Consider the following 224991-nt stretch of genomic DNA (forward strand, 5'->3'; position numbering starts at 1 on the left):
CACTACCATCTGGCGTTTTACACGCCGGAGGTGCTGCCGCTCTGCCCGAAATGCGGTCACGACCAATTCCAGCGCCGGCCGTTTGAACCGTGATGACGTTCCCCGGCAGGGCGGGGAACGCTAAGGCTGGCGTTTAACGGAACAGTTTCTTCAGCAGATTGCTCAGGAAACCGCCGCTGACGGTTGCCGGGGCAACTTCCGCCTGCGCCGGTACGGCGACGCCGGCCGGGATTTTCTGCGCGATCGCGATGCGGCTGTCCTGGGCGGCTTTCTCCGCCGCTTCCGGGCCGTAGGCGAAGCCTTCCGCCAGCACGAATTCAACGTCGGTGATGCCGATAAAGCCCAGGAACAACTTCACGTACGGCGTGATCAGATCCGTCGGCGTGTCGGCGTGGACGCCGCCGCGGCTGGAGATGACGATCGCTTTCTTGCCCGTCACCAGCCCTTCGGCGCCGGCGGAGGTATAGCGGAACGTCTGGCCGGCGCGGGCGATAAGATCGAAGTAGATCTTCAGCTGCGTCGGGATGTTGAAGTTGTACATCGGGGCGCTGATAATCAGCGTGTCGTGCGACTTCAGCTCGGCAATCAGCTCATCGGATAGCGCCAGGGTGCTTTGCTGATGCGGCGTCAGCGGTTTGTCGCCGGCGGTAAAGCCGGCCATCACTTCACCATCCAGCTCCGGCAGCGTTGGGTTGGCCAAATCGCGCACGGTGAACGTGTCTTCAGGGTGAGTTTCACGCCATTGTTCAACAAAAAAATCGACTAATTTTCCAGACTGGGAATATTCACCCAGAATGCTTGATTTCAGGACCAGTACGCGGCTCATTGGCTTATCTCCAGGCGAAGGCTAATCGGTAACGATGTCAGTCGGTGTAAACGCATGGTAGAGGCAAGCCATGAACAGTGATAGCGCAAAAATTCGCTGAGTTAAATCAAAAAAGTTGAACAAGGGGCGCGAGCGCGCCCCGATAGGATCAATAACGCGCTACGCGCTCGGCCAGCAGATCGATAAAGCCCTCGCGGTTGATGCCGGTCAACACTTCCACGTTGGCCGCGTTGCCGGTTTGCTGGAAATAGTCCACCACCGTCATGCCGACGGTGTAGTCCCCTTTGGTCTCCACTCCGACCCAGCGTTCAACGCCGGTAAACAGCTGCGGCGCCAGCAGCCAGGCGATAGTGCAGGGATCGTGCATCGCCGCGCCAGGCAGGCCGCGCGGGTGGCTGAGATACAGCGGCAGGTAAAAATCAAGCATCTCCGCCACCGCCTGCGCGACCGGATTGGCTATCTGGCGAATGCGCTCGATATCCTGCGGCAGCACCAGCGCCTGATGGGTGACGTTCAGCCCGGCCATGGTCAGCGGCACGCCGGATTTCAACACCATCTCGGCGGCTTCGGGATCGACGAAGATATTGAATTCCGCCACCGGCGTGGTATTGCCGGCATTCATGCCGCCGCCCATAAATACGATGCGCTCGATACGGCTTTTCAGCTCGGCATGCTGGGCCAACAGCAGGGCGATGTTGGTCATCGGGCCGGTCACCACCAGGGTGATTGGCTGCGGGCTAGCGCGCAGCAGGTCGGCGATCAGCTCGACGGCGCCGCGGGGATCGGGTTTGAGGGTCGGCGTCGGCAGGTGGGTGTTGCCCATGCCGGTTTTGCCGTGGACATAGTCGGCGATCACCAGCTCGCGCATCAGCGGGCCGCCGGCGCCGGCGGCGACCGGGATGTCCTCGCGCTGCATCAGGGTCAGCAGGCCCAGCGCGTTATGCAGGGTTTTCTCCGGCGTCTGGTTGCCGGCGGAGGTGGTAATGGCTTTGACGTCCAGCTCCGGCGAACGCAGCGCCATGGCCAGCGCGATGGCGTCGTCGAGGCCGGGATCGCAATCGATGATAATAGGGCGGGGCATGTTCTTTCTCCTCTGTTTGTTATCCAGCGAGCATCGGATCAAAACCGGGGAGAAACAAGCGCTTTTAGTGCCGGGAGAAAAGATGCGCCCCTGGCGGGGCGCATCGAGAGCGTTTAGTGCAGGATCTTGGCCAGGAAGTCCTTGGCGCGATCGGACTCGGGGTTGTTGAAGAAATCGTCTTTGTTGCGGTCTTCGACGATTTTGCCTTCGTCCATAAAGATCACCCGATTCGCCACCTTGCGGGCGAAGCCCATTTCGTGGGTTACCACCATCATGGTCATGCCTTCGTTCGCCAGTTCGACCATCACGTCCAGCACTTCGTTGATCATTTCCGGATCGAGCGCCGAGGTCGGTTCATCGAACAGCATGGCGATAGGATCCATGCACAGCGCGCGGGCGATGGCGACGCGCTGCTGCTGGCCGCCGGACAGCTGGCCGGGGAACTTGTTGGCATGGGCGGAGAGGCCGACGCGTTCAAGCAGCTTCAGGCCCTTCTCGCGTGAGGCGGTCTTATCGCGCTTGAGCACTTTCACCTGCGCCAGCGTCAGGTTGTCGATGATAGACAGGTGCGGGAACAGCTCAAAGTGTTGGAACACCATGCCGACTTTGGCACGCAGCTGCGCCAGGTTGGTTTTCTTGTCGTTGACCGGCGTGCCGTTCACCAGGATGCTTCCCTGCTGGATCGGCTCGAGGCCGTTGACGGTTTTGATCAGGGTGGACTTGCCGGAACCTGAAGGACCGCAGACGACGACCACTTCGCCTTTTTTCACTTCGGTGGTGCAATCGGTCAACACTTGGAAGTGACCGTACCACTTGGAAACATTTTTCAGGGATATCATCAAACAGTCCTTTTCTTCAAATAGCTTACCAGCGCCGAGGCGGCGAGGCTGATAACAAAATAGACAAAACCGGCGAACAGGATCATTTCAACCTGGGTGCCGTCGCGTTCGCCAATGGTCGACGCGGTGCGGAAGAAGTCGGCCAGGCTCAGTACGTAAACCAGCGAGGTATCCTGGAACAGTACGATGCCCTGAGTCAGCAGCAGCGGCACCATGGCGCGGAACGCCTGCGGCAGGATCACCAGCCGCATGGACTGCCAGTGGGTCATGCCCAGCGCCAGCGCGGCGGAGGATTGGCCGCGCGAGATGCTGATGATACCGGCGCGGATGATTTCCGAATAATAGGCCGCTTCAAACAGGGAAAAGGCTACCATAGCCGAGATCAGGCGAATATCGGTTTTCGGCGACAGCCCTAGAACCTGTTGTAATAAGCTTGGAACCACCAGATAGAACCACAGCAGCACCATCACCAACGGCACCGAGCGGAACAGGTTGACGTACAGGGTGGCGAACCAGCTTATCGGTTTGAACGGCGACAGACGCATGACCGCCAACACGGTGCCCAACAGGATGCCGACCACGATGGCGGTCACGGTGATCTTCAGCGTGATCACCATGCCTTGCAGCAGATAAGGGAAGCTTGGGACGATCGACGCCCAGTCAAATTCGTACATTATTTACTCCCCAGGTTGCCAGGCAACTGCACTTTCTTTTCGACCAGACGCATAAACAGCATGATAACGGCGTTGATGCCGATATAAGCCAGCGTGATGGCGGTAAAGGATTCATAGGCGTGTGCGGAGTAATCCAACAACTTACCGGCCTGCGCGGCCATGTCCACCAGCCCGATGGTGGAGGCGATGGCGGAGTTTTTGACCAGGTTGAGCATTTCCGAGGTCATCGGCGGCACGATCACCCGGTAGGCGTTCGGCAGCAGCACGTAGCGGTAGGTTTGCGGCAGCGTCAGGCCCATCGCCAACCCGGCGGCTTTCTGGCCGCGCGGCAGGGACTGAATGGCGGCGCGCACCTGTTCGCAAACGCGGGCGGCGGTAAACAGCCCCAGGCAGAGCATGGAAGAGACGAAGAACTGCACGTTGGGATCCAGCTCGGTTTTGAACCAGGTGCCGATATTGGCCGGCAGCAGCTCGGGGATCACCAGATACCAGGTAAAGAATTGCACGATCAGCGGCACGTTGCGGAACAGTTCGACGTAACAGGTGCCGAGGGTGGAAAGAAAGCGGTTGGGCACGGTACGCAAGATACCGAACAGTGAACCGACGAAGAAAGCGATAATCCAGGCACAGACGGAGAGGGCCACCGTGACCTGAAAGCCGGACCAGATCCAGCCGAGGTAAGTGGTGTTCCCAAACGGGGCCTGCTGCAGGAAGATACCCCAGTTCCAATCTATTGACATAACAAACTCCGATAAACGGGCGCAGGGCGCCGAAGATTGATGACTTGATGAGCGCCGATCGCCGCGCGGCCAGTCTGGCTGGCTTGTTGTGTACGGGTGTCGGTGATGCGCCTTGGGGAAAATGAGGGAGGGGAACGGCCCCCCTCATTCCTGTCTGTCCCAGTCATCAACTGGGCCGGTTTGGCCTGGCGGCCGCCCCGGCTTTTGTTCTATTTAGTTCAACGCTTTGTCGTTAGGCTCTTTGAACAGCTGCTTCATGTCGTCCGACAGTTCGAAGTTCATGTTGAGGTTTTTCGGTGGAATAGGCTGCTTGAACCATTTCTCAAACCACTTGGCCGCTTCACCGGAAGTTTGCGCCTGGGCGATGGTGTCATCGACCAGCTTTTTAAACTCAGGATCGTCTTTGCGCAGCATGCAGCCGTAGGCTTCTTTCGACTGCGGCGTGCCGATGATTTCCCACTGATCCGGTTTCTTGGCCTTGGCGCGTTCGCCCGCCAGCAGGGCGTCGTCCATCATGAAGGCCACCGCGCGGCCGCTTTCCAGGGTACGGAAGGAGTCGCCGTGGTCTTTGGCGCTGATGATGCGCATGTTCATTTTGTCGCTGTCGTTCAGCTTGTTCAGCAGCACTTCGGAGGTGGTGCCGGAGGTGACCACCACCGGTTTGCCGGCCAGGTCCTTAAAGTCTTTGATATCGGATCCTTTTTTCACCAGCAAGCGGGTGCCGACCACGAAAATGGTGTCGGAGAAGGCGGCCTGTTTCTGGCGCTCGAGGTTATTGGTGGTGGAACCGCACTCGAAATCATAGGTGCCGTTTTGCAGCAGCGGGATGCGGTTCTGCGAGGTAATCGGCAGCATTTTCACCTGCAGATTCGGCGCATTCAGCTTTTTCTTAACGGCTTCAACGATTTGGTTGGAGTAGTCCTGAGAGTAGCCCACAACTTTTTGTTGGTTGTCGTAGTAGGAGAACGGCACTGACGATTCGCGGTGGCCGACAACGATCACGCCATTGTCTTTGATTTTCTTCAGCGTACCGGTCAGGTCTTCCGCATGCGCCACGCTACCTGCCGCACCGAGCAGCAGTAACGATAACGCCAATTTACGCATTTGCATGGTCCAACTCCTTTGCTGTTGTTGTGGCTCTGACTAAAGAGCGTCAGGTTAAATCGACTGTTTATTGCTCAAGTTATAAAGATAGTCTTATGAACTGAACGCTGTTAAAAAATAACCGATTGTGAACACATTGAAACTAAAATGTTTCATTTTTTGAGACGCCGCGCGCACCAAATCAATGCAACAAAACGTCGGCGCCCCCGCGTGGTGCGCTTAATGCACCCAAAATGTGCGCAGGTGCGACAAAACGTCAGCAAAAGTAAACCGGCGCGCGTTGTCGCCATAGATAAAAGCAAGGAGTGTGCCAGCCGCGTTGATTTAACGACGTTTTCTGACTGAGGTGGGGATATTGACGGGAACGCGGGGCGCGGCGGGCGCGCCCCGGCGAAGAGGATTATTTGCGGCGCAAGCCCAACATCAGCGCCCAGCCGCCCAGCAGCAGGGTAATCACCCACAGCGGTGTGGCGCCGAAGCGCGCATAAGGCGTGACGCCGGTGGTCGGCGTGACCTTCACTTCGAGCACCTGGCGGGTAAACTGCGGGATCTCGGCGATCACCTCGCCGTTCGCATCCACTGCGGCGGTAACGCCGTTATTGGTGCTGCGCAGCAGCGGCCGGCCGAGCTCCAGCGCCCGCATGCGCGCCATCTGGAAGTGCTGCCACGGGCCGATGGAGTGACCGAACCAGGCATCGTTGGAGATGGTCAGCAGGAAGTTGGTGTCCGGGCGGAAGTTATCGCGCACCTGCTGGCCCAGCACGATTTCGTAACAGATGGCCGCCGTCAGATTGTAGCCGCGTACGCTGAGCTGCGGCTGCACGTAGTCGCCGCGGCTGAAACCGGACATCGGCAGATTGAAGAACGGCGCGATAGGGCGCAGCAGTTCACCCAGCGGCACAAACTCGCCGAACGGCACCAGGTGATGCTTGTTGTAGCGATCTTTGGCCGGGTAGCTGTACGGCGTCGGTTCGCCCAGCACGATGGCGCTGTTGTATTCCTGCACGCCTTGTGGGGTGGCGCGCGCATCGACGATGCCGGTGATCAGGCTGCTGTTCTTCGCCCGCATCAGGTCATCCATCATGATCAGGAAGCCGTTCTGACGCGGCTCGAAGTCAGGGATGGCGGACTCTGGCCAGATGATGATCGGCGCCTTGCCCATGTAGGGGCGGGTTTCGTCCAGATAGGTTTGCAGCGTGCTGAGCAGAATGCTCGGATCCCACTTCATTGACTGGGGAATGTTGCCTTGCACCATGGCGACGTTCACCGCTTTCTCCGGCTGCAGGGTAAACCACTGCAGCTGGCGCAGCGGCCACGGCAACAGCAGCAGCGCGGCGGCGATCACGGCTGCCGACAGGCGCCGTTGATTGACGGCGTACACCAGCAGGCCGGCGATGGCCATCAGCACAAAGGTGATGGCGTCAACGCCCAGCAGCGGCGCGATGCCCTTCAGCGGGCCGTTGATCTGGCTGTAGCCGAACTGCAGCCACGGGAAGCCGGTCAGCACCCAGCCGCGCAGGAATTCGGTCACCTGCCACAGCGCCGGCGCGGCGATGGCCAGCCGCCACCAACTGGTGGCCGGCCACCGGCGCGTCAGCAGCCCGGCGAACAGTCCGGTGTACAGCGACAGGTAAGCGGCGAGCAGTACCACCAGGAAGACGTTGACGGCGAACGGCATGCCGCCGAAATCGGCGATGCTGACATACACCCAGTTGATGCCGCTGCCGAACAGCCCGAAGCCCCAGACAAAGCCGAGCAGGGCGGACTGTTTGGTGGTGCGATTGAGGGTAACGGCCAGCAGGCCGAACAGGGAAACGATGGCCGCGGGCCAGAAGTCGTAGGGCGAGAACGCCAGCGTCCCGCCGGCACCTGACAACAGCGCCAGCAGGGCGCGAACCCGCTGGCGTTCAAGTAATGAGGCTTTAGCCATGTTGGATTTAATCTTCCAGTTTCGGTGGTGGAGAATCGTCCGGAATTTTTACATGAACCTGGATGATACGTCGACTGTCGGCCATGGCAACTTTAAATAGGTAACCTTCGATTTCAATGGTTTCCCCGCGCGCCGGCAGGTGGCCGAAGGCCTGCATCACCAGACCGCCGATGGTATCGACCTCGTCGTCGCTGAAGTGGGTGCCGAAGGCTTCGTTGAAGTCTTCGATCGGCGCCAGCGCGCGCACGGTGTACATGTGGCGGCTGAGCTGACGGATATCCAGATCGTCTTCGTCGTCGTATTCGTCTTCGATCTCGCCGACGATCAGTTCCAGGATATCTTCGATGGTGACCAGGCCGGACACGCCGCCGAATTCGTCAATGACAATCGCCATGTGATAGCGCTGGGAGCGGAACTCTTTCAGCATCCGGTCGACGCGCTTGCTTTCCGGCACCACCACTGCGGTGCGCAGCACCTTGTCAATGCTGAACGGCTCGGAGTCTGCGCGCATGAACGGCAGCAGATCCTTGGCCATCAGGATGCCTTCGATGTGATCTTTGTCTTCGCTGATCACCGGGAAGCGCGAGTGTGCGGAGTCGATAATCACGTCCAGGCACTCTTCCAGCGTCTGGTTGCGCTTGAGCGTCACCATCTGGGAGCGGGGGATCATGATGTCGCGCACGCGCTGCTCGGCGATATCCATCACGCCTTCCAGCATGTCGCGGGTATCGGGATCGATCAGGTCGTTTTGTTCGGAATCGCGGATCAGCTCGACCAGATCGCCACGGTTTTTGGGCTCGCCGTGGAACAGCTGGTTAAGGATAAGAGTAAAGAACCCCTTCTTGGGACTGGGGCTGTCATTGCTTTGTGAATGGTCGTCGCTCATGGCGTTTTCGTTACTGTCACTCATGTCAGAGTTAAGGGGCGTCAGCGACAGCCCCGCAAAGGGGCTGTAGGGTAAACGGCTGACGTCAGACGGGGTCTTTTTCCGCCAGGTACGGATCAGGATAGCCCAGTCCGTGCATGATTTCGGTTTCCAAAGACTCCATTTCTTCGGCTTCATCGTCTTCGATGTGGTCATACCCTAGCAGATGGAGGCTGCCGTGGACAACCATATGCGCCCAGTGGGCCTCCAGCGTTTTGCCTTGCTCAATCGCTTCCTGTTCCACCACCTGGCGGCAGATGATCAGATCGCCGAGCAGCGGCAGCTCGATGCCCGGCGGGGCTTCGAACGGGAAAGAGAGCACGTTGGTCGGTTTGTCTTTGCCGCGGTAGGTCAGGTTCAGCTCGTGGCTTTCCACTTCGTCCACCAGACGCACTGTCACCTCGGCCTCTTCCTGAAATTGCGGCAGCACGCCTTCCAGCCAGCGCTGGAAGGTGGCCTCGTCCGGCAGGCCGTCGCTGCTTTCACAGGCAATCTGCAAATCCAAAATCACCTGGCTCATGGTGTCTCCTGCTCGGAGGCGGCGAGCGCCTCGCGCTTACGTTGTTCGGCAATCGCGTCTTTGCGTTTCTGTTCGGCCGCTTCCCAGGCCTCATAGGCGATGACCACGCGGGCCACCACCGGGTGGCGCACCACGTCTTCGCTGTGGAAGAAGTTGAAGCTCAGCTCTTCCACGTCCGACAGCACTTCCACCGCGTGGCGCAGGCCGGATTTCTGGTTGCGCGGCAGGTCGATCTGGGTGACGTCGCCGGTGATGACCGCCTTCGAGTTGAAACCGATGCGCGTCAGGAACATCTTCATCTGTTCGATGGTGGTGTTCTGGCTCTCATCCAGAATGATAAAGGCGTCGTTCAGCGTGCGGCCGCGCATATAGGCCAGCGGCGCGACTTCGATCACGTTGCGTTCGATGAGCTTCTCCACGCGCTCGAAGCCCAGCATTTCGAACAGGGCGTCGTACAGCGGGCGCAGATAAGGATCGACCTTCTGGCTCAGATCGCCCGGCAGGAAGCCCAGCTTTTCGCCGGCTTCGACCGCGGGACGGGTCAGCAGAATGCGGCGAATTTCCTGGCGTTCCAGCGCATCCACCGCGGCGGCGACCGCCAGGTAGGTTTTGCCGGTGCCCGCCGGGCCGATGCCGAAGGTGATGTCGTGATCGAGAATGTTGGCGATGTATTGCGCCTGGTTAGGCGTGCGCGGTTTCACCATGCCGCGCTTGGTTTTAATGGTGACCGCCTTGCCGTAATCCGGCACGCTGTCGGCGACCTGTTCCAGCACCCGGCTCTCTTTGATCGCCAGATGGATTTGCTCCGGATCGATATCCGGGATCACGCCGCGAATCGGCGCGGTATCCACGTAAAGATGGCGCAGGATATCGGCGGCGGCGACCACGCACAGGTTCTTGCCGACCAGCTTGAAACGGTTGTCGCGGCGATTGATTTCGATGCCCAATCGGCGCTCGAGTTGCTTGATGTTGTCATCAAACGGGCCGCACAGGCTGAGCAAACGCTGGTTGTCTGCGGGCTCTAACAAAATTTCTTGTGTTGCGACGTTCAAACTATTCCTCTAGGTCACATCGGGCCTGGTTGATGTCACATAGCGCGTCCGGGACGCGCGCGTTCAGGACGAGCCTGAATACTCTCTTTCTTGAATTATTCATGGTGCGCCGCAACGGCGCAAGTTTACCGCTGATCTATCTGTGCGCCGTCGGCGGAATTCAAGGGAAGACAAGGAAAAAACGCGGCGGGGCGCAAAGCCCGCCGCGTCATCACAGGACAAGACAGCTGGGAATCAGTTCTTTTTCACGAATTCGGATTTCAGTTTCATCGGGCCGAAACCGTCGATTTTGCAGTCGATGTTGTGATCGCCTTCCACCAGACGAATGTTTTTCACCTTGGTGCCGATTTTCAGCATCGAGGAACTGCCTTTGACCTTCAGGTCCTTGATCACGGTGACCGCGTCGCCGTCCGCCAGCAGGTTGCCGTTGGCGTCTTTGACGATCAGCGCGTCCTGATCTTCCGCCGGGGCGCTGTCGCTCCACTCATGGGCGCACTCAGGGCAGATGAACAGGGCATTGTCCTGGTAGGTGTATTCGGAGTTGCACTTCGGGCAGTGTGGGAGTTGCATGTTATGTCGCCTCTTCAACAATAAAAAAATAAAAAAAAACATCACCGGGCGCGGACGCCCGGCGGAGAAACGGTAAGGAATAGCGTGAATGGGCGGCGATAAGGCGGCCGCCACGGCGTCAGGGCTGGTAAATGCCGACGCCCAGCGCGTTTTCTTTGCGGGTACGGGCGATCACCGACTGCGGGGATTCATGTACGCGCAGATCCATCTGCTGTTCGGTGCGCACCACTGCGCCACGCAGGGTGTTGGTCAGCACCTCGGTAATTTCCACGTCGACAAACTGGCCGATCATGTCAGGCGTGCCTTCGAAGTTTACCACACGGTTGCATTCCGTGCGCCCGGCCAGTTCCATCACGCTTTTGCGCGAGGTGCCTTCCACCAGAATACGCTGGACGGTGCCGAGCATGCGGCGGCTGAATTGCAGCGCCTGCTGGTTGATGCGATCCTGCAGAATGTACAGCCGCTGCTTTTTCTCTTCTTCGCTGACGTCGTCAACCATGTCCGCCGCCGGCGTACCGGGGCGCGACGAATAGATGAAGCTGAAGCTGACGTCGAAGTTGACGTCGGCGATCAGGTTCATGGTCTGTTCGAAGTCGGCCTGGCTCTCGCCCGGGAAACCGACGATGAAATCGGAGCTGAGCTGAATATTCGGGCGCGCCTTGCGCAGCTTGCGGATAATCGCCTTGTACTCCAGCGCGGTGTGCGCGCGTTTCATCATGGTCAGGATGCGATCCGAACCACTCTGCACCGGCAGATGCAGGAAGCTGACCAGCTCCGGCGTGTCTTCGTACACCGCGATGATATCGTCGGTGAACTCGATAGGGTGGCTGGTGGTGAAGCGAATGCGATCGATGCCGTCGATGGCGGCCACCAGGCGCAGCAGTTCGGCGAACGAGCAGATATCGCCGTCATGCGTGGCGCCGCGGTAAGCGTTGACGTTTTGGCCGAGCAGGTTGACCTCGCGCACGCCCTGCGCCGCCAACTGGGCGATTTCGAACAGCACGTCGTCGCTCGGGCGGCTCACTTCCTCGCCGCGGGTGTAAGGCACCACGCAGAAAGTGCAGTATTTGTTGCAGCCTTCCATGATCGACACGAATGCGGTCGGGCCTTCGGCGCGCGGCTCCGGCAGGCGGTCGAACTTTTCGATCTCCGGGAAGCTGATATCGACCACCGGGCTGCGGGTGCCCTGAACGTGGTTGATCATTTCCGGCAGGCGGTGCAGGGTCTGCGGGCCGAATACCACGTCGACGCAAGGCGCGCGGCTGCGGATAAGCTCCCCTTCTTGCGAGGCCACGCAACCGCCGACCCCGATGATGACAGACGGGTTCTTTTCTTTCAGCAAGCGCCAGCGCCCCAGCATGGCGAAAACTTTCTCCTGCGCTTTTTCGCGGATCGAGCAGGTGTTCAGCAACAGCACGTCCGCTTCTTCGGCGTTGTCGGTCCACTCGAAGCCGTGCGTGCTGTTCAACAGGTCGGCCATTTTCGATGAATCGTACTCATTCATCTGGCAGCCCCAGGTTTTGATATGTAGTTTTTTCGTCATTGACTTGCCATTACTCAGTGCGGAGCGAAAGTTGCGTTACGCGACATGCAGGGCGCGTATTGTAATCATTTGCCGCCGTTGTGACCAGCGCGGGGGAAAATGGCACGCAACCTGAAGCCGAAGCGAAAATCCGGTACACTGCGCAAAACGCCATCCCGGGTGGGATGGCGAGCATTCACACAGAAAACATAGCCAATATGAAGACATCTCAAAATCGGTATGACGCGGTGGTGGTGGGCGGCGGCATGGTCGGCGCGGCGGCGGCCCTCGGGCTGGCGCAGGCGGGCTGGTCGGTGGCGTTGCTGGAACATCAGGCGCCGCAGGCGTTCGAGGCGCAAAGCCCGCCGGACCTGCGCATTTCCGCTATCGGCTGCACCTCGGTGGGGCTGCTGAAACAGCTCGGCGCCTGGCCGGCCGTGACGGCGATGCGCACGGCGCCGTATCGTCGGCTGGAGACCTGGGAATGGGCATCGTCGCGGGTGGCGTTCGATGCGGTGTCCCTGGGGCTGCCGGAGCTGGGCTTTATGGTGGAAAACCGTATTCTGCAGCTGGCGCTGTGGCAGCAGTTCGCGCAGTGCGCCAATCTGACGTTGCTGTGCCCCGCCAGGCTGCAATCGCTGCAGCGGGCGGACAAGGCCTGGCAGTTGACGCTGGACAGCGGTGAAACGCTGCAGGCGCGGCTGGTTATCGGCGCCGATGGTGCCAACTCGCAGGTGCGCAAGCTGGCGGCGATCGGCACCAACGGTTGGCAGTATCGTCAGGCATGCATGTTGATCACCGTCGATACCGGCGCGCCGCAGCAGGATGTGACCTGGCAGCGCTTCTTCCCGTCCGGGCCGCGCGCCTTCCTGCCGCTGTACGACAGCTGGGCATCACTGGTGTGGTATGACAGCCCGCAGCGCATTCGCCAACTGCAGGCGATGCCGCCGGCGCAGCTGGAGCGCGAGATCGCCGCCGCTTTTCCAGCGCGACTGGGCCCGGTCAAGGTGCACGCCGCCGGATCGTTCCCGTTGACGCGGCGTCATGCGCAGCGTTACGTGCTGCCGGGGCTGGCGCTGCTGGGGGATGCCGCGCATACCATCAACCCGCTGGCCGGGCAGGGCGTCAATCTGGGGTATCGCGATGTGGATGCCTTGTTGAATGTGTTGAGCGAGGCGCGGGATCAGGGAGAGGACTGGAGCAGCGAGGCGGTGCTGTTGCGTTATCAGCGTCGCCGTCGCACCGACAATCTGCTGATGCAGAGCGGCATGGATCTGTTTTATACCGCCTTCAGCAATAACCTGGCGCCGCTGAACGTGGCGCGCAATCTGGCGCTGATGGCCGCGCAGCGGGCGGGCAAGCTGAAAGAGCATGCGTTGAAGTACGCGTTGGGATTGTAACCGGTAGGGCTCAGCGGCGGCTGGGCCCGTTAGGATTGGCTGAACGCCAGACAGCAAAAAGCCCGCCGAAGCGGGCTTTTCTAAATATGGCTGGGGTGCCAGGATTCGAACCTGGGTATGCTGGTATCAGAAACCAGAGCCTTACCGCTTGGCGACACCCCAATTATGGTGGCTACGACGGGATTTGAACCTGTGACCCCATCATTATGAGTGATGTGCTCTAACCAGCTGAGCTACGTAGCCCTCTTTTTTTGCTTTGCCTTCATCGGCGTTGCGGGGCGCATTATGCGTATATGACCGATTTGCGTCAACAAGTTTTTTCCCGAAAAAGCGCCCGGAAGCGCCGTTTGTCTGGGTTGTGAACATTATGGCGATAAAATCGGCAATTCAGGCAGTTGGCGGAGGAAAAAGGCAACAAAAAGGCGGGCCAAAAGGCCCGCCCCAAGGGAAAACGCCGCGCGATTATTTATAGGCGGCCTGATGCACGCCGACGGCGCGGCCGGAAGGATCGTCCATCTTCTTGAACGATTCGTCCCATTCGATGGCCTTGGCGGACGAGCAGGCGACGGACGGGCCGCCCGGCACGCATTCGGCAGCGCTCGGCAGCGGGAACAGCTCCTCGAAGATTTCGCGGTACAGGTAGCCTTCTTTAGAGGTCGGCGTGTTGTACGGGAAGCGGAAACGCGCGGTTTCGAGCTGTTGATCGCTGATTTGCTGCGCAGCGACCTCTTTTAGCGTGTCGATCCAACTGTAGCCAACGCCGTCGGAGAACTGCTCTTTCTGGCGCCAGGCCACGCTGGCCGGCAAATAGGACTCGAAACATTCGCGAACGATGTGTTTTTCCATTTTGCCGTTGCCGCACATTTTATCTTTCGGGTTGATGCGCATCGCCACGTCGAGGAATTTCTTGTCCAGGAACGGCACGCGGGCTTCGACGCCCCAGGCGGACATCGCCTTGTTGGCGCGCGCGCAGTCGAACATGTGCAGCGCCAGCAGTTTACGCACTGTCTCTTCGTGGAATTCGCGGGCGTCCGGCGCCTTATGGAAGTACAGGTAGCCGCCGAACACTTCGTCCGCGCCTTCGCCGGAGAGCACCATCTTGATGCCCATCGCCTTGATTTTGCGCGACATCAGGTACATCGGCGTCGAGGCGCGAATGGTGGTGACGTCGTAGGTTTCGATGTGATAAATCACGTCGCGGATGGCGTCCAGGCCTTCCTGCACGGTGAAGTGGATTTCATGGTGCACGGTGCCCAGATGGTTGGCCACCTCTTGCGCGGCGCGCAGATCTGGCGAGCCTTCCAGGCCGACGGCGAAGGAGTGCAGCTGCGGCCACCAGGCCTCGCTGCGTTCCTGATCCTCCACGCGGCGCGCGGCGTATTTCTTGGTGATCGCCGAGATGACCGAGGAATCCAGCCCGCCCGACAGCAGCACGCCGTAGGGCACGTCGGACATCAGGTGGCTTTTCACCGACTCTTCCAGCGCGGTGCGCAGGGCGGCGGCGTCGGTCACGTTGTCCTTGACGCTGTCGTAATCGAACCAGTCGCGGCGATAATATTCACGGATCTCACCGTCCTGGCTCCACAGATAGCTGCCGGCCGGGAATTCCTTGATGGTGCGGCACACCGGCACCAGCGCTTTCATTTCCGAGGCGACGTACAGGTTGCCGTGCTCGTCGTGGCCCATGTACAGCGGAATGATGCCCAGGTGATCGCGGCCGATCAGGTAGGCGTCTTTTTCGGTGTCATACAGGGCGAAGGCGAACATGCCTTGCAGATCGTCGAGGAAGTCCGGGCCTTTCTCCTGGTACAGCGCCAGGATCACTTCACAGTCGGAACCGGTCTGGAACGCGTAGCGGTCGCTCAGCCGTTGGCGCAGCGTCTGATGGTTGTAAATTTCGCCGTTGACCGCCAGAACGTGGGTGTGCGCAGCGTTGTACAGCGGTTGAGCGCCGTTGTTGACGTCGACGATCGACAGGCGTTCGTGAGCCAGAATGGCTTTGTCGCTGGCGTAAACGCCGGACCAATCCGGGCCGCGGTGGCGCATCAGACGTGACAGCTCCAGCGCTTTCTTACGCAGTTCAACGGGATCGGACTTCAGATCGAGCACACCGAAAATAGAACACATACAACTCTCCTAACGGGCTTTTATGACGGTGATGTTGTTTTTTACTCTTATGGGCAGCATTGCCGATTTATCAGCGATAACCCGGTTTTGCTGCGCTGTGGTTATGAAAATGCGCCAAAAGCTGCGGGAGATGCAAGCGTTTTAGCCATGCGTTGAGAAATAGTTGTTTGCTTAGGTGCGGTTTTTAACGGATGTTCAGTTATCGGCGTGAAAAATTATCGATTATGCAATTTTTAGCGTGATGGCGAGATTGCCGGCTAGTTTGACCGGCAATCGATTAGCGATTAGGCGATGAGCTGCCACAGGGTGAAGGCGGCGTCCGGCGTCCAGCCGGCGTTGGAAGTGTGCGCCTGGATACAGGTGTATTTCTTGCCTTTATAGCTCACCACGTCGCCGGCTTTGTAGCTGTGGTTGTTCTGCCACTCGGGCGCACCCGGATCGGGCGGCGTGCCGTCGTTGGCGGTTTTGACCGCCAGCGCGCTGCTCGGCAGCGAGGTATTGCCCTGGCTGTCGGTTGCGGTAACGAAGTAGCTGTACTGGGTGGCCGGGGTCAGGCCGCTGTCGGTCAGCGACAGGCCGGCGGTCTGGCCGATCGGGTTGCCGTTGCGGTAGACGGTGTAGCTGGCGATCGGTAACGCGCCGGTGGCGGCGGCCCAGCTCAGTTTCAGCGAGGTGGTGCCCAGCTCGGCGACCGTCAGCGCCGTCGGCGCATTAGGCTTTCCCGGCGGCGGGGTGACGCCGCCCTGAATCAGCGGCGCATAGCGGGTTTTGAATTCCCAGTTGTAGGCCACGCCGGCTTTGCTCTTGCCGTTGTCCCAGTTGATCGACCAGGTCATCAGGCCCTTGATCGACAGGCTTTTGGCGTCGAGACGCGCGAAGGCGTTATACACCGCCTGTTTGTCGATCACGTAGCCGGTGGCGGCGGCATCGTTGTTGCTCGGCAGGCCGATGACGAATTTCGCCGCCGGGATTTTCGCATAGCCGCGGGTGCCGGTGACCAGGCTTTCCGTCAGATAGTAGAGGAAGTCCTCTTTCATGGCGTCGTTATTCTGCGTGATCCAGGCGTTGAGTTCATCCACCCAAATACCGTCGCCGCCCTGGTTGTAATATTGCGGCGCAATAAAGTCGTAATAGCCTTCAAGGGCGTTGATATAATCCAGATAGGTGCCGTTGGTGCGCAAATACGGGAATTCCGGCGCCATGCTGATAATAAAGTGTTTCCCCTGCGCGGCGTAATGGTCTTTTACTTTTTTCAATGCCGCAGGCAAGACGGTTTTATTATTGGCGGCGCCGATCGCCGCCTGTTCCAGATCGATATCCAGGCCGTCGAAGCCATAGACTTCCACCAGGCGAATAATCTCGTCTTTCAGCTTGTCTTCGTCGCCGGTCTTCAGCTCGATATGCGCGTCTGCGCCGCCGAGGGAGATCAGCACCGCGCGGCCCTGGCTGTTCAGCACGCCCACCTGGCGGCGAAACTCGGCGTCGGACAGGTTGTAAGGTTTGAAGGTCGGGAGGCCCTGGCCTTTCATAAAGGCGACGGCCACTACGTTGTACTCGGCGGGAATGTCGGTCAGATTCATATTGGCGAACTGGCCTTGTTGATAACCGTCACTGGCGCCGGCGGCCCAGTTGTGCCAGAAACCCATCAGGATCTTTTTATTGGCGATAGATGGCATAATGGCCGCGTCATCGGCGGCGACGGCATTAATAATGTTATTTGTGCTCATGGTGGCCTCATTCATTAAGGGGGAGAGTTTTTCGCTCGCCGGCAATATCAGCTATTGGCGGGGCGTAAACTTATAATGAGGATTTTTAGCGCAGGCAGGCTGAAACCTTTTGCGGCCATGAACGAATTAAATTCAAACTGCGGTCAGGAAGAGGGAAATAATGGCGGCCGGGCAGCCGCCATCGATGGATCAGAAGATGGTGATATCGGCGACGGAAGGGTAGACGTAGCTCGGGCGGAACGGCATGGTTTCGATGTCGCTCAGCGTGGAGACGCCGGACAGCACCAGCACGGTTTCCAGGCCGGCCTGGAAGCCCGCCAGAATGTCGGTGCGCAGGTTGTCGCCGACGATCACCGTCTCTTCCGAGTGCGCCTGCATTTTGTTCAGTGCGGCGCGAATGATCCACGGGCTGGGCTTGCCGACATAAAACGGCTTGCGGCCGGTGATCTTCTCGATGGGCGCGCACAGGGCGCCGCAGGCCGGCGAGAAGCCGTGGCCGTGGCTATCCGGATTGGTCGCGATAAAGCGTGCGCCGTTACTGACGAAGTAGGCGGCTTTGTGCATCATGTCCCAGTTGTAAGAGCGGGTTTCACCGACGATCACAAAATCCGGGTTGATGTCGGTGATGGTGAAACCGGCTTTGTACAGCTCATGGATCAGCGCGCCTTCGCCGACCACATAGGCTTTTTTGCCTTCCTGACGGCGCAGGAAGTCGGCGGTGGCCATCGCCGAGGTATAGAACGCGCTCTCCGGCACTTCCAGCCCGGCGGCGGCGAAGCGGTTCGCCAGATCCTGTGCGGTCTGTGACGGGTAGTTGGTCAGCACCACCAGCGGCATGCCTTGTTCCTGGATGCGCGCCAGGAACAGATCGGCGCCGGGTACCGGCGTATTGTCATGCAGCAGCACGCCGTCGATATCGCATATAACGTTTTTGATTTTCATTTGTCGCTGTTTCTCATGATTACGGCAGGCAAGAAGTGACGATAACACACCTGCCAGAAGCGGCGGATCAGCTTTCCAGCAATCGCTGCAAGAGCACGCCGTTGAGCATCGCGCGTTTGGCCAGGGCGAAAGCGCCGATCGCCGAGCGATGATTGAGTTCGGAGGTCACCACCGGCAGATTTTTGCGGAAGTCCTTCAGCACCTGGGTATTGATGCAGCTTTGGATCGCCGGCAGCAGCACCTTGTCCGCTTCGGTGATCTCACCGGCGATCACCACCTTCTGCGGATTGAACAGGTTGATGGCGATGGCCACCGCCTTGCCCAGATAGCGGCCGACGTGTTCGATCACTTCGCTGGCCAGCAGATCGCCGCGGTTGGCGGCCTTGCAGATGGCGTTGATGCCGCAGTCTTCCAGCGTCAGTTTGCTCGGGTAGCCCTGGCTCAGCAACTGGCGCACGCGCTGTTCGATCGCCGCGTTGGCGGCCACCGTTTCCAGGCAGCCGAAGTTGCCGCAGTGGCAGCGTTCGCCGAGCGGATCGATCTGGATATGGCCGATCTCGCCGACGTTGCCGTTGTTGCCGAGAAAAATCTGCCCGTTGACGATGATGCCGGCGCCGGTGCCGCGGTGCAGGCGCACCAGAATCGAGTCTTCACAGTCGCGGGTGGCGCCGAAGTAGTGCTCCGCCAGCGCCAGGCTGCGGATATCGTGGCCGACGAAGCTGGTGACGTTAAAGCGCTGCTGCAGGTTGTCTACCAGCGCCCAGTTGCTGACGCTGATGTGCGGCATATAGCGCACCACGCCCAGCGCCGGATCCACCAGGCCGGGCAGGATCACCGCGATGGCGATCAGCTCGCGCAGGCGGCGCTGGTTCGCTTCGATGAATTGAGTGATGGCGGCGAACAGCGCATTCTCCAGCGTTTCCTGGGTGCGTTCCGGCAGCGGATAGTGTTCTTCACTGAGCGATTTACCGCTCATGTCATACAGCGTGATGGTGGCGTCGTGGCGGCCGAGGCGCACCGCGACGGTATGGAAATGACGGGTTTCCGACACGATGGAGATCGCGCGGCGGCCGCCGGTGGAGGCTTGCTGATCGACTTCTTTGATCAACCCGCGCTCCAGCAGCTGGCGAGTAATCTTAGTGACGCTGGCGGGGGCGAGCTGGCTGAGTTCGGCGATTTGAATGCGCGAGATCGGGCCCTGTTGGTCGATCAGGCGATAAACTGCCGCGCCGTTAAGTTGTTTGACTAAGTCAACGTTCCCTATTTGTGCTTGTCCGCCAGTGCTCATCAATAATGTTACTCGCTGTTCATTGAATTAAACCTCGTTACCGTTAACGAGCGTTTTGGTGATCTTGAAATCACGGGTGAAGGCGGTCAGGTTAGCCACCTTGCCGGCTTCGAGGGTGCCCAGACGGTGATCGACGCCGATCGCGCGCGCCGGGTACAGCGTCGCCATGCGCAGCGCTTCGTCCAGCGCGATGCCGATATGCTCGACGCTGTTTTGCACCGCTTCGATCATGGTCAGCGCGGAACCGCTCAGGGTGCCGTTCTCATCCACGCACAGCCCATCCCGATAGTATATTGTTTTACCGGCGAAAATAAATTGGTCAATATCTGCACCCGCCGGTGCGGTCGCGTCGGTGACCAAGACCAATTTATCACCTTTCAGGCGTTTGGCGTTACGGATACTCGCCCAGGCTACGTGATGGCCGTCGGCGATGATGCCGGTATAGACCTCCGGCGTATCGAAGATAGCCCCCATCAGCCCCGGTTCGCGGCCGGTGATATACGGCATGGCGTTGTACAGGTGGGTGGCGAAGCTGATGCCGGCGGCGAAGCCGGTGCGCGCCTGATCGTAGGTGGCGTTCGAGTGGCCGGCGGAGACCACGATGCCGGCCTCGGTCAGCTGCTTGATAAAGTGCGGCTCAACCATTTCCGGCGCCAGCGTCACCTTGGTGATCACGTCGGCGTTGGCGCACAGGTAATCGATCATGTCTTGGGACGGCTTGCGAATGAACGCCGGGTTGTGGGTGCCTTTTTTCACCGGGCTGAGGTACGGCCCTTCCAGGTGCAGGCCCAACGCCTGGTTTTGGTGCTTTTTCAGATAAGCGCGCATCACGTCGACGCTGTGCTTCATGAATTCGTCGCTGCTGGTGATCAGCGTCGGCAGATAGCTGGTGCAGCCGGATTTCTCGTTGGCGCGCTGCATGATCTCCAGCGTTTCTTCCGAGATGGCTTCCAGCGAATCGTTGAACTGGACGCCGCCGCAGCCGTTCAGCTGCACGTCGATAAGCCCGGGGGCCAGGATGGCGCCACCCAGGTCGCGCGTTTCGATGCCGGCGGGCAATTCAGCCACCGGGCAGACTTTCTCAATCAGCCCATCAGCGATAATGACTGCATGGTCATCAAGTACGTCGTGGCCGGTATAGATTCGGCCGTGGGTTAAAGCGAACATCGTAGCCCCCTGCAAAGATTAAAGACTTTTCACGCTTTCCGCTTCTAACTCGCGGAAATATTTGACGGTTTTGACTTTCAGTTCCATGGTGGCCGGTTCGTCGCACACCACCACCGCTTTGGCGTGCAGCTGCAGGCAGCTGATGGTCCACATGTGGTTGATGTTGCCTTCCACAGCGGCTTCCAGCGCCTGCGCCTTGGCGTGGCCGGTCACCAGGATCATCACCTCTTCCGCGTCCAGCAGCGTACCCACGCCGACGGTCAGCGCATATTTCGGCACCAGGCTGACGTCGCCGCCGAAGAAGCGCGAGTTGGCGATGCGGGTGTCTTCGGTCAGCGTTTTGATGCGGGTGCGCGAAGCCAGGGACGAAGCCGGCTCGTTGAACGCGATATGGCCGTCGATACCCACGCCGCCCATGAACAGGTTAATTTTGCCGTAAGACTTGATCTTCTCTTCGTACTGGCGGCACTCGGCGTCGACATCCGCGGCGTTGCCGTTCAGCAGATTGATATTTTCACGAGGAATATCAATGTGGTCAAAGAAGTTGCGGTACATGAAGGTGTGGTAGCTTTCCGGGTGTTCCTGCGGCAGGCCAACGTACTCGTCCATGTTGAAAGTCACAACATGCTTAAAGCTTACTTCACCTGCTTTGTGCATCGCAATCAGATGTTTGTAGGCTTCCAGCGGCGTGCCGCCGGTAGGCAGGCCGAGTACAAACGGGCGCTCTGCGGTTGGCTTGAATGCGTTGATGCGTTGAACGATATGACGCGCGGCCCATTTGCCGACTTGTGCGGTATCTTTCAGTGGGATAAGTCTCATCTAACACCTCTTGGGATAAGTAAACTAAAGCTATACTGTACGGGCCTGCGGGAGTCCTAAGCGTAACCCAGCTTTATGATTCTCGCGTGAATCGTCCGTCCGGTTGATTTTTTGAATGATAAAATAAGTTTTGTGTGATGGCCAGCAATCTGGGAGGTGAAGACTACTTTTTGGTGATATTTATCACAAAAAGGGAGGTTTTAATTTGCGATACAAAATAAATTTTTTACACTCGGCATGAGTGATACGTGCCAAGCATTGTTTCTAAAAAGGTAGTGAGAGCTTCAAATAAACTACTAATAGGGTCCGTCCGCGGACAACATAGGGGGAAAAGGTGAACATTCTTAGTTATTTGCAAAAGGTGGGACGGGCGCTGATGGTGCCGGTCGCCACGCTGCCCGCCGCCGCCATCTTGATGGGCGTCGGGTACTGGATTGACCCTGTTGGTTGGGGCGGCGACAACGCTTTCGCTGCCTTATTGATTAAGTCTGGCTCTGCGATTATCGATCATATGGCGGTGTTGTTCGCCGTTGGTGTCGCCTACGGCATGTCCAAAGACAAGGACGGCTCTGCCGCACTGACCGGCTTCGTCGGTTTCCTGGTGCTGACTACCCTCTGTTCACCGGCCGCCGTGTCGATGATTCAGAAGATCCCGCTCGATCAGGTGCCTGCCGCGTTCGGCAAGATTGAGAACCAGTTCGTTGGTATTCTGGTGGGTATCATCTCCGCCGAAGTGTACAACCGCTTCAGCGGCGTTGAGCTGCCTAAGGCGCTGTCGTTCTTCAGTGGCCGCCGTTTGGTGCCGATCCTCATTTCCTTCCTGATGATCCTGGTCGCTTACATCCTGATGTTCGTCTGGCCTGTCGTGTTCGGCGCTCTGGTGAGCTTCGGCGAACACATCCAAAAATTGGGCTCCGTCGGCGCGGGCATCTATGCCTTCTTCAACCGCCTGCTGATCCCGGTCGGCTTGCACCACGCGCTGAACTCGGTGTTCTGGTTCGACGTGGCCGGCATCAACGATATCCCTAACTTCCTCGGCGGCCAGCAGTCGATTGATGCGGGCAAAGCGGTTGTTGGCATCACCGGCCGTTATCAGGCGGGCTTCTTCCCGATCATGATGTTCGGTCTGCCGGGCGCGGCGCTGGCCATCTATCACTGCGCGCGTCCTGAGAATAAGGCGAAGGTGCTGGGGATCATGATGGCAGGGGCATTCGCTGCCTTCTTTACCGGCATCACCGAACCGCTGGAGTTCTCCTTCATGTTCGTGGCGCCGGTGCTGTACGTGATCCACGCCGTACTGACCGGTATCTCGGTGTTCATCGCCGCTAACATGCATTGGATTTCAGGCTTCGGTTTCAGCGCCGGCCTGGTGGATATGATGCTGTGGGTGCGTAACCCGCTGGCGACCCACTGGTATATGCTGATCCCGCAGGGCCTGGTGTTCTTCGTTATCTACTATGTGGTGTTCCGCTTCACCATCAACAAGTTCAACTTGATGACCCCGGGCCGCGAGCTGGCGGTTGCCGGTGACGAAACCGACGGTTATGACGTCAACGTCAACAGCAGCGCCGGTAAAGACGAGAATGAAACCACCACGCTGGCCCGTCGCTACGTCGGCGCGATCGGCGGCTCCGACAACCTGACCGGCATCGACGCCTGCATCACCCGACTGCGTTTGAACGTGAAGGACTCTGCGCTGGTGAACGACGCATTGGCGAAGCGCCTCGGCGCGTCGGGCGTTATCCGTCTGAACAAGCAAAGCGTGCAAGTGATCGTCGGCACCCGTGCCGAGCTGATTGCCAGCGCAATGCGCAACGTAATTGCGGCCGGCCCGGTGGCGGCTGCGGCGGCTCCGGCGGCGGCTCCTGCTGCGGAAGCCAAACCGCAGGCGGTGCCGAACGCACCGAAAGCCGCGTTTGAAACGCTGGTGGCGCCGGTAACCGGTGAAGTGGTGGCGCTCGATCAGGTGCCGGACGAAGCCTTCGCCAGCAAGGCGGTAGGCGACGGCCTGGCGATTCGCCCGACCGACAACATCGTCGTGTCGCCGGCTGACGGCACCGTGGTGAAAATCTTCAATACCAACCACGCCTTCTGCCTGGAAACCGACAAGGGCGCTGAGATTGTGGTGCACATGGGGATCGACACCGTCGCGCTGGAAGGCCAGGGCTTCAAACGCCTGGTGGAAGAGGGCGCGGAAGTGAAAGCCGGTCAACCGATTCTGGAACTGGATTTGGATTACCTGAACGCCAATGCGCGTTCGATGATCAGCCCGGTGGTGGTCAGCAACTCTGACGACTATGCCGGCCTGGCGGCGCTGGCCAGCGGCTCAGTGGTCGCCGGTCAGACCAAGCTGTACGAGATCCAAAAGTAAGGCAGTTTTTACCTGAGTAGTACCCGGGGCCGGTCACGCATCATGGCGGAGTTTGCCCCGACTTGGCGGGAAGAGAGCGATCTCTTCCCGCTTTTTTTATCCCGTTTCGCGCCACGGCGGCGCGCTGCGCGCCGAGGGTGCAATATGCCGCATTTTTCGTGAAACAAACGGTTGTTTCCAGACGTGGCTTGTTGGATCATAGGCGGTTATGTGTAGCGCTTTGCATTGAGGAACAGTGAAATGAGTGAGGCTGAAGCCCGCCCAACCAATTTTATCCGTCAGATCGTCGATGAAGATCTGGCGTCGGGGAAACACACGTCGGTACATACCCGTTTCCCGCCGGAGCCTAACGGCTATCTGCATATCGGCCACGCCAAGTCCATCTGCCTGAACTTCGGCATCGCCAAGGACTATCAGGGCCAGTGCAACCTGCGTTTCGATGACACCAACCCGGTGAAAGAAGACATCGAGTTCGTGGAGTCAATCAAGCACGACGTGGAGTGGCTGGGCTTTGAGTGGAGCGGCAACGTTCATTACTCCTCAGACTATTTCGATCAGCTGCACCAGTATGCGGTTGAGCTGATCACCAAGGGGCTGGCCTACGTCGATGAGCTGTCGCCGGAGCAGATCCGTGAATATCGCGGCACCCTGACCGCGCCGGGCAAAGACAGCCCGTACCGCGACCGCAGCGTGGAAGAGAACCTGGCGCTGTTCGAGAAGATGCGCAACGGCGAGTTCGCCGAAGGCGCCGCCTGCCTGCGCGCCAAGATCGATATGGCTTCGCCGTTTATCGTGATGCGCGATCCGGTGCTGTACCGCATCAAGTTCGCCGAACACCACCAGACCGGCAACAAATGGTGCATCTACCCGATGTACGATTTCACCCACTGCATTTCCGATGCGCTGGAAGGGATCACCCATTCGCTGTGTACTCTGGAATTCCAGGATAACCGCCGTCTGTATGACTGGGTGCTGGATAACATCACCATTCCTTGCCACCCGCGGCAGTACGAGTTTTCGCGTCTCAACCTCGAATACGCCATCATGTCGAAGCGCAAGCTGCACCAGCTGGTGGCCGAGAAGATCGTCGAAGGTTGGGATGACCCGCGCATGCCGACCGTCTCCGGTCTGCGCCGCCGCGGTTATACCGCCGCCTCGATTCGCGAGTTCTGCCTGCGCATCGGCGTGACCAAGCAAGACAACAACGTCGAGATGGTGGCGTTGGAATCCTGCATTCGCGACGATCTGAACGAGAACGCCCCGCGCGCCATGGCGGTGCTGGATCCGGTGAAAATCGTCATCGAGAACATGGGCGACGCGGTGGAAATGGTCACCATGCCTAACCACCCGAACAAGCCGGAAATGGGCAGCCGCGATGTGCCGTTCAGCCGTGAGATCTATATCGATCGCGCCGACTTCCGCGAAGAAGCCAACAAGCAGTACAAGCGTCTGGTGCTGGGTAAGGAAGTGCGTCTGCGCAATGCGTACGTGATCAAGGCCGAGCGCGTCGAGAAGGACGAAGCGGGCGAGATCACCACCATCTTCTGCAGCTACGATGCGGAAACGCTGAGCAAAGATCCTGCCGACGGCCGCAAGGTGAAGGGCGTGATCCACTGGGTGTCCGCGGCGCACGCGCTGCCGGCGGAAATTCGCCTATACGATCGCCTGTTCAGCGTGCCTAACCCGGGCGCGGCGGAGGATTTCCTCTCCACCATCAACCCGGAATCGCTGGTCATCAAGCACGGTTTCGTCGAGCCGAGTCTGGCGGCCGCCCAGCCGGAGAAGGCCTACCAGTTCGAGCGTGAAGGCTACTTCTGTGCCGACAATCGTTACTCGTCGGCCGAGCATCTGGTGTTTAACCGCACCGTTGGTCTGCGTGATACCTGGGCGAAAATCGAAGGCTAATCTTATTCGCCTTGGAAATTAATGAATCAGCGCGGCTTAGGCCGCGCTTTTTTTATGTCTGCCATCGAGCAAATCATCTATTCCTGCAGTGTTATTCCGGGCTGTGCTTAATTAACCGCGGTGCGTTAATCAATAAGTTTTCTGATATTGGGCTTAATAGTCTTAATTTTTACTTATATATTCGTGATGCGAATTAATTTCATTTGGAGAGCGCTCTCAATTTTTATTGTCTGAATGACGGATTTGGTCAGGCTGAAACCATTAATCGTCTCTGGTTGACCTTGTATCTCAATTTATTCTGATTTAATTGAATTTTTTATTCGACACCTTCCATGAACACCGGCGTAACAAAATATCACTGATATGTGCTGCTTGTCATACTTTGACAAATCTCCCGCATTTTTTGTTTGATAATTCGCGTCGCGAAAAATAGTCTGTCTGTAGCAATTAGTGCTGTGGGAATAACATCTCGTCGGCAATTTTTTTTACCCGTTCGGGTTTTTTATTGGCAGTCGTGCAGGGCAGTGGTGAACACAGGCGGCTGCAACTTTTAAGTTAAGTCAAAGAGGAATTTCAATATGGGTACGCACGGTGCTCAGCGTAAAACGCTGGCGCTCGCAGTCGCGGGCGCGCTGTTGGGAACAGGGTTTGCCATGGCGCCTGAGGCGAAAGCCGCAGGGTTTATCGATGATTCCACGCTGACCGGCGGCATCTATTACTGGCAACGTGAGCGTGACCGTAAAGATCTCAATCCGGACAGCAAGGATTACAACCAATACACCACCAACCTGTCGCATTCCACCGCCAACCTGAGCCTGGATTTCGCGTCGGGCTACGCCTGGGACATGTTCGGTCTGGACGTCGGCGCCTTTACCGCCATCGAGCTGGCGGAATCCAGCGCCAGCGGCCACCCGAACGAGATCGCGTTCTCCTCAAAAAACCGTACCTACGACGAAGACTACTCCGGTGACAAAGGCGGTATCAGCCTGTACAAAGCCGCCGCCAAATTCAAATACGGCCCGGTCTGGGCGCGCGCCGGCTACATTCAGCCGAGCGGCCAAACCCTGCTGGCGCCGCACTGGAGCTTTATGCCGGGCACCTATCAAGGCGCCGAGGCCGGCGCCAAGTTCGACTACGGCGATGCCGGCGCGTTGAGCTTCTCCTACATGTGGGCCGACAAATACAAGGCGCCGTGGCATATCGAGGTGGACGACTTCCGCCAGAATGATAAGAAAACCCGCGTCTCCTATCTGCACTCGCTGGGCGCCAAGTACGATTTCAAAAACGATCTGGTGCTGGAAGCCGCTTTCGGCCAAGCCCAGGGCTACGTGAATCAGTACTTCACCAAGGCGTCTTACAAATTCGATGTGCTGGGCAACCCGCTGACCACCAGTTACCAGTTCTACGGCGCGGAAGACCGCATCAGCGACAAGAACGATCCGAACAGCATCTACGACGGCCTGGCCTGGCTGCAGGCGCTGACCTTCGGTTACACCACCGGCCAGTTCAACTGGCGTCTGGAAGGCACCATGGTCAAGGCGGAAGGCAACCAGGGCTTCTTCCTGCAGCGTATGACCCCGACCTACGCCTCATCCAACGGCCGTCTGGACGTGTGGTGGGACAACCGCTCCGACTTTAACGCCAACGGCGAGAAAGCGGTGTACGCCGGCGTGATGTACGACCTCAGCAACTGGAACCTGCCGGGCATGGCGGTCGGCGGCTCCTACGTTTACGCCTGGGACGCCAAGCCGAGCACCAACCCGATCTACGATCAGAGCCAGCGCCTGAAAGAGAGCGCCTGGAGCCTGGACGCGATGTACACCATCCAGGAAGGGCGCGCCAAGGGCACCCTGATCAAGCTGCACTATACCCAGTATGACAACCACACCAACATCCCGAGCTGGGGCGGCGGTTACGGCAACATCTTCCAGGACGAGAAAGACGTCAAGTTCATGGTCATCGCGCCATTCACCATCTTCTGATGCGTTCCCCGGCCTCGCCGCCGGGGGCAGTTAAGGGAATTCAACGATGAAAAAAATCATGCTGATGTTGGCGGCCGCCGCGGCCTTGAGCGCCTGTGCGCAACCCGCCGCGCCGCCGGAAGACGCCAAATTGAAGCAGGCTTACAGCGCCTGCATCAACACCGCCGAAGGTTCGCCGGAGCGTCTGCAGCCCTGCAAGTCGGTGCTGAACGTGCTGAAACAAGAAAAACAGCACCAGCAGTTTGCTGAGCAGGAAACGGTGCGGGTGATGGATTATCAGAACTGCATTATGGCGGTTCACAGCGGTAACGGTCAGGCTTATGACGCCAAGTGCGGCAAGCTGTGGCAAGAAATTCGCGATAACAATAATTAAGAAGGATGAGAAGATGAACGCATTCAAACTGAGCGCGCTTGCCGCCTTGACGGCAACGATGGGATTCCTGGGCGGTATGGGGAGCGCCATGGCCGATCAACAGCTGGTGGATCAACTGAGCCAGCTGAAGCTGAACGTGAAAATGCTGGATAACCGCGCCGGCGAAAACGGTGTGGATTGCGCGGCGCTGGGCGCTGACTGGGCCTCTTGCAACCGGGTGTTGTTCACCCTCAGCAACGACGGCCAGGCGATCGACGGCAAAGACTGGGTCATCTATTTCCACAGCCCGCGGCAGACCTTGCGGGTGGACAACGACCAGTTCAAGATCGCGCATCTGACCGGCGATCTGTACAAGCTGGAGCCGACCGCCAAATTCAGCGGTTTCCCGGCCGGTAAGGCGGTGGAAATCCCGGTGGTCGCCGAATACTGGCAGCTGTTCAGAAACGACTTCCTGCCGCGTTGGTATGCCACCTCCGGCGACGCCAAGCCGAAAATGCTGGCGAATACCGACACCGAAAACCTGGATCAGTTTGTGGCGCCGTTCACCGGCGACCAGTGGAAGCGCACCAAGGACGACAAAAACATTCTGATGACGCCGGCTTCGCGCTTTGTCAGCAATGCCGATCTGCAGACGCTGCCCGCCGGCGCGCTGCGCGGCCAGATCGTGCCGACGCCGATGCAGGTGAAGGTCCACGCACGGGACGCCGACCTGCGCAAAGGGGTGGCGCTGGATCTGAGCACGCTGGTCAAGCCGGCGGCGGACGTCGTCAACCAGCGTTTCGCGCTGCTGGGCGTGCCGGTTCAGAGCAACGGTTACCCGATCAAGACCGATATCCAGCCGGGCAAGTTTAAAGGCGCGATGGCGGTATCGGGCGCCTATGAGCTGAAAATCGGCAAGAAAGAGGCGCGAGTGATCGGCTTCGATCAGGCCGGGGTGTTCTACGGGCTGCAGTCGATCCTGTCGTTAGTGCCGAGCGACGGCAGCGGCAAGATCGCCACGCTGGACGCCAGCGATGCGCCGCGCTTCCCGTATCGCGGCATTTTCCTCGACGTGGCGCGCAACTTCCATAAGAAGGACGCGGTGCTGCGTCTGCTGGATCAGATGGCGGCTTACAAGCTCAATAAATTCCACTTCCACCTGAGCGATGACGAAGGCTGGCGCATCGAGATCCCCGGTTTGCCGGAGCTGACGGAAGTCGGCGGCCAGCGCTGCCACGATTTGAGCGAAACCACCTGCCTGCTGCCGCAGTACGGCCAGGGGCCGGAGGTCTACGGCGGCTTCCTCAGCCGTCAGGACTATATCGACATCATCAAATACGCCCAGGCGCGCCAGATTGAGGTGATCCCGGAGATCGACATGCCGGCGCACGCCCGCGCGGCGGTGGTCTCTATGGAAGCGCGCTACAAGAAACTGCATGCCGCCGGCAAAGAGCAGGAGGCCAACGAGTTCCGTCTGGTGGATCCGACCGATACCTCCAATACCACCTCGGTGCAGTTCTTTAACCGCCAGAGCTACCTGAACCCGTGTCTGGATTCCTCCCAGCGCTTTGTCGACAAGGTGATTGGCGAGATTGCCCAGATGCATAAAGAAGCTGGGCAGCCGATCAAAACCTGGCATTTCGGCGGCGATGAGGCGAAAAACATCCGCCTGGGCGCCGGCTATACCGACAAGGCGAAACCGGAGCCGGGTAAAGGCATCATCGACCAGAGCAACGAAGACAAGCCATGGGCCAAGTCGCAGGTTTGCCAGACGATGATCAAAGAAGGCAAGGTGGCCGACATGGAACACCTGCCGAGCTACTTCGGCCAGGAGGTCAGCAAGCTGGTGAAGGCGCACGGCATCGACAGAATGCAGGCCTGGCAAGACGGCTTGAAAGACGCCGAGAACGCAAAGGCGTTCGCCACCTCGCGCGTGGGCGTCAACTTCTGGGATACGTTGTACTGGGGCGGTTTCGATAGCGTCAACGACTGGGCCAACAAAGGATATGAAGTGGTGGTCTCCAACCCGGACTACGTCTACATGGACTTCCCTTACGAGGTGAACCCGGACGAGCGTGGTTACTACTGGGGCACCCGCTTCAGCGACGAGCGCAAGGTGTTCAGCTTCGCGCCGGACAACATGCCGCAGAACGCGGAAACCTCGGTCGACCGCGACGGCAACCACTTTAACGCCAAAAGCGACAAGCCGTGGCCGGGCGCCTACGGTCTGTCCGCTCAGCTGTGGAGCGAAACCCAGCGCACCGATCCGCAGATGGAATACATGATCTTCCCGCGCGCGCTGTCGGTGGCGGAACGCGCCTGGCACCGCGCCGGTTGGGAGCAGGACTATCGCGCCGGCCGTGAATACAAAGGCGGGGAAACCCACTTTGTCGACACCAAGGCGCTGGAGAAAGACTGGCTGCGCTTCGCCAATATCCTGGGCCAACGAGAACTGGCCAAGCTGGACAAAGGCGGCGTCGCCTACCGTCTGCCGGTGCCGGGCGCCCGCGTGGCGGGCGGCAAGCTGGAGGCGAATATCGCGCTGCCGGGATTGGGCATCGAGTACTCCACCGACGGCGGCAAGCAGTGGCAGCGTTATGACGCCAAGGCCAAGCCGGCGGTATCGGGTGAGGTGCAGGTGCGTTCGGTCAGTCCGGACGGTAAACGTTACAGCCGCGCCGAGAAGGTCTAAGCCCGGCACATCGGCCTGTCGTCATGGCGGCGGGCCGCTTAACGAAGGGGGAATGCGTTCGCCCCCGCGCGTGCCGGCGTGGGGCGGATGTTGAAGTGAGAGCAGTACGTGGAGTCGCAGTGCCGCTGCAATTGTAGTATTTCATGACATGATCTTCCCCCGGCTTGTCCGGGGATTTTTTTGCCCGTTGTACGGCGGGCATAAAAAAACCGCCCCAATGTGAGGCGGTTTTTCATAGCCGGTCAGGCTTATTTCTTGTCGTGCAGCGATTCGTCTTCGCGGCAGTCACCGGTTTCGCAGTGGCCGTACAGGTACAGACTGTGGTTGGTGAGCTTGATGCCGTGCTGCTTGGCGATATCACGCTGGCGCACTTCGATGGATTCATCACTGAATTCGATCACTTTGCCGCAGTCCAGGCAAATCAGGTGATCGTGGTGATGTTGTTGGGTCAGCTCGAACACGGACTTGCCGCCTTCGAAATTGTGACGTGTCACAATGCCCGCATCGTCAAACTGGTTCAGTACGCGATAAACCGTCGCCAGGCCGATCTCTTCGCCCATATCAATCAGTTTTTTGTACAAATCTTCCGCACTGACGTGATGGCATTCCGGATTTTGCAGTACTTCCAGGATTTTGAGTCGCGGAAGCGTGACTTTTAAGCCGGCCTTCTTCAATGCGATGTTGTTGTCGGTCATGCGAATTCAGTCCTGTTACTATGCTAATCAAGTTGAGGCGTACTCGCCTGTGGCATCGGTCGGCACAAAGAGTTAATGCGTCTCATTATAGAACCGGTTGTACTAAATGGAAACCGCCGGTTGTTAACAAAGATATAATTGCACTATTGCATGTTTTGCATGCAACGCCTTGATGGATGGGATAAACCGATATCTCAGTCTACCGTGACGGGGTGGGAAGTTACAAATCTGTAGCTTCTATCGCAGCAATCCCTGTTGCCGATGACGGCCCTGTCGGCACACTATGCACTTTACAGGGCCTTTGTTCAACCTTTCGCCAGTACCGGCGTTTAGCCGACGATATCGGCCAGGCTCAGCTCTTCGACGATCTGTTTGACCCAGGCGTCCACGCGCTCATTGGTCAGCTCCGGCTGACGGTCTTCGTCGATCGCCAGACCGATGAAGTGGTTGTCGTCCGCCAGGCCTTTGGATGCTTCGAAGTGGTAGCCTTTGGTCGGCCAGTGGCCCACGATGGCCGCGCCGCGCGGTTCGATGATGTCGCGGATGGTGCCCATCGCGTCACAGAAATATTCCGCGTAGTCTTCCTGGTCGCCGCAGCCGAACAGCGCCACCAGTTTGCCGTTGAAATCGACTTCTTCCAGCGTCGGGAAGAAATCATCCCAGTCACACTGCGCTTCACCGTAGTACCAGGTCGGGATACCCAGCAGCAGGATATCGAACCCTTCCAGGTCTTCTTTGCTGCTTTTGGCGATGTCATGCACTTCTGAGACATCGTCGCCAAACTGTTTCTGAAGAATTTTCTGGATCATTTTGGCAATGTTTTCGGTATTGCCAGTGTCGCTGCCAAAGAAAATGCCTACAGTAGCCATATCGCGTATAACCTTTAAATTCAATTAATTGCATTACTCGGCGCCGGCACTGCCGCCGATTAAAATGATGCCATGACAAGAGCCTTTCGCCATGGTGGCGGGCGCCGACAGGCGCAGTCTCTTACCGGTAAATGCGTATCATGCCAGAAAGTGGCGCCGGGGTTTTATCGCATTTATGCGATGCCGAAGGATGAAGAAAAGCGTGGTCGATCCGGCGTTGTCCTTAACGCCGCGCCGCGCGTGCGGCCGAAGAGATCAATGTTCCGGCTGTTCTTCCGCCAGTTGCGCCAACAGCATCTGCTCGATGAGTTCGCTGCGGCTGATGTTGCGCTGTTCCGCCAGTTTGTTCAGGGCGTCCACCGCATCCGCGTTGATTTTCAGCTCTACGCGCCGCAATCCGCGCACTTTATCGCGCCGTAACTGATTGCGCTTATTGATTCTAAGCTGTTCATCGCGGGAAAGCGGGTTGGTTTTCGGGCGCCCCGGACGGCGTTCATCTGCGAACAGATCCAGCGTCGTGCGATCCGTTTGTTCTTTTGCCATAGGTAGCGGTACTGCAAGGGAGTTTGCATCAAAAAGCGCTCGCACGCTTCCGGAGGCATCGATTAACACACTTCGGGCCAATAAACCCTAACCCAAATTTACCCCCGAACCGGCGTTCGCGAACGCGCTGGCGCGGCGGCAAAATTATAGCGCGCCATATTACCCCAGCAGATGGAGCGGCGACAATGCCTAACTGCGGGCTAAACGCGCTAAGCCGTTATCTTTAGCGCGTTTTTTCGCCAGATTAACGTATTTTTCAGGCTTCGCCGAGGAAACGGTGGATGGCGCGCAGCACCGCTTCCGGTTTTTCGGCGTGCACCCAATGGCCGGTGCCGGCGACGACGTGCGCGCGGGCCTGCGGGAACTGGCGGGCGATGTCTGCACGGTAGCTGTCCTGCACGTACGGCGACAGGCCGCCGCGAATGAACAGGGTCGGGTGTGGCCAGGCCGGGACTTCCTGCCAGCCGGTGATGTCTTCGTAGCGTTCGATCAGCACCGGCAGGTTGAAGCGCCATTCACCGTTATGGAAGGACTTCAGCAGGAACTGGATCACGCCTTCTTCCTGCAGGTAGTCGCGCATCAACTGGGCGGCCGCCTGGCGCTGGGTGATGCCGGCGGCGCTGACGGCCTTCAGCGCGGCGAAGATCTCGTCATGACGTCGGGTCTGGTAATCCACCGGCGCGACGTCGATGACGATCAGCCTGGCGATGCGCTCGGGCGCGATGGCGGTCAGCGCCATCGCCGCTTTGCCGCCCATCGAGTGGCCGATGACGATCGCTTTCTCCAGCTGCAGCTCGTCGAGCAGCGCCAGCAGATCCTGCGCCATGGCGGGGTAGTTCATGTCGTCGGCGCGCGGGGAGAGGCCATGGTTGCGCAGATCGACCTTGATCACACTGTGCTGTTTATGGAGATCGCGCGCCAGCACGCCCAGGTTGTCGAGATTGCCGAACAGGCCGTGGATCAGCAGCACCGGCAGCGCGTCTGACTCGGCGGCCAGCAGTTGATAATGTAATTTCATGGCGAAGTTCATACTGAGAGAGATTCAGATTAGGGTATCATGATTGAATCGCACGATGAATCATGCGGAATTTTCGCGGCGCGGGCTTGGCAGTGCCGGCTATAGGTATTAGTCTGCATTTGCCGTCCGGAGGCACATTGTTGTGTTCGCCCCAGCGCTTTTAACCTTATAATCCCATGGCTTGAATGCAGGATCTGGCTTCAGGTTCTAAGTAGAAAAAACAGTATTGGATAAAGATGAAAACTATTGAAGTCGACGAAGAGCTTTACCGTTATATTGCCAGCCACACGCAACACATCGGTGAAAGCGCGTCCGATATTTTACGCCGCATGTTGAAATTCACCGCCGGTCAGCCGGTGCGCGCGTTGCCTGCCGCCAGTGCGTCGTCGTCCGTCGAACTGGAAAAAGCGGTGCCGGTTCAGCGCCCGCGCGATCGCGTACGCGCCGTGCGTGAACTGCTGTTGTCGGATGAATACGCCGAGCAGAACAAAGCGGTCAACCGTTTCATGCTGGTGCTGTCCACGCTGTACACCCTCGATGCCGCCGGTTTCGCCGCCGCCACCGAGGCGTTGACCGGCCGCACCCGCACCTATTTCGCCGGCGATCAGCAGACCCTGCTGGCCAATGGCACGCACACCAAGCCGAAGCATGTGCCGGGCACCCCTTACTGGGTGATCACCAATACCAATACCGGCCGCAAGCGCAGCATGATCGAACACATCATGCAGGCGATGCAGTTCCCGGCGGAACTGATCGAGAAAGTTTGCGGTACCGTCTAATTTAGCGAACAGCCCGTCATGATGGCCGTGCGCGACGTATTTGCCCGGTCACCGACAGGGATGAGGGAGATATGTCGATGGCGAATAATCCACGTGCCGGGCAGCCCGCCCGTCAAAGCGATCTGATCAACGTAGCCCAGCTGACGTCGCAGTACTATGTGCTGCAACCGGAAGCCGGCAATGCCGCACATGCGGTGAAGTTTGGCACTTCCGGCCACCGCGGCAGCGCGCAGCGCCACAGCTTCAATGAGGCGCACATCCTCGCCATCGCTCAGGCGATCGCCGAAGTTCGTCATCAGCAGGGCACCACCGGCCCGTGCTACGTGGGCAAAGACACCCATGCGCTGTCCGAGCCGGCCTTTATTTCCGTGCTGGAAGTGCTGACCGCCAACGGCGTCGATGTGATCGTGCAGGAAAACAACGGCTTCACGCCAACGCCGGCGGTATCGCACGCCATTCTGTGCCACAACCGCCGCGGCGGCGCGCAGGCTGACGGCATCGTCATTACGCCGTCCCACAACCCGCCGGAAGACGGCGGCATCAAATACAACCCGCCGAACGGCGGCCCGGCTGACACCAACCTGACGTCGGTGATCGAAAAGCGCGCCAACGAACTGCTGGCGCAGCAGCTGAAAGGCGTTCAGCGCCAGTCGCTGGACAAGGCCTGGAACAGCGGCCACCTGCACGCCAAAGATTTGGTGCAGCCTTATGTCGAAGGGCTGGTTGACGTGGTCGACATGCCGGCCATTCAACGCGCCGGCCTGAAGCTGGGCGTGGATCCGCTCGGCGGCTCCGGCATCGCCTATTGGCAGCGGGTAGCGGAACACTACAAGCTGGATCTGACGCTGGTGAACGACTCCATCGATCAGACCTTCCGCTTTATGCACCTGGATCACGACGGCATCATCCGCATGGATTGCTCGTCCGAGTCGGCGATGGCCGGCCTGCTGGCGCTGCGCGACAAATTCGATCTGGCGTTCGCCAACGATCCGGATTACGACCGCCACGGCATCGTCACGCCGAAAGGCCTGATGAACCCGAACCACTATCTGGCGGTAGCCATCAACTACCTGTTCCAACATCGCCCGCAGTGGGGCGCCGATGTGGCGGTAGGTAAAACGCTGGTGTCCAGCGCGATGATCGACCGCGTGGTGGCTGACCTGGGCCGCAAGCTGGTGGAAGTGCCGGTCGGTTTCAAATGGTTCGTGGACGGCCTGTTCGACGGCAGCCTGGGCTTCGGCGGTGAAGAGAGCGCCGGGGCCTCGTTCCTGCGTTTCAACGGCCAGCCGTGGTCGACCGACAAAGACGGCATCATCATGTGCCTGCTGGCGGCTGAAATCACCGCGGTAACCGGTGAGAACCCGCAGCATCATTATGACGATCTGGCCAAGCGCTTCGGCGCGCCGAGCTACAACCGTATCCAGGCGCCGGCAACCCATGCGCAGAAAGCGGCGCTGTCCAAGCTGTCGCCGGAGATGGTCAAGGCCAGTACGCTGGGCGGGGATCCGATCACCGCACGTCTGACTGCGGCGCCGGGCAACGGCGCGTCGATCGGCGGCCTGAAAGTCATGACCGACAACGGCTGGTTCGCGGCCCGTCCTTCCGGCACCGAAGAGGCTTACAAGATCTACTGCGAGAGCTTCCTCGGGGCGGAACACCGCGAGAAGATTGAGCACGAAGCGGTCGAGATCGTCAGCGAAGTGCTGGCTTCCGCCAAGTAATCGCTTTTCTTGATGGATAAAAAGCGCTGTTTTTACAGCGCTTTTTTTATGCCTGCAATTTAGATATATCTTTTTCACGGCACGCGCTTGCGCATTTAGATATATCGATCTAGATTAGCGTTATCGACGCTGTTTAGATATATCTAAACAACCTCGTATTGATGTTCACTGTTAAAGCGAGGTATCACCCTATGTTTCATCGATTAGGTTTACACCGGCATCACCACCACCCTCATGCGTGCGAAGAGGGGCGCCGTCATCGCGGCGGGCGTCATCACTTCGGCGGCGAAGGCGAAGAGCACGGCCGAGGTGGGCGCGGCGGCCGGGGCGGGCGTCATCGTCTGTTCGAACACGGCGATCTGCGCCTGGTGTTGCTGGCACTGGTGGCGCGCAAGCCCAGCCACGGATACGAATTGATCAAGGCGATCGAGGAAGCCTCTTCCGGCCTGTATGTGCCGAGCCCGGGGGTGATTTACCCCACGCTGACGCTGCTGGAAGAACAGGATTTTCTCGAACCGCTCACCACCGGCAACGGCCGAAAAAGCTACCGCATCACCACGGCGGGTGAGGGCGAGCTGCAAAAGCATCAACAGGTGGTTGACATCATTCTGGCGCGTCTGGCGGGCGCCGGCCGCGAGCATCATCGGCACGGCAACCTGGCGGAAGGCATTTACGACGCCATGAACCGTCTGCGCAGCCTGCTGCGCGGCAACGTGATGCGCGCCGATCTCACGCCGCAGCAGGTGGAGCGCATCAACGCCGCGTTGCTGGCCGCCGTGGCGGCGATCGAAAGCGAAATGCACATTCAACCCACGCAGCAGGAGGAGAACTGATGCCCGGCCACCGTTTTAACATTACCGTTGAAGCCCTGAGCGACCGCCAGGGCAACCCCGTCGAGAAGGCACCGCTGAGTTTTGAGGTGACCAATCATGACGATATTCTCGAGATCGTCGAGCGCATTCGGGCGCGTGACGATCTGAACTTCGGCCCCGAGCAGAGCGCGGCCTTCGCCGTGGGGTTGAAACTGTTCTCCGAAGTGATGATCGAAAACCGCAAACACCCGGTGTTCGCTCCGCTGCGCGAGGCGTTTAAGGAATTTATGGTCGGATTGAAGAAAGGCCCGGCGGCGTAAAGGCGCGGCACACCGCGCTCGCCGGGGTTAAGGCATGAAACGGTAGCCGACGCCGGTTTCGGTCAGCAGGTGTTTGGGCCGGGCCGGATCGGCTTCGAGCTTCTGCCGCAAATGGCCCATGTAGATGCGCAGGTAGTGGCTGTGTTCCACGTAGTTCGGCCCCCAGACGTGGCTCAACAGCTGGCGTTGGGTAATCACCTTGCCGGCGTTGGCCAGCAGCTCCGCCAACAGGCGAAATTCTATCGGCGTGAGGTGCAGATCTTCGTCGTTGCGCAGCACCCGGCGATTCACCAGATCGACGGTGATCGCCGAAAAGCTCACCAGCGGGCTTTCCTGTTGGTTGGCGGAGTGGCGGCGCAGCGCGACCCGCACCCGCGCCAACAGCTCACCGATGCCGAACGGTTTGCTGAGATAGTCGTCGGCGCCGGCGTCCAGCGCGGCGATTTTGTCCTCTTCGGCGTTGCGCGCCGACAGTACGATCACCGGAATGGCGCTCCACTGCCGCAGATCGCGGATGTAGCTCAGCCCGTCGCCATCCGGCAACCCCAAATCCAGGATGATCAGATCCGGTTTGCGCGTGCCGGCTTCAATCAGCCCGCGCTGCAGCGTTTCACTTTCAAACACCCGCAGGCCTTCGCTCTCCAGCGCGGTGCGCACGAAGCGGCGGATTTCTTTTTCATCTTCAACAATCAGAATGTTGGTTGGCGTTATGCTCACGTTTCCCCTGCGTTGATTACAGATCGAAGGCGTCGCCGTCGATCTCGGGCGGTTTTTCCAGCGGCAGCACGAAGCGGAAGCTGGCGCCGCCGTTGGCGCCGTTTTCCGCCCAGATGCGGCCATCATGCACTTCAATAATGGCACGACAAATCGCTAACCCCAAGCCTACGCCGGGGATCGCCGACTCTTTATTGCCGCGTGAAAACTTGTCGAAAATCAGCTGCAGCTGATCGGCGGGGATGCCGGGGCCGTTATCCCAGACCTCGACTTCCAGCCACTCGGGCAGCGTGCGGGCGCGAATGCCGATGGTGGCCTCGGCGCCGGCGTATTTATTGGCGTTTTCCAACAGGTTGGTGAACACCCGTTCCAGCAGGCTGCCGTCGCAGTTGACCAGGATCTGTTCCGGCGGCAGCTCGACCTCGATCGGATGCTGGCTGAGCAGCGGCTCCAGCATGTGCAGCGAGGCGCCGACGATCTCTTCCAGCGACTGCCACTCTTTACGCAGGCTGAAACCGCCGGACTGGATGCGCGCCATATCCAGCAGGTTGTTCACCAGCCGGGTGGTGCTCAGCACCTGCTGGCGGATCTGGCTGGCCTGGGTGGCGTGATTGGAGCCTTCGGCCGCCAGGTCCAGCGTGAGAATTTCCGCCTGGCCGAACAACACGGTCAGCGGGGTGCGCAGATCGTGCGACAGCGCCGCCAGCAGCGAGTTGCGCAGCTGTTCGCGTTCGGCGTCCAGCTTGGCTTCTTCGGCGCTGCGCGCCAGGTGCAGCCGTTCCAGCGCGCTGGCGATCAGCACTGCGAAGGTTTGCAGCAGCCGCTGTTGTTCCGGCACCATCAGCTGGCGCAGGTTGTTGGGTTCGATCGCCAACAGGCCGAAGGTCTGTTTGGGGGTATTGAGCGGCAGCAGTTGGTAAGGCACGCCGGGCAGGGTGTCGGTACCCGCGCCGGCCGGCAAGCCTTTGTCGAAACTCCAGCGCGCGATGGCTTCGTCTACCGACAGCAGTCCGCCTTCCTCGCCGATCATTTGCTGCAGCCGGCCGTCTTCCTGCGGCAGCAGCAGCACGGTTTTCGCCTGGAAGCTGCTGGAGAGGAAATGACGGCTGGTGTTGGCGATGTCGGCCACGGTCAGCGCGCGGCTCAGCCCGCGCGACATTTCGTACAGATGGCGCGCCCGCTGCTCGCGATAGCGCGCCACCCGGGCCTGATAACGCACCCCGGCGGTCAGATTGCCGATGATGATGCCGACGGCGAGCATCACGCCGAAGGTCAGCAGATACTGCATATCGCTGACGGCGAACGACCATTCGGGCTGGACGAAGAACAGATCGAAGCTGGCGACGTTGATCACCGCCGCCAGCACCGACGGCCAGCGGCCGAAGAACAGCGCGACGATCGCCACGCCGAGCAGGTAGACCATCACCAGGTTGGCCTGATCGAAGCCCGGCAGCAGCCACTGCGAGAGCAGGGTAATCAGCGCACACAGCGCTATCGCCACCGCGCAGCCGCGCAGCTGCATGCGCCATTTCTCATTGAAGCTGCGGCCGTCGTGCTCCTTGCCCGGCGGGGGCTGCGCGGCGTCGCTGTCCAGCGCCACGATCACCAGATCGAGATCCGGGCCCAGCCGGCCGAGGCGATCGGCGAAGCTGCCGCGCAGTTTCCAGCGCTGCTCGCTGCGGCGGCCGATGATGATTTTGCCGAGGTTATGCTCGCGGGCGTAGCGCAGCACCGCGCGCTCTTCGGACGGATCGGCCAGGGTGGCGGTTTCGGCGCCCAGCTCCTGCGCCAGCCGCAGCGCGCGCAGAATGGCGCGGCGCTGGTTTTCCGGCAGCCGGTGCAGCTTGGGGGTTTCCACGTAGACTGCATGCCAATGGCAGCCAAGCCGCGCCGCCAGCCGGGCGGCGATGCGCACCAGCTTTTCGTTGCCGCTGCTGTGGCCGACGCACAGCAGAATGCTGTCGCGGGTGTGCCACACTTTCTCGCGCCCCTGGGTGTCGCGAAACTCGCGCATCTGATCATCGACCCGATCGGCGGTGCGACGCAGCGCCAACTCGCGCAGAGCGATCAGGTTGCCTTTACGGAAAAAATGCTCGATGGCGCGCTCGGCCTGGCCGGGAATATACACTTTGCCTTCGTGCAGCCGTCGGCGCAGATCGTCCGGCGGCAGATCGACCAGCACCACTTCGCTGGCCTCGTCAAACACGTGGTCGGGCACCGTTTCGCGCACTCGCACGCCGGTCACGCCGCCCACCACGTCGTTCAGACTTTCCAGATGTTGCACGTTGACGGTCGTCAGCACGTCGATGCCGGCGTCCAGCAGCTCTTCTACATCCTGCCAGCGTTTGGGGTGGCGCGAACCGTGGGCGTTGCTGTGCGCCAGTTCGTCCATCAGGATCAGCGCCGGGTGGCGCGCCAGCGCGGCGTCGAGATCGAATTCATGCACCAGTCGCCCGCGGTGCTGGATGCGTTTTTGCGGCAGCAGCGCCAGGCCGTCGAGCAGGGCGGCGGTCTCGTTGCGGCCGTGGGTTTCCACCACGCCGACCAGCACATCCAGCCCCTGAGCGCGCAAGCGCTGGGCTTCCTGCAGCATGGCGTAGGTTTTGCCCACGCCGGCGCAGGCGCCGAAGAATACCTTCAACCGGCCGCGCGGTTTTTCATTGGCCAGCGCCAGCAGGCTATCGGGATCGGGACGCTGCTGTTCTTCTTCGACCATGGCAATTCCTTGTGTTACCAAGCAAAAAGGGGTTCGGCACGCCGAACCCTATCACTATGCTGAATACGGCGCGTTACTTCAACGCATCCAGCGCCAGGTTCAGCTTCAACACGTTCACCACCGATTCGCCCATGAAGTTGGGCGTGGCCCGATCGGTGTTGTCTTCGATCAGTTTGGCGATCTGTTCCGGCGGCAGATGACGCGCCGCCGCGACCCGCGCCAGCTGATAGCGCGCCGCGGCGATCGAGATCTGTGGATCCAGCCCGCTGCCGGAGGCGGTCAGCAGATCCACCGGGATCGGGCCGCGCATCGCAGGATTGGCCTGGCGCAGCTGCGCTGCGCGCTCGGCGATAGCCTTATCCAGCGCCGGGTTGGTGGCCGCCAGGTTGCTGCCGGCGGAGGCCAGTGGATTATAGGCCGAATCGCTGGTGGCCGACGGGCGGCCCCAGAAATAGTCGGCGCGCGTGAAGTTTTGGCCGATCAGCGCGGAGCCGACCGCCTTGTCGCCCTGGTACAGCAGCGAACCGTTAGCCGAGCCCGAAAACAGCAGCTGCGCCAGCCCGGTGGTCAGCAGCGGATAGGCGATGCCGGTGATTAGCGTCAGCAGGATCAGCATCACCAGCGCAGGTCGTAAATACGTCATGTTCATTTCCCTCAATGGTTAACCGGCGACGTGCAGCGCGACCAGGATCAGGTCGATCAGTTTGATGCCGACGAACGGCACCAGCAGGCCGCCGACTCCGTACAGCCACAGGTTGCGGCGCAGCAGGGCCGCGGCGCTCATCGGTTTGTAGCTCACCCCTTTCAGCGCCAGCGGGATCAGGAACACGATCACCAGGGCGTTGAAGATCACCGCCGACATGATGGCGGAGGCCGGGGAATGCAGATGCATCACGTTCAGCGCGTTCAGCTGCGGATAGGTGGCCGCGAACGCCGCCGGAATGATGGCGAAGTATTTGGCCACGTCGTTGGCGATGCTGAAGGTGGTCAGCGAGCCGCGCGTCATCAGCATCTGTTTGCCGATGTGCACCACTTCGATCAGCTTGGTCGGGTTGGAATCCAGATCGACCATGTTGCCCGCCTCTTTGGCGGCCTGGGTGCCGGAGTTCATCGCCACCGCCACATCGGCCTGCGCCAGCGCCGGGGCGTCGTTGGTGCCGTCGCCGGTCATCGCCACCAGACGGCCTTCCGCCTGATACTGGCGGATCAGCGCCAGCTTGGCTTCCGGCGTGGCTTCCGACAGGAAGTCGTCCACTCCGGCTTCGGCGGCGATCGCCGCCGCGGTCAGTGGGTTATCGCCGGTGATCATCACCGTTTTGATGCCCATCTTGCGCAGCTCATTGAAGCGCTCTTTGATGCCGCCTTTGACGATATCCTTCAGCGCCACCACGCCCAGCACCCGGGCGCCTTCCGCCACCACCAGCGGCGTGCCGCCGGTGCGCGCCACGCTTTCCACCAGGTCGTCCACCGCCCGCGGGAAGTGGCCCTGATTGGATTCGACGTGACGGCGAATGGCATCCACTGCGCCTTTGCGGATCATGCGTTCCTGCACGTTGACGCCGCTCATGCGGGTCTGGGCGGAGAAGGGCACGAAGGTGGCGTTCAGCGCCTGCAGATCGCGCTCGCGCAGGTTAAAGCGCTGTTTGGCCAACACCACGATGCTGCGGCCTTCCGGCGTTTCGTCCGCCAGCGAGGCCAGCTGCGCGGCGTCCGCCAGCTCTTGCTCTTTCACGCCCGGCGCCGGCAGGAACTCCGACGCCTGGCGGTTGCCCAGCGTGATGGTGCCGGTTTTATCCAGCAGCAGCACGTCCACGTCGCCGGCGGCTTCCACCGCGCGGCCGCTGGTGGCGATCACGTTGGCGCCGAGCATGCGGCTCATCCCGGCCACGCCGATGGCGGACAGCAGGCCGCCGATGGTGGTGGGGATCAGGCAAACCAGCAATGCGACCAGCACGGTGATGGTGACCACGCTGCCGCTGCCGGCCGCCTCGACGCTGTATTGCGAGAACGGGAACAGGGTGGCGGTGGCCAACACGAACACGATGGTCAGCGCCACCAGCAGGATGGTCAGCGCGATCTCGTTCGGCGTTTTGCGGCGCTTGGCGCCTTCCACCATGGCGATCATGCGATCGAGGAAGGTTTCCCCCGGGTTGACGCTGCACTGCACCACCAGCCAGTCAGACAGCACGCGGGTGCCGCCGGTGACCGAGGAGAAGTCGCCGCCGGATTCGCGGATCACCGGGGCGGATTCGCCGGTGATGGCGCTTTCATCCACCGAAGCGCCGCCTTCCAGCACCTCGCCGTCGCACGGGATGGTGTCGCCGGCTTCCACCAGCACGATATCGCCTTTGCGCAGGCTTTCGGCGGCCACTTTCTCCGTGGCGCCGTCGCGGCGCGGGCCGGCCAGCTTTTTCGCCCAGCTGGTTTTCTTGGTGCCTTTCAGGCTTTCCGCCTGGGCCTTGCTGCGCCCTTCGGCCAGCGCTTCCGCGAAGTTGGCGAACAGCACGGTGAACCACAGCCACAGGGCGACGCTGCCGGTAAAGGCGGCGGCGCCGTCGGTTTGGCCGGCGAGGATAGCCAGCCAGATGGCGGTGGTCAGCAGGCTGCCGATATACACCACGAACATCACCGGGTTGCGCCATTGAACGCGAGGGTCCAGTTTTTTCACCGCATCGATCAGCGCGGTGCGCACCAGGGCCGGTTCAAACAGCGCGCGTTGTTTGCGAGTCATCTCTTATTCTCTCTCTGTGACGTCGGTTAGTTTGCCAACCAAAGCTGCAAATGCTCGGCCACCGGGCCCAGCGCCAGCGCCGGCACGAAGGTCAGCGCACCCACCAGCAGCACGGTGCCGATCAGCAGGCCGATAAACAGCGGCCCATAGGTCGGCAGGGTGCCGTTGCCCGCCGGCTGACGCTGCTTGGCGCTCAGCGAACCGGCGATCGCCAGCACCGGCAGGATCACCCCGAAGCGGCCGACGAACATGGCGAAGGCCAGCAGCAGGTTGTAGAACGGCGTATTGACGCTCAACCCGGCGAAGGCGCTGCCGTTGTTGTTGGCGGCGGAAGACAGGGCGTACAGCACTTCGCTGAAGCCGTGGGCGCCCGGGTTGAGGATGCCGGCGCGGCCCGCGTCGGTGCCGATGGCCAGCGCGCTGCCCAGCAACACCAGCGTCGGCGTGACCAGGATCGCCAGCGCGGTCATCTTCATGTCGTAAACGTCGATCTTCTTGCCCAGGTATTCCGGGGTGCGGCCGATCATCAGGCCGGCGATAAACACCGTCAGCAGTACGAACAGCAGCATGCCGTACAGGCCGGAGCCGACGCCGCCGAACACCACTTCACCGATCTGCATCAGCCACATCGGCACCATGCCGCCCAGCGCGGTGAAAGAGTCGTGCATGGCGTTGACCGCCCCGCAGGACGCGGCGGTGGTCACCACCGAGAACAGGCTGGTGGCGAGAATGCCGAAGCGCGACTCTTTGCCTTCCATATTGATGTTGCTGTCGGCGCCCAGCGCGCTCAGGTGCGGGTTGCCAGCCAGCTCGGCGACCATCACCACCACCACCGCCACCACGAAGATCAGCGCCATCGCCCAGATCAGCGCATGGCCCTGGCGGTTTTCACCGGCCAACTGGCCGAAGGAGAAGCACAGCGCGCAGGGGATCAGGAAGATGGCCAGCATTTGTACGAAGTTGGTCAGCACGGTTGGGTTCTCGAACGGGTGCGCCGAGTTGGCGCCGAAGAAGCCGCCGCCGTTGGTGCCGAGCATTTTGATCGCTTCCTGCGAGGCCACCGGCCCCATCGGCAGCGTCTGCTGCGCGCCTTCGAGCGTGGTGACGTGCAGGTAAGGCAGGAAGTTTTGCAGCGTGCCCTGGCTGACGAAGAACAGGGCGATCGCCAGCGCGATCGGCAGCAGCACATACAGCGTGATGCGGAACAGATCGGCCCAGGCGTTGCCGACGGTCTTGCCGGCGCGGCGGGTGAAGGCGCGGATCAGCGCAAAGGCCACGGCGATGCCGGTGGAGGCGGAGACGAAGTTCTGCACCGCCAGTCCGGCCATCTGGCTGAAATAGCTGAGGGCGCTTTCGCCGCTGTAGGCCTGCCAGTTGGTGTTGGTGACGAAGCTGACGGCGGTGTTGAGCGCCAGATCCCAGGAGAGGCCCGGGAAGCCTTGCGGGTTGAGCGGCAGCGAGCCCTGCGTCATCAGCAGGGCGAACAGCAGCGCCAGGCCGAGCAGGTTAAACGCCAGGATCGCTAGCGCGTACTGCCACCAGTTCATTTCGGTGGCGCGGATGCCGCAGGCGCGCCAGACCCCGGCTTCCACCCCGCGCAGCGCAGGCAGCGGCTCACCCTCGATCAGGCGCGCCATAAAACCGCCCAGCGGCCGTGCCAGCAGCAGAAGCACCAGCAGGAAACTGGCGATCAGTAAAAAGGCTGAAGCCGCCATCAGAAATCCTCCGCGTTAAACAGGGCGTAGACCAGATAGGCCAACAGCAGCAGAACCAACAGCGCACCACCAATAACGCTGAAACTCACGGGACACCTCCAGAGGTGTTGTTTTTGATAGAGGCAGTGTAGGGAGCGGGGTAGAAAGAAGATGAAAAAATCGCGCGGGCGGGTGTAAAAAAAGTATAAAAATGACTGAAATTTCAGCGGAAATTGGCCATTTCAGGCAGCCTGCTTGCGGCGAGATTGCGCCTGATGTGTGAATAAGCAGGGGCTGAGGCGTGGGATGAAGAACCGAATAATAACCACAATGTAACCCATGTTTAGTTAAAAATTAACTTGATTGTAACAAAATTACGAATCAGCATGGTGATTAGCGATTTTTTGTGCGATTTGGTGGTCGGATGAGTAGTAAACTTTCATCAAGTGCGCTAAAATTTTGTCCAGTTACCAAATTACCGATTGTTCATTTGATACGCCCACGCCGTTTTCCCTGACAAATCAACGGCAGGCGTTTTTAAGGAGGTTCGCATGTCTACGACCTATCACGCTTATTCATTGCATCGGATTCTCCTGCGCCGCAGCGCAGTGGTGATCGCGGGCATTTTGGCCCTGCCGGTGATGCTGTTCCGCAGCGATCGCGGGCGTTTTTACAGCTACCTGCACCGCGTCTGGTCAAAAACCAGCGATAAGCCGGTCTGGCTGCAGCAGGCGGAACTGGCGTCCTGCGATTTCTACTGAGCCACTACTGATTCACGAAAAACCCTCGCCCTGCGGCGGGGGTTTTTTTATGCCTATAGCCGCCCCTATCAAGCGCAAGGTCGTATTCGGCAAGCCATTCTTCTACACTTTCCTCAATCGGCTAACAACGCGGGAGAGCGGTATGAGTGACAAGATCCCTATCGGCATCAGCGCCTGTTTACTGGGCGATGCGGTGCGTTTCGACGGTGGCCATAAGCGGCTGGCCTTTGCGGTGGAACAGTTGGCGCCCTATGTGCGCTTTGAGCCCGTTTGCCCGGAAATGGCGATTGGTCTGCCTACGCCGCGCCCGGCGCTGCGCCTGGTGAAACAGGCGCAGCCGTGGCCGGCGATGCGTTACAGCAACGACGCCGGCGTGGATCTGACTGAGGAGATGCGCAGTTTCTCCTCGCAGCGCGTGGCCGCGTTGCAGCACCTGTGCGGTTATATCGTCTGCGCCAAGTCGCCGAGCTGCGGACTGGAGCGGGTGCGGGTCTACAGCGAGAACGGCAAAGACTCGCGTAAAAACGGCGTCGGGCTGTTTACCGCTGAACTGCTGCGTCAGATGCCGTGGCTGCCGGTGGAAGAAGACGGACGATTGCAGGATGCGGCATTGCGGGAAAACTTCATTGAACGGGTGTACGCGCTGTATGAGCTGAATATGCTGTGGCGCCAGGGGCTGACCCGCGGCGGGTTGATCGCGTTTCACAGCCGCTACAAGCTTTCACTGTTGGCGCATTCGCAGCCGGCTTATCGCGAGCTGGGGCGCTTCGTCGCCGATATTCACCGCTGGGACTCGCTGGAGGCCTTCGCCGTGGAATACCGCAGCCGCCTGATGGCGCTGTTGGCGCACAAAGCAACGCGGCGCAACCACACCAACGTGCTGATGCACGTGCAGGGCTACTTCCGCCGTCAGCTCAGCGCGGCGCAGCGTCAGGAACTGGCGCACCTGATCGACCGTTATCGGCAGGGCATGCAGCCGCTGCTGGCGCCGATCGCGCTGCTTAAGCATTACATGGCGGAATACCCCGACCGCTATCTGGCGGAACAACGTTATTTCGAACCTTACCCGGAGGCGCTGCGTTTGCGTTACGGCCATTGATTGACAAGGAGTTTTATGACCACGCATCTGGTCTGGTTGCGTAACGATCTGCGTATCACCGACAACAAAGCGCTGCACGCCGCCTGCAGCGATCCCGAAGCCCGGGTGCTGGCGGTGTTTATCGCCACCCCGCAGCAGTGGCGGCAACATGAGATGGCGCCGCGGCAGGCGGCGCTGATCCACGCCAGCCTGCGGGCGGTGCAGCAGGCGTTGGCGCAAAAAGGCATTGCGCTGCATTGCCATGCTGGCACGGACTTTGCCTCGTCGATCGACTGGCTGGCGGACTATTGCGAGCGAGAGCAGGTAGATGCGCTGTTTTACAATCGCCAGTACGAACTGAATGAACGGCGCCGCGATGCGCGGTTGGAACAGCGATTGAGCGACCGGGTGGCGTGCCGCGGTTTCGATGACAGCCTGCTGTTGCCGCCGGGCAGCGTGCAAACCGGCGGCGGCGAGATGTACAAAGTCTATACGCCGTTTCGCAACGCTTTCATTCAGCGCCTGACCGAGTCCGATCTCAGCTGCCTGCCGGCGCCTAAAACCCGTGCCGGTGGCGCGTTGCCTGCGCCTGAGGCGCCGGCGGCGTTCGATTATCCCGCGGCGGACATCGGGGGTGACTATCCCGCCGGCGAGGAGGCCGCGCTGCAGCGGCTGCGCGCCTTTTGTCGTGAGCAGGTGCAGGATTACCTTCGGCAGCGCGATCTGCCCGCCATCGCCGGCACCAGCAGCCTGTCGCCCTATCTGGCGATTGGCGCGCTGTCGCCGCGCCAGTGCTTCAATCGCCTGCGCGCCGAATGCCCACGGTTGCTGGAAGATCGCGAGAGCGGCGCTTTCGCCTGGCTGAACGAGCTGATTTGGCGCGAGTTCTACCGCCATCTGCTGGTGGCCTATCCCGAGCTGTGCCGCCATCGGCCGTTTATCGCCTGGACGGACAAAGTGCGCTGGCGCGATGACGCGGCGAAGCTGCAGGCCTGGCAGCGGGGCGAGACCGGCTACCCGATCGTCGATGCCGCCATGCGCCAACTGAACGCCACCGGCTGGATGCATAACCGGCTGCGCATGATCAGCGCCAGTTTCCTGGTGAAGGATCTGCTGATCGACTGGCGGGCCGGGGAGCGTTACTTCATGTCGCAACTGCTGGACGGCGATCTGGCGGCCAACAACGGCGGCTGGCAGTGGGCGGCGTCCACCGGCACCGACGCCGCGCCGTATTTCCGCATCTTCAACCCGACGACGCAGGGTGAACGTTTTGATCCACAAGGCACTTTTATCCGTAAATGGTTGCCGGAACTGGCGGATGTGCCCGACAATGACATCCATCATCCTCACCGTTGGGCGGAAAAGCAGCCATGCGTGCTGAATTACCCGCTGCCGATCGTCGATCATAAGCAAGCCCGCCTGGAGACGCTGGCGGCGTTCGAGGCGGCGAAACGGGGAGAGTCTTGAGGCAACTGCAAGGAGCGACGCAATGATGAAAAAGGTGTTGGCCCTGTGCCTGAGCGGCTATTCCGCGCTGGCGATCGCCGGCTTTGACGTGGTGGCGCTGGGCGTCGACGGCGGCGTCAGCGACGGCAACCTGACTTCCTACCTGATCCGCAGCGACAATCAGCCGCAGTATGTGGCGCTGGACGCCGGTTCGCTGCTGCCGGGCATCGCCAAAGGGCTGGAGAAGGGCAGCTTCCCGCAGGTGACCGCCGAGTTGGCCGCGCCTTACACGCCGCAGGGCCATGTGTTCCGGCAGTTGATCGGCGGCTATTTCATCAGCCACGGCCATCTGGACCACGTGGCGGGGCTGATCGTCGGCTCGCCCGAGGATAATAAAAAAACCGTTTACGCCCAGGCGGACACTGTGCTGACCCTGCGTAATCACTACTTTAACTGGAAGGCCTGGCCGAACTTTACCGACGCCGGCAACGGTGCGCGGCTGGGCACCTACCGGCTGCAAACGGTGCGTCCGCAGCAGCGATTTACCCTCGGCCTGACCGGGTTGACCGGCGTGATGTATCCGCTCAGCCACGATCGCTATCCGTCGTCGATGCTGCTGATTTCCAACGGCAACGAGTTCTTCGCCTATTTCGGCGATACCGGGCCGGATAAGGTGGAGCAGTCGCGCGATCTCGATACCGTCTGGCGCGCGCTGGGGCCGCTTGTCGAGCAGAAAAAGCTCAAGGGCATGATTATCGAAACCTCTTACCCCAACGGGGTGGAGGACAAACATCTGTACGGCCATCTGACGCCGGCCTGGCTGCTGAAGGAGCTGAAGAACCTGACGCAGTACAGCGGCGGCGAAGGCTCGCTGAACGGTCTGCCGGTGGTCATCAGCCACATCAAGCCCAGCCTGAAGCAGGGCGAAGACGCGCGCGCCGCCATTGCGCAGCAGCTGGCGCAGGGCAACGATCTGGGGGTGAAATTCATCCTGATGGCGCAGGGCGACCGGCAGACATTTTGACTATGAAGAGAGAAGAGAATGCGTAACCTCGATCTGGAACAACTGATCAACACGGAACTGAACGCCGCGGCGTTTCAGGACTACGCCCCCAACGGTTTGCAGGTAGAGGGGCGTGCGCATGTACAGCGCATCGTGACCGGCGTCACCGCCTGTCAGGCGCTGCTGGACGCCGCGGTGGCGCATCAGGCCGACGCGATTATCGTACACCACGGCTATTTCTGGAAAAACGAGGCGCCGGCGGTGCGCGGCATGAAACGCAATCGCCTGAAAACGCTGCTGACCCACGATATCAATCTGTACGGCTACCACCTGCCGCTGGACGCGCATCCGGTGCTGGGCAACAACGCGCAGCTGGCGCAGGCGCTGGGCATCCGGGTGATTGGCGACGTCGAGCCGCTGGTGCCGCACGGCGAATTTGAACAGCCGCTGACCGGTGAAGCGCTGCAGCAGCGTATCGAAAGCCGACTGGGGCGCGCGGTGCTGCACTGCGGCGATAACGCGCCTGAACATATTCGCCGGGTGGCCTGGTGCACCGGCGGCGGCCAGGGCTTTATCGACAGCGCGGCGCGTTTCGGCGTCGATGCGTTCATCAGCGGTGAAGTGTCTGAGCAGACCATTCACAGCGCGCGTGAAATGGGCGTACATTTCTTCGCCGCCGGTCACCACGCCACCGAGCGCGGCGGCGTGAAAGCGTTGGGTGAGTGGCTGGCCCAGCACCACGGCTTTGATGTGACCTTTATCGATATCCCGAATCCCGCCTGATTTTTTTCTTCCCCGGATCCAGCCCGGCCTGTGCGCCGGCTGAATCCTTTTATCGCGCTATTTCCTTATTTTCCTTATGGTTGCGCTCTATTGACAGCCGGGGCCGCGTCACGCATAACTGGTGTGTTTTTCAGCGCGATAATAATAAGGAGAATAAGGGTGCAACAAGCGCGTTATTACCTGTTGGGTGAAAGAGCGGTAGTGCTTGAACTGTCGCCGCCGGTGACGTTGCCGAGCCAGCAGCGCATCTGGGCGCTGGCGGAAAAGCTGAATCACCATCCCGACGTGCGGGAAGTGGTGCCGGGGATGAACAACCTGACGCTGTTGCTGCATACGCCGCAGGCCGACGCCGAAGCGATGCTGGCGTTGCTGCAGCAGGGCTGGGAAAGCAAAGAGCGCCTGACGCCGGAGTCGCGCCAGGTGGATATTCCGGTTGTCTACGGCGGGGAACAGGGCCCCGACCTGGATGAGGTGGCGCGCCATACCGGCATGACGCCGCAACAGGTGGTGGAATGCCACGCGGCGGCAGCTTATGTGGTCTATTTTCTCGGCTTTCAGCCGGGCTTCTCCTATTTGGGCGGCATGCCGGAACAACTGGCGACGCCGCGCCGCGCTGAACCGCGTCTGGCGGTGGCGGCCGGCTCCGTCGGCATCGGCGGCGGCCAGACCGGCATCTATCCGCTGGTGACGCCCGGCGGCTGGCAGCTGATCGGCCGCACGCCGTTGGCGTTGTTCAATCCGCATGAAATGCCGCCGACGCTGCTGCGTCCGGGCGATAACGTACGCTTTGTGCCGCAGAAGGAGGGCGTATGCTGATTATTCTGCGCGCCGGCATCTATACCACGGTGCAGGATTTGGGCCGCGAGGGATTCCGCCGTCTGGGCATCAGCACCGGCGGAGCGCTGGATCAACCGGCGCTGAAGATCGCCAACCTGCTGGTGGGCAATGCGCCGGAGGCCGCCGGGCTGGAGATCACCCTCGGCCAGTTCAGCGCCGAGTTTACCCGCGCAGGCTGGATCGCCCTGACCGGCGCCGGCTGCGACGCGCAGCTGGACGGCAAGCCGCTGTGGACCGGCTGGCGCTATCCGGTGAAAAAGGGGCAGCGGCTGGCGCTGGGCACGCCGAAACGCGGCATGCGCAGCTACCTGGCGATCTCGGGCGGTATCGCCGTGCCGGAAATGCTGGGATCGTGCAGCACCGACATGAAAGCCGCCTTTGGCGGCCACGAAGGCCGTAACCTGAAGGACGGCGATCGGCTGCCGCTGGGCAACTCTGCCGCTCAACCGCAACATTCCTGCGGCGTGAAACAGCTGCTGTTCACCAACCGCATCCGTGCTTTGCCGGGGCCGGAGTACGCCGAGTTCAGCGAAGAGGCGCAGGACACGTTCTGGCGCACCGCCTGGCAGCTCAGCCCGCAGAGCAACCGCATGGGCTACCGCCTGCATGGCGGCACGCCGCTGGCGCGCACCACTGAGAGAGAGATGCTGTCGCACGGCCTGATGCCCGGCGTGGTGCAGGTGCCGCACAACGGCCAGCCGATCGTGCTGATGGCTGATGCGCAAACCACCGGCGGTTACCCGCGCATCGCCTGCGTGATCGAAGCCGATCTCTACCATCTGGCGCAGGTCCGTCTCGGCGAACCGATCCACTTCGTTCTCTGCTCATTGGCCGAGGCGCAGCGCGCCAAGGCCGAACAGGATCTCTTCCTTCGACAGATTGCCTGGGGGTTACATGATCGTTGATTTGAACGCCGATCTCGGCGAAGGCTGCGCCAACGACCAGGCGCTGCTGCAATTGGTGAGTTCGGCCAACATCGCCTGCGGCTTCCACGCCGGCGATGCGCAGACCATGCGTCAGTCGGTGCGCTGGGCATTGCAGTACGGCGTGGCGATTGGCGCCCACCCGAGTTTTCCCGATCGGGAGAACTTCGGCCGGACCCGCATGCAGCTGCCGCCGGAAACGGTCTACGCGCAGGTGGTGTATCAGCTCGGGGCGCTGGCGGCCATCGCCCGCGCCGAGGGCGGAGTGATGGTGCACGTTAAGCCGCACGGCATGCTGTACAACCAGGCGGCGGTTGAGCCGGCGCTGGCGGAAGCGATCGCTCGGGCGGTGCAGGCGGTCGATCCGGCGCTGCGGCTGGTGGGGCTGGCCGGCAGCGCGCTGATCCGCGCCGGGGAACAACTTGGCCTGACCACCCGGCAAGAGGTATTCGCCGATCGCGGCTATCAGGCCGACGGCACGCTGGTGCCGCGCGGTTTGCCGGGGGCGCTGATCGAGGACGACGAACAGGCGCTGGCGCAAACGCTGGAGATGGTGCGCCATCACCGGGTTCGCAGCGTGGATGGCGTCTGGGCCGCCGTACAGGCGGAAACCGTCTGCCTGCACGGGGACGGCGAGCATGCGCTGGCGTATGCGCGCAAGCTGCGGGACAGTTTTGTTCAGCAGGGCATCCGCGTCAGCGCGGAGCAATAAAGCAAGACACAACATCACAAGCAAAAAACTATTAGAAAATATTGAGGGAAGACTATGGAACAGGCCGTGAATCTCTGGCCACTGATCGGCATCGCCGCCATCGTGGTCGGATTTGTATTGCGTTTCAATCCGGTGCTGGTGGTGATCGCCGCCGGCATCATCACCGGTCTGGCGGCGCTAATGCCGCTGGACGTCATTCTGGAAAAGCTCGGCGAGGGCTTTCTCAATACCCGCAACCTGCCGCTGATCCTGCTGTTGCCGCTGGCGGTGATCGGCCTGCTGGAACGACACGGGCTGAAAGAGCGGGCGCAGGCGTGGATCGCCAAGATCAAAAGCGCCACCGCCGGCCGTTTGCTGATCGTGTACCTGTTCGTGCGCGAGATCACCGCAGCGATGGGGCTGACCAGCCTGGGTGGGCACCCGCAGATGGTGCGGCCGCTGCTGGCGCCGATGGCGGAAGGGGCGACGGAAAACCGCTACGGCGAGCTGCCAGAGCGCACCCGCCACCGCCTGCGCGCCATGTCGGCCGCGACCGACAACGTCGGGCTGTTCTTCGGCGAGGATATTTTCGTGGCCTTCGGCGCGATCATCTTCATGCATAACTTTATGCTGGAGTCCGGCGGCATTCAGACCGAGCCGCTGCATATCGCGCTGTGGGGCATTCCGACCGCCATTTTCGCCTTCCTGATCCACGCGTTCCGGCTGTATCGGATGGATAAACAGCTGAGCGCCGAGCTGGCGCAGCTGAATCAGGCGGCGCTGCAGGCGAAGGGGGAGGCGCGATGAACTTCCAGCAACAATATCTCTACTGGCTGGCCGGCGCGGTGCTGCTGATTGTGGCGGTGATGTCCTTCCGCGATCGCGCCAACCCGCGCCGCATCACCACCGGGCTGTTTTGGGGGCTGTACGGCCTGGTATTCCTGGTCGGCGACTGGACTTACCGCCTGCTGGGCGACGTGCTCGGCGAAGGCAGCAACGAGAAACGCATGCTGCATATCATCGTTGGCGGGGTGGTGGTGGTGATGGCCCTGATCGCCGGCTTCGGCGGCGTGCGCCTCGGCAGCTATCATCAGCGAACGCCGCAGGAGCGCGAGGCCAGCGCCAAGCGTTTGGGCAACAAGCTGTTTATCCCCGCGTTGGCGATCCCGGTCGTGACGGTGATCGGCGTGCTGCTGTTCAACAACGTGCCGGCGTTGCAAAGCGCGGTGTTCGGCAGCGGTAACCACGCGACGCTGATCACCCTGTTCTCGATGACTGTCGGCTGCCTGATCGGTCTGGCGATCGCGGTGAAAATGACCCATGAGAAGGCCCTGCAGCCGATACAGGAAGCGCGGCGCCTGCTGGATTCGATCGGCTGGGCGTTCATTCTGCCGCAGATCCTCGCCACGCTGGGGTTGCTGTTTACCGTCGCCGGCGTCGGCACCGCAATCTCGCATTTGACCCAGGAGTATCTGGCGGTGGATAACCGCTTTATCGCCGTGGCGGTCTACGCTATCGGTATGGCGGTGCTGACCATGGTGATGGGCAACGCCTTCGCCGCGTTCCCGATCGTCACCGCAGGCATCGGCATTCCGATCCTGGTGCTGCAACACGGCGGCAACCCGGCGGTGATGGCGGCGATCGGCATGTTCTCCGGCTATTGCGGCACCCTGATGACGCCGATGGCGGCGAACTTCAACATTGTGCCGGCGGCGCTGCTGGAGTTGCCGGACAAGAATGCGGTGATCAAGGCGCAGGTGCCGACCGGCGTGCTGCTGCTGTTGGTTAACGTGTTCCTGCTGTATTTCCTGATGTTCCTGTAGGAGTAAGGATGCAAAAAGTATTGATCACCGGCTTCGAGCCGTTTGGTGGTGAGCGCCTCAATCCCTCTTGGGAAGTGGTGAAGCAGCTCAACGATATGGAACTGGTCGGCACGCGCATTGTGGCGCGCCAGCTGCCGTGCGTGTTCGGCGCGGCGCTGGAGGCGCTCAACGCGGCGATCGACGAGGTGCAGCCGGTGATGGTACTGGCTATCGGCCAGGCCGGCGGCCGCACCGACATCACGATTGAACGGGTGGCGATCAACGTCGACGACGCGCGTATCCCCGACAATCAGGGGCAGCAGCCGGTGGACGAACCGATCGTCGCCGGCGGTCCGGCGGCTTATTTCAGCACCTTGCCGATCAAAGCGATGGTGAGTTCGATGCGCGAGGCCGGCATTCCGGCAGCCGTTTCGCAGACTGCCGGCACCTACGTGTGCAACCATGTGATGTATGGGCTGCTGCACAGTTTGAGCGGCCAACGCGAGGTGAAGGGCGGTTTTATCCATATCCCGTATTTGCCTGAGCAGGCGGCGGCGCACCCCGGCGCGCCGAGCATGGCGGCTTCGACGGTGCTGTTTGCGCTGGAGCTGGCCGTTTCCATCGCTTTGCAGGTGGAACACGATCTGAAAGTGGTGGGCGGCGCGACGCATTAATCAAGAACACTCCCGGCGCACCGGGTTGCGCCGGGTCTACGCAAGGAGTGGTCTATGCCGGAAGGACCGGAGATCCGCCGGGCGGCGGACAAACTGGCGGCGGCGGTGATCGATCAGCCGCTGACCGCCGTCGATTTCACTTTTCCCCAGTTGAAGCACTACCGCCAGCGTTTGCTCGGCGAGCGCATCGTCGCCATCGAGCCGCGCGGCAAGGCGCTGCTGACCCATTTCTCCAACGGGCTGACGATGTACAGCCATAACCAGCTGTATGGCGTGTGGAAAGTGGCGGCGGCGGGGGAGACGCCGGAGACCAAACGCGAACTGCGGGTGCGGCTGGAAACCGCCCGCAGCGCGATATTGCTCTACAGCGCTTCCGACATTACCCTCGGGCCGCGCGAGGAAATAGAACAACACCCGTTTTTGCAACGCATCGGCCCCGACGTGTTGGACATGTCGCTGACGGTGGATGAGGTGCAGGAGCGTTTGCTGACGCCGCGTTTTCGTCGCCGGCAGCTGGGTGGCATGCTGCTCGACCAGGCGTTTCTTGCCGGATTGGGCAACTATCTGCGCGCCGAAATCCTGTGGCAGGCCGAGTTGGCGCCGCAGCACAAACCGCAGGATCTGGCGCCAGAGGCGCTGCGGCGCCTGGCGGAGGCGTCGCTGGCGGTGCCGCGCCTTTCCTACCAGACGCGCGGGCAGGCGGATGACAACCGGCATCACGGCGCGCTGTTTCGCTTCAAGGTGTTTCATCGCAGCGGTGAGCCGTGCGAACGCTGCGGTGGGATGATCGTGCGTACCGACCTGTCGTCGCGGCCGTTTTATTGGTGCCCGGGCTGCCAGAAATAACCAAAAAAAAAACGCCGCCCGAAGGGGCGGCGCTGTACGGTTTCAGCCAGGAAAGTGGCTTACTTGTTTTTCAGCTGGGATTTGAAATCACGCTCGGCATAGCCGGTGTACAGCTGACGCGGACGAGCAATTTTGATGCCTTCGTCGTGCATTTCGTTCCAGTGGGCGATCCAGCCGATGGTGCGCGCGATGGCGAAGATCACGGTGAACATGGAAGAAGGAATGCCCATCGCCTTCAGGATGATGCCGGAGTAGAAGTCGACGTTCGGGTACAGTTTCTTCTCGATGAAGTACGGGTCGTTCAGCGCGATGTGTTCCAGCTCCATCGCCACCTGCAGCAGGTTGTCGTCCTTCTTGTTCAGCTCTTTCAGCACTTCGTGACAGGTTTCGCGCATCACGGTGGCGCGCGGATCGTAGTTCTTGTACACGCGGTGGCCGAAGCCCATCAGGCGGAAGGAGTCGTTCTTGTCCTTGGCGCGCTTGATGAATTCCGGAATGTGCTCGACGGTCTTGATCTCTTCCAGCATTTTCAGCGCCGCTTCGTTGGCGCCGCCGTGCGCCGGCCCCCACAGGGAGGCGATGCCGGCCGCGATGCAGGCGAACGGGTTGGCGCCGGAAGAGCCGGCGGTGCGCACGGTTGAGGTAGAGGCGTTCTGCTCATGGTCGGCGTGCAGGATCAGGATGCGGTCCATGGCGCGTTCCAGCACCGGGTTCACCACGTATTCTTCGCACGGAGTGGCGAACATCATGTGCAGGAAGTTGCCGGCGTAGGACAGATCGTTGCGCGGATAAACGAACGGCTGGCCCAGGGAGTATTTGTAGCACATCGCGGCCACGGTCGGCATTTTGGACAGCAGGCGGAACGCGGTGATTTCACGGTGACGCTCGTTGTTGACGTCCAGCGCATCGTGGTAGAACGCCGCCAGCGCGCCGGTCACGCCGCACAGCACTGCCATCGGGTGCGAGTCGCGGCGGAAGCCACGGAACAGATGGGTGATCTGGTCGTGGATCATGGTATGGCGGGTTACGGTGGTCTTGAAGGTTTCGAATTCTTCCGGCGTTGGGGTCTCGCCGTACAGCAGGATGTAGCACACTTCCAGGTAGGAAGATTCTTTCGCCAGCTGCTCGATAGGGAAGCCGCGGTGCAGCAGCACGCCTTTGTCGCCGTCGATGAAGGTAATCTTGGATTCGCAAGAAGCGGTGGAGGTAAAGCCGGGATCAAATGTGAAATAACCTTTGGAACCCAGGGCGCGGACATCGAGGACATCAGGGCCCAGTGTCGGTGTCAATACGCCCAGTTCGATCGGAGCTTCGCTGTCGTTAATGGTTAGCGTCGCTTTCTTATCAGTCATTTACTGTCTCCTTAGCGCCTTATTTTAAAAACCACTAACAACTGAAATACCTTAAATCTCTGCAGGTTGCCCGCAAAAAATGGTGCGGACGCTAACTCTGTGATCGACTGCGCAACTGTGCGCGGGTAGGGTACAGAGTGCTGACCAGGCGAACGAGACGGGTGACCAGTTGTTAACGATTCAGAGTAATTCGTTATAGTCTGTTAATCTTACCTATGAGCTGTTCGAAGAGATGTGAACCTATCCCAATAATCTGTTTTTATGTGCTTTATTTGCTTTTGACGCCGGCAAACTCGAGCGGGAAACAACGGCTATTGGGATAGGTTCGCCAAATACACTGTTGCATAACTCGAACCCGGGAGGAAGTGTATCTGCTGACCCATAGCGCATCATAGGACCGTTTGTGCCCCTATATGTAATGGAAATGTTGATCTCTTGTCAAATCAGATAATTAATTTTGCACTAATTGTGAAATCCGTGATCTGAATCACTGTTCGGGGGAAATGTTATCAAAGCGGTTGTATGAGAATTGTAATCAGAATGTGATCCTCCTATACTGCCGCCAGGTCTCCGGATTACCCTGAAGTAGGAGCACCCAGCGTTATAAATGCGCGCCGTTTGAGCACAGAGGATGTTGATGTTTGAGCGCGTGACGTGTAAGGGTTTTAGGCTCTTAACGCTGTCTGATCCCCGCCCAGGCCCGGAGGAAGGAAAATAATAAGAGCTGTGTGGGCAAATACGTGAAAAAACAACGACCTGTCAACTTGGATCTGCAAACGATCCGGTTCCCCGTAACTGCGATAGCGTCTATCTTACACCGAGTCTCTGGCGTAATTACCTTCGTTGCCGTGGGTATCCTCCTCTGGCTGCTGGGCCTGTCACTCTCTTCCCAAGAGGGGTTCCTGCAGGCGGCCGCCATCATGAATAGCTTCATCGTCAAATTCATATTCTGGGGCATCCTCACGGCGCTGGCCTATCACATTTGCGGTGGCATCCGTCACTTGTTAATGGATTTTGGCTACATCGAAGAGAGTTTGGCCGCCGGTACCCGTTCCGCCCAGGTGGCGATCGGTCTGACCGTCGTGCTGTCAGTTCTGGCTGGAGTCCTCGTATGGTAAACAACGTTTCTGCATTAGGGCGCAACGGCGTGCACGATTGGCTGCTGCTGCGTGCTTCCGCGATCATCATCACCCTGTACGTCCTGTATATCCTGGGCTTTTTCGTCACGGCTCCGGAACTCACTTATGACATCTGGCGCGGTTTCTTCGCCACTTCCATTACGAAAGTGTTCACTCTGCTGACCTTGCTGTCGATTCTGGTGCACGCCTGGATCGGGCTGTGGCAGGTGCTGACGGACTACGTCAAGCCGCTGGCGGTTCGCCTGGTGTTGCAGCTGGCTGTCGTGGTCGCGTTGCTGGTCTATTTACTGTACGGAACAATCGTAGTGTGGGGTGCTTAAATGAAACTGCCAGTCAGAGAGTTTGATGCCGTCGTAATCGGCGCCGGCGGTGCGGGCATGCGTGCCGCGCTGCAAATTTCCCAAGCGGGCTCGACCTGTGCCCTGCTGTCCAAAGTTTTCCCGACCCGTTCCCATACCGTGTCCGCACAGGGCGGCATTACCGTCGCGCTTGGCAACAGCCACGAGGACAACTGGGAATGGCATATGTACGACACGGTGAAAGGTTCCGACTATATCGGTGACCAGGACGCCATCGAATATATGTGTAAAACCGGCCCGGAAGCGATTCTGGAACTGGAACACATGGGCCTGCCGTTCTCTCGTCTGGACGACGGCCGCATTTATCAGCGCCCGTTCGGCGGCCAGTCGCTGAACTTCGGCGGCGAGCAGGCGGCGCGTACCGCAGCCGCAGCCGACCGTACCGGCCATGCGCTGCTGCACACCCTGTACCAACAAAACCTGAAAAACCACACCACCATCTTCTCCGAGTGGTATGCGCTTGATCTGGTGAAAAACCAGGACGGCGCGGTGGTCGGCACCACGGCTATCTGCATCGAAACCGGTGAAGTGGTTTACTTCAAAGCCAAGGCCACCGTGCTGGCGACCGGCGGCGCAGGCCGCATTTACCAGTCCACCACCAACGCCCACATTAACACCGGCGACGGTGTCGGCATGGCGCTGCGCGCCGGCGTGCCGGTGCAGGACATGGAAATGTGGCAGTTCCACCCGACCGGCATCGCCGGCGCGGGCGTGCTGGTGACCGAAGGCTGCCGCGGCGAAGGCGGTTACCTGCTGAACAAGCACGGCGAGCGCTTCATGGAGCGTTATGCGCCGAACGCCAAAGATCTGGCGGGCCGCGACGTGGTTGCCCGTTCGATCATGATCGAAATTCGCGAAGGCCGCGGCTGCGACGGTCCTTGGGGCCCGCACGCCAAGCTGAAGCTGGATCACCTGGGCAAAGAGGTGCTGGAATCCCGTCTGCCGGGCATTCTGGAACTGTCCCGCACCTTCGCGCACGTCGATCCGGTGAAAGAGCCGATCCCGGTTATCCCAACCTGTCACTATATGATGGGCGGCATTCCGACCAAGGTGACCGGCCAGGCGCTGACCGTGAACGAGAAGGGCGAAGACGTGGTGATCCCGGGGCTGTTCGCCGTGGGCGAAATCGCCTGCGTATCGGTGCACGGTGCCAACCGCCTGGGCGGCAACTCGCTGCTCGACCTGGTGGTGTTCGGCCGTTCCGCCGGCATGCACCTGCAGGAATCGCTGGAAGAGCAGGGCGTGAGCCGTGACGCCAGCGACTCCGACGTGGAAGCCTCGCTGGACCGTCTGAATCGTTGGAACAACACCCGTTCCGGCGAAGACCCGGTCGAAATTCGCAAAGCGCTGCAGTCTTGCATGCAGCACAACTTCTCGGTATTCCGCGAAGGCGATGCGATGGCCAAGGGCCTGGAAGAACTGAAAGTGATCCGTGAACGTCTGAAGAACGCACGCCTGGACGATACCTCCAGCGAGTTCAACACCCAGCGCATCGAATGTCTGGAGTTGGATAACCTGATGGAGACCGCGTATTCCACCGCCGTGTCGGCCAACTTCCGTACCGAGAGCCGTGGCGCGCACAGCCGCTTCGACTATCCGGAACGCGATGACGCCAACTGGCTGTGCCATTCGCTGTATCTGCCGCAATCGGAAAGCATGACGCGTCGTGAAGTGAACATGCAACCGAAGCTGCGCCCGGCATTCCCGCCGAAAGTGCGTTCTTACTAATTGCGGAGATCGACAGATGAAACTCGAATTTTCCATTTATCGCTACAATCCGGATGTCGACGACGCGCCGCACATGCAGGATTACACCCTGGAAGCGGAAGAAGGTCGCGACATGATGCTGCTGGATGCGTTGATCCAGCTGAAAGAAAAAGACCCGACCCTGTCGTTCCGTCGCTCATGCCGCGAAGGCGTGTGCGGTTCCGACGGCCTGAACATGAACGGTAAAAACGGCCTCGCGTGCATCACTCCGGTTTCGTCGCTGCGCAAAGGCAACGGCAAGATCGTGATCCGTCCGCTGCCGGGCCTGCCGGTAGTGCGCGATCTGGTGGTGGATATGGGCCAGTTCTATACCCAATATGAAAAGATCAAGCCATACCTGCTGAACGACGGCAAGAACCCGCCGGCGCGCGAGCACCTGCAATCGCCGGAGCAGCGCGCCAAGTTGGACGGTCTGTACGAGTGCATCCTGTGCGCCTGCTGTTCAACCTCTTGCCCATCGTTCTGGTGGAACCCGGACAAGTTCATCGGCCCAGCCGGTCTGTTGGCGGCGTATCGCTTCCTGATCGACAGCCGTGACACGGAAACGCAAGAACGTTTAGATGATCTGGACGACGCTTTTAGTGTTTTCCGCTGCCATAGCATTATGAATTGTGTCAGTGTATGCCCTAAAGGCTTGAACCCGACGCGTGCGATCGGGCATATCAAGTCCATGCTGCTGCAACGCGGCGCATAAACGGAATGAGATGCTGCGCCGGGCTCTTTTCCGGCGCACATCCCATAGGGGAGGGAACCTCTAAAAACTGACCCGCGGCTGCGGCGCTATGCAGCCTGGTTCTTCCGCCGGTTTTTAGAGGTTCCTTGTAAGGGACCGCAAGGTCCATAACAGAACGTATCGGGCCGTCATGGCCGCAAGTACGTCGAGTGAACCGTTTTACGGCAAACCGTATTCATCACGGTAATTATGTTAACCACGGCGAAAACTAAAGCTTCAAAGCTTAAGGGATCATGATGCAGAACGGCGCAATGAAGGCCTGGCTGGATTCCTCCTATCTGGCGGGCGCGAACCAGTCTTACATAGAGCAGCTCTATGAAGACTTCTTAACCGATCCGGGTTCCGTTGAAGATAGCTGGCGTTCCATTTTTCAACAGCTACCAACCGCGGGTGTCAAACCCGATCAGCTTCACTCTCAAACGCGCGATTACTTCCGCCGCCTGGCGAAAGACTCCGCGCGCTACAACACCACCATCACCGATCCGGAAACCGACGCCAAACAGGTCAAGGTACTGCAGCTGATCAACGCCTTCCGCTTCCGCGGGCATCAGCATGCCAACCTCGATCCGCTTGGCCTGTGGCAGCGCGAGCAAGTTCCTGACCTTGATCCCGCTTACCACAACCTGACCGAAGCCGATTTCCAGGAAACCTTCAACGTGGGCTCTTTCGCCATCGGCAAAGAAACCATGAAGCTGGGCGATCTGTACGCCGCGCTGAAGCAGACCTATTGCGGGTCGATCGGTGCTGAGTACATGCACATCACCAACACCGAAGAGAAACGCTGGATCCAGCAGCGTATCGAGTCGGTGGTGGGGCGCGCCAGCTTTACCGCCGACGAAAAACGCCGTTTCCTGAACGAGCTGACCGCGGCGGAAGGCCTGGAACGTTACCTGGGCGCCAAATTCCCGGGCGCCAAACGCTTCTCGCTGGAAGGCGGCGACGCGCTGGTGCCGATGCTGAAAGAGATGGTGCGCCACGCCGGCAAGAACGGCACGCGCGAAGTGGTGTTGGGCATGGCCCACCGCGGCCGTCTGAACGTGCTGATCAACGTGCTGGGCAAAAAGCCGGCCGATCTGTTCGACGAATTCGCCGGCAAGCATAAAGAACACCTCGGCACCGGTGACGTGAAATATCACCAGGGCTTCTCTTCCGACGTGGAAACCGAAGGCGGCATGGTTCACCTGGCGCTGGCGTTCAACCCGTCGCACCTGGAGATCGTCAGCCCGGTGGTCATGGGGTCGGTTCGCGCCCGTCGCGATCGTCTGGACGAAGCGCGCAGCAACATGGTGCTGCCGATCACCATCCACGGCGACGCCGCCATCACCGGCCAGGGCGTGGTTCAGGAAACCCTGAACATGTCTCAGGCCCGCGGCTACGAAGTGGGCGGCACCGTGCGTATCGTCATCAACAACCAGGTTGGCTTCACCACCTCCAACCCGCTGGATGCGCGCTCTACCGAATACTGCACCGACATCGCCAAAATGGTTCAGTCGCCGATCTTCCACGTTAATGCGGACGATCCGGAGGCCGTGGCCTTCGTCACCCGCCTGGCGTTGGATTTCCGTAACACCTTTAAGCGTGACGTGATGATCGATCTGGTCTGCTACCGTCGCCATGGGCACAACGAGGCCGACGAGCCGAGCGCCACCCAGCCGGTGATGTATCAGAAGATCAAGAAACACCCTACGCCGCGCAAAATCTATGCTGACGTGCTGACCGAGCAGAAAGTGGCCAGCCTGGAAGATGCCACGGAAATGGTCAACCTGTACCGCGACGCGCTCGACCGCGGCGATTGCGTGGTTGAAGAGTGGCGTCCGATGAACCTGCACTCCTTCACCTGGTCACCGTACCTGAACCACGAGTGGGACGAAGAGTACCCGAGCAAGGTTGAGATGAAGCGCCTGCAGGAGCTGGCACGCCGCATCAGCACCGTGCCGGAAGCGATCGAAATGCAGTCGCGCGTGGCGAAAATCTACGCTGACCGCGCCGAGATGGCCGCAGGCAACAAGCCGTTCGACTGGGGCGCCGCCGAAACGCTGGCCTACGCCACCATGGCGGATGAAGGCATTCCAATCCGCATCTCCGGCGAAGACGCCGGCCGCGGCACCTTCTTCCACCGTCACGCGGTGGTGCACAACCAGAAAAACGGTTCGGTCTACGTTCCGCTGGCGAATATCCACAGCGGCCAGGGCGAATTCAAGGTTTGGGACTCCGTACTGTCTGAAGAAGCGGTGCTGGCGTTCGAATACGGCTACGCCACGGCGGAACCGCGTACGCTGACCATCTGGGAAGCGCAGTTCGGCGACTTCGCCAACGGCGCGCAGGTCGTTATCGACCAGTTCATCAGCTCCGGCGAGCAAAAATGGGGCCGTATGTGCGGCCTGGTGATGCTGCTGCCGCACGGCTATGAAGGCCAGGGCCCTGAGCACTCTTCCGCGCGTCTGGAACGCTATCTGCAGCTGTGCGCAGAGCAGAACATGCAGGTGTGCGTCCCGTCTACGCCGGCGCAGGTTTACCATATGCTGCGTCGTCAGGCGCTGCGCGGTATGCGCCGTCCGTTGGTGGTGATGTCGCCGAAGTCGCTGCTGCGCCATCCGCTGGCGATTTCTTCGCTGGACGAGCTGGCCAACGGCACCTTCCTGCCGGCGATCGGCGAGATCGACGACTTGGATCCGAAAGCGGTCAAGCGCGTCGTGCTGTGCTCCGGCAAGGTCTACTACGACCTGCTGGAACAGCGTCGCAAGAACGAGCAGAAAGACGTGGCCATCGTGCGCATCGAGCAGCTGTATCCGTTCCCGCATCAGGCCGTGCAGGCCGTGCTGGAGCAATACTCGCACGTGCATGATTTCGTCTGGTGTCAGGAAGAGCCGCTGAACCAGGGCGCCTGGTACTGCAGCCAGCACAACTTCCGTGAAGTGGTGCCGTTCGGGGCTTCTTTACGTTACGCAGGACGTCCGGCCTCCGCCTCTCCGGCGGTGGGCTATATGTCCGTACACCAGAAGCAGCAGCAGGCTCTGGTGAACGACGCGCTGAATATTGACTAATGTTCGCTCGCTTGCCGGCCGTGGGGCCGGCAAGCAGATGATAAAAAACTTAAGGGAAAGCTAAATGAGTAGCGTAGATATTCTGGTTCCTGACCTTCCTGAATCGGTTGCCGATGCGACCGTAGCCACCTGGCACAAAAAGCCGGGCGACAGCGTGCAGCGTGATGAAGTCCTGGTTGAAATCGAAACCGACAAAGTGGTGTTGGAAGTGCCGGCCAGTGAAGCGGGTATTCTCGATGCTATCGTGGAAGAAGAGGGCGCGACCGTACTGTCTCGCCAGCTGCTCGGCCGCATCCGCCCAGGCGACAGCTCCGGCAAACCGACCGCCGAGAAGAGCCAGGAGAAAGAGTCCACGCCTGCACAGCGCGCGACCGCGAGCCTGGAAGAAGAAAGCAATGACGCGCTCAGCCCGGCGATTCGACGCCTGATCGCCGAACACGACCTCGATGCAGGCGCCATCAAAGGCACCGGCGTGGGTGGCCGCATCACGCGTGAAGACGTGGAAGCGCACCTGGCCAAAGGCGGCGCCGCCGCCAAACCGGCCGCCGCCGCTGAAGCCGCACCGCAGCCTGCTCTGGCCGGCCGTAGCGAAAAACGCGTGCCGATGACTCGCCTGCGCAAACGCGTCGCTGAGCGTCTGCTGGAAGCGAAGAACAGCACCGCGATGCTGACCACCTTCAACGAAATCAACATGCAGCCGATCATGGATCTGCGCAAGCAGTACGGCGAAGCCTTCGAGAAGCGTCACGGCGTGCGTCTGGGCTTCATGTCCTTCTACATCAAGGCGGTGGTTGAAGCGCTGAAGCGCTTCCCGGAAGTGAACGCGTCGATCGACGGTTCCGACGTGGTTTACCACAACTACTTCGACATCAGCATCGCGGTTTCTACCCCGCGCGGCCTGGTGACGCCGGTACTGCGCGATGTGGACGCCATGAGCATGGCTGACATCGAGAAGAAAATCAAAGAGCTGGCCGTTAAGGGCCGCGACGGCAAACTGACCGTGGAAGAGCTGACCGGCGGTAACTTCACCATTACCAACGGCGGCGTATTCGGCTCCCTGATGTCCACTCCGATCATCAACCCGCCGCAGAGCGCCATCCTGGGCATGCACGCCATCAAAGATCGCCCAATGGCGGTCAATGGTCAGGTGGTGATCCAGCCGATGATGTATCTGGCGCTGTCTTATGACCACCGCCTGATCGACGGTAAAGAATCCGTCGGTTATCTGGTGACGGTCAAAGAGATGCTGGAAGATCCGGCTCGTCTGCTGCTGGACGTCTAGTAACCCTTGCCGGGCGCGGCGTGCCGCGCCCGCACTCTGTGCTATGTGGCCGGAAAACCATGCGGTTTACCGCGTAATAATGGTCCGGCTAAAAACCTTCAGAACTGAATGGATAGAACATCATGAATTTACACGAATATCAGGCAAAACAGCTGTTTGCTCGGTATGGCATGCCGGCACCGACCGGTTACGCCTGTACCACTCCGCGTGAAGCAGAAGAAGCCGCATCCAAAATCGGCTCCGGCCCGTGGGTGGTGAAATGTCAGGTTCATGCTGGCGGCCGCGGTAAAGCGGGCGGCGTTAAAGTCGTCAACAGCAAAGAAGATATCCGTGCTTTCGCGGAAGCCTGGTTGGGCAAGCGTCTGGTGACTTACCAGACTGACGCGCTGGGCCAGCCGGTTAACCAGATCCTGGTTGAAGCGGCGACCGACATCGATAAAGAACTGTACCTGGGCGCCGTCGTAGACCGCGCGACCCGTCGCATCGTATTCATGGCGTCTACCGAAGGCGGCGTGGAAATCGAGAAAGTGGCGGAAGAAACCCCTGAACTGATCCACAAAATGACCATCGATCCGCTGGCGGGTCCACAGCCTTATCAGGGCCGTGAGCTGGCCTTCAAACTGGGCCTGACCGGCAAGCAAGTCAGCCAGTTCGCCAAGATCTTCATGGGCCTGGCGACGCTGTTCCTGGAGCGCGACCTGGCGATGGTTGAGATCAACCCGCTGGTGATCACCAAGCAGGGCGATCTGGTGTGCCTGGACGGCAAACTGGGCGCCGACGGCAACGCCCTGTTCCGTCAGCCTGAACTGCGTGAAATGCGTGACCCTTCTCAGGAAGATGAGCGTGAATCCCGTGCGGCCCAGTGGGAGCTGAACTACGTTGCCCTCGACGGCAACATCGGCTGCATGGTGAACGGCGCAGGTCTGGCGATGGGCACCATGGACATCGTTAAACTGCACGGCGGCGAGCCGGCCAACTTCCTGGACGTAGGCGGCGGCGCGACCAAAGAGCGCGTGACCGAAGCGTTCAAAATCATCCTGTCCGACGACAAGGTGAAAGCGGTTCTGGTTAACATCTTCGGTGGTATCGTTCGTTGCGATCTGATCGCCGACGGCATCATCGGCGCAGTGGCTGAAGTGGGCGTTAACGTCCCGGTCGTGGTGCGCCTGGAAGGGAACAACGCCGAACTGGGCGCCAAGAAACTGGCGGACAGCGGCCTGAATATCATTGCTGCGACCAGCCTGACTGATGCGGCTCAGCAAGTTGTTGCAGCAGTGGAGGGTAAATAATGTCCATCTTAATCGATAAAAACACCAAAGTAATTTGCCAGGGCTTCACCGGTAGCCAGGGGACTTTCCACTCCGAACAAGCTATCGCTTACGGCACCAAAATGGTTGGCGGCGTCACCCCAGGCAAAGGCGGCACTCAGCACCTGGGTCTGCCGGTGTTCAACACCGTGCGCGAAGCGGTTGAAGCGACCGGCGCGACGGCCTCCGTCATTTACGTTCCAGCGCCGTTCTGCAAAGACTCCATTCTGGAAGCGATCGATGCCGGCATCAAATTGATCATCACCATCACCGAAGGCATCCCGACCCTGGACATGCTGACCGTGAAAGTGAAGCTGGACGAAGCCGGCGTGCGCATGATTGGGCCGAACTGCCCTGGCGTGATCACCCCGGGCGAGTGCAAAATCGGCATCATGCCTGGCCACATCCACCTGCCGGGCAAAGTGGGCATCGTTTCCCGCTCCGGCACCCTGACCTATGAAGCGGTGAAACAAACCACCGATGCCGGTCTGGGCCAGTCCACCTGTGTGGGCATCGGCGGCGACCCGATCCCGGGCTCCAACTTCATCGATATCCTGAAGATGTTCCAGCAGGATCCGCAGACCGAAGCGATCGTGATGATCGGTGAGATCGGCGGCAGCGCTGAAGAAGAAGCGGCAGCTTACATCAAAGAACACGTCACCAAACCGGTTGTGGGTTACATCGCTGGCGTGACCGCGCCGAAAGGCAAACGCATGGGCCACGCGGGCGCCATCATCGCCGGCGGCAAAGGCACGGCGGACGAGAAGTTTGCTGCGCTGGAAGCGGCGGGCGTGAAAACCGTTCGCAGCCTGGCGGACATCGGCGACGCGGTAAAAGCGGTGCTGAAGCGCTAAGATCTTAGTACGAAATAATAATATCTCGACATGTTTGGCCACCCATTGGGTGGCCTTTTTTATGGGCGAAGATCAGAAATCGTTGAGTGCTTTGATCAGCGCGATCCGATCCTGCAGGCGGCGCTGTTGTACCGGATCCACGGCAGTTTGCCGCTGTTGATCCAGCGAGGTGAGGGCGGTGCGGTAATCGTCGGCGTTGCGGAACAGCGCGTCTTTGACGTTGATCGAGGCGACGTTGGTGTAGCGCCCGTCGTCGGTAGTCGGTACCTGGATAACGCCTTCATTAAGCAGCCGTTTGACGATCGCCCGCTGCGGTTCGTATCCTTCCATGCCAACCAGTTTCCAGCGCTGCGGCGGCACGCCCTGGTATTGGCCGTGTTTCACTTCCGTCAGGTAGCGCAGGGCCAGGTGGCGAATGGTGCCTTCTTCTTCACCGTATTGCGCTTTGCTGTCGAACAGCACCGGGAAGGATTGCCCTTCCAGCGCGCCGCCCTTTTGCGTCAGGTGGCCCATGCGGTAACTGTTCATGCCCAGACGGATCGGCATGTCGTCGGTGACCGGCGTGCCGTCTGCCAGGCGCAGATCGACGATGCGCGAACCGGCGGGTTGGCGCAGATCGATGGTATAGGTGACGCCATCGAAGAAATCGTTGGTGGAATATTTGGACGAACGCCGCGCCGGGTTAAAGCTGTAGGTGACGTCGCCCGGCTGCAGCTGATTGAAGTAGCCGGCGGACCACTCCATATAGCGTTTAAGCGCTTTACCGGTAAGCTGATAAACGGTGATCTCGCCGCCGGCGTATTGGTAGTTGAAGGCGATGTCCTTGGCCTTGATGTCGCCGACGTCCAGTTTGGCGCGATCGTTGTCAATCTGCAGAGCGATCACCTGCGCCAGCGGTGCGTAGTGACGGGCGGCCTGCTGGAACAGCGCGCTGATGCCGGTATCCTGCACGTGCACCTGAGGAATGCCGCGGAACTCGTCGGCAGGCACCAGATCGCTGCCGCTCAGCTTCGCCACCACCCGGTTGGCGTTGGCGCGCAAAATGTCATGATACGGCTGGTAGAGAGCCTGCATGGCGCTGTCCGGCGTCAGCCCTTTGATCGGGTAGGTGTAGCTGTTTTTGTCGATCAGCGTGAATTTGCCATCGCGGCGTTCAAATTGCAGATCGATGCGTGACAGCGCGCGGCCGTATTTGTCCGGTTCGGTGATGATGACGCCGTTGACCACCGCCTTGTCGATCTTCACATGCATGTGGCCGGCGACGATCGCCGCCAGTTCCGGGTTGGCGTTGGCAATGTCGGCCACGCCGGTGCCCGGGCGCTGGTTCTCGTTGTCGATGCCCATATGCGCCACCAGTACGATGGCATCGACCTGACCGTCGATTTGTTTGATGACCTGTTTCACCGCCTGCACCGGATCGGTGAAGTTCAGTCCTTTGATGCGATCGGTGCCCTTGGCGAATTCAGCGGTCATCGGCGTGTCCATGCCGATAATGCCGATCTTCACGCCCTGGCGTTCGAGGATGGTGTAGGCCGGCAGATAAGGCTTGCCGTTGTCCCAGACGATGTTGCCCGCCAGCGCCGCGCCCTTGAACTGCTTGAGCGGGGTGGCCAGCACCGGCAGGCCGAAGTCGAACTCGTGATTGCCCATCACCCAGACGTCGTAGTTGAGCGCGTTGAGGCCCAGCATCATCGGGCTGACGGCCTCATGCTTGAAGGTTTCAACGAAGTTGCCCTGAATAGTGTCGCCGGCGTCCACCAGGATCAGGTTAGGCTGCTCGGCGCGTACCTTTTTGACCTGAGTGGCTATCTGGCTCAGGCTGCCCGCCAGGTTTTCCGTGTCGCTGGCGTAGTCCCAAGGCACGAAGGTACCGTGCAGATCGGAGGTGCCCAGCAGGGTGATGTTTACCGTTTCGGCGGCCATGGCGTTTCCCGAGAGTCCCAAGACAGAGGCAAAGATGATTTTTTTCATAACTTATTGTCACTCAATGCAATTTTAACATAAGCGGTCATTTTGCTACAAAATCGCAACCTTTACGATCCCATCGCGAGAAATAGACTAATATTGGAGAGAGATTTGTTGTTTTGTGACTGCAATCACTGTCACGGCTTAATGGAAATAAAAGGTTAATTATGTCGCAGAATAAGCGCGTAATAATACAATGGCGGCCCTTTTAAATTACATTTATTTAACACAAAAATATCATTAAAAAACAATTAAACCATTGCGCAACATGCCCTCAAGAAAAATAGGCGAAATGTGCTGATGAATATGGAAATAATATGCGGATAGGCTTAAATTGTCTCAGATCAAATTAGCCCGAAGTACCTCTTTCGGCTAAGATTTGACCTGTAACCAAAAGTCCAACCCACGTCACGTAAAAACCTATTTATTGTGTGGGATTGGGCGAGTATCATCCATGTTGTGATTATGGATGGTTGATCTTGTTGCATTTGTTACCCGTTGTCGGTTTTCAGTGGCGTGCTTGTCGACGGCCCGAGAGGCTATTGGCGAGTGTGCGGTTGAAAGCGGAGAAGCTGGATCAAATTTGTTGTGTTTAAGGGCATTCACTGCGGGGCGTTACTGGCGGCTTTGAAAGAAGCATGCCGATAACCGCGTGTCGGAGTCTTCCTGCGAGGAGCAAGGAGTCAAGATGTTTGATATTGTCGAACTGTCGCGCTTACAGTTTGCTTTAACGGCGATGTACCATTTCTTATTTGTCCCATTAACGCTCGGTATGGCGTTCTTGCTGGCAATTATGGAAACGGTATATGTCCTGTCTGGCAAACAAATCTATAAAGACATGACCAAATTCTGGGGAAAGTTATTTGCGATTAACTTTGCTCTGGGTGTGGCCACCGGTTTGACCATGGAGTTCCAGTTCGGGACTAACTGGTCGTATTTCTCTCATTACGTCGGCGATATCTTCGGGGCCCCACTGGCTATCGAAGGTCTGATGGCGTTCTTCCTTGAATCGACGCTGGTCGGCCTGTTCTTCTTCGGCTGGGATCGTCTGAGCAAGGTGCAGCACATGGCGGTAACCTGGTTCGTGGCCCTCGGCTCCAACCTGTCCGCGCTGTGGATCCTGGTCGCCAACGGCTGGATGCAGAACCCGATCGCGTCGGATTTCAACTTCGAAACCATGCGCATGGAGATGGTCAGCTTCTCCGAGCTGGTGCTTAACCCGGTTGCACAGGTGAAATTCGTTCACACCGTGGCTGCAGGTTACACCACCGGCGCCATGTTCGTGCTGGGCATCAGCTCCTACTATCTGCTGAAGGGCCGCGACATCGCTTTCGCCAAGCGCTCCTTCGCCATCGCCGCCAGCTTCGGCATGGCTGCGGTGCTGTCGGTGATCGTGCTGGGTGACGAATCCGGTTACGAAATTGGCGACGTACAGAAAACCAAACTGGCCGCCATTGAAGCGGAGTGGGATACCCAGCCGGCGCCGGCGTCCTTCACCCTGTTCGGCATTCCCGATCAGGACAAGATGGAAAACTCCTTCTCTATTCAGATCCCGTATGCGCTTGGCCTGATCGCCACGCGTTCCACCGACACGCAGGTCACCGGCCTGAAAGATCTGCTGGCGCAACATGAAGTGCGCATCCGCAACGGCATGAAAGCCTACCAGCTGCTGGAAGAGCTGCGCGGCGGCAATACCGATCCTGCGGTGCGTGCGGAATTCAACAAAACCAAGCAAGACCTGGGCTACGGCATGCTGCTGAAGCGTTATACCCCGAACGTCAGCGACGCGACGGAAGCGCAGATCCAGCAGGCGACCAAGGACTCCATTCCACGCGTGGCGCCGCTGTACTTCGCCTTCCGCATCATGGTGGCCTGTGGCGTGCTGATGCTGCTGATTATCGGCCTGTCCTTCCTGAGCGTGGTGCGCGGCCGCATCGGCCAGAAAAAATGGCTGTTGCGTGCGGCGCTGTATGGCCTGCCGCTGCCGTGGATCGCGGTGGAAGCTGGCTGGTTCGTGGCGGAATACGGCCGTCAACCGTGGGCGATTGGTGAGGTGCTGCCGACCGCAGTTGCCAACTCTTCGCTGACCGCGGGCGACATTCTGTTCTCGATGGGGCTGATTTGCGGCTTGTACACCCTGTTCCTGGTGGCTGAAATGTACCTGATGTTCAAGTTTGCGCGTCTGGGTCCAAGCAGCCTGAAAACCGGCCGCTACCACTTTGAACAACCGACTGCCGCCGTGCAGGAAGCGCGCTAAACAGGAGTCCACGTATGTTTGACTATGAAGTACTGCGATTTATCTGGTGGGTGCTGGTTGGCGTACTGCTGATCGGCTTCGCCGTCACCGACGGTTTCGACATGGGCGTCGGCATCCTGGTGCGCATCATCGGTAAAACCGATACCGAGCGCCGGGTGATGATCAACTCCATCGCTCCGCACTGGGACGGTAACCAGGTGTGGCTGATCACCGCCGGCGGCGCGCTGTTCGCCGCCTGGCCGATGGTCTACGCAGCGGCCTTCTCGGGCTTCTACGTCGCCATGATCCTGGTGCTGGCGGCCTTGTTCTTCCGCCCGGTCGGTTTTGACTACCGTTCCAAGCTGGAGAGCACCCGCTGGCGCAACATGTGGGACTGGGGCATCTTCATCGGTTCCTTCGTGCCTGCATTGGTGTTCGGCGTGGCGTTCGGCAACCTGCTGCAGGGCGTGCCGTTCCATGTGGACGAGTACCTGCGTCTGTTCTACACCGGCAACTTCTTCCAACTGCTGAATCCGTTCGGTCTGTTGGCAGGCGTGGTCAGTCTGACCATGCTGGTCACTCAGGGCGCGACTTACCTGCAGATGCGCACCACCGGCGAGATCCACCTGCGGTCACGCGCCGCAGCGCAGATCGCGACGCTGATCATGGCGGTATGCTTCCTGCTGGCGGGCGTGTGGCTGGTGAAAGGCATCGACGGCTACGTGATCACTTCGGCGCTGGACACCATGGCGGAATCCAACCCGCTGCGTAAAGAAGTGGCGCATCAGGCCGGCGCATGGCTGATCAACTTCAACAAGTATCCGCTGCTGTGGGCGTTGCCTGCGCTGGGCGTGGTGCTGCCGTTGTTCACCATCCTGTTCTCGCGTCTGGAGAAAGGCGCGCTGGCGTTCGTCACCTCGTCGCTGACCATCGCCTGCGTCATCCTCACTGCCGGGGTCACCATGTTCCCGTTCGTGATGCCGTCCAGCACCGTGCCTAACGTCAGCCTGACCATGTGGGACGCGACCTCGAGCCTGTTGACGCTGAAAGTGATGACCGTCGTGGCGGCGATCTTCGTGCCTATCGTTTTGGCGTACACCAGCTGGTCGTACTACAAAATGTTCGGTCGCCTCGACAAGAATTACATCGAAAACAACAAGCATTCGCTGTACTAAGGATAAGGAGCTAAACCATGTGGTATTTTGCCTGGATTCTCGGAACGCTTCTTGCCTGCGCCTTCGGCATCATCACGGCGCTGGCGCTTGAGCAGAGCGAAGCGACCAAAGCTCAGCAAGACGGTAAGTGATGAGCTCGTCCGTGATTGACAAGCTGTACGCTGTCACCGACAAGGGCCCGGTTCGGGCCCTTTCCCTGGTGCTGGCGTTGATTTTGGCGGGGTGCGTGTTCTGGGATCCGACGCGTTTCGCCGCCAAAACCAGCTCGCTGGAGATTTGGGAAGGGCTGTTGCTGATTTGGGCCGTATGCGCCGGGGTGATCCACGGTTTCGGATTCCGCCCGCAGCGCAGCGTCTGGCGCGCTTTTTTCGCGCCGCTTCCCGCAATTGTGATCTTGTGCGCAGGATTACTTTACGTTTCTTTATAATCTCCCCGATGTCCCCACGTTATGGGCCCTCACGGCCCATAATTATTTTCATTCCCATCTTGTAACCCATTCCCAACCCGATCCGTCTTGCGTATAGTAGCAGCGTTAAATTGCATTGCTGGGAAGTAGAGTGAGTAATACGTTGTTTCGATGGCCGGTTCGCGTTTACTACGAGGATACCGATGCCAGTGGTGTGGTCTATCACGCCCGCTACGTCGCCTTTTTTGAAAGAGCGCGCACAGAGATGCTGCGTCAGCACAACTTTCATCAACAGCAGCTGCTCAGTGAACAAGTCGCTTTTGTCGTCCGGCGCATGACGGTGGATTATCTGGCTCCGGCTCGTCTCGACGAGCAACTGGAGGTCCAGAGTGAAATCACCTCTCTGCGCGGGGCTTCTCTCACGTTTGCTCAACGCATTGTCAATTCTGACGGGGCCCTACTGAGCCAGGCAGATGTCCTGATTGCCTGTATTGATCCACACCAAATGAAGCCAAGAGCGCTTCCTAAGTCTATTGTCGCGGAGTTTAAGCAGTGACTGACATGAACATCCTAGATTTATTCTTGAAGGCGAGCCTGCTGGTTAAGCTTATCATGTTGATTTTGATATGCTTCTCGGTAGCCTCCTGGGCGATCATCATTCAGCGCACCCGCATCCTCAATGCGGCGACGCGCGACGCCGAAGCCTTTGAAGACAAATTCTGGTCCGGTATCGAGCTTTCCCGTCTGTACCAGGAAAGTCAGGCGCGTCGCGATAGCCTGACCGGTTCCGAGCAGATCTTCCATTCCGGTTTCAAAGAGTTCGCCCGCCTGCACCGCGCCAACAACCATGCGCCGGAGTCGGTGATCGAAGGGGCGTCGCGCGCGATGCGCATTTCGATGAACCGCGAGCTGGAAACGCTGGAAACCCATATTCCGTTCCTCGGCACCGTCGGTTCGATCAGTCCGTACATCGGTCTGTTCGGCACCGTGTGGGGGATCATGCACGCCTTTATCGCGCTGGGCGCGGTGAAGCAAGCCACGCTGCAGATGGTGGCGCCGGGTATCGCCGAAGCGCTGATCGCCACCGCGATCGGTCTGTTCGCCGCCATCCCGGCGGTAATGGCCTATAACCGTCTCAACCAGCGCGTCAACAAGCTTGAGCAGAATTACGACAACTTTATGGAAGAGTTCACCGCTATTCTGCATCGTCAGGCCTTCTCCAGCGACAGCAAATAAGTAGGAGGTAGCATGGCGAGAGTACGTGGACGTAGTCGGCGCGAGCTGAAGTCCGAAATTAACATCGTTCCGCTGCTCGACGTGTTGCTGGTGCTGCTGCTGATCTTTATGGCAACTGCGCCAATCATCACGCAGAGCGTGGAGGTTGACCTGCCGGACGCCACCGATTCCAAAACGGTGTCCAGCGATGACAATCCGCCGGTGATCCTTGAGGTTTCCGGCGTAGGTCAATACACCCTGGTGGTGGATCACAACCGTATGGAGCTGCTGCCGCCTGAACAAGTCGCGGCCGAAGCCAAGTCGCGTTTGGCGGCTAACCCGAAAACGGTCTTTTTGATCGGCGGTGCGAAGGAAGTCCCTTACGATGAGATTATCAAGGCATTGAATATTCTCCATCAGGCGGGCGTAGCTTCCGTGGGGCTGATGACCCAGCCGATCTGACCGTAAGGCGAACGGCAACCCGGTTCCTGCGCTGCGGCCCAGGAACCCCGTATAAGCAACACCAGTTTTTGGGAATCTATTTTGGTAAAGGCAACTGAGCAAAACGATAAGCTGAACCGCGCCGTTATTGTTTCGGTCGTTCTGCACTTCATACTGATTGCCCTGCTGATTTGGGGATCGCTGCAGGAAAAGGTCGACATGAGCGCCGGCGGCGGCGGCGATGGTTCTGTAGTGGGCGCGGTAATGGTCGATCCCGGCGCGGTGGTGGAACAGTACAACCGCCAGCAGCAGCAGAGCAACGATGCGCAGCGTGCCGAGAAGCAGCGCCAGAAAAAAGCGGAGCAACAGGCCGAAGAGCTTCAGCAGAAGCAGGCGGAGCAACAGCAGCGCCTGAAAGAGCTGGAGAAAGAGCGTTTGGCGGCGCAGGAGAAAGCCGCGCAGGACGCCAAAGCGCAGGCTGAGCAACAGCAGAAGGCGGCGGAGCAGCAGAAGCAGGCCGCCGAGCAGCAAAAAGCGGCGGAGGCCGCTGCAGCGAAAGCCAAAGAGCAACAGAAGGTCGCCGAAGCCGCCGCCGCCAAGGCGAAGGCCGAAGCGGACAAGGTCGCCAAGGCGCAGGCGGACGCGCAGAAGAAAGCCGAAGCGGAAGCCAAGAAAGAAGCGGCCGCTGCCGCCGCCGCCAAGAAACAGGCGGAAGAGGCGAAGAAAGCCGCCGCCGCTGCCGCAGAGCAAAAAGCTGCAGAGGCTGCGGAGAAGAAAGCGGCTGCTGAAGCCGAGAAAAAAGCCGCAGCGGAAGCCGAGAAGAAGGCTGCCGCCGAGGCAGAGAAGAAAGCGGCCGCCGCTGAGAAAGCTGCGGCAGCCAAGAAAGCTGCTGCAGAGAAGAAAAAAGCCGCCGCCGAGGCTGCGAAGCAATCGGCGGAAGTTGATGACCTGTTTGGTGGCCTGGCGGACGGCAAGAACGCGCCGAAAGGTGGCGGCAAGCAGAAGGGTGACGGTAAACCGGCTGGCCAGGGCAATGCCAAAACGGCTGGCGCCAGCGGGGCGGAAATCAATGGCTATCTTGGCCAGATTACCGCTGCGATTCAAAGCAAGTTCTACGATGCGGATCTGTACAAGGGCCGTAAATGTGACCTGCGAATCAAGCTGGCGCCGGACGGTTTTCTGGTAGACGTTAAATCTGAAGGGGGCGATCCGGCACTGTGTCAGGCGGCGATAGCCGCGGCGAAACAGGCGAAGATCCCGAAACCGCCAAGCCAGGCGGTGTATGAGGTGTTTAAGAATGCTCCCCTTACGTTCAGGCCGGAATAATGGTTGTTTGAGCTGAGTAAGATCACAGGGATGTACTAAGGTAACCAACAGGGATTATGTAGTTTTACGTAAGTTGGTTTGTTAAAATTCTGCTAATTTATCGCAGGCATCCCGCCTGGATAAGGGAGATGAGATGAAGCAGGCATTTCGAGTAGCGCTAGGTTTTTTAATTCTGTGGGCGTCCGTGTTGCACGCGGAAGTTCGCATTGAAATCACCCAAGGGGTCGACTCCGCTCGTCCGATTGGCGTGGTGCCGTTTAAGTGGGCGGGTCCAGGCACGCCGCCGGAAGATATCGGCAAGATTGTCGGCGCGGATCTGCGCAACAGCGGCAAATTCAACCCGATCGACGTGGCGCGCATGCCGCAGCAACCGACTTCCGCGTCTGAAGTGACGCCGGCGGCCTGGACTGCATTGGGCATCGACGCCGTGGTTGTCGGCCAGGTTCAGCCTGGCGCCGACGGCAGCTACCTGATCTCCTACCAGTTGGTGGATACTTCGGGTTCGCCGGGCACCGTATTGGCGCAGAACCAGTATAAAGTGACCAAACAGTGGTTGCGTTATTCTGCACATACCGCCAGCGACGAAGTGTTCGAGAAGCTGACCGGCATCAAGGGCGCGTTCCGCACCCGTATCGCCTACGTGGTGCAGACCAACGGCGGGAAATTCCCGTACGAGCTGCGCGTAGCGGATTACGACGGTTACAACCAGTTCACGGTGCACCGTTCGCCTGAGCCGCTGATGTCGCCGGCCTGGTCGCCGGACGGCAGCAAACTGGCTTACGTGACCTTCGAGAGCGGCCGTTCCGCGCTGGTGGTGCAAACCCTGGCTAACGGCGCCATCCGCCAGATCGCTTCGTTCCCGCGCCACAACGGTGCGCCGGCGTTCTCGCCGGACGGCAGCAAGCTGGCCTTCGCGCTGTCCAAGAGCGGCAGCCTGAACCTGTACGTGATGAACCTCGGCTCCGGCCAGATCACGCAGCTGACCGATGGCCGCAACAACAACACCGAACCGACCTGGTTCCCGGATGGCCAGTCTCTGGCGTTTACCTCCGACCAGGGCGGGCGTCCGCAGATTTATAAAATCAGCGCCAGCGGCGGTGCCGCACAGCGTCTGACATGGGAAGGCTCTCAGAACCAGGATTCTGAAGTCAGCTCCGACGGTAAATTCCTGGTGATGGTGAGCACCAACAGTGGTGCACAACACATCGCCAAACAAGATCTTGGATCGGGCGCCGTTCAGGTTTTGACCGGCACCTTCCTGGATGAAACGCCTAGTATTGCGCCAAACGGCACCATGGTGATCTATAGCTCCACGCAAGGTATGGGCTCCGTGCTGCAGTTGGTGTCAACTGATGGGCGTTTCAAAGCGCGTCTTCCGGCAACTGATGGACAGGTCAAATTCCCTGCCTGGTCGCCGTATCTGTGATGCATGTGTAAATATGTATGGCAAACTATAAAAGGATCAAAGAAATGCAACTGAACAAAGTGCTGAAAGGGCTTCTGCTGGCACTGCCAGTTCTGGCTGTAGCAGCTTGTAGTTCTAACAAAAGCGCGAACAACGACCAATCTGGTATGGGCGCTGGCGCCGGCACTGGTATGGAAAACGGCAGCAGCAACCTGTCTTCCGAAGAACAAGCTCGTCTGCAGATGCAAGAACTGCAGAAGAACAACATCGTTTACTTCGGCCTGGACAAGTATGACGTAAGCTCCGAATTCGCTCAGATGCTGGACGCGCACGCTGCATTCCTGCGTAACAACCCGTCTTACAAAGTGACCGTTGAAGGCCACGCTGACGAACGCGGCACGCCGGAATACAACATCGCTCTGGGTGAGCGTCGTGCTAACGCCGTTAAAATGTACCTGCAGGGTAAAGGCGTTTCCGCTGACCAGATCTCTATCGTTTCTTACGGTAAAGAAAAACCAGCAGTACTGGGCCACGACGAAGCGGCTTATGCTAAAAACCGTCGTGCCGTTCTGGTTTACTAAGAGAATCGCATGAACAGTAACTTCAGACGTCACCTGTTGAGTCTGTCGTTACTGGTTGGCGTAGCGGCCCCTTGGGCCGCTACTGCCCAAGCGCCAATCAGTAATGTCGGCTCCGGCTCGGTCGAAGACCGCGTCACCTCGCTTGAGCGCATCAGCAATGCTCAAGGCCAGCTTTTAAACCAACTCCAGCAACAACTCTCTGACAATCAACGCGACATTGATTCTCTCCGTGGGCAAATCCAGGAAAGCCAGTATCAGTTGAATCAGGTCGTTGAACGCCAGAAGCAAATCTATCAACAGATGGATAGCCTCAGCCAGGGCGGCGCTCAGAGCGCCTCTGCGGCAGCGGGCGCTGCCGGCGGGGCAGCCGCAGGCGCATCTTCCGATGCGGGCAGCAGCGCGCCTGCAGCCGCTTCTGCAACGCCGAGCGGCGGTGATGAGAACAGCGACTACAACGCCGCTGTTTCTCTGGCGCTGGAAAAAAAACAGTATGACCAGGCGATTTCCGCCTTTCAGTCCTTCGTAAAACAGTACCCGAAGTCTACTTACCAGCCCAACGCCAACTATTGGCTGGGCCAGTTGTTCTACAACAAGGGTAAAAAAGACGATGCGGCCTATTATTTTGCGGTGGTGGTGAAGAATTACGCTAAATCACCGAAGGCGCCGGACGCCATGTACAAGGTGGGTATCATCATGCAGGAAAAAGGGCAGGCCGATAAAGCCAAGGCCGTGTTCCAGCAGGTGATCAAACAATACCCAACCAGTGCGGCGGCCAAGCAGGCGAAAAGTCGCGTAGGCGGTTAACGGTTAGAAAAATGAGCCCAGAAGTTAGTCGATTTGACCGATTTCTGGGCTCATTCGCGTGAAGAACAAGCAGTTGAACGCATCGGTAAAAAATTTAGGTTGCGCTGCCAAGATAAATTAGTAATATATGCCGCCGTTGCCAAGACATCTTGCAAGATGTTAAAGCGGCAGGGAAATTGGGTCGTTAGCTCAGTTGGTAGAGCAGTTGACTTTTAATCAATTGGTCGCAGGTTCGAATCCTGCACGACCCACCAATTTCTGAAGTAGCAGTAACCACAACAGTGGGTGATTAGCTCAGTTGGTAGAGCATCTCCTTTACACGGAGGGGGTCGGCGGTTCGAGCCCGTCATCACCCACCACTGTTATGGGTCGTTAGCTCAGTTGGTAGAGCAGTTGACTTTTAATCAATTGGTCGCAGGTTCGAATCCTGCACGACCCACCATTCTTTAAGAATGGCTGCGACAGAGAATCGTAAAGGATGAGAACCGTAAAGGTTCGAGTCTCGCGCAGCGAGACAACATCACTCCGGTGATGGCCCGCAAGGGCGAGGCCAAAGGCCGGTTATCCTGCACGACCCACCATTCTTTAAGAATGGCAGCTTCAGAATCGGTTTGATGTGGCAAAGTAAAGGTCCGAGTCGAGTACCCGTCGAGTTGTCCTGAACATCCCCATCCTTGTTTTCCGCGAGTCGGTTCCAATAACCTATTCGCCATCAGCAGTAAACCACATCAGTGGGTCGTTAGCTCAGTTGGTAGAGCAGTTGACTTTTAATCAATTGGTCGCAGGTTCGAATCCTGCACGACCCACCACTCTTTAATAGAGCAAGGTGTTAAATCGTCAGGATGAGAACCGTAAAGGTTCGAGTCTCGCGAAGCGAGACAACATCACTCCGGTGATGGCCCGAAGGGCGAGGCCAAAGGCCGAGTTATCCTGCACGATCCACCACGCTTTGAGTGGACAAGATGTGAAAAATAGCAGTACCACAGCAGTGGGTGATTAGCTCAGTTGGTAGAGCATCTCCTTTACACGGAGGGGGTCGGCGGTTCGAGCCCGTCATCACCCACCACACTGCGGGTCGTTAGCTCAGTTGGTAGAGCAGTTGACTTTTAATCAATTGGTCGCAGGTTCGAATCCTGCACGACCCACCAATTCAGAAAAAAGCGCCTTTGGGCGCTTTTTTCGTTTCTGTAACATCCAAACCTGACCTCATCTTCTCGCTAACATGGTCACCGAGTCGTGCGGGTGAGATCCTGCGCTCAGGTTCAGAGATACGACAACGCGCAGCGTTGCCCGCAGGGTGAGGCCACATGCCGAATCAATCCTGCACGACCCACCCATTCAGAAAAAGCGCCTTTTATCGCATCCGCATCACCGCAATCTGAATCCGCTGCTTTCTCGTTTCAACAACACACCGATCGTCATCCCGCGCTTTTCTGAACGGCTATACGTTCTCGCCAAGCGGTTATCCGCTGTGAACTGCGCGGGCAATGCCTGTGTTTTTAATCTATTAAACAATAGGTGCGCAAAATTGAAAATATCAGCGGACTTTTCGCGCTGATTTAGGTATTTTGTTTAGTATATAAAACGAAGGGCGTTGCGGCAGGCAATATTCAAGCGGCAGGCGCCCAGCCTAGCATGAGATTGCAGCGATGAGTGAAATGTTTGATGTCAATGCGGCGGTGTATCCCTTCCCGCCTAAACCGGTACCGCTGGACGTAGCCGAAAAAGCCTTTTATCGCGAAAAGATCAAAACCCTGCTCAAGCAGCGCAACGCGGTGATGGTCGCCCACTATTATACCGATCCGGAAATCCAGGCGCTGGCGGAAGAAACCGGCGGCTGCGTGGCGGATTCGCTGGAAATGGCACGCTTCGGCAGCGCGCATCCGGCTTCCACGCTGTTGGTGGCCGGCGTGCGTTTCATGGGGGAAACCGCCAAGATCCTCAGCCCGGAAAAGCAGGTGCTGATGCCGACGCTGTTTGCCGAATGTTCGCTGGATCTGGGCTGCCCGGAAGAGGAATTTCATGCGTTTTGCGACAGCCATCCCGATCGCACTGTGGTGGTCTATGCGAATACCTCGGCGGCGGTCAAAGCGCGCGCTGACTGGGTGGTGACCTCCAGCATCGCCGTCGAACTGATCGAGCATCTGGATAGCCTGGGCGAGAAAATTATCTGGGCGCCGGATCGTCATCTCGGCAGCTACGTGCAGAAGCAGACCGGCGCTGACGTGTTGTGTTGGCAAGGCGCCTGTATTGTCCATGACGAGTTTAAGACCCAGGCGCTGCGGCGCATGAAGGCGCTCTATCCGCAGGCGGCCATCCTGGTGCATCCCGAATCGCCTCAGGCGGTGGTCGAGCTGGCGGATGCGGTGGGATCGACCAGCCAACTGATTCAGGCGGCGAAAACATTGCCGCATCAACAGCTGATCGTCGCCACCGATCGCGGTATCTTTTACAAGATGCAGCAGGCTTGTCCGGACAAGGAGCTGTTCGAAGCGCCGACCGCCGGTGAAGGCGCGACCTGCCGCAGCTGCGCGCATTGCCCGTGGATGGCGATGAATGGCCTGAAGGCGATTGCCGAAGGGCTGGAGCAGGGGGGCGCGCAGCATGAGATCCACGTGGACGCCGCGCTGCGTGAAAAGGCGCTGGTGCCGCTGAACCGCATGCTGGATTTCGCCGCTCAGCTTAAGATGCAGGTTAAAGGCAACGCTTAACCGTTTAAAAGGATGATCTCATGAGCTTCTTCAGTACCAGCAATATTCTGGTGCATATTCCGCTTGGCGCGGGCGGTTACGATCTGTCGTGGATCGAAGCCATCGGCACACTGTTCGGGTTGCTGTGCATCTGGTACGCCAGCAAGGAAAAAATCATCAACTACCTGTTCGGCCTGATCAACGTCACGCTGTTCGCGGTGATTTTCTTCCAGATCCAGCTGTACGCCAGCCTGCTGCTGCAGCTGTTTTTCTTCGGCGCCAATATTTACGGTTGGTATGCCTGGAGCCGCCAAACCCAGGATAATCAGGCCGAGCTGCAGATCCGCTGGCTGCCGCTGCCGAAAGCGTTGGCCTGGGCGGCGGTTTGCGTCATCGGCATCGGCCTGATGACCTTCAACATCGACCGCGTGTTCGCCTGGCTGACGCAGATTGCGGTGGCGGTGATGCAAGGGCTGGGGCTGAACGTGCAGATGCCGACGCTGCAGCCGGACGCGTTCCCGTTCTGGGATTCGGCGATGATGGTGCTCTCCATCGTGGCGATGATCCTGATGACGCGCAAGTACGTGGAAAACTGGCTGCTGTGGGTGGTTATCGATGTCATCAGCGTGGCGATCTTCGCCTACCAGGGCGTGTACGCGATGGCGCTGGAGTATGTCATTCTGACGCTGATCGCCCTGAACGGCTCCTGGCTGTGGATCAAGAGCGCCGGGCGCAACCGTTCCAATCCGCTCTCTTCCGCACCGTAACAACGCAGAGGGCGCCGTGATGGCGCCCTCGTGGCTTAGTGGTGATGCCCCAGATGGGAATGCGCTTCGGCATGTGAGTGTTCACTCGGCTCCGGTGCCCGGTTGATACCGCAGTCCGGCGTCTCGCAGTGCCGGTACTCCATCTGAATGGTCACGTGGCCGATCTTGTAGTGTTCCAACAGATAAGCCTGGATACGTTGCAACAGCCCATCGTGGTCATGCGGCGGGATCACCTGCGCATGCAGCGTCATCAGCTTCTGTTCGCCGATCTGCCAGACGTGTACGTGGTGGATATTGCGCACTTCCGGGATGTTCAGGCACAGGTCTTTTTGCAGCTTGGCGATGTCGACCTCCTGCGGCGTGCCTTCCAGCAGCTCGTGGAAGCTCTCCTTCAGCAGCCGCCAGGCGCTGCGCAGCACCAGACAGGAGACCAGCACCGACAGGATCGGGTCAATCGGCGTCCAGCCGGTGGCGAGAATGACGATGGCGGCGACGATGGCGCCCACCGAGCCGAGCAGGTCGCCCAACACATGCAGCGCGGCCGCCCTCACGTTGATATTTTTCTCTTCGCTGCCGCGATGCAGCAGCCAGAAGGCGAACAGGTTCGCCAGCAGCCCCGCTATGGCGATGATCAGCATCGGAGTACCCATCACCGGCTGTGGTTCGAAGAAACGCCGTATCGCCTCCCACAGGATGAATACCAAGATCACCAGTAGCGCCGCGGCGTTGAGGAAGGCCGCCAGGGTGGTCAGGCGCAGATAGCCGAAGGTGTGGCGCGCGTTGGGCTTGCGCTGGGAAAAGTGCACCGCCATCAGCGCCACCAACAGCGCGGCGGCATCGGTCAGCATGTGCCCGGCGTCGGCCAACAGCGCCAGCGAGCCGGACAATAGGCCGCCGGCCACTTCGGCCACCATAAAGACGGCGGTGACTAAAAAAGCGGTCAGTAGGCGTTTACTATTACTGTCTTTCGGCAGGTGTACGTGTGGAGTGTCCGACATTATTCATCCTTATGCATAGCGAAAGTGGGGGCGGCGGCGAGCAGAGCGTCCAGCTCCGGTTCTATCTGCGCCACTGACGCCTTTAATTTAGTATAAGCGGCGGCGGCAAGTTCGCCCCGACGTGCGGTTTCCACCAGTTGCTGGCACAGCCGCGCGGCTTCCGGCAACTGCAGCATCAGCAGGCTGCCCTTGATGCGGTGCGCCGCCTGTTCCAGGCGTGGCCAGTCGCTCGCGGCGACGGCATCCGCGAGCCGCTGCCGGTCTTGCCGCAGCGTGTCGTTGAGCGTCTGCGCCAGCCGCTGCATCATGGCGCGATCGCCGCCCGCCATCTCAGCCAGCGTTTGCCGTAGGTCAGTAAGGACTGACTTTTCTTCCTGAGCCTGCGGTTGCTGAGCCAATACCTGGCCGATTGCCGCCAGTGAAATCGGCTTGGTCAGGAAGTGGTCGATCGCCACCAGGCCCGGCGGGATGCGGGTAAACTCCTGCACGTCTGCCGAGCAGAGCACGATGCGGCAAGGCGGGCGCTGCAGCCGCTGTTCGTCGCGCCGGATCAGCCTGGCCAGCGTCAGTCCGTCCGGGCGCGGCATGTTATAGTCGATAAACAGCAGATCGAACGGCTGCCGGCGCTGGGCCTGCAGCAGCGCATAGCCTTGTTCAAAGCGGGCCGGCTGCAGCCCGAAGTGGCGCAGCTGGCGTTCCAGCAGCAACAGATTAGTGGGATGATCGTCGATCAGCGCGGTACGCATGGCGGAAGACGGCAGATCAAAGCTACGCTCTGCCGGGGCGACAGCCGGCGGCGCGCCGCTCAGCTCGACCGGTATCGCGACCTCGACGCGTGTACCGACGCCCGGCTGCGAGTGCAACGCGATGCGGCCGCCCATCTGTTCGACGATTTCTTTGCAGATCGACAGGCCCAAACCGGTTCCTTGCACCGAGATGCGTTGCGCGCCGCGCGCGCGGTAAAACGGTTGAAACAGCTTGCCTACCTCATCGGCGGCGATGCCGCAGCCGCTGTCGTTCACCGTCAGATGCAATTCCCCCTGCCGCTCATCCTGCGCGCGCCAGCCGACTTCGACCTGAATGGCGCCGCGCGGCGTGAACTTTATCGCGTTGTTTATCAGATTGTTAGCCACCTGAAGTAAACGCTCACCATCAATGACCACCGCCTCCGGCAGCGCCAAATCCGCCACCACGCTCAGCGTCAACGGCCGATCGCCGATCAGCGGTCGGTAAAGGGCGTCGATGCGCGCGACCCAGGGGCGCAGCGCCACCGGTTTTGGCGCCAACGTCAACGACCCGGTTTCCAACCGCGCGTGATCCTGCAGGTCGTTGAGCAGGTTGAGCAGCGATGAGGCCGAACTGTAAATCACCGGCAGGCCTTCCGGCGCAGGTTGGCGTTTGAGCTCCAGTTCCAGCAGGCCGAGGATGGCGTGCATCGGCGTGCGCAGTTCATGGCTGACGGTGGCGAGGAATTTGCTCTTCATGCGATTTTCCGCTTCGGCGCGGCGGCGCGCCTGCTCGAGCTCTTCGCGTTCGCGTTTTTCACGGCGCTGCAGCATGAAACGGCGCAGAGTCAGCGCCAACAGCAGCACGGTAGCGGCGGCCAACAGCGCCAGCAGCCAGGTGGTCTGCGGCGGCATGCGGTTGTCGTTCACCGCGTCGATCAGGTTGCTGCGATCGACGATCCACTCGTCGCGCAGCGATTGCAGGGTGTCCGCTGGGATCTGCATCAGGTTCTTATCGAGGATCGCCAGCAGCAGCGGCTGATCGCGGCGCACGCCGAAAGCCACCGGATAGGGGATATTGTTGGCGGCGAAGGCCAGCTTGATGGCGCCGGAATAGCGCGACAGCGCCAAAAAGTTGGCGGAGATGACGTTATCCACCAGCGCATCCAGCTGGCCGTTGGCCAGCGCGTCGTACATCGACTTGCTGTCGGCGAAGCTGACGGTCTGTTCCTGCTCCGGCACCAGCCCCTGCGCCAAATCGCCCTGCAGCACGCCGATGCGCTTGCCGGCCAGATCGCCCCAGGTCGAGACGCCGTTGGCATACTGGCCGACGTAAACGCCCCACAGCGAACGGTGGATCGGCATGCTGGCGCTGTAGCGCGCCTTGACGCCGCGCGCCAGCGGCAGGGCGGCGCGGAAGCTGGCCTGGCCGGATTGCACCAGCTGATCGGCCTGCTCGGCGTTGCGCGCCCACAGCGGCGCGAAACGCAGCCCGGTGTTTTGCGCGATGATGTTGAGAATATCGATGGCGTAGCCGCGCGGCTGGCCGTCGGAGCCGCGGTAGGCGAACGGGAAATTGTTCTCGATGGCGGCGTAGTAAACCACGCGGTGGCTCGCCACCCAATTCTTCTCCATCGTCGTCAGATCGGCATTGCCGGTATCGAGGTAGCTGGGGATCTTTTTGCTCCAGCGGCTCTGCAGGGCATTCATCAGCTCCATCGGCGCGTCGGCGATGGCGGTGTCCAGCGTATCTATCAGCCGCGGGTCGGCGGCGGCGAACACGAAGGACAGGTTGCCCAGGTTCTCGTTGCTTTCAATCTGATAGAGCTGGCCGAGCTGCAACTGGTCGATGATAAAGCTGGCGCTGGCCTCGTCGGCGATAAAGTAGTCGCTGCTGCCGTTGAGCAGCGAATAGACCGCCTGCAGGTTGTTGTCGTAGCGCTGGATCTGCGACGCCACCGCCTGCAGGGCGCCGCCAGACTGCATGTCGGTCAGCGCGCCGATCGCGACGCGGGCATTGGCGGAGTTGAGCATCACCGGCCGATCGTTGCTGCGGTCGCGCAATACGCGCAGGTTGCTGACGTAATAGGGCTGAGAGATCGCCAATCCGTGCAGCGCTTCACTTTGCGGGATGCCATACAGCAGATCGATTTTGCCGTCGTGCAGCGCCTGCTCCAGCTGCGTCAGATCGGCGAAGCCGTAAATGGCGAAGCGAATGCCGGTTACCTGCTGGATATAGCCGAGGTAGTCGGCGTTCAGCCCATACAGATCGTCATCCACAATGATGTTGTACGGGCTGGTGTTCTCACTGATGATGCCGACGCGCAGCGTGCGGTCGCGCCAGGGGTTTTTCTCGCCGACGATCAGCATGTTCTCGGGGGGATTCAGATTGCTGACCAGCTGATAGCGCACCGGCTCCCCCGCCTGCGCCAGGCCGCACAGCAGGATCAGCAGCAGCAGGGCGCGGCGCATCATGGCGCCAGCTCTTTAAATACCGCCACCAGCTCCAGCAGATTACCGGCGCCGGTTTTGCGCTGGATGTTTTTCTTGTGCGTGCTGACGGTCTTGTTGCTGATGTGCAGCCGGTCGGCGATCTGCAGGTTGGACAGCCCCTGGCTCAGCAAACCCAGCACCTCGAGCTCCTTGGGCGTGAGCAGCCCGCCGTCCGCCGTCGGCGCTTCTTCGGCCAGCGCGGCGGCGGGGAAACTGGCTTCACCGTCCAGCACCTGCTCGATCGCCAGCACCAACTCCGCCAGCGAGCTGCCTTTATTGACGAAACCGTCGGCGCCGGCGGCATGCGCCATGCGCGCATACACATCGGCCTCTTGCGCGGTATAGATCAGGATCTTTTGTTGCGGGTAGCGGCGGCGGATTTTTTTCAACAGCTGCAGCCCATCGACCTGCGGCAGGCCGATATCCAGGATCACCAGGCCGAAAGCGGCCTCGGCCAGCAGAGCCAACGCCTGGACGTCGTCCTGCGCCGCCTGCAGGCGGTAGGGGCGGGATGATTTCATTAGCGCCGCTTCCAGTGCGACATGAACCACCGGGTGGTCATCAACTAATAACAGAGAAGGCATTTTCAACTCGGGTCGCTTTATATTCCGATCGCTAGCATAGCGAAAAAGGAGGCTCTGCGCTCCCCTGATGAAACAGCACAATCTGCTGTTAATTTGGCGGTTCCAGCGGAGGGGGGCAAAGGTGATTTACAGCGCCATTCCCACAGGCTAGATTGTTGGGATCTACACCGTTACGCACTGCGAAATACCCCTCGATACCGAATGGAAAAGCTATGAATTACCAAAACGACGATTTACGCATTAATGATATTAAGGAACTCCTGCCGCCGGTGGCTCTGCTGGAGAAATTCCCGGCTACCGAACGCGCGGCAAAGACGGTGTCCCAGGCCCGCAGCGCGATTCACAATATCCTCCGCGGCAGCGACGATCGCCTGCTGGTGGTGATTGGCCCTTGCTCCATCCACGATACCCAAGCCGCCAAAGAGTACGCGGGGCGCCTGCTGGCGCTGCGTGAAGAACTGAGCGGCGAGCTGGAAGTGGTGATGCGCGTATACTTCGAAAAACCGCGCACCACCGTGGGCTGGAAAGGCCTGATCAACGATCCGCAGATGGACAACAGCTTCAACATCAACGACGGCCTGCGCCTGGCGCGCAAACTGCTGGTGGAGATCAACGACAGCGGTCTGCCGGCCGCCGGCGAATTCCTCGACATGATCACGCCGCAGTACCTGGCGGATCTGATGAGCTGGGGCGCCATCGGCGCGCGCACCACGGAATCGCAGGTGCACCGCGAGCTGGCCTCCGGCCTCTCGTGCCCGGTCGGTTTCAAGAATGGCACCGACGGCACCATCAAGGTGGCGATCGACGCCATCAACGCCGCCGGCGCGCCGCACTGCTTCCTGTCGGTGACCAAGTGGGGTCACTCGGCGATCGTTAATACCAGCGGCAACGGCGACTGCCACATTATTCTGCGCGGCGGCAAAGAGCCGAACTACAGCGCGGCGCACGTGAAGGACGTCAAAGCCGGCCTGAGCAAAGCCGGGCTGCCTGCGCAGGTGATGATCGACTTCAGCCATGCCAACAGCAGCAAACAGTTCAAAAAGCAGATGGACGTGAGCGCTGACGTTTGCGGGCAGATTAGCGGCGGTGAAAAAGCGATCATCGGCGTGATGATCGAAAGTCACCTGGTGGAAGGCAACCAGAACCTCGAAAGCGGCGAACCGCTGGTTTACGGCAAGAGCGTGACCGACGGCTGCATCGGCTGGCAGGACACCGAAACCGTGCTGCGCGATCTGGCGGCGGCGGTGAAAGCGCGCCGCGGATAACCGCAAACAATGACAAGGGCCCGATAACGGGCCCTTGTTTTATCCTTGCCATTGCACTTCTCTATATTCCACGACTTTAAGGCTTACAGTTAATAGGCCAATTAAGTCCTTAAGCGGCCCTCTTCGCATTATTCCTATTTAAGAAAAGAATAATTGTCACTGCTCGCGGCATTGTGCTTATATAAGACGCTTTTTTTATTCCATAAACCCCGCAGGCCTAATAAGTGGGGAGTGGTATGACCTTATTCCTTTCAGGATGAAAGAATTATGACAAACAATACCTCGCAGCCGCTGGGGCTGCACCGGATTAAATTCCATGGGAAAGGTGGTGAGTACTTCGCTATTTGGTTAGTCAATGCATTATTGACCGTCCTGACCCTGGGCATCTATTCCGCCTGGGCGACGGTGCGCCGTCGCCGCTATTTTTACGGCAACACGGAATTGGACGGCGATCGTTTCGACTACCATGCACAACCGCTGCAAATTCTGAAAGGGCGGCTGTTGGTGATCGGCGGCATCATCGTGTTTTATATCTTGCTGGCGATAACGCCCCTGTTGGGGCTGCTGGCTTTGCTGGTGTTGCTTGCCCTGCTGCCGTGGATCGTTATTCGCAGCTGGCGCTACAATGCGATTATGTCGAGCTATCGCGGCGTGCGTTTTAATTATGTCTGCCGCACCGGGCGTGCCTATTGGGCTTTACTGTTCTGCCCGTTATTGCTGATTATCGGGCTGTATGTCGGTCTGATCATCTTGCTCGGCATTGGCAGCGGTCTTGGCAGCATCAACGCCATCGCTTTTATGCTGGTACTGACGCTGATTTTGGCCGTGCCGGCATTTGCGGCGGTAAACGGCATTATTAGCGCACTGCAGCATGATTTGTACGTTAATAACCTGTTCTTCGGGCGCACACCGTTTATTGCCGAACTGAAGAAATCGGCCTTTATCAAATTTGCCTTGATCGGCCTGCTCATATTCCTGCCATTCATGTTGGTCGCGTTGGTGTGCATCGGTTCGTTCTTCTTTACTCTCTATCAGATGGTGTTGATGGGCATGTTGACCAATGAAGCCATTGATGTGCTGGTGCTGGACAATATCAGCAGCCTTCTGCTGATGATGGTGGTGCTGTTGATCGGCGCGCTGGTGGCCAGCAGCTACCAGGTCGTTGCCCAGCGCAACTATCTGTTTAACCAGGCAAGGCTGAACGGCGACATCAAGCTGCATTCCTCAATGAAAACGCTGCCGTATATGGGATTGTTGATCACCAATACCCTGATTACCCTGTTCTCGCTCGGTTTGGCGGCGCCGGTGGCGGAAGTGCGTCATGCCCGTTATCTGGCGGCCTGCACGGCGGTTGAAGGCGATCTGGCGCTGCTGGACATTACGGCGCATCAGGAAAGCGCCAACAGCGCGGTGGCCGAAGAAGCGCTGCAGGCGCTGGATCTGGGCGGCAACTTCTGAGGCGCCGATGATCCTTGAAGGCGCTTATCAGTTGCCGGGACGGGCCGCACGTGAGGCGGCTCGTCTGCTGGTGAACGAAAGCGGCGAAGGCGTGACGTTGCAGCGGCAGGATGAACAGCGTTACATCCCGCTGACGGACATCACCGTTTCTGCCGCGCTGGGCAATATTCCGCTGACGCTCACCTTCAAGGGCGGCGGGCGCTTTGTGCCTGACGACGACGCGGCCTTTCGCCGCTGGTTCTATCAACGCCGTTCGCCGGGGTGGGTGCATCGCCTGGAGCGCCATAAACGCGGCGTCGCCCTGGCGCTGCTGATGACGCTGTTGGCGGTAGTGGCTTACGTTTACGTGGTGCTGCCGTGGGCGAGCAGCGAGATCGCCATGCGCATCCCCACCTCGGTGGAACAGACGCTGGGCGAACATACGCAGACGTTCTTGGACCAGAGCGGCTTCGCGCCCTCCGCACTGCCGGCCGAGCGGCAACGGGCGCTGCAGCAGCTGTTCCGGCAGGTGATGCCGGCCGACATGCGCCAGGAGCGCACGCCGCTCTCGCTGAAGCTGATGGCGGCGCCCGGTGCGCCGAACGCCTTTATGCTGCCGGACGGCACGCTGGTGCTCAGCGATAGCCTGGTCACCTTGTCAAAAAACGACGATGGCTTGGCGGCGGTGATGCTGCATGAGATGGGGCATCACGCCCATCGTCACCCGATGCGCATGTTGGTGCGTTCGTCATTGGTGGCGTTGACGCTGATGTGGATGACGGGTGACGTCAGCGGCATCGGCGACACGCTGCTGCAGTCCGCATCCTTCGTGAATGAGATGCAGTTTTCTCGCGGGATGGAGCGTGAGGCGGATGCGTTTGCGATAGCGGAAATGCAGCGCCAGGGGCGTTCGTTGGCGGAAATGGCGGCGATCTACCGCGCGTTGGCGCAGGCGCCTGAACGAGAAAAGGCCGATGACTGGGCGCTGCCTGCCTGGCTCAGCACCCATCCGGCGATGCAGGAACGGCTGGACGCGGTGAACGAGGCGATGGCGCAGCAGCAATAAAAAAGCCCCCGGTGAAAACCGGGGGCTTTTTCGTGAACGGGCGAAATTACTTCGCTTTACCCTGGTTCGCTACGGCCGCCGCTTTTGCTGCGATCTCGTCGGCGTTACCCAGGTAGTAACGTTTGGTTGGTTTGAAGTTCTCGTCGAACTCATACACCAACGGCACGCCGGTTGGGATGTTCAGCTCGAGGATTTCATCTTCGCTCAGGTTATCCAGGTATTTCACCAGCGCGCGCAGGGAGTTGCCGTGCGCCGCAACGATCACGCGCTCGCCGCTCTTGATGCGTGGCAGGATCTCTTCGTCCCAGTAAGGGATAACGCGATCGATGGTCAGCGCCAGGCTTTCGGTCAGCGGCAGCTCTTGCTCGGTCAGCGAAGCGTAGCGCGGATCGTGGCCAGGGTAACGTTCGTCTTCTTTGGTCAGCTCAGGTGGGGTCACCGCGAAGCCGCGACGCCATTGTTTCACCTGCTCGTCGCCGTATTTTTCCGCGGTTTCCGCTTTGTTCAGACCCTGCAGCGCGCCGTAGTGACGTTCGTTCAGCTTCCAGGATTTTTCGGTTGGCAACCAGGCTTGATCCAGCTCGTCGAGGATGTTCCACAGGGTGTGGATCGCGCGCTTCAGTACGGAGGTGTAAGCGAAGTCAAAAGTGAAACCTTCCTCTTTCAACAGCTTGCCTGCTGCTTTCGCTTCGGTGCGGCCCTTGTCGGACAGATCAACATCATACCAACCGGTGAAGCGGTTTTCTTGGTTCCACTGGCTTTCGCCGTGACGCACCAGAACCAGCTTAGTTACAGCCATAGCTTAACTCCTTAATAATCTGACATTTCAATGATAACGAAAATCATTATATTGCCGCGGGCCGGGGCTCGGCAATCGATAGTGTCTAACCATAGCCAATTTCTTGCCGCAAAGTAAGGGCTGTCGAAAGGAAAAAGCTGAATCGTTCAGGCTGATGCGTAAGGGGGAGAAACGGCGCGTCGGAATCGCTCCGGACGCGCCGTGGCAGAGGGGAAATCAGGCCGATTTTTTCAGGCAGTTGCTCATGAAGGTTTTACGCGCGTCGCCCTTCAGATCCTTGGTCTTGGCGTCGGCATTGCAGCTTTTCATTTTCTGCTGCTGCGGCGTCAGGGTTTTGCCGGACGCAGCGGCGCCTTCGGACTTCAGACAGGTGCTCATAAAGGTGGAGCGATCGGCGCCTTTCAGCGACTTGGTGGATGCCTGCTGGTTGCAATCGGTCATGCGTTTCTGTTGGGCCGCCTGCGCCGGCGAAGGCGTTTTCGTCGCCGTCGTCGCGTCGGCCGCCATCAGATTGGTGCTCAGCATTAAGCCCGCCAGCAATGGAAGTGCAGTAATCAGACGCATAGGTGTTCCTTCAGCTATTGATTGGCCGCCATCGGCCGAAAATGGTGACGTTGCACAAGGCGTTGTGCTTATCACGGTAGCCTGAGTGTAGTGCGCGCTTTGGAATAAGGGAAGGTGGGCACCGGTGGGGGGATGGCGCTAAAAGGTAAGCATTTATAACAAATTGCCCCCGGCCGCACGGCGAGGGGCGTAGCAGGTCAGATAGGATAAAACTGATAATGCGTGGCGCTGCGGTAGCGGCTCCCCGGTTGCAGCCAACAGTCCGGCTGCGGCCACTCGGGATGGTGCGGGCTGTCCGGCAAAAACTCGCTCTCCAGCGCCACGCCGGCATGGTTGGCGTAGCTGCCGCCATCGCGCGCCGGCGTGCCGGCCAGATAATTGCCGCTGTAGAGCTGCAGCGCAGGCGCGTCGGTGAACACGCTCATTTGCACTTGCCCGTCGGCGGACCACAAATGCGCCGCCGGGCTCTCCAGCGCCCCACAGGTACGCTGCAGCAGAAAGGCGTGATCGTAGCCTTGCACCCGCTGCTGGTCGCGATCGCGCAGGAAATCCTGCAGCAGCGTTTTCGGCTGACGAAAATCCATGCCGCTGCCGTCCACCGGCGTCAGATCGGCGCAGGGAATGCCCTCGGCGTCGACAGGCAGGTAGCGATCGGCGAACAGCTGCAACCGTTGGGCGCGGGCGTCGGTGCCGGCGCCGTCCAGATTGAAATAGGCGTGGTTGGTCAGATTGACCGGGCAGGGGCGATCGACCTGCGCCAGATAGTTGATTTCCAGGCGATTATCCGAGGTCAGGCGGTAACAAACCTGCACGTCGAGATTGCCGGGGAAACCCTGATCGCCCTCCGCCGAATGCAGCGCATAGCAGACCTGCTGCGCATCATGCTGCACCCGGCGCCAGCGGCGGGCATGAAAACCGTCGGGGCCACCGTGCAGCTGATGGGCGCCCTGATTGGCGGCCAGCGCATGGGTTTTCCCGCCGATGGGCAGACTGGCGTTGGCGATGCGGTTGGCGTAACGGCCGACGGTGGCGCCCAGATAGGCGCCCTGACGTGGGTAGTCCGCCGGGCTGTGGCAACCCAGCAACAGCTCGCGCTTTTCACCGGATTTGAGCGGCAAGACGGCGGACAGCCAGGTGGCGCCCCAGTCCATCAGCGTCACCGTCATGCCGTCGGCGTTTTGCAGCAGTGTCAGCTGGTAAGGTTGCCCATCGGGCGCCGCTTCCGTGCTCACCGTCAGCATGGGCCGGCCCCCTGCGAAGCCTGGCAGACATAGAAGGTTTCCTGCAATCCGCCGGTTTGCCGCGGATACTCGTGCGCCACGGCGGCACGCACTGTCTCCACGAGATCCTGCGGCATCAGCGCGACGATGCAGCCGCCAAAGCCGCCGCCGGTCATGCGCACGCCACCGCGCGGGCCGATCGTCGCTTTGACGATCTCGACCAACCGATCGATCGGCGGCACGGTGATTTCAAAGTCATCGCGCATCGAGGCGTGGGATTCCGCCATCAGCCGGCCCATGCGCTGCAGGTCGCCGGCCGCCAGCGCGTCGGCCGCCGCCAGCGTGCGGGCGTTCTCGCTGATGACGTGCCGCGCGCGTTTGGCCACCAACGGATCCAACTGATGTTGACGCGCTGCAAATTGTTCGGGGCTGACGTCGCGCAGCGCCTTGACGCCGAAGAATCGCGCCGCTTCTTCGCACTGTGTGCGGCGGGTGTTGTACTCGCTGTCCACCAGCCCGCGCTGCACATTGGAGTTGACGATCACCACCGCGACGTTGTCCGGCATCGGCACCGCACGGGTTTCCAGCGAGCGGCAGTCGATCAGCAGAGCGCTGTCGCGCCGGCCGAGCGCGGAGATCAACTGGTCCATGATGCCGCAGTTGCAGCCGACGAACTGGTTCTCCGCCTCCTGGCCGTTCAGCGCCAGCGCCACGCCGTCCAACGGCAGCTGATAGAGCGCCTGCAGCGCCTGGCCCACCGCCACCTCCAGCGCGGCGGAGGAGCTGAGCCCCGCCCCTTGCGGCACATTGCCGGCGATCACCAGATCCGCGCCGCCGAAGTCGGCGTTGCGGCGCTGAAGATGTTTCACCACGCCGCGCACATAGTCGGACCAGCGCTGATCGGGGTGGCTGACGATCGGCTCGTCGAGCGAGAATTGATCCTGCTGATTCTGATAATCGGCGGCCAGCACGCGGATCTGGCGGTCGTCGCGCTTGGCGCAGGCGATGACGGTTTGGTAATCGATGGCGCAGGGCAGCACGAAGCCGTCGTTGTAATCGGTATGCTCGCCGATCAGGTTCACCCGCCCCGGCGCCTGGATGGTCAACGCCGGCGCGTAGCCGAAGTGTTCGGTAAACAGGGAATGGGTAAGCGGTTTCAGGCTCATGCTTGGGCTCCGGCTTCACGGTAATGAATATCGCTGACGGCGCGCAGACGCTCTGCGGCCTGTTCAGCGGTCAGATCGCGCTGGGTTTCCGCCAGCATCTCGTAACCGACCATAAATTTGCGCACGCTGGCTGAACGCAGCAGCGGCGGATAGAAATGGGCGTGCAGCTGCCAGTGCCGGTTGTCGGCGCCGTTGAACGGCGCGCCGTGCCATCCCATCGAATAGGGGAAGGAACACTGGAACAGGTTGTCGTAGCGGCTGGTCAGCTTCTTCAGCGCCAGCGCCAGATCGCTGCTCTGCGCCGCGCCGAGTTCGGTGATGCGCTGCACCGCCGTTTTCGGCAGCAGCAGCGTTTCAAACGGCCAGGCGGCCCAGTAGGGCACCACCGCCAGCCAGTGTTCGGTGTTCACCACGATGCGTTCGCCTGCGGCCAGCTCGCGCTGTGCATAATCCAGCAGCAGCGGGGAGGCATATTCCCGGAAATAGTCGTGCTGCAGGCGATCTTCGCGTTCGGCCTCGTTCGGCAGAAAACTGTTGGCCCAGACCTGCCCGTGCGGGTGCGGGTTGGAGCAGCCCATCGCCGCGCCTTTGTTTTCGAACAGCTGTACCCAGGGGTAGTGCTTGCCCAGCTCATCGGTTTGCGCCTGCCAGGCGGCAACCACTTGCTCCAGCGCCGGCAGCGTCAGTTCGGGCAGGGTCTTGCTGTGATCGGGAGAGAAGCAGATCACCCGGCTGACGCCGCGCGCGCTCTGGCTGCGCATCAGCGGATCCTGGCTGTCGGGCGCCGGCGGCGTATCGCTCATCAGCGCGGCGAAATCGTTGGTGAAAACATAGGTACCGCGATAATCCGGATTGCGATCGCCGGTGACGCGCGCGTTGCCCGGGCACAGGAAACAGTCGGGATCGTGCGCCGGCAGCGTTTCTGTGGGGACGGCCTCCTGCTGGCCCTGCCAGGGGCGCTTGGCGCGGTGCGGTGAGACCAGCACCCACTGGCCGCTCAGCGGATTGTAGCGGCGGTGCGGATGATCGATAGGGTTAAATTCCGTCATACGGTTCCTTTCTTGGCGCCGACGAAAGTGTAATCGCTTCCAATTACCGTCTTGAGACGCCCGTTGCTGAACAGGGAGAGGCTGTTGCGCAGAAAGATAGCACGCCCGCGGCGGTAAAAAGGTGATCTAACGCGAAAAATGGAATCGTTTACACTTCATTGCAAAGCGCAGGAGGGGCGAAGAAAAGCAGGCGGCAACGTGATTGAGGGCATTGCGGTGAAGTGCCGGTGATAGCGTTTTCACCCGACCAGCCGGCAGAGAGGGGCTCTCTGCCGGCTTCAGCCGTTAAGAATGCTGGTACAGCGGATAGGTGAAGAACAGCAGATGGGTCAGATTAAGCCCGAAATGGAACAGAATCGGCACCCACAGACGGCCGCTCCACATCCACGCCATGCCGTAGATCACCCCGGCGAGGGTCGCGAAGATCACCATCAGCGTACCGCCCGCCAGATGCGCGGCGCCGAACACCAGGGAGGCGACGATCAGCGCCGGCCAGGCGCCCAGCCACTGGCTGAGGCGCTGTTGCAGGTAGCCGCGAAACAGCGCTTCCTCGGCCATGCAGACAAAGAACAGGTTCGCCATCACGAAAGGCAGGATCCAGGCGGGCGCATGCCACTCAATTTTTAAGCCGCCCAGCGCGACGGCCAGCAGCAACAGCGCCGGCACGGCCAGCAGCAGCGCAATCCAGCCCGCTCTGCTGGCGTTGCCGCCGCGTTCGGCGGAAAACAGCGTGGGCAAGCAGGCGAACAGCAGGAAGGGCACCATCGCCTTATCGAAGTTGTAATACATGGTGAACGGCGCGCTGAGCGGACCGGCTTTTTCGCCGTCGATCATCAGTTGATTGTGGATGCCGGGCACCAGGTGCAAGAACAGCGCCACGCAGCCGGCGACCACCAGCCCTTCGAGCACAATCGCCAGATTACGCTGCGCGCGAAAATGGTGGCGCAACCCCGCCAGCGCTATGATCGCCAGCAGATAACTCAGGCTGAGCGGCGTCAGTACCCCATGATAAAGCCCCATGCCCGCCGAGGCGGCCAGGATCACCCAGGCTATCAGCCGATTAAACGGCAAGAAAAATAACGAAGCAGCCAGTACGCCCCACATGATATGTCCCTTTAAATATGTACACGGCGCTCAGCGCCTTTGCGGCGTGCGATGATGGCAAAATTGAGCGCTAGAGCGGATAGTAGCACACCAGGATGACGCTAAAGGTCGGGGCAGTGATGCATTTGTGCATGATGCCGGCCCACACGACCGGCGGCGAGGAGGGTTAGCCTTTCATCCATGCCTGCGAACGGGTGATTTCGGCCAGGTTTTGCAGGGTATCCAGGCTCTGCTGGTGGATCTCCTGCGTGGGGGCCGCGCACAGATCGTGCAGCACGGTCACCTGAAAGCCGGCGTCGTGCGCCTGCCGCGCGGTGCTCTCGATGGCGAGCGGCGTGCTGATGCCCGCCAGCAGCAGGTGATGGCACCGATGTTGCCGCAGCCAGGCTAACAAATTGTTACCGGAGAAAGCGCTGACTGCCGTTTTTTCAAACTGCAGATCGGTCTCTTCCTGATGCAGTTCTGGCATCCAGCGGCAGCCCGGGCCATTTAGCCGCAGCGCGCCGATCTGCTTGAGATGGTTGAACAGCGGCGAATGGGGCGGGATGTCATGATAATCGTCGGCGAATCCCACCCGCACCCAAATCACCGGGATTTTTCGCACCCGGGCATAGGCCGCGGCGGCATTGACGTTGGCAAGCAGGTGGGTCGTCATCACCTGTTCGCGGCAGTGGTTGGCGCGCCCTTTGGGCCCGATCAGATCTTCGATCAGGTCGATGATAATCAACGCAGCGGACATGGCGTCTCCAAAAATGGCCTTCTTCCTTTCTATGATAAAAGGCCAAATGTGATGTGCTGCGGTGAAGTGTTGCCGGATATGTTTACGCCGCGTTTCAGGCGGAGGCCGCCTCCAGCCGTTGCTGTTGGTAACCATAGCCGCCTTCGCCGTCGGGCACGAAGCTGAGGCGGTGAGTGATGCACTGCGGCGCATCTTCGGCATGGTGCGAGACGAACAGCAACTGGGTGGCGCCCTGGCCGATCAGCACGTCGATAAAGCGGCGCACCAGCTGGCGATTGAGCGGATCCAGCCCCTGCAGCGGCTCGTCGAGGATCAGCAGCGCCGGGTGTTTCACCAGCGCGCGGGCGATCAGCGCCAGCCGCTGTTGGCCCCAGGAAAGGCTGTGGAACGGGGCGTCACCGCGCGCGCCGTTGAGCCCGAGCAGCGCCAGCCATTGCTCTGTCAGCTGCCGCTGACGATCCGAGACCGCCTGATAAATGCCGATCGAATCGAAGAACCCTGACAGCACCACGTTGCGCACGCTGGTGTTGACGCGATAATCCAGATGCAGGCTGCTGCTGACGTAGCCGATATGGCGTTTGATTTCCCAGATGGTTTCCCCGCTGCCGCGGCGGCGGCCGAACAGCGTCAGATCGTTGCTGTAGCCCTGTGGATGATCGCCGGTGATCAAGCTGAGCAGCGTGGATTTGCCGGCGCCGTTCGGGCCGACGATCTGCCAGTGCTCGCCGGGGTTAACCTGCCAGTCGAGATGATTGAGGATCGGCCGATCGTTATAGCTGACCACGCCGTCGCGCAGGACGATCAGCGGCCGATCCGCCGGCAGGGCCACTTTTTGCGTCGGATCCTCGGTTTCCGGCAGCGCCAGCCCGCTGAGGTTTTCGCTGTGCGCCAACTGCGCCACCAGCGCGTCCGCCATTACCTGGCTGCGCGGCCCGCGGCTGGTCAGGGTGCAGTCCGCCAGCACGCCCACCTGGCGGACAAAATCCGGTATTTCGTCGAACCGGTTGAGCACCAGCACCACGGTTTGGCCCTGGGCGGAAAGCTCGCTCAGCAACGCGGCGAGCTGCGCGCGCGAGTGCACGTCCAGCCCGTCGAAGGGTTCGTCGAGGATCAGCAGGTCGGGCTCGGGCATCAGCGCCCGGCACAGCAGGGTCTTGCGCGTTTCGCCGGTGGAGAGGTATTTGAAGCGGCGCGTCAGCAGGGCGGTGATGCCGAACTGCGCGGCCAGCCGCTCACAGCGCGCGGCGTCTTTCACCTCTTCCTGAATGATCTCCGCCGCGGTGCGGCCGGTGTCGTCTTCGTCCGCGCTGAGCAGATCGGTGTTGTTGCGTTGCCACTCGTCGCTGACCATTTTTTGCAGCTGTTCGAAGGAGATGCGCACCGCGTGCTGAAAGTCGCTGCGGCGCTCGCCGCTCAACAGAACCAGTTCGTCGGCCAGCGCGCGCGCCAGGGCGGATTTGCCGCTGCCGTTGGCGCCGACGAAGGCCCAGCTGTCGCCGGCCTGGATCGCCAGTGCATCCAGCGTCAGGGTGCGGGTATCGCTTAAGCGGAATGAACCTTGCGAAATATGCAACGACGACATCACCTGTTCCTTTTTTTGCAATTATTTGCCTTAGAAATAGGCGTATTGCAGGGGGATGTCAATCAACAAAAATGCAACGTTACGTTGCGCTTAACACAACGTGGCGACAATCACGTGGTCGGCGTTGAACAGGGCGTGTACGGCGGCGCCGACGCTCAGCTGCAGGCGCTGCAACTCCGCCGTCGTCAGCGTGGCGCACATGGTTTCGCCCCCCGCCAGCGTCACCAGCACCTCGCTGTGTTCGGCGCCCGGCTGAATGCCGGCCACCACGCCCGCCAGCGCGTTATCCGCGTCGGCATGTTCCGCCGTCTCGACGCTTAACCGCACCCAGGGCGCCTTGATCAGCGCCAGCACCTCTTTGCCCGGCGTCAGTTGCAGCCGGTCGGCGCTTTGCTGGGTGATGGCCGCCGTCAGGCGAGTGCTGCCGTCGTTCAACAAGATCGCCAGATGCTGCTGCACCTGCTGATGATCGCGCTCGATGACGGTGCCGAAAAATTGATTGCGCGCGCTGGTTTGCAGCGAGAAGCGCGAGATGGCCGCCAGCAGACTGTCGAGCGGCAGATCGTCCTGCTGCAACACATCGAAGGCCTTTTGCTGCACCTGGCCCAGCAGGTCATACAGCTGGATCAGCCGTTGGCCGTAGTGCGTCAGCTGCGCGCCGCCGCCGCCTTTTCCGCCGGTGGCGCGGTCCACCACCGTGTGTTCCGCCAGTTGGTTCATCTCATTGATGGCGTCCCAGGCGCTTTTGTAGCTGATGCCCGCCAGTTTGGCGCCCTGGCTGATGGAGCCGGTGTGCTGTACCTGTTTCAGCAGCGCGATGCGGCGCGGATCGGCGAACAGCTTTTGCTGGAGTTTGAGAGTCAGAAGAATTTCGGCCTGCATAGCGCATCCTGTCGGCGGCAAAAATCTTATTGTCGCCGATTTGGCGACAAAGCGCCAAACGCAGTGCGCTGGAGAGCGGGGTAATAAAGACTGGCATTGCTTTATTGTTATAATATAACATAACAGAAAAACAATAAGGCTTTACGCCGGCTGCGGCCGGTTTTTATTTCACCACAGGGATGCACCACATGAGTACGACACGCCGGCGTCTTGGCACGCCCAGAAAATCTTTATGCCTTGCCGCCTGGGTCGGCGGCGCACTGACGGCGCCGCTGGCTTTCGCCGCCGACTGCGATAAAGCCCGCAATGCCACGGGATGTGAAGAACATCTCACCGTGGAGGCGGCGGCCTCCGCCGGGCGTTACGATGCGTTGAACGCCCTGAGCCGCAGCGCGTCACAGCTCGGGCTGAGCGCTCGGGAGACGCCGCGCAGCGTCGATATCATCCGCGCGCGGGCGATCCAACAGCGGGGCGATCGCTCGCTGGCCGCCGCCGTCGAACGCGCCACCGGTCTGTCCGGCGTCGCTTCGCCAACGTTGTCCAACAACTTTTCCGCGCGCGGTTTTCGGCCGATCGCCTGGCTGTATAACGGCGTAGAGATGCCCGGCAGCACGCTGCAGCTGGGCGATCCGGCGCATTACGACAGCATCGAGGTGCTGCGCGGGCCGGGGTCGGCATTGAACGGACTGAGCGCCGCAGGCGGCAGCGTCAACCTGATCTCGCGGCGGCCGACCTTCAGCCGCCAGCCGGTTGAACTCGACTATGGCTTCGGCAGCTACCGCAGCCAGCGTCTGCATCTGGGGGCCGGCGGCGCGCTGGTGGACGATGCGGTGGCGTACCGGTTAGACGTCAGTGGCAACGACAGCGGCAGCAACGTGCAGTATGAACGCGATCGGCAGAAGCGGGTTTCCGGCTCGCTGCTGTTTAAATTGACGGACGATGCGTTGCTGACGCTGAGCCTGGACCGCATGCTCAACCGCACCAACAACCCTTACTACGGCACGCCGCTGCTGAATGGGCGCATTGCCGGCGAGCTGCGCGACATCAATTACAACAACCTGACCGACAGCCGCATCCAGAGCAACGCCACCGCGTTTCAGACCAGTCTGGACTGGTTTATGACGCCCGAAGTGGAGTGGCATAACCAATTCTATTACTACAGCGGCTTTCGCGAATGGCGCAACGTCGAACGTTTCCGCGTCGCGGCGGCGGCTCGGCCCGGCGACGTCAACCGCGACTCTTTCGGCGCTCTGGCGCACGACGACGATCTGATCGGCAACCGCAGTTCGCTGGTGTTCGATCGCGTTATCGCCGGTTTCGATAACCGGTTGCTGGTCGGCTTCGATCTGAGCAAGCGGCATTTTCAGTACTACTCCAACGGTTTCCCCGGCTCCGAGGACGTGCCGCTCGGCGCGCCGCCCAGAGAACCGTTCGCTCAGGGCACCGCCAGTCAACGCGCGCCGGTGCGCCACGTTACTCAGAATCAGTACGCCGCTTTTCTTGAAGATCGCTTCAGCCTGACCGAGCGTTTAGCGTTGCTGGGCCAACTGCGCTACAACCATATGGACATGGACTGGCGCTTCCAGGGGCCGCAGGAAGACAGCCGCGCGCGCACCTATGTTTTCAGCACCTGGAGCCTGGGCCCCAGCTATGCGCTGACCGATAACCTCACGCTTTACGCCAACTACACCACCGGCCAGGAGCCGGGCAACGATCTGTTCTTCCTCAGCCCGACGCAGACCGATCTGCCGCTGACGCGAGCGCGCCAGTGGGAGGCCGGCGCCAAAGGGCAATTTTGGGATCACAAGGGCGAGGCGACGCTGGCGCTGTATGAACTGCGCAAGGACAACCTGTTTGTGCCCGATGCGCAGCGGCCGGATGCGTTGAACGCGGTAGGCAGGCAGACGTCGCGCGGCATCGAGCTTGGCGTGGTGCTGCGTCCCGACGATCGTTGGGAGCTGGCCGGCAACGCCGCCTATACGCACGCCCGCTACGACGACTATCGCGGCGGCAGCCCGCTGCGCAGCTACAACGGCAATCGCCCGGCCTATATCCCGGACTGGACCGCCAACCTCAGCGTGCATTATCAGGCGACGGAACGTTTGGGGCTGGCTTCTTCGCTGCGCTATGTCGGCAGCAGTTACAACGACGACGCCAACCAGCGCAAGATGCGTGCGTACACCACGCTTGATCTGGCGGCGGATTATCAGCTGACGCCGATCGTCGATGTCGGTTTCCGCATTCGCAACGCCACCAACCAGCTGTACGCCTATCAGCGCACCTACCCGGATCAGGCGCTGATCGCGCCGCCGCGCAGCTATGAAACCTTCGTGTCGGTCAGGTTCTGACGTCGTGAAACGTTCGCTTTACCTGTTGTTGTGCGCCCTGGGATTGGGCTGGGGCGTGCCGCTGCACGCCTATGCCGTCAGCCTGCACAATTGCGGGGCAATGCGCGATTACCCGCAGCCGCCGCAGCGGGTGCTGGTCTACGCCAATCCGGCGCTGGAAAACCTGCTGGCGCTGGGGCTGGCTGGCCGTGCGATCGGCGTGGTCGGGTATGACCGCACGCGCGATCCCGCGCCGACGGCGTCGGCCGATACGCTGCGGGCGCCCGCCGGCCCGGCGCCGCCCACGGCGGAAGCGTTGCTGCTGATGCGGCCGGATTTTGTCTATTCGGCCAGCTATTACTGGCTGCACAGCCCGGAAACGCCCGATCGGGCGCGGTTGGCGGAATGGGGCATCGACACTTATCTCTCTCCCGGCGCCTGCAGCGGCCAGCAAAGCGCGATCGCCGCCGCGCTGACGTTCGAAGACATTTTCACCGAGCTGCGGGAGCTGGCGCGCATTTTTAACGCTGGCCGCGCCGGTGAAGTGCTGATCGCGCGGCTGCGCGAGCAGCTGAAGGCGCTCGAACCGCAGCGCGCGCCATTGCCGCATCGGCGTCTGCTGTGGTGGTATGCCGGCACGCAGACGCCCTACGTGGCGGGTTGCTGCGGCGCGCCAGGTTTGCTGAGCCGCAGCGTCGGCAGCGAGAACCTGTTCGGCGATCTGCCCGAGCTGTGGCCGACGGTATCCTGGGAGATTATCGCCGCCCGCGATCCGGATGCGATCGTGCTTGGCGATCTGCCGCGCGGTGGCTTCGGGGACAGCGCGGCCGACAAGATCGCCTTTCTGGAGCATCACCCGCTGACCGCTACGCTGCGCGCCGTACGTCAGCGGCGCTACGTGATCCTCCCCGGTTACGACATGGACCCTTCCGCCCGCACCGTGGCGGCGCTGGGCCGTTTGATTCGGGGCCTGGCGGCCTTGCCGCCGCAGACTCCGACGCTTTCCAACAAGGAACCTTGATATGACTGCCGTTTCATTCTCTTCGCTGCTGGACTCCTGGGATCGCCAGCAGGCGGCTTACATCGCCGAACGCGAAGCGCGTTTTAACGCCCAGCTGGACGTGCTGGCGCTGGCCGTCGGCCAGGATTTTCACGTGCTGGATCTGGCCGGTGGCCCGGGATCGCTGAGCCTGCGTATTTTGCAGCGCTTTCCGCAGGCCAGGGTGACCGCCATCGATCTCGATCCGCTGCTGCTGGCGGTGGCGCGCGGCGCGCTGGCGGCGTACGGCGATCGGATCCGCATTCTGCAGGCCGATCTGGCGGATCCTGCCTGTTTTTCCGTGCTGTCCGGCCCCACGCCGCAGGCGGCGGTGTCCAGCACGGCGCTGCACTGGCTGATGCCGGAGCAGCAGCTGGCGTTGTACCGTAACGTCGCCGGGCTGCTGGCCGCCGGCGGCGTATTCCTCAATGCCGATCATCAGCGCTATGACCACCGTCAGCCACGGCTGAAAGCGTTGGCCGAACGGCACGACGAGCAGACCCAACAACACGCCTGGGACAGCGGCGTTGAGGATTGGGATCGTTGGTTCGCCGGCGCTCTGCAATCGCCGGCCTTGGCCGCTTATCAGGCCGAGCGCGAAGCGCTGTTCGCCGGCCGGCCGGTACCGCCGCCGACGCCGGTGGATTTCCAACTCGCGGCCCTCAGACAAGCCGGTTTCAGCGAGGCGGGGACGGTATGGCAACTGTTGGACGACTATGTGATCGCAGGCTGGAAATAGCATGAGCCGGCGGTTACTGCCCGGCCGTGAGGCCGGCGGGTTGTTGCTGCTGGCGGCGGCGCTGCCGCTGGCCCTGCTGGGCGCCACCTTGTCGGGGCCCGCGCCGATCGCGTGGCACGACGCCTGGCGCATCGTGCTCGGCGTCAGCGACGGTGCGCAGACCGATACCGAGGTGTATCAGCGCATCATCTGGTCGCTGCGGATGCCGCGCGCGCTGCTGGCGGCGCTGGCCGGTGCCGGGCTGGCGCTGGCGGGCACCGTGCTGCAGTCGCTGACCCGCAACCCGCTGGCCGATCCCTGGGTGCTGGGGATCTCCTCCGGCGCCGGCGTGGGGGCGGTGACGGTGTTGGTGTTGGGGCTGGGGGGCGGCCTGTTGTCGGTGTCCGGCGGGGCGTTTATCGGCGCGCTGGCGGCGTTTGCATTGGTGATGCTGCTGGCCGGACGTTCGCTGGAGGGGGAGTCCACGCTGTTTATTCTGGCCGGGGTGGCGGTGACGCAACTGCTCTCCGCGCTGACTTCGCTGATCACCCTTTGGCAGGCGGACGCCAACGCCACGCGCGGCGTGATGTTCTGGCTGCTGGGATCGTTCAGCGACGCGCGCTGGCCGCAGGTCGGGCTGTGCGGGCTGGCGCTGGCGGCGACGCTGCTGCTTTGCTGGCTGCGGGCGGGCGAACTGGACGCGCTGGCGTTTGGCGGCGTGACCGCCGCTTCGCTGGGGGTGGCGGTGGCCCCGCTGAAGCTGCTGCTGTATGTGGTGACCACCGCGCTGACGGCGGCGATCGTCGCGTTCAGCGGCGCGGTGGGGTTTATCGGGCTGACGGTGCCGCATGTCGCCCGGCGGCTGGTGGGCTCGCGGCATCGGCTGCTGTTGCCGGCCAGCGCGTTGTGCGGCGCCCTGTTCGCCGTGGCGGCGGACACGCTGGCCAGAACGCTGTTTGCGCCGCGCGAGCTGCCGGTCGGCGTGCTGACGGCGCTGCTGGGGGTGCCGATATTCCTGCTGTTGCTGTATCGAAAGGTCAATGCATGACGATTGAAAAAGCGCGATCCGGCCTGTGCGCCGAAGCGGTGAGCTGGCGAGCGGGGGCGCGCACGGTGCTGGAAAATCTCAGTTTCTGCGCCTTGCCCGGTGAGATCACCGGCGTGCTCGGCGTCAACGGCAGCGGTAAATCGACGCTGCTTAAGCTGCTGGCCGGGCTGCAGCCCGCCGCCGGCGGCCGCGTTTGGCTGGAAGGGCGCGAAATCGCCGCATTTTCCGGACGGGAACGCGCCAGACGCATCGCTTTTCTCGAGCAATCCGCCCCCGGCGCCTTCGCGCTGCCGGTGAAGGAGGCGGTATTGTTGGGGCGTCTGGCCCATGTCGGCCGCTGGCGTGGTTTTGGTTCCGAGGATCGCCGCCTCGCCGGGCAGGCGATGGAGCAAGTGGGCATCAGCCACCTGGCCGATCGCGATTGGCAGCGGCTGTCCGGCGGTGAACGGCAGCGGGTGCATCTGGCGCGCGCGCTGGCGCAGCAAACGCCGTGGCTGCTGCTGGACGAACCCGCCAATCATCTGGATATCGCCCATCAGCAGCAGTTTATGGCCTTACTGCGGCGGCTGAAACTCAGCGTGGTGGTGACGCTGCACGATCTGAATCTGGCGGCCTGTTATTGCGATCGGATCGCGCTGCTGCATCGGGGCGGGATCGGTGCGGCAGGCGCGCCGCGGCAGGCGCTGACGCCGGAGAACATTCACGCGGTATATGGTGTGGAGGCCAAGCTGGCGGCGCCCGCCGGCTATGCGCCGCCGTTGATCTATTACCCCGCGCCGGGATGAGGGAGGCTGAAAGGGCACGTTTGGCCGATCACAATTTCGCCTCGCTGGCTAAAATAACTCCGGTTTTAGCGATTTTTTTGGGTTAGAATAACCCGATATGCGGTGAAAGGCATTTGCCGCTCAATGGGCAGTTAAGCGAGGCTATCATGTTGGAATTATTGAAAAGTCTGTTGTTCGCCGTGGTGATGGTGCCGGTGGTCATGGCGCTCATTCTCGGCCTGATCTACGGTTTTGGCGAAGTGTTCAACGTCTTCTCCAAAGTGGGCCGTTCGAAAGAAAACCGCACCCAGCACTGACCGTTCCCCATCCCGATACCCGCCGGCATCCCCCGGCGGGCATTCCTCAAGTTATCTCACGCTTTGCCGATAAACCGCATGACAAGCTTTCGCGCAACGTTATATTATTTTTTATATAACGAAGAGTGATAATGCACGTTAACTTGCGGAGAAAAACAATGAAACAGCAATGGACCAAATGGGTTGGCGGGATCGTTCTGGCATCGGGCCTGGTGGCTCAGGCTTCGGCGGCGGAAAAGATCACCGTGTTCGCCGCCGCGTCGCTGACCAACGCGCTGCAGGACATCGCCACCCAATATCAAAAAGGCAAGGACGTGCAGGTGGTTTCCTCCTTTGCGTCGTCCTCGACGCTGGCGCGCCAAATTGAGCAGGGCGCTCCGGCCGATCTGTTTATCTCCGCCGATCAGCAGTGGATGGATTACGCCATCGACAAGCAGCAGATGGTGAAAGACACCCGTTACACGCTGCTGGGCAACGAACTGGTGCTGATCGCCGCCAAGAGCGATAAACACGACAAGATTGCCATCGACAAGCAGACCGACTGGGCCAAGCTGCTCAGCGGCGGCCGCCTGGCGGTGGGCGATCCGGATCACGTGCCGGCCGGCATCTACGCCAAAGAGGCGCTGGAGCATCTGGGCGCCTGGAGCCTGCTGGAGCCGAAGCTGGCGCGCGCCAACAACGTGCGCAGCGCGATGGCGTTGGTGGAACGCGGTGAAGCGCCGCTCGGCATCGTCTACGGCTCCGATGCGGTCGCCAGCGACAAGGTGAAAGTGGTGGGCGTGTTCCCGGAAGACAGCCACAAACCGGTTGAATATCCGATGGCGATAGTGAAAGATCGTCAAACTCCGACGGTCAGCGCTTTCTATACCTATCTGAAGAGTCCGGAAGCGGCCGCTATTTTCGAACATTATGGATTCACCCCGCGTAAATGATTCTGAGCGAGTATGAGTGGCAGGCGGTTGAGCTGAGCCTGAAAGTCTCCGGTTTGGCGGTAGTCTGCAGCCTGCCGTTCGGCATTCTGATGGCCTGGGTGCTGGTGCGTTGCCGTTTTCCCGGCAAGGCGCTGCTGGATGGCGTCATTCACCTGCCGCTGGTGCTGCCGCCGGTGGTGGTCGGCTATTTGCTGCTGATCGCCATGGGGCGGCGCGGCGTCATCGGCGAGCGGCTGTACGACTGGTTTGGCTTCAGCTTCAGCTTTAGCTGGCGCGGCGCCGCGCTGGCGTCGGCGGTGGTGGCGTTTCCGCTGATGGTGCGCGCTATCCGGCTGGCGCTGGAGGCGGTGGACACTCGGCTGGAGCTGGCGGCGCGCACGCTGGGCGCCAACCCGTGGCGGGTGTTTTTCACCATCACGCTGCCGCTGTCGCTGCCCGGCGTCATTGTCGGCGTGGTGCTGGCCTTCGCCCGCTCGCTGGGGGAGTTCGGCGCCACCATCACCTTCGTCTCCAACATTCCCGGTGAAACCCGCACCATTCCGCTGGCGATGTATACGCTGATTGAAACGCCGGGGGCGGAGGCCGCCGCCGCGCGTCTGTGCGCGATCGCCATCGTGCTGTCGCTGGCTTCGCTGATGGTGTCCGAATGGCTGGCCCGCTGGGGCCGCAAACGGATGGGGGCGTAAATGCTGGAGCTGGACTTCTCGCAGCAGCTGGGCGACCTTAATCTCAACGTCCGCGCCGATTTGCCGGCGCAGGGCATCACCGCGATTTTCGGCCTGTCCGGCGCGGGAAAAACCTCCCTGATCAACGCCATCGGCGGCCTGACCCGTTTACAGCAGGGGCGCATCGCGCTCAATGGCCGCACGCTGGTGGATACCGCCGCGGGCCTTTGCCTGCCGCCGGAAAAGCGCCGCATCGGCTACGTGTTTCAGGATGCGCGGCTGTTCCCGCATTATCGGGTGCGCGGCAACCTGCAGTACGGTATGGCGGCCGGCATGCGCGCGCAGTTCAATACCATTGTCGAGCTGCTGGGCATCGGGCCGCTGCTTAATCGGCTGCCGCTGACGCTCTCCGGCGGTGAAAAACAGCGGGTGGCGATCGGCCGTGCGCTGCTGACCGCGCCGGAACTGCTGCTGATGGACGAACCGCTGGCCTCGCTCGATCTGCCGCGCAAACGCGAGCTGCTGCCGTATCTGGAGCGGTTGGCGCAGGACGTGAACATCCCTATCCTCTACGTCAGCCATAGCCTGGACGAGATCCTGCGCCTGGCCGAGCAGGTGATGGTGCTGGATCGCGGCGAGGTGCGCGCGTTCGGCGGGCTGGAAGCCGTCTGGGCCAGCAGCGCGCTGCGGCCGTGGCTGCAGCGTGAAGATCAGAGCAGCGTGCTGCGCGTCAGCGTGATTGAGCATCATCAACGCTATGCTATGACCGCGCTGGCGCTCGGCGATCAGCGGCTGTGGGTCAGCGGCATCGACGCCGAATTGGGCACCCAACTGCGCATTCGCATCAACGCCGCCGACGTCTCGCTGGTGCTGCAACCGCCGGTCAACAGCAGCATTCGCAACGTCTTGCCGGCCAAGGTCAGCGAGTGTCTGGACGTGGACGGGCAGGTGGAAGTGAAGCTGGCGGTCGGGGAACACGTGCTGTGGGCGCGGATCACGCCGTGGGCGCGCGATGAACTGGCGATCCGCCCCGGGCAGTGGCTGTACGCGCAGGTGAAGAGCGTGTCGATCAGCCGCGAGAGCCGCTAAGGCAGGCCCTCCCGGCGGGAGGGCGAAAAAACTAGAGTATGCGGGTGCGGATCACCTCGGCGATGCCCGGCTGCAGGTTATCGGCGATCACCAGATCGGCGCGTTCCTTGATCGCGTCATCGGCGTTGCCCATCGCCACGCCCAACCCGACCGCTTCCAGCATGCTGATGTCATTGTAGTTGTCGCCGAACGCCACCACCTGATCCATGCTCAGCCCCTGCGACTCCACCCATTGGCGCAGGCGTTTGCCTTTGCTGTTGCCGCCTTTGGCGATATCCACCTGATCGTGCCAGGACCATTCGCACGCCAGCCCCAGCTCTTTTTCCACCGTGTCGGCAAACTCGCGCAGCGCCGGAATATCGGCGTGCGAGGTGGCGAATTTCCAGATCGCCTGCGCGTCGTCGGCCGCCTGCGTCAGGCTGCCGACCTGCAGCAGCGTCGGGCGCTGCGACGCCGGCAGGGTTTCGGCCCAGGCCAGCGAGCGAATTACATGGCCGCTCGGCTCCTGATACAGCATGGCATCGTCAACGTACATCAGCCCGTGAATGTCGGTCTGTTTGAGCATCTGCAGCACCTGCTTGGCTTGCTCCTTCGCCAAGGGATCGGCGGCCAGCACCTTTTTCTGCTGAAAATCATACAGGTAGGTGCCGTTGCAGCAGATGGCCGGGGTATCTATCTGCAGCGCCTGGTAAAACGGATGGATGGCGACGTGATGGCGGCCGGTGACCACCACCACCTGGACGCCGGCGGCGCGCGCCTGCGCCAGCGCTTCCAGCGACTGCGGTAAGATGCGTTTTTGATTGTCCAGCAGGGTGCCGTCAAGATCGAGGGCGATGACGCGGTAGCTCATAGGGTTCTCGTTATCGTTAGCCATAAAATTAATCCGATGGTACACCGGATAGCCTATGGAGAAAACCGCGTGAGCTTCCGGTGCTAAGCAGGGTTGCCATGCGACGGATGTGCGGTAAGCTAGGAGCAATCGAACGGCCTGAAACCGGTTCCTCTTTTACCCTTTGCAAGGAGAACACATGAAGCAAATCGTTTATGTCGCCAGCCCGGAGAGCCAGCAGATCCACGTCTGGCAGTTGGACGACGCCGGCGCGCTGGCGCTGCTGCAAACCGTTGACGTGCCGGGCCAGGTGCAGCCGATGACCCTTCATCCGGACAAGACCCACCTGTACGTCGGCGTGCGTCCGGCGTTCGGCATCGTTAGCTACCGTATCGAGGCGGACGGCACGCTGCAGCAGGCCGGCATGGCGCCGCTGCCGGGCAGCCCGACCCATATCTCCACCGATTTGCAGGGGCGTTACCTGTTCTCCGCCTCCTACAGCGGCAACTGCGCCAGCATCAGCCCGATCGGCCACGACGGCGTGGTGACGGCGCCGATCCAACAGATCGACGGCCTGAGCGCGCCGCACTCGGCGAACATCGATCCGACCAACCAGCTGGTGCTGGTGCCGTGTCTGAAAGAAGACCGCATCCGTCTGTTCAACCTGAGCCTGGCGGGCCAGCTGACGCCGCACGCGCAGGAGGCGGTGGATATCGCCGCCGGCGCCGGCCCGCGCCATATGGCGTTCCACCATAACGACAAGTTCGCCTACTGCGTCAATGAGTTGAACGGCACGGTGGACGTGCTGGCGATTTCGGAAAACGGCGGCAAATACACCGTGACGCAAACGCTGGATATCATGCCGGACGACTTCGACGGCACCCGCTGGGCGGCGGACATTCATATCACGCCGAACGGCCGTTTCCTCTACACCAGCGATCGCACCGCCAGCATTCTGACCCTCTTCAGCGTCTCTGAAGACGGCGGCACGTTGAGCGTGGTCGGCTATTATCCGACCGAAACGCAGCCGCGCGGTTTCAATATCGATCACAGCGGCCGCTTCGTGATTTCGTCCGGCCAGAAGTCCGATCACATCGCGGTGCATGAAATTGACCAGGCCAGCGGTAAGTTGACTACGCTGGCGCGTTATCCGGTGGGCAAAGGCCCGATGTGGGTCAGCGTGCTGGCGAAGTAATTCGTCGGTCAGAGGAGTATGGAAAAAGCGCGGTTCGGTTGAGCCGCGCTTTTTTATGGGCGGGGGATCAGTTGAACATCACCGTCAGCGTGGCGCTGCCGAGGCTGTGGAAATGCACGTTAAAGCCCACCAGTGCGCCGCTGGACCCTTCATCCACCTCAATGCTTTCCACGTCCAGCGCGTGCACGGTGAACTGATAGCGGTGGCTTTCGCCATTCGGCGGCGCGGCGCCGCCGTAACCGGCCGAACCGAAGTCGGTACGGGTTTGCAGCGCGGCGCTCGGCAGCGGCGCTTTGCCGGAGCCTGCGCCCTGCGGCAGCTCACGCACGTCGGCCGGAATATTGGCCACCACCCAGTGCCACCAGCCGGAGCCGGTTGGGGCGTCGGGATCGTACAGGGTGACGACGAAGCTCTTGGTGCCCTCGGGCACGCCGTCCCAGGCCAGGTGCGGCGACAGGTTGTCGCCGTGGTAGCCCATGCCGTTGAAGACCTGCGTCTGCGGCATTGTGCCGCCGTCCTGCAGATCGTTGCTGTACAAACGAAAAGCCATAATGACTCCCAGTTATCGATAAACGCGGACCCCTAAGCTAGATCTTTTCGGTGGAACAATACAACCCCTTGCGCCAACGGCGGACGGTTGATCTCGACGGTGACATGCACCAGTTCGGGATGCGCGGCCAACAGTTGGCGCACCCGATCGGCGGTGAGGGCGCGATCGGCGCTGCTCAGGGCGATGACGCAATGATATTTTCCTTTACCGATGCGGCCTACGTGCAAATCGGTCAGCGTGAGTGGGTGGCCGGAAGTGGCCAGGGTCTGACGAATCTCTTGCGCCACGGGGGCGTCCATTTCGGCATCCAGCAAAATCTTCCCGCTATCGCGCATCAGGCTATAGGCCCAGGCGGCCACCATCATCGCGCCGACGATGCCCATCAACGGATCGAGCCAAGCGGCGCCCCAAAGCTTGCCGCCAGACAGCGCGACGAGGGCCAACACCGAGGTGGCGGCGTCGGCGATGACGTGGATATAGGCGGAGCGCAGGTTGAGGTCATGATGAGGGTCATCGTGGTTATCCCCGTGGTGGTGATGGTGGCCGCCGCCGCGCAACAGCCAGGCGCAAAGCAGATTGACGGCCAGCCCGATCGTACCGATGGCGATGGCTTCGTTGTAATGAATCGGGCTGGGATTCAGCAGCCGCTGCGCTGACTGGAACAGCATCAGCGCCGCCACCAGCACCAACAACACCGCGCTGGTGTAACCGGCCAGCACTTCTATTTTCCAGGTGCCGAGGCTGAAACGGCGATCCTTGGCCAACCGGCGTGCGGCGCCGTAAGCCAGTAGCGACAAGCCCAGAGCCAGCGCATGCGAGCTCATGTGCCAGCCGTCGGCCAGCAATGCCATCGAGTTAAACAGCCAACCGCCGGCGATCTCGATGACCATCATACTGGCGGTGAGTATCACCGCCCATCTGGTGTTTCTTTCGGCCAATGGGTTACCATCGTCAAAAACGTGGCTGTGCTCGCGGTGCAAAGCGGGCGCGTGAGACGTCATGGTGAAGTTCCTCAGCAAAAGGCAGTGTGCTGGAATATACTATACCCCAGTATAGTAAATAACAATCGAGCGGAAATAATGAGCCATACCCTCAGAGATCAAAAGAAGCTGTTGGCGCGGGTGCGCCGCATTAAAGGGCAGGCCGAAGCGCTGGAGCGCGCGCTGGAGAGCGGTGGCGAATGTTCTGCTGTTCTGCAGCAGATCGCGGCGGTGCGCGGCGCGGTCAACGGTTTAATGGCGCAGGTGCTGGAAGGGCATGTGCGCGAACATCTGGCTGCCGCGGACGCTACGCCGCAGCAGCGTGAGCAGGACATCGAGCAATTGATGACCGTTTTACGTTCTTATATGAAGTAATCATGATTTCACTGAAAAAACGCACGCCGTGGTTCGGCTGGTTGCGCCGTTGGGCCAAAGGCATCAAACGCGATATCTACGCGCTGTGGCTGGCCGCCCGTGATAAGCGCACCCCGTGGTACGCCAAGCTGATCGCGCTGCTGGTGGCCGGCTATGCGATCTCGCCAATCGATTTGATCCCGGATTTCATTCCGGTGCTGGGCTATCTGGACGATGTGATCATCGTGCCGTTGGGCATCATGCTGGCGGTGCGCCTGATCCCCAAACCGCTGATGGCCGAGCTGCGCGAGAAGGCGCAAAAGCGCGTCGATAACCCCACCGGCCGCATGGCGGCGGCGATGATCATTTTACTCTGGCTGCTGTGTCTGGGATTGCTGGCCCGCTATCTGGACCAGCATTGGTAAGGCATTAACGCGCGGCGGCGGCCACGGCGGCGGTCAGGCGGCTGAGCTGTTCCGCTTCGATGATGTAAGGCGGCATCAGGTAAATCAGTTTGCCGAATGGCCGGATCCATACCCCGCGCTCGACGAACCCGCGCTGCAGCTCGGCGACATCCACCGGTTCGCGCATCTCCACCACCCCAATCGCCCCCAGCACCCGCACGTCCGCCACCTTCGGCAGCGCCGCCAACGGCAGCAGTTCCCGCTTCAACTGGGCTTCGATGGCGCTCACCTGCGCCTGCCAGCGATTTTCCGCCAGCAGCGCCAGGCTGGCGTCCGCCACCGCACAGGCCAGCGGGTTGCCCATAAAGGTCGGCCCGTGCATAAAGCAGCCGGCCGCGCCGTTGCTGATGGTCTCCGCTACGTGGCGGGTGGTCAGGGTAGCGGACAGCGTCATGTAGCCGCCGGTCAGCGCCTTGCCCATGCAGAGAATGTCCGGCACCACCTGCGCGTGTTCGCAGGCGAACAGCTTGCCGGTGCGGCCGAAGCCGGTGGCGATCTCGTCGGCGATCAGCAGCACCTGATGGCGATCGCACAGCTCGCGCACCCGCTTGAGGTAGGTTGGGTGGTAGATGCGCATGCCGCCGGCGCCTTGCACCACCGGTTCCAGGATCACCGCCGCCACTTCACCGGCGTGCTGCTCCAGCAGCGCGGCGAACGGCGCAATGTCCTCTTCGCGCCATTCCTCATCGAAGCGGCACTGCGGCGCGGTGGCGAACAGGTGCGGCGCCAGATAGCCCTGATAGAGGCTGTGCATCGAGTTGTCCGGATCGCAGACCGACATCGCGCCGAAGGTATCGCCGTGATAGCCGTGGCGCAGCGTCAGAATGCGCTGCCGGCGCTCGCCGCGCGCCTGCCAATACTGCAGCGCCATCTTCAGCGACACTTCCACCGCCACCGAACCGGAATCCGCCAGGAACACGCACTGCAGTGCTTCCGGCGTCATCGCCACCAGCCGACGGCACAGCGAGATGGCGGCCGGATGGGTGATGCCGCCGAACATCACGTGCGACATCTTCTCCAGTTGCTGACTGGCGGCCTGATTCAGACTCGGATGGTTGTACCCGTGGATCGCCGCCCACCAGGAGGACATGCCGTCCACCAGACGCCGGCCATCCGCCAGCTGCAGCTCGACGCCGCTGGCCGACTCGATCGGGTAACAGGGCAACGGGCGGCTCATGGAGGTGTAGGGGTGCCAGATATGGCGTTGGTCAAACGCCAGGTCGGAAGCGGTGACAGACATACTTGTAAACCGAATTGAATTAAGATTGGTTGACAGTATATCCACAATATTTAAACTGGCGACACTTTTTCGTTTTGGAGACGCCATGATGGCCGATCGCATTCACTGGACAGTAGGGCAAGCCCAGGCCCTGTTTGATAAACCGCTGCTTGAACTGCTGTTCGAAGCGCAAACCGTACACCGCCGGCACTTCGACCCGCGTCAGGTGCAGGTCAGCACGCTGCTGTCGATCAAAACCGGCGCTTGCCCGGAAGACTGTAAATACTGCCCGCAGAGCTCACGCTACAAGACCGGCCTGGAGTCGGAGCGACTGATGCAGGTCGAGCAGGTGCTGGAATCGGCGCGCAAAGCCAAAGCGAACGGCTCGACCCGTTTTTGCATGGGCGCGGCCTGGAAGAACCCGCACGAGCGCGATATGCCTTATTTGCAGCAGATGGTGCAGGGCGTGAAAGCGATGGGCATGGAAACCTGCATGACGCTGGGCACGCTGGACGGCACTCAGGCCGAGCGGCTGGCGGAAGCCGGATTGGATTACTACAACCATAACCTCGACACCTCGCCAGAGTTCTACGGCAACATCATCACCACCCGCAGCTACCAGGAGCGTCTGGATACGCTCGACAAGGTGCGCGACGCCGGCATCAAAGTGTGCTCCGGCGGCATCGTCGGGCTGGGTGAAACGGTGCGCGACCGCGCTGGGCTGCTGGTGCAGCTGGCCAACCTGCCGAAACCGCCGGAGAGCGTGCCGATCAACATGCTGGTGAAGGTGAAAGGCACGCCGCTGGCGGATAATGACGACGTCGATCCGTTTGACTTCATCCGCACCATCGCGGTAGCGCGCATCATGATGCCATCCTCTTATGTCCGCCTTTCCGCCGGCCGTGAACAGATGAACGAACAGACGCAGGCGATGTGCTTCATGGCCGGCGCCAACTCCATCTTCTACGGTTGCAAGCTGCTGACCACGCCGAATCCGGAAGAAGATAAGGATCTGCAGCTGTTCCGCAAGCTGGGATTGAACCCGCAGCAGACCGCCACCGAACACGGCGACAACCAGCAACAGCAGGTGCTGGCCAAGCAACTGCTGAACGCCGATACCGCCGAGTTTTACAACGCGGCGCCGTGATGAGCTGGCCACAACGCATCGAGCAGGCGCTGGCGGAACGGCGCCTCAACGCCGCCTACCGTCGCCGACAGGCCACCGAGGGCGGCAACGGCCGCCAGATCCGGCTCGGCGATCGTCTCTATCTGAACTTCTCGGGCAACGACTACCTGGGGCTGAGCCAGGATGCGCGGGTGATCGCCGCCTGGCAGCAGGGCGCGCAGCGTTACGGCGTCGGCAGCGGCGGTTCGGGCCACGTCACCGGCTTTAGCGTGGCGCATCAGGCGCTGGAAGAGCAACTGGCGGCGTGGCTCGGCTATCCGCGCGCGCTGCTGTTCATCTCCGGTTACGCCGCCAACCAGGCGGTGCTGGCGGCGTTGATGCAGAAGGGCGATCGCATTTTGGCCGATCGCCTCAGCCACGCTTCGCTGCTGGAGGCGGCGGCGCAGTCGCCGGCCGAGCTGCGCCGGTTCCAGCACAATCAGCCGCAGGCTTTGGCGGATTTGCTGGCCAAACCCTGCGACGGGCAGCGGCTGGCGGTGACCGAAGGGGTGTTCAGCATGGACGGCGACGGCGCGCCATTGGCGGAACTGTACCGCTTAACCCGCGCGGCGGGCGCCTGGCTGATGGTGGACGATGCCCACGGCGTCGGCGTGCGCGGTGAGCAAGGCCGCGGCAGCTGCTGGCAGCAGGGCGTGCGCCCTGAACTGCTGGTGGCGACCTTCGGCAAGGCGTTCGGCGTCAGCGGCGCGGCGGTGCTGTGCGATGAGGCGACCGCCGAATATCTGCTGCAGTTCGCCCGCCATCTGATTTACAGCACCGCGATGCCGCCGGCGCAGGCCTGCGCGCTGCAGGCGGCGCTGGCCTGCATTCAAGAGGGCGATGAACTGCGCGCCCGGCTGCAGGACAATATTCGCCGTTTCCGCCAGGGCGCGGCGCCGTTGGCGCTGACCCTGACGGACTCCGACACCGCCATCCAGCCGCTGCTGGTGGGTGACAATCAACGCGCGCTCGATCTGGCGACCCGCCTGCGCGAGCGGGGGCTGTGGGTGAGCGCCATCCGTCCGCCGACGGTGCCGCCGGGCGGCGCGCGACTGCGCATTACCCTGACGGCGACGCACCAGCCGCAGGACATCGATCGCCTGCTGGAGGTATTGCATGACGTCAGCCAATGACAGGGTGAACAAACAGGCGGTCGCCTCGGCCTTCAGCCGCGCGGCCGGCAGCTACGACGCCGCCGCCGCGCTGCAGCGTGACGTTGGCGAGCGCTTACTGGGGATGGGGAGTTCCCACCCGGGCGAACGGCTGCTGGACGCCGGCTGCGGCACCGGCTATTTCAGCCGTATGTGGCGTGAGCGCGGCAAGCAGGTGACCGCGCTCGATCTGGCGCCGGGGATGTTGGCGTTCGCCCGTCAGCAACAGGCGGCGCACCATTATCTGCTGGGCGATATCGAACAGGTGCCACTGCCCGACGCGGCGATGGACATCTGTTTCAGCAGCCTGGTAGTGCAGTGGTGCAGCGATCTGCCCGCCGCGCTGGCGGAGCTGTATCGCGTGACCCGTCCCGGCGGCGTGATCCTGTTTTCCACGCTGGCGGCGGGCTCGCTGCAGGAATTGGGGGACGTCTGGCAACAGGTGGACGGCGAACGTCACGTGAACGCCTTTTTGCCGTTGACGCAGATCCGCGCCGCCTGCGCTGCCTATCGACACGAGCTGGTGACGGAATTACGCACCCTGAACTACCCGGACGTGATGACGCTGATGCGTTCGCTCAAGGGTATCGGGGCGACGCATTTGCATCAGGGGCGCGAGGGCGGCCTGATGTCGCGCGGCCGTCTCGCCGCGTTGCAGGCGGCTTACCCGTGCCGGCAGGGGCAGTTCCCGCTCAGCTATCATCTGGCTTATGGAGTGATTTATCGTGATTAAACGTTGGTTCGTGACCGGCACCGACACCGAAGTGGGGAAAACCGTCGCCAGCAGCGCCTTGCTGCAGGCCGCCAACCGGGCGGGCTACCGCAGCGCCGGCTATAAGCCGGTGGCCTCCGGCAGCGAGATGACCGCCGAGGGGCTGCGCAACGGCGACGCGCTGGCGCTGCAGGCCAACAGCGGCGTGGCGCTGGATTACGACGAAGTGAACCCTTACGTTTTTGCCGAACCGACCTCGCCGCATATCGTCAGCGCCGATGAAGGCCGGCCGATCGACGCGGCGCGGCTGTCCGACGGCCTGCGCCGGCTGGAGCAGCGCGCCGACTGGGTGCTGGTCGAGGGCGCCGGCGGGTGGTTTACTCCGCTGTCGGCGGAGTACACCTTCGCCGACTGGGTACGGCAGGAGCAACTGCCGGTGATCCTGGTGGTGGGCATCAAACTGGGGTGCATCAACCACGCGGTGCTGACGGCGCAGGCGGTGCAACAGACGGGGCTGACGCTGGCCGGTTGGATCGCCAACGACGTGACGCCGCCGGGGCGGCGGCATCAGGAATACCTGGCCACGCTGCGCCGCATGCTGCCGGCGCCGCTGCTGGGCGAAATCCCGCACCTGCCGCAGGCCGAACGGGCGCGGTTGGGGCAGTATCTGGATATCAGCCTGCTATAAACAAACGCCCCATGAGGGGGATTCCCCCTCATCTTCCTTCCTGTCCCGCCAGCCCGGCGCCGATCAGCGCCTCATCCAGCTGCGCCAGCGCGCCGTGCGCCACGGTGCGCCCGCTATCCAACAGGCAAAAGCGGTCCGCCACCCGGCGCACGAACGGCAACTGATGCTCTACCAGCAAAATGGTCATGCCCAACTCATAGTTGAGCCTGCGGATCACGTTGCCGATGTCGGCGGCGATCGAGGGAGGCACGCCCGCCGTGGGTTCGTCGAGGATCAGCAGCGCCGGCTCCTGCGCCAGCGCACGACCGATCGCCAACTGGCGCTGGGCGCCTTCGCACAGATCGCCGGCGCGGCGGGTACGCATCTGGCGCAAATTGGGAAACAGGCTGTAGATCAGCGGCGGAATGCGGCGAGGGGCGCCGCGCACGGCCATCTGCGCCACCTGCAGATTCTCTTCCACGCTCAGCTGCGAGAAGAGTTGCCGCCCTTGCGGGACGTGGCTGATGCCCAGTGCCGCGCGGCGCTCCATCGGTTGCAGCAGCAGGTTTTGCGGCGGTTGATCCGCCGGCTGCCAGGTCATGCTGCCGCTCACCACCGGCAAATGCCCCATGATGCAGTTGACCAGCGTGGTCTTGCCCACGCCGTTGCGCCCGAGCAGCACGGTGCACTGGCCGCGCGGCAGCTCCAGGTTGATGTCCCACAGGGTGTGGTTTTGACCGTAGAATTGATTGACCGATCTCAGGCTCAGCATTTGGCATTCTCCTCATAGACGCTCGTTTCACTCGTTGGCGGGGGACAGCAAAGGCCGCATGCGCGGCGAATTTCCCGAGTGTGGCAATGTCTGGAACAAGATGCCGTCCGTCCAATGAGCCAGAGCAAGGTCTGCGGTGGACGGAATGACAGTCAATATGTCGTTAAAAACGACGCTTGTGACGACTTGGTGTCGTTCTTGCGCTTTTACAGGCGATAGCACCGCGAGGGGTACACGCTGCGGCTGGCAGCGCATCACGCTGTCGAACCGCATTTATACGCAGGAAGATAAAGCAACTCTCAGGCCAGTTTTACCGCCGGGTGAAAACGGGGATTGTTATCGCCCTGTTAACCGCTGGTCAGGCCTGACGCGCGCTGCCGTGACAGCCTGAAAATACGCGGGGAAGTTAACCCGGACGTTTTTTGCACTCTTGTGGTGCTCTTCGGTGAGGGCATGGTGCAAGGCATTGCGCCGCCGTCAAGCGCGATCCGCGAGAAAGGGGCCGATGCGATTTTGGCAATGGGGATTTTTAGTATTAATCGGCATAAACAAAGCGATATTTTTATGAAAAAATAACTAAAAAAGCCATTTTGGCGAGTGTAAAGGGCGAAAAGCTTTCTTTCTGTAACTCCCGCCCCGGGCGGGGCGGTGAGAGTTATCCACTATTCCTGTTGATAACCTTGTGCATTAGATTTAGAAAAACGCTGTAAAGCGAGAGCGGACGCGGGTTCTGTTCGCTTTGCCCGCATTCTCGTCTTTTTATTAAATATCTTATATATCAATAGATTAATTAAAATCAAGACGCAGGGGTATTGATCAGGCCTCTATGTATGATTTTTCGACGCGGTGCTATCAATAAGTTAATTCGCGGCAAGTTCTGGGGATAAATCTGTTATTGACAATAAAAATGTCACCCCGCTGTAACGTCACGGTGCAACGGCATTGCCGCAGTGCCGGGCGCGGCGACGAATCCGCTTGAAGCTGGTTTTATATCCAGTATCATGGGCACTGGCGCAAATCGCCGACACTTTCCATAATTAGGGGCCATGTCCGGCGCAGAGCCGGCTGGCCGCCTGAGCGCGCGCATCTCCACAGGGTAGCCGAGCAATGAGTAAACTTTTCAAACTGCATTCCGAGTTCAAACCGGCCGGCGATCAGCCGGAAGCCATCCGCAAGCTGGAAGAGGGGCTGGAAGACGGCCTGGCGCACCAGACGCTGCTGGGGGTCACCGGTTCGGGCAAGACGTTCACCATCGCCAACGTGATAGCCGATCTGAATCGGCCGACCATGGTGCTGGCGCCGAACAAGACGCTGGCGGCGCAGCTGTACGGCGAGATGAAAGCGTTTTTCCCGGAGAATGCGGTGGAGTACTTCGTCTCCTACTACGACTACTACCAGCCGGAAGCCTACGTGCCCAGCTCCGACACCTTCATTGAAAAAGACGCTTCGGTGAACGAGCACATCGAGCAGATGCGTCTTTCCGCCACCAAGGCGCTGCTGGAGCGGCGCGACGTGGTGGTGGTGGCGTCGGTGTCGGCGATCTACGGCCTGGGCGATCCGGATCTTTACCTGAAGATGATGCTGCATCTGACCCAGGGGATGATCATCGATCAGCGCTCCATTTTGCGCCGCCTGGCGGAGCTGCAGTATTCCCGCAACGATCAGGCTTTCCAGCGCGCCACCTTCCGCGTGCGCGGCGAGGTGATCGATATCTTCCCGGCGGAATCGGACGAGCTGGCGTTGCGCGTCGAGCTGTTCGACGAAGAAGTGGAGCGGTTGTCGCTGTTCGATCCGCTGACCGGCCAGATTGAACAGGTGGTGCCGCGTTTTACCATCTACCCGAAATCGCACTACGTGACGCCGCGCGAGCGGATCATGCAGGCGATGGAAGAGATCAAGGTCGATCTGGCGGACCGCCGCAAGGTGCTGCTGGCCAACAACAAGCTGCTGGAAGAGCAGCGCCTGACGCAGCGCACCCAGTTCGATCTGGAGATGATGAACGAGCTGGGCTACTGCTCGGGCATCGAAAACTACTCGCGCTACCTTTCCGGGCGCGCCGAGGGCGAGCCGCCGCCGACGCTGTTCGACTACCTGCCGGCGGACGGCCTGCTGGTGGTCGACGAATCCCACGTGACCATTCCGCAGATTGGCGCGATGTTCAAGGGCGACCGCGCGCGCAAGGAAACGCTGGTGGAGTACGGCTTTCGTCTGCCGTCGGCGCTGGACAACCGCCCCTTGCGCTTCGAGGAGTTCGAGGCGTTGGCGCCGCAGACCATCTATGTTTCCGCCACGCCGGGCAAATATGAGCTGGAGAAATCCGGCGGCGATCTGATCGATCAGGTGGTGCGGCCGACCGGGTTGCTGGATCCGATCGTGGAAGTGCGGCCGGTCGCCACCCAGGTGGACGATCTGCTCTCCGAGATCCGCAAGCGCGCGGCGATCAACGAGCGCGTGCTGGTGACCACCCTGACCAAACGCATGGCGGAAGATCTGACCGAATACCTGGAAGAGCATGGCGAGCGCGTGCGCTACCTGCACTCGGATATCGATACCGTGGAACGGGTCGAAATCATTCGTGACCTGCGTCTGGGCGAGTTCGACGTGCTGGTGGGCATCAACCTGTTGCGTGAGGGGCTCGACATGCCTGAGGTGTCGCTGGTGGCGATTCTGGACGCCGACAAGGAAGGCTTCCTGCGTTCCGAACGTTCGCTGATCCAGACCATCGGCCGCGCGGCGCGTAACCTGAACGGCAAGGCGATCCTGTATGGCGATCGCATCACCGATTCGATGGCCAAGGCGATCGGTGAAACCGAGCGGCGCCGCGCCAAGCAGCAGGCCTATAACGAAGCCAACGGCATCGTGCCGCAGGGGCTGAACAAGAAGATCGGCGATATTCTGCAGATCGGTCAGCCGGTCAACCGCGCCAAGGGTAAAGGCAGGAGCAAGGCCGTGGACGGCGGCGCTCAGCTGCAGAACCTTACGCCGAAAGCGCTGGATCAGAAAATCCGCGATCTGGAAGCGCAGATGTACACCCACGCGCAAAACCTGGAGTTCGAGCAGGCGGCTGCGCTGCGTGACGAGATCCACCAGCTGCGCGAGCAGTTCATCGCGATTTCCTGACCGTTGGACGGCGCCCGCGCCGTGGGCGTCAAAATTCCTTGTCGGCCGCGCCAAAGCTGTTATGGTGTGCGGCCCGATTTGACCACGAAGAGTACCGAACATGAGCCAACACCAGTCTAAAGACCCGCTGCACGGCGTGACGCTGGAGCAACTGCTGAATAAACTGGTGGATCACTACGGTTGGTCCGAACTGGGCGCGCGCATTCGCATCAACTGCTTCCGCAGCGATCCGAGCATCAAGTCCAGCCTGAAGTTTTTGCGTCGCACGCCCTGGGCGCGCAAAGAGGTGGAAGATCTGTATATCGATATGGTCAGCCATCCCGCCCCGGCCAGCGATAATCCCTGGCTGCGCGGGCGAGACGGTTAAATTCGGTCAGCGGCGGGCGGCCAGCCCCACCAGCGCGTGATCCAGCGCCTGGCGCAGCAGTTGGCGATCGTGGCGGTAGGGGATGTCGCTCGCTTCCAGCGGCTGTTGAATCACCACCCGATCCTGCACTTCACTGGCGTCCACCGCCGGGCCGACGATCAGCGCATCGATCATCCGGCGGCCGATCTTCTCTTCCATCAGCGTCAGCTTATCCTTTAACGACAGCGCCGCGGCGGCCACGCTCAGTTCGCGGCCGAGGTTGCCGATATAAATCATGCTGGCGCTGCTGCGGCGCAGCGCCTGGGTGAGATCGTCCAGCAGCAGCAGCGGCATCAGGCTGGTGAGGAAGCTGCCTGGCCCGATCAGGATCACGTCGGCTTGCGCGATGGCGTCCAGCGCTTCGCGCGTGGCGTTGACCGGGGGCGACAGCATCAGCTCCTGCGGCATGTGGGCCAGTTGATCGACATTCACTTCACCGTAAACGTGATTGCCTTCGTGATCGTGCGCCATCAAATCCACCGGCTGCTCCGACATCGGGATCAGCGCCGCATCCACCTTCAGCAAGCTGCGCACCAGATTGATCGCTTCCAGCGGGCGCACGCTCAGGTGATCCAGCGCTTTCAGCATCAGGTTGCCCAGGTTATGGCCGGCCAGCTCACCGTTGCCGCTGAAACGGTATTCGAACATCGCCGAGGCGACGCTCGGTTCGGTGATCAGCTGGTTGAGACAGTTGCGGGTATCGCCCCAGGCAATGCCGCCTTCCGAACGGCGGATGCGGCCGGTGGAACCGCCGTTGTCGGTGGTGGTGACGATGCCGGTCAGGCGGGAGCCTAAGGACGACAGGGCCGACATCACACGGCCCAGGCCGTGTCCGCCGCCCAACGCCACCACGCGGTCGAGATCGGCCAGGGTACGATTACGCATAAATTTCCTTACAAAGGGTCTGAACTGCCCGCATAAGGTAGCGGATCCGGCATAAAAACGCGATAAAGAGTGTCATTTGCGTGATTCTGGTCAATTCGTCCACGCAAGCGATGTTTATCATGGTTTACCCGAATAGACGGCGTCTAAAAACGCTGTATAGACAATTATATAGCGAATTAACGCGTTGGCTATCGTTGCCGATTAGCGCTAGAATTCTGCTGAAAACCACGGTTTCATTCCGGCTACTCAAGGTAGCGGGAAGAGAAATCAAACTCCTAGCCCCTGCGCCTACGTTGTTCATCCGGAACGATATGGCGCCTGGGCCGTGGCGAAGTCAGCCACCAGGGTGCAGAGGGGAAACGCTCGCATCTCCCGACTTTGGAAAGGTGTTATGGTACCGCAACTCATTGATGCTTATGAGCGCAAGTTCTATTACCTGCGCTTGTCGATCACCGACGTGTGTAACTTTCGTTGCACCTATTGTCTGCCCGACGGCTACAAGCCGAGCGGCAGCCCGAAAAGCTTCCTGTCGCTGGATGAAATCCGCCGCGTCAGCCGCGCGTTTGCCGAGCTGGGCACCGAAAAGGTGCGCCTGACCGGCGGCGAGCCTTCGCTGCGCCGTGATTTTACCGAGATCATCGCCGCCGTGCGGGAAAACCCGGCCATCCGCACGCTGGCGGTCACCACCAACGGCTACCGTCTGGCGCGCGACGTCGCCGCCTGGCGTGACGCCGGTCTGACGGCGATCAACGTCAGCATCGATAGCCTGGATCCCCGCCAGTTTCACGCCATCACCGGTCAGGACAAGTTCCGCCAGGTGATGGACGGCATCGACGCCGCCTTTAGCGCCGGTTTCAGCAAGGTCAAGGTCAACGCCGTGCTGATGCGCGACGTCAATCACCAGCAGCTCGGCGCCTTTCTCGCCTGGATCAAGGATCGGCCGATCCAGCTGCGTTTTATCGAACTGATGGAAACCGGCGAGGGCGGCGAGCTGTTTCGCAAACACCACGTTTCCGGCGAAGTGATTCGCCGGCAGCTGGAACAGCAGGGCTGGCAGCGCCAGGCGCGCGGCCGCAGCGACGGCCCGGCGCAGGTGTTCAGCCACCCGGACTACCAGGGTGAGGTGGGTCTTATCATGCCGTATGAAAAAGACTTCTGCGCCAGCTGCAACCGGCTGCGCGTTTCTTCCATCGGCAATCTGCACCTGTTCCTGTTCGGCGAGCAGGGGGTGCCCCTGCGCGATCTGCTGGCGGACGACGGCCAGCTCGATGCGCTGAAGGCGCGCATCCAGAGCGGGCTGCTGAGCAAGAAGCAGACCCATTTCCTGCATCAGGGCAACAGCGGGATCACCCAGAACCTGTCGTTTATCGGCGGCTGACAGCCAATAGGAGCCTATTGAACCATGAGCCATGCGAGCAGCGAGTTTATTGCGGCACATATCGCCATCCTGACCGTGTCCGACAGCCGCGGCGCGGCGGAAGACACCTCCGGCCAATATCTGCAGGACGCGGCGCGGGAAGCCGGCCATCAGGTGGTGGATCGCGCCATCGTCAAAGATGACATTTACCAGATCCGCGCGCGGGTTTCCGCGTGGATTGCCGATGACAACGTGCAGGCGGTGCTGATCACCGGCGGCACCGGTTTTACCGCGCGCGACAACACGCCGGAAGCGCTGTTGCCGCTGTTCGACAGAGAGGTGGAAGGGTTCGGCGAACTGTTCCGCATGGTGTCGTACGAAGAGATCGGCACCGCGACGATCCAGTCGCGCGCGCTGGCCGGCCTGGCCAACCGCACGGTGATTTTCGCCATGCCGGGCTCCACCCGCGCCTGCCGCACCGCCTGGGAGCGGATTATCGAAGAGCAGTTGGACGCGCGCCATCGCCCGTGCAACTTCCAGCCCCATTTGAAGAAGCCCTGAGTCATGACACAGCTAACCCACATTAACGCCGCCGGCGAAGCCCATATGGTTGACGTTTCCGCCAAGGCCGAAACGGTGCGCGAGGCGCGCGCCGAAGCCTTCGTCGAGATGCTGCCCGCCACGCTGGCGATGATCGTCGACGGCAGCCATCACAAGGGCGACGTGTTCGCCACGGCGCGCATCGCCGGCATTCAGGCGGCCAAACGCACCTGGGAACTGATCCCGCTGTGCCACCCGCTGATGTTGAGCAAAGTCGAAGTGCAGCTGGAGGCGCAGACGCAGCACAGCCGGGTGCGCATCGAAACCTGCTGCCGGCTGACCGGCAAAACCGGCGTCGAGATGGAGGCGCTGACCGCCGCCTCGGTGGCGGCATTGACCATCTATGACATGTGCAAAGCGGTACAGAAAGACATGGTGATCGGCCCGGTGCGCCTGCTGGCGAAAAGCGGCGGCAAATCCGGCGATTTTAAGGTGAACGCATGATCGATATTCTTTTCTTCGCGCAGGTGCGCGAACTGGTGGGCACCGGCACGCTGTCGATGCCGGCGGATTACCCGACCGTCGAGGCGCTGCGCCAGGCGCTGTGCGCGCGCGGCGATCGCTGGGCGCTGGCGCTGGAGTCCGGCAAGCTGTTGGCGGCGGTCAATCAGTCGCTGGTGGCGGCGGATCATCCGCTGCGCGCCGGCGATGAGGTGGCCTTCTTCCCGCCGGTCACCGGGGGGTAAGCATGGAAAACACCCGCATTCGCGTGGGCGAAGCGCCGTTCAACGTCGGCGACGAGTATCAGTGGCTGGCGCAGTGCGACGCCGACGGCGCGGTGGTGACCTTCACCGGCAAGGTGCGTAACCATAACCTCGGGGACGACGTCAGCGCGCTGACGCTGGAACACTATCCCGGCATGACCGAGAAGGCGCTGGCGGAGATCGTGGCCGAGGCGCGCAGCCGTTGGCCGCTGCAGCGCGTGACGGTGATCCACCGCATCGGCGCGCTGTATCCCGGCGACGAGATCGTGTTCGTCGGCGTGACCGGCGCGCACCGCGGCATGGCGTTCGCCGCCAGCGAGTTCATCATGGACTACCTGAAGACCCGGGCGCCGTTCTGGAAGCGCGAAGCGACCGGCCAGGGCGATCGTTGGGTGGACGCTCGCGACAGCGATCGTCAGGCCGCGCAGCGCTGGCACGACGCGGCTAAATAACGCGTCAACAGCGGAAACAAATCAAGACCTTTGCCGCTTTCGCGCGGCCTATTCTGTGGTACGCTTATAGCAGGCGAAGCCCCGTTCGCGGGGCTTCGGAATCTTGTTTACAACGCAAAAGGTAACCGTCATGGACCGATATCCACGCTCTAATGGTTCAATCGTCGAACGTGCCAACAGCGGCATTCAGGCCTACATGGCGCAGGTTTACGGCTGGATGACCTGCGGTCTGCTGCTGACGGCGTTCGTTTCCTGGTATGCGGCCAATACGCCCGCGATCCTTAACTTCATCTTCTCCAGTCAGATCACCTTCTTCGGTCTGATCATCGCCCAGTTGGCGCTGGTGTTCGTGATTTCCGGCATGGTCAACCGCCTGAGCGGCGCGGTGGCCACCTCGCTGTTCATGCTGTACTCGGCGCTGACCGGGCTGACGCTGTCGAGCATCTTCATCGCTTATACCTACAGCTCGATTGCCAGCACCTTCGTGGTCACCGCCGGCATGTTCGGCGCGATGAGCCTGTACGGCTACACCACCAAGCGCGATCTGAGCGGCTTCGGCAGCATGCTGTTCATGGCGCTGATCGGCATCGTGCTGGCCTCGTTGGTGAACATCTGGCTGAAAAGCACCGCGCTGATGTGGGCGATTACCTACATTGGGGTGGTGGTGTTCGTCGGTCTGACCGCGTACGACACGCAAAAACTCAAAGCGATGGGCGAGCAGCTGAACGCCGATGATAAAGACGGCTTCCGCAAGTACGCCATCGTCGGCGCGCTGACGCTGTATCTCGACTTCATCAACCTGTTCCTGATGTTGCTGCGTATCTTCGGCAACCGCCGCTAAATCCGTCGTCTTTCAAGCAGTCGCTTGAAATCCAAAGGACTTAACAGGCTCTGCATGTGACATGCAGAGCTTTTTTTATGCGATTTTGCGGCGAAACAGCGCGTAGGCGGCGCTGCCGGTGGTGGCGGTGATCACCAGCAGCGGCCACAGGCTGCGCCAGATGATGCTGAAGCTGGCGTCTTTCAGGTAGATCTGCTTGGTGATGTCGGTGAAGTGGCGTATCGGGTTCACCCAGGTCAGATCCTGCAGCCACACCGGCATATTCTCCACCGGCGAGACGTAACCTGAGAGCAGGATCGCCGGCATCATGAACACGAACACGCCGATAAACGCCTGCTGCTGAGTGGCGCACAGCGACGAGATCAGCAGGCCGAAACCGACCAGCGACAGCCCGTAGATCAGCATGGTGGCATAGAACAGCAGCAGAGATCCGGCGAACGGGATCTGGTACAGGAAGATGCCGATCAACAGCACGATGCTGGACTGGAAACTGGCGACGATCAGCGCTGGCACCGCCTTGCCGATAAAGATCTGCCAGGTGGTGAGCGGTGAGACCAGCAGCTGTTCCAGTGTGCCCTGTTCGCGTTCGCGCGCCACCGACAGCGAGGTGACGATCAGCACGCCGATGGTGGTGATCATGGCGATCAGCGACGGCACCACGAACCATTTGTAGTCCAGATTCGGGTTATACCAGTTGCGCACCACCAGTTCGCTGTTGTTGGGTTTGGCACGGTTGCCGAGCAGCTCGTTCTGATATTCCTGCACGATCTGCTGCACGTAGTTGGCGGCGATCTGCGCGCTGTTGGAGTTGCGCCCGTCGAGCAGCAACTGCAGCGGCGCGGTATTGCCGGCGGCGATATCGCGCGAGAACTGTGCCGGGAAGCGGATCAGCAGCAGCGCCCGTTGGTTATCAATGGTGGTCTTTATCTCCTGCGGGTTGCGCAGCAGCAGCACATGGGAGAAAGCTTTAGCCTTGGCGAAGCGTTGGGTCAGCTCCACCGAAGCCTGGCCGCTGTCCTCGCTGTAGACCGCGATGGTGGCGTTGGTCACCTCCAGCGTCGCGGCGAACGGGAACAGCAGCACCTGCAGGATCACCGGTATGATCAGGATGGCGCGGGTTTGCGGATCGCGCAGCAGCGCCTGCATTTCCTTGATGATGAGCGTCAACAGACGGTGAAACATCGCTCTTTCTCCTTAATCCAGCCGACGCTGGGTTTTCCAGGCCGTCAGGCCGATGAACACCACGGCGGAAGCGATCAGGAACAGCAGATTGATCGCCAGCACGGTGCCGACGTTGCCCGCCAGGAACAGCGTTTGCAGCGTGCTGACGAAGTAACGCGCCGGAATGATGTAGGTCACCGCGCGCACGATCGCCGGCATGCTGTCGATCTGGAAAATGAAGCCGGACAGCATGATCGACGGCAGAAAGGCGGCGTTCAGCGCCACCATCGCCGCGTTGAACTGGTTGCGGGTGAGGGTGGAGATCAGCAGGCCCATGCCGAGGGTGCTGGCGAGGAACAGGCTGCTGATCAGCAGCAGGATCGGCAGCGAACCGCGATAGGGCACGCCGAGCACCCACACCGCCACCGCCATGCACAGCGCCATGGCGATCATGCCGAGGAAGTAATAAGGGATCAGTTTGGAGAGCAGCAGCTCGCTGCGCGTCACCTGGGTGGACAGCAGAGCCTCCATGGTGCCGCGCTCCCATTCGCGGGCGATCACCAGCGAGGTGAGAATGGCGCCGATCACCGTCATGATGATGGTGATGGCGCCGGGAATGATGTAGTGCCGGCTGATGGCCGCCGGGTTGAACCAGTAGCGCATCTGTACGTCAATCAGCGGTTTGTCGTTGTTCCCCCGATCGGCGGCGCGCTGCTGCTGCCAAATTTGCCATACGCCTTGGGCATAGCCCTGCACGAAGTTGGCGGTGTTCGGCTCGCTGCCGTCGGTGATCACCTGGATAGGGGCGCTGTCGTGCGGGCGCGCCATGCGCTGGTCGAAATCCACCGGGATCACCACCAGGCCGCGGATCGTGCCGGCCTGCATCTGCTGGATCAGCTGTTGGCGGTTGTCGCTGATGGTCGGTTCGATATAGGGCGAACCGGCGAAGGCGTGGGCCAGATCGCGCGCGTCTTCGCTCTGTTGCTCCATCAGAATGCCCAGATGCAGCTTGCTGGAGTCCAGGTTGATGCCGTAGCCGAAGATGAAAAGCAGCATCAGCGGGATGACGAAGGCGATCAGGCCGCTGCTGGGATCGCGCAGTATCTGCCGCGTTTCCTTCAGGCACAGCGCGCGTAGCCGGCGCCAGGAGAAGCCGCTCTCGTCGATTGGGGTTCGGTTATCGCTCACCGCGTTTCCTCCTCGTCGTAGCCTTGCACCAACTCAATAAACGCCTGCTCCATCGAAGGGCTGGGATTGTCGTCGCGCGCCACCTGCTGTTTGAGATCGTCCGGCGTGCCGGCGGCGATGATCTTGCCGCGATACACCAGGCCGATGCGGTCGCAGTATTCCGCCTCGTCCATAAAGTGGGTGGTCACCATCACCGTCACGCCCTTGTCGACCATGCCGTTGATGTGCAGCCAGAACTCGCGCCGCGTCAGCGGATCGACGCCGGAGGTCGGTTCGTCGAGGAACAGAATATCCGGTTCGTGCATCAGCGCGCAGGCCAGCGCCAGGCGCTGCTTGAAGCCGAGCGGCAGCGCGTCCGGCGTTTGATCGAGGATCGGCGCGAAGTTGAAGGCGCGCGACATCTCGTCGATTTTGTCGCGCTGCGCCTTGCCGCTCAGGCCGTAGACGCCGGAGAAGAACTTCAGGTTTTGCGCCACCGTCAGGTTGCCGTACAGCGAGAATTTTTGCGCCATGTAGCCAAGGCGTTGGCGCGCCTGGCCGGAACTGGTTTTCAGATCCATCCCCAGCACCAGCGCCTTGCCGCTGGAGGGGATCAGCAGGCCGCACATCATTTTGAAGGTGGTGGACTTGCCGGCGCCGTTCGGGCCGAGCAGGCCGAAGATTTCGCCGCGCCGCACCTGAAAATCGACGTGATCGGTGGCGGCGAAATCGCCGAATTTTTTGGTTAGCTGCACCGCTTCGATCACCGTTTCACCACTTTCGCCGTTGACGGTCGGCATGATCTCCGCCAGCGCCGAGCGATGGTTGGGGCCGCCGCCGAGCAGATCGATAAACGCATCCTCGAAGCGCGGATCCGCTTCGTTCAGTTCGGCGTCCGGCAGATCCAGCGCCTGCAGCAGCTGCCGGTGATCTTCGCCTTCTTTCAGGATCAGGCGCAGGTACTTGCCCTGGATCACGCCGTCGGTGACCGCCGGCAGGCAGATCGCCCGCTGCAGCAACGATCGATGGCTGCCCGGCGGCGCGGCGATCAACACCGTGCGCCCGGCCATACGGCGAGTCAGATCCTGCGGCGCGCCGCTGAACAGCAGCTCGCCCTCGTTGAGCAGCAGCACTTCGCGGCACTGCTCGGCTTCGTCGAGATAAGAGGTGCTCCACAGGATCAACATGCCGTCGTTGGCCAGCTCGTGCACCATGCGCCACAGTTCGCGGCGCGAGATAGGATCGACGCCGACGCCCGGTTCATCCAGCAGCAGCACCTGGGGGGCGCCCACCAGCGTGCAGGCCAGTCCCAGTTTTTGCTTCATGCCGCCGGACAGCTTGCCCGCCAGGCGCTCGGTGAAGCGGGTCAGGTCGGTGAATTTCAGCAGCCGTTCGAAGGTCTGACGCCGCAGATCGCCGGTGACGCCGCGCAGATCGGCGTACAGCGTCAGGTTCTCCATCACCGTCAGATCCTCATACAGCCCGAACTTCTGCGGCATGTAGCCGAGGATCGCGTGCAGTTGACGATCCTGGGCGATCGGATCCAGCCCGGCGACCCGCAGTTTGCCGCTGCTGGGCTGCAGCAGCCCGGCCAGCATGCGCAGCAGGGTGGTTTTGCCGGCGCCGTCCGGGCCGACCAGCCCGATCACCGCGCCGCTGCGCAGGGTGGTGGTCAGGCTGGCGACCGCCGGTTTCTCAAGCGACGGGAAGCGTTTTTCCAGCCCTTCCAGCTCGATGGTGTGCGCCTGTTCCATGGCCGGCCTCAGGGTTTGGCGAAGCGCAGGGTGACCGGCATGCCCTGGCGCAGCGCGTCGTCGGCGTCGGTGACGATCACCCGCAGGCGATACACCAGATCGGTGCGCAGATCCGGCGTTTCAACGCTTTTCGGCGTGAATTCCGCGGTCGGCGAGACGAAACCGATCTTGCCGTGATAAGGCTTGCCGGGGCGGCCGTCGGTGTAAATTTCCAACTCGGTGCCGGGCACCGCCTGATTCAGGCTGGTCTCGTTGACGTAGGCGCGCACCCACACCGGCCGGGTCAGCGACAGGGTGAACACCGTGCCGCCGGCGCCGAGCATGGTGCCCGGCTCCACCGCGCGGGTCAGCACCGTGCCGGCGGAAGGGGAGATCAGCGTGGCGTCTTGCAGGTTCAACTGCGCCTGCGCCAACGCCGCTTCGCTTTGCGCCACGTCGGCCTTGGCCTGTTCAATTTCTTGCGGGCGATTGCCGCTGCGGTATTGCGACAGCTTGTCCTTCGCCGCCTGCAGATTGGCCTGCGCCTGATTGCGGGCGGTGCGCGCATCCTCCAGCGCGTCGGCGGAGGTGGCGTTTTTCGCCCACAGCCCCTGCTGGCGTTTCAGGAAGCTGTCGGCATAGGTGAAGGCGGACTGGCGCTGCGCCATTTCTGACTGCACCTGGGCTATCTCTTCGCTGCGATAGCCGGCCTGCAGCAGCGACAGTTTGGCGCGCGCGCTGCCGACGTTGGCTTCGGCCTGCTGCAGCGCGTTGCGGTAGGGGGCGTCGTCCAGCTTGCCGAGCAGCTGGCCCGGCTGAACGGCATCGCCTTCATCCACCGTCAGCGACGCCAGGCGGCCGTCGACGCGAAAGCCGAGGTTGACCGTGCGGATATCGACGTTGCCGTACAGCGTCAGCGGCTTATCCTGCTGCTGTTGGTAATGCCAGACCCCGTAAGCGGCGGCCGCGATCAGCAGAATTAACAACACGATCAAGGCACTGCGTTTTTTGTTCATAACACTCCCTGCCTGAATTTACGCGCCATGACGTTGGCGCAGCCCAGTAACCAGAATTTCAATATGTTCGCTCAGCACCGCCGCGATTTGCGCCGCTTCACTTTCACCAATCTCTTGCCAGCCGGCCTGACGGCGGATGGTTTCGCGCGCCACGCGGAACGACAGCACCTCGCCGATCAGCGCATGGGTATGCAATACGAGGCGGGGAGCGTGTTCGTCGATGCCGGTGGCGGCCGACAGCAAGCGGCACAGCCGCTCGTGCATCGGCGCGATCACCTGGCGGTGGATCAGCGGGTAGGCCTCGGTCGGGGCGAGCTGTTCGCGTGACATGATTTTGCTCAGGTTCAGCGTGTGCGGCTGGGTCATCAGCTCGCTGAAGGCCAGCAGGCCACGCTGCAGCAAGCGTAGCGCCGCGTCGGGTGAGCGTTGTTCGGGCGCTTCTTGCCCAAAGCGATCGACCTCTTCGGCCAACGGGGCGAACGCCTGCTGGATGAAATCGGCGAGCGATTGCGCCACGGCCAGATACAGCCCCTCTTTGGAGCTGAAGTAGTAGGTAATGGCGGCGATGTTCTGGCCGGCGCGCTGGGCGATATCGCGCGTGGTGGCGCCCTGCAGGCCGAATTCACCGAACAGTTCGGTCGCCGCGGCGAGCAGCTGCCTGCGCGTTTGCTCGCCGCGCGCCCGGCCGGCGGCCTGATGAGGGACGGAAGCTGGCATGGGTCACGCTCGAAGTTAATCAATCATATGATTAACTTTATGCCAGATTGTCTAAAACGCAACCGCTAACCACAATGAGTTATGTGATCGGCTTCAGACAATGCTGAATTTACGGCAGATTGTGCTCTAGGTGCGTAAAAGTGCTTTTTATTGCGCGACTTCTGTTACAATCGGCGCCTGGTGCACTGCAGTTTGTGCCAATCCCTCGTGGTCATGCTTAATGCCCCGTCTGATCATCCTCCCAGGAAACTGCACCGAACACCGTTAGGTTAGGGGGGATCTGGAGTTTTTCTCTTTATGTCATTTGAAACCCTCGGCTTAAGTGCTGAAATTGTGCGCGCTGTTGAAGAACAGGGCTATCGCGAACCGACGCCAATCCAGCGTCAGGCTATCCCTGTCGTGCTGGAAGGTCGTGACCTGATGGCCAGCGCCCAGACCGGCACTGGTAAAACCGCCGGTTTTACCCTGCCGCTGTTGCAGCTGCTGAGCAAGCATGACCATCCGGTCAAAGGCCGTCGCCCGGTGCGCGCGCTGATCCTGACGCCAACCCGTGAGCTGGCGGCGCAGATCGGCGAAAACGTCGAAGCCTACAGCAAACACCTGCGCCTGCGTTCGCTGGTGGTGTTTGGCGGCGTGAGCATCAACCCGCAGATGATGAAGCTGCGCGGCGGCGTCGATATCCTGGTGGCGACGCCGGGCCGTCTGCTGGATCTGGAACATCAGAACGCGGTTGACCTGTCCAAAATCGAAATTCTGGTGTTGGACGAAGCGGACCGCATGCTGGACATGGGCTTTATCCACGACATCCGCCGCGTGCTGGCCAAGCTGCCGGCCAAGCGCCAGAACCTGCTGTTCTCCGCGACCTTCTCCGACGACATCAAGGCGCTGGCCAACAAGCTGCTGCACAACCCGGCCTCGGTGGAAGTGGCGCGCCGCAACACTGCGTCCGAGCAGATCGAGCAGAGCGTGCACTTCGTCGACAAGAAGCGTAAGCGGGAACTGCTGTCGCAGATGATCGGCGAAGGCGACTGGAAACAGGTGCTGGTGTTTACCCGCACCAAGCACGGCGCCAACCACCTGGCGGAACAGTTGAACAAAGACGGCATCACCGCTGCGGCGATCCACGGCAACAAGAGCCAGGGCGCCCGTACCCGTGCGTTGGCCGATTTCAAAGATGGCCGCATCCGCGTGCTGGTGGCGACCGATATCGCGGCGCGCGGTCTGGATATCGACCAGCTGCCGCACGTGGTGAACTATGAGTTGCCTAACGTGCCGGAAGACTATGTGCACCGTATCGGCCGTACCGGCCGCGCGGAACGCACCGGTGAAGCTATCTCGCTGGTGTGCGTGGATGAACACAAGCTGCTGCGCGACATCGAGCGTCTGCTGAAGCGTGAAATTCCGCGCATTGCGCTGCCGGGCTACGAGCCGGATCCGACCATCAAGGCCGAGCCGATCATCAACGGCCGCCAGGGCGGCGGACGCGGCGCGCCGCGCGGCAACGGCGGTGGCCAGCGTTCCGGTAACGGCGGCGGTCAGCGCAGCGGTAACGCCAACGGCGGCCAGCGTGAAAACCGTGGCAACGGTAACGGCAACGCTCGCCCGCAGGGTGACGGCCAGCGCCGTTCCGGCGCGCCGTCTTCGCGCCGCCCGCGCAATCGCAAACCGGCTGAATAAGCCTGATTGCTCAAAGAGTAAGCCGCCGATACGGGCGGCTTTTTTTTGCCTGGCGGAACGCCATTTTCGTACTAGGCTGGACGGTGGTTACCCCTACATTCCAGGAGACGGAGATGAAATTGAAGTGCGCAATTCTCGATGATTACCAGCAGGTGGCGCTCAAGATGGCGGACTGGTCGGCGCTGGCCGATCGGGTGGAGGTGTCCGCCATCAGCGCGCACTTTACCGATGAAGCGGAACTGGCGGTGCATCTGCAGGAGTGCGACATTTTGGTCATCATGCGCGAGCGCACGCCGATGACCGCCTCGCTGCTGGCGCGGCTGCCGAAGCTGAAGCTGCTGATCACCTCCGGCATGCGCAACGCCGCTATCGATTTGGCCGCCGCCGCCGAGCGTGGCGTAGTCGTGTGCGGCACCCGCAGCGGGTCGGCGGCGCCGATGGAGTTGACCTGGGCGCTGCTGCTCGGGCTGGCGAAGCATATCGTACCGGAAAGCGTCGGGCTGCGGAACAATGGCCCGTGGCAGCTGGGCTTAGGCGTCACGCTGCAGGGGAAAACGCTGGGGCTGCTGGGGTTAGGCAAGATCGGCGGCCAGATGGCCCGGGTGGCGCAGGCGTTCGGCATGCGGGTGCTGGCCTGGAGCCAGAACCTGACGGCGGAACGGGCGGCGCAGGAGGGCGCTGAGCTGGCGTCATCCAAACGGGCGCTGTTTGAGCAGAGCGATTTTGTCTCCATTCACCTGGTGCTGAGCGACCGCAGCCGCGGGTTGGTGGGGCGTGATGAATTGGCGGCGATGAAGCCCACCGCTTACCTGATCAACACCTCGCGCGCGGGCATCGTCGATCGGGCGGCGTTGGTGGACGTGCTGCAACAGCGGAAGATCGCCGGCGCCGGGCTGGACGTGTTCGAGACGGAGCCGCTGCCGGCCGACGACGTGTTTCGCCAGCTGCCCAACGTGCTGGCGACGCCGCATGTGGGTTATGTGGCGGACGACAACTACCGCGCCTACTTCACCGAGGCGGTCGAGGACATTGCGGCGTTCCTCGCCGGCCAACCGATCCGCCGGCTGGGCTGACGGCATTTTTAATGCCCGCAGAGGCTTGTCTGGCGCGGGCATTCACCCGTATCATTGCGGGTCTTTTTTTAGCTGGGATTGGTCATGCGCGTATTATTGGCTCCGATGGAGGGCGTTCTCGACTCTTTGGTGCGTGAGTTGCTCACCGAAGTGAACGACTACGATCTGTGCATCACCGAATTTTTGCGCGTGGTCGATCAACTGCTGCCGGCCAAGTCGTTCTACCGGCTGTGCCCGGAGCTGCGTCACGCCAGCCGCACGCCATCGGGCACGCTGGTGCGGGTACAGCTGCTGGGGCAGTACCCGCAATGGCTGGCGGAGAACGCCGCGCGTGCGGTGGAGCTGGGCTCTTACGGCGTCGATCTCAACTGCGGCTGCCCGTCCAAGCTGGTGAACGGCAGCGGCGGCGGGGCGACGCTGCTCAAAGATCCGGAATTGATCTACCAGGGCGCCAAGGCGATGCGCGCGGCGGTGCCGGCCCATCTGCCGGTCACGGTGAAGGTGCGTCTGGGCTGGGATTCCTCCAGCCGCAGCTTTGAAATCGCCGATGCGGTGCAGCAGGCCGGCGCCAGCGAGCTGACGGTGCACGGCCGCACCAAAGAGGACGGCTACAAGGCGGATCGCATCAATTGGGCGGCGATCGGCGAGATCCGTCAGCGGCTGAGCATCCCGGTGATCGCCAACGGCGAGATCTGGGATCACCAGAGCGCGCAGGATTGCCTGCAGGCGACCGGCTGCGACGCCGTCATGCTGGGGCGCGGCGCGCTCAACGTGCCGAACCTGAGCCGGGTGGTGAAGTATAACGAGCCGCGCATGCCCTGGCCGCAGGTGGTTGAGCTGCTGCAAAAATATGTCCATCTGGAAAAGCAGGGCGACACTGGTCTGTATCACGTGGCGCGCATCAAACAGTGGCTGGGTTATTTGCGTAAAGAATATGACGAAGCCACCGAACTGTTCAGCGAAATACGCGCGCTGACGACATCCGGGGATATTGCGCGCGTCATCTGCCGCAGCTAAAAATAAACCCGCGCGCGGCGGGTTTATTTAAAATGGTATTATCAGGCGGCTTTGTCGAGACGGTTCAATTCTATCTCGATATCCTGAATGGTTTTTTCCAGTCCTTCCAGACAGGCGCCCTGTTTATTCAACAGGTCGTTAATGGCTTCGGCGAATGCCTTATTTTTGCATTCCCCCTGATCGAAGGCCAGCCAGTGTGCGGAGAGCGTCTCGGTATTCGCCTGCGCATAGTGGCGCATTTCCTTCAGCTGGGAAGCGACGTTGCGTAAATTATCCAGCTGCGCCTGTGCGTTTGCATTGTTGCTCATGAATTTCTCCTTGAGTTGGCCGTTAAATAATTTCGACTGCGGGATTAAGCTTACCCTATTTAAATAAAAATATCACCCTGAGTGAACTGGGTGGTTATTTTTTAGTGGGTGTGGTTGTGTTTATTTTTCGGCTGAACAAGGACTTGGGTGGAATTGTAAAAATAGATAAATACGGTGTTTTTTGGCGATTATTTTCGGCCATCCCGTTCGGGATGGCCGTTATTCTAACGCTTAAGAGTGATGCTTATTATGCCGCATCCGCCAGCATAAACATGCCGTAGGGATGAATTTCCAGATAATACTGCTCGCCGACGTTCGGCTGCAGGCGGGTGGCGTTAACCTGCAGCAAAATCTGCTGTCCGTGCCATGCCACCGTCACCTCATACTGCGGCCCCATGTAGGCGACATGTTCGATCACGCAGCACTGGCTTTCATCGCCATGCCCGCTCAGCGTGATCGCCTCCGGGCGCACGCCCACCGTGCCGGCGCCCTGGGCGGCAAAGTGCGCGGGGCGCGGCAGGCGATAGCCGCTGATATCGACATGTTCCGCGCTGAAACTGGCCGGGAACAGGTTGGCGTCCCCCATAAAGCTCGCCATAAAGCGCGAAGCGGGCTGCCGATAGAGATCCTGCGGTGAACCCATCTGCATGATATGCCCTTTGTTCATCACCAGCACGGTGTCTGAGACCGCAAAGGCCTCGCTCTGATCGTGGGTGACGTACAGCGACGTGATATCAAACTGCTTTTGCAGCTCGCGGATCTTTTCGCGCATGCTGCGGCGCAGGTTGGCGTCGAGATTGCTCAACGGCTCGTCGAACAGCAGCACTTTCGGCTTGAGGATCAGCGCGCGCGCCAGCGCCACGCGCTGCTGTTGGCCGCCGGAGATCTGATCGACATAGCGATCGTCGAACCCCGCCAGATCCACCATCGCCAGCGCTTCCTGCACGCGCGCTTTCACTTCGGCGCGCGGAATGCCGAGCATCTTCAGGCCATAGCCGACGTTCTCCCCCAGCGACATGTGCGGGAACAGGGCATAAGACTGGAATACCATGCAGATATCACGCTGCTGGATAGAACGATGGGTGACGTCTTCACCATCAATGAATATCTGCCCGTCGCTCGGTTTCTCCAGCCCGGCGACCAGGCGCAAAATGGTGGTCTTGCCGCAGCCGGAAGGGCCGAGCAGCGTCACCATTTGCCCCCGTGGGATGGTGAGCGTGATGTTATCGATTACCGTGTTGCTGCCGAACCGTTTGGAGACATTACGCAGTTCAACGAAATTTTTCTGGCTCATCATGGGCTCCATTACGCCTGGTTTTTGGCTTTTGAACGGGAGATGCGTGCCTCACCGATCAGCCAGTCAAAGAGGAAAATAATCGCCAGCATCACCACGATCAGAATTGAACCGTAGGCGATCGCCACGCCGTATTCGCCGTCTTCCACGCGGTTGAGGATGTAGGCGGTGGCCACGCGGGTATCGGGAGTGACCAGGAAGACGATGGCGCTGACGGTGGTGATGGCGCGCACGAAGCTGTAGATCAGCGCCGACAGGATCGCCGGGCGCAGCAGCGGCAGCAGAATGTGCGTGATGGTGCGCAGCGAGCCGGCGCGCAGGCTGAGCGAGGCTTCGTCCAGCGATTTGTCTATCTGGCCCAGCCCGGCGATCCCGGCGCGAATGCCCACCGGCACGTTGCGCATCACCATCGAGATAATCACGATGGCGGCTGTCCCGGTGAGGTACACCGGCGCGCTGTTGAAGGCGAGAATGTAAGAGACGCCCGCCACGGTGCCCGGCACCGCAAAGCACAGCATGGTGGTGAACTCGATGGTCTTTTTGCCCTTGAACTGCTGGCGCACCACGATCCAGGCGATCAGCAGACCGAACGCGGCGGTGATCGGCGCGGCGATCCCGGCGTACAGCAGCGTGTCGAGCAGCGAAGGCCACGCGCCGTCGCTCATGCCCTGGCCGAACAGCTTGATGAAGTTATCCAGCGTCAGCGTGTAATCCACCCCCCAGTTGACGGTGAAGCTGCCGTAGAAAATGCTGCCGTAGAGCAGGGCGTTAAAGGCGATCCACACCGCCAGCAGCGCGATCACGCTCCACACCAGCGTGACCGGCAGCGGCTGCACGTCGCCGCGGTAGGATTTGCCGGACACGGTGACGTAGGAACGCTTGCCGATCCACAGGTACTGGATGCAGAACACCAGCAGCGAGAACAGCAGCAGGAAGGCGCCGAGGGTGCTGGCGGCCTGATAGTCGAGCTGCGAGCCGGTGATGTAGAAATAGATTTGCGTCGCCAGCACGTCGAAGTTGCCGCCGAGCACCAGCGGGTTGCTGAAGTCGGCCAGCGATTGCACCACCACGATCAGAAACGCGTTGGCCAGCGCCGGTTTCAGCAGCGGCACGAACACGCCGTTAAAGGTTTGCCAACGGCTGGCGCGCAGGGTGTAGGAGGCCTCTTCCAGCGAAGGATGAATGGTCTTGATCGCGCCGTCGAGGATCATGAACGCCATCGGCGTGAACGCCAGCACCTGCGCCAGCCAGATGCCGGTAAAACCATACAGCCAGTTGGTGTTGGTCAGGCCGAACCAGGTCACCATCCACTCGGTGACGTAGCCGGAGCGCCCCATCATCAGCGTGACGCCCAGGCCGACGACGAACGGCGGCGTGACGATGGGCAGGATGGAGAAGATGCGGCCGATAATGGCGCTGCGTTTGGCGATGCGGGTGGTGTAAATCGCCAGCACCAGGCCGAAGAAGGTGCAGCCGGCGCCGACCGCGATCGACAGGGCGATGGAGTTGAGGATCACCTGAACGATATGCGCCTGCGACAGCACGTTCATAAAGGCCAGCGGCGCGAACGCGCCCGTCTGGTCGGTAAACATCGGAATGAAAATCGCGATGCTCGGCCAGACGATGAAGACGCCGATCAGCGCCACGATGGTGACCAGCGCGCCGATAACGAAACGGTCGCCGCCCAGCCATTCGAGGCGGGTCAGCGCCAGCGTCATGATGGCGCCCAGCGCGATCAATTGCACCAGGGTGGCGTAGCCTAAGCCGCGTCCCGCCACCGTGGCGCTGACGACGATAAAGGCCATGCACAGCAGCGCCCAGCCGGCGTCGAACGCGTGCCGCCGCCGCCGTTCACCGCCCGCCGCGGCGTAGGGGCGAAGCAGCAGCAGACTCGGCAACAGGCACCAAAGCCAGCTGATATTGCGGTGTGACCAGCCGTAGGCCGCGAGGATTTCATCGCCGGTGGACTCCAGCAGGCCGTAATCCAGGCTCCAGCTCGGCAGCAGGGCGAACGCCAGCCAGCCAAGCAAAACCCAAAGGAATATCGCATCTCGTTTTTTCACGAGATGGAGTGCATGTGTATGTGACATAAGTTTCCCGGATGTTCAGGCCGGGTAAGGCGTGAGGCTTACCCGGCAACAGGCGCAGAATGTGGGCTTATTTACCCATCTTGACTTCGCTGACCCATTTGTTGATCAGCGCCTTGCGGACCTCGGTCGAGCCGTACTTGTCCATGTCGTAGTTGATCAGCTTCAGGTCGTCGAGCTTCAGCGAGTTCGGCGAGGTGTCGGCGGTGGTATTGGTCAGGATCTGATAGGACTTGCCTTTCTTCCACGCCAGCTCCTGCGCCTCTTTCGACAACACCCAATCCACGAACAGCTTGGCGTTGTCGAGGTTGCGCGCGCCTTTGAGGATGCTGACGCCGCCGATTTCGTAGCCGGTGCCTTCACACGGCGAGATCAGCTCAAGCGGCGCGCCCTGTTCCTTTTCGAGCGAGTAGTCATGCAGGAAACCGATGCCGATCGCCGTTTCACCGCGGGCGGCGTTGCGCGCCGGGGCAATGCCGGACTTGGTGTACTGCGAAACGTTGGCGTTCAGCTGCTTGAGGTAATCGAACGCCTGATCGTCTCCCCACAGCTGGGCGAAGGTCGCCAGCGCGGTGTAGGCGGTGCCGGAACTTTGCGGATCGGCGATTTGAATCTCGCCCTTGTATTCCGGCTTGGTCAGGTCTTTCCAGCACTTGGGCACCGGCAGGTTTTTCTCTTTCAGGCGCTGGGTATTGACGCCAAAGCCGAGAATGCCGACGTAGACCGCCGAGGAGTAGTTGCCTTTCAGCTTGGCCGGATCGCGGAATTGCGTCATCACCTGTTCGAGGTTCGGCGATTTGTACGGCTGCAGCAGCCCCATTTCACCGGCCTGGGATTGCGGATCGAGCGTGCCGCCATACCAGACGTCTGCCTGCGGGTTCTTTTTCTCGGCGTCCACTTTTGCCAGCGTGCTGCCGGAACCGTTGCGGATGAACGAGGTTTTCACGTCATATTTCTCGCCGAAGGCTTTGGTTTCCGCTTCGCACATTTCATTGGTGGCGCTGCAGTAAACCACCAGGCGGCCCTTGGCGTGCGCGGCGCCGCTCAGCGTCGCCAGCGCGATGCCGGACGCTATCAGGGTAGTGACCCACGTTTTTTTCATTGTTTTATCCTTCTCTCGGTAGAGGTGGTAACGCTCGCCATCAGCAGCGGCATCAGCAATAAACCCATAAGAACGGCGGCGATCGACAGCAAACTGAACATGCCTGACCAGCCATAGCCTTCGATGACCCGCGACAGCGGCCAGCCCGCCAGCGCCGCCCCCAGATAGGCGAACAGGCCGAGAAAGCCGGTGATGGAGCCCGCGGCGCCTTTGTGCCCGCATTCCACGGCGGCGAGGCCAATCAGCATCTGTGGGCCGAAGACAAAGAAGCCCACCGCAAAGAAACAGCCCGCCAGCAGCGCGTAGTGATGCACCGGCGCCAGCCACAGCGCGGCGACGGACACCATCAGCCCAAGCGTGAACAGCAAAATCATCGGTGCGCGCTGCCCGCCGAACAGCACATCCGAGCCCCAGCCGGCGAACAGCGCGCCGAGCAGGCCGCCTATCTCGAACAGCATCACCGTCGCGTTGGCGCTGAGCAGGTTGACGCCGTGACTTTCCGTCAGCCACAGGTTGCCCCAGTCGTTCAACGCGATGCGGATCAGGTAGACCAGCACGTAAGAGACGCCGAGCAACCAGATCATCGGGTTCTTCAGCATCGTGGTGCGCAGCATCCGCCACAGCCCCATCGGCGGGCTTTGCTGTTCCTGGCGCAGCTCCAGCGGATCGTGGCGCCACTGGCCGACCGACGGCAGGCCTTCTTCCTGCGGCGTGCCTGTCAGCTGCCGCATGAGCCAGATGCCCAGCACCATGCTGACGGCCCCCGGGATCAACATCGCCGCCTGCCAGCCCCAGCGCTGGGCGGCGAAGGCGCTGATCAGCGGCACGATCGCGCCGCCGAGGTTGATCGACATATTCCAGCAGCCCCACCAGAAGCCGCGCTCGTTGCGCGAATACCAGTGGGTCAGCAGCCGCGCGCAGGGCGGCCAGCCCCAGCCCTGAAAGAAGCCGTTCAGCGCCCAGACCGCCAGCAGCAGCGTCAGCGATTCGCCGAAGGCGAACGCCACGTTCAGCACTCCGGTGGCGAACAGGCCGATCCCCATAAACCCGCGCTGCCCATGGCCGTCGTGCCACAACCCGGCGGCGAATTTCGACAGGCCGTAGCTCAGATAAAACAGCGAGCCAAGCAGGCCGATGTCCCCTTTATCCAGCCCCAAATCCGTTTGCAGCGCCGGCAGCACGTAATTCACGCTTTTGCGCGTCAGGTAAAAGGCGGCGTACCCGATGACCATATACAGCAGCAGTCGCGGGCGCAGCGCGCGGTAACGATGATCGATTTCAGATGCCGAGCGTGCTTGCATAGCCGCCTCCCTGGTGCTGACTATAAGAAGGTGAAAGGGAAAGGGGATGAGAGAAAGTCCGGAGTGGCTAAGACTTTTTCCTAGTTAGTCGGCGGTTTGTTGCAAATTTGTGGGCAGGTTAACAATTACTCGGGTGCCGCACTGCGTTTCCAGCGTCAGTTCGCCGCCGAGCGCGCTGACCCGTTCGCGCATCCCCTGAATGCCGAAGCCGGGCACTTTGTCCGCACGGATGCCGATGCCGTTGTCCCGCACCTCGAGGTGCAAAAGCTCACCCTGTTGATGCAAGACGATGGCGACTTCGCTGGCTTCGGCGTGTTTGCACACGTTGTTGAGCAGCTCTTGCAACAGCCGGTAGAGGGTGAAGCGCACCGTCTCGCCGGCGGGCGTGTCGATGAGTCGGTAGTCGAAACGGCAACGGATGCCTCGTTCGCTGAAGGCGAATTCATTCAGCAGGTGGTGAAGCGCGTCTTTGAACGCCAGCTCGTCCAGCGCGGGCGGGCGAAGCTGGCGCAGCAGCTGGCGCGTGGAGTGATGAATGCGCCGGGCGAGATCGGCTATCTGGTTCGCGGCGGCCTGGGTTTGCGCCGGATCGCGCGCCCGCTTGACCAGCTGCGACTGAATTTGAATCGCGGTGATGTTCTGGCCGATTTCATCGTGCAACTCGCGCGCCAGGTTTTTCCGCGTGTCTTCTTCGGTGTGGATCAGTTTTTCGGTCAGCGCCCGCCGCGCCGCCAGCTCTTCTTCCAGCCGTCGGCGATAATGGTGCAGGTTTTGCGCCAGGTGTTGCTGGCGGCTGATGGCGATGCCCAGACCGATGCCGAGCAGCGCCTGCGTCGCCAGAAAGATTTCCAGCTCGACCAGATTGCCGAACCCCACGCCGACCTGCCGGGCGAGGGTGATCATCATGCTGCCGAGCAGGCCGGACAGTACGCCGCCCTGCCAACCGAACTTCCACGCCATCACCACGTTCGGCAGAAACACCACGATCAGCAGCAGGCGTTCGATTTCCGGCGACAGCACCATCTGGGTGCCGATGCCGATAACGAAAAACAGGCTGCACCAGATGATTAAGGAGGCGCGCAGCGGCGGGTTGGTGGTGTCCAGCCCCAGCAGGTGGTAACGGTGCTGCTGGCGCAGAAATTCAAAGATCAGGTAGACGAACGGGGTCAGCAAGACGCCGCCGGTAAACGACGCCAGGCCGAGCAGCATCGCCGGGCTGTGCGCGAAAGACGCAAGCAGGGCGGTATTGAGCAACGAGGCGGCGGTCACGGCGGCCAGCAGCAGCGTCAGCCGCTGCCAGTAGAGCGGAAAACGGCGCCAGAACCGCTGCGCGAGCGCGGCCGGGAGCAGGGTGATGAACGGCGCGGCCAGCAGGCTGTAGCCGCTCAGCAGGCGTTCGCCGTGCAGCCAGAACAGCAGCAGTACCGGCGGTATCATCAGGGCGGGCCAATAGCGGCGCGCCAGCAGGATCAGCAGCGCGAGATAGACGCCGTGAGGCAGAAACAGCGCCGCCTGATTGCCGTTGTGGGTCAGGTAGAAACCGAGCGTCCACAGCATCAGCCAGCCGCTGCCCCAGGCCAACAGGATAAACAGCGAGATAACCCAGGGCCGGAAGCGGGGTGACATCAATGCCCCGCCAGCAGCTGATGGTCGAGGGCGAAATGCACCAGCTCGATGGTGCTGTTGCACTGCAGCTTGCCCAGGACGTTGGCGCGATGCACGTGCACCGTTTTATGGCTGAGATCGAGCTTGAACGCGATCTCCTTTACGCTGTCGCCTTTGACCAGCAGATCGAAGATCTCGCGCTCGCGCGGGGTCAACGCTTCCAGCGCCGTGGCCGGCTGCTCGCCGCCGCGCAGCGCCCGCAGCGCGTCGGCGCACCGGTAATGGCCGCCCATATCGACGGAGCGCACCGCCTGCACCAGTTCTTCCGGCCCGCAGCGTTTGGTTAGATAGCCGCTGGCGCCGGCATCCAGCGCGCTCTGCACGAAGGTCGGGGAGTCATAAATGCTGAGGATGATCGCGCGGAACTGCGGCTTCTGCGCCCGCAGGCGTTTCAACAGGCTCAGGCCGTTTTCATCCGGCATGGCGATGTCCATCACCGCGACGCTGACGTCGTCGCGCAGCAATGCCGGCCAGGCTGCCGCCGCGCTGCTGTATTGCCCCACCACGTTGAGATCGTCTTCGAGGCTGAGCAATTGCGCAAAGCCGGAGCGCACCACCACATGGTCATCCACCAGTATCACACGGATCATTTTCGCACTCTGTTGCCGAATCATGACCCTATGATGCCTGCCGCCGCGGTGCTGGCAATCAGCCAAGCGCGGTTATGCAATCGATGTAACAGAATCGTAATAAAAGGATACCGTTGTGCGTAATGCTGGTCACTTAAGCCTGACTGGCATTTTTTTATCCAGTCTCTGTACGTGGCGTGCAGGATGAATTGCCCTAAATGCCCAGAATTTCTCTGTTACTACAATGAACGGCAATTGGAGGGGCCGCGCCTTCGGCCCCTGGCTCGGTCGAAGCGTATGAGCCTCATGGCGCATCTCATCTTTATCGACCGAAAACTGCACAAATACGTTCAGAAAAACGCTAACTGACCAGTATTACGCCGCCGGCGCCGTCAACGATCCAAATCGATGGCGAAATGCTGCCACAGCGCGGCGCGGCGTTCCTCTTCCGAATGCAGCGTCGTTTCGTGGCGCTGGTGATCTTCGGTCACGATCAGCTTCATGTCGCTGAGGGTCACCCGGCCGTGTTCCGTCGGCCGTGAACACACCAGGCGTTGGGTGAAATGCGACTGCGGCGAGGTGCTGTGGAACCGGCACATCTCGTCGAACTCGTGCAACTCGCGCGGCTGAACGGTAAAGCGATACAGCGTTTTGGCATGCGAGCGTTGGTCGCCGTTGCGGCGCTCCAGCAGGTAATACTCGCCTTCCCGCTCCAGGTGGAAGGTGCCGCTGGCCTGCGGTTGCGGCTCGGCGGCGACGATCTTCAGCGGCGTCAGGAAGGAATCGCCGAAACCGACGTCCACCAGCCAGGCCTGCTCCGCCAGATCCACCCGCAGCGCCAGATGGTCGTAGGGCGGGCCGAAATGGCCGTCGCGCGCGCGGATCTCGCCGGAGATGAAGCTCACCTTGAAACCGATCTCCCGCAGCAGCAGGGCGAACAGCGTGTTCAGCTCATAACAGAAACCGCCGCGGTTACGCTCCACCACCTTGCTGAACAGCGCTTCGGGCGCCAACTGAATGCCCTGATGATAAATAATGCTCAGGTTCTCGAACGGTACGCTCAGCATGTGGCGATGGTGCAGCTGTTGCAACGTGGGGAGATCAGGGCGGGCGGCGCCGGCAAAGCCGATATGCTGCAGGTAGCGTTGGGTATCCACAGGGTGTCTCGCATGAGAAAAAGTAGGCATAAAATAGCGGGCTTTGCGGCGTTTGTGAGCGCATTACGTGCTGCGTTGTCGGCATAACTCATAACCAAATCGACTCAGATGTCAGCATGGCTGCCGTTACACTGAATCGATATGGATAAGGAGAAAGTATGGATTTAACCTTGAAAGCGCAGCGATTTGCCAATGACGCTCATCATGCCTGCAATCAGCGACGCAAGTTCACCGGGGAGCCGTATATCGTGCATCCTGCAGCGGTGGTGGATTTGCTGCAGCGGGCTAAGCCGACGCCAGAAATGGTCGCCGCTGCCTGGCTGCATGATACGGTAGAAGATACGGCGGTGACCCTGGCGGATATCCGGCGAGAATTCGGTCCGACGGTCGAGCGTTATGTGGAAATGTTGACCGACGTGCAGCCTCGCAGCTACGGCGGTGAGCGTCTGCACCGTAAAAATGCCAATCTGCGGCACAGCGCGCAGGCCTGTGCGGAAGCGCAGACCATCAAACTGTGCGACTTGATTGACAACAGCAAGAACATTACCGATTACGATGTCTCCTTTGCCCGTCACTATCTGGTGGAAATGGCGCGCTTATTGGCTGTTTTATCGGCGGGCGAGGCCGGCCTGTTGGCCTTGGCCCGCCGACAGTGTGCGGAAGCGGTCGAGCGCATCAACGATCGTCATGGAGACGACGGCTGGTTCGACGCGTTGTGGCGGAAGTATGAGGCCCATCTTAAGCTGGATGAGCTGAAAACTGGGTCAGCAGCAAAATAACAGGAATGGTGACCGCCGCCAGCAACGTTTGGATCGTGATGATACCGGCCGACAAGCGATGATCGCCGCCCAGCAGTCTCGCCATGATGTAGGCGGAAGGTGTACAGGGTAAGGCGTTAAACAGGACGATAGTCGCCAGCACCGGGCCGGAGATGCCCAGGGTGATGCCGATTCCCAGCGTCAACAGCGGTACCAGCAGTAACTTGACGAAGGACGATTGCAGTACGGGGCCCTGCGCCGTACGCGCCGCCTGTATATCCAGCCCTGCGCCGACCGCCAGCAACCCCAATGGTAGAGAGGCGCCGCCGAGAATGGTGAGAATGTTCTCCAGCGCCGCGCCAAGCGACCAGCCGCTGGCGTTGAAGGCCAGACCGGCCAAGACCGAAAGGATCACTGGGTTTTTCCCCAGCGCTTTGGCGATCTGTTTGCCGCCGGGGCGGGTACCCTGACCGTAATGCATCAGTATGACAATCGAGGCCACGTTCAACAGCGGGATGGCGACGGCGATGCTGATGGAGGTCACCGTCAGGCCGGTGTGGCCGAAAGTCGCCGCCGCTGCGGCAACCCCGATGTAGGTATTGGGGCGCAGAGCGCCCTGTATGACCGAAGAAAAAACCGGCCCGGGCTGTTTTAGCCAGATTCGCCAGAGGTACAACGACAAGGCGCCAATCAGGACAGCGCCCAGTACAGACAGGGCAATCGGCCGCACCGGAAACTGGCTGAGGTCGGCTTTGCCGACCTGGATAAACATCAGCGCCGGGAAGAGATAAAAGTAATTCAGCTTTTCGCAGGGCAGCCAGAAAGCCCGATCGATCAGGTTCTTGTGCCGTAGTGTGAATCCCATGGCGATTAAAAATATCACCGGGATCAGAGAAAAGAGAGTCGTCGTCATGGGGAGCCTATAAATAGCCTTTAGTGAGAACGACCACGCCATAGAAGGCAATAAAGCCGGTCACCATTTTTTCATAAACGGGAGCGCTGGCTCTCTTGAACAGCAGATTGCCGACGACCAGATACACCAGTAGAGCCAGCGGTGCCGCGGTGAAACCGTCGAGGCTCAGGGCTTGCCATTTAATGCTGGCCAGCGTGGCCAATTGAATTAAACCGAACATCAGGTAGTAACGGGAGACGGTGGTTCTTATCTCCAGTTTCTCGCGATGGCTGGCGGCAGCGTAGAGTGCCAGCAAGGCGCCACCCATGTTGGTGACGCCATGTATCAGACCCATGACTGCGACATAAGCGCGCTGATGTTTGCCGAGATAACGTTTCAATGTTTCTTGCAGTGACAGACGAAAGCGCATCAAGGCGGAAAACAGCAGGATGGCGCCCACCAGCAGATCGACATTCACTTTCACCGTCGAATGCAAGACCAGGCTCAGCGCCAGAATGACGAAAATGGCGCAAATCAGCATATTGACCTTTTCGCGAGCGGGAAAAGCAATGCGGCGGGCGCCAAGCGTCTGCGTCAGAGAGATCAGCACCGACGACGGCAGCAGCAGCCCAAGTACGGAGGAGAAATCAACGCCCAGCATTAATAGCGTCGGTGTACCGAACACCAAGATGCCCATGCCGAAAACCGATTGGATCACGGCAAATAGCGCAATCACCAGATAGAACAACGTATGATTATCCATCAGGCCACCTCTTCTTTCCGGTGAGGTTCCCGCGCCGCGTCAGATTGCAGGTAGGCATCGGCGCTGAGCGTGCGCAAGATATTCCCGCTGATATGCTGATTGTCTTGCTGGGCGCTGACCAGCAGCAAAACATCGTGCCGATTTATCAATCCATTGTCTGACAGGACATTCAGAGCCAAACGTTCGGTTTCCGGCTGTGTCAGATCGACCCGAGGCAATGTCAGGCCGGTGATGCCTGGCAGCATATTCCAGCTGCGCACCGTCGCCGCATCGTTGCCGAATGCGACGATCGGGATGCCGATGTTGGCCATGGCGGCGATGCGCACGCTGTAACCTGTGCGAGAAAACACCACCACCCGGGAGATCGGCAAGGCGCGGATAAGGGCGCCGACAGCCTGTCGAATATCGTCAACCTGCGCAGGGGGGGATGAGTGGGGCGCATGCGCTAAATGCTGTTCCGCCTGATGGGCTACGCTGGCGATACGGGCAACGGCCTCCAGAGGATAGCGGCCTACGGCGGTTTCACCGGAGAGCATCACCGCCGCGGCGCCATCCAGCACCGCGTTGGTGATGTCGCTGACCTCCGCTTTGGTTGGCAGCGGGTTCTCTATCATGCTGTGCAGCAATTCCGTCGCTACAATGGTGGGTTTGCCCGCATGGGAGGCGGCTAGGAGGATCTGTTTTTGGTAGAGAGAAACGCGGTCGATCGAGGTTTCTACCGCCAGATCGCCGCGATCGATCATGATAACGTCGGCGGCGGCGATGACTTCCTCCAGATGCTCTATGCCGCCGCTGTTTTCCACTTTCGCCACGATGCGGGGCGTATCGCCTCCGATCAGCGTTCTGATCGCGTTGATGTGTGCCGCGCTTTCGACGAAGCTTATGCCGATGTAGTCCACTTGATGTGCTTTGGCGAAGGCGATCATGTCGCGATCTTTCTCCGTTATCAGCGCCTGCCCGAGATCGATGCCAGGCACATTGATGCCTTTGCGGCTTTTCAGTTGGCCGTCCATGTCGGCCTGCAGGTGGATGTCCCGATCGACGATGTTAACGACCTGGAACGAGAGGGTGCCATCATCGGCGAAAACCTTATCGCCCACCGTCAGCCGTTCATGCAACCGGCCGTACCCCACCGGGACTTTTTCCTCCCCGTTATGCGAGGTATCGGTCGTGAGGATCAGCGTTTGCCCTTTAGTGAATGAGGGTTCGTGTTTCAGTTGCAATGTGCGGATTTTTCTACCGGGAATGTCCAACAGCACCGGCGTATCCGGCAACGTTTTACGCAGCAGGGCGATGGTTTCCGCATGCCAGTCGAGCGTGTTGTGCGAACCGTTCAATCGGGCGACGGACATGCCGGCTTTTTCCAGCGCTGCCAACGTGTTGATGTGGCGAGAGGCGGGGCCGATGGTAGCGATAATGCGAGTCTTTGCCATGATAAATGCTCCGAAAAGTTAAGATGCATTTATCTATGACAGTTTTGTGACAGCGGGGAAATAGGGGTTTAATCTAACTAATATATAAAAAGTTATAATGAGTTTTGGCGTCAGAGTGGGTGCGCCTTATACATTTAATGATGAAAATAAAATGGTTATACAATTTACTTCCATCGTATAGATAAAATATTGATAAGCATTACTCCTTTTATTTCTCGCCGTATTGGGCATCACTGCTGCCGCAAACTGTCACTTGCCGGCGCTAGCCTGTTCCCCTGAGTTCAACGTTGCAGGAGAACGGCTATGCAAGATTTCAAACATCGGGTGGCGCTGGTGACCGGCGCGTCCACCGGCATTGGCGAAGCGATCGCCGCCGAGCTGTTTCGGCGCGGAGCCACGGTGGTGATGACCGGCCGCCACGCAGCGTCTCTCACCGCCGCCGCCGCGCGGCTCGATCCCGACGGCCGGCGGGTGATGACGTTGCGGATGGACGTGCGCGATGCGCAGTCGGTACAGCAGGGTATTGAAGAAACCGTGCGGCGCTGCGGCGCGCTGCATCTGCTGGTCAACAACGCCGGGATCACCGGCCCGCACGAGGTGGATATCGATCGGTACGCGGTCGACGATTGGCATGAGGTGATCGCCACTTGCCTGAGCGGCACGTTTTTCGGTATGAAGTATGGCCTGCCGGCGATCGTCGCCGGCGGCGGCGGGGCGGTGGTGAACCTCTCTTCCGCCAACGGCGTGGTGGGCATTGCCGGGATCGCACCTTATACCGCCGCCAAGCATGGCGTGCTGGGCCTGACGCGCTCGGCGGCGCTGGAATTCGCCACGCGCGGCGTGCGCGTCAATGCCGTCGGGCCGGGCTATGTGGATACGCCGGCGATGGGGGAACTGCCGGCGTCGGCGCGGGCGCAGATGGCCGCTTCGCACCCGATGGGGAGGATGGCGACGCGGGAAGAGGTGGCGAAAACGGTGGCTTTCCTGCTTTCGGACGACAGCAGTTTCACCACCGGCGCGTTTTACAGCATCGACGGCGGTTATACCGCGCGCTGAGCCAGCGCCTGCAACCAACGGAGAAACGCCGCTGCGCCGGGTTTTTCCAGCGTGCGCGGCGGGTAAACCACGTAGTAGGGTTTGCTGAGCGGCAGCGCCGGTTCGGCCAGCGTGACCAGTTGGCCCTCCGCCAGTTCACGGGCGATCAGCCGCCGCTGGCCGAGCAGCACCCCGTGCCCTTGCACGGCGGCGTCGATGGCCAGCGAGGTCAGGTTATAGGTCAGCCCGCGCCGCGGCGGCGGCGACCGATCGGCGGCGGTGAACCACTCGTGCCAGCCCGGCAAAAACTGGCTCTCCTTGCCCCAGTCGACGTGGATCAGCGGCAGCTGCGTCCAGTCGCCGCGATCGCGCAGCGCCGGGCTGCATACCGGCTGCACCCGATCCTGAAACAGCCGCGCCTTTTCCAGCAGCGGGTAATCCTGATCGCCGAAGCACAGGGCGAAATCCGCCGCCGAATGGGCGAAATCGACCGCCGCATGGGTCGCGTGCAGCCGCAGATCGCCGTCGGGGCACTGCGCCAGCCAGTCGCCCAGCGCCGGGTTCAGCCATTTGGAGGCCAATGCCGGCAGGGTGAACACCGTTAGCGTCTGCTTGCCGCGCTGGCGTTCCACGTGCTGCTGCGCCACGCGCAGCGTTTCAAACGCCTCCTGCACGTAGGCCAGGTAGTCCGCGCCCTGCTCGGTCAGCGTGACGCCGCTTTTGGCGCGAATGAACAGCGTGATGCCCAGATGTTGTTCGAGCTGGCGGATCTGCTGGCTGACGGCGGCGGCGGTCAGCGCCAGCGCATCCGCCGCGCGAGCCAGGCTGCCGGTGCGAGCGGCGGTTTCGAACGCCAGAATGGCGCTCAGCTTGGGCAAGCGCGCACGGGACGGTGAGTGCATGAGAAGGGCTTATCGCTAAGAATTCGTTAGCTTATCCATAACGTATTTTTGTTATGGCGGCAATGCGGCATTCGCTACAGTGAGAGGCATCCGGCTTTCGCACACGAGGGGAACGTCATGCCGTCACTTGCCGATATTATCGATCTGTCCGCCCATCCCATCGACGACGCCGCGTTCCGCGCCCGTTGCCAGCAAACGCTGGCGCGCGCCGGTGCGCTGGTGCTGCCGGGATTTCTGCGCGCCGCCGCGCTGGCAACGGTAAGGTTGGAGGGCGCCGAACAGCACCATGCGGCGTTTTATGCCACCAGCCAACACAACGTGTACCTGCGCCCGCAGGACGACGCGCTGCCGGCCGATCACGCGCGCAACCGGCTGGTGTCGTCGTCCAAGGGCTGCATTACCGACGAGGATATTCCGCTGCAGTCGCCGCTGCGCGCGCTGTACGACGCCCCGGCGTTTCGCGAGTTTCTCTGCGCGGTGTTGGATGAGGCGCAGCTGTATCCCTACGCCGATCGGCTGTCGTCGATCAACCTGCATTACGCCCACGCCGGTCAGGAGCTGGGCTGGCATTTTGACAACTCCTCGTTTGCCATCACGCTGCTGATCCAGAAACCGCAGGCGGGCGGCCGTTTCGAATACGTTGAGAACCTGCGCGACGCCGATCGCGGCGAGATGAACTATGCCGGGGTCACGCAGGTGCTGGACGGTGAGCGGGCGGTCAAACAGTTGGCGATCGAGGAGGGGGATCTGGTGCTGTTTCGCGGGCGCAACGCCATGCACCGGGTGACGCCGACCGAAGGCGACACCACGCGCATGCTGGTGGTGCTGGCCTACAATGCGCAGCCGGATGTCATGCTGTCGGAAAGCGCCAGAATGACCTTTTACGGCCGGTTATAGCGGATAAAAAAACCGCCCCGGAGGGCGGTTTGTCGATTCAGCGCGGGTTCTGCTCTTCGTGAGCCTGCTGCTCCAGCTTCACTTCCTGCGCGCGCTTGCGCAGGCCGAACCAGCCCAGCGTCAGCAGCACCGCCAGCACCGGAATGGTGGCGATGGTCCAGGTGCCGTTCGGGTAGTCGAACGCCATCATCACCACCACGATCAGCAGGAACGCCAGCGTCAGCCAGGAGGTGAACGGCGCGCCCGGCATTCTGAACGATACCGGCTGCGCACGGCCTTCGCGCACGGCTTTGCGCAGGCGCATCTGGCAAACGATGATAAACGCCCAGGAGGCGATGATGCCCAGTGAGGCGATGTTCAGCACGATCTCGAATACCCGCGACGGCACCAGGTAGTTGAGCACCACGCCGATCACGTAGATGCCGCAGGTAACCAGGATGCCGGCGTAAGGCACCTGCTGGCTGCTCATTTTAGCCATCAGCTTCGGCGCGGAGCCGCCCATCGCCAGCGAACGCAGGATGCGGCCGGTGGAATAGAGGCCGGAGTTGAGGCTGGACAGCGCGGCGGTCAACACCACGATGTTCATGATGGTGCCGATGTAAGGCACGCCCAGCTTGCTGAAGAAGGTGACAAACGGGCTTTGGCCGGCCTGATAGGCGTTCCACGGCAGCAGCAGCACCAGCAGCACCACGGAGCCGACGTAGAACAGACCGATGCGCCAGATCACGCTGTTGATCGCTTTGGGCATCATTTTAGCCGGATCTTTACACTCGCCGGCGGCGGTGCCGATAAGCTCGATGCCGGCGAAGGCGAAGATCACCCCTTGCACCAGCACCAGCGCCGGCAGCAGGCCGTGCGGGAACATGCCGCCGTTTTCGGTGATCAGGTGCATGCCGGTGGTGTGGCCGGCGACCGGGGTGCCGGTGCCGAGGAAGACGACGCCGACAATCAGGAACAGCGCGATGGCGACGACCTTGATCAGCGCGAACCAGAACTCCATTTCGGCGAACCACTTCACGCCGATCATGTTCATGGTGGCGACGATGCCGAGCGCGCCGAGGGCAAACAGCCACTGCGGCACGTCGGCGAAGGTGCCCCAGTAGTGCATGTACAGCGCCACGGCAGTGATGTCGACGATGCCGGTCATCGCCCAGTTGAGGAAATACATCCAGCCGGCGACGTAAGAGGCTTTCTCACCGAGGAATTCGCGGGCGTAAGAAACGAAGCTGCCGCTGGAAGGGCGATGCAGCACCAGTTCGCCCAGCGCGCGCAGGATGAAGAAAGAGAAGATCCCGCACACCAGGTAGACCAGCGCCAGCGCCGGCCCGGCCAACTCGAGACGGCCGCCGGTACCGAGGAACAAGCCGGTACCGATGGAGCCGCCGATGGCGATCATTTGGATTTGCCGGTTGCCCATGCTTTTGTGATAACCGGATTCATGAGAGTCTAGCCAGCGTCTTCTGGCGGCGTGTTTGTCATCCGCCGACTTTTTTTGTGAGTGCATTATCCGTCCTGTTTACCTGTCTATGTTAACCCTGCTCTTAACGAGAGCAAACGATTGCTATGACCAATCGTCATGAGAATGAGGTCGTGGCATCATTCCGCTGTTTATTGTGTATACAGCCATCATTAAAATAACGGCGAAGCATGCTACCTTTTCTCCGTAATGGTGGCAAAAAATACTGCGCATAAAACGTGAACAATTGTGTTTATTTTTTAATCCAAATATAAAAGGATATATTATTCAAAAAGATGTGATGTTTTATCAAGACGGAAATATCGAAGAATAAAAAGTGATTAAAATCACAAAATAATAATTACCGTGCAAATTACAGGGTGTTGTTCTTATATTTCGCGGTGAGAATTAAGGGGGAAGGAAATGGCGACCCGCGCAGAAAATGGGATCAGCAGCGGGTCGGTGGGTGCGTAGCGAGTCTTAGGCCGATTCACCGGCCGGCAGGGCCGATGCGGGCAGGCCGAACAGCTTGTCGAACGCCCAGTTAAACAGGAAGGTGTAGCAAGGAATGATGACGATCAACGCCATATCCAGCAGCAGCGCCTGCCACAGCGTGATGCCCATCCACCAGGCGATCAGCGGGATCAGATACACCACCAGCGTCAGCTGAAAGCCGACGGCGTGCAAAATGCGGCGTTTGAGCGTGCGGGTGCGCGACGCCTGGCGGCTTTCCCACCACTCGAATAAATAGTTGTAAATAAAGTTCCAGCTGACCGCAATGGTGGTGATCACCACCGCCAGCGGCCCGGTGCTGCTTGGCGCATGGCCTGACAGCAGCGCCAGCCCCAGCGCCGAGATCGCCATGCCGATGATTTCATAAGCGGTGACATACACCAGTTTGCGTTTGACGCCTTGCATCGTTTTCTCCCGATCTGTTTTTAGTTGCCTCTGTGGCGACGGCGGCTAAGATAACGTCAATTACATTGATAGAAAAAGTCAGGAGCTGTCAGTTTTATTGACAAGTTAAACAATGAATTTCTCCAGCGACAATATCGAACTGTTTTTGGCGGTGCTCGATCGCGGCTCGTTTTCCGCGGCCGCCCGCGCGCTGCGGCGCGTGCCGTCCGCCGTCAGCATGGCTATCGCCAACATGGAGGCGGAGCTCGGTTTTGCCTTGTTCGACCGTTCTCACCGCGAACCGACGCCGACCGCGCTGGCGCTGGCTCTGGCGCCGCACGCCCGCCTGATCGCCGGGCAGCTCAAGCAACTGCAGGTGCACGCCATCGAACTGTCTCAGGGGCTGGAGAGCCGGCTCTCAATCGGCGTGGCGTCGGATATCAACGGCGCCGGCCTGCTGGCGGCGGTGAAAACGCTGTCGCAGCGTTATCCGCTGCTGAACATCGAAGTGCTCAGCGCGCCGCAGGACGACGTGCTGCATATGCTGCATCAGGAGCGCGTCGGCGTTTGTCTGGCGTTTGGCGGGCTGAACATCAACAGCGCAGAACAGTTCCACTTCGTCGGCGCGGAGTCGCTGGTGGCGATGCTGTCGCCGCAGCACCCGGCGCTGGACGGCGCGGCGGGCGAGCTGTTTCTCGAGGATCTGGTCAACGTGCGGCAGATCATGGTGGCCAGCCGCGATCTGCCGATCGGCGATCTGCGCCCGCAGGTGGCGGAGGCGTATTGGCGCACCGACAGCCTGCCGATGGCGCTGAACATGGTGGAGGCGGGCCTGGGCTGGGGCAACTTCCCGCTGTCGCTGGCCGAGCCGCTGCTGGCGCAGGGGAGGCTGGTGCGGCTGAAATTCAAAAACACCAAGAACGAGCTGCGCTTGCCGATGCATTTGATCTGGCTGAAGAACCGCCCGCTGGACAAGGCGGCGCGCGAGCTGGTCGAGCTGATGCGCGCGGCACCGCAGGAAAGCTGACGCCCGCTGCGTTTGCTTACTCCGGGTGGCGTTTACGCCACCAGAAACGCACCAGCAGGATGGCGGCGATCGCCAGCGCGACAAACAGCAGGCCGGAGAGCTTTTTGTCGAAGCCGGTAACGAAGCGTTCGATCGCCTGGCCGCCAAAATAGCCGAGCATGACGAAGATCGTCGCCCAGAGAATGGCGCCGAGGATATTGAGCGGCACGAAGCGCGACGGCGGCAGGCGGCTGGCGCCGATCAGCACCGGGCCGATGATGCGGAAACCGTACATGAAACGCACCCCGATAACGAACAGCATCGGGTGGCGGGCGATCAGCCTTCTGGCGCGCGCGATGCGCTTTTCCTGCCCCTTGAGCCGCGAGATGACGCGGCCTTCGAACCGGCGGCCGGCGAAGTACAGCAGCTGGTCTCCCATCATGCCGCCCAGCGCCACCACCGCGATCACCCACGGCCAGTGCAGCAAGCCTTCATGGGCGGCGATGCCGCCCAGCAGCGTGATGGTTTCCCCTTCCGCCAGGCAGCCGATAAACAACGCCCAGTAACCGTAGTCCGTAATGTAGTGGGCCAAATCGGTCATTCCTTGCTCCTTATGTGGCTGACGCATAAGGGCAAGTATACGCCCGATCGCTAGCCTTGGGCGATTTGGGCCACCAACGCTCTGCGCCGCGCCAGGCTTTCCGCCATCTGCGTCTGTACCCTGGCGTAAATGTGCGGCGGGGCCAGTTCCGGCGTGCCGCCCTCGAACGGCGGCGCCGGGGCGTATTCCAGATAAAGCTGGATCATTTGGGCGGTGTCTTCGCCGTGCAGTTCGGCGATCAGCGCCAGCGCAAAGTCGATGCCGGCGGTGACGCCGCCGCCGCTGATCACATTGCCGTCGCGTTCTACGCGAGCAGCGCTGGGTATGGCGCCGAACAGCTTCAGGCTGTCGCGCATCGACCAGTGGCAGGCGGCGCGTTTGCCCGCCAGCAGACCGGCGGCGGCCAGGATCAGCGAACCGGTGCATACCGAGGTCAGGTAGCGGACATCGGCCCCCAGCCGCCGGATTTGCTGCATGAACGCTTTATCCTGCAGCGCCTGGGCGCAGCCGCTGCCGCCCGGCACGCACAGCACGTCGCAGCGCGGGATCTCCGGCAGCGGGCGCAACTGGGTGAAGTGCAAGCCTTCCGACTCGACATCCGCGCCGTCTACCGAGGCGACGATGATTTCCGCGCCCGGCATGCGGCGCAGAAACTGCAGTGGGCCAGTGAAATCGAGCTGGGTGACGCCTTGATAGATGGGAAATACAATCACGAGTGGTTCAGACATGACATTCGCCTCATTTTTATCGTTGGACCTGAGCCATAATAGCCGCCCTGCATTTGGCTGATATGACAGATAACCCTCAAAAAGCGCCATCATGAAAACGATCGGTTTTGTGGTTTTTCCCGGTTTCAACCTGCTGGACTTTGCCGGCCCGCTGGCGGCGTTCGATAACGTCAACCAGTTCACTGACCCGCCGGCCTACCGCTGCGTGGCGATCTCGCCGCAGGGCGGCATGGTCGCCAGCTCGGCCGGGGTGGAAATCGCCACGCAGCCGTGCGGCGACGAGCGTTTCGATACGTTGGTAGTGGCCGGCGGCAGCGGCAACGTGATGGCGGCGCAGTCACCGGCGCTGGTGGCGTTCCTGGCCAACCAAAGCCGACGAGCGCGGCGTATCGCCAGCGTGTGCACCGGGGCGTTTATTCTGGCGGCCTGCGGGCTGCTGGACGGCAAACGCGCCACCACCCACTGGTATCATGCGGCGCGGCTGCAGCAGAGTTATCCGCGCATTCGCGTCGACAGCAACCGCATTTTCATTCGCGATGGCGATATCTGGACGTCGGCCGGCATCAGCGCCGGCATCGATCTGGCGTTGGCGCTGATCGAGGACGATCTGGGCGCCACCCTGGCGGCGGCCGTGGCGCGGCAGTTGGTGGTCTATCACCGTCGTCCCGGCGGGCAGTCGCAGTATTCGCTGTTGCTGGCGTTGAACCCGTCGTCGGATCGCATGCGCGCCGCGCTGTCGTACGCGCGCGAACATTTGCACCTGCCGCTGTCGGTGGCGGATCTGGCCGACGCCGCCTGCCTGAGCGAGCGTCAGTTCGGCCGGCTGTTCCGCGCCGAAACCGGGCAGACGCCGGCCAAGGTGATCGAACAGCTGCGGGTGGAGGCGGCCAGGGTACGCATTGAAGAGAGCGCCGAGCCGCTGGAGGCGATCGCCCGTTCGGTGGGATTCAGCGATCCGGAGCGCATGAGGCGGGCGTTTATCCGCGTCTTTGGCCTGTCGCCGCAGGCGATCCGCCGGCTTGGCCGCGCGGGATAATTTTTTGCCACGCCTGGCGGCGGGGCACACCAGAGGAGCAACGGATGTATCAGGATTTTGAGAGCGAATTGAGCTGGGCGATGCGCCATATGCCGCGCACCCGAGCCGCGGTGGCGGCGTTGCCGGACCTGCACGGGGTGCGGCTGGCGTGCAACATGCACCTGGATCTGAAAATGGCGCCGCTGGTGGCCGGCCTGCTGGACAAGGGCGCGGCGATCTTCCTGACCACCTGCAATCCCACTACGGTGCAGGACGATGTGGTGAGCTGGCTGGAGCGGCGAGGCGCGCAGGCCTATGCCTGGCGTGACATGAGCGCCGGCGAATGGTCGGAATCCTTCGACCGCGCGCTGGCCTGGCGGCCGACTCATTTGTGCGAAATGGGAGCGGATTTGACCACCCGTTTGCACCAATCGCCGAACGGCCCGCAGATCGTCGCCGGGCTGGAGGCCACCGGCTCGGGCATCAACCGGTTGAACGGCGTGGCGCCGCGCTACCCGATCTTCAACTGGGACGATCTGCCGGTGAAAGAGGGGCTGCACAATCGGCATATGGTTGGGCTGACCGCCTGGCACACTTTCTTCCAGACCACCCACTTGACGCTGCATGAAAAGCGCGTGCTGGTGATCGGTTACGGCCTGGTCGGGCAGGGGACGGCGGCCGCGGCCAGAGCCTACGGCGGCCAGGTGATGGTGGCGGAAATCGATCCGGCGCGCGCGCTGCAGGCGCGTTATGACGGCTGGCAGGTGGTGGATCTGGCGAGCGGGGTCGCGCAGGCGGACGTGATCGCCACCGCGACCGGCGCGAAAAACGTGCTTTCGGCGCAGCATCTGCAACAGGCGCAGGACGGCGTGTTTATCCTCAACGTCGGCCACGTGGCGGAAGAGATCGACGTCGGCTTCCTCAAGGGCGTGCCGCACCACGAGCCGATGCCTTATGTGAATGCTTACCAACTGAATGAAAAGACGGTCTATTTGCTGGCCAACGGGTCGATGTTCAACCTGACCGCCGGCTACGGCGACAGCCTCAACGCCTTCGACGTCACGCTGGCGGTGATGGCGGCCGGCATCGGCCATATCGTCGGCGCGGGAGCGCGGCAAACGCCGGGGCTGTACCTGCTGCCGCAGTCGGCCTGGCAGCCGGCGCTGTAACTTTTTCTACGCGGGCGTTCATCCCAGAGCGCCCGCGGGCTGTGCCATTTTTCGGCCGACAGAATTTGTCACAAATCCGCCATACAATCCCAGTGCCAAGCGCTGAACCCTCACATATAATTCGCTGAGTTCAAGCCCCCATTTCAGAGTAATGCCTGTGAAAATACGTGTTTTGGTTCTGACCCTGCTCGCTTTGCAGGCGGGCGCAGGCTTTGCGCCGCGCGCGCTGGCCAGCGACAACGCCGCCGCCGTGCACGCCACCCAGCCTGAGCTGGCCTCCGGCAGCGCGATGGTCGTCGATATGCAAACCCATAAGGTGATGTATGCGCGCAACCCGGATGAAGTGGTGCCGATCGCCTCGATCACCAAGCTGATGACCGCCATGGTCACGTTGGACGCGCACCTGCCGCTCGATGAGATGCTGGCGGTGGACATCCGCCAGACGCCGGAGATGAAAGGGGTGTATTCGCGGGTGCGGCTGAACAGCGAAATCAGCCGCAAGGATATGCTGCTGCTGGCGCTGATGTCGTCGGAAAACCGCGCGGCCGCCAGCCTGGCGCACCACTATCCGGGGGGCTACAACGCCTTCATCAAAGCGATGAACGCCAAGGCCAGGGCGCTTGGCATGACCAACACCCATTACGTGGAACCGACCGGGCTCTCTATTCATAACGTATCGACGGCGCGCGATCTGACCAAGCTGCTGATCGCCACCAAGCAATACCCGTTGATCGGCCAGCTCAGCACCACCACCGAGCGCATGGCCAGCTTCAAGGATCCGAACTACACGCTGCCGTTCCGCAACACCAACCATCTGGTGTACAACCCGAAGTGGAACATTCAGCTGACCAAGACCGGCTTCACCAACCAGGCTGGCCACTGCCTGGCGATGCGCACCGTGATCGGTAACCGCTCGGTGTCGCTGGTGGTGCTGGACGCCTTCGGCAAATACACCCACTTCGCCGACGCCAACCGGCTGCGCAGCTGGATTGAAACCGGCAAGGTGACGCCGATCCCGGCCGCCGCCCGTGACTATCGCCGCCAAAAAGACGCCCGTCTGGCGAAAAACGACAGCGAATAACCCGCCTGGCGGCCTGCCCGTTTGCTGCAGGCCGCTATCGGCCTTCGGGCCGTCTGATGACAAATCCCCGCTCGCGATCGCCGTCGAAACCCGCTTTGAGATAAAGCTGGTGCGCGCCGGTGCGTTGCTGTCCCGACAGCAGCATCACCTTGTAACAGCCTTTACGCCAGGCCAGTTGCAGCGCGTATTCGATCATGGCGAGCGCTACGCCGTGGCCGCGGTAGGGCTCCGCCGTCACCACGTGTTCGATGACGCCGAACGGTTGTGCCTGATGCGCCAGCCCCGGGATCAGCGCCAGCATGCAGGTGGCGATCGGCTGTTCCTCGTCCGCCGCCACCACCAGGCGGATCGCCGGATCGTCCAGCAGGCGTTGCAGGGTGCGGCGCGCGTCGTCGGCGCGCAGCGGCGCGTCCTGCGGGCGCAGCTCGCGATACAAGGCTAACAGGCCGTTGAGATCGTCCGGCTGCGCCAGGCGATGAATGATGCTCATGGTTGCTCCTTTCCGCCGCTTCAACGGTAATCCGCTATCCTCCATTAATACCACAACGTTTGCCGGAGGGGATGTTATGAGTCAGGTTTCGACCTTTGTCATGTTCCAGGGAGAGGCGCAGCAGGCGATCGATCTCTACAGCCAGGTGTTCGAGCGTTTTCGGCTCATGCAGGTGCAGCATTACGACCCGACGCCGGACGGCCGGCGGTTGATCAAGCATGCTGCCATCGATTTCGATCGACAGAACCTGGTGTTTACCGATAGCCCGATCAGCCATGACTTCAGCTTTACCCCGGCGGTGTCGCTGTTCATCAATCTGCCTAACGAAGAAGCGTTGGAGCGGGCGTTCCACCGGCTGGCGGAGGGCGGCAAGGTGCTGATGCCGCTCGATGACTACGGCTTCAGCGCCCGTTTCGGTTGGCTCAACGATCGTTTCGGCCTTTCCTGGCAGCTCAATGTGCCGGCGGGCGATCTGCCCTGATACTAAGGGCTCAGCGTGTAAAAGGCATGGTAGTTCCTGCTGTTATTTCATATGCTTATCATCGTGAGGGCGGGGAATTTTGCCGTAGGAAATACCGACAACGTCATGGAAAGGTGCGCTTTGATTGATTTTGACCGCTATGTTGAGCAAGCGAAGTCTTACGGCGAGTGGCCGGGCAGGCATGTGGACATGTCGTCCGCTTGCGTCGAGGGGTTGAGCTATCGCCTGTATCGGCACGCTGCCGAGAGCGAAGACGTGATGGTGGTGTATCACGGCGGCGGGGTTAACAGCGCCGCCGGGTATGACGTTCTTGCGCGCCAGTTGGCGGCCGAGCCAACGCTCGCGGTGTGCCTGGTGGATATCCGCGGACATGGCGATTCCACGGGAGAGCGGGGGGACGGTTGAGCGGCCTGAGCGTATTTGGCGCGATGTCGATGTCATCCTGGCGGAAATGCGCCGCCGTTTCCCGTTGGCGCGCAGACACCTGCTGGGCCATTCCAGCGGCGCCGGGATGTTGCTCAACTACTTGACCCGCTATCCTGGCGAGCAGCAGGCGGACAGCCTGATCCTGCTGGCGCCCGAGCTGGGGCCATTTTCCGGGATGGCCCGCGATCTGGCGGCGACGGCCCGTTTTGCCCAGGTGCGTCAATGGCCGTTTGTCGCCAATGCGCTCAGCGGCGGGCGGTGGTTTGGGCAAGCCCGGGCGGTCAGCCTGAATTTTCCCCCGGCGGTGCTGGCCGCCGCCCCCGATTTTGTCTGCCAATACAGCGTCAATATGGCTAATGCATTGACGCCGCGCACCCCGGCCAAGCAACTGGCGGCGCTGCGATTGCCGACCTTGCTGCTGGCGGCCGCGCAGGACGAGTTGTTCAATGCGCAAGCGATGCAGCGTTTCGTTGAACAGCATGGCAGCGTGCATGTGGCATTTGGTTTGCTTGAGGGGAGTACGCATTTATCGTGCGTCTTTGATGCCCATCGCCTTGTCCTTCAACATATCTCGCGTGTGTCCGCTATCGGATCCGATGAGGGGCTGGCGGGCGAGGGGGCTTAACGCCCGACCGGCATTTTCCGAGATCCTCCCATATCCTTTTATGACGCTTTACCGCTATGCTAAACATAGAATGGCCCGTGAATATGAAAAGGATGAATCATTTTGGCAGGAAGTAGTTTACTTACCCTCATCGACGACATCGCCTCGTTGCTGGACGACGTCTCTTTAATGAGCAAGATGGCGGCGAAAAAAACCGCCGGGGTGCTGGGGGACGATCTGGCGCTCAACGCGCAGCAGGTCACCGGCGTTAAAGCCGATCGCGAACTGCCGGTGGTGTGGAGCGTCGCCAAAGGCTCGCTGATCAACAAGGCGATCCTGGTGCCGCTGGCGCTGCTGATCAGCGCCTTCGCGCCCTGGGCGATTACGCCGCTGCTGATGGTGGGCGGCGCCTACCTGTTTTACGAAGGGTTCGAAAAGGTGTTTCACAGCCTGAGCCACGGCAAGGCGGCGCAGGAGGAAAAATCGGACGGGCCCGGCGCCAATGAGGACGCCGCGGCCTATGAGAAGCGCAAGGTGAAAGGGGCGATACGCACCGATTTCGTGCTCTCCGCCGAGATTATCGCCATCACGCTGGGCACGGTCGCCGGCGCCACCTTCAGCCAGCAGGTGATCGTCTTGTGCGGCATCGCCGTCGTGATGACGCTCGGCGTGTACGGCATTGTCGCCGGCATCGTCAGGCTGGACGATCTGGGGCTGTATCTGAGCCGCAAAGGCAGCGCGTTGGCGCGTGCCATCGGCAGCGGCATCGTGCGCGCCGCGCCTTATCTGATGAAAACGCTGTCGATCGTCGGCACTGTCGCCATGTTTATGGTCGGCGGCGGTATTCTGACCCACGGTTTGCCGCCGGTGCATCACCTGTTCGAAGACTGGGCCTCGTACACCACCGTGGTGCCGACGTTTGGCCATCTTTTGCAGGGTGTGGTTCCGGCCCTGCTGAACGTGGCGTTCGGGCTGGTGGCCGGCGGCGTGGTGCTGGCGGCGGTGTCGGCGCTGGGCGCGGTACGCGCGCGTTTCAAGGCATGATGAAAAGTCTCGCCCCGGAAGGGGCGGGACGTATTAAGCGCATTAAAAGATCAGTTTGAGAACGCCGGTAATCGTCAACAAACCCACGATAAAGATGATGGCGACTATCCACAGAATAATTTTCATTTGATTCTCCCTTACCGGTTAAAGGTGGCGCGCGATTGGCGCTAACTCAATGAAATCACTCTTCACTATAGACGCTAACTCCCTATCGTGCGTCGCCATGCCTTCAAGGATGCTGATTGTCGCCCGCGCCCAGCGCGCGCTGCATGATGTGGGTGTCGCGCCATTCCCCCAGCTTGAATCCCACGGCCTTTAACGTCCCGACGCTGGTAAAGCCGAGCGACTGGTGCAGCGCCAGCGAGCCGCGGTTGGCGGAGGAATCGCCGACGATCGCTAGCATCTGGCGCCAGGGACCTTGCTCGCAGCGGGCGATCAGCGCGCTCAGCAGCGCCTTTCCGACGCCTTTGCCCTGTTGCCCTTCGGCGATATATACCGAGTCTTCCACGGTAAAGCGATAGGCCGGCCGGGGGCGATACGGCGTGGCATAGCAGTAACCCACAATGACGCCTGCGCTTTTCGCCACCAGCCAGGGCAGGCCGGCCTCCCGCACCTTGCTCAGGCGCAGCTGCATTTCCGCCAGCGTCGGCGGCTGCTCTTCAAATGAGGCCGCGCCGTACAGCACGTGCTGGGTGTAAATACGCAGCACGGCGGCCATATCGTCCGGTGTGGCGTCAAGAAGGCTAAGTACGGGAGCGGAGAGCGTCATGATAATGCCTGTTTACCTTGGAAATCAGCGGATAAACGCCATTATGCGCGCTGCTCGTCGCCGGGATAAATCGGGTTTTCTTATGGTGAGATAAGAAAAGGCGATGATGAGCGGGAAGGGGCTCTTTGGGGAGAGCCCCTGAGGCGGTTTGCCTGGCATTACCAGCCTTTCACCGCGCCGCCGTTGAAGATTTTCTCGGCGGCCTTGGCCACTTCGTCCGACTCATAGGCCTTGATGAAGTTCTGCACGTTTGGCGCGTCCTTGTTGTCTTCGCGGGTGACGATGATGTTGGTGTACGGCGAGTCTTTATCCTCGATGAAGATGCCGTCTTTGGTCGGCGACAGGCCGGTCTGGTTGATGTAGGTGGTGCTGATGACGGCGACGGTGACTTTCGGATCGTCCAGCACGTGCGGCAACTGCGCGCCTTCTAGCTCCATGATCTGATAACGATGCGGGTTGGCGCTGATGTCCAGGGCGGTAGGCAGCAACCCTTTGCCAGGCTTCAGGCTAATCAGCCCGGTTTTTTCCAGCAGCAGCAGGGCGCGCCCCAGGTTGGTCGGATCGAGTGGGATGGCGATCACCGCGCCGTCCGGCAGCTCTTTCAGCGATTTTATCTTTTTGGAGTAGCCGGCCATCGGGAAGACGAAGGTATTGCCGACCGCCACCAGCTTATAGCCGTGATCTTTGTTTTGCTGTTCGAGGAACGGGCGGTGCTGGAACACATTGGCGTCCAGTTCGCCCTTGTCGGTGGCGTCGTTCGGCAGCAGCGAGCCGCTGAAACCGACCAGCTCGACCTCCAGCCCATATTTCTCTTTCGCCACCTGTCTGGCGATTTCCGCCACGTCCTGTTCCGCGCCGTTGATGACGCCGACTTTGATATGGTTTTGGTCGGTTTTTTGATCGCAGCCCTGCAGCGCCAATACGGCGGCGAAGGCCGCCGCCAGAGGGGTGATACGCCAGCGTAAGGTCATCGAAGTCTCCCTGAAAAGAACAATAAAATCAGTTGTTTTTTGTTCTTACAGCTAAGCCTGAACCGCCGATGAAGTCAAACGCTCGCTCAGCATAAACGGCTATAGCTTATAGCCGTTATGCGATGGGGGATTATCGGCTGAGTGAACGCAGCACCACGATGCCCGGCGTGGCCATCACGTAATCCATAAAGGGCGAATCGACCACCCGCATGTTGGCCTTGCGCGATGAGGCGTTGCGCAGCACCGGGCCGTTGTCGGTCATCACGAAGATGCCGGTATGGGTCACGTCCAGCCCGGCGAGGTTGGTGTAAATGCCGATGTAATCGCCGGTGCGCAGTTGGGCCAGCACCTTGTCGTCGACGCTGTCGCTGGGGATATAGGTCACGCTGCGTTGTACGTTGGGCAAACCGGGCAGGTAGCTGCCGCCGTCCGCCTTTTGATTGAGGGTTTTCACGAGGGTGACGGCGTGCGGGCTGAGCTGCGCGGTGATGTCTTCGGCCACCTTGTGCGGCCGCTGCGCCCAGTCGGTGAAGAAGTGTTTGCGCTGCGGGAAGGCGATTTTGCCGTCGACGTAGCGAATGTCCACCAGACGCTGAACGAACTCGGCCTCGCTGCGGGCGGTGCTGAGCGCTTCCACATAATCGATGTAGGTGAAGCAATCCAGCCCGCGGAAGTCGATCACCAGCCGCTCGGGCGTGTTCTGCGCACCGATCAGGCGGTTGGCGAGGTAGGGCGTGCCGAGGAATTCGCGCGAAATCAAATCGACGCTGCGGCCATGCGGCTGCGCGGCGGGCCAACCGGCGCGCAGCGCGAGGATCTCACGCAGCTTGCTGCGGGTGCTGGCGTCCATCTCCGGCTGCACGCCCGGCGGCGAAACGGTGACGCCGGTCGGCGGCGTTGCGGGGACGACGGCGGCGGGGCGCTCGGCGCATCCGCTCATGGCGATAGCTAACATCAGTAAAACAGCCTTGTTCTGGTTCATACGGCCCTCCCTGGGTGTCGCTGGCTTATCAGAGTAAGTGATAACAGTTCTCATCCGATGGTAGGGGTTAAAAAGTAAACATAGCCTCAATGACGTTCGATAAATCAGTAACCGATTTCGCTATTGAACGGCAAATACCAGAACAGCGCGATTTCGTGATCGGCGATCTCCGGCTCGGCGCGGTACAGCAAACGATCGATGCCGCCGAGAATAAACCCGTAATGCTGGTAGCAGCGGCAGGCCGCCAGATTGTTGTTCTGCGTTTCGAGCATCATACCTGAGGTTTCCTGTTGCCGCGCCCACTGTTTGGCGCAGTCCAGCAGCGCCCCGGCGATGCCCTGACGACGCGCGTGAGCGCTGACGGCGATCTCGTCGATCAGGGTGTAACCGTTCCAGTTTTTGCTCAGCGTAATATGGCCAACGGCGTCATTCTGGCGATACGCCAGGAAGGTCACGCTGTCTTCGTTGGCGAACGGCGCCAGCGGATACCGCTTGCGAAACGGCGCCACCGGGTGGGTTGGCCAGCTGTCGACCGGGCTGTCAAACTGCGGCAGAGCGTAACAGGCGATGGTGAAGCTGAAATCGCCGCGCGTCAGATAATCATCGGGCAGCGCCTCAATGGCCGCGATGCGGATGGCCGGGGTCATTACGGCAGCTCCCGCAGCAGGCGCGCCGGGTTGCCGGCATAAATCCCCTTGCGGGTGATGTCACGGGTCACCACCGCCCCGGCGCCGATCACCGCGTCGCTGCAGATCTTCACCGCCAGGATCGTGGCGCCGGAGCCGATGGACACTCGATCGCCGATGCAGGTGCGCCCCCAGCTGGCCGGATCGGCGTTGGGCGCGCCATCTTTGAACAGATCGTTGGCGAAGGTGACGCCGTGGCCGATAAAGCACGCTTCGCCGAGGGTGACGTATTCGCAGATAAAGCTGTGCGACTGAATTTTACTGCGCGCGCCGATGCTGACGTGGCGCTGGATCTCCACGAACGGGCCGACGAAGACATCGTCGCCGAGCCGGCAGCCGTACAGATTGCAGGGCTCGATTACGGTGACGTTGCGCCCGGCGTCGACGTCGACGATCCCCGCCTGGCGGGTGGTGATAGCGGATGACATGACCTTCCTCGCAGCCTGGGTTTAATGGGGGGAGTATAAGACAAAGCGCCGCGCCTTTCGCTTTCCGCACGTTTTTTCGCCAAAAGACTATAATTAGTACAGGGGAGAGAGCCCCGTGGCCGCAATCCTCGCACGGGTAGCAGTCCGTCGGAGGTGTGAAATTCGTTCGCCGATCGCGGCCTACGGCGAGATAGGAGGTGTCTCATGGTCAGTCATGTTTGGGGACTTCTGGCGCATCCCAGCGCCGAGTTCGAACAGATAAAAAGCGAGAATGAAAGCGTCTCGCACCTATACACCCATCACGTGTTGCTCTTGGCAGCCATCCCGGTGGTCTGCGCCTTTATCGGCACCACCCAGTTGGGCTGGCTCTCCGGCGAGGGACATGCCATCAGGCTCGACATGTTTACCGCGTTTTATACCGCCGTGGCGTTCTACCTGCTGATGCTGGCAGGCGTAGCGGCCATGGGGAAAGTCATTCACTGGATGGCGCGGCGCTATGAATCGCGCCCCAGCCTGCACCGCTGCATGGTGTTCGCCGGCTATGTGGCGACCCCGATGTTCCTCAGCGGGGTAGTGGCGCTTTATCCGGTCGTCTGGCTGTGTCTGTTTGTCGGCATTATCGGCCTGTGCTATTCGGGCTATCTGCTGAATCTGGGGATCCCGCACTTCCTGAATATCGACAGTAAGGAAGGGTTCATCTTCTCCAGCTCGACCTTCGCTATCGGTATCCTGTTGCTCGAGCTGCTGCTTGGGGTGACGGTGCTGCTGTGGGGGTACGGTTCCTGGTTGTTCTGAGTTAACGGCTGTTGTTGCCCCCGCGCCGGTGGAACGGCGCGGGGGCTTTTGCTTTATACGCGGCGGAAAACCAGCATCACGCCGAGCACGATGCCCGCCATGCCCAGCAGGCTCAGCGCCGCCAGCGCGTGGCCGAGCAGCAGGTAATCCAGCAGGGCGGTCACCGCCGGGATCAGGTAGAACAGGCTGGTGACCTGCACCAGATTGCCGCGCTGGATCAGGCGATACAACAAGAAGGTCGCCAGCACTGAGATCACCACCGCCATCCACAGCAGCGGCAGCACGAACTCAGGCCGCCAGTCGACCCGCAGCGGCTCAAACGGCAGCGCCAGCGTACACATCAACAGCCCGATGGCATACTGCAGCGGCAAGACCGCCAGCGGCGGCTGCGTCATGCCCTTTTGCAGCAGGGTGCCGGCGGTCATGCTCCCCAATGCGATAAAGGCGAACAGCATGCCGCTCGGCGAGAAATGAGCCACCATCAGGCTTTGGTACACCACCAGCGTCAGCCCGGCCATCGCCAGCGCCAGCCCGAATGCGCGCAGCCCTGCACAGCGCCGTTCGGTGATGAACTGGGTGAGGATCGGCTGTACGCCGAGCAACGTGGCCAGCACGCCGGGCGTAATGCCCTGTTCCAACGCCAGCAGATAGCAGATCTGATAGCTGCCGATCATCAGCACGCCGATCAACGCGACGCGCCGACGGGTGCCGGCGGCGGGCAGGCACTGGCGCCGCCACAGGCCGATGGCCAACAGCACCGCCAGCGCGATGGCGCAGCGGAAGAACAGAAAAGCGAAGGCTGAGGCGTGCTCCAACCCCCAACGGGAGAAGATCGCGCCGCTGCTCCAGAGCAGGACGAACAGCGTAGCCAGGCCGGCATTGGCCCAGAGAGAAGGGAATCGCATATCAATTTCACCTGTCGTGAAAATTACAGGCTCCGGCGCGCGCGGCGGTCTACGCCTGAACGCAGCAGATCAATAAGCCGGAGGTAAAAAGTCGGTGTGGCTTAACGCGCAACCACAATGCGTGGCGGGTAAGCGGCAACCGCGGAAACGACAGAGAAAACGGCGGGTGGAGCGGAGGAAGCACACAGCAAAACGACGGCCGGAACGGTCGCGTTTGTCGGATCTGTGCTGTGCGCCAACGGGGTCATATGGGTTCCTGCAAATCGGGAATGAGACGAATCGCTTCAAACATAACCAAGTTCAGCGGGGCGTGCAATCGGAAATCACAATGATTTAAATGATAATGAAAATCATTATCATTAATTAAAAGGTGTGCTATGTTGCTTTTGCCACGTAGTGTTGACGCAGCGCGTGCGGCAGAAGACGTTGCGATTCGCTTTTGCAGAAGGCGAGCAATCGTGGTAAAAATATTGGTATGTTATAATATAACAATTAATGCATAATGAATTCAGTTCACGACATCCTCCATGTTGATGGAGTTAGCCTGACCGGCCACGGCGGGGCATTGATACTCGACACCATCCATTTCGCGCTCCGCGCCGGTGAGAAGCTGGCGGTGATCGGCCCCAACGGCAGCGGCAAGTCCAGCCTGTTGCGCACCCTGATCGGCGAAACGCGGCCGGACAGCGGCGGCATTTACTGGCGGGGGCGTGCCTTGTCCGCGTGGCCGGCGGCGGAGCGCGCCAGAAGCATCGCCTTTCTGGCGCAAAACGATCTGCCGGATTTGCGGCTGTCGGTCGAGGATTACGTGGCGTTGGGCCGTTTACCGCATGGCGAACGCTCTGCGACGGGAAAGTGCATCGTTGACGAGGCCATCGGGGAAACCGGGCTGGCGCCGCTCAGACACCATCCGTTGGGGCGGCTCTCGGGCGGCCAGCGTCAGCGCGCCGCGCTGGCTCGGGCGTTGGCGCAGTCTCCCGACCTGTTGTTGCTGGATGAACCGACCAATCACCTCGATCCGCTCGGGCGCTCGGCGCTGCTGTCGCTAGTGAAGAATAAAGATATCGCCGTGATTGCGGTGCTGCACGATCTGCCCGTGGCGGAGGCGTTTGCCGATCGGATCCTGGTGCTCAACGAAAGCCGCCAGGTGGCCTGTGGCACGCCCGAGGCGGTGTTGCAGACCCCGGTGATTTTGCCGGTGTTCGGCATGAACAGCTTCAAGGTGGCGCACCCCGTCAGCGGGAAAACGCTGCGTATTTTTGACGTTCCCCATTGCGCTTGATAAACCAGAGAGAAACATGAACACACGCGTATTCCCCCTGCTCCTGCTGCTGGCCGGCGGGGCGGCGGCGGCCGAAAAATTTCCCGTCACCGTAGAAAGCTGCGGTACGCCGGTCACCTTCAACCAGGCGCCGCAACGCGCCGTCATCAACGACATCAACATGGCCGAGATGGCCTTTGCGCTCCATCTGCAGGATCGCATTGTCGGGCTGACCGGCATCACCGGCTGGTACAAACTGACGCCCGATTTCAAGGCCGCGATGGGCGCCATTCCCGAACTGGCGCCGAAATATCCCGCTCTGGAAACGCTGCTGGCGGCACAGCCGGACTTCTTCTTCGCCGGCTGGAATTACGGCATGAAGATCGGCGGCGACGTCACGCCGGAGAAGCTCGCCCCGTTCGGCATCAAAACGCTGGTACTGAGCGAGAGCTGCGTACAGGCCGGCGGGCGGCCGCAGAAGGCCGATATGAACCTGCTGTATGACGATGAGTTGAAGCTCGGCAAGATTTTCGGCAAGCCGCAAGAGGCCGCCGCGCTGGTTGAGGGCTGGCGGCGCCGGTTGGCTGCGCTTCCCGCCAGGCCGGCGGGCCAGCCGCCGCTTAAAGTGTTCGTCTATGACTCGGGGGAGGAGAAGCCTTTCACCAGCGGCAAATACGCCATGCCGACGGCGATCATCGAAGCGGCGGGCGGCCGCAACGTGATGGACGGTTTGCCGGCGAGCTGGACGACGGCGTCCTGGGAGGCGGTGGCGGCGGCCGAGCCCGACTTCATCATTCTGCTGGATTATCAGACCGGGTCAGGCGCCGATGCGCTGCGGCGCTTCCTCGAGTCTCACCCGTTGATGAAGTTGACGCCCGCGGTACGGCACCATCGTTATCTGAAACTGCAGTATGCGGAGCTGACGCCGGGGCCGGCCAACATCGGCGCGGTGGAAAAGCTGGCGCGGGCGCTGTACGCGCCGGAGGCTGAATGAACTCGTCGATCCGGTGGTTTATGCTGCTCGCGCCGCTGGCGCTGTCAGTGTTGTGCGGGCTAATGATCTGGAGCCTGCAGCTGGGCAGCGTCGCGCTGTCATGGCGGCAGACGATGGCGGCATTGGGGCTTTCATCGGCGCCCCTATCCGGCATGCTGGATACCATCGTCGTGCAACTGCGGGTGCCCAGAGCCTTATTGGCGGCCTTGACCGGCGCCGGGCTGGCGATGACTGGCGCGCTGCTGCAGACCACCACCCGCAATGAGCTGGCCGATCCTTTTTTGTTTGGGCTCTCCTCCGGCGCCTCCGCCGGCGCGGTGCTGGTCATCACGCGCTTCGGCGATGCGCTGGGCGCGCTGACGCTGCCGCTGTCCGCTTTCGCCGGCGGCATTTTGTCCGCGATGGCGGTGATGATCCTGTTTCGCGTCAGCCGGGTCAGGCGCGCCGAGCAGCTGGTCGTCTGCGGCCTGGCGGTCTCGTTTTTGTTCAGCGCGCTCACCAGCTACCTGGTGTTTTCCGGCGATCAGCGGGCGGCCGGTTCGGTGTTGTTCTGGTCGCTGGGCGGGTTGGGGTTGGCGCGTTGGGATAATCTGTTCATTCCGTTGGTGAGTTTCGTGCTGCTGGCCGGGTTTACGGCGCTGCGTTGGCGGGCGCTGGACGCGCTGCTGGCGGGCGAGCACACCGCCCATTCGATGGGGGTCAATGTGGCGCGCCTGCGCACCGAGACCTTTCTGTGCTGCGCATTGTCTACGGCGTTTCTCGTGTCGCTGACGGGCGTCATAGGGTTTGTCGGGCTGATGGTGCCCTATCTGGCCCGGCGCCTGGTGGGCGTGCGCCACCGTTTGGCCGTGCCGATGTGCGGCCTGCTGGGGGCGATGCTGCTGACCGGCGGCGACATGCTCAGCCGCAGTCTGATCCCCAATCAGGAGCTGCCCATCGGCATCATTACGGCCGGACTGGGGGGCGCGTTCATCGTCTCCTTGCTGCTGCGCGCGGAACGCTGAATGGGCCATTGAAGGCCAACGGGAAGGTGAGGCGGCCCGCGTTGGCGGGCCGGTCGGGCGGTCTTAGCGGAGGTCTTCGGCCCAGCCTTTGCGTTTGCTGGTTTTGCCGATGCCGGGGTTGAAGCTGTTGGTCGGATCGGCGGTGCGGTAGAACGCTTGCAGATCCGGTTTGGCGTGGTACAGGTGGCCGACGTTATGCTCCGCCGGGTACTCGGCGCCGCGCCGGTTGAGGATCTCGAGCATCTTTTCTTTCAGCGCATGGCTGTCCACGCCTTTTTTCACCACGTAGTCCTGGTGGAAGACGTGGCACATAAAGTGGCCGTAATACAGCTTATGCACCAACTGACTGTCGATTTCCGGCGGCAGCGTTTCGAACCAGTCGGTGTCGTTGCGGCGCAGGGCGATGTCCAGCGCCAGAATATCTTCCACCTTGTCGGCGTGCACCGCGTGGTAGCGCACGGCGGCGCCGGCGGCGGCGAAGCGGTGCAGGAAAGCCTTTTTGCCCTCGTCAGGCGTGCAGGCGAAGAAGGCGCCTTCGGCCTGGGCGAAATAGTCGGTCAGGTAGCGCTGGGCCTCTTCCACGCCGGGGCCGGCCATCTTCAGCAGCAGATGGTGTTCGAAACGTTCGCGGTATTCCTTCATGCGTTTCGGCAGGTGGCTCGGCGCCAGATGGCTCAGGCCCTGCATCAGCCGATCGGTCAGGTTGTGCGGCAGCAGCGGCAGCTTGTTGAGGCTGGCGTCCATGCGGCCCTTCAGAGTGAAGAAGCGCGGCATCTGATCGGTGCCGAGCTTGTCGATCATCATGAAGGTGTCTTTGCCGTACACCTCGGCGATGTCGAAGATATCGCGGTGCATGTATTCACCGGCCACCGGCAGGTTTTCGAATTTGCTCAGCATGTGGCGGCGCAGTTCGGTCAGCACCGCGGTGTCGTTGGTGCCGATATAGAACACCTGCTCTTTGCCCTCTTTCTCGAAGGTGTCGAGCCGCACCGCGAACACCGCCAGTTTGCCGGCGCAGCCGGAGGCTTCGTACAGGCGGCGTTTGTCGGCGTTGAAGCGGGAAGGGGTGTCGGCATCGACGTCGCGCACCCGGCTGGCGTATTCGTTATCCGAGGCGCGCAGCTCACCGTATTCGACGTCCTCCGGGCGATAGTCGCCTTTTTCCAGCCGGGTGAGGATCTCTTCCGGCGTGTCGCCGAGGCGGATGCCCAGATGGTTCACCAGGCGCAGCTGGCCGTCTTCCCCTAACTGGGCGTACAGCGCCATTTCGGTATAGGCCGGGCCGCGTTTCACCAGCGAGCCGCCGGAGTTGTTGCATACGCCGCCGATCACCGAGGCGCCGATGCAGGAGGAGCCGATCACCGAATGCGGTTCGCGGCCGTAGGGTTTGAGCAATTTCTCGAGGTGGTGCAGGGTGCTGCCGGGGAAGCCGACCACCTGCTTGCCGTTGTCCAGCACCTGAATATGATCGAGGCGCAGGGTGCTGACGATGACGATATCGCGATCATAGTCGTTGCCGCTGGGGGTTGAGCCCTCGGTCAGGCCGGTGTTGGCGGCTTGCATGATGACGATTTTGTCGGCGGCCACGCAGGCCTGCAGAATGCGCCACAGCTGCAGCAGGCTGGTAGGGAATACCACCGCCAGCGCCTGGCCTTCGCCGGAGCGGAAGCCCTTGCGATAACGCTCGGTGTTGCGATCGCCGGTCAACAGCTGCGGGCCGCCGACGATGTCCTTGAGCTGATTGATAAACGTCTGATTGCCTGACTGCATGCTGCCTGTCTCCCTGTCATCCCCGTCGCCTTAACCGCGGCACCGGGGTGCCGCGCAACAAGCTAAGAGGTTATTAATTAAATAACTTATTAAGCTATCAGCTTGGTAGGCTAATGGCTTGCGGGTTTAGTAGCGCTCGGCGTAACCGGCTCGGCGCTCTTCGTCGCGCAGCGTCAGGATCTCCACGCCGTCGGCGGTGACCGCCACGGTGTGTTCCCACTGCGCCGACAGTTTTTTGTCGCGCGTCACCACCGTCCAGCCGTCTTTCTTCTGCTTGATGCGGCGGTCGCCCTGATTGATCATCGGCTCGATGGTGAACACCATGCCTTCCTGTAGCGCCATGCCGCTGCCGGGTTGACCGTAGTGCAATACCGCCGGCTCTTCGTGCATGTCGCGGCCGATGCCGTGGCCGCAATACTCCCGCACGATGCTGTAGCCGGCCTGCTCGGCGTGCCGCTGGATGGCGTGGCCGATATCCCCCAGGGTGGCGCCCGGTTTGACCGCGCGAATGCCCTGCCACATCGATTCATAAACGTTGTTCACCAACCGTTTGGCCAGCGGCGTCACCTGGCCGATGCAGTACATCTTGCTGGAGTCGGCGATATAGCCGCCGTTTTCCAGCGTGATATCCACGTTGACGATCATGCCGGAACGCAGGATCTTGCTGGCCGACGGCACGCCGTGGCACACCACATCGTCCACGGAGGTGTTGAGCACATAGGGGAAATCATACTGCCCCTTGCTGGCCGGGCGCGACTTCAGTTCTTCGACGATAAACGCCTCGGCGCGGTCGTTGATCTCCATGGTGGAGATGCCTTCGACGATGACCTCATCGAGCATAGCAAACACTTTGGCCAGCAGAGCGCCGGAATGGCGCATTTTGGCAATCTCTTCCGGCGTTTTAATCACAATCTGTTTCACCCGACAATCTCCTTCAGCGTCAGCGCGTTATCTTTCATCATTTTTTTTACCAGTTGCGGATAGGTCAGTTCCGGATGGAACTCCGCCAGCATGCCGATCTTGATCCAGTACTCGGCCTGCGCATTGATCGAACGTGTCATGGTCAGGCTGGCGAGGCGCAGATCGTCATGCAGCGTGTCCGAAATTTTTACGATGCCCATCGGCGTCTCCATAAATGAACAGTATACGAAGTGTATACGTTTGGGATGGTCGCGATGTGGCATTCTGTGGCGTAAGAAGATTCTGGCAACAACGATTGCCGCCGCCAGGCAATGCGTTTATTGTGATGAACGACTTTTTTGCCATGATTTTTCAGAAGGATTTAAGGCGTGACTAAACTACGTGTTGGGGTGATTTTTGGCGGTAAATCGGCGGAGCATGAGGTGTCGCTGCAGTCGGCCAAAAACATTGTGGATGCAATCGACAAAGAGAAGTTTGACGTCACGCTGCTGGGGATCGACAAACAGGGGCAGTGGCACATCAACGACGCCTCCAATTACCTGCTCAACGCCGAGAATCCGGCGTTGATCGCGCTGAACCGCTCGAACAAGAACGTGGCGCTGATCCCGGGCCAGGAAAAACAGCAGCTGATCGAAGCGGGCAGCGCCGGCGCGCTGGGCCAGCTCGACGTCATTTTCCCGATCGTGCACGGCACGCTGGGGGAGGACGGCTCGCTGCAGGGGCTGCTGCGCATGGCCAATATGCCGTTCGTCGGCGCCGGCGTGCTCGGCTCGGCGGTCAGCATGGATAAAGACGTGACCAAACGCCTGCTGCGCGACGCCGGGCTGGCGGTGGCACCGTTCGTCACCCTGACGCGCGCCAACCGCGCCGGCTTCACGTTTGAGCAACTGAGCGAGCGCCTCGGCCTGCCGCTGTTCGTCAAGCCGGCTAACCAGGGCTCGTCGGTCGGGGTCAGCAAGGTGGAAAACCGCGCCGAGTTTGACGCGGCGGTGGCACTGGCCTTCAGTTTCGATCACAAGGTGCTGGTGGAGTCGGCGATCGTCGGCCGCGAGATCGAGTGCGCGGTGCTGGGGAACGACGATCCGCAGGCCAGCGTGTGCGGCGAGATCGTGCTGAGCGACGCCTTCTACTCCTACGACACCAAATACATCAATGAGCAGGGCGCTCAGGTGGTGGTGCCGGCGGCGATCGCGCCGGAAGTGAGCGACCACATCCGCGAGGTGGCGCTGAAGGCGTTCCGCGCGCTGGAGTGCTTCGGGTTGGCGCGGGTGGATGTGTTCCTGACGCCGGACAACCAGGTGGTGATCAACGAGATCAACACGCTGCCGGGTTTCACCAACATCAGCATGTATCCCAAGCTGTGGGCCGCCAGCGGCGTCAGCTACCAGGCGCTGATCACGCGCCTGATCGAATTGGCGCTGGAGCGCCACCAGCAGGATCGCGCGCTGAACAGTTCGGTGTTCGATCGCTAAACGCGGCAGGGGGCGGCGGTGCCGCCCCCGTCCATCACTTCACCGTCACATCGATATCGCCGAAATACTTCTTCGACAGCGCCGCCACCGTGCCTTGCTGCTTCACTTTGGCGATGGCGGCATCCAGTTTCTTCTTCAGCGCCTCATCTCCTTTGCGCAGGCCGAAGGCGATGCCTTCACCGAGGATTTTGTCGTCGCGCACCGCCTCGCCGACGAAGGCGAAGCCTTTGCCGTCCGGCTGTGACAGGAAGCCGCTTTGCCCCGAGGGCGCCATCACCAGCGTGGCGTCGAGCCGACCGGCCGCCAGATCGAGATACACCTGATTCTGATCCTGGTAAGACACCACATCCACGCCCGCCGGCGCCCAATGGGTTTTGGCGTAAATCTCCTGAATCGAGCCTTGCAGCACGCCCACGTGTTTGCCCGCCAGCGCGTTGGCGTCCGGCAGCAGGCCGCTGCCGGCTTTGGCGATCAGGCGGTTCGGCACCTGATAGATGGCGTCGGTAAAGGCGATCGCCTGGCGCCGCTGTTCGGTCACGTTCATCGCCGAGTTGATGGCGTCGAACTTGCGCGCCTGCAGCGCTGGGATCAGGCTGTCGAACGAGGTTTCCACCCAGCTGCATTGCAACTGCGCGGCGGCGCACACCGCGTCGCCCAACTCGATGTCGAACCCTTCCAGTTTGCCGCTGGCGGATTTGGATTCGAACGGCGGATACAGCGCTTCCAGACCGAAGCGCAGGCTGTTTTCCGCCGCCAGAGAAGAGCCGGCGGCCAGCAGGCATCCGGCGGCGAACAGCGTTTTCAAAGCTTTCATAGGCAGTGCCCCTTTCCCATGGTCGGACAAAAAATTACACCTGGCTCAGGCGACGCGCGCCTTCCAGCAGGGTCTCGTTATCTTTGGAAAAACTCAGCCGAATAAGGCCGGTATCGGTGCCGTCGCTGTAGAACGCCGACAGCGGGATCGTCGCCACCTTCGCTTCGCGGATCAAGCGCACGGCGAAATCATTGTCGCTTTCGTGACTGAAGCCGCTAAAGCGGGCCAGCATGAAGAAGCTGCCGCGGCTGGGCAGCAGCTCAAAGCGCGAATCCTGCAGGGCGCTGGCCAGCAGATCGCGCTTTTGTTGGTAAAACGCCGCCAGCCCCAGGTAGCTCTGCGGGTTGGCGAGCGCGGCGGCGAAGGCGTGCTGCATCGGCGTATCGGCGGAGAACACCATGAACTGGTGCACCTTGCGGATTTCGTCCATCAACGCCGCCGGCGCCAGGCAATAGCCGACGCGCCAGCCGGTGACGTGGTAGGTTTTGCCGAACGACGACACGATCACGCTGCGTTCCGCCAACTGCGGATAGCGCGCCATGCTGTGGTGAATATCGCCGTCGAACACCACGTGCTCGTAGACCTCGTCGGACAGGATCACGATGTCGGTGTCGCGGGTCAGGGCGGTCAGGCGGTCGATATCCTGCGCGTCGAACACCGCGCCGGTCGGGTTGTGCGGCGTGTTGACGATAATCATGCGCGTTTTGCCGTTGATGGCGGCGGCCACTTCGTCCCAGTCGACGCGAAAATCCTGCAGCGACAGTTTGATCGCCACCGGCGTGGCGCCCTGCAGGCGCACGATCGGCGCATAGCTGTCGAACGCCGGTTCGAAATAGATCACCTCGTCGCCGGGGTGCACCAGCGCGCTGATCGCCGAGTACAGCCCTTCGCTGGCGCTGGCGATCACCGTGATTTCTTCGTCGGCGTCATAGCGCGCGCCATACAATCGTTCAGCTTTTTCCGCCAGAGCAGCACGTAACGCCGCCACGCCGCTCATCGGCGCGTATTGGTTATGACCTGCGCGCATGGCTTGCGCCGTTGCCTCGATCAACTGCGGATCGCCGGCAAAATTGGGCGCGCCCTGCGACAGATTGAGGGCCTGATGTTCGGCGCTGAGTTGGCCAATGACGGTGAAGATAGTGGTGCCGACGTCCGGCAGCTTCGAGCGGGATGAGCAGGCGCTCTGCATGATGGGCTCCAGGCAAACAGGGAAGTGTTGAGCGATTAAGCATCAGCCGGCGTAGGCGGACAAGGGAAAGTTTGTCATACTTGCCATGCACTACGATCATACCTAATCGAGGCTCGCTATGCCGATACCCCTGCCGTCGCTCGACGTGTTGAAAACCTTCGTGGTGGTGGCGCAACGCCTTAACTTTACCCATGCCGCCCGGCAGTTGCACCTGACGCAGGGGGCGGTCAGCCGGCAAATCCTTGGGCTGGAACAGCGCCTGGGGTATCCGCTGTTCAGCCGCCAGGCGCGCGGTCTGACGCTGACGCCGCAGGGCGCGCAGCTGCTGGCGCCGGTGCAGCAGGCGCTGGGGCAGTTGGATGAAGCCCTGACGCGGGCCGCCGCCCCGCCGGGGGCGCTGCGCATCAAATGCCCGACCTGCGCCATGCGCTGGGTGCTGCCGCGCATCATTCGCCTGCAGAATGAACGGCCGGACATGCACATCGAACTGACCGCCTCGGTGTCACACGGCCTGGATTTCAGCGCCGAGCAGTTTGACGCCGCGGTGCTATTCGGCCGGCCGCCGGGCAAAAAGCTGACCGCGCACCTGCTGTTCGACGAAATCCTCACGCCGGTCTGCACGCCGACGTTTCTGCCGCCGGCGCCTCGGCTGGCGGACTTGACGGACAAAACTCTGCTGCACCCGACGCGCGATCGGCGCGACTGGCTGCGCTGGCTGAAGGCGGCGGGCGCCGATGCGTTGCCGTCCGGCAAGGCCCAGCATTTCGATACCCTCGATCTGGCGATGAGCGCGGCGCTGCAAGGGTTTGGCATCGCCATCGGCGATCTGTGCCTGTTGGAGGAGGATATTCAGGCGCGGCGCGTCGTGACGCCGTTCCCGCTCTGCGTCAGCAGCGGCGCGGCCTATTATTTGGTCTATCCTGAACGCACGGTGGCGCCGCCGACGTTAACCGCGCTGGTCGATTTTCTGTCGGCGGAGGCCGCCGACAGCCGCGCCCGGCTGCAGAATTACCTGCCGATAACCTGTAATGCTTTGTAAACATTAGCGATGCGAATTCCCTTGGCGATGAAACAGAGTGTGGCAAACTGTTTCTTCACTCCGATTAAACCCCGCGGCTTTGGCGGCGGAAACACGCCTGAGATAAAACAAGATGAAATGGCTTTGTGTGGTGAGTATGTTGTCCGGTCTGGCCCTCAGTCCGGCTTTTGCGCAGGAAACGCCGATAACGCAGGGCATTCACGCCCAGCAGCGCGACGCCTTCGTGTCCAATTTGATGAAGCAGATGACGCTGGAAGAGAAGATCGGCCAGCTGCGGCTGATCAGCGTCGGGCCGGATAACCCGAAAGAAGCGATCCGCGAGGGGATCCGCAAAGGGCAGATCGGCGCCATCTTCAATACCGTTACCCGGCCGGATATCCGGGTGATGCAGGATCAGGCGATGCAGCTCAGCCGCCTCAAAATCCCGTTGTTCTTCGCCTATGACGTGGTGCATGGCCAGCGCACCGTGTTCCCGATCAGCCTGGGGCTGGCGGCCAGCTTCGATCTGGAGGCCATTGCGCTCAGCGCCCGCGTGGCGGCGCAGGAGGCCAGCGACGATGGCCTGAACATGACCTTCGCGCCGATGGTCGATATCACTCGCGATCCGCGCTGGGGCCGGGTGTCCGAAGGCTTCGGCGAAGACACCTGGCTGGTATCGAAAATCGCCAAGGTGATGGTCGACGGTTTCCAGAACGGCGATCCGGCCAAACCCGGTTCGGTGATGGCCAGCGTCAAGCACTTTGCATTGTACGGCGCCGTCGAAGGCGGCCGCGACTACAATACTGTCGACATGAGCCCGCTGCGCATGCATCAGGACTATCTGCCGCCTTACAAAGCGGCGGTGGACGCCGGCAGCGGCGGGGTGATGGTGTCGCTCAACGCGATCAACGGCGTGCCGGCCACCGCCAACCCGTGGCTGCTGAAAGATCTGCTGCGCGAGCAGTGGGGCTTTAAAGGCATCACCATCAGCGACCACGGCGCGATCAAAGAGCTGATTAAACACGGCGTGGCCGCCGACGCGCGCGACGCGGTGCGGCTGGCGATCACCTCCGGTGTCGACATGAGCATGAGCGACGAGTTCTACGACAAGTACCTGCCGGGTCTGGTGAAGGACGGGCTGGTGCCTGAAAGCGATATCGACCGCGCCTGCCGCGACGTGCTGAACACCAAGTATGACATGGGGTTGTTCACCGATCCGTATGTGCATCTGGGTCCGGCGGGTTCCGATCCGCAGGACACCAACGCCGAAAGCCGTCTGCACCGCGCCGAGGCGCGGGTGGTGGCGCGCAAGACAATGGTGCTGCTGAAGAACGATAAGCAGACGCTGCCGCTGAGCAAACAGGCGACCATTGCGCTGGTCGGGCCGATGGCCGACAGCCAGCGCGACGTGATGGGCAGTTGGTCCGCCGCCGGGGTGGTCAAACAGTCGGTCACCCTGCGCGAAGGGCTGGAGCGGGCGGTGGGCGACAAGGCGCGCATTCTGTACGCCAAGGGCGCCAACGTCACGCAGGATAAAGGCATCATCGACTATCTGAACGAGTATGAGCCGGCGGTGGCGTTCGATACCCGCTCGCCGCAGCAGATGATCGACGAAGCGGTGCAGGCGGCGAACAAGGCCGACGTGGTGGTGGCGGTGGTGGGGGAATCGCAGGGCATGGCGCATGAGGCCTCCAGTCGAGCCGACATCACGATCCCGCAGAGCCAACGCGATTTGATCGCCGCGCTGAAAGCCACCGGCAAGCCGCTGGTGCTGGTGCTGATGAACGGCCGGCCGCTGGCGCTGAGCTGGGAGAGCGAGCAGGCGGACGCGATGCTGGAAACCTGGTACAGCGGCACCGAGGGCGGCAACGCGGTGGCGGACGTGCTGTTCGGCGACTACAACCCGTCGGGCAAGCTGCCGATGACCTTCCCGCGCTCGGTCGGCCAGATCCCGATGTACTACAACCACCTGAACACCGGCCGTCCGTTCGGCAAGGAGAATCCGGGCAAGTACACCTCACGCTACTTCGATTCGCCGAACGGCCCGCTGTATCCGTTCGGTTACGGCCTGAGCTACACCACCTTCAGCCTGTCGGATCTGAAATTATCCAGCCCGACGATGGCGCGCAACGGCAAGCTAACCGCCAGCGTCACGCTGAAGAATACCGGCAAGTACGACGGCGCCACGGTGGTGCAGCTGTATCTGCAGGACGTGACAGCCTCGGTCAGCCGGCCGGTGAAGGAGCTGCGCAACTTCAAGAAAGTGATGCTGAAGGCCGGTCAGTCGCAGCAGGTCGAACTGCCGATTAGCGAAGACGATCTGAAGTTCTACAACGCCAGCCTGAAATGGGGGGCGGAGCCGGGCAAATTCAACGTGTTCGTCGGCCTGGATTCCGACAACGTGCAGGCGCAAAGCTTTACGCTGAAGTAACCTTTTCCCCCTCTTTCACTGCGGTGGGAGAGGGGGATCCATCCTTTCCGCTAATGTCACCGGAGCTTGCCTCATGAAACGGTATCTGGACTGCAGCGCCAGCGATCTGGCCGATATCGGCAAAGCCGATCTGCTCTACGCCATACGCGCCAGCGAAGGGCGCATTTTGGTCAGCGAAACCATCGCGGTCACTCAGCCGCTGCTCAATAACGTCACCAATGCCGAACTGGCGGCCAGTCAGGGCGCCGATCTGTTGCTGTTGAACCTGTTTGACGTCGATCGTCCGCATATCGCGGGCCTGCCCGCCGACGTGCCGCCGCAGGAGGCGCTGCGCACGCTGCAGCGCCTGACCGGGCGGGTGATCGGGGTGAACCTGGAGGCTGTCGATCCGGCTTTCGCCACCGAACATAACGACTTCTGGCAGATGACGGCGGGCCGCGCCGCCACCGCCGAAAATGCCCGTAAACTGTATCAACTCGGCGCGCGCATGCTGGTGCTGACCGGCAACCCGAACAACGGCGTCAGCAATCAGGCGATCGCCGCCGCGCTGAAAGCGATCCGCGATGAAGTGGGCGACGAGATGGTGCTGGTGACCGGCAAAATGCACGGCGCGGGCATTGTGCGCGAAAGCGGCAGCCAGCTGATCGGCGAGCGGGACATCGCGCTGTTCGTGGAAAACGGCGCGGACATCGTGCTGTTGCCGGCGCCGGGCACCATTCCCGGCATGTCGCAGGAGAAAGTGGCGGCGTTGATCGCCTTTGCCCAGCGGCAGGGCGCGCTGGCGATGACGGCGATCGGCACCTCGCAAGAGGGGGCCGACGTGCAGACCGTGCGGCAGATTGCGCTGATGAGCAAAATGGCCGGCGCCGATCTGCATCATATCGGCGATACCGGCTATTTGGGGTTGGCGCTGCCAGAAAACATCTTCGCCTACAGCGTGGCAATTCGCGGCGTGCGCCATACCTACAGCCGCATGGCGCGATCGGTGAACCGTTAAGTCAGGGGTTTTTGCGCCGTGACGATGCTGAAATAGCCGAGCGACGGCAGCACCTGAGCGGGCCCGAAGCCGATGTCGCGCAGCAGGCCGCCGATTTCCTTGCCGGAGTATTGGCGGCCCTGCGTCCATCCCATCATCATCAGGCTGTACCCCGCGGCGGCAGGCGGGCCGTCGCCGTCATCGTTGTACAGCACTTCGTGGATCACGATCCTGCCTCCGGGTGGGAGGGCCGCATAGCTCTTTTGCGCCAGGAAGCGGTTCTTGTCCATCGGCCAGTCGTGGAAAATATTGGAGTACAGGTGCAGATCCGCCGCCGGGTAGGGATCGCGCCACATATCGCCGCTGTGGGTGCCGATGCGGTGGCTGAGGCCGTAATGGCGCGCGTAGTCGGCGGCGAGCGGGCACACCTCCGGCAGATCGAACACGGTGCACGTGAGCGCCGGCCAGTGGGCCGCCAGGCTGATGGCATGGGCGCCGGAGGCGCCGCCGATATCCAGCGCCGCACGGCAGGCGCCGAGGGGCAGCAACGTAGGCCAAACGCTGGCCGATCCCATGCTCAGGCTGTGCATGGCGTGGGTAAAACGCCGCATTCTGTCGGCGTCGAGCGTATGCGTTTCAAACAGCTCCTGCTCGCCATACACCTGCGAAGTATTCTTTCTGATGGCGCTTTCCAGGTTTTGCAGCGTGAAAATCTCGCTGTTTTCAATCATCAAATCCCAAAAATAGCCGAAGTAATGCGGGTTGTTTTTTAACAAAAAGATTTCCGCTTCCGGCGTCAGAGAGAATGTTTCTCCGTCTCTGGCGATCAATTTCAATGCCACTAGCGCCATGACCAGCGTCTCCGCCGGGCGTTTTTTCACATTGGCCTGAGCGCATATATCGGTCAGATTGCGGGGGTGCAGAGCAATAAACTCAAAGATGCCCAGGCGGTGCGCAATAAGCGCCGCCGGATAGAGATATAAATTCATCGTGATATCGAGAATGGTTTTGTCGTCGCATTGCGGCGGCCGGACGGAATGGTTCATGCGGCTCTCCTTCCCCTAAGGCGTGGCGCGTCTTAACAGGCTATGCCACGCCTGTGGTTTTAGCAAAGGGCGAGGGCGCGATTGACCGCAGACCAACGCTTCTGTTGTAAATAATTCCCTGTGAGACTATTTTAAATTGAATGGGGTGCGGTTAATGTCGCGCGTAAAAAACTGACGCCGGGCGGAATAATAACCCCATCATGCATTTTTATTTTGTTGGAGGTTAACTTAATCACAGTTATTAACGCATCAGGGTTGTGTTAATCTGAGTCGCCGTTATACCGTACCGACATTCACATTATTTTTGTGAATAATTCAAAGCTAAATAATTCATTATTAAAACGAGATAACAATGAAAAAGAGCATTCTGACCGGCATGATTGCCGCGACTCTGGGCCTGTTCAATACCGCTAATGCCGAAGGGATGGATCCTGCTGCATTGAAAAACGTCTATGACATTACGCGTAATACCAGCGGGCTAATGTCTTACTGCGTCGATAAAGGTTTCCTGAAAGCGGACAGCATCGACAACGCCAAGAAAATGGTGGCCTACGTGGCGGCGATCCCCGGCGGTGTCGACACCCGCGACGGTGACAAGCGTGAAGCGATGGGCCGTGAAGGCAATGTGCTGAACGACGACGGCAAAGTGGTTGCGTTGGAAAAGGAAGCGCCACAGGGTCTGCAGACATGGTGCCAGCAGGCTGACGAAGGGATCCGCCAGGGTCTGACGTCTATTGGTCAATAAACGCCGGATGTAGCCTCCCCCTCCCTAAGGCTTCGTCTGAAGGGAATCTCCGGGCCTGACGGCCCGGAGAATCTCACCAAAACAGCGGAGTGGTGTTTTCAGCCAAAAACGCCAGCAGCGTTTCGTTGACCGCTGTCGGGTTTTCTTTGTTGCTGATATGGCCGGCATTGGGGATCAGCACATGCCGACAGCCGAGAAGATCCGCCATGCGCTGGCCCTCCGTCGGCGGACGCGGTTTATCCTGCGCGCCGGTGATGACGATGCTGGCGGCGGTGATGTTTTCCAGCAGCGCCAGCTTGTCGGGGCGGCCGAAGATCATCCGGCCCAGCGGCACGATGCTCTCGCGCAGGCGCTCGGCGGGCAGGCTCTGCAGATGGGCCAGCAATGGCTGCGACAACGCATCGGGTACTTCGTCGGAATAAAACTGCGCGGCGATGTACTCCAGCAGCGGTGACGTGATGGCGCCGGCCTGTTCCACGGCGGCCAGCATGCCCATATAGCGCTGCCGAGCCTCCGGCGTTTCGTCGCCCAGGTAGCTGTCCAGCAGCGCCAACACTTTCACCCGCTCCGGCGCCAGCGCCGCCAGTTCCGCGCCCCACATGCCGCCGACGGACAGGCCGACGATGCCGAACTCTGCAATATCCAAATGATCCATCAGCGCCAAATGATCGGCGGCGATATCCGACAGGCTGCTTCGCCCAGGCGGCAGCGCCGGGGAGTCGCCGTGTCCCCAGAGATCAGGCACGATCAGGCGGTAGCGTTTGGCCAACGCCTCGAACTGCGGTGCCCACATGTTCAGATCGAACAGATAGCTGTGGCCCAGCAGCAACGGAAAGCCTGAGCCCACGTCGAGATAATGCAGGGATTTGCCCATCGTTGGCATCTTATCGGTTCCTTATATAAAGAGAGTCCGGCTGCTTATATCACACTCATATTCAACCTGCGGTATTAATTTACCTTAAATTACTCAGGTGGGCGTGGTTTTTTTAATTTGCATTGCTAACAAGACGTCAATAAAAGGTGACGTTAAGGCTAATATTTTGGTGGTGGGCGGAGCCTTGGTTTATGCTGTCGCTTCTTTCAAGATGGAATAGGTAAACAGGGAGTCGCGATGAAAAGACTTTTCAGACTATTAATTATTTTGCTTGTCATTTTGCTGCTGGCGGCGGTGCTGTGGTGGTTCTTCGGGCGCGGTAATCCGAATGCGCTGTGGCAAATCGTCAGCCAACAGTGCGTGCCCAATCAGCAGCAGAACAACGATCCGGCGCCCTGTTTAAAGGTTGATTTAACCGAGGGTTATGTGCTGTTTAAGGACAGCAAAGGCCCCTATCACGATCTGGTGATGCCGACCGAAAAGGTCAGCGGCATCGAGAGTCCGATATTGCAAGCGGAGCGAACGCCACCTTATTTCGCCCAGGCCTGGAATAACCGCGAACATATATCCAGCGAGCTGGGTAAACCGTTAAAAGACGCATGGGTTTCTCTGGCGGTCAATTCAAAATATGGTCGCTCTCAGAATCAGCTGCATATTCACGTTGCCTGCTTGCGGCAGGATGTCTATAACGCGCTGGGGCAGCAGGCGGAACAATTAGATCAACAGTGGCGGCCGCTGGCGGTGAAATTGGTCGGCCACCAATATCTGGCCAGAAAATTGGCGGGCACCGATTTAACCCAGGAAGATCCTTTCCGTTTACTGCAGAACTATGTGGTCGAGCAGGGCGACAGCATCGGCAATTACGGCCTGGCGCTGGCGGTCAGCCCACAGGGCGAGATGCTGCTGTTGGCGAACCGTTTGAAGCTGACCGATCTGAACCTGGGCTCGGCCGGCGAAATTCAGGACTACCGGTGCGAGGTCGCGGGGAACTGAGTTTTTCTTATCGCTCCCCGTCGTTGGGGAGCGTATGTCGTGCGATACGAACTAACCAAATGTATTAACTCCTTTTTATTTTATTCTCCCTCATCTGCTTGATCCTGTCATAACGTCCGATCTATTATTTGTTTGCACAAGCAAATAAATAATAGAGAGCCATCTGATATGTCTCAACCACGCAAACTTCCTGCTGCACTGGGCATCCATCTGGATGTCACCAACCGTCTATGGCGCACGGCGATGGACCAGTCGGTGAAAATGACCAATCTGACGCGCCCGCATTGGCTGGCGCTGAGTGCGATTGCCGATCTGGGGGATGGCTGCACGTTGAAAGACGTTTCGCAGCATTTGAACGCCGAAGTCTCGACGATGTCGCGCGCGCTGCTATTTCTGGAAAAAAACCGGCTGATCGCTCGCGATGCTCTGTCCGAAGATAAGCGCGCCAAAGGGGTGAGAATGACCGAGGCCGGGCAGGAGATGCTGGCGCAGTTGGATCATTCCAGCCAGCAAGCGAGGGAAAAACTGCTCAACGGCATTTCGGCCAACGATCTGGAGGCTTTTTACCGCGTATTGTTTGGCATCAAGCATAACGCGATAGCGATGCTCGAACAGGAAAATCTGTTGCCGGACGAGTTTGCGCTGCTGGCGGAGGAGCGAGCGGGTGCGATGAAGCCGGAAGGTGAAGCGTGAACGGCCGCTGGCGGAGAGCACAACAGCTGTGCGTTATCGCGTTGGGGATCTTCTCCTGCCCGGTCTTCGCCAGCCAGAATGACCAACAGGTCATCGCACGCGGAAAATATCTGGCTACCGCCGCAGATTGCGCGGCTTGTCACCGCGGCAGCAGCCAACAGGACGCCCCCTACGTCGGCGGTTATGCCATCGCTTCGCCGATGGGCGACATCATCGCCAGCAATATCACGCCCGCCAAGGGGACCGGCATTGGCGACTACAGTGAGCAAGAGTTTCGCCGCGCGTTGACGCAAGGTATCCGGCGGGACGGCCAACCCTTGTATCCCGCCATGCCCTATACCGCTTATCGGGGGTTGAGCGATGACGATCTGCACGCGCTGTATCGTTATTTTATGACCGGGGTCGCACCGGTCGATCGTGCGGTGCCTGAGACCCAACTGACGTTCCCTTTTTCCTGGCGTTATGCGATCCACGGCTGGAACTGGCTGTTTCTGGAAAAAGCGCCCATCGATGAAGATGAGAAAAAAGCGCGGGGTCGCTATCTGGTAGATGTTTTGGGGCATTGCTCGGCGTGTCACAGCCCGCGTAACGGGCTGATGGCGGAACGCCGCGATCGCTATCTGGCGGGAGGGGAGGCCGGCGGTTGGATCGCGCCGAATATCACCTCGGATCCCGTCAGCGGCATCGGCGGCTGGAGCCGGAAAGAGTTGGTGCAGTATCTGCGTACTGGGCGCAATGACAAAGCCCAGGCGGCCGGCGGCATGGCGGAGGCGGTGGAGCATAGCCTGCGTTTCCTGAGTGACGACGATCTCAACGCCATCGCCGACTGGCTTAAACAGACTCCGCCGATCGTCACCGTGCAAGGAACGAAAGCAGCCTATCAATACCAAGGGGGCGGTGAAGGCCGTGCAGCCGGGCAGGTGCTGTATGCCGCTGCCTGCGCTAGCTGCCATCGCCTGGGCGGCGAAGGCGCCTATGACGGCCATTTCCCTGCTTTGACTCACAATTCCACCGTAGGCAGCGAGCGGGTCAATAACCTGATCATGGTGATGCTGCATGGCGTGCAGCGCCAGGGAGAGACGCTGCAAACCTGGATGCCGGGATTCGCCGATAGCCTGGATGACCGACAACTGGCCGAGTTGGGCAACTATGTATTGCAGCAATTCGGCAATCCGGCAGTCAGGATAACGCCGGAGCAAGTGGCTCGGCAGCGGGCGGGCGGTGAAAAACCGCTGTTGATCGCGTCATTGCCTTATGTGTTCTGGGGCGGTGTATTGCTGGCATTGATCGTCATCGGGGCGTGGGTGAAACGTCGGATGAAGCATTGATCTAAGAGAGGATGGCATGAAGTTCAATCTGAACGGCCAGGCGGTCGAATTTAACGGCGAGCCGGATACGCCGCTGCTATGGGCGATCCGAGAACATTTTAAGTTGACCGGCACCAAGTTCGGCTGCGGTATCGGCGCCGGTGGCGCCTGTACGGTACATGTCGACGGTAAGGCAGTGCGTTCATGTTGCTATCCGCTGCAATTGGTGCGCGATCGGCAGGTGACCACCATCGAAGGGTTGTCCACCGATCGCAGTCATCCGGTGCAGCAGGCCTGGATTGCGGAGGATGTGCCGCAGTGCGGCTACTGCCAATCGGGCATGATCATGGCGGTCAGCGCACTGCTGGCGGAACATCCGAGGCCGGACGATCGGCAGATAGATACGGGCCTGACCAATCTGTGCCGCTGCGCCACTTACCACCGTATCCGTGCGGCGGTGCACCGCGCCGCCGACAAGGGAGAACCCTGAGTATGGCGATCACCCGCAGAACCTTGTTAAAAGGCAGCGCGTTGGCGGTGGCCGCCATGCTGCTGCCGATATCGACGCGCAGCCTGGCGGCCGTGGTTTCACAGGACACGGCGCCTCCGGACAACCAGTATGAATTGAACGATTGGATCTGGATCGATCGTGAAGGGCGCATCGTCATCGGCGTGTCGCAATGCGAGGTCGGGCAGGGGATTTATACCGGCCTGGCCGAAGTGGTGGCGGCGGAGATGGATGCCGATTGGGCGCAGGTGACGGTGAAATTCGTCACCGGGCGTGATGCTTACCGTCAGGTTGCCGGGGGCGAGGCTTTCGCGCAGTTTGTCGCCGCTTCAACCTCAATGACCAAATTTTATCAGCGCACCCGGCTGGCCGGCGCACAGGCGAGAGATTTCTTTCTGCGCGCCGGCGCAAAACATTTCGCGCTTTCACCGCAGCAGTGCCGCACGGAGAAAGGCTGGGTGCTTGAGGAGGGCGGGCAGCGCAAGATCGCCTATGGCGATCTGGTGCGCTATGCCGCCGAGCTGCCGTTGGATCCGCAGCCTGCTTTAAAGAGCGAAGCGCAAGAGCAAGAGAGTCTCATCGGCAAGCCGCTGTTGCGGGTCGATACGCCGGAGAAAGTGGACGGCAGTGCGATTTACGGTATCGATATCGATCTGCCGGAGATGCTGATCGGCGTACCCTGGATGGTGCCCGACCTCAGCGGAAAGCTGGTCGCCGTGCGTAATGAACGGCAGATTCGGGCCATGCCGGGCGTGGTGGATCTGGTGCTGACCCGGCAGTGGTCGATGAACAACATGGTCGGATTGGATCACGATATGTCACTCAATACGGTGATCGTGGTGGCGGCGAGCTACTGGCAGGCCAAAAAGGCGGCGGATTTGCTGGAGGTCGACTGGCTGCCGGGCGCAGGGCAAGCGCTGACCGGCAGCGCGATTGCGGCGGAGAATCTGGCGATGCTGGACGGCGATACCTTGGTGCCGGCGGTCGATCGCGGCGAGGCGTCGGCGTTGATTCATAACGCTGAGCAGGATTCGCGCCTGCATGAGGCGCGTTACAGCGCGCCTTATGTGGCGCATGCCACCCTGGAGCCTTGCAACGCCACCAGCCATTATGAAGAGGGCCGTATCGAAACCTGGGGCCCTTTCCAGGGGCAGGACATGGTGCGCAACGTTCTGGCGAAAATGTTCGGGCTGAAGCCGACGGATGTGGTGGTGAATACGACCTACCTGGGGGGCAGCTTTGGGCGCAAATATCTGCCGGATGCCGTGATGCATGCTACCGCCGCCTCCCGGGCGGTGGGGAAACCGGTCAAAGTGATCTATCCGCGCGAGATCGACATGCGGCATGAATACTATCGTCCGGCCTGCATCAGCCATTATCGGGCGCTGTTGGATGAAAACGGCTACCCGCAGGCACTGTGGGCGCGCTATGCCGGGCAGTCGCTCTTCTGGCAGATGCGGCGCGAAACGGTACACGAGGCCGGGGGATGGGATGAAAGTATGGTGGAGTGCGTTTACAGCACGCCGTATTGCATCCCTCATCTGAAAGTGGAGGCCGGCATCGTCGAACAGCCGATTTCCCTGAGCTATCTGCGCGGCGTCGGCAGCGTCGCCAGCCTGTTCTTTTTGGAAAGCTTTATCAGCGAACTCAGCCATAAGGCCAACCTGGACGAGTACCAGTATCGGCGGCATCTGTTGCAGGACACCCCGGAAGCGTTGCGCGTACTGGACGCCACCGCGGCGGCGTCTGGTTGGCAGCATGAACCGCCGCCGGGCGTTTATCGCGGGATGTCGTGCAATATTTGGGTTGGCCGCAATAACGCTTTCACCACTTACGTCGGTTTGGTGGTTGAAATCGCCATTCAGGAGGGGCGACTGCGGGTGCTCCGCGCGATATGCGCGATTGACTGCGGCAAGGTGATAAACCCGAATCTGGTGCGCGCCAACGTAGAGGGCGGCATCGGCTTTGCGCTGACCACCTGCCTGCACAGCGAACTGCATTTTGAACGGGGCGGCGTGGTGGAAGGGAATTTCGATCGTTATCCGCTGCTCGCGATCGCCGAAATGCCCAAGGTGGAAGTGGTGGTGCTCGACAGCGCGCGTGCGCCGCAGGGATGCGGGGAAGTGTCGACTGCGGTGGTCGCTCCGGCGGTGGCCAGCGCGCTGCATAAGGCCACAGGCAAAACCTATCGTACTATGCCGTTCCCGCGCCAGTTTTCATCCGTTTAACGGCCCGCCGGCGTGGTCAGCCGGCGGCTGCCGTGCGGTCAGAGTTTTTTCAGCAATGCCAGCAGCTGCGTTTCGCTTTTCTCCGCCAGCCCGTCGATGGCGAGCTTGATGATGTCGGAGCGGGTGATGCGCACGATGCCGTTGCGCGCCGCCTGCACGATCACCTCATCGATGGCTTCGATGTGGTTGTCCGTCAGGCTGACGGAAATCGCCTTATAGGTGCGCTTGCGGCCGGCCGGCTTGGTTTCCGGCGCGGGCGCCGCGACCGGCAACGTGTGCGAGGTGGCGCTGTTGATGAATTCGTCTTCCGACATGCGGTGGGTGGGGGTGCGCTTCTTCACAGGATCACCTCTTTCACCAGGCATTCGATCTCGGCCTGCGCCTTTTCGTTGTTCGCCTCATGCACGGTGATGGCTTCGCCCCAGGCGTCGCGGTAAATTTTGCGATCGCACAGGCGGTGGCTCACCAGGGTGAATTCCGGGTATTCGCTCAGCACCTGCGCCGCTTCGTTGGCTTCATTAATGAAGATATTGGTCGGGCACATGTTCAGCACAATGTAACCTTTGACCTTCTCGTTGTATTCCTGCGCGGTGGAGAACATCTCCGACAGGTAGCCGATGGTGTCGAGATCCATCTGCGAAGGGCGCAGCGGCGAGAGGAACAGATCGGCGGCCAGCAGGCCGGAGCGCAGTTCGGCGCTGTCGCGGCCGGCGGTGTCGACGATCACGTAGTCGTAATGGCGATCGAGCTCCAGCAGCGTTTCCTTGATTTTGCCCGACGCGGCCACCACCGGAATGTGCGGCAGCCCCTCGACGTTCTGACGGTCGTTGTACCAGGTCATGATCGATTTCTGGTCGTCGGCATCGACGATGATCGCCGTCTTGCCTTGCTTAAGAATCAGATACCCGGCGATATTCACCGCTTTCGTCGACTTGCCGACACCGCCTTTTTGCGAGCCAATCAGAACAATCATGCTGCCATCTCTCAAGTTATTAAGCAGGTAACTTATTAAGTTAATGTGCTTATTAGGTTGATAATCAAACAGGTTAACAAGAACAACTCGCGAACAATATGCACCAACTGCGGCGGCTTGCCAAGCCAGTATGTCGTTAACTGTGCAGCTTATTTTGCTCTGGATGGCCCGGATGGGTAAGTAGGAATTCTCTGGGAAGTGACGATGCGGAGGTGGGTTTATTAATTTAACAGCTTAATAAGTTAATTGGCTATTAAGCTGTTTGCGGCATTATTTCTTCATCATCGCTTTCAGGTTGGCGAACGGATTGTGGGTGGCGACGCCGACATCTTTCTGCGCGTCTTCACCGGCCACTACCGTCGAACCGTATTGATCGGCCTCGGTGTATTTCGAGTGCTCGTGGTCGTGGCAATACAGACACAACATTTCCCAGTTGCTGCCGTCTTCCGGGTTGTTGCTGTGATCGTGATCGATGTGGTGCACCGTCAGTTCGCGCAGGTTGGAATAGACGAACTCGCGTGAGCAGCGCCCACACACCCAGGGGAACAGTTTCAGCGCTTTTTCGCGGTAGCCGGTTTCCAGCTTCGCATAGTTTTTGGGGATATAGGCCATGGTGGTTGTCCGTGGTGAATCACTATGCGGTAAATAATACCACACTGCGCGCGGCTACAGCGTGCGGCTCATCACCGTGACGGTTTCACCGGCGACCTGGCGTTGCTCTAGAGGGCGCCAGCCGAGTTTCTGATACAGCGTCTGCTGGTCGGGCGTATACAGATACAGTTCGCTGATGCCCTGGGTTAGGCCGTGCTCGATGCAGCGCGCGGGCAATGCCTTGGCCGCGGTGCTGCGGGTGGGTAAAGACTTCGCTCAGCCAGTATTGGCGCTCCGGTTTATCTGTCAATTCATACCGCGTCAAACTGGCGGTGCCGACGATCTGTTGCTGCGGCGACAGCGCCAGCAACACGACGCCTTGGCTCTCGGGCGCACAGCGTTCAGCCAGCCGCCGGCTGATGGCGTCGCGGTTGCTCCACTGCGCAAAGGCGCCCCATTCCTGATGCAGTAATTCGGCCAGTTCGTCAATGCGCTGACGATGTGCAAGCAGCGGTTCGATATGCATGGTTTGCCCGTTTTTATTGTCCGTAAGAGAAGCCACTATAGCCGGGGCGATCGGTTAATGAAACGTCTCCACCGCCCAGTCGATGAACGCCCGCAGCTTGCCGCTGAGGTGGCGATTGGACGGGTAGACCACGTACATCTGCTCCGGCGGCGGCTGCCAGTCGTGCAGCAGGCTGACCAGTTCGCCGCGCTCGAGGTGCGGCTGCGCCATAAACCGATAAATCTGGATGATGCCTAATCCGGCCAGGCTCGCCGCCAGCAGCGCGTTGCCTTCATTGATGCTGACCGGGTAGTGCTGCTGGATGGCGATCTCTTTGCCGCGCTCGACATAGCGTTGCGGATGGATGCGGTCGTTGACTGGATGGCGGTAGTGCACCATCGGAAAGCCCTGTTCCAGATCGCACGGGTGGCGCGGGGTGCCGTGGCGCGCCAGATAGGCCGGGGTGGCGCAACTGACCCAGTCCAGATCGAACAGACGCCGGGCGATCAGGCTGGAGTCGGCCAATGGGCCGCTGCGGATCACGCAGTCGGCGCTGTCGCTGATCAGATCGATAACGCGATCGCCGATGCTGAGATCGATTTGGATTTGCGGGTAGCGTTCCAAAAAGCCGGGCAGCGCCGGCAACAGCAGTTGGCGAGCGGTGCCGCTGCCGGTGTCGATGCGCAGCACGCCCTGCGGAGAACTTTGCGACTCGGTCAGGCAGCCCTCCATCTGCTCCAAATCCGCCAGCCATTTCACCGTATTTTGGTAATAGCATTCGCCTTCGCGGGTGACCGACACGCTGCGAGTGGTGCGCTGAAACAGCTTGGTCTGCAGGTGATCCTCCAGATTTTGGATCAGCTTGGTGACCGTCGCTTTCGGCATGCCCAGCGAATCGGCGGCGCGGGTAAAGCCGCCGGTTTCCACCACGCGGTTAAATACCCGGATAGCGAGCAAATGATGGTCCATAGGTTCTCAACGCCATGCCCCGGCGGTGGCCGGGGCATGTTTCTGCAGATAGATAATGATTAACACTGTTTAGCGCCAATCGCGCCGGAGCGCAAGCTGAGGCCGAACACCAGCGTGGCGGAGAGGATCAGCGCGCCGCCGAACAGCATGGCGCTGCTGACGCCCTGCCAGTCCACCACCTCGCCGCCCAGCAGCGCGCCGGAGGCCAGCGCGATTTGGATGACGCACACCAACAGCGCCTGGCCGGCTTCCGGCGCCTGCGGCACCGCGGCGAACATCCAGTTGGTGGCGCACACCGGGACGGCGCCAAAGGCCAGCCCCCACACCAGCACCATCAGCGTGGCGCCGGCGAGGCCGCTGAGCAGCGGCGAAACGATCAAAATGCCCGCCAGCATGGCAGCGATCAGAATAAAGGTGGCGCGCAGGCTGTATTCCCCCAGACGCTCGCCGAGGAAAGTGCCCAGCAGGCCGATGGCGCCATAGGCCAACAGCTGCAGCGAGATCGCCGACGGGCTGAGCACGAACACCTGCTGCAGCAGGGGCCGCAGATAGGTGTAGGCGGCGAAGTGGCCGATGAACAACAGCACGATGGCGATCAGGCCGATGCGCGCCATCGGCAGGCGCAGCGGCAGCACCAGATCGCGCGGCGTGACCGGCCGGGAAGGCGGCACCGAGGTCAGCAAACGCAGCTGCGCCGCCAGTACGCCGACCGCCAATGCCGCACCGCCGAAGAAGGCGGCGCGCCAGCCAAACAGATCGCCGATCAGCGCCCCGGCCGGCACGCCGCACACCGCGCCGACCGAGATGCCGCTGAGGATCAGCGCGGTGGCGCGGCCCTGGCTGGCTTCCGGCACCAGATGGCGGCCGTAGTTGGCGGCGAACGACCAGAAACCGCCGACGCAGATGCCCAGCAGCACGCGGCCCAGCAGCATCATCGGGAAGTTGACGGCCAGCGCCGCCACCAGGTTGGACACCATCAGCAACAGCGACAGCCCCAACATCAGTAAACGCCGATCCAGACGGCCGGAAATCAGGCTCAATGCGGGGGCGGCCACCGCCGCCACGATGCCGGGCATGGTGACCATCAGCCCGGCGGTGCCGGTGCTGACGCCGAGCGAGGGGGCGATGTTGGTCAGCAGGCCGATCGGCAGAAACTCGGTGGTGACCATGACAAAACAGGCGACCGTCAGCGAGAAGATCGCCGGCCACGGGGATGATGCAGGGTTATCTTTATTATTCAGCATAATGCCGCTCGTCTCAGGTGAATGCGCAGGCCGTGCGCGGGGCACGGTGTGACCGAAGTCACAATCTACGGCAGGTGCAAGTCGCGGATAAATCCATCTGCGGTGGTTACACTGTTTCTGAGGGGGAACAATCGCGGCGGCGAGTGAAAACGCGGCTTGCGCCGCGCCGAGAGGAAAGGAATAAAACGGCATAAGGTTATGACCGAATGCCGCGTGGCGCTTATAGCCCCGGCGCTTTCCACAGCGAGGTGGTCAGGCCGTTGTCCACCAGCGTCAACTGATCGGCGTAGACCCGCCGCCAGGTTTCTTTCTGTTCCTGATACAGCGCGTGGTGGGTCATGTCCGGCTGATGCTCGCGCTCCCAGCGCACCAGGCGCTCGCCGGTTTCGGCCAGCGATGCGTACAGCCCGGCGCCGACGCCGGCGGCGATCGCGCAGCCCAGCGCGGTGGCCTCTTTCACCACCGGCACCCGCACCGTCAGCCCGGTGACGTCGCTGAGGATCTGGCTCCACAGCTTGCCCTTGGCCCCGCCGCCGGCGAACACCAGCGAACGGGCCTGCACGCCGGAGAAGGCGGCGATCTGTTCCAGATTGCAGGCGGAGACGATGGCGGCATTCTCCTCCAGCGCACGGAACAGCGTCTGTTTGTTGCAGCGCTCCGGGTCGATCGACATGTTGATGAACGACGGCGCTGCGTGATACCAGGTTTTGAAATGCATGGCGTCGGAGAAAATCGGCATCACGCCGTAGGCGCCCGGCGGTACTCTGGCCGCCATCTCTTCCAGCAGGCTGTAGGCGTCGACCCCCAGCCGCTCCGCCAGCAGTTTTTCTTCCGCGCAGAAGGCGTCGCGGAACCAGCGCATGGTCAGGCCGGTAAAGAAGCTGATGGATTCCGCCTGCGCCATGCCGGGAATGACGTGGGGGTTGATGCGGATGTTCATCTCCGGATCGATGGCCGGTTCCGGCAGGTTGACGATTTGCTGCCAGAAGGTGCCGCCGAGCACCGCCGTCTGCCCGGCGCGCACGATGCCGAGCCCCAGGCTGCCGAGCTGCACGTCGCCGCCGCCCATCACCACCGGGGTGCCGCGCAGCAGCCCGCTCTCCTGCGCCGCCTGTTCGGTGACGCGCCCCAGCACGCTGCCGGTCTCTTTCACCGGCGACAGAATATCGGCGCGCAGGCCGGCCATGTCGAGCAACGCCGGCCGCCAGTCGCGGCTGGTCAGATCCAGCATGCCGGTGGTGCCGGCGTTGGAAGGATCGACCGCCAGTTCGCCGCTCAGCATGTTGGCCAGCCAGTCGCTGATCATGGTCAGCGTCGCCGCCTGGCGGTAGATGTCCGGCCGATGGTGCGCCAGCCACAGCAGGCGCGGCATGGCGCTCAGCGCCAGCGTCTGGCCGGAGTGCTGGTACACCTCGCGTTCGAAGCCGTGGTTGTGCAGCTCTTTCAGCTCGCTGACTTCGTGGCTGGCGCGTGCGTCGACGTTGGCGCAGGCCCAGATCGGCACGCCGTTGCGGTCGTACAGCACGATGCCTTCACGCATCGAGCAGCAGGCCACCGCGCGGATCGCCTGAGCGCTCAATCCTGCACGTTGCATCGCCTGGCGGATGCACTGGCAGGCCAGCTGCCAATTGCGGCTGAGGTCAAACTCCATCGAGCCGGGCACGCCCGGCACCGCGAGGTGTTGCCACTCCGCCTGGCCGTGCGCGATCTGGTTACCCGCCAGATCGAAGATCACCGCGCGAATGCTGCCCGTTCCTGCGTCCAGCGCCATCAAGTAGTTATCCATAGCCTATGCTCTCAGGGGGAGGAGTGTTAACTATAGATGCCGCCGCCTTACCCCGCCGGGGGAGGAGTGGGCGTCGCCGACGCGATTTGTGAGCCAGGCGGCAAAATTGCCGTTGCGGCAGGGCAATCGACGGGAATAAACCTATGGTTGGAAAGCGCCATGTTACGGCGCGCCGTTTAAACAAGGAGTTGCCATGCACGTCACATTGGTTGAGATCAACGTTAAACAAGACAAAATTGACGAATTTATCGATGTTTTCCGCGCCAATCACCTGGGCGCGATCGAAGAGCCGGGCAACCTGCGCTTCGACGTGCTGCAGGATGAACAGATCCCGACGCGGTTTTACATCTATGAAGCCTATCGCGACGAGCAGGCGGTGGCGGCGCACAAGCAGACCCCGCACTACCTGCAGTGCGTGGCGAAGCTGGAAGCGCTGATGACCGGCCCGCGCAAGAAGACCACCTTTATCGGCCTGATGCCTGAATAATCGCCGGCGTGTGCCGGTGTCCATACGCCCGGTTTGGTTGTAACCTGCAAGGCAAAGCGAATTTTCAATGGGATAAGCGGGGCGAGGATGACATTGCGCGATCGGCTGTTGGCGCTGTTGGTGGTGGTGATCTGGGGCGTGAATTTCGTGGTAATCAAGTTCGGCCTGCAGGGGATGCCGCCGTTCCTGTTGGCCGGGATGCGTTTTTTACTGGTGGCGTTGCCGGCGATCTTCTTTATCCCGCGCCCGACCATCCCGTGGAAATGGCTGTTGCTGTACGGCATGACCATGAGCTTCGCGCAGTTCGCGTTTTTGTTCGTCGCCATCAAGGTGGGCATGCCGGCGGGGCTGGCCTCGCTGGTGTTGCAGGCGCAGGTGTTCTTCACCCTGCTGTTGGGCGTCGTGCTGATGGGAGAAAAGCTGCGGGTCAACCATTTCGTCGGCATCGCTATCGCCAGCGGCGGCATGCTGGTGCTGGCGCAGGCCAGCCTGCATAAGCCGGGCAGCGGCGCGGTCCCCCTGGCGGGCCTGCTGCTGACGCTGGCGGCGGCGTTTTCCTGGGCGCTGGGTAACCTGACCAACAAGAAGATCCTGGCCGGTTTCCCGCAGCGTAATATTTTATCGCTGGTGGTGTGGAGCGCGCCGATCCCGGTTGTGCCGTTCCTGGCCTGCAGCTGGCTGTTCGACGGCCCTGAGGTGGTGCTGAGCAGCCTGAGCCATGTGCAGGTTGGCACCTGGCTGGCGGTGGCCTATCTGGCGTTCGCCGCCACGCTGTTCGGTTATTCGGTGTGGGGCAGCCTGCTGGGGCGCTATGAAACCTGGCGCGTTGCGCCGCTGACGCTGCTGGTGCCGCTGGTCGGGCTGTTCGCCGCCTGGCTGTTGCTGGACGAAGCGTTGTCGCCGGCGCAGTTCGGCGGCGCATTGCTGGTGCTGGCCGGCATGGCGGTCAACACCTTCGGGCTGCCGCGCCGCCGGGCCGTCGCTGTGCGCTAAACCGAATAGGGTAATTCTGTTCAATACCGGGTCGGCGCGGCCCGGCACTCTGGCGCCTGTGAATATTTTCTCAGGTGTCCATCATGAATATCTACCTTTCCATGGCCGCGTTTGCGCTGGCGGCCTCCATCACTCCCGGCCCGGTCAACATCGTCGCATTGAGCGCCGGGGCGCAATTCGGCTTTGGCGCAACCCAGCGCCATGTGTTCGGCGCCACGCTGGGGTTTACCCTGTTGCTGGTGCTGCTGGGATTGGGCATGCACCAACTGCTGATCCTGTGGCCGGGGCTGACCCGCTTGATCCAGTGGGCCGGCGTGGCCTTTCTGCTGTTTATGGCCTATCGGCTGGCGTTTGACGACGGCAGGCTGGGCAACGGCGCGGCGCAGGCGCCTTCCTGCTGGTACGGCGCGCTGATGCAATGGCTGAATCCCAAGGCATGGCTGGCGTCGGTGGCCAGCCTCGGCGCCTTTGTCGGCGATGGCGACATGCTGTTGCTATGGCAGTTCGCCGGGCTCTACTTCGTGATTTGCTATGCCTCGGTAGCTTGCTGGGCCTATGTCGGCGCGATGCTGCGCGGCCTGCTCAGGCAGGCGCGCAACGTACAACGCTTTAATCGCGCGATGGCGGCGTTGCTGGCGGCCAGCGCTTGTTATCTGTTGGCGGAGGGTTTTTGATACTGGCCGGGCGTGGCGGCCAACAGCTGTTTGAAGGTGCGCTGAAAGTGCGCCTGATCGGCAAAGCCGCTTTCGCTGGCGGCCGCGGCGATCGGCAGGCCGCTTCTCAATAACCGATGGCCGTGCTGCACGCGGCGGTTGATCAGATAGGCGTGCGGCGTCATGCCGTAACGCTGGCGGAAGGCGCGGATCAGGTAAGAAGGGGAGAGCGCGGCGGCGTGGCAAATGTCGTCCAGCGTCAGCGGCTGGGTGCAGTGCGCGTCGATAAACGCCGCCGCCGCTTCCAGTCGGCTATGCGGCGGCGTCTCCGGCTGGCGGACATCGCCTAGCCCGAGCTGCAGGGCGCTGAAATACTCCACCATGGCGATCTGTTTTTCCAGCGCGCTGCACAGCGGATCCGTCAGCAGCGCATAAAGCCGGTTCAGCCCGTGGAACAGCGCCGGATCGCGGCTGAGCGGCTGGCTGAACGGAACAAAACGCTCGCCCTCGCCGCCGAGCAGCTCCTGCTGCAGCGCGCCGAGCCAGGCGAGATCGAGATAGAACATGATGTACGACCAACGGCGATCGGCGATGGGGTTGCAGGCGTGCGCCTGCTGCGGGTTGATGACAACCAGATCGCCGGCGCTGACCTGCATGCGCCGCTCGCCGTTGACATAGGTGCTGACGCCGCCGGTGATGGTGCCGATGGAAAAGAATTCGTGGCTGTGCAGGCTGTAGCACGCCTGGCGGCCATCCGCGATGGCGCGGGCTTCGACGAACGGCAACTGCGGATCGCGCCAGAACTGCGGCGTTTTTTCACTCATACGCTTTCCTTTTCACTGCGGCGGCATCACAGTGTTATAGCCTGAAAGCGACGAGTGGGGGAATGGCGGATGATGATTTTTAACGTGTTCGGCCGTCTGCTGGGCGTGAAGCGCATCGGGGACGAATGGCGGCTGTTCCGCGTGACGCTGCCGGAGCGCAAATATGCTCCCAGCTACGATATCGTGCTGCCGGCGGATCTGCGCGAAGAGGAGATCGCCGGCTATCTGGGGGATATTTATCACGAGGCCGCGACGCCGCAGCGGCCGGAGGTGTTTCGCGTCGAATAGCGCGGCCGTTACTCCTCCGTATTGCGCGCCATGAGGCGGCGCTGGTGTTCCTCGCTGGCGGCCTGGATTTCTTCCAGCACCGAGCCGACGTCGGCGCGCTTCTGGATTTCGTTGAACCGGCCGCTGAGGGCGCTGTCCGGCGTCAGGTTGCCTTCCTGATACAGCGCCCAAATCTCTTTGGCGTATTGACTGTCGCGCAGTTCCGGCGCGAACTGGCCGTAATATTCGGCCAGATTGCCGATATCGCGCTCGAACATGCTTTTGGCGTGGTTGTTGGCGGCGGCGTCCACCACCTGCGGCAGATCGATGATCACCGGTCCGTCTTTATCCATCAGCACGTTGAATTCCGACAGGTCGCCGTGCACCAGCCCGGCGCACAGCATGCGCACCGCGTAGTTCATCATCAGGGCGTGATCGGCGCGCGCCTGTTCCGGCGTCAGGATGACATCGCTCAGGCGCGGCGCCACCAGGCCTTCTTCGTCGGTGATCAGCTCCATCAGCAGCACGCCGTCCAGGCAGATATCCGGCTGCGGCACCCGCACCCCGGCCTTGGCCAGCAGATACAGCGCGTCCACTTCGGTGTTTTGCCAGGCTTCTTCCTGCTGCTGGCGGCCGAATTTGGAGCCTTTGCTCATGGCGCGCGCGTCGCGGCTGTTGCGCACCTTGCGCCCTTCCTGATAGTGAACGGCCTGCTTGAAGTTGCGCTTCTCGGCCTCTTTGTACACTTTGGCGCAGCGGATCTCATCGCCGCAGCGCACGATAAACACGTCGGCTTCTTTGCCGCTTTTCAACCGGCGGATGACGTCGTCGATTAACCCGTCATCTACCAGCGGCTGGAGTCGTTTTGGAATTTTCATGCAGCCTTGTACCCTATTTAGGCTCCGGTGTGAATGGCTTGCGCAGTTGATAGCGTAAGTTAGACCCGAAAGGCAAACATTAGTTTTGCCGCCGCGGCATCATTGCGCGGCGGCGGGCGTTCACAGGCTGCCTGTCGGCACCCAGACGCTGACGCTGCCGGCGTTAACCGGGAAATGGGCGCTGCCCTGGTCGTCGGTGGTGATTTCCTCCTGGCGGTTACCGAGGAAATCGCGCCAGGCGGTGTGCGCCAAATCGGCGCCCAGCGCGACCGTCTTGCCGCTCTCGCCGCCGTTGGTCAGCACCACCACGCAGCCGGGGGCTTCGGCGGTGCCGGCGCGGCTGAAGGCCACGCAGTGGCTGTCGTCGAAGTAGTCGGTTTGCGGGCCGTTGGCGAAGCGCTGGCGGGCGGCGATCAGCTTCTCCAGCTCCGGGATCGCCGGCATGTCTATCTGGTATTCGCCGCCGTCGCGCCCCTTGTCGCGGTAGCTGGCGCCATACAGGTCGGGGTAAAACACGCAGGGCACGCCCTGTTCGCGCAGCAGGATCAGCGCATAGGCCAGCGGTTTGAACCAGGGTTCCACCGGCGCTTCCAGCGATTGCAGCGGCTGGGTATCGTGGTTGGCGACCAGCGTCACCGCGTGGGCCGGATCGGCGGCGGTCAGGGTATCGGTGAAGATCTGCGCCATGTCGAAGCCGTCGCCCTGTTTCGACGCCTGATGAAACTTCAGGTGCAGCGCCACGTCGAACAGCATCACCTTGCCGTCCACCAACTCGATATATTGTTGCAGCGCGCCGAGATCGTGCGACCAGTATTCGGCAACGATAAACAGGTCGCGCTGCGCGCTGCCGCGCACGTGATCCGCCCACTCTTTGAAGAACCAGGCGGGAATGTGTTTGGCGGCGTCCAGGCGGAAGCCGTCGCACGGCAGCGTGTCCAGCAGCCAGCGCGCCCAGTATTTGAGCTCCTCCGTCACCGCGGCGTTGCGGAACTCCACGTCGGCGCCCATCAGGTAGTCGTAGTTGCCTTTCTCGTCGTCGACCTGATCGTTCCAGCCGTCGTCGCCGTAGTCGTTGGCGATTTTAAACACCCCTTTGTCGTCCGGCTGCTCAACATAATCGACGCCGCTGAAGCATTTGTAATCCCAGATAAACTCGGAATGCACGCCCTGGCGACCGGGAAAGGTGAAGCGGGTGTAGGCCAGCGCGTCGAAGCCCTGGTCGTCGATATCGTTGCGGTTGTTGGCGTCCACCTTGAACACGTGTACCCGTTCTTTTTCGTCCGCGCCGAGCTTGTGGTTGAACACCACGTCGTAGATCACCCCCACGCCGTGTTCGCGCAGCGTAGTGGCGGCATGTTCCAGCGCCGCCTTGTCGCCGTATTTGGTGGCCACGCTGCCTTTCTGGTCAAATTCGCCCAGATCGAACAGATCGTAGGTGTCGTAGCCGACGGAGTAGCCGCCGGAAGCGCCCTTGCAGGCGGGGGGCAGCCACAGATCGGTGATGCCCAGTTCGGCCAGGTGCGGGGCGCGCTCGGCGGCCTCCTGCCACAGTTTGCCGCCGTCGGGGTAGTACCAGTGGAAGAATTGCAGCAGGGTGGTTTTTTTCGTCATGAGCCAGCGTCCCGGTTAGCCAGAAGGAAAGAAGCAGTTAAAGCATGGGCTACTTTTGGCAAAAGGGACAAGTTTGGCATAGGCGGCCCGAGAAGGCCGCCCGAGAGACTGCTTAACGCTGGCTGGCGTAATGAGGCGAGCGCGGGCCATAAAGAATGGCGCCGTTCTGACCTGTTGCCGACAGGAGGCGAGTGTTGGCGATGGCACCAATGTCGAACCCTTTATCGCTGATGGTATCCGCGATTTGTGAAATCGCGGCGCTGATCACCATGCCCAGCAGGCCACCGGAATTGTTGTTGCCTTCGTTGCTGGATGCGGTGGCGGTGCCGGCCCACAGCTGTTTGCCGTTGCGCAGGTCAACCAGGCGAGCGGCTACGGTAACGCGAGTTTCGCTGCTGATCACCATGTAGCTGGTACCGTATTGCGTGACATCCAGGTACAGCACGGTGTCGGCGCCGAAAATCTGGTGCAGTTTTTTCGGACTGACGGCGCGGATGTCGTTGGCGTTGGTTAGACCGTTTTGCAGGAAGGTTTCCTCCACTACAGCGACCGGCATCACATAGTAACCGGCCTCGGCCAGCGGTAAGGTTGCACTGGCGAGCACGCTGTGGCTGGCTTTGACATCCGGCGACTGATTCATCGGCGGCAAGACCAGGATCGACTTCGGCTTGCTCTCATGGAATGCCGCATAGTCATAAGGCGTTTGCTTGGCACAGCCGCTCAGCAACAGGATGGCGGTAACGCTGAGGAAAGTGAGTACACGCTTCATTTAAAGCTCCCCTTATCCTTGGCCATCAGGAAATTCATAAACGGTGCCGATTCCGGGAACAGCGTTTTTTCCGTGTTGAATTCACTCATGGCTTGTCCGTCGTTGCCGGTTTTGCTGTACAGCAGCCCCAGTTGCGCATGCAGCCCCGGCGGTACGGCTTTATCCTTGGCGCGGGATTTCTCGACGATCTCTTTCAGCGTAGCGATCTGCTGCTCAGGGCTTTGCCCATCCTGCTGGTAGTATTGATAAAGAGAAGTTTGGTAGCCATCCCAATTGTAAAGCGTTTTCGGCGCGGCGCAGCCGGCCAACAGGGTCGCTGCAAACAGCGCCCCGCCCATTTTTTTAGTTATCATCTTTCTCTGCTTCTAGTCCGTTAGTTAGCAGGGCGCCATGCGCCGTTTTCGATACCGGTAACCAGGTTATTGACGGCTTCACGCACGGCCAGATCCAGCACCTTGCCGTTAAGGGTGGAGTCGTAGCTGGCGGTGCCCCCGAAACCGATGATTTCGCGATTGGACAGTTCGTATTCACCGGCGCCCTGAGAGGAATAGACGACTTCTGAAGTCTGTACGTTCACGACGTTCAGATTGACTTTGGCGTAAGCGACCTGTGATTTACCACGGCCCAAAATGCCCCACAGCTGATGATCGCCGACTTCTTTGCGGCCGAATTCGGTGACATCGCCGGTAATCACATAGTTGGCGCCTTTCAGCGTTTGTGCTTTCCCTTTAATGCCGGCTTCAGTTTTCAACTCTTCCATGTTGGCGCGGTCCAGCACGTTGAAACGGCCAGTCTGCTGCAAATGCGTGATCAGGATAGTCTTGGACTGATTGCCCAGCCGATCGACGCCATCGGAGAAGATGCCATTCATGTAGCTGGAGCGGTTGTCGAATTTACCGACGGCGATAGGGCTGCGTGGGCCCTGATAAGTGGTGTTGTAGGAAGCCACTTTCGGCACTTCCAAAGAGCGGGAGGATTCGGTCGCACAGCCCGCCAGCAAAGTGACGGAAAGGGCGACGGAACAGACGGCGAGTGATTTTTTCATTGGCATGCGATCTCTCCATGAGCATAAAACAGCGCGGGAGCAACCCGCGCCCGATGTTTCCATAACGAGCGTTGTCGCCGTTATGGAAGCGTCGCGATCCTGCCATGAATATGTAACAAATTACAACAAGATATCGGCATTAATGCCGCTATTAACATTGTTGTAACCTATTGTAATGCAATGGATTGATATCGATTTCTTCTCTTAACCGCAGATTTTTTCACGATTGTATGTTTTTTAACTGGTTTATTGTTTTATAAACATTAAATTAATGAATTTTTATTCTGATTTTTTTGAATTAATCAGTTTACTGTATTGGGTAATGTAACGTTTTGCATCAGCTCCTCTGTTATACCGGGGTTCATGGCGGCTTGATGATCCGTTAAGGTAGTGAGAATTAGGTAACACTATCAACTAAATCTCATTTTTTATCGGTTGTTAATTGGGGATATCAATTGTGAACATCAGGGATTTCAGAGCATTGGCGCGCAGTTTGGTCAGAGAATTCGGCATGTTGAACAAGCAGAGCAACGGCTCGCGCTTTTCGCCGCTGCAGATCCATCTGATGATCGAAGTCAGCGAGCAGCCGCTGGGCGTCACCGAGCTGGCGGCCCGGCTTTGCATCGACAAGGCCAGCGCCAGCCGGGCGCTGCGCAGCCTGGTGGCCGCCGGCGTGATAGAAACGGTGGATCATCCTGATGACAAGCGGCACAACCTGCATCGGTTGAGTAAACAGGGCGGCAAGACGCTGGCCGGCATCGAGAGCGACGCCGACGGTTTTATGCAGGCGGCGCTGGCGCAGTTGGACGACGATGAGCTGGCGAGCACTACCGCGGCGATGAAAAAGATGACCGCGGCGCTGCGCAGCGCGCGCAAACAGCGCGACGCCAACCTGCGGGTGCGGCCGATCGTCGAGCGCGACGATGCGGCGATGGCGGCGATCATTCGCGACGTGTTTCGCGAGTACGGCATGGACAAAATGGAAGGGGTCAGCCTGCACGATCCGGATCTCGATCGGCTGACCGGTCTGTATCGCGACAACGGCGGCCACTACTGGGTGCTGGAGCGCGGCGGGCAGGTGGTGGGGGGCGTCGGCATGGCGCCGCTGGCCGGCGAAGAGCCCGGCTATTGCGAGTTGCAAAAACTGTTTTTCAAACCCGGCGCGCGCGGGCTGGGCATGGCGCGCCATATGGTGGTGCAGGCGCTGAAGGCGGCGCGGGCGGCGGGGTATCGCTACTGCTACCTGGAAACCACCGAACAGTTGAAAGAGGCGATCGGGTTGTACTACGCGCTGGGGTTCACGCTGTTGACGGAACGGCGCGGCAATACCGGCCACCACGGCTGCAATGTGTGCATGCTGAAAAATCTGCAGAACGACGATATGTGAGCGGTTTCAAGGTTAACGCCCGCGCCTTGTGTCACCCTGTTAACCGTTTGATAACAATCACAACGTTTTATCAGGGAGGAAACTATGTTGGGGGATCCGATGGCGCTGTCCGCGCTGGTCACGCTGGTGGTCATCGCGCTATGGGCCAGCGCCCGCCTGCCGGAGTATTTGGTCGCGCTGCTGTTCTTTGCGGCGGTGATGGTATTGCAGCTGGCGCCCGCCGCGGTGACCTTTTCCGGTTTCGCGTCCTCCGCATTTTGGCTGGTGCTCAGCGGCTTCGTGTTGGGCACCGCCATCCGCAGCACCGGTTTGGCGGATCGCCTGGCCAACCGACTCTTGCCGCATCTGGCCGGTTCCTGGCCCCGCCTGGTGGGCGGCGTGGTGGCGATAAGCTACGCGTTGGCGTTTGTCATGCCCTCCAACATGGGGCGAATTACGCTGCTGATGCCGATCGTCATGGCGTTGGCCAATCGCGCCGGCCTGGCGGAAGGCTCGCGCGGCCGCTTCGGTTTGGCGCTGGCGGTGGGGTTCGGCACCTTCCAGCTCTCCGCCAGCATCCTGCCGGCCAACGTGCCCAATCTGGTGATGAGCGGCGCGGCGGAAAGCGCCTACGGCAGCCACTTCGCTTATCTTTCTTACCTGTTGTTGCACGCCCCGGTGCTCGGGATCGCCAAAGGCGCGCTGCTGACGCTGTGCATCTGCGGCCTGTTCCGCGCGCGGCCGCAGCCGGTGGCGGCCGAGGCGGCACAAACCCCGCTCAGCACCGCCGAGTGGCGGCTGATCGCACTGTTGGGCATTACGGTACTGCTGTGGATGACCGACAGCTGGCACGGCATCGCCCCCGCCTGGATCGGGTTGGCGGCAGCCTGCTTCTGCCTGTTGCCGCGCATCGGTTTTCTCAACGGCGAGCAGTTCGCCGCCGGGGTTAACGTGCGCACCTGTATCTACGTGGCGGGGATCCTGGGGCTGACCGCGCTGGTCAGCCACTCCGGTCTCGGCGATCGGCTGGGCGGTGCGCTGCTGGCGATGATGCCGGATCTGCATGGCAAACCGTTCGCTGCGTTCGGTTCGCTGGTGGGGATCACCGCATTGCTGAATTTCGTGGTGACCGCCAACGGCGTGCCGGCGCTGTTTACTCCGCTGGCGCAGGCGTTGTCCGCGGGCAGCGGCCTGCCGCTGCTGACGGTGCTGATGACCCAGGTGATCGGCTATGCCACGCCGCTGCTGCCGTATCAGGCTTCGCCGATCGTGGTGGCGATGGGGATGGGCAAAGTGCCGGCGCGTGAAGGGTTGAAGCTGTGCCTGCTGTTGGCTGCACTCAGCTTTGCGCTGCTGGTGCCGTTGGATTATCTGTGGTTCAGGCTGCTGGGGTGGATCCCGTAAACAGCTCCGCGCCGCCGGCAAAACAATCTTCGTCCAGCGTCAGGGTGGCGATTTTATGCACCGGTCCGCGCATGCTGACCTGAAAATCGCCGCTGAAGGCGATCTGCAGTTCGCCGCCCGGCATCCGCACGCTAACCCGATCGTCGACTCGTCCCAACTTGCGCATCACGCTGGCGGCGGCGCAGCAGCTGCTGCCGGAGGCGAGGGTAAAGCCGGCGCCGCGCTCCCAGATGCCGATGCGCAGCGTCTGGCGATCGACCACTTCCACCAGTTGTACATTGGTGCGTTTCGGGAACAGCGGATGGCGTTCAATCTGCGGTCCGAGCCGATGCACCTGCGCCAGATCCAGTTTTTCTACCGGCACCACGCAGTGCGGATTGCCCATCGACACCAGCGAAACGCTTAACGTCGCCTCCCTCAGGGGCAGCGGATAGTTCAGCGCCTCCGGCAGATCGATCAACGCCGGCAGCGCCGCCGGCAGTGTGCACCAGAAACGGCTGATGCGCCACGCGCTTGCTGTCGAACAGATAGCGCGCGTAGATACGCAGACCGTTGCCGCTTTTCTCCGCTTCGGAGCCGTCCGGGTTGATGATGCGCAGGGTGGGGTTGACGGCGTCGCCGCTGTCGATCAGCAGGCCGTCGGAACCGATGCCGTAATGCGGGTGGCACAGCAGGCGGATCTGTTCCTGGTTCAGACGTTCGGCGACCGAACGGTGGCAGACCAGGTAGTCGTTGCCCAGACCGTGATATTTGTGGAACAGCAGGGGAGTCATGGCGTTGCTCGGCTCAGCGGGAAAAGGTCGCTACAGCTTACAACAGAACGTTGGCGTTAAAGCAAACAAAAGGCGGCCTGAGCCGCCCTTTTGCACGATTGCCGATCCGGCGATTAATTGTAGATGATCGCGGTGCCGTGCAGTTTGTTGTCACCGGTGGTGGCGATGATCTGGAAAGATTTGGCGCCCGCCGCGTCGGCTTTGGCCGCCAGTTTGTTTTCCAGGCTGCTCAGGTCGGACGCGCCGCTGACGGTGACGACGCCGGCTTTTTGCAGGTCGGCGGGTTGCGCGTTAACCAGATCGGCGGCGAAGCTGCCGAAAGAGACGGAGGCCAGTGCGATGGCTGCGATGGTCATTTTCAGGTTTTTCATGGTCTTATTTCCTATCTTTGTTCTTTACGATGTTTGTTTTGTAAGGTCGTTAAATTAATTAACGATCGATAATTTAATGTTAGATGCCGGTTTGACGGATTGCAAGTATTTTTTTAATGCTCATTAATTAATTTTTTTTATACCCTGGCGTCGGGAGCCGAAATTATCGCGATCCGCTGGTTTAATACCTTGTTATTGATAGATTTCTGCGGTTCCGTGCAGCTGGTTGTTACCGCCGGCGCCGATGATGCGGAAGGATTTTGCACCGGCCTGATCGGCTTTGGCGGCCAGGCTGTTTTCCAGCGAGGTCAGATCGGATGCGCCGCTGACGGTAATGACGCCCACTTTCTGCTGGTCAGCCGGTTGGTTCTGAACCAAATCAGCGGCGAAGCTGCCGAAGGAAACGCTGGCCAGAGTGAGGGCTGCTAAGGTTAATTTTAAGTTTTTCATAATGTTAATTCCTTTCCGATAACGGTGAATAGAGGGGTTGAATCCGCTTCGCTAAATTATCTTAACGATCGATAACTAAATGCTAATCGGTTCTCGACGAGCGCGCAATATTTTTTTATAATGATCGTTAAGTTATTTGTGCTAACCCTGCCGTGGAGCGGGATAGGAGAGGAACGATGAGCATCAATGAAGCGGTCTGCGGCAAGAAAAGCCGCGGCAGACCGAAACAATTTGATCGCGATCGGGCGCTGGAAAGCGCGCTCGATCTGTTCTGGCGGCACGGTTATGAAGCCACCTCGCTGGCCGATCTGGTGGAAGTGACCGGCGCCAAGGCGCCGACGCTGTATGCGGAATTCGGCAACAAGGAAGGGATGTTCCGCGCGGCGGTGGAACGCTATTTGCAAAAATACACCACCTGCACCAACCAACTGTTGGAACAGGCGTTGCCGGTGGCCGAGATCGTCGAGGCCTACGTGCGTTCTTCCGTCGAAGTGTTTACCGACCCCGATACGCCGTCAGGTTGTTTTATGGTGTGCGCCTCCGCCGCGCTGTCGTCCGCGTCCGACGACGTCGCCCAGATGCTGCGCAAAAAACATCATGCCCAGGAAGCGGCGCTGAAAGCCTGCTTCGATCGCAAGGTGCAGCAGGGTGAACTGCTGGCGAAGACTGACACCGCGCTGCTGGCGAAGTACGTCATTTGCACCATTGAAGGCATGTCGGTGCAGGCGCGCGAAGGGGCAAGCCGCGGCGATCTGCTGCGGTTACTGGAGGCGTTGATGCTGGTGTGGCCGCGGCTCAGCCAGATTGGCAATAAGGTGTGACAACCGGCCCGGCTTTTACCGGGCCGTCTAACCCATTACTGATTGACCGGGATCACCGCGCCCTGGTACTTCTCGCGGATAAAGTCCTGAATCGGTTTGGAGTGCAGCACTTTGACCAGCGCCACGATCTCCGGCTTGTTCACGTCGGCTTTGTGCACGGTGATGATGTTGGCGTACGGGTTGTTTTCGCCGCTTTCGACCGCGATCGGATCCTTGGTCGGATTCAGCCCGGCGTCGATGGCGTAGTTGGCGTTGATCACCACCGCGTCGCCTTCGTTGTTGTTATACATCTGCGGCAGCAGCGCGCCTTCAACGTTGGCCTGGAACTTCAGGTGTTTCGGGTTTTCCACCACGTCGGTGATGCGCGCGTCCACTTTGCTCACCCCCGGCTTCAGCTTGATCACGCCTTCCCGTTCAAAAATAGACAGGATGCGGCCTTCTTCCGCCACCGCGTCGCGCATGATGATTTTGCCGTTTTCCGGCAGATCTTTCAGGCTCTTGTACTTCTTCGAGTAGATACCGATAGGCTCAATATGGATCGCGCCGGCGCTGACGAAGTCGTAGCTCTTGTCGTCGGCGTGGTCTTTCAGCACCGAGTTCAGGTAAGGCACGTGCTGGAAATAGTTGGCGTCAATGTCATGGCTGGCCAGCGCAGTGTTCGGCAGGATGTAGTCCTGGAAGCGCTTGATTTGCAGATCGATGCCTTCCTTCGCCAGTATCGGTTTAGCCTGTTCGAGGATCTCGGCGTGCGGCACGTTGGAGGCGCCGACCACCAGCTTGGTCGCCGCGGCGGCGCCAAAAGAAGCCAGAGTGGCGACGGAGGCGAAAGCCAGCATCAGTAGGTGCTTTTTCATCATCGTTTTCCTTGGTTAATTAACGTTTATCGAGCGTTCTTGTCAGGGTGTCGCCAATGAACTGAATGACGAAAACGATCAGCAGGATCGTCAGCGTCGCCACCAGCGTCACGTCACTGTGGTTGCGTTGGAAGCCTTCCAGATAGGCCAGGTTGCCCAGTCCGCCGGCGCCGATCACCCCGGCCATCGCGGTGTAGCTCACCAGCGCGATCAGGGTGACGGTGATGCCGGAAACCAGCGCCGGCGAGCTTTCCGGCAGCAATACGCGGAAAATCAGGGTGCGGTTTTTGGCGCCCATCGAGCGCGCCGCTTCGATCACTCCTTTGTCGACCTCGCGCAGCGCGATCTCCACCAGCCGGGCGTAGAACGGCGCCGCGCCGACGATCAGCGCCGGCAGGGCCGCATCTGCGCCGAGAATGGTGCCGATAAGCGACTTGGTGAACGGGATCAGCAGCACGATCAGAATGATGAACGGAATGGAGCGGAAGACGTTGACCAACACGGAGATCAGCGAGTAGACCGCCCGGTTCTGCAACAGCTGGCCCTTCGAGGTTAAAAACAGCAGCACGCCGAGCACGATGCCCAGCACCAGCGTGGCCAAACCGGCGATGCTGGTCATGTACAGCGTTTCCCAGGTGGCGTCCCACAGTTGGTCCAGACTCAGGTGGGGGAACAGGGATTCAATCATGTTGGATAACCTCGACGGCGATGTCTCTTTCGTGCAGCAGGTTGAGCATGTCGGCGACTTGTTGTTCATTGCCTTCGGCGTGGATGTACAGTTCGCCGAACGAACCGTTGAGGGTGTGGCTGATCTTGCCGTGCAGAATGTTGATGGTCAGGGCGTAGCGCCGGATCACTTCAGAGATCACCGCCTGATGGGTTTGCACGCCGACGAAGGTCAGCTTGAAAATCGCCCCCGGCAGGTGGGCGGTGAGCTGCGGGTTGAAGCTCTCTTCGGTGTCCGCATACTGCGACACCTGTTTGACGAACTGTCGGGTGATCGGCTGCTGCGGCCGGGTGAACACGTCAAGCACCGGGCCTTCTTCGACGATGCGGCCGTTTTCCATCACCGCCACGCGGTGGCAGATTTTGCGCACCACGTGCATCTCGTGAGTGATTAGCACGATGGTCAATTTCAGCTGACGGTTGATGTCCAACAGCAGGTCGAGAATGGCGTCGGTGGTCTGCGGATCGAGCGCCGAGGTGGCCTCGTCGCACAGCAGCACGCTCGGGTTATTGGCCAGCGCGCGGGCGATGCCGACGCGCTGCTTTTGGCCGCCGCTGAGCTGCGACGGGTAGGCGTTTTCGCGCCCCTGCAGGCCGACCAGCGCGATCAGTTCCGCCACGCGCGGCGCAATCTGCGCCTTGGGCACGCCGGCGATCTGCATGGAAAACGCGATGTTCTGGCTGACGGTGCGCGACCACAGCAGGTTGAAGTGCTGAAACACCATGCTGATTTTCAGGCGCGCCTGGCGCAGATGGCTGCCTTTGGCGCGGGCGATATCAAAACCGCCCACGTCAATGCGGCCGCTGGTGGGCGTTTCCAGGCCGTTGAGCAGGCGGATGAGGGTGCTTTTGCCGGCGCCGCTGTAGCCGATGATGCCGTAAATTTGCCCGGCCTCTACCGCCAGGCTGACGTTGTCTACCGCCACGACGCGGCCCTGTGTGCTGTCAAAAGTTTTGCAAACGTTCGAAAGAACGATCATAGCGAAGCGGATCCTTATCGATACATCACAGCATTCCGTCCAGAGCGCGGTGCGCCGGACAGAGATCGTTCGGCTTTTCGGCTGACGGAACCTCTGTTGCGGGTGAATACCGGGCAATCCTACCGAGGGTTGATAGTGACAGGAAGAATGTAAAATCTATTACTTATTCTGATTTGATATATAAGGCGGCGGGGGGGAGGCGGGGGAAGAAAACCGGCCGCAGGGCGGCCGGCGAGATTGATGACAAACCTTATACCCTTGCCGGGTTGGCAGAGAGCACCGAATAAAAAACAAGGAAAATCAATTTATTGATTTTCGGCTGATCACCACAAAGAGGGGAAAAACCACGCTTTTTCCCCTCTTTGTCAATAGACTGACCGGCCGCAGGGCGGCCGGCGGAGGGCTAGCGTTTTTCCAGCTTCATGTGCAGCAGCGGGAACGGGTTGCCCTGGCCGTCGAGCGGCGAGCGGCCGGTGATGACAAACCCGTAGTGGCGGTAGAAGCCGCTGGCCTGCGGATTTTGCTCGTTCACGTCCAGCTGCAGCTCATCGTGCAGCGTTTCCGCGTGGGTCAGCAGCGCTTTGCCCACCCCTTTGCCGCGCTGATCCGCGTCGATAAACAACATCTCCACCTTGTTGCCGTTCAGGCCGATAAAGCCGCAGGGATGCCCCGGGCGTTCTTCGGCCACCCAAACGTTGACCGCCGGCAGGTAGTCGTTCAGCACCAACGGGAACAGCTGCGTGATGTTGTCTTCGGTTAAAAAATGGTGGGTGGCGCGCACCGAACGCAGCCAGATATCTGCCAATTGCGCGTTGTCTTCCGCCGCGCGTGCTCTGATGGTAATCATCGAACTCTCTGCTATCTAAGTTGAAGGAAAAGAAACTAGATAGAGGTTTTGTGGGGTTAGTGCCGAATTAACGTGGGTTAACGCCCTGCAAAGCGCCTCTGCAGTGGATCGAATAGGCCCGCTTTGTTGCAAGCGGTATAACAACTGTAATTCAGTAAGTTAATGCTTTCAACCGCCGCAGGGCGCAATGAGGCGCTCGCCGCGTGTTACACTGGCCGCTGAATGAGCAAGAGGGCGGCAGGATGGAAGCGGTACGCGCAGCGATAGAGAAACAGGTGCTCAGCCTGACCGGGCTGGCGCTCGGCGGCGTCGATTTTGAGAATCCGCCCGGCGATCCGGGGCTGTTCGGCCCGCAGTCTGTCATCTGGCAGGTACATCGCGATTTCACGCCGATGCTGTGCGGCGGCGTCAGCGCCTTGCTGCTGCAAATGCTGCACCCGCTGGCGCTGGCCGGCGTATGGGATCACTCCAATTTTCGCGACGATATGATCGGCCGCCTGCGCCGCACCAGCCAGTTCGTGTCGGTCACCACCTTCGGCCCGACCGCCGAGGCGGAGCGGCTGATCGCCAAAGTCAAAGCCATCCATCTGCGGGTAACCGGCGTCGGCGGCGACGGCACGCCTTATGCCGCCAGCGATCCGGCGCTGCTGACCTGGGTGCACGTGGCGGAGAGCAGCCGCTTTCTGGCCAGCCACCTGCGCTACCGTAACCCCCATCTTTCCCGCGATTTGCAGGATCAATACTATCGTGAAGCGGCGCGCGTGGCCGCCGCGCTGGGAGCCACTGAAATACCTCAGTCCTGCGCGGAGGTCGAAGAATACCTGCAGGCGATGCGGCCGCAGCTGGTGTGCGATGAACGCACCCAAGAGGTGGCGCGCATTCTGCTGAAGGCGCCGGCGCCGAGCGCGTTGGCGCGCCCGCTCGGCGGGGTGGTGATGCAGGCGGGCATCGATCTGTTGCCCGACTGGGCGCAGCGGCAGTTCGGTTTTCATCCGGGCGCGCTGCGGCGGCGGCTGGTGCGAACGGGCGCCGCCGGTTTGGGCAAGGTGCTGGGCGCGTCGATGCGCAACGGTTCCTATCAGCGCGCGGTGCGGCGCATCACTCGGCCGTCATGAGCCGCAGCCGCTATAATTAGCCTTTGTTTATCTTCGTTTACGGCCGTTTTTGAGACTTTTACGGGTGATCCGGCCAGTAATGCGTTTTACACTTGGGGCAAAGCCACATTCCATTTTTGGCGCGCAGCCGATTCTGCCGCGCCCTGACCCTATTGAGGTGATATGAACGAGTCATACGTACTTGCTGAAGTCAGCAATGAGAACCAGACGCTGGTCGCGGTGGTTCAGCAAGATCACCGGGCAGCCTATTTTTACATCTATCCCGCCGAAGCCTACAGCGATCGCTATCAGGTGCGCGCCTGCTGGCTGCGCAACCTGGCCGCCGCACCGCTGCAGGAGGATCGCGCCGCGTTGGAACAAGGGCAGCCGCCGATGCTGGCGGCGGAGTTTTGCCGCAACCTGGAAGGGGAAGCGCCGCTGAACCCGGAAGGGCTGATGGTGGTGTGGAGCGAAAGCGACGACGGCGCGGCCCTGTGGTATTACGGCCAACTGCTGGCGGTGATCCCCGGCTGGAGCCTGTATATCGACCATTCGGTGTGCTATTCGGCCAGCTGCATCAAGGAGAGCCCACTGGCCTATCCGCTCGGTTCGGCCTCGACCAACACGCAATATGCGCAGGCGGAAAGCACCCGGCAGTTTTGGCGCAGCTGGCAGCGTGAAGAGGGCAATCCGTGGCCGAAGATGCAGCGCGATTTTCAGGCGCGCTATGAGCAGCATTTCGGCCCTTCGGTAAAATATTACGCCATCGATCAGGGCAAGTGGCCGCCGATGGCCATCACTCAGCACGAGCGCGACGGCATCTATTACTTCCTCACCATGGGGGTCAGCATCCGGCCGATGCCGTGGGTGGAGATCCTGTTCAACGACGAGGCTTCGCGCTATCGCCGCATGGAGATGGCGATCGCCATCGACAGCCAATACATGACCGAAGACAACGCGGTGCAGATGGCCAGCGCGCTGGCCGGTTTCGCGCACGCGCCGTGGGCGCGGTTGACCTGGATCGGCGAAGGGCACACGCTGGAGTCCGACGTGGCGCCGTTGGGCTACGAAGGCTATATTTTATCGTCGTCCTTCTATCCGCATCACGCGCACCTGGCGTTGCCGCAGCAGTACGGCGACCCGGTGAACCTGTTTTGGGCCAGCCCGGTGTTTACCGCCGAGCGTCAGCTGGCGCACGCCACGCCGAACGGTGGGCACGATCTGGTGAACCGGCTGCGCGAGCAGGGCGTTGACCACATTTTCCGCCCGCGCCAGCCGGTGTGCTGACGCCATTTATCTTCTCTTCGGGAGCCGCCATGACCACCGCGCTGTTGATTATCGATGTGCAGGAAGGGTTGTTTACGCCGCCGCCGGCGGATGCCGCGGGCACCGTTGCGCGCATCAATCAGTTGAGCGAGCGCGCCCGCCGGGCGGGCGTGCCGGTGATCGTGATTCAGCACCACACGCCGGACGACGAACTGCCGCACGGCAGCGCCGCCTGGCAAGTGCTCGCGGCGCTGAAGGTGGCGCCGGGCGACCATCGGGTGGATAAAACCACGCCGGACTCGTTCCTGCGCACCTCGCTCGGCGCGTTGCTGATCGCCAACGGCGTATCGCAGCTGGTGGTTTGCGGCTACTCCACGCCGTTTTGCATCGATACCACGGTGCGCAGCGCCGCGGCGCGCGGCTATCCGGTGACGCTGGCGGCGGATGCGCACACCTGCCACGACAAATCCTATGCCGACGGTTTGCTGATCCGCATCCACCATAACGAGACGCTGTCGAATATCGACAGCTTCGGCGTGCCGATCCGCGCCGTGCCCGCGGCGGACATCGTGTTCTGAGTACGGAAAACGGGGGCTAACGCCCCCGTTCGTTATTTCAGGCCCGCCCGCCGCGCCGCCACCTTGGCCAGCGCCGCCCAGTCCAGATCCGCATCCCCCTGCGCCATCGCGTCGAGGAAGTTGTCTTTCAGCACCCCGGCGAACGGCATCGGCGTATGGCTGTCGGCGCCGGCGGCCAGCGCCAGCCCGACGTCTTTCAACCCCAGCGCCAGGCGGAATCCGGCGGGTGAATACTTCTCTGCGGCGATCAGCGCGCCATAGCCCTGATAGGCCGGGGCGGCGAAGACGGTGCCGCTCAGCATCTGCAGGTAGTCGGCGCCGGACACGCCATAGTTGCGCACCAACGCGCTGCCTTCCGCCATTGCTTCAATGGCGCTGGCCAGCGTAAAGTTGGTGGCGATTTTGACCACGTTGGCCTGCGCCGGATCGGCGCCGAAGTGCCAGGTTTTCTGGCCGAGGGCATCGAACAGCGGCTGCGCTTGCTTCAGCCGCTCGCTATCGCCGGCCGCCAGAATATTCAGTTTGCCGGCGGCCGCCACATCGACCCGTCCCAGCACCGGCGCGGCGAGATAACCGATGCCGTGCTCCTCATGCAGCGTCGTCAAACGTTTGGCGAGTTCGACCGAGATAGTCGCCATATTGATATGCAGCGCGCCCGGTTTCATCCGTTGCAGCAATCCGCTGTCCACCACCACCTGCTGCGTGGCGGCATCGTCGGCCAGCATGGTGATCAGCACGTCGGCATCGGCCAACTGTTCCGGCCGTTCGACCTGCCGCGCGCCGGCGCTCACCAGCGGCTGCGCCGCCTGCGGCGAGCGGTTCCATACCGTTAAGGCGAAGCCCGCCTGCAACAGGTTGGCCGCCATGGCGCTGCCCATCCCACCCAGTCCGGCAAATCCGATCTTCATCATGCGCTCCTTTTTCAGGTTGAAGGTTTTACCCTAGCGCGCCAGGCCAGGAACGCAAATGCCGGAGTGTAACGCCGTCTTACGCGCCGGCGGCGGGCTATTGACGCGCTGCCGCGGCGGGTATACCTTGATGGCATGAATATATCGATGCACTCCACCCACAATCAGTCATGGTGGCGCCTCTTCTGAGGCGGCACGAGTATTCACATCTCTTTTTAATGCCGCCGGTTTGGCGGCATTATTTTTTGTGGCGTTGATCCGGCGGTCTACAGACCTTCAGGAGCACTGCCATGAGCTACACCATTCTTACCGGCGATCGCGCCACCGGCCCACTGCATTTAGGCCACTTCGTCGGCTCGCTGCGCCAGCGCGTCGCACTGCAGCACCAGCATAACCAAACGGTGATGGTGGCGGATCTGCAGGGCCTGACCGACAACGGCAACAACCCGAAAAAAATCAGCGCCAACGTGCTCAACGTCGTGGCCGACTATCTGGCGGTCGGCATCGATCCGCACAAGACCACGATCTGCCTGCAGTCGGCGCTGCCGGCGTTGGCCGAGCTGACGATGTACTACCTTAATCTGGTCAGCGTGGCGCGGCTGGAACGCAACCCGACGGTGAAAAACGAAATCGCCGAGAAGGATTTCGCCCGCAGCCTGCCGGCCGGTTTTCTGATCTATCCGGTCAGCCAGGCGGCGGACATCACCGCCTTCGGCGCCACCCACGTGCCGGTCGGCGAGGATCAACTGCCGATGCTGGAGCAAACCAACGAGATCGTGCGGCGCTTCAACCACATCGTCGGCCAACCGATATTAACGGAGTGCCAGCCGCTGTTAAGCAACGTCGGGCGTCTGCCGGGGCTGGACGGGCAGGGCAAAATGTCGAAATCGCGCGGCAACGCCATCCCGCTTGGCGCCGGCGCCGACGAGGTGCACAAGGCGGTGATGAGCATGTTCACCGATCCCGGCCATCTCAACGTCAGCGATCCCGGCCGGGTGGAGGGCAACATGGTGTTCACCTATCTGGACGCCTTCTGCGAAGACGCCGCGCTGGTGGCGGAACTGAAGGCGCACTACCGCCGCGGCGGGTTGGGGGACGTGAAGATCAAACGGCTGCTGGAGGATTGTCTGCAGAGCCTGCTCGAACCGATCCGCACCCGCCGCGCCGAATTCATCGCTGATAAAGGCGAGCTGACGCGCATCCTGCAGCACGGCACCCTCCGCGCGCATCAGGTCAGCCAGCGGACGCTGCAGCAGGTCAAGGCGGCGCTGGGGCTGGACTTCTTCACCCTAGCGTGAGGCGTACACCGGGGCGGCACGCGTCACGCCCCGGCCATAAAACCATCATCCCACTGTCATAAACTTATCCGTTAATAGGTGCCCATAATGATTAGCCACTGAAACCAGAGAAATCATATGGCTCAGGCACTGTTAAAATTGGCGCAGCACGAGTTCCCAGGGCAGCACGCCGCCGCATCCCGCAAAGTGTTATCGGTAAAGGGGCTCGGCAAAGCTTACAAAGCGCAGCAGCGCGTGCTGGATGACATCAATTTCGATCTGCACGCCGGCGAATTCGTGGCGGTGATCGGCCGCTCCGGCGCGGGCAAGTCCACGCTGTTGCATACCCTCAACGGCACCATTCCTTCCAGCTGCGGCGAGATGCTGCACTTCGAAGACGATGGCGTGGCGCAGGATATCGCCCAGCTTGCCGGCCGCCAGATGCGCCAGTGGCGCGCGCGCTGCGGCATGATCTTCCAGGACTTCTGCCTGGTGCCGCGGCTGGACGTGATGACCAACGTGTTGCTGGGCCGCCTGAGCCACACCTCCACCCTGAAATCCTTCTTCAAACTGTTCGATGACGCCGACCGCGCTCGCGCCATCGAGCTGTTGCAGTGGCTCAACATGCTGCCGCACGCGCTGCAGCGCGCCGAGCACCTTTCCGGCGGTCAGATGCAGCGCGTCGCTATCTGCCGCGCGCTGATGCAAAACCCGCAAATCCTGCTGGCCGATGAGCCGGTGGCGTCGCTCGATCCGAAAAACACCCGCCGCATCATGGACGCGCTGCAGAAAATCAGCGAAGACGGCATCGCGGTGATGGTGAACCTGCACTCGGTCGAACTGGTGAAAGAGTATTGCTCGCGGGTGATCGGCATCGCCCACGGGAAGATCGTGTTTGACGGGCATCCTTCGCAACTGAACGAACGGATCCTGCACCAGCTGTATGGCGAAGAAGCCAATCAGATCCATTGAAGCACTTTTGACCTTTACCCTTTACACACAAGGCACACCTGATGAAAAAAGTATTGAGTCTGACCACCCTGATGGCCGGCGCGATGATGGTATTTAATGCTGCCGCAGCGGATGCGCCGAAAGAGCTGAACCTGGGTATTCTCGGCGGCCAGAACGCCACCCAGCAGATCGGCGATAACCAGTGCGTGAAGCAGTTCCTGGATAAAGAGTTGAACGTCGATACCAAGCTGCGCAACTCGTCCGACTATTCCGGCGTGATCCAGGGCCTGCTGGGCGGCAAGATTGACCTGGTGCTGAGCATGTCGCCGTCGTCGTTCGCCTCGGTCTACATCAAGGATCCGAAAGCGGTGGACATCGTCGGCATCGCGGTCGACGACGTTGACCAGTCGCGCGGCTACCACTCGGTGGTGGTGGTGAAGGCCGGCAGCCCGTACCAGAAACTGGAAGACTTGAAAGGCAAGGCCATCGGCTTCGCCGATCCGGATTCGACCTCCGGCTTCCTGATCCCGAACCAGGCGTTTAAAAAGCTGTTCGGCGGCACGGTCGACAATAAATACAACAACACCTTCTCCAGCGTCACCTTCTCCGGCGGCCACGAGCAGGACATCCTCGGCGTGCTGAACGGCCAGTTCGAAGGCGCGGTGACCTGGGCGTCGATGATTGGCGACTACAACACCGGCTACACCAGCGGCGCGTTCACCCGCATGATCCGCATGGATCACCCGGACCTGATGAAGCAGATCCGCATCATTTGGCAGTCGCCGCTGATCCCGAACGGCCCGATCCTGGTGAGCAACTCGCTGCCGGCCGACTTCAAGGCCAAAGTGGTCACCGCCATCAAGAAGCTGGATAAAGACGATCACGCGTGCTTTATCAAAGCGATGGGCGGCAAACAGCACATCGGCGACACTACCCTGGCGGAATACCAGACCATCATCGATATGAAGCGCGAGCTGACCAAAGGCGACCGTTAATTCCCGGCTGCCTCGGCCGTTCGAATGAAGGGGTTCAGCGTGCTGAACCCCTTGTTCCATCAAGATGGAAGACCTGCTTTGAATACCGATTTCGCACACTATTACCAACGGATCCGCAGCAAGCAAAAACGCGAAGCGCTGCTGTGGTCGCTCGGGCTGGTGGTGCTGTACCTGGGCGCCGGCAACCTCGCCGAGTTCAACCTGCACACCGTCTGGGTGTCTATTCCGCACTTCTTCGACTATCTGGCCGAAACCGTGCCGACGTTGCACTGGAACCTGCTGTTCGCCGACGGGCGCACCGAAGGCTCGCTGGCTTACTGGGGCTATCGCCTGAATATCCAGCTGCCGCTGATCTGGGAGACCCTGCAGCTGGCGCTGGCGGCGACCATTTTCTCGGTGCTGGTGGCGACCGTGCTGGCGTTTCTGGCCGCCGGCAATACCTATACCCCCGCCTCGGTGCGGCTGGCGATCCGCACGCTGGTGGCGTTCTTGCGCACCATGCCGGAGCTGGCGTGGGCGGTGATGTTCGTGATGGCGTTCGGCATCGGCGCCATTCCCGGCTTCCTGGCGCTGGCGCTGCACACCATCGGCAGCCTGACCAAGCTGTTCTACGAATCGATCGAAACCGCCTCCAACAAACCGGTGCGTGGGCTGGCGGCCTGCGGCGCTACGCCGCTGCAGCGCATGCGCTTTGGCCTGTGGCCGCAGGTGAAGCCGGTGTTTCTCTCCTACAGCTTCATGCGGCTGGAGATCAACTTCCGTCAGTCGACCATTTTGGGGCTGGTGGGGGCGGGCGGCATCGGCCAGGAGCTGATGACCAACATTAAACTCGACCGTTACGATCAGGTCAGCATGACGCTGCTGCTGATCATCGTGGTGGTTTCCGTGCTCGACTACGTGTCGGGCGAGCTGCGCAAGCGCGTGGTGGAGGGGGCAAAATGACAGCGGGCACTCCGGCGTCGGCGGAAACGCTGCGCCAGCTAAAACAGCAGCATCCGGCGATCTTCGCGCAGCAGGGGCGCTACCTGCGCACCGTCGGCCTGATCGCCTTGGCGATCGTGCTGTACTACGTGTTCTTCTTCCTGGTCTTCGGCATTAGCTGGCCGCAGTTTATCAACGGCTGCCAGCAGCTGGGGCGCTATTTCCTGCGCATGTTCGTCTGGCACGACTTCGCCAACTGGCCGTTCATGTACTACTTCCAGCAGATCGGCATCACCATCGCCATCGTGTTCGCCGGCACCATCACCGCGTCGCTGATCGCGCTGCCGCTGTCGTTCTTCGCCGCGCGCAACGTGATGTCGACGCCGCTGCTGCGGCCGATTTCGGTGCTGGTGCGCCGCTTGCTGGACGTGCTGCGCGGCATCGACATGGCGATCTGGGGGCTGATCTTCGTGCGCGCCGTCGGCATGGGGCCGCTCGCCGGGGTGTTGGCTATCGTGATGCAGGACGTCGGGCTGTTGGGCAAACTGTACGCCGAAGGCCATGAGGCGGTGGACAAGTCCCCCAGCCGCGGCCTGACGGCGGTGGGCGCCAACGGGTTGCAGAAGCACCGCTACGGCATTTTCACCCAGTCGTTCCCCACCTTCCTGGCGCTCAGCCTGTATCAGATCGAGTCCAACACCCGCTCTGCGGCGGTGCTGGGCTTCGTCGGCGCCGGCGGCATCGGCCTGGTGTACGCGGAGAACATGCGGCTGTGGAACTGGGACGTGGTGATGTTCATCACTCTGATCCTGGTGGTGGTGGTGATGATCATGGACAAGGTCTCGTCAATGCTGCGCAACAAGTACATCATCGGCGAAGACATCCCGCTATATCAGCAAAAAAGCCAAATCGATTGAGAAACCCCTTGCCGATCCCTATACTGCCGCACATTCAAGGTGTGCGGCCATACCCGTCATACTTGGAGCTGCCTCTTTGTTGGCTGCATTTGCGCGCCCCGGTCACATAGTTAACTATGCTCCGGGGCTTACAAATTTGCCGCCGCGATGCAACTCCAATTATTTTGGGTATGGGGCATTTTTTTACAATGCGCACGTCCCCGTTAGACAAATAAGGCAATGCAATCCCATGATGAACAACGACGTGCTGCGCAGCGTGCGCTATATGCTGAGCATTAACAACGCCAAAATGGTCGAGATTATCAAACTGGACGATTTCGAGGTGGCGGTGTCGGCGATGGACGCTTACGTGATCAAAGAAGGCGAGCCGGGCTACGAGAAGTGCCCGGACGAAGTGATGGCGCACTTCCTCAACGGCCTGGTGTTCTTCAAACGCGGCAAGGACGACAAGTTCCCGGCGCCGGCGGTTGAGCTGCCAATCACCAACAACCTGGTGCTGAAAAAGCTGCGCGTGGCGTTCGAGCTGAAAGACACCGACATGCACCAGATCTTCACCGCGGTGGACTTCCGCATCTCCAAGCCGGAGCTGAGCGCGCTGTTCCGCAAAGAGGGCACCAAGAACTACCGCCCGTGCGGCGATCAGATGCTGCGCTACTTCCTCAAAGGGCTGGCGCAGCGCGTTCGCGGCGAGTAACGCGTAGCGTTCACCGAACATCAGGCGCAATCGCAAGGTTGCGCCTTTTTTATTGCCCCTCTCCCGCCCGCCGTTGTTGTACTGGCCCTCAGCCATCCGCCATTGATGGTGGGCGTGCCGCCCGTCCGGTTACTTTCTCATGGTCAATTCAGTCACCCAAACCATGAGGAAAGCAGGATGCCAACCATCACGAAAACCCAATCACTTTACACCTTGACCCGGCCGGTCTGGCTGGATGCGGCGGGCATGAGCAAGGGCATCGATCACGATCGCCAGCATCTGGGCATCATTCTCGCCGCCGGGCAGGTGCTGCGAGTACGCCAGACCAACGCGGCGTTTACCGGCAAGCTCACGCTGCGCTTGCTGAATGACGACAGCAAAACGGAGGCGGAATTCAGCGTCGGCGCGAGCTGGGTCGAGGCCCAGATCAATGCCGTCTCGGCGCCGTTCATCGATACGCCGTATGGGCAGGGCGAGCCGGCGCTGGAGTTCGAGTATCCGGACACGGCAAAAGCGCTGCCGGTTTATCGCCGTGGCGAAAACGAAACCGCGTTCTTTGCCCGCTGGGACGAGCGGGACGCCGAGTTTGCCCTGGTCGATGCGGAGTACGCTGTGTTGCTGGTGCCGAAAATCAGTAAACCGGCGCTGAAGTCGCTGGGCGAAGCGAAAAACATCGACGGGCTGATCGCCTACTACGATCGCATTTTCACTTTCTATAATGCGCTGACCGGCGTTTCGTTCGAGGCTGAACACGAATCCGATCGCAATATTCGCAACCGCTACTTTATGAAGGCCGATAAGCACGGCGCCGGCGCCGCGTATTACGGCGGCCGCTGGACGGCGGAAA

At 60.8% G+C, this 224991-nt stretch carries 219 protein-coding genes, 8 tRNA genes, 3 other RNA genes, 2 pseudogenes and 1 riboswitch (2 of these 233 running past the window's edge); of the genes and pseudogenes, 126 read left to right on the forward strand and 106 right to left on the reverse strand.

The genetic code is table 11. The features are described 5' to 3' along the window. Nucleotides 1–93, forward strand: partial view of a zinc ribbon-containing protein gene (locus IT763_RS05315; RefSeq protein ID WP_004939988.1) — the end only. The gene continues 390 nt to the left of window position 1, outside the view; 93 of the gene's 483 nt are visible here — the last part of the coding sequence; its start codon lies off the left edge, out of view; the stop codon is at nt 91–93. 40 nt (nt 94–133) lie between these two features. Here IT763_RS05315 and IT763_RS05320 read toward each other — a convergent pair whose 3' ends face one another. The 12 genes from IT763_RS05320 to miaB all read right to left on the reverse strand — a co-directional run bounded on the left by IT763_RS05320 (nt 134) and on the right by miaB (nt 11804). After that, the gene (locus tag IT763_RS05320; RefSeq protein ID WP_143778555.1) at nt 134–826 is read right to left on the reverse strand and encodes an FMN-dependent NADH-azoreductase; all 693 of its coding nucleotides are present in this window, start codon (nt 824–826) and stop codon (nt 134–136) included. A 148-nt stretch (nt 827–974) separates the two neighbouring features. Next, entirely contained in the window at nt 975–1907 is a 933-nt protein-coding gene (rihA, locus tag IT763_RS05325; RefSeq protein WP_206195229.1) for a pyrimidine-specific ribonucleoside hydrolase RihA, read from the reverse strand. 113 nt (nt 1908–2020) lie between these two features. Next, complete coding sequence (locus IT763_RS05330; RefSeq protein WP_004939983.1) at nt 2021–2746, reverse strand: amino acid ABC transporter ATP-binding protein; 726 nt, start codon at nt 2744–2746, stop codon at nt 2021–2023. Beyond that, a complete protein-coding gene (gltK, locus tag IT763_RS05335) occupies nt 2746–3420 on the reverse strand; it encodes a glutamate/aspartate ABC transporter permease GltK (protein ID WP_206195230.1) in 675 nt (224 codons plus the stop codon). The genes IT763_RS05330 and gltK overlap by 1 nt, the downstream gene beginning before the upstream one ends. After that, nucleotides 3420–4160, reverse strand: coding sequence for an amino acid ABC transporter permease (locus IT763_RS05340; protein ID WP_004939979.1), 741 nt, complete (start codon nt 4158–4160; stop codon nt 3420–3422). Before IT763_RS05340 ends, gltK begins: the two co-directional genes overlap by 1 nt. 213 nt (nt 4161–4373) lie before the next feature. Further along, on the reverse strand, nt 4374–5270 hold the full coding sequence (locus IT763_RS05345; RefSeq protein WP_004939976.1) for an amino acid ABC transporter substrate-binding protein: 897 nt from the start codon (nt 5268–5270) through the stop codon (nt 4374–4376). Nucleotides 5271–5664: 394 nt separating this feature from the next. Beyond that, entirely contained in the window at nt 5665–7194 is a 1530-nt protein-coding gene (lnt, locus tag IT763_RS05350; RefSeq protein ID WP_206195231.1) for an apolipoprotein N-acyltransferase, read from the reverse strand. 7 nt (nt 7195–7201) lie between these two features. After that, nucleotides 7202–8080 (reverse strand): CNNM family magnesium/cobalt transport protein CorC, encoded by an 879-nt coding sequence (corC, locus tag IT763_RS05355; RefSeq protein ID WP_004939973.1) that lies wholly within the window; start codon nt 8078–8080, stop codon nt 7202–7204. 85 nt (nt 8081–8165) lie between these two features. Beyond that, nucleotides 8166–8639, reverse strand: coding sequence for an rRNA maturation RNase YbeY (gene ybeY, locus IT763_RS05360; RefSeq protein WP_206195232.1), 474 nt, complete (start codon nt 8637–8639; stop codon nt 8166–8168). Continuing rightward, nucleotides 8636–9691 carry a PhoH family protein gene (locus IT763_RS05365; protein WP_004939969.1) on the reverse strand — a complete coding sequence of 352 codons (1056 nt, stop codon included), beginning with the start codon at nt 9689–9691 and terminating at the stop codon, nt 8636–8638. Before IT763_RS05365 ends, ybeY begins: the two co-directional genes overlap by 4 nt. Nucleotides 9692–9925: 234 nt before the next feature. Continuing rightward, nucleotides 9926–10261, reverse strand: a complete 336-nt coding sequence (locus IT763_RS05370) for a zinc ribbon domain-containing protein YjdM (RefSeq protein ID WP_004939967.1) — start codon at nt 10259–10261, stop codon at nt 9926–9928. 118 nt (nt 10262–10379) lie between these two features. Next, nucleotides 10380–11804 carry a tRNA (N6-isopentenyl adenosine(37)-C2)-methylthiotransferase MiaB gene (gene miaB / locus IT763_RS05375; protein ID WP_004939964.1) on the reverse strand — a complete coding sequence of 475 codons (1425 nt, stop codon included), beginning with the start codon at nt 11802–11804 and terminating at the stop codon, nt 10380–10382. A gap of 197 nt (nt 11805–12001) precedes the next feature. Here miaB and ubiF point away from each other — a divergent pair, with 197 nt between their 5' ends. Continuing rightward, nucleotides 12002–13183 (forward strand): 3-demethoxyubiquinol 3-hydroxylase, encoded by a 1182-nt coding sequence (gene ubiF, locus IT763_RS05380; protein ID WP_048796867.1) that lies wholly within the window; start codon nt 12002–12004, stop codon nt 13181–13183. An 87-nt stretch (nt 13184–13270) separates the two neighbouring features. On the opposite strand, the gene IT763_RS05385 is transcribed toward ubiF, so the two are convergent. The 8 genes from IT763_RS05385 to nagB all read right to left on the reverse strand — a co-directional run bounded on the left by IT763_RS05385 (nt 13271) and on the right by nagB (nt 21253). After that, nucleotides 13271–13345 (reverse strand) — tRNA-Gln (locus IT763_RS05385). Nucleotides 13346–13349: 4 nt separating this feature from the next. Continuing rightward, a tRNA-Met gene (locus IT763_RS05390) sits at nt 13350–13426 on the reverse strand. Nucleotides 13427–13645: 219 nt separating this feature from the next. Then, nucleotides 13646–15310: an asparagine synthase B gene (asnB, locus tag IT763_RS05395; protein WP_079449578.1), complete on the reverse strand. Its 1665-nt coding sequence runs from the start codon at nt 15308–15310 to the stop codon at nt 13646–13648. 284 nt (nt 15311–15594) lie between these two features. After that, a complete protein-coding gene (locus IT763_RS05400) occupies nt 15595–17037 on the reverse strand; it encodes a carbohydrate-binding protein (protein WP_206195233.1) in 1443 nt (480 codons plus the stop codon). 189 nt (nt 17038–17226) lie between these two features. Continuing rightward, a complete protein-coding gene (locus tag IT763_RS05405; RefSeq protein ID WP_004939957.1) occupies nt 17227–17979 on the reverse strand; it encodes an HAD-IIA family hydrolase in 753 nt (250 codons plus the stop codon). Between the two features lie 67 nt (nt 17980–18046). Then, complete coding sequence (locus tag IT763_RS05410) at nt 18047–19267, reverse strand: N-acetylglucosamine repressor (protein WP_016928760.1); 1221 nt, start codon at nt 19265–19267, stop codon at nt 18047–18049. A gap of 27 nt (nt 19268–19294) precedes the next feature. Continuing rightward, nucleotides 19295–20434: an N-acetylglucosamine-6-phosphate deacetylase gene (nagA, locus tag IT763_RS05415; RefSeq protein WP_016928759.1), complete on the reverse strand. Its 1140-nt coding sequence runs from the start codon at nt 20432–20434 to the stop codon at nt 19295–19297. 18 nt (nt 20435–20452) lie between these two features. Next, nucleotides 20453–21253, reverse strand: a complete 801-nt coding sequence (gene nagB, locus IT763_RS05420) for a glucosamine-6-phosphate deaminase (protein ID WP_016928758.1) — start codon at nt 21251–21253, stop codon at nt 20453–20455. A gap of 334 nt (nt 21254–21587) precedes the next feature. Here nagB and nagE point away from each other — a divergent pair, with 334 nt between their 5' ends. From nagE to IT763_RS05445, 5 genes are all read left to right on the forward strand, one after another. After that, a complete protein-coding gene (gene nagE / locus IT763_RS05425; protein ID WP_028127712.1) occupies nt 21588–23624 on the forward strand; it encodes an N-acetylglucosamine-specific PTS transporter subunit IIBC in 2037 nt (678 codons plus the stop codon). Between the two features lie 240 nt (nt 23625–23864). Further along, entirely contained in the window at nt 23865–25529 is a 1665-nt protein-coding gene (gene glnS / locus IT763_RS05430) for a glutamine--tRNA ligase (protein ID WP_206195234.1), read from the forward strand. A gap of 578 nt (nt 25530–26107) precedes the next feature. Next, a complete protein-coding gene (locus tag IT763_RS05435) occupies nt 26108–27511 on the forward strand; it encodes an OprD family outer membrane porin (protein WP_197758188.1) in 1404 nt (467 codons plus the stop codon). 46 nt (nt 27512–27557) lie between these two features. After that, nucleotides 27558–27884 (forward strand): ChiQ/YbfN family lipoprotein, encoded by a 327-nt coding sequence (gene chiQ / locus IT763_RS05440; protein ID WP_016928754.1) that lies wholly within the window; start codon nt 27558–27560, stop codon nt 27882–27884. A gap of 13 nt (nt 27885–27897) precedes the next feature. Then, entirely contained in the window at nt 27898–30555 is a 2658-nt protein-coding gene (locus tag IT763_RS05445) for a beta-N-acetylhexosaminidase (protein WP_206195235.1), read from the forward strand. A gap of 248 nt (nt 30556–30803) precedes the next feature. Here IT763_RS05445 and fur read toward each other — a convergent pair whose 3' ends face one another. The 4 genes from fur to ybfF all read right to left on the reverse strand — a co-directional run bounded on the left by fur (nt 30804) and on the right by ybfF (nt 33692). Beyond that, nucleotides 30804–31250, reverse strand: a complete 447-nt coding sequence (gene fur, locus IT763_RS05450) for a ferric iron uptake transcriptional regulator (protein ID WP_004939939.1) — start codon at nt 31248–31250, stop codon at nt 30804–30806. Nucleotides 31251–31579: 329 nt separating this feature from the next. Then, nucleotides 31580–32119, reverse strand: a complete 540-nt coding sequence (gene fldA, locus IT763_RS05455) for a flavodoxin FldA (RefSeq protein ID WP_004939938.1) — start codon at nt 32117–32119, stop codon at nt 31580–31582. Between the two features lie 255 nt (nt 32120–32374). After that, the gene (gene ybfE, locus IT763_RS05460; RefSeq protein ID WP_004939936.1) at nt 32375–32662 is read right to left on the reverse strand and encodes a LexA regulated protein; all 288 of its coding nucleotides are present in this window, start codon (nt 32660–32662) and stop codon (nt 32375–32377) included. Between the two features lie 256 nt (nt 32663–32918). After that, a complete protein-coding gene (ybfF, locus tag IT763_RS05465; RefSeq protein ID WP_193842625.1) occupies nt 32919–33692 on the reverse strand; it encodes an esterase in 774 nt (257 codons plus the stop codon). Between the two features lie 224 nt (nt 33693–33916). On the opposite strand from ybfF, the gene seqA reads away from it, so the two are divergent. The 4 genes from seqA to IT763_RS05485 all read left to right on the forward strand — a co-directional run bounded on the left by seqA (nt 33917) and on the right by IT763_RS05485 (nt 37312). Next, nucleotides 33917–34459, forward strand: coding sequence for a replication initiation negative regulator SeqA (gene seqA, locus IT763_RS05470; RefSeq protein WP_049300335.1), 543 nt, complete (start codon nt 33917–33919; stop codon nt 34457–34459). A gap of 77 nt (nt 34460–34536) precedes the next feature. Next, complete coding sequence (gene pgm / locus IT763_RS05475) at nt 34537–36180, forward strand: phosphoglucomutase (alpha-D-glucose-1,6-bisphosphate-dependent) (RefSeq protein WP_016928750.1); 1644 nt, start codon at nt 34537–34539, stop codon at nt 36178–36180. Between the two features lie 191 nt (nt 36181–36371). Then, nucleotides 36372–37013, forward strand: coding sequence for a PadR family transcriptional regulator (locus tag IT763_RS05480; protein ID WP_049300334.1), 642 nt, complete (start codon nt 36372–36374; stop codon nt 37011–37013). Continuing rightward, a complete protein-coding gene (locus IT763_RS05485; protein ID WP_004939927.1) occupies nt 37013–37312 on the forward strand; it encodes a DUF3861 domain-containing protein in 300 nt (99 codons plus the stop codon). The genes IT763_RS05480 and IT763_RS05485 overlap by 1 nt, the downstream gene beginning before the upstream one ends. 27 nt (nt 37313–37339) lie before the next feature. Here the strand turns inward: IT763_RS05485 and kdpE are convergent, their stop codons facing one another. The 6 genes from kdpE to IT763_RS05515 form a co-directional block, all read right to left on the reverse strand. Next, nucleotides 37340–38029: a two-component system response regulator KdpE gene (gene kdpE, locus IT763_RS05490; RefSeq protein WP_016928747.1), complete on the reverse strand. Its 690-nt coding sequence runs from the start codon at nt 38027–38029 to the stop codon at nt 37340–37342. A gap of 16 nt (nt 38030–38045) precedes the next feature. Then, nucleotides 38046–40742, reverse strand: coding sequence for a two-component system sensor histidine kinase KdpD (kdpD, locus tag IT763_RS05495; RefSeq protein WP_049300333.1), 2697 nt, complete (start codon nt 40740–40742; stop codon nt 38046–38048). 73 nt (nt 40743–40815) lie between these two features. After that, the gene (gene kdpC, locus IT763_RS05500) at nt 40816–41385 is read right to left on the reverse strand and encodes a potassium-transporting ATPase subunit KdpC (protein ID WP_206195236.1); all 570 of its coding nucleotides are present in this window, start codon (nt 41383–41385) and stop codon (nt 40816–40818) included. A gap of 18 nt (nt 41386–41403) precedes the next feature. After that, a complete protein-coding gene (gene kdpB / locus IT763_RS05505) occupies nt 41404–43473 on the reverse strand; it encodes a potassium-transporting ATPase subunit KdpB (RefSeq protein WP_016928744.1) in 2070 nt (689 codons plus the stop codon). Nucleotides 43474–43499: 26 nt separating this feature from the next. Next, nucleotides 43500–45188, reverse strand: a complete 1689-nt coding sequence (kdpA, locus tag IT763_RS05510; RefSeq protein ID WP_049300332.1) for a potassium-transporting ATPase subunit KdpA — start codon at nt 45186–45188, stop codon at nt 43500–43502. Then, nucleotides 45188–45277 (reverse strand): K(+)-transporting ATPase subunit F, encoded by a 90-nt coding sequence (locus IT763_RS05515; RefSeq protein WP_016928742.1) that lies wholly within the window; start codon nt 45275–45277, stop codon nt 45188–45190. The genes kdpA and IT763_RS05515 overlap by 1 nt, the downstream gene beginning before the upstream one ends. A 441-nt stretch (nt 45278–45718) precedes the next feature. On the opposite strand from IT763_RS05515, the gene IT763_RS05520 reads away from it, so the two are divergent. The 12 genes from IT763_RS05520 to nei all read left to right on the forward strand — a co-directional run bounded on the left by IT763_RS05520 (nt 45719) and on the right by nei (nt 56011). Then, nucleotides 45719–45928, forward strand: coding sequence for a YbfA family protein (locus IT763_RS05520; protein ID WP_004939916.1), 210 nt, complete (start codon nt 45719–45721; stop codon nt 45926–45928). A 142-nt stretch (nt 45929–46070) separates the two neighbouring features. Continuing rightward, nucleotides 46071–47027: a DUF523 and DUF1722 domain-containing protein gene (locus tag IT763_RS05525; protein ID WP_016928741.1), complete on the forward strand. Its 957-nt coding sequence runs from the start codon at nt 46071–46073 to the stop codon at nt 47025–47027. A 15-nt stretch (nt 47028–47042) separates the two neighbouring features. Beyond that, nucleotides 47043–48473 (forward strand): deoxyribodipyrimidine photo-lyase, encoded by a 1431-nt coding sequence (gene phrB / locus IT763_RS05530; RefSeq protein ID WP_206195237.1) that lies wholly within the window; start codon nt 47043–47045, stop codon nt 48471–48473. 22 nt (nt 48474–48495) lie between these two features. Then, the gene (locus tag IT763_RS05535) at nt 48496–49476 is read left to right on the forward strand and encodes an MBL fold metallo-hydrolase (protein ID WP_206195238.1); all 981 of its coding nucleotides are present in this window, start codon (nt 48496–48498) and stop codon (nt 49474–49476) included. A gap of 18 nt (nt 49477–49494) precedes the next feature. Next, a complete protein-coding gene (locus IT763_RS05540; RefSeq protein WP_074055151.1) occupies nt 49495–50238 on the forward strand; it encodes a type 2 GTP cyclohydrolase I in 744 nt (247 codons plus the stop codon). Nucleotides 50239–50397: 159 nt separating this feature from the next. Then, nucleotides 50398–51054 (forward strand): 5-oxoprolinase subunit PxpB, encoded by a 657-nt coding sequence (gene pxpB / locus IT763_RS05545; protein WP_016928737.1) that lies wholly within the window; start codon nt 50398–50400, stop codon nt 51052–51054. Further along, nucleotides 51048–51980, forward strand: a complete 933-nt coding sequence (gene pxpC / locus IT763_RS05550) for a 5-oxoprolinase subunit PxpC (RefSeq protein ID WP_016928736.1) — start codon at nt 51048–51050, stop codon at nt 51978–51980. Before pxpB ends, pxpC begins: the two co-directional genes overlap by 7 nt. Continuing rightward, nucleotides 51970–52710: a 5-oxoprolinase subunit PxpA gene (pxpA, locus tag IT763_RS05555; protein WP_016928735.1), complete on the forward strand. Its 741-nt coding sequence runs from the start codon at nt 51970–51972 to the stop codon at nt 52708–52710. The genes pxpC and pxpA overlap by 11 nt, the downstream gene beginning before the upstream one ends. Nucleotides 52711–52764: 54 nt before the next feature. Beyond that, nucleotides 52765–53496 (forward strand): DUF969 domain-containing protein, encoded by a 732-nt coding sequence (locus IT763_RS05560; RefSeq protein WP_016928734.1) that lies wholly within the window; start codon nt 52765–52767, stop codon nt 53494–53496. Next, on the forward strand, nt 53493–54512 hold the full coding sequence (locus IT763_RS05565; RefSeq protein ID WP_016928733.1) for a DUF979 domain-containing protein: 1020 nt from the start codon (nt 53493–53495) through the stop codon (nt 54510–54512). The genes IT763_RS05560 and IT763_RS05565 overlap by 4 nt, the downstream gene beginning before the upstream one ends. 8 nt (nt 54513–54520) lie before the next feature. After that, the gene (gene pcp, locus IT763_RS05570) at nt 54521–55165 is read left to right on the forward strand and encodes a pyroglutamyl-peptidase I (RefSeq protein WP_206195239.1); all 645 of its coding nucleotides are present in this window, start codon (nt 54521–54523) and stop codon (nt 55163–55165) included. A 54-nt stretch (nt 55166–55219) separates the two neighbouring features. After that, a complete protein-coding gene (nei, locus tag IT763_RS05575; protein WP_176063571.1) occupies nt 55220–56011 on the forward strand; it encodes an endonuclease VIII in 792 nt (263 codons plus the stop codon). Nucleotides 56012–56070: 59 nt separating this feature from the next. On the opposite strand, the gene IT763_RS05580 is transcribed toward nei, so the two are convergent. After that, on the reverse strand, nt 56071–57363 hold the full coding sequence (locus IT763_RS05580; protein ID WP_016928730.1) for a citrate synthase: 1293 nt from the start codon (nt 57361–57363) through the stop codon (nt 56071–56073). A gap of 728 nt (nt 57364–58091) precedes the next feature. Between IT763_RS05580 and sdhC the strand changes: the two genes are divergently transcribed. The 8 genes from sdhC (at nt 58092) to sucD (ending at nt 67848) form a co-directional block, all read left to right on the forward strand. Beyond that, nucleotides 58092–58481 (forward strand): succinate dehydrogenase cytochrome b556 subunit, encoded by a 390-nt coding sequence (sdhC, locus tag IT763_RS05585; RefSeq protein ID WP_004939893.1) that lies wholly within the window; start codon nt 58092–58094, stop codon nt 58479–58481. Beyond that, a complete protein-coding gene (sdhD, locus tag IT763_RS05590) occupies nt 58475–58822 on the forward strand; it encodes a succinate dehydrogenase membrane anchor subunit (RefSeq protein ID WP_004939891.1) in 348 nt (115 codons plus the stop codon). Before sdhC ends, sdhD begins: the two co-directional genes overlap by 7 nt. After that, entirely contained in the window at nt 58823–60589 is a 1767-nt protein-coding gene (gene sdhA / locus IT763_RS05595) for a succinate dehydrogenase flavoprotein subunit (RefSeq protein ID WP_015376974.1), read from the forward strand. A gap of 16 nt (nt 60590–60605) precedes the next feature. Next, on the forward strand, nt 60606–61322 hold the full coding sequence (locus IT763_RS05600) for a succinate dehydrogenase iron-sulfur subunit (RefSeq protein ID WP_015376975.1): 717 nt from the start codon (nt 60606–60608) through the stop codon (nt 61320–61322). 275 nt (nt 61323–61597) lie between these two features. After that, nucleotides 61598–64405: a 2-oxoglutarate dehydrogenase E1 component gene (gene sucA / locus IT763_RS05605; RefSeq protein ID WP_025301881.1), complete on the forward strand. Its 2808-nt coding sequence runs from the start codon at nt 61598–61600 to the stop codon at nt 64403–64405. A gap of 64 nt (nt 64406–64469) precedes the next feature. Further along, nucleotides 64470–65687, forward strand: a complete 1218-nt coding sequence (odhB, locus tag IT763_RS05610) for a 2-oxoglutarate dehydrogenase complex dihydrolipoyllysine-residue succinyltransferase (RefSeq protein WP_015376977.1) — start codon at nt 64470–64472, stop codon at nt 65685–65687. Nucleotides 65688–65809: 122 nt separating this feature from the next. Beyond that, nucleotides 65810–66976 (forward strand): ADP-forming succinate--CoA ligase subunit beta, encoded by a 1167-nt coding sequence (sucC, locus tag IT763_RS05615; RefSeq protein ID WP_015376978.1) that lies wholly within the window; start codon nt 65810–65812, stop codon nt 66974–66976. Then, entirely contained in the window at nt 66976–67848 is an 873-nt protein-coding gene (sucD, locus tag IT763_RS05620) for a succinate--CoA ligase subunit alpha (protein WP_004939878.1), read from the forward strand. The genes sucC and sucD overlap by 1 nt, the downstream gene beginning before the upstream one ends. Before the next feature lie 72 nt (nt 67849–67920). Here the strand turns inward: sucD and IT763_RS05625 are convergent, their stop codons facing one another. Next, complete coding sequence (locus IT763_RS05625) at nt 67921–69819, reverse strand: bifunctional UDP-sugar hydrolase/5'-nucleotidase (RefSeq protein WP_049300327.1); 1899 nt, start codon at nt 69817–69819, stop codon at nt 67921–67923. 682 nt (nt 69820–70501) lie between these two features. Between IT763_RS05625 and cydA the strand changes: the two genes are divergently transcribed. From cydA to pnuC, 22 genes are all read left to right on the forward strand, one after another. Next, a complete protein-coding gene (gene cydA, locus IT763_RS05630; protein ID WP_206195240.1) occupies nt 70502–72070 on the forward strand; it encodes a cytochrome ubiquinol oxidase subunit I in 1569 nt (522 codons plus the stop codon). Nucleotides 72071–72084: 14 nt separating this feature from the next. Continuing rightward, the gene (gene cydB / locus IT763_RS05635) at nt 72085–73224 is read left to right on the forward strand and encodes a cytochrome d ubiquinol oxidase subunit II (protein WP_016928727.1); all 1140 of its coding nucleotides are present in this window, start codon (nt 72085–72087) and stop codon (nt 73222–73224) included. Between the two features lie 17 nt (nt 73225–73241). Continuing rightward, nucleotides 73242–73355 carry a cytochrome bd-I oxidase subunit CydX gene (gene cydX, locus IT763_RS05640; protein ID WP_004939868.1) on the forward strand — a complete coding sequence of 38 codons (114 nt, stop codon included), beginning with the start codon at nt 73242–73244 and terminating at the stop codon, nt 73353–73355. Beyond that, a complete protein-coding gene (gene ybgE, locus IT763_RS05645) occupies nt 73355–73651 on the forward strand; it encodes a cyd operon protein YbgE (RefSeq protein WP_004939866.1) in 297 nt (98 codons plus the stop codon). The genes cydX and ybgE overlap by 1 nt, the downstream gene beginning before the upstream one ends. A 130-nt stretch (nt 73652–73781) precedes the next feature. Then, on the forward strand, nt 73782–74186 hold the full coding sequence (gene ybgC, locus IT763_RS05650) for a tol-pal system-associated acyl-CoA thioesterase (protein WP_004939863.1): 405 nt from the start codon (nt 73782–73784) through the stop codon (nt 74184–74186). Continuing rightward, nucleotides 74183–74866: a Tol-Pal system protein TolQ gene (gene tolQ, locus IT763_RS05655; protein ID WP_004939862.1), complete on the forward strand. Its 684-nt coding sequence runs from the start codon at nt 74183–74185 to the stop codon at nt 74864–74866. Before ybgC ends, tolQ begins: the two co-directional genes overlap by 4 nt. A 12-nt stretch (nt 74867–74878) precedes the next feature. Beyond that, entirely contained in the window at nt 74879–75307 is a 429-nt protein-coding gene (gene tolR, locus IT763_RS05660; protein ID WP_004939859.1) for a colicin uptake protein TolR, read from the forward strand. Nucleotides 75308–75388: 81 nt separating this feature from the next. Further along, entirely contained in the window at nt 75389–76612 is a 1224-nt protein-coding gene (tolA, locus tag IT763_RS05665) for a cell envelope integrity protein TolA (protein ID WP_016928724.1), read from the forward strand. Nucleotides 76613–76745: 133 nt separating this feature from the next. Further along, nucleotides 76746–78038, forward strand: coding sequence for a Tol-Pal system beta propeller repeat protein TolB (gene tolB / locus IT763_RS05670; protein ID WP_004939856.1), 1293 nt, complete (start codon nt 76746–76748; stop codon nt 78036–78038). Between the two features lie 44 nt (nt 78039–78082). Beyond that, nucleotides 78083–78598, forward strand: coding sequence for a peptidoglycan-associated lipoprotein Pal (pal, locus tag IT763_RS05675; protein ID WP_004939853.1), 516 nt, complete (start codon nt 78083–78085; stop codon nt 78596–78598). A 9-nt stretch (nt 78599–78607) separates the two neighbouring features. Then, on the forward strand, nt 78608–79402 hold the full coding sequence (gene cpoB, locus IT763_RS05680; protein WP_004939852.1) for a cell division protein CpoB: 795 nt from the start codon (nt 78608–78610) through the stop codon (nt 79400–79402). Between the two features lie 178 nt (nt 79403–79580). After that, nucleotides 79581–79656 (forward strand) — tRNA-Lys (locus IT763_RS05685). Nucleotides 79657–79685: 29 nt separating this feature from the next. After that, nucleotides 79686–79761: transfer RNA gene (locus tag IT763_RS05690), tRNA-Val, on the forward strand. Nucleotides 79762–79768: 7 nt separating this feature from the next. Next, a tRNA-Lys gene (locus IT763_RS05695) sits at nt 79769–79844 on the forward strand. 15 nt (nt 79845–79859) lie between these two features. Further along, a non-coding RNA gene (locus IT763_RS05700) (RtT sRNA) lies at nt 79860–79983 on the forward strand. Nucleotides 79984–80135: 152 nt separating this feature from the next. After that, nucleotides 80136–80211, forward strand: a tRNA-Lys gene (locus IT763_RS05705). Nucleotides 80212–80224: 13 nt separating this feature from the next. Continuing rightward, nucleotides 80225–80347, forward strand: a non-coding RNA gene (locus IT763_RS05710) — RtT sRNA. Between the two features lie 45 nt (nt 80348–80392). Beyond that, nucleotides 80393–80468, forward strand: a tRNA-Val gene (locus tag IT763_RS05715). 6 nt (nt 80469–80474) lie between these two features. Continuing rightward, a tRNA-Lys gene (locus tag IT763_RS05720) sits at nt 80475–80550 on the forward strand. Nucleotides 80551–80624: 74 nt separating this feature from the next. After that, a non-coding RNA gene (locus tag IT763_RS05725) (RtT sRNA) lies at nt 80625–80738 on the forward strand. A gap of 313 nt (nt 80739–81051) precedes the next feature. Beyond that, entirely contained in the window at nt 81052–82113 is a 1062-nt protein-coding gene (gene nadA / locus IT763_RS05730) for a quinolinate synthase NadA (protein ID WP_015376982.1), read from the forward strand. Nucleotides 82114–82133: 20 nt separating this feature from the next. Then, the gene (pnuC, locus tag IT763_RS05735; RefSeq protein ID WP_016928721.1) at nt 82134–82859 is read left to right on the forward strand and encodes a nicotinamide riboside transporter PnuC; all 726 of its coding nucleotides are present in this window, start codon (nt 82134–82136) and stop codon (nt 82857–82859) included. A 35-nt stretch (nt 82860–82894) separates the two neighbouring features. Here pnuC and zitB read toward each other — a convergent pair whose 3' ends face one another. The 3 genes from zitB to IT763_RS05750 are packed head-to-tail and all read right to left on the reverse strand — an operon-like array spanning nt 82895 to nt 87659. Next, complete coding sequence (zitB, locus tag IT763_RS05740; RefSeq protein ID WP_206195241.1) at nt 82895–83857, reverse strand: CDF family zinc transporter ZitB; 963 nt, start codon at nt 83855–83857, stop codon at nt 82895–82897. After that, on the reverse strand, nt 83857–87057 hold the full coding sequence (locus tag IT763_RS05745) for an ATP-binding protein (protein WP_206195242.1): 3201 nt from the start codon (nt 87055–87057) through the stop codon (nt 83857–83859). Before IT763_RS05745 ends, zitB begins: the two co-directional genes overlap by 1 nt. Further along, entirely contained in the window at nt 87054–87659 is a 606-nt protein-coding gene (locus IT763_RS05750; RefSeq protein ID WP_028127666.1) for a response regulator transcription factor, read from the reverse strand. Before IT763_RS05750 ends, IT763_RS05745 begins: the two co-directional genes overlap by 4 nt. A gap of 212 nt (nt 87660–87871) precedes the next feature. Here IT763_RS05750 and aroG point away from each other — a divergent pair, with 212 nt between their 5' ends. The 3 genes from aroG (at nt 87872) to IT763_RS05765 (ending at nt 91427) form a co-directional block, all read left to right on the forward strand. After that, nucleotides 87872–88924: a 3-deoxy-7-phosphoheptulonate synthase AroG gene (gene aroG, locus IT763_RS05755; RefSeq protein WP_016928717.1), complete on the forward strand. Its 1053-nt coding sequence runs from the start codon at nt 87872–87874 to the stop codon at nt 88922–88924. Between the two features lie 267 nt (nt 88925–89191). Further along, nucleotides 89192–90382, forward strand: a complete 1191-nt coding sequence (locus IT763_RS05760; protein WP_048795559.1) for a YjgN family protein — start codon at nt 89192–89194, stop codon at nt 90380–90382. A 7-nt stretch (nt 90383–90389) separates the two neighbouring features. Beyond that, complete coding sequence (locus IT763_RS05765) at nt 90390–91427, forward strand: M48 family metallopeptidase (RefSeq protein ID WP_206195243.1); 1038 nt, start codon at nt 90390–90392, stop codon at nt 91425–91427. 46 nt (nt 91428–91473) lie between these two features. Here the strand turns inward: IT763_RS05765 and gpmA are convergent, their stop codons facing one another. From gpmA to modE, 9 genes are all read right to left on the reverse strand, one after another. Beyond that, entirely contained in the window at nt 91474–92226 is a 753-nt protein-coding gene (gene gpmA / locus IT763_RS05770; RefSeq protein ID WP_004939834.1) for a 2,3-diphosphoglycerate-dependent phosphoglycerate mutase, read from the reverse strand. A 216-nt stretch (nt 92227–92442) separates the two neighbouring features. Then, nucleotides 92443–92790, reverse strand: a complete 348-nt coding sequence (locus IT763_RS05775; RefSeq protein WP_028127665.1) for a PsiF family protein — start codon at nt 92788–92790, stop codon at nt 92443–92445. Between the two features lie 197 nt (nt 92791–92987). Next, nucleotides 92988–94031, reverse strand: a complete 1044-nt coding sequence (gene galM / locus IT763_RS05780) for a galactose-1-epimerase (RefSeq protein ID WP_206195244.1) — start codon at nt 94029–94031, stop codon at nt 92988–92990. Then, nucleotides 94025–95176, reverse strand: a complete 1152-nt coding sequence (gene galK / locus IT763_RS05785) for a galactokinase (protein ID WP_021504595.1) — start codon at nt 95174–95176, stop codon at nt 94025–94027. The genes galM and galK overlap by 7 nt, the downstream gene beginning before the upstream one ends. Next, nucleotides 95173–96225: a galactose-1-phosphate uridylyltransferase gene (galT, locus tag IT763_RS05790; RefSeq protein ID WP_016928710.1), complete on the reverse strand. Its 1053-nt coding sequence runs from the start codon at nt 96223–96225 to the stop codon at nt 95173–95175. Before galT ends, galK begins: the two co-directional genes overlap by 4 nt. 285 nt (nt 96226–96510) lie before the next feature. Next, the gene (locus tag IT763_RS05795; protein ID WP_206195245.1) at nt 96511–97329 is read right to left on the reverse strand and encodes a CPBP family intramembrane glutamic endopeptidase; all 819 of its coding nucleotides are present in this window, start codon (nt 97327–97329) and stop codon (nt 96511–96513) included. A 166-nt stretch (nt 97330–97495) separates the two neighbouring features. Beyond that, nucleotides 97496–98068, reverse strand: a complete 573-nt coding sequence (locus IT763_RS05800) for a cysteine hydrolase family protein (RefSeq protein ID WP_016928708.1) — start codon at nt 98066–98068, stop codon at nt 97496–97498. A gap of 94 nt (nt 98069–98162) precedes the next feature. Beyond that, a complete protein-coding gene (modF, locus tag IT763_RS05805) occupies nt 98163–99650 on the reverse strand; it encodes a molybdate ABC transporter ATP-binding protein ModF (RefSeq protein ID WP_033641473.1) in 1488 nt (495 codons plus the stop codon). A gap of 90 nt (nt 99651–99740) precedes the next feature. After that, nucleotides 99741–100532 (reverse strand): molybdenum-dependent transcriptional regulator, encoded by a 792-nt coding sequence (gene modE, locus IT763_RS05810; RefSeq protein WP_206195246.1) that lies wholly within the window; start codon nt 100530–100532, stop codon nt 99741–99743. Between the two features lie 188 nt (nt 100533–100720). Between modE and IT763_RS05815 the strand changes: the two genes are divergently transcribed. The 9 genes from IT763_RS05815 to modC all read left to right on the forward strand — a co-directional run bounded on the left by IT763_RS05815 (nt 100721) and on the right by modC (nt 109431). After that, the gene (locus IT763_RS05815) at nt 100721–102880 is read left to right on the forward strand and encodes a TonB-dependent siderophore receptor (RefSeq protein WP_049299444.1); all 2160 of its coding nucleotides are present in this window, start codon (nt 100721–100723) and stop codon (nt 102878–102880) included. A 4-nt stretch (nt 102881–102884) separates the two neighbouring features. Beyond that, the gene (locus tag IT763_RS05820) at nt 102885–103880 is read left to right on the forward strand and encodes an ABC transporter substrate-binding protein (protein ID WP_016928704.1); all 996 of its coding nucleotides are present in this window, start codon (nt 102885–102887) and stop codon (nt 103878–103880) included. 1 nt (nt 103881) lies between these two features. Beyond that, nucleotides 103882–104637 (forward strand): trans-aconitate 2-methyltransferase, encoded by a 756-nt coding sequence (locus IT763_RS05825; protein WP_206195247.1) that lies wholly within the window; start codon nt 103882–103884, stop codon nt 104635–104637. Nucleotide 104638: 1 nt separating this feature from the next. Next, nucleotides 104639–105664 (forward strand): iron ABC transporter permease, encoded by a 1026-nt coding sequence (locus tag IT763_RS05830; RefSeq protein WP_176063559.1) that lies wholly within the window; start codon nt 104639–104641, stop codon nt 105662–105664. Further along, nucleotides 105661–106449 carry an ABC transporter ATP-binding protein gene (locus IT763_RS05835; RefSeq protein WP_176063557.1) on the forward strand — a complete coding sequence of 263 codons (789 nt, stop codon included), beginning with the start codon at nt 105661–105663 and terminating at the stop codon, nt 106447–106449. The genes IT763_RS05830 and IT763_RS05835 overlap by 4 nt, the downstream gene beginning before the upstream one ends. A 146-nt stretch (nt 106450–106595) precedes the next feature. Beyond that, on the forward strand, nt 106596–106745 hold the full coding sequence (locus IT763_RS05840) for an AcrZ family multidrug efflux pump-associated protein (RefSeq protein ID WP_004939813.1): 150 nt from the start codon (nt 106596–106598) through the stop codon (nt 106743–106745). A gap of 158 nt (nt 106746–106903) precedes the next feature. Next, complete coding sequence (gene modA / locus IT763_RS05845; protein ID WP_097102587.1) at nt 106904–107677, forward strand: molybdate ABC transporter substrate-binding protein; 774 nt, start codon at nt 106904–106906, stop codon at nt 107675–107677. Then, on the forward strand, nt 107674–108363 hold the full coding sequence (gene modB / locus IT763_RS05850) for a molybdate ABC transporter permease subunit (RefSeq protein ID WP_016928698.1): 690 nt from the start codon (nt 107674–107676) through the stop codon (nt 108361–108363). Before modA ends, modB begins: the two co-directional genes overlap by 4 nt. Continuing rightward, complete coding sequence (gene modC / locus IT763_RS05855) at nt 108364–109431, forward strand: molybdenum ABC transporter ATP-binding protein ModC (protein WP_016928697.1); 1068 nt, start codon at nt 108364–108366, stop codon at nt 109429–109431. Nucleotides 109432–109462: 31 nt separating this feature from the next. Here the strand turns inward: modC and IT763_RS05860 are convergent, their stop codons facing one another. Next, nucleotides 109463–110281 (reverse strand): pyridoxal phosphatase, encoded by an 819-nt coding sequence (locus IT763_RS05860; RefSeq protein WP_049299447.1) that lies wholly within the window; start codon nt 110279–110281, stop codon nt 109463–109465. 178 nt (nt 110282–110459) lie between these two features. Here IT763_RS05860 and pgl point away from each other — a divergent pair, with 178 nt between their 5' ends. Then, on the forward strand, nt 110460–111455 hold the full coding sequence (gene pgl, locus IT763_RS05865; RefSeq protein ID WP_033641051.1) for a 6-phosphogluconolactonase: 996 nt from the start codon (nt 110460–110462) through the stop codon (nt 111453–111455). Between the two features lie 67 nt (nt 111456–111522). Here the strand turns inward: pgl and IT763_RS05870 are convergent, their stop codons facing one another. After that, entirely contained in the window at nt 111523–112005 is a 483-nt protein-coding gene (locus IT763_RS05870; protein WP_016928694.1) for a kinase inhibitor, read from the reverse strand. A gap of 32 nt (nt 112006–112037) precedes the next feature. After that, nucleotides 112038–113006 (reverse strand): CDF family Co(II)/Ni(II) efflux transporter DmeF, encoded by a 969-nt coding sequence (dmeF, locus tag IT763_RS05875; protein ID WP_164053447.1) that lies wholly within the window; start codon nt 113004–113006, stop codon nt 112038–112040. Between the two features lie 78 nt (nt 113007–113084). Between dmeF and IT763_RS05880 the strand changes: the two genes are divergently transcribed. Both IT763_RS05880 and IT763_RS05885 read left to right on the forward strand, forming a co-directional pair. Beyond that, nucleotides 113085–113360, forward strand: a complete 276-nt coding sequence (locus IT763_RS05880) for a metal/formaldehyde-sensitive transcriptional repressor (protein WP_004939805.1) — start codon at nt 113085–113087, stop codon at nt 113358–113360. A 2-nt stretch (nt 113361–113362) separates the two neighbouring features. Then, nucleotides 113363–113764, forward strand: coding sequence for a YkvA family protein (locus tag IT763_RS05885; protein ID WP_025301916.1), 402 nt, complete (start codon nt 113363–113365; stop codon nt 113762–113764). Nucleotides 113765–113768: 4 nt separating this feature from the next. On the opposite strand, the gene bioA is transcribed toward IT763_RS05885, so the two are convergent. Beyond that, a complete protein-coding gene (bioA, locus tag IT763_RS05890; RefSeq protein WP_206195248.1) occupies nt 113769–115043 on the reverse strand; it encodes an adenosylmethionine--8-amino-7-oxononanoate transaminase in 1275 nt (424 codons plus the stop codon). 88 nt (nt 115044–115131) lie between these two features. On the opposite strand from bioA, the gene bioB reads away from it, so the two are divergent. From bioB to bioD, 4 genes are read left to right on the forward strand one after another with little or no spacing between them, the layout of a single operon-like run. Beyond that, on the forward strand, nt 115132–116169 hold the full coding sequence (gene bioB, locus IT763_RS05895) for a biotin synthase BioB (protein WP_028127661.1): 1038 nt from the start codon (nt 115132–115134) through the stop codon (nt 116167–116169). Continuing rightward, on the forward strand, nt 116169–117320 hold the full coding sequence (gene bioF / locus IT763_RS05900) for an 8-amino-7-oxononanoate synthase (RefSeq protein ID WP_176063555.1): 1152 nt from the start codon (nt 116169–116171) through the stop codon (nt 117318–117320). Before bioB ends, bioF begins: the two co-directional genes overlap by 1 nt. Beyond that, nucleotides 117304–118071, forward strand: coding sequence for a malonyl-ACP O-methyltransferase BioC (gene bioC / locus IT763_RS05905; RefSeq protein WP_206195249.1), 768 nt, complete (start codon nt 117304–117306; stop codon nt 118069–118071). Before bioF ends, bioC begins: the two co-directional genes overlap by 17 nt. Continuing rightward, the gene (gene bioD, locus IT763_RS05910) at nt 118064–118738 is read left to right on the forward strand and encodes a dethiobiotin synthase (protein ID WP_206195250.1); all 675 of its coding nucleotides are present in this window, start codon (nt 118064–118066) and stop codon (nt 118736–118738) included. The genes bioC and bioD overlap by 8 nt, the downstream gene beginning before the upstream one ends. A gap of 28 nt (nt 118739–118766) precedes the next feature. Here bioD and IT763_RS05915 read toward each other — a convergent pair whose 3' ends face one another. Continuing rightward, the gene (locus IT763_RS05915; protein ID WP_016928685.1) at nt 118767–119489 is read right to left on the reverse strand and encodes an ATP-binding cassette domain-containing protein; all 723 of its coding nucleotides are present in this window, start codon (nt 119487–119489) and stop codon (nt 118767–118769) included. Between the two features lie 453 nt (nt 119490–119942). Here IT763_RS05915 and IT763_RS23430 point away from each other — a divergent pair, with 453 nt between their 5' ends. From IT763_RS23430 to IT763_RS05925, 3 genes are all read left to right on the forward strand, one after another. Further along, entirely contained in the window at nt 119943–120065 is a 123-nt protein-coding gene (locus IT763_RS23430) for a hypothetical protein (RefSeq protein WP_254925154.1), read from the forward strand. A gap of 531 nt (nt 120066–120596) precedes the next feature. Beyond that, a complete protein-coding gene (uvrB, locus tag IT763_RS05920) occupies nt 120597–122609 on the forward strand; it encodes an excinuclease ABC subunit UvrB (protein WP_016928683.1) in 2013 nt (670 codons plus the stop codon). Between the two features lie 100 nt (nt 122610–122709). Next, nucleotides 122710–122976 (forward strand): VF530 family DNA-binding protein, encoded by a 267-nt coding sequence (locus tag IT763_RS05925; RefSeq protein WP_004939783.1) that lies wholly within the window; start codon nt 122710–122712, stop codon nt 122974–122976. Nucleotides 122977–122982: 6 nt separating this feature from the next. Here the strand turns inward: IT763_RS05925 and yvcK are convergent, their stop codons facing one another. Next, nucleotides 122983–123900, reverse strand: coding sequence for a uridine diphosphate-N-acetylglucosamine-binding protein YvcK (yvcK, locus tag IT763_RS05930; protein WP_049203797.1), 918 nt, complete (start codon nt 123898–123900; stop codon nt 122983–122985). Nucleotides 123901–124160: 260 nt separating this feature from the next. After that, a riboswitch (molybdenum cofactor riboswitch) is annotated at nt 124161–124305 on the forward strand. On the opposite strand from yvcK, the gene moaA reads away from it, so the two are divergent. The 6 genes from moaA to IT763_RS05960 all read left to right on the forward strand — a co-directional run bounded on the left by moaA (nt 124292) and on the right by IT763_RS05960 (nt 127854). Next, nucleotides 124292–125278: a GTP 3',8-cyclase MoaA gene (moaA, locus tag IT763_RS05935; protein WP_206195251.1), complete on the forward strand. Its 987-nt coding sequence runs from the start codon at nt 124292–124294 to the stop codon at nt 125276–125278. It overlaps the preceding riboswitch by 14 nt. 24 nt (nt 125279–125302) lie before the next feature. Then, nucleotides 125303–125818 carry a molybdenum cofactor biosynthesis protein B gene (gene moaB / locus IT763_RS05940; protein ID WP_021503999.1) on the forward strand — a complete coding sequence of 172 codons (516 nt, stop codon included), beginning with the start codon at nt 125303–125305 and terminating at the stop codon, nt 125816–125818. A 3-nt stretch (nt 125819–125821) separates the two neighbouring features. Continuing rightward, nucleotides 125822–126301 carry a cyclic pyranopterin monophosphate synthase MoaC gene (moaC, locus tag IT763_RS05945; RefSeq protein ID WP_048794855.1) on the forward strand — a complete coding sequence of 160 codons (480 nt, stop codon included), beginning with the start codon at nt 125822–125824 and terminating at the stop codon, nt 126299–126301. Then, nucleotides 126298–126543 (forward strand): molybdopterin synthase sulfur carrier subunit, encoded by a 246-nt coding sequence (moaD, locus tag IT763_RS05950; protein WP_049187156.1) that lies wholly within the window; start codon nt 126298–126300, stop codon nt 126541–126543. Before moaC ends, moaD begins: the two co-directional genes overlap by 4 nt. Nucleotides 126544–126545: 2 nt before the next feature. Next, nucleotides 126546–127013, forward strand: coding sequence for a molybdopterin synthase catalytic subunit MoaE (gene moaE, locus IT763_RS05955; protein WP_016928678.1), 468 nt, complete (start codon nt 126546–126548; stop codon nt 127011–127013). A gap of 130 nt (nt 127014–127143) precedes the next feature. Next, the gene (locus IT763_RS05960; RefSeq protein ID WP_004939761.1) at nt 127144–127854 is read left to right on the forward strand and encodes a Bax inhibitor-1/YccA family protein; all 711 of its coding nucleotides are present in this window, start codon (nt 127144–127146) and stop codon (nt 127852–127854) included. Nucleotides 127855–127929: 75 nt separating this feature from the next. Here IT763_RS05960 and IT763_RS05965 read toward each other — a convergent pair whose 3' ends face one another. Genes IT763_RS05965 through cecR form a run of 5 tightly spaced genes read right to left on the reverse strand, consistent with a single transcriptional unit; the run spans nt 127930 to nt 133648 of the window. Next, nucleotides 127930–129036, reverse strand: coding sequence for an ABC transporter permease (locus tag IT763_RS05965; RefSeq protein ID WP_206195252.1), 1107 nt, complete (start codon nt 129034–129036; stop codon nt 127930–127932). A 12-nt stretch (nt 129037–129048) separates the two neighbouring features. Then, nucleotides 129049–130203 carry an ABC transporter permease gene (locus IT763_RS05970; RefSeq protein ID WP_016928676.1) on the reverse strand — a complete coding sequence of 385 codons (1155 nt, stop codon included), beginning with the start codon at nt 130201–130203 and terminating at the stop codon, nt 129049–129051. Further along, nucleotides 130200–131936: an ATP-binding cassette domain-containing protein gene (locus IT763_RS05975; RefSeq protein ID WP_206195253.1), complete on the reverse strand. Its 1737-nt coding sequence runs from the start codon at nt 131934–131936 to the stop codon at nt 130200–130202. Before IT763_RS05975 ends, IT763_RS05970 begins: the two co-directional genes overlap by 4 nt. Nucleotides 131937–131944: 8 nt before the next feature. After that, nucleotides 131945–132931 (reverse strand): secretion protein HlyD, encoded by a 987-nt coding sequence (gene hlyD, locus IT763_RS05980; RefSeq protein WP_016928674.1) that lies wholly within the window; start codon nt 132929–132931, stop codon nt 131945–131947. Between the two features lie 18 nt (nt 132932–132949). After that, nucleotides 132950–133648, reverse strand: coding sequence for a transcriptional regulator CecR (gene cecR / locus IT763_RS05985; RefSeq protein WP_176063553.1), 699 nt, complete (start codon nt 133646–133648; stop codon nt 132950–132952). Between the two features lie 297 nt (nt 133649–133945). Here cecR and rhlE point away from each other — a divergent pair, with 297 nt between their 5' ends. The 3 genes from rhlE to dusC all read left to right on the forward strand — a co-directional run bounded on the left by rhlE (nt 133946) and on the right by dusC (nt 137415). Then, nucleotides 133946–135325 (forward strand): ATP-dependent RNA helicase RhlE, encoded by a 1380-nt coding sequence (gene rhlE, locus IT763_RS05990; protein ID WP_079449548.1) that lies wholly within the window; start codon nt 133946–133948, stop codon nt 135323–135325. 113 nt (nt 135326–135438) lie between these two features. Continuing rightward, complete coding sequence (locus tag IT763_RS05995; RefSeq protein ID WP_164053542.1) at nt 135439–136398, forward strand: D-2-hydroxyacid dehydrogenase family protein; 960 nt, start codon at nt 135439–135441, stop codon at nt 136396–136398. 84 nt (nt 136399–136482) lie between these two features. Beyond that, nucleotides 136483–137415, forward strand: a complete 933-nt coding sequence (gene dusC, locus IT763_RS06000; protein ID WP_028127658.1) for a tRNA dihydrouridine(16) synthase DusC — start codon at nt 136483–136485, stop codon at nt 137413–137415. 41 nt (nt 137416–137456) lie between these two features. Here dusC and IT763_RS06005 read toward each other — a convergent pair whose 3' ends face one another. The 8 genes from IT763_RS06005 to IT763_RS06040 form a co-directional block, all read right to left on the reverse strand. Then, complete coding sequence (locus IT763_RS06005) at nt 137457–137723, reverse strand: hypothetical protein (protein ID WP_004939738.1); 267 nt, start codon at nt 137721–137723, stop codon at nt 137457–137459. Nucleotides 137724–137970: 247 nt separating this feature from the next. After that, a complete protein-coding gene (gene fbpC / locus IT763_RS06010) occupies nt 137971–139017 on the reverse strand; it encodes a ferric ABC transporter ATP-binding protein (protein ID WP_193842638.1) in 1047 nt (348 codons plus the stop codon). Between the two features lie 11 nt (nt 139018–139028). Further along, a complete protein-coding gene (locus IT763_RS06015; protein WP_049299454.1) occupies nt 139029–141107 on the reverse strand; it encodes an iron ABC transporter permease in 2079 nt (692 codons plus the stop codon). Nucleotides 141108–141174: 67 nt separating this feature from the next. Then, complete coding sequence (locus IT763_RS06020) at nt 141175–142206, reverse strand: ABC transporter substrate-binding protein (RefSeq protein ID WP_016928667.1); 1032 nt, start codon at nt 142204–142206, stop codon at nt 141175–141177. Then, a complete protein-coding gene (uhpC, locus tag IT763_RS06025; protein WP_033641033.1) occupies nt 142203–143507 on the reverse strand; it encodes an MFS transporter family glucose-6-phosphate receptor UhpC in 1305 nt (434 codons plus the stop codon). The genes IT763_RS06020 and uhpC overlap by 4 nt, the downstream gene beginning before the upstream one ends. An 84-nt stretch (nt 143508–143591) precedes the next feature. Beyond that, nucleotides 143592–145133 carry an MASE1 domain-containing protein gene (locus IT763_RS06030; RefSeq protein ID WP_206195254.1) on the reverse strand — a complete coding sequence of 514 codons (1542 nt, stop codon included), beginning with the start codon at nt 145131–145133 and terminating at the stop codon, nt 143592–143594. Then, on the reverse strand, nt 145133–145762 hold the full coding sequence (locus IT763_RS06035; RefSeq protein WP_206195255.1) for a response regulator transcription factor: 630 nt from the start codon (nt 145760–145762) through the stop codon (nt 145133–145135). Before IT763_RS06035 ends, IT763_RS06030 begins: the two co-directional genes overlap by 1 nt. Nucleotides 145763–146133: 371 nt before the next feature. Further along, the gene (locus tag IT763_RS06040; protein WP_048794765.1) at nt 146134–146898 is read right to left on the reverse strand and encodes an arylamine N-acetyltransferase; all 765 of its coding nucleotides are present in this window, start codon (nt 146896–146898) and stop codon (nt 146134–146136) included. A gap of 158 nt (nt 146899–147056) precedes the next feature. On the opposite strand from IT763_RS06040, the gene IT763_RS06045 reads away from it, so the two are divergent. Next, complete coding sequence (locus IT763_RS06045; RefSeq protein WP_016928662.1) at nt 147057–147677, forward strand: HD domain-containing protein; 621 nt, start codon at nt 147057–147059, stop codon at nt 147675–147677. Here the strand turns inward: IT763_RS06045 and IT763_RS06050 are convergent. From IT763_RS06050 to pyk, 3 genes are read right to left on the reverse strand one after another with little or no spacing between them, the layout of a single operon-like run. Beyond that, nucleotides 147637–148569, reverse strand: coding sequence for an AEC family transporter (locus IT763_RS06050; protein ID WP_033641030.1), 933 nt, complete (start codon nt 148567–148569; stop codon nt 147637–147639). The two genes, IT763_RS06045 and IT763_RS06050, sit on opposite strands and share 41 nt — an antisense overlap. A 7-nt stretch (nt 148570–148576) precedes the next feature. Then, nucleotides 148577–149311, reverse strand: a complete 735-nt coding sequence (locus IT763_RS06055; RefSeq protein ID WP_033641029.1) for a TSUP family transporter — start codon at nt 149309–149311, stop codon at nt 148577–148579. Next, entirely contained in the window at nt 149311–150744 is a 1434-nt protein-coding gene (gene pyk / locus IT763_RS06060; RefSeq protein ID WP_206195256.1) for a pyruvate kinase, read from the reverse strand. Before pyk ends, IT763_RS06055 begins: the two co-directional genes overlap by 1 nt. Nucleotides 150745–151047: 303 nt before the next feature. On the opposite strand from pyk, the gene IT763_RS06065 reads away from it, so the two are divergent. Further along, on the forward strand, nt 151048–151800 hold the full coding sequence (locus tag IT763_RS06065) for an SDR family NAD(P)-dependent oxidoreductase (protein WP_049299456.1): 753 nt from the start codon (nt 151048–151050) through the stop codon (nt 151798–151800). Here IT763_RS06065 and IT763_RS06070 read toward each other — a convergent pair. Then, nucleotides 151785–152681, reverse strand: a complete 897-nt coding sequence (locus tag IT763_RS06070) for a LysR substrate-binding domain-containing protein (protein WP_049299457.1) — start codon at nt 152679–152681, stop codon at nt 151785–151787. The two genes, IT763_RS06065 and IT763_RS06070, sit on opposite strands and share 16 nt — an antisense overlap. Nucleotides 152682–152798: 117 nt before the next feature. Here IT763_RS06070 and IT763_RS06075 point away from each other — a divergent pair, with 117 nt between their 5' ends. Beyond that, nucleotides 152799–153578 (forward strand): 2OG-Fe(II) oxygenase, encoded by a 780-nt coding sequence (locus IT763_RS06075; RefSeq protein ID WP_049299458.1) that lies wholly within the window; start codon nt 152799–152801, stop codon nt 153576–153578. 37 nt (nt 153579–153615) lie between these two features. Here IT763_RS06075 and ansP read toward each other — a convergent pair whose 3' ends face one another. Then, a complete protein-coding gene (ansP, locus tag IT763_RS06080) occupies nt 153616–155082 on the reverse strand; it encodes an L-asparagine permease (RefSeq protein ID WP_028127655.1) in 1467 nt (488 codons plus the stop codon). A 432-nt stretch (nt 155083–155514) separates the two neighbouring features. Next, on the reverse strand, nt 155515–155952 hold the full coding sequence (locus tag IT763_RS06085; protein ID WP_016928654.1) for a PACE efflux transporter: 438 nt from the start codon (nt 155950–155952) through the stop codon (nt 155515–155517). A 112-nt stretch (nt 155953–156064) separates the two neighbouring features. Here IT763_RS06085 and IT763_RS06090 point away from each other — a divergent pair, with 112 nt between their 5' ends. Next, entirely contained in the window at nt 156065–156958 is an 894-nt protein-coding gene (locus IT763_RS06090) for a LysR family transcriptional regulator (protein WP_016928653.1), read from the forward strand. A 16-nt stretch (nt 156959–156974) separates the two neighbouring features. On the opposite strand, the gene IT763_RS06095 is transcribed toward IT763_RS06090, so the two are convergent. Both IT763_RS06095 and IT763_RS06100 read right to left on the reverse strand, forming a co-directional pair. Next, nucleotides 156975–157538, reverse strand: a complete 564-nt coding sequence (locus IT763_RS06095) for a DedA family protein (RefSeq protein ID WP_025301947.1) — start codon at nt 157536–157538, stop codon at nt 156975–156977. A 50-nt stretch (nt 157539–157588) separates the two neighbouring features. Further along, complete coding sequence (locus IT763_RS06100) at nt 157589–158266, reverse strand: DJ-1/PfpI family protein (RefSeq protein ID WP_206195257.1); 678 nt, start codon at nt 158264–158266, stop codon at nt 157589–157591. Nucleotides 158267–158357: 91 nt separating this feature from the next. Between IT763_RS06100 and IT763_RS06105 the strand changes: the two genes are divergently transcribed. From IT763_RS06105 to pbpG, 3 genes are all read left to right on the forward strand, one after another. Continuing rightward, nucleotides 158358–159302, forward strand: a complete 945-nt coding sequence (locus tag IT763_RS06105; RefSeq protein ID WP_143778709.1) for a GlxA family transcriptional regulator — start codon at nt 158358–158360, stop codon at nt 159300–159302. Between the two features lie 44 nt (nt 159303–159346). After that, complete coding sequence (locus IT763_RS06110) at nt 159347–160450, forward strand: adenosylhomocysteinase (RefSeq protein ID WP_049299461.1); 1104 nt, start codon at nt 159347–159349, stop codon at nt 160448–160450. A gap of 151 nt (nt 160451–160601) precedes the next feature. Further along, the gene (pbpG, locus tag IT763_RS06115) at nt 160602–161531 is read left to right on the forward strand and encodes a D-alanyl-D-alanine endopeptidase (protein ID WP_028127653.1); all 930 of its coding nucleotides are present in this window, start codon (nt 160602–160604) and stop codon (nt 161529–161531) included. 34 nt (nt 161532–161565) lie between these two features. On the opposite strand, the gene IT763_RS06120 is transcribed toward pbpG, so the two are convergent. Beyond that, nucleotides 161566–162021 (reverse strand): GNAT family N-acetyltransferase, encoded by a 456-nt coding sequence (locus IT763_RS06120; protein WP_016928647.1) that lies wholly within the window; start codon nt 162019–162021, stop codon nt 161566–161568. Nucleotides 162022–162097: 76 nt separating this feature from the next. Here IT763_RS06120 and IT763_RS06125 point away from each other — a divergent pair, with 76 nt between their 5' ends. The 4 genes from IT763_RS06125 (at nt 162098) to IT763_RS06135 (ending at nt 164576) form a co-directional block, all read left to right on the forward strand. Continuing rightward, entirely contained in the window at nt 162098–162502 is a 405-nt protein-coding gene (locus tag IT763_RS06125) for a VOC family protein (protein ID WP_016928646.1), read from the forward strand. Between the two features lie 120 nt (nt 162503–162622). Beyond that, nucleotides 162623–162907 (forward strand): lysophospholipase, encoded by a 285-nt coding sequence (locus tag IT763_RS23340; protein WP_240429726.1) that lies wholly within the window; start codon nt 162623–162625, stop codon nt 162905–162907. After that, on the forward strand, nt 162873–163553 hold the full coding sequence (locus IT763_RS06130; protein ID WP_241005490.1) for an alpha/beta fold hydrolase: 681 nt from the start codon (nt 162873–162875) through the stop codon (nt 163551–163553). Before IT763_RS23340 ends, IT763_RS06130 begins: the two co-directional genes overlap by 35 nt. Nucleotides 163554–163655: 102 nt before the next feature. After that, entirely contained in the window at nt 163656–164576 is a 921-nt protein-coding gene (locus IT763_RS06135) for a DUF808 domain-containing protein (protein WP_206195258.1), read from the forward strand. Between the two features lie 229 nt (nt 164577–164805). On the opposite strand, the gene IT763_RS06140 is transcribed toward IT763_RS06135, so the two are convergent. The 5 genes from IT763_RS06140 to IT763_RS06160 all read right to left on the reverse strand — a co-directional run bounded on the left by IT763_RS06140 (nt 164806) and on the right by IT763_RS06160 (nt 168412). Beyond that, complete coding sequence (locus tag IT763_RS06140) at nt 164806–165345, reverse strand: GNAT family N-acetyltransferase (protein ID WP_206195259.1); 540 nt, start codon at nt 165343–165345, stop codon at nt 164806–164808. Nucleotides 165346–165503: 158 nt separating this feature from the next. Beyond that, on the reverse strand, nt 165504–166316 hold the full coding sequence (locus IT763_RS06145; RefSeq protein WP_079449537.1) for a MetQ/NlpA family lipoprotein: 813 nt from the start codon (nt 166314–166316) through the stop codon (nt 165504–165506). Nucleotides 166317–166446: 130 nt separating this feature from the next. Further along, nucleotides 166447–167298: a DUF1460 domain-containing protein gene (locus IT763_RS06150; RefSeq protein WP_151254842.1), complete on the reverse strand. Its 852-nt coding sequence runs from the start codon at nt 167296–167298 to the stop codon at nt 166447–166449. A 104-nt stretch (nt 167299–167402) separates the two neighbouring features. Then, nucleotides 167403–167945 carry a GNAT family N-acetyltransferase gene (locus IT763_RS06155; RefSeq protein ID WP_206195260.1) on the reverse strand — a complete coding sequence of 181 codons (543 nt, stop codon included), beginning with the start codon at nt 167943–167945 and terminating at the stop codon, nt 167403–167405. Next, on the reverse strand, nt 167945–168412 hold the full coding sequence (locus IT763_RS06160) for an acyltransferase (RefSeq protein ID WP_049299467.1): 468 nt from the start codon (nt 168410–168412) through the stop codon (nt 167945–167947). Before IT763_RS06160 ends, IT763_RS06155 begins: the two co-directional genes overlap by 1 nt. Before the next feature lie 204 nt (nt 168413–168616). Between IT763_RS06160 and IT763_RS06165 the strand changes: the two genes are divergently transcribed. After that, nucleotides 168617–169207, forward strand: a complete 591-nt coding sequence (locus IT763_RS06165; protein WP_019453944.1) for a Yip1 family protein — start codon at nt 168617–168619, stop codon at nt 169205–169207. Nucleotides 169208–169260: 53 nt separating this feature from the next. On the opposite strand, the gene IT763_RS06170 is transcribed toward IT763_RS06165, so the two are convergent. Further along, nucleotides 169261–170112, reverse strand: a complete 852-nt coding sequence (locus IT763_RS06170) for a DMT family transporter (protein WP_115435722.1) — start codon at nt 170110–170112, stop codon at nt 169261–169263. A 565-nt stretch (nt 170113–170677) separates the two neighbouring features. On the opposite strand from IT763_RS06170, the gene IT763_RS06175 reads away from it, so the two are divergent. From IT763_RS06175 to IT763_RS06185, 3 genes are read left to right on the forward strand one after another with little or no spacing between them, the layout of a single operon-like run. Continuing rightward, nucleotides 170678–171394: an ABC transporter ATP-binding protein gene (locus IT763_RS06175; RefSeq protein ID WP_206195444.1), complete on the forward strand. Its 717-nt coding sequence runs from the start codon at nt 170678–170680 to the stop codon at nt 171392–171394. A 16-nt stretch (nt 171395–171410) separates the two neighbouring features. Continuing rightward, nucleotides 171411–172367: an ABC transporter substrate-binding protein gene (locus IT763_RS06180; RefSeq protein WP_206195261.1), complete on the forward strand. Its 957-nt coding sequence runs from the start codon at nt 171411–171413 to the stop codon at nt 172365–172367. Further along, complete coding sequence (locus IT763_RS06185) at nt 172364–173371, forward strand: iron ABC transporter permease (RefSeq protein ID WP_206195262.1); 1008 nt, start codon at nt 172364–172366, stop codon at nt 173369–173371. The genes IT763_RS06180 and IT763_RS06185 overlap by 4 nt, the downstream gene beginning before the upstream one ends. A gap of 63 nt (nt 173372–173434) precedes the next feature. Here the strand turns inward: IT763_RS06185 and dld are convergent, their stop codons facing one another. From dld to IT763_RS06200, 3 genes are all read right to left on the reverse strand, one after another. Then, nucleotides 173435–175141, reverse strand: a complete 1707-nt coding sequence (dld, locus tag IT763_RS06190; RefSeq protein WP_016928633.1) for a D-lactate dehydrogenase — start codon at nt 175139–175141, stop codon at nt 173435–173437. Between the two features lie 126 nt (nt 175142–175267). Further along, complete coding sequence (gene map / locus IT763_RS06195; RefSeq protein ID WP_033642282.1) at nt 175268–176062, reverse strand: type I methionyl aminopeptidase; 795 nt, start codon at nt 176060–176062, stop codon at nt 175268–175270. After that, nucleotides 176059–176262 carry a ParD-like family protein gene (locus tag IT763_RS06200; RefSeq protein WP_049299473.1) on the reverse strand — a complete coding sequence of 68 codons (204 nt, stop codon included), beginning with the start codon at nt 176260–176262 and terminating at the stop codon, nt 176059–176061. The genes map and IT763_RS06200 overlap by 4 nt, the downstream gene beginning before the upstream one ends. Nucleotides 176263–176430: 168 nt before the next feature. Here IT763_RS06200 and ddlA point away from each other — a divergent pair, with 168 nt between their 5' ends. Further along, nucleotides 176431–177534, forward strand: a complete 1104-nt coding sequence (ddlA, locus tag IT763_RS06205; RefSeq protein WP_015377061.1) for a D-alanine--D-alanine ligase — start codon at nt 176431–176433, stop codon at nt 177532–177534. 34 nt (nt 177535–177568) lie between these two features. Here ddlA and IT763_RS06210 read toward each other — a convergent pair whose 3' ends face one another. Then, nucleotides 177569–178348, reverse strand: a complete 780-nt coding sequence (locus IT763_RS06210; protein ID WP_033641010.1) for an ABC transporter substrate-binding protein — start codon at nt 178346–178348, stop codon at nt 177569–177571. A gap of 34 nt (nt 178349–178382) precedes the next feature. After that, nucleotides 178383–179537, reverse strand: a complete 1155-nt coding sequence (locus IT763_RS06215; RefSeq protein ID WP_021503974.1) for a methionine aminotransferase — start codon at nt 179535–179537, stop codon at nt 178383–178385. Nucleotides 179538–179655: 118 nt separating this feature from the next. On the opposite strand from IT763_RS06215, the gene IT763_RS06220 reads away from it, so the two are divergent. The 3 genes from IT763_RS06220 (at nt 179656) to IT763_RS06230 (ending at nt 183983) form a co-directional block, all read left to right on the forward strand. Further along, entirely contained in the window at nt 179656–180576 is a 921-nt protein-coding gene (locus tag IT763_RS06220; RefSeq protein WP_049299475.1) for a LysR substrate-binding domain-containing protein, read from the forward strand. A 112-nt stretch (nt 180577–180688) separates the two neighbouring features. Further along, complete coding sequence (gene bglX, locus IT763_RS06225; RefSeq protein ID WP_049299476.1) at nt 180689–182986, forward strand: beta-glucosidase BglX; 2298 nt, start codon at nt 180689–180691, stop codon at nt 182984–182986. A gap of 73 nt (nt 182987–183059) precedes the next feature. Then, nucleotides 183060–183983 (forward strand): PEP phosphonomutase, encoded by a 924-nt coding sequence (locus IT763_RS06230; protein ID WP_048795758.1) that lies wholly within the window; start codon nt 183060–183062, stop codon nt 183981–183983. Here IT763_RS06230 and IT763_RS06235 read toward each other — a convergent pair. Continuing rightward, the gene (locus IT763_RS06235) at nt 183980–185008 is read right to left on the reverse strand and encodes a methyltransferase (protein ID WP_206195263.1); all 1029 of its coding nucleotides are present in this window, start codon (nt 185006–185008) and stop codon (nt 183980–183982) included. The two genes, IT763_RS06230 and IT763_RS06235, sit on opposite strands and share 4 nt — an antisense overlap. 352 nt (nt 185009–185360) lie before the next feature. On the opposite strand from IT763_RS06235, the gene IT763_RS06240 reads away from it, so the two are divergent. Beyond that, a complete protein-coding gene (locus IT763_RS06240; protein ID WP_004939596.1) occupies nt 185361–185753 on the forward strand; it encodes a hypothetical protein in 393 nt (130 codons plus the stop codon). Between the two features lie 73 nt (nt 185754–185826). Here IT763_RS06240 and IT763_RS06245 read toward each other — a convergent pair whose 3' ends face one another. Next, a complete protein-coding gene (locus IT763_RS06245; protein WP_206195445.1) occupies nt 185827–186627 on the reverse strand; it encodes an alpha/beta fold hydrolase in 801 nt (266 codons plus the stop codon). Between the two features lie 237 nt (nt 186628–186864). Here IT763_RS06245 and IT763_RS06250 point away from each other — a divergent pair, with 237 nt between their 5' ends. From IT763_RS06250 to IT763_RS06270, 5 genes are all read left to right on the forward strand, one after another. Continuing rightward, complete coding sequence (locus IT763_RS06250; RefSeq protein ID WP_033633818.1) at nt 186865–187620, forward strand: CDP-diacylglycerol diphosphatase; 756 nt, start codon at nt 186865–186867, stop codon at nt 187618–187620. A gap of 168 nt (nt 187621–187788) precedes the next feature. Beyond that, complete coding sequence (locus tag IT763_RS06255) at nt 187789–188313, forward strand: MarR family winged helix-turn-helix transcriptional regulator (protein ID WP_080350166.1); 525 nt, start codon at nt 187789–187791, stop codon at nt 188311–188313. Next, nucleotides 188310–189641 (forward strand): cytochrome c, encoded by a 1332-nt coding sequence (locus IT763_RS06260; RefSeq protein ID WP_240429731.1) that lies wholly within the window; start codon nt 188310–188312, stop codon nt 189639–189641. Before IT763_RS06255 ends, IT763_RS06260 begins: the two co-directional genes overlap by 4 nt. 16 nt (nt 189642–189657) lie before the next feature. Continuing rightward, a complete protein-coding gene (locus IT763_RS06265; RefSeq protein ID WP_206195264.1) occupies nt 189658–190110 on the forward strand; it encodes a (2Fe-2S)-binding protein in 453 nt (150 codons plus the stop codon). Between the two features lie 2 nt (nt 190111–190112). Then, complete coding sequence (locus IT763_RS06270; protein WP_049299481.1) at nt 190113–192356, forward strand: molybdopterin cofactor-binding domain-containing protein; 2244 nt, start codon at nt 190113–190115, stop codon at nt 192354–192356. Between the two features lie 38 nt (nt 192357–192394). Here the strand turns inward: IT763_RS06270 and IT763_RS06275 are convergent, their stop codons facing one another. From IT763_RS06275 to lsrK, 7 genes and pseudogenes are all read right to left on the reverse strand, one after another. After that, nucleotides 192395–192697 (reverse strand): hypothetical protein, encoded by a 303-nt coding sequence (locus IT763_RS06275; protein ID WP_082996970.1) that lies wholly within the window; start codon nt 192695–192697, stop codon nt 192395–192397. After that, nucleotides 192694–193329, reverse strand: a complete 636-nt coding sequence (locus tag IT763_RS06280) for an AAA family ATPase (protein WP_015377071.1) — start codon at nt 193327–193329, stop codon at nt 192694–192696. Before IT763_RS06280 ends, IT763_RS06275 begins: the two co-directional genes overlap by 4 nt. A gap of 270 nt (nt 193330–193599) precedes the next feature. Next, nucleotides 193600–193941 carry an HNH nuclease YajD gene (yajD, locus tag IT763_RS06285; RefSeq protein WP_016928619.1) on the reverse strand — a complete coding sequence of 114 codons (342 nt, stop codon included), beginning with the start codon at nt 193939–193941 and terminating at the stop codon, nt 193600–193602. Nucleotides 193942–193995: 54 nt separating this feature from the next. Then, nucleotides 193996–194446: pseudogene (locus tag IT763_RS06290) on the reverse strand (GNAT family N-acetyltransferase). 54 nt (nt 194447–194500) lie between these two features. After that, nucleotides 194501–195394 carry a LysR family transcriptional regulator gene (locus IT763_RS06295; protein ID WP_206195265.1) on the reverse strand — a complete coding sequence of 298 codons (894 nt, stop codon included), beginning with the start codon at nt 195392–195394 and terminating at the stop codon, nt 194501–194503. 59 nt (nt 195395–195453) lie between these two features. Continuing rightward, complete coding sequence (locus tag IT763_RS06300) at nt 195454–196638, reverse strand: MFS transporter (protein WP_016928616.1); 1185 nt, start codon at nt 196636–196638, stop codon at nt 195454–195456. Between the two features lie 220 nt (nt 196639–196858). Beyond that, on the reverse strand, nt 196859–198424 hold the full coding sequence (gene lsrK / locus IT763_RS06305) for an autoinducer-2 kinase (protein ID WP_033645833.1): 1566 nt from the start codon (nt 198422–198424) through the stop codon (nt 196859–196861). Between the two features lie 193 nt (nt 198425–198617). Here lsrK and lsrG point away from each other — a divergent pair, with 193 nt between their 5' ends. The 3 genes from lsrG to IT763_RS06320 all read left to right on the forward strand — a co-directional run bounded on the left by lsrG (nt 198618) and on the right by IT763_RS06320 (nt 200578). Continuing rightward, nucleotides 198618–198911, forward strand: coding sequence for a (4S)-4-hydroxy-5-phosphonooxypentane-2,3-dione isomerase (gene lsrG / locus IT763_RS06310; protein WP_033640998.1), 294 nt, complete (start codon nt 198618–198620; stop codon nt 198909–198911). 87 nt (nt 198912–198998) lie between these two features. Next, entirely contained in the window at nt 198999–199904 is a 906-nt protein-coding gene (locus IT763_RS06315; RefSeq protein WP_004939557.1) for an O-acetylserine/cysteine exporter, read from the forward strand. 83 nt (nt 199905–199987) lie between these two features. Beyond that, nucleotides 199988–200578 carry a LysE family translocator gene (locus tag IT763_RS06320; RefSeq protein ID WP_033640997.1) on the forward strand — a complete coding sequence of 197 codons (591 nt, stop codon included), beginning with the start codon at nt 199988–199990 and terminating at the stop codon, nt 200576–200578. On the opposite strand, the gene IT763_RS06325 is transcribed toward IT763_RS06320, so the two are convergent. Further along, complete coding sequence (locus IT763_RS06325) at nt 200554–201381, reverse strand: AraC family transcriptional regulator (RefSeq protein WP_206195266.1); 828 nt, start codon at nt 201379–201381, stop codon at nt 200554–200556. The genes IT763_RS06320 and IT763_RS06325 overlap by 25 nt on opposite strands. Nucleotides 201382–201450: 69 nt before the next feature. Between IT763_RS06325 and IT763_RS06330 the strand changes: the two genes are divergently transcribed. Beyond that, the gene (locus IT763_RS06330) at nt 201451–201669 is read left to right on the forward strand and encodes a hypothetical protein (protein ID WP_015377079.1); all 219 of its coding nucleotides are present in this window, start codon (nt 201451–201453) and stop codon (nt 201667–201669) included. An 8-nt stretch (nt 201670–201677) separates the two neighbouring features. Here IT763_RS06330 and IT763_RS06335 read toward each other — a convergent pair whose 3' ends face one another. From IT763_RS06335 to IT763_RS06355, 5 genes are all read right to left on the reverse strand, one after another. After that, nucleotides 201678–202526, reverse strand: a complete 849-nt coding sequence (locus tag IT763_RS06335) for a PA4780 family RIO1-like protein kinase (RefSeq protein WP_015377080.1) — start codon at nt 202524–202526, stop codon at nt 201678–201680. A gap of 120 nt (nt 202527–202646) precedes the next feature. Further along, nucleotides 202647–204137 carry an alpha-amylase gene (amyA, locus tag IT763_RS06340; RefSeq protein ID WP_016928608.1) on the reverse strand — a complete coding sequence of 497 codons (1491 nt, stop codon included), beginning with the start codon at nt 204135–204137 and terminating at the stop codon, nt 202647–202649. A 112-nt stretch (nt 204138–204249) separates the two neighbouring features. Continuing rightward, a complete protein-coding gene (locus IT763_RS06345) occupies nt 204250–204906 on the reverse strand; it encodes a DUF799 domain-containing protein (protein ID WP_016928607.1) in 657 nt (218 codons plus the stop codon). After that, on the reverse strand, nt 204903–205259 hold the full coding sequence (locus tag IT763_RS06350) for a DUF4810 domain-containing protein (protein WP_016928606.1): 357 nt from the start codon (nt 205257–205259) through the stop codon (nt 204903–204905). Before IT763_RS06350 ends, IT763_RS06345 begins: the two co-directional genes overlap by 4 nt. 20 nt (nt 205260–205279) lie before the next feature. Beyond that, nucleotides 205280–205951 carry a CsgG/HfaB family protein gene (locus tag IT763_RS06355; protein ID WP_016928605.1) on the reverse strand — a complete coding sequence of 224 codons (672 nt, stop codon included), beginning with the start codon at nt 205949–205951 and terminating at the stop codon, nt 205280–205282. A 481-nt stretch (nt 205952–206432) separates the two neighbouring features. Here IT763_RS06355 and IT763_RS06360 point away from each other — a divergent pair, with 481 nt between their 5' ends. Both IT763_RS06360 and IT763_RS06365 read left to right on the forward strand, forming a co-directional pair. Beyond that, nucleotides 206433–207338 (forward strand): helix-turn-helix domain-containing GNAT family N-acetyltransferase, encoded by a 906-nt coding sequence (locus tag IT763_RS06360; RefSeq protein ID WP_016928604.1) that lies wholly within the window; start codon nt 206433–206435, stop codon nt 207336–207338. 84 nt (nt 207339–207422) lie between these two features. Then, on the forward strand, nt 207423–208721 hold the full coding sequence (locus IT763_RS06365; protein ID WP_049299487.1) for an SLC13 family permease: 1299 nt from the start codon (nt 207423–207425) through the stop codon (nt 208719–208721). Here the strand turns inward: IT763_RS06365 and dapF are convergent. The 3 genes and pseudogenes from dapF to IT763_RS06380 form a co-directional block, all read right to left on the reverse strand. Next, nucleotides 208696–209494: pseudogene (gene dapF / locus IT763_RS06370) on the reverse strand (diaminopimelate epimerase). The gene IT763_RS06365 and the pseudogene dapF sit on opposite strands and share 26 nt — an antisense overlap. Before the next feature lie 113 nt (nt 209495–209607). After that, complete coding sequence (locus IT763_RS06375; protein ID WP_016928601.1) at nt 209608–209865, reverse strand: YdgH/BhsA/McbA-like domain containing protein; 258 nt, start codon at nt 209863–209865, stop codon at nt 209608–209610. Nucleotides 209866–210057: 192 nt separating this feature from the next. Further along, nucleotides 210058–210315 (reverse strand): DUF1471 domain-containing protein, encoded by a 258-nt coding sequence (locus IT763_RS06380; protein ID WP_016928600.1) that lies wholly within the window; start codon nt 210313–210315, stop codon nt 210058–210060. 176 nt (nt 210316–210491) lie between these two features. Between IT763_RS06380 and IT763_RS06385 the strand changes: the two genes are divergently transcribed. Beyond that, on the forward strand, nt 210492–211136 hold the full coding sequence (locus IT763_RS06385) for a TetR/AcrR family transcriptional regulator (RefSeq protein WP_016928599.1): 645 nt from the start codon (nt 210492–210494) through the stop codon (nt 211134–211136). Nucleotides 211137–211171: 35 nt separating this feature from the next. On the opposite strand, the gene IT763_RS06390 is transcribed toward IT763_RS06385, so the two are convergent. The 4 genes from IT763_RS06390 to IT763_RS06405 form a co-directional block, all read right to left on the reverse strand. Continuing rightward, nucleotides 211172–211990, reverse strand: coding sequence for a MetQ/NlpA family ABC transporter substrate-binding protein (locus tag IT763_RS06390; RefSeq protein WP_004939506.1), 819 nt, complete (start codon nt 211988–211990; stop codon nt 211172–211174). A 19-nt stretch (nt 211991–212009) separates the two neighbouring features. Beyond that, entirely contained in the window at nt 212010–212678 is a 669-nt protein-coding gene (locus tag IT763_RS06395) for a methionine ABC transporter permease (RefSeq protein ID WP_206195267.1), read from the reverse strand. Continuing rightward, on the reverse strand, nt 212671–213696 hold the full coding sequence (locus tag IT763_RS06400; RefSeq protein WP_206195268.1) for a methionine ABC transporter ATP-binding protein: 1026 nt from the start codon (nt 213694–213696) through the stop codon (nt 212671–212673). Before IT763_RS06400 ends, IT763_RS06395 begins: the two co-directional genes overlap by 8 nt. A gap of 403 nt (nt 213697–214099) precedes the next feature. Next, on the reverse strand, nt 214100–214543 hold the full coding sequence (locus tag IT763_RS06405) for an acetyltransferase (protein WP_049299489.1): 444 nt from the start codon (nt 214541–214543) through the stop codon (nt 214100–214102). 242 nt (nt 214544–214785) lie between these two features. On the opposite strand from IT763_RS06405, the gene IT763_RS06410 reads away from it, so the two are divergent. From IT763_RS06410 to IT763_RS06420, 3 genes are all read left to right on the forward strand, one after another. Then, nucleotides 214786–215658, forward strand: coding sequence for an oxygenase MpaB family protein (locus tag IT763_RS06410; RefSeq protein ID WP_049299490.1), 873 nt, complete (start codon nt 214786–214788; stop codon nt 215656–215658). A gap of 162 nt (nt 215659–215820) precedes the next feature. After that, nucleotides 215821–216924, forward strand: coding sequence for a suppressor of fused domain protein (locus IT763_RS06415; protein ID WP_016928594.1), 1104 nt, complete (start codon nt 215821–215823; stop codon nt 216922–216924). 29 nt (nt 216925–216953) lie between these two features. Beyond that, on the forward strand, nt 216954–217481 hold the full coding sequence (locus IT763_RS06420) for a cysteine hydrolase family protein (RefSeq protein WP_016928593.1): 528 nt from the start codon (nt 216954–216956) through the stop codon (nt 217479–217481). Between the two features lie 32 nt (nt 217482–217513). Here the strand turns inward: IT763_RS06420 and IT763_RS06425 are convergent, their stop codons facing one another. Beyond that, nucleotides 217514–218389, reverse strand: coding sequence for an NAD(P)-dependent oxidoreductase (locus IT763_RS06425; RefSeq protein ID WP_049299492.1), 876 nt, complete (start codon nt 218387–218389; stop codon nt 217514–217516). A gap of 290 nt (nt 218390–218679) precedes the next feature. Between IT763_RS06425 and trpS the strand changes: the two genes are divergently transcribed. The 7 genes from trpS to IT763_RS06460 form a co-directional block, all read left to right on the forward strand. Beyond that, nucleotides 218680–219687 carry a tryptophan--tRNA ligase gene (trpS, locus tag IT763_RS06430; RefSeq protein ID WP_143778723.1) on the forward strand — a complete coding sequence of 336 codons (1008 nt, stop codon included), beginning with the start codon at nt 218680–218682 and terminating at the stop codon, nt 219685–219687. A gap of 117 nt (nt 219688–219804) precedes the next feature. Continuing rightward, nucleotides 219805–220638, forward strand: coding sequence for a phosphonate ABC transporter ATP-binding protein (gene phnC, locus IT763_RS06435; RefSeq protein ID WP_004939485.1), 834 nt, complete (start codon nt 219805–219807; stop codon nt 220636–220638). A gap of 41 nt (nt 220639–220679) precedes the next feature. After that, a complete protein-coding gene (gene phnD, locus IT763_RS06440) occupies nt 220680–221612 on the forward strand; it encodes a phosphonate ABC transporter substrate-binding protein (RefSeq protein ID WP_004939482.1) in 933 nt (310 codons plus the stop codon). A gap of 78 nt (nt 221613–221690) precedes the next feature. After that, a complete protein-coding gene (phnE, locus tag IT763_RS06445) occupies nt 221691–222554 on the forward strand; it encodes a phosphonate ABC transporter, permease protein PhnE (protein WP_016928590.1) in 864 nt (287 codons plus the stop codon). After that, on the forward strand, nt 222551–223450 hold the full coding sequence (gene phnE, locus IT763_RS06450; protein WP_033642327.1) for a phosphonate ABC transporter, permease protein PhnE: 900 nt from the start codon (nt 222551–222553) through the stop codon (nt 223448–223450). The genes phnE (IT763_RS06445) and phnE (IT763_RS06450) overlap by 4 nt, the downstream gene beginning before the upstream one ends. A gap of 229 nt (nt 223451–223679) precedes the next feature. Continuing rightward, nucleotides 223680–224144: a DUF1456 family protein gene (locus IT763_RS06455; protein ID WP_004939471.1), complete on the forward strand. Its 465-nt coding sequence runs from the start codon at nt 223680–223682 to the stop codon at nt 224142–224144. Nucleotides 224145–224321: 177 nt separating this feature from the next. Then, on the forward strand, nt 224322–224991 hold the 5' portion of the coding sequence (locus IT763_RS06460; RefSeq protein WP_206195269.1) for a putative mucin/carbohydrate-binding domain-containing protein. The gene runs 1898 nt beyond the window's last position; only the first 670 of its 2568 coding nucleotides appear in the window; it begins with the start codon at nt 224322–224324; the stop codon falls past the right edge of the window.

The sequence above is a fragment of the Serratia sp. CMO1 genome, from assembly GCF_015689115.1.
Classification (GTDB): domain Bacteria; phylum Pseudomonadota; class Gammaproteobacteria; order Enterobacterales; family Enterobacteriaceae; genus Serratia; species Serratia marcescens.

What these genes read in the sequence shown, in the direction of transcription:
- IT763_RS05320 (WP_143778555.1), bottom strand. Translation starts at nt 826, where the DNA reads ATGAGCCGCGTACTGGTCCTGAAATCAAGCATTCTGGGTGAATATTCC.
- rihA (WP_206195229.1), bottom strand. Translation starts at nt 1,907, where the DNA reads ATGCCCCGCCCTATTATCATCGATTGCGATCCCGGCCTCGACGACGCC.
- IT763_RS05330 (WP_004939983.1), bottom strand. Translation starts at nt 2,746, where the DNA reads ATGATATCCCTGAAAAATGTTTCCAAGTGGTACGGTCACTTCCAAGTG.
- gltK (WP_206195230.1), bottom strand. Translation starts at nt 3,420, where the DNA reads ATGTACGAATTTGACTGGGCGTCGATCGTCCCAAGCTTCCCTTATCTG.
- IT763_RS05340 (WP_004939979.1), bottom strand. Translation starts at nt 4,160, where the DNA reads ATGTCAATAGATTGGAACTGGGGTATCTTCCTGCAGCAGGCCCCGTTT.
- IT763_RS05345 (WP_004939976.1), bottom strand. Translation starts at nt 5,270, where the DNA reads ATGCAAATGCGTAAATTGGCGTTATCGTTACTGCTGCTCGGTGCGGCA.
- lnt (WP_206195231.1), bottom strand. Translation starts at nt 7,194, where the DNA reads ATGGCTAAAGCCTCATTACTTGAACGCCAGCGGGTTCGCGCCCTGCTG.
- corC (WP_004939973.1), bottom strand. Translation starts at nt 8,080, where the DNA reads ATGAGCGACGACCATTCACAAAGCAATGACAGCCCCAGTCCCAAGAAG.
- ybeY (WP_206195232.1), bottom strand. Translation starts at nt 8,639, where the DNA reads ATGAGCCAGGTGATTTTGGATTTGCAGATTGCCTGTGAAAGCAGCGAC.
- IT763_RS05370 (WP_004939967.1), bottom strand. Translation starts at nt 10,261, where the DNA reads ATGCAACTCCCACACTGCCCGAAGTGCAACTCCGAATACACCTACCAG.
- miaB (WP_004939964.1), bottom strand. Translation starts at nt 11,804, where the DNA reads ATGACGAAAAAACTACATATCAAAACCTGGGGCTGCCAGATGAATGAG.
- ubiF (WP_048796867.1), top strand. Translation starts at nt 12,002, where the DNA reads ATGAAGACATCTCAAAATCGGTATGACGCGGTGGTGGTGGGCGGCGGC.
- asnB (WP_079449578.1), bottom strand. Translation starts at nt 15,310, where the DNA reads ATGTGTTCTATTTTCGGTGTGCTCGATCTGAAGTCCGATCCCGTTGAA.
- IT763_RS05400 (WP_206195233.1), bottom strand. Translation starts at nt 17,037, where the DNA reads ATGAGCACAAATAACATTATTAATGCCGTCGCCGCCGATGACGCGGCC.
- IT763_RS05405 (WP_004939957.1), bottom strand. Translation starts at nt 17,979, where the DNA reads ATGAAAATCAAAAACGTTATATGCGATATCGACGGCGTGCTGCTGCAT.
- IT763_RS05410 (WP_016928760.1), bottom strand. Translation starts at nt 19,267, where the DNA reads ATGAGCACTGGCGGACAAGCACAAATAGGGAACGTTGACTTAGTCAAA.
- nagA (WP_016928759.1), bottom strand. Translation starts at nt 20,434, where the DNA reads ATGTTCGCTTTAACCCACGGCCGAATCTATACCGGCCACGACGTACTT.
- nagB (WP_016928758.1), bottom strand. Translation starts at nt 21,253, where the DNA reads ATGAGACTTATCCCACTGAAAGATACCGCACAAGTCGGCAAATGGGCC.
- glnS (WP_206195234.1), top strand. Translation starts at nt 23,865, where the DNA reads ATGAGTGAGGCTGAAGCCCGCCCAACCAATTTTATCCGTCAGATCGTC.
- IT763_RS05435 (WP_197758188.1), top strand. Translation starts at nt 26,108, where the DNA reads ATGGGTACGCACGGTGCTCAGCGTAAAACGCTGGCGCTCGCAGTCGCG.
- chiQ (WP_016928754.1), top strand. Translation starts at nt 27,558, where the DNA reads ATGAAAAAAATCATGCTGATGTTGGCGGCCGCCGCGGCCTTGAGCGCC.
- IT763_RS05445 (WP_206195235.1), top strand. Translation starts at nt 27,898, where the DNA reads ATGAACGCATTCAAACTGAGCGCGCTTGCCGCCTTGACGGCAACGATG.
- fur (WP_004939939.1), bottom strand. Translation starts at nt 31,250, where the DNA reads ATGACCGACAACAACATCGCATTGAAGAAGGCCGGCTTAAAAGTCACG.
- fldA (WP_004939938.1), bottom strand. Translation starts at nt 32,119, where the DNA reads ATGGCTACTGTAGGCATTTTCTTTGGCAGCGACACTGGCAATACCGAA.
- ybfE (WP_004939936.1), bottom strand. Translation starts at nt 32,662, where the DNA reads ATGGCAAAAGAACAAACGGATCGCACGACGCTGGATCTGTTCGCAGAT.
- ybfF (WP_193842625.1), bottom strand. Translation starts at nt 33,692, where the DNA reads ATGAACTTCGCCATGAAATTACATTATCAACTGCTGGCCGCCGAGTCA.
- seqA (WP_049300335.1), top strand. Translation starts at nt 33,917, where the DNA reads ATGAAAACTATTGAAGTCGACGAAGAGCTTTACCGTTATATTGCCAGC.
- pgm (WP_016928750.1), top strand. Translation starts at nt 34,537, where the DNA reads ATGGCGAATAATCCACGTGCCGGGCAGCCCGCCCGTCAAAGCGATCTG.
- IT763_RS05480 (WP_049300334.1), top strand. Translation starts at nt 36,372, where the DNA reads ATGTTTCATCGATTAGGTTTACACCGGCATCACCACCACCCTCATGCG.
- IT763_RS05485 (WP_004939927.1), top strand. Translation starts at nt 37,013, where the DNA reads ATGCCCGGCCACCGTTTTAACATTACCGTTGAAGCCCTGAGCGACCGC.
- kdpD (WP_049300333.1), bottom strand. Translation starts at nt 40,742, where the DNA reads ATGGTCGAAGAAGAACAGCAGCGTCCCGATCCCGATAGCCTGCTGGCG.
- kdpC (WP_206195236.1), bottom strand. Translation starts at nt 41,385, where the DNA reads ATGACGTATTTACGACCTGCGCTGGTGATGCTGATCCTGCTGACGCTA.
- kdpB (WP_016928744.1), bottom strand. Translation starts at nt 43,473, where the DNA reads ATGACTCGCAAACAACGCGCGCTGTTTGAACCGGCCCTGGTGCGCACC.
- kdpA (WP_049300332.1), bottom strand. Translation starts at nt 45,188, where the DNA reads ATGGCGGCTTCAGCCTTTTTACTGATCGCCAGTTTCCTGCTGGTGCTT.
- IT763_RS05520 (WP_004939916.1), top strand. Translation starts at nt 45,719, where the DNA reads ATGTCTACGACCTATCACGCTTATTCATTGCATCGGATTCTCCTGCGC.
- IT763_RS05525 (WP_016928741.1), top strand. Translation starts at nt 46,071, where the DNA reads ATGAGTGACAAGATCCCTATCGGCATCAGCGCCTGTTTACTGGGCGAT.
- phrB (WP_206195237.1), top strand. Translation starts at nt 47,043, where the DNA reads ATGACCACGCATCTGGTCTGGTTGCGTAACGATCTGCGTATCACCGAC.
- IT763_RS05535 (WP_206195238.1), top strand. Translation starts at nt 48,496, where the DNA reads ATGATGAAAAAGGTGTTGGCCCTGTGCCTGAGCGGCTATTCCGCGCTG.
- IT763_RS05540 (WP_074055151.1), top strand. Translation starts at nt 49,495, where the DNA reads ATGCGTAACCTCGATCTGGAACAACTGATCAACACGGAACTGAACGCC.
- pxpC (WP_016928736.1), top strand. Translation starts at nt 51,048, where the DNA reads ATGCTGATTATTCTGCGCGCCGGCATCTATACCACGGTGCAGGATTTG.
- pxpA (WP_016928735.1), top strand. Translation starts at nt 51,970, where the DNA reads ATGATCGTTGATTTGAACGCCGATCTCGGCGAAGGCTGCGCCAACGAC.
- IT763_RS05560 (WP_016928734.1), top strand. Translation starts at nt 52,765, where the DNA reads ATGGAACAGGCCGTGAATCTCTGGCCACTGATCGGCATCGCCGCCATC.
- IT763_RS05565 (WP_016928733.1), top strand. Translation starts at nt 53,493, where the DNA reads ATGAACTTCCAGCAACAATATCTCTACTGGCTGGCCGGCGCGGTGCTG.
- pcp (WP_206195239.1), top strand. Translation starts at nt 54,521, where the DNA reads ATGCAAAAAGTATTGATCACCGGCTTCGAGCCGTTTGGTGGTGAGCGC.
- nei (WP_176063571.1), top strand. Translation starts at nt 55,220, where the DNA reads ATGCCGGAAGGACCGGAGATCCGCCGGGCGGCGGACAAACTGGCGGCG.
- IT763_RS05580 (WP_016928730.1), bottom strand. Translation starts at nt 57,363, where the DNA reads ATGACTGATAAGAAAGCGACGCTAACCATTAACGACAGCGAAGCTCCG.
- sdhD (WP_004939891.1), top strand. Translation starts at nt 58,475, where the DNA reads ATGGTAAACAACGTTTCTGCATTAGGGCGCAACGGCGTGCACGATTGG.
- sdhA (WP_015376974.1), top strand. Translation starts at nt 58,823, where the DNA reads ATGAAACTGCCAGTCAGAGAGTTTGATGCCGTCGTAATCGGCGCCGGC.
- IT763_RS05600 (WP_015376975.1), top strand. Translation starts at nt 60,606, where the DNA reads ATGAAACTCGAATTTTCCATTTATCGCTACAATCCGGATGTCGACGAC.
- sucA (WP_025301881.1), top strand. Translation starts at nt 61,598, where the DNA reads ATGCAGAACGGCGCAATGAAGGCCTGGCTGGATTCCTCCTATCTGGCG.
- odhB (WP_015376977.1), top strand. Translation starts at nt 64,470, where the DNA reads ATGAGTAGCGTAGATATTCTGGTTCCTGACCTTCCTGAATCGGTTGCC.
- sucC (WP_015376978.1), top strand. Translation starts at nt 65,810, where the DNA reads ATGAATTTACACGAATATCAGGCAAAACAGCTGTTTGCTCGGTATGGC.
- sucD (WP_004939878.1), top strand. Translation starts at nt 66,976, where the DNA reads ATGTCCATCTTAATCGATAAAAACACCAAAGTAATTTGCCAGGGCTTC.
- IT763_RS05625 (WP_049300327.1), bottom strand. Translation starts at nt 69,819, where the DNA reads ATGAAAAAAATCATCTTTGCCTCTGTCTTGGGACTCTCGGGAAACGCC.
- cydA (WP_206195240.1), top strand. Translation starts at nt 70,502, where the DNA reads ATGTTTGATATTGTCGAACTGTCGCGCTTACAGTTTGCTTTAACGGCG.
- cydB (WP_016928727.1), top strand. Translation starts at nt 72,085, where the DNA reads ATGTTTGACTATGAAGTACTGCGATTTATCTGGTGGGTGCTGGTTGGC.
- cydX (WP_004939868.1), top strand. Translation starts at nt 73,242, where the DNA reads ATGTGGTATTTTGCCTGGATTCTCGGAACGCTTCTTGCCTGCGCCTTC.
- ybgE (WP_004939866.1), top strand. Translation starts at nt 73,355, where the DNA reads ATGAGCTCGTCCGTGATTGACAAGCTGTACGCTGTCACCGACAAGGGC.
- tolR (WP_004939859.1), top strand. Translation starts at nt 74,879, where the DNA reads ATGGCGAGAGTACGTGGACGTAGTCGGCGCGAGCTGAAGTCCGAAATT.
- tolB (WP_004939856.1), top strand. Translation starts at nt 76,746, where the DNA reads ATGAAGCAGGCATTTCGAGTAGCGCTAGGTTTTTTAATTCTGTGGGCG.
- pal (WP_004939853.1), top strand. Translation starts at nt 78,083, where the DNA reads ATGCAACTGAACAAAGTGCTGAAAGGGCTTCTGCTGGCACTGCCAGTT.
- cpoB (WP_004939852.1), top strand. Translation starts at nt 78,608, where the DNA reads ATGAACAGTAACTTCAGACGTCACCTGTTGAGTCTGTCGTTACTGGTT.
- nadA (WP_015376982.1), top strand. Translation starts at nt 81,052, where the DNA reads ATGAGTGAAATGTTTGATGTCAATGCGGCGGTGTATCCCTTCCCGCCT.
- pnuC (WP_016928721.1), top strand. Translation starts at nt 82,134, where the DNA reads ATGAGCTTCTTCAGTACCAGCAATATTCTGGTGCATATTCCGCTTGGC.
- zitB (WP_206195241.1), bottom strand. Translation starts at nt 83,857, where the DNA reads ATGTCGGACACTCCACACGTACACCTGCCGAAAGACAGTAATAGTAAA.
- IT763_RS05745 (WP_206195242.1), bottom strand. Translation starts at nt 87,057, where the DNA reads ATGATGCGCCGCGCCCTGCTGCTGCTGATCCTGCTGTGCGGCCTGGCG.
- IT763_RS05750 (WP_028127666.1), bottom strand. Translation starts at nt 87,659, where the DNA reads ATGCCTTCTCTGTTATTAGTTGATGACCACCCGGTGGTTCATGTCGCA.
- aroG (WP_016928717.1), top strand. Translation starts at nt 87,872, where the DNA reads ATGAATTACCAAAACGACGATTTACGCATTAATGATATTAAGGAACTC.
- IT763_RS05760 (WP_048795559.1), top strand. Translation starts at nt 89,192, where the DNA reads ATGACAAACAATACCTCGCAGCCGCTGGGGCTGCACCGGATTAAATTC.
- IT763_RS05765 (WP_206195243.1), top strand. Translation starts at nt 90,390, where the DNA reads ATGATCCTTGAAGGCGCTTATCAGTTGCCGGGACGGGCCGCACGTGAG.
- gpmA (WP_004939834.1), bottom strand. Translation starts at nt 92,226, where the DNA reads ATGGCTGTAACTAAGCTGGTTCTGGTGCGTCACGGCGAAAGCCAGTGG.
- IT763_RS05775 (WP_028127665.1), bottom strand. Translation starts at nt 92,790, where the DNA reads ATGCGTCTGATTACTGCACTTCCATTGCTGGCGGGCTTAATGCTGAGC.
- galM (WP_206195244.1), bottom strand. Translation starts at nt 94,031, where the DNA reads ATGCTGACGGTGAGCACGGAAGCGGCGCCCGATGGGCAACCTTACCAG.
- galK (WP_021504595.1), bottom strand. Translation starts at nt 95,176, where the DNA reads ATGAGCCTGAAACCGCTTACCCATTCCCTGTTTACCGAACACTTCGGC.
- galT (WP_016928710.1), bottom strand. Translation starts at nt 96,225, where the DNA reads ATGACGGAATTTAACCCTATCGATCATCCGCACCGCCGCTACAATCCG.
- IT763_RS05795 (WP_206195245.1), bottom strand. Translation starts at nt 97,329, where the DNA reads ATGTGGGGCGTACTGGCTGCTTCGTTATTTTTCTTGCCGTTTAATCGG.
- IT763_RS05800 (WP_016928708.1), bottom strand. Translation starts at nt 98,068, where the DNA reads ATGTCCGCTGCGTTGATTATCATCGACCTGATCGAAGATCTGATCGGG.
- modF (WP_033641473.1), bottom strand. Translation starts at nt 99,650, where the DNA reads ATGTCGTCGTTGCATATTTCGCAAGGTTCATTCCGCTTAAGCGATACC.
- modE (WP_206195246.1), bottom strand. Translation starts at nt 100,532, where the DNA reads ATGCAGGCCGAAATTCTTCTGACTCTCAAACTCCAGCAAAAGCTGTTC.
- IT763_RS05815 (WP_049299444.1), top strand. Translation starts at nt 100,721, where the DNA reads ATGAGTACGACACGCCGGCGTCTTGGCACGCCCAGAAAATCTTTATGC.
- IT763_RS05825 (WP_206195247.1), top strand. Translation starts at nt 103,882, where the DNA reads ATGACTGCCGTTTCATTCTCTTCGCTGCTGGACTCCTGGGATCGCCAG.
- IT763_RS05830 (WP_176063559.1), top strand. Translation starts at nt 104,639, where the DNA reads ATGAGCCGGCGGTTACTGCCCGGCCGTGAGGCCGGCGGGTTGTTGCTG.
- IT763_RS05835 (WP_176063557.1), top strand. Translation starts at nt 105,661, where the DNA reads ATGACGATTGAAAAAGCGCGATCCGGCCTGTGCGCCGAAGCGGTGAGC.
- IT763_RS05840 (WP_004939813.1), top strand. Translation starts at nt 106,596, where the DNA reads ATGTTGGAATTATTGAAAAGTCTGTTGTTCGCCGTGGTGATGGTGCCG.
- modA (WP_097102587.1), top strand. Translation starts at nt 106,904, where the DNA reads ATGAAACAGCAATGGACCAAATGGGTTGGCGGGATCGTTCTGGCATCG.
- modB (WP_016928698.1), top strand. Translation starts at nt 107,674, where the DNA reads ATGATTCTGAGCGAGTATGAGTGGCAGGCGGTTGAGCTGAGCCTGAAA.
- modC (WP_016928697.1), top strand. Translation starts at nt 108,364, where the DNA reads ATGCTGGAGCTGGACTTCTCGCAGCAGCTGGGCGACCTTAATCTCAAC.
- IT763_RS05860 (WP_049299447.1), bottom strand. Translation starts at nt 110,281, where the DNA reads ATGAGCTACCGCGTCATCGCCCTCGATCTTGACGGCACCCTGCTGGAC.
- pgl (WP_033641051.1), top strand. Translation starts at nt 110,460, where the DNA reads ATGAAGCAAATCGTTTATGTCGCCAGCCCGGAGAGCCAGCAGATCCAC.
- IT763_RS05870 (WP_016928694.1), bottom strand. Translation starts at nt 112,005, where the DNA reads ATGGCTTTTCGTTTGTACAGCAACGATCTGCAGGACGGCGGCACAATG.
- dmeF (WP_164053447.1), bottom strand. Translation starts at nt 113,006, where the DNA reads ATGACGTCTCACGCGCCCGCTTTGCACCGCGAGCACAGCCACGTTTTT.
- IT763_RS05880 (WP_004939805.1), top strand. Translation starts at nt 113,085, where the DNA reads ATGAGCCATACCCTCAGAGATCAAAAGAAGCTGTTGGCGCGGGTGCGC.
- IT763_RS05885 (WP_025301916.1), top strand. Translation starts at nt 113,363, where the DNA reads ATGATTTCACTGAAAAAACGCACGCCGTGGTTCGGCTGGTTGCGCCGT.
- bioA (WP_206195248.1), bottom strand. Translation starts at nt 115,043, where the DNA reads ATGTCTGTCACCGCTTCCGACCTGGCGTTTGACCAACGCCATATCTGG.
- bioB (WP_028127661.1), top strand. Translation starts at nt 115,132, where the DNA reads ATGGCCGATCGCATTCACTGGACAGTAGGGCAAGCCCAGGCCCTGTTT.
- bioF (WP_176063555.1), top strand. Translation starts at nt 116,169, where the DNA reads ATGAGCTGGCCACAACGCATCGAGCAGGCGCTGGCGGAACGGCGCCTC.
- bioC (WP_206195249.1), top strand. Translation starts at nt 117,304, where the DNA reads ATGACGTCAGCCAATGACAGGGTGAACAAACAGGCGGTCGCCTCGGCC.
- IT763_RS05915 (WP_016928685.1), bottom strand. Translation starts at nt 119,489, where the DNA reads ATGCTGAGCCTGAGATCGGTCAATCAATTCTACGGTCAAAACCACACC.
- IT763_RS23430 (WP_254925154.1), top strand. Translation starts at nt 119,943, where the DNA reads ATGGTGCAAGGCATTGCGCCGCCGTCAAGCGCGATCCGCGAGAAAGGG.
- uvrB (WP_016928683.1), top strand. Translation starts at nt 120,597, where the DNA reads ATGAGTAAACTTTTCAAACTGCATTCCGAGTTCAAACCGGCCGGCGAT.
- IT763_RS05925 (WP_004939783.1), top strand. Translation starts at nt 122,710, where the DNA reads ATGAGCCAACACCAGTCTAAAGACCCGCTGCACGGCGTGACGCTGGAG.
- yvcK (WP_049203797.1), bottom strand. Translation starts at nt 123,900, where the DNA reads ATGCGTAATCGTACCCTGGCCGATCTCGACCGCGTGGTGGCGTTGGGC.
- moaA (WP_206195251.1), top strand. Translation starts at nt 124,292, where the DNA reads ATGGTACCGCAACTCATTGATGCTTATGAGCGCAAGTTCTATTACCTG.
- moaB (WP_021503999.1), top strand. Translation starts at nt 125,303, where the DNA reads ATGAGCCATGCGAGCAGCGAGTTTATTGCGGCACATATCGCCATCCTG.
- moaC (WP_048794855.1), top strand. Translation starts at nt 125,822, where the DNA reads ATGACACAGCTAACCCACATTAACGCCGCCGGCGAAGCCCATATGGTT.
- moaD (WP_049187156.1), top strand. Translation starts at nt 126,298, where the DNA reads ATGATCGATATTCTTTTCTTCGCGCAGGTGCGCGAACTGGTGGGCACC.
- moaE (WP_016928678.1), top strand. Translation starts at nt 126,546, where the DNA reads ATGGAAAACACCCGCATTCGCGTGGGCGAAGCGCCGTTCAACGTCGGC.
- IT763_RS05960 (WP_004939761.1), top strand. Translation starts at nt 127,144, where the DNA reads ATGGACCGATATCCACGCTCTAATGGTTCAATCGTCGAACGTGCCAAC.
- IT763_RS05965 (WP_206195252.1), bottom strand. Translation starts at nt 129,036, where the DNA reads ATGTTTCACCGTCTGTTGACGCTCATCATCAAGGAAATGCAGGCGCTG.
- IT763_RS05975 (WP_206195253.1), bottom strand. Translation starts at nt 131,936, where the DNA reads ATGGAACAGGCGCACACCATCGAGCTGGAAGGGCTGGAAAAACGCTTC.
- hlyD (WP_016928674.1), bottom strand. Translation starts at nt 132,931, where the DNA reads ATGAACAAAAAACGCAGTGCCTTGATCGTGTTGTTAATTCTGCTGATC.
- cecR (WP_176063553.1), bottom strand. Translation starts at nt 133,648, where the DNA reads ATGCCAGCTTCCGTCCCTCATCAGGCCGCCGGCCGGGCGCGCGGCGAG.
- rhlE (WP_079449548.1), top strand. Translation starts at nt 133,946, where the DNA reads ATGTCATTTGAAACCCTCGGCTTAAGTGCTGAAATTGTGCGCGCTGTT.
- IT763_RS05995 (WP_164053542.1), top strand. Translation starts at nt 135,439, where the DNA reads ATGAAATTGAAGTGCGCAATTCTCGATGATTACCAGCAGGTGGCGCTC.
- dusC (WP_028127658.1), top strand. Translation starts at nt 136,483, where the DNA reads ATGCGCGTATTATTGGCTCCGATGGAGGGCGTTCTCGACTCTTTGGTG.
- IT763_RS06005 (WP_004939738.1), bottom strand. Translation starts at nt 137,723, where the DNA reads ATGAGCAACAATGCAAACGCACAGGCGCAGCTGGATAATTTACGCAAC.
- fbpC (WP_193842638.1), bottom strand. Translation starts at nt 139,017, where the DNA reads ATGAGCCAGAAAAATTTCGTTGAACTGCGTAATGTCTCCAAACGGTTC.
- IT763_RS06015 (WP_049299454.1), bottom strand. Translation starts at nt 141,107, where the DNA reads ATGTCACATACACATGCACTCCATCTCGTGAAAAAACGAGATGCGATA.
- IT763_RS06020 (WP_016928667.1), bottom strand. Translation starts at nt 142,206, where the DNA reads ATGAAAAAAACGTGGGTCACTACCCTGATAGCGTCCGGCATCGCGCTG.
- uhpC (WP_033641033.1), bottom strand. Translation starts at nt 143,507, where the DNA reads ATGCAAGCACGCTCGGCATCTGAAATCGATCATCGTTACCGCGCGCTG.
- IT763_RS06030 (WP_206195254.1), bottom strand. Translation starts at nt 145,133, where the DNA reads ATGTCACCCCGCTTCCGGCCCTGGGTTATCTCGCTGTTTATCCTGTTG.
- IT763_RS06035 (WP_206195255.1), bottom strand. Translation starts at nt 145,762, where the DNA reads ATGATCCGTGTGATACTGGTGGATGACCATGTGGTGGTGCGCTCCGGC.
- IT763_RS06045 (WP_016928662.1), top strand. Translation starts at nt 147,057, where the DNA reads ATGGATTTAACCTTGAAAGCGCAGCGATTTGCCAATGACGCTCATCAT.
- IT763_RS06050 (WP_033641030.1), bottom strand. Translation starts at nt 148,569, where the DNA reads ATGACGACGACTCTCTTTTCTCTGATCCCGGTGATATTTTTAATCGCC.
- IT763_RS06055 (WP_033641029.1), bottom strand. Translation starts at nt 149,311, where the DNA reads ATGGATAATCATACGTTGTTCTATCTGGTGATTGCGCTATTTGCCGTG.
- pyk (WP_206195256.1), bottom strand. Translation starts at nt 150,744, where the DNA reads ATGGCAAAGACTCGCATTATCGCTACCATCGGCCCCGCCTCTCGCCAC.
- IT763_RS06065 (WP_049299456.1), top strand. Translation starts at nt 151,048, where the DNA reads ATGCAAGATTTCAAACATCGGGTGGCGCTGGTGACCGGCGCGTCCACC.
- IT763_RS06070 (WP_049299457.1), bottom strand. Translation starts at nt 152,681, where the DNA reads ATGCACTCACCGTCCCGTGCGCGCTTGCCCAAGCTGAGCGCCATTCTG.
- IT763_RS06075 (WP_049299458.1), top strand. Translation starts at nt 152,799, where the DNA reads ATGCCGTCACTTGCCGATATTATCGATCTGTCCGCCCATCCCATCGAC.
- ansP (WP_028127655.1), bottom strand. Translation starts at nt 155,082, where the DNA reads ATGCACTCACAAAAAAAGTCGGCGGATGACAAACACGCCGCCAGAAGA.
- IT763_RS06085 (WP_016928654.1), bottom strand. Translation starts at nt 155,952, where the DNA reads ATGCAAGGCGTCAAACGCAAACTGGTGTATGTCACCGCTTATGAAATC.
- IT763_RS06090 (WP_016928653.1), top strand. Translation starts at nt 156,065, where the DNA reads ATGAATTTCTCCAGCGACAATATCGAACTGTTTTTGGCGGTGCTCGAT.
- IT763_RS06095 (WP_025301947.1), bottom strand. Translation starts at nt 157,538, where the DNA reads ATGACCGATTTGGCCCACTACATTACGGACTACGGTTACTGGGCGTTG.
- IT763_RS06100 (WP_206195257.1), bottom strand. Translation starts at nt 158,266, where the DNA reads ATGTCTGAACCACTCGTGATTGTATTTCCCATCTATCAAGGCGTCACC.
- IT763_RS06105 (WP_143778709.1), top strand. Translation starts at nt 158,358, where the DNA reads ATGAAAACGATCGGTTTTGTGGTTTTTCCCGGTTTCAACCTGCTGGAC.
- IT763_RS06110 (WP_049299461.1), top strand. Translation starts at nt 159,347, where the DNA reads ATGTATCAGGATTTTGAGAGCGAATTGAGCTGGGCGATGCGCCATATG.
- pbpG (WP_028127653.1), top strand. Translation starts at nt 160,602, where the DNA reads ATGCCTGTGAAAATACGTGTTTTGGTTCTGACCCTGCTCGCTTTGCAG.
- IT763_RS06120 (WP_016928647.1), bottom strand. Translation starts at nt 162,021, where the DNA reads ATGAGCATCATTCATCGCCTGGCGCAGCCGGACGATCTCAACGGCCTG.
- IT763_RS06125 (WP_016928646.1), top strand. Translation starts at nt 162,098, where the DNA reads ATGAGTCAGGTTTCGACCTTTGTCATGTTCCAGGGAGAGGCGCAGCAG.
- IT763_RS06130 (WP_241005490.1), top strand. Translation starts at nt 162,873, where the DNA reads ATGGCGATTCCACGGGAGAGCGGGGGGACGGTTGAGCGGCCTGAGCGT.
- IT763_RS06140 (WP_206195259.1), bottom strand. Translation starts at nt 165,345, where the DNA reads ATGACGCTCTCCGCTCCCGTACTTAGCCTTCTTGACGCCACACCGGAC.
- IT763_RS06145 (WP_079449537.1), bottom strand. Translation starts at nt 166,316, where the DNA reads ATGACCTTACGCTGGCGTATCACCCCTCTGGCGGCGGCCTTCGCCGCC.
- IT763_RS06150 (WP_151254842.1), bottom strand. Translation starts at nt 167,298, where the DNA reads ATGAACCAGAACAAGGCTGTTTTACTGATGTTAGCTATCGCCATGAGC.
- IT763_RS06155 (WP_206195260.1), bottom strand. Translation starts at nt 167,945, where the DNA reads ATGACCCCGGCCATCCGCATCGCGGCCATTGAGGCGCTGCCCGATGAT.
- IT763_RS06160 (WP_049299467.1), bottom strand. Translation starts at nt 168,412, where the DNA reads ATGTCATCCGCTATCACCACCCGCCAGGCGGGGATCGTCGACGTCGAC.
- IT763_RS06165 (WP_019453944.1), top strand. Translation starts at nt 168,617, where the DNA reads ATGGTCAGTCATGTTTGGGGACTTCTGGCGCATCCCAGCGCCGAGTTC.
- IT763_RS06170 (WP_115435722.1), bottom strand. Translation starts at nt 170,112, where the DNA reads ATGCGATTCCCTTCTCTCTGGGCCAATGCCGGCCTGGCTACGCTGTTC.
- IT763_RS06180 (WP_206195261.1), top strand. Translation starts at nt 171,411, where the DNA reads ATGAACACACGCGTATTCCCCCTGCTCCTGCTGCTGGCCGGCGGGGCG.
- IT763_RS06185 (WP_206195262.1), top strand. Translation starts at nt 172,364, where the DNA reads ATGAACTCGTCGATCCGGTGGTTTATGCTGCTCGCGCCGCTGGCGCTG.
- dld (WP_016928633.1), bottom strand. Translation starts at nt 175,141, where the DNA reads ATGCAGTCAGGCAATCAGACGTTTATCAATCAGCTCAAGGACATCGTC.
- IT763_RS06200 (WP_049299473.1), bottom strand. Translation starts at nt 176,262, where the DNA reads ATGGGCATCGTAAAAATTTCGGACACGCTGCATGACGATCTGCGCCTC.
- IT763_RS06210 (WP_033641010.1), bottom strand. Translation starts at nt 178,348, where the DNA reads ATGAAAGCTTTGAAAACGCTGTTCGCCGCCGGATGCCTGCTGGCCGCC.
- IT763_RS06215 (WP_021503974.1), bottom strand. Translation starts at nt 179,537, where the DNA reads ATGCAGAGCGCCTGCTCATCCCGCTCGAAGCTGCCGGACGTCGGCACC.
- IT763_RS06220 (WP_049299475.1), top strand. Translation starts at nt 179,656, where the DNA reads ATGCCGATACCCCTGCCGTCGCTCGACGTGTTGAAAACCTTCGTGGTG.
- bglX (WP_049299476.1), top strand. Translation starts at nt 180,689, where the DNA reads ATGAAATGGCTTTGTGTGGTGAGTATGTTGTCCGGTCTGGCCCTCAGT.
- IT763_RS06230 (WP_048795758.1), top strand. Translation starts at nt 183,060, where the DNA reads ATGAAACGGTATCTGGACTGCAGCGCCAGCGATCTGGCCGATATCGGC.
- IT763_RS06235 (WP_206195263.1), bottom strand. Translation starts at nt 185,008, where the DNA reads ATGAACCATTCCGTCCGGCCGCCGCAATGCGACGACAAAACCATTCTC.
- IT763_RS06240 (WP_004939596.1), top strand. Translation starts at nt 185,361, where the DNA reads ATGAAAAAGAGCATTCTGACCGGCATGATTGCCGCGACTCTGGGCCTG.
- IT763_RS06245 (WP_206195445.1), bottom strand. Translation starts at nt 186,627, where the DNA reads ATGGGCAAATCCCTGCATTATCTCGACGTGGGCTCAGGCTTTCCGTTG.
- IT763_RS06250 (WP_033633818.1), top strand. Translation starts at nt 186,865, where the DNA reads ATGAAAAGACTTTTCAGACTATTAATTATTTTGCTTGTCATTTTGCTG.
- IT763_RS06255 (WP_080350166.1), top strand. Translation starts at nt 187,789, where the DNA reads ATGTCTCAACCACGCAAACTTCCTGCTGCACTGGGCATCCATCTGGAT.
- IT763_RS06265 (WP_206195264.1), top strand. Translation starts at nt 189,658, where the DNA reads ATGAAGTTCAATCTGAACGGCCAGGCGGTCGAATTTAACGGCGAGCCG.
- IT763_RS06270 (WP_049299481.1), top strand. Translation starts at nt 190,113, where the DNA reads ATGGCGATCACCCGCAGAACCTTGTTAAAAGGCAGCGCGTTGGCGGTG.
- IT763_RS06280 (WP_015377071.1), bottom strand. Translation starts at nt 193,329, where the DNA reads ATGATTGTTCTGATTGGCTCGCAAAAAGGCGGTGTCGGCAAGTCGACG.
- yajD (WP_016928619.1), bottom strand. Translation starts at nt 193,941, where the DNA reads ATGGCCTATATCCCCAAAAACTATGCGAAGCTGGAAACCGGCTACCGC.
- IT763_RS06295 (WP_206195265.1), bottom strand. Translation starts at nt 195,394, where the DNA reads ATGGACCATCATTTGCTCGCTATCCGGGTATTTAACCGCGTGGTGGAA.
- IT763_RS06300 (WP_016928616.1), bottom strand. Translation starts at nt 196,638, where the DNA reads ATGCTGAATAATAAAGATAACCCTGCATCATCCCCGTGGCCGGCGATC.
- lsrK (WP_033645833.1), bottom strand. Translation starts at nt 198,424, where the DNA reads ATGGATAACTACTTGATGGCGCTGGACGCAGGAACGGGCAGCATTCGC.
- lsrG (WP_033640998.1), top strand. Translation starts at nt 198,618, where the DNA reads ATGCACGTCACATTGGTTGAGATCAACGTTAAACAAGACAAAATTGAC.
- IT763_RS06315 (WP_004939557.1), top strand. Translation starts at nt 198,999, where the DNA reads ATGACATTGCGCGATCGGCTGTTGGCGCTGTTGGTGGTGGTGATCTGG.
- IT763_RS06320 (WP_033640997.1), top strand. Translation starts at nt 199,988, where the DNA reads ATGAATATCTACCTTTCCATGGCCGCGTTTGCGCTGGCGGCCTCCATC.
- IT763_RS06325 (WP_206195266.1), bottom strand. Translation starts at nt 201,381, where the DNA reads ATGAGTGAAAAAACGCCGCAGTTCTGGCGCGATCCGCAGTTGCCGTTC.
- IT763_RS06330 (WP_015377079.1), top strand. Translation starts at nt 201,451, where the DNA reads ATGATGATTTTTAACGTGTTCGGCCGTCTGCTGGGCGTGAAGCGCATC.
- IT763_RS06335 (WP_015377080.1), bottom strand. Translation starts at nt 202,526, where the DNA reads ATGAAAATTCCAAAACGACTCCAGCCGCTGGTAGATGACGGGTTAATC.
- amyA (WP_016928608.1), bottom strand. Translation starts at nt 204,137, where the DNA reads ATGACGAAAAAAACCACCCTGCTGCAATTCTTCCACTGGTACTACCCC.
- IT763_RS06345 (WP_016928607.1), bottom strand. Translation starts at nt 204,906, where the DNA reads ATGAAGCGTGTACTCACTTTCCTCAGCGTTACCGCCATCCTGTTGCTG.
- IT763_RS06350 (WP_016928606.1), bottom strand. Translation starts at nt 205,259, where the DNA reads ATGATAACTAAAAAAATGGGCGGGGCGCTGTTTGCAGCGACCCTGTTG.
- IT763_RS06355 (WP_016928605.1), bottom strand. Translation starts at nt 205,951, where the DNA reads ATGAAAAAATCACTCGCCGTCTGTTCCGTCGCCCTTTCCGTCACTTTG.
- IT763_RS06365 (WP_049299487.1), top strand. Translation starts at nt 207,423, where the DNA reads ATGTTGGGGGATCCGATGGCGCTGTCCGCGCTGGTCACGCTGGTGGTC.
- IT763_RS06375 (WP_016928601.1), bottom strand. Translation starts at nt 209,865, where the DNA reads ATGAAAAACCTGAAAATGACCATCGCAGCCATCGCACTGGCCTCCGTC.
- IT763_RS06380 (WP_016928600.1), bottom strand. Translation starts at nt 210,315, where the DNA reads ATGAAAAACTTAAAATTAACCTTAGCAGCCCTCACTCTGGCCAGCGTT.
- IT763_RS06385 (WP_016928599.1), top strand. Translation starts at nt 210,492, where the DNA reads ATGAGCATCAATGAAGCGGTCTGCGGCAAGAAAAGCCGCGGCAGACCG.
- IT763_RS06390 (WP_004939506.1), bottom strand. Translation starts at nt 211,990, where the DNA reads ATGAAAAAGCACCTACTGATGCTGGCTTTCGCCTCCGTCGCCACTCTG.
- IT763_RS06395 (WP_206195267.1), bottom strand. Translation starts at nt 212,678, where the DNA reads ATGATTGAATCCCTGTTCCCCCACCTGAGTCTGGACCAACTGTGGGAC.
- IT763_RS06400 (WP_206195268.1), bottom strand. Translation starts at nt 213,696, where the DNA reads ATGATCGTTCTTTCGAACGTTTGCAAAACTTTTGACAGCACACAGGGC.
- IT763_RS06405 (WP_049299489.1), bottom strand. Translation starts at nt 214,543, where the DNA reads ATGATTACCATCAGAGCACGCGCGGCGGAAGACAACGCGCAATTGGCA.
- IT763_RS06410 (WP_049299490.1), top strand. Translation starts at nt 214,786, where the DNA reads ATGGAAGCGGTACGCGCAGCGATAGAGAAACAGGTGCTCAGCCTGACC.
- IT763_RS06415 (WP_016928594.1), top strand. Translation starts at nt 215,821, where the DNA reads ATGAACGAGTCATACGTACTTGCTGAAGTCAGCAATGAGAACCAGACG.
- IT763_RS06420 (WP_016928593.1), top strand. Translation starts at nt 216,954, where the DNA reads ATGACCACCGCGCTGTTGATTATCGATGTGCAGGAAGGGTTGTTTACG.
- IT763_RS06425 (WP_049299492.1), bottom strand. Translation starts at nt 218,389, where the DNA reads ATGAAGATCGGATTTGCCGGACTGGGTGGGATGGGCAGCGCCATGGCG.
- trpS (WP_143778723.1), top strand. Translation starts at nt 218,680, where the DNA reads ATGAGCTACACCATTCTTACCGGCGATCGCGCCACCGGCCCACTGCAT.
- phnC (WP_004939485.1), top strand. Translation starts at nt 219,805, where the DNA reads ATGGCTCAGGCACTGTTAAAATTGGCGCAGCACGAGTTCCCAGGGCAG.
- phnD (WP_004939482.1), top strand. Translation starts at nt 220,680, where the DNA reads ATGAAAAAAGTATTGAGTCTGACCACCCTGATGGCCGGCGCGATGATG.
- phnE (WP_033642327.1), top strand. Translation starts at nt 222,551, where the DNA reads ATGACAGCGGGCACTCCGGCGTCGGCGGAAACGCTGCGCCAGCTAAAA.
- IT763_RS06455 (WP_004939471.1), top strand. Translation starts at nt 223,680, where the DNA reads ATGATGAACAACGACGTGCTGCGCAGCGTGCGCTATATGCTGAGCATT.